Origin of the sequence: Xanthomonas fragariae, assembly GCF_900183975.1 — a bacterium.
Lineage (GTDB): Bacteria > Pseudomonadota > Gammaproteobacteria > Xanthomonadales > Xanthomonadaceae > Xanthomonas > Xanthomonas fragariae.
In genome coordinates, this window is record NZ_LT853882.1 from 1,256,157 (window position 1) to 1,486,842 (window position 230,686).

Annotated in this window: 171 protein-coding genes, 8 other RNA genes and 45 pseudogenes (2 of these 224 only partly in view); 93 read left to right on the forward strand and 131 right to left on the reverse strand. The window is 63.1% G+C overall.

What is annotated here, in order from left to right:
• From PD885_RS05770 to PD885_RS05795, 6 genes are all read right to left on the reverse strand, one after another.
• On the reverse strand, positions 1-1,905 hold the 5' portion of the coding sequence (locus tag PD885_RS05770) for a glycoside hydrolase family 3 C-terminal domain-containing protein (protein WP_088057104.1). The gene continues 765 nt to the left of window position 1, outside the view; 1,905 of the gene's 2,670 nt are visible here — the first part of the coding sequence; its start codon is at positions 1,903-1,905; its stop codon lies beyond the left edge, outside the window.
• 80 nt (positions 1,906-1,985) lie between these two features.
• Positions 1,986-4,682 carry a beta-mannosidase gene (locus PD885_RS05775; RefSeq protein ID WP_040763021.1) on the reverse strand — a complete coding sequence of 899 codons (2,697 nt, stop codon included), beginning with the start codon at positions 4,680-4,682 and terminating at the stop codon, positions 1,986-1,988.
• A 21-nt stretch (positions 4,683-4,703) separates the two neighbouring features.
• Positions 4,704-7,148 (reverse strand): family 20 glycosylhydrolase, encoded by a 2,445-nt coding sequence (locus PD885_RS05780; protein ID WP_002814198.1) that lies wholly within the window; start codon positions 7,146-7,148, stop codon positions 4,704-4,706.
• 263 nt (positions 7,149-7,411) lie between these two features.
• Entirely contained in the window at positions 7,412-8,473 is a 1,062-nt protein-coding gene (locus PD885_RS05785) for a glycosyl hydrolase family 18 protein (RefSeq protein WP_002814196.1), read from the reverse strand.
• A gap of 14 nt (positions 8,474-8,487) precedes the next feature.
• Positions 8,488-10,176, reverse strand: a complete 1,689-nt coding sequence (locus tag PD885_RS05790) for an alpha-L-fucosidase (RefSeq protein WP_002814194.1) — start codon at positions 10,174-10,176, stop codon at positions 8,488-8,490.
• 209 nt (positions 10,177-10,385) lie between these two features.
• Positions 10,386-13,073, reverse strand: coding sequence for a TonB-dependent receptor (locus PD885_RS05795; protein ID WP_002814191.1), 2,688 nt, complete (start codon positions 13,071-13,073; stop codon positions 10,386-10,388).
• Positions 13,074-13,787: 714 nt separating this feature from the next.
• On the opposite strand from PD885_RS05795, the gene PD885_RS05800 reads away from it, so the two are divergent.
• Positions 13,788-14,786: a glucokinase family protein gene (locus tag PD885_RS05800; protein ID WP_172402155.1), complete on the forward strand. Its 999-nt coding sequence runs from the start codon at positions 13,788-13,790 to the stop codon at positions 14,784-14,786.
• A gap of 220 nt (positions 14,787-15,006) precedes the next feature.
• Here the strand turns inward: PD885_RS05800 and PD885_RS05805 are convergent, their stop codons facing one another.
• The 21 genes and pseudogenes from PD885_RS05805 to PD885_RS05895 all read right to left on the reverse strand — a co-directional run bounded on the left by PD885_RS05805 (position 15,007) and on the right by PD885_RS05895 (position 35,458).
• The gene (locus PD885_RS05805) at positions 15,007-16,740 is read right to left on the reverse strand and encodes a type IV secretory system conjugative DNA transfer family protein (RefSeq protein ID WP_040763020.1); all 1,734 of its coding nucleotides are present in this window, start codon (positions 16,738-16,740) and stop codon (positions 15,007-15,009) included.
• Positions 16,741-17,050: 310 nt separating this feature from the next.
• A pseudogene (locus PD885_RS21945) lies at positions 17,051-18,892 on the reverse strand (hypothetical protein); the annotation flags it as partial.
• 801 nt (positions 18,893-19,693) lie between these two features.
• Positions 19,694-20,173 (reverse strand): annotated as a pseudogene (locus PD885_RS22490) (hypothetical protein); the annotation flags it as partial.
• A 13-nt stretch (positions 20,174-20,186) separates the two neighbouring features.
• Entirely contained in the window at positions 20,187-21,008 is an 822-nt protein-coding gene (locus PD885_RS05815) for a hypothetical protein (RefSeq protein ID WP_231892673.1), read from the reverse strand.
• 149 nt (positions 21,009-21,157) lie between these two features.
• Positions 21,158-22,283 (reverse strand): annotated as a pseudogene (locus tag PD885_RS05820) (IS3 family transposase).
• A gap of 156 nt (positions 22,284-22,439) precedes the next feature.
• Positions 22,440-22,595, reverse strand: coding sequence for a hypothetical protein (locus PD885_RS21340; protein WP_159087643.1), 156 nt, complete (start codon positions 22,593-22,595; stop codon positions 22,440-22,442).
• Between the two features lie 644 nt (positions 22,596-23,239).
• A pseudogene (locus PD885_RS22655) lies at positions 23,240-23,470 on the reverse strand (phospholipase); the annotation flags it as partial.
• Between the two features lie 129 nt (positions 23,471-23,599).
• Complete coding sequence (mgtE, locus tag PD885_RS05825; RefSeq protein WP_002802149.1) at positions 23,600-24,961, reverse strand: magnesium transporter; 1,362 nt, start codon at positions 24,959-24,961, stop codon at positions 23,600-23,602.
• Between the two features lie 290 nt (positions 24,962-25,251).
• Entirely contained in the window at positions 25,252-26,982 is a 1,731-nt protein-coding gene (ptsP, locus tag PD885_RS05835) for a phosphoenolpyruvate--protein phosphotransferase (RefSeq protein WP_002802148.1), read from the reverse strand.
• A 58-nt stretch (positions 26,983-27,040) separates the two neighbouring features.
• The gene (locus PD885_RS05840) at positions 27,041-27,310 is read right to left on the reverse strand and encodes an HPr family phosphocarrier protein (RefSeq protein ID WP_002802142.1); all 270 of its coding nucleotides are present in this window, start codon (positions 27,308-27,310) and stop codon (positions 27,041-27,043) included.
• Positions 27,303-27,695 (reverse strand): PTS sugar transporter subunit IIA, encoded by a 393-nt coding sequence (locus PD885_RS05845; protein WP_002802139.1) that lies wholly within the window; start codon positions 27,693-27,695, stop codon positions 27,303-27,305. The genes PD885_RS05840 and PD885_RS05845 overlap by 8 nt, the downstream gene beginning before the upstream one ends.
• Positions 27,696-27,849: 154 nt before the next feature.
• Entirely contained in the window at positions 27,850-28,722 is an 873-nt protein-coding gene (gene rapZ, locus PD885_RS05850; RefSeq protein WP_002802136.1) for an RNase adapter RapZ, read from the reverse strand.
• A complete protein-coding gene (hprK, locus tag PD885_RS05855) occupies positions 28,719-29,669 on the reverse strand; it encodes an HPr(Ser) kinase/phosphatase (protein WP_002802133.1) in 951 nt (316 codons plus the stop codon). Before hprK ends, rapZ begins: the two co-directional genes overlap by 4 nt.
• On the reverse strand, positions 29,666-30,124 hold the full coding sequence (locus tag PD885_RS05860) for a PTS sugar transporter subunit IIA (protein ID WP_002802132.1): 459 nt from the start codon (positions 30,122-30,124) through the stop codon (positions 29,666-29,668). Before PD885_RS05860 ends, hprK begins: the two co-directional genes overlap by 4 nt.
• Positions 30,125-30,145: 21 nt before the next feature.
• Complete coding sequence (gene hpf, locus PD885_RS05865) at positions 30,146-30,463, reverse strand: ribosome hibernation-promoting factor, HPF/YfiA family (protein ID WP_002802131.1); 318 nt, start codon at positions 30,461-30,463, stop codon at positions 30,146-30,148.
• Between the two features lie 87 nt (positions 30,464-30,550).
• On the reverse strand, positions 30,551-31,990 hold the full coding sequence (locus PD885_RS05870) for an RNA polymerase factor sigma-54 (RefSeq protein WP_002802130.1): 1,440 nt from the start codon (positions 31,988-31,990) through the stop codon (positions 30,551-30,553).
• Between the two features lie 40 nt (positions 31,991-32,030).
• Positions 32,031-32,750: an LPS export ABC transporter ATP-binding protein gene (gene lptB, locus PD885_RS05875; protein WP_002802129.1), complete on the reverse strand. Its 720-nt coding sequence runs from the start codon at positions 32,748-32,750 to the stop codon at positions 32,031-32,033.
• Positions 32,750-33,310 carry a lipopolysaccharide transport periplasmic protein LptA gene (lptA, locus tag PD885_RS05880; protein ID WP_087946387.1) on the reverse strand — a complete coding sequence of 187 codons (561 nt, stop codon included), beginning with the start codon at positions 33,308-33,310 and terminating at the stop codon, positions 32,750-32,752. The genes lptB and lptA overlap by 1 nt, the downstream gene beginning before the upstream one ends.
• Positions 33,288-33,863 carry an LPS export ABC transporter periplasmic protein LptC gene (lptC, locus tag PD885_RS05885; protein WP_002802127.1) on the reverse strand — a complete coding sequence of 192 codons (576 nt, stop codon included), beginning with the start codon at positions 33,861-33,863 and terminating at the stop codon, positions 33,288-33,290. The genes lptA and lptC overlap by 23 nt, the downstream gene beginning before the upstream one ends.
• Positions 33,860-34,408 (reverse strand): KdsC family phosphatase, encoded by a 549-nt coding sequence (locus PD885_RS05890; protein ID WP_002802126.1) that lies wholly within the window; start codon positions 34,406-34,408, stop codon positions 33,860-33,862. Before PD885_RS05890 ends, lptC begins: the two co-directional genes overlap by 4 nt.
• Positions 34,409-34,456: 48 nt before the next feature.
• Complete coding sequence (locus tag PD885_RS05895) at positions 34,457-35,458, reverse strand: KpsF/GutQ family sugar-phosphate isomerase (protein WP_002802124.1); 1,002 nt, start codon at positions 35,456-35,458, stop codon at positions 34,457-34,459.
• A 53-nt stretch (positions 35,459-35,511) separates the two neighbouring features.
• Between PD885_RS05895 and PD885_RS05900 the strand changes: the two genes are divergently transcribed.
• The 3 genes from PD885_RS05900 (at position 35,512) to PD885_RS05910 (ending at position 37,448) form a co-directional block, all read left to right on the forward strand.
• Positions 35,512-35,739, forward strand: coding sequence for a BolA family protein (locus PD885_RS05900; protein ID WP_002802122.1), 228 nt, complete (start codon positions 35,512-35,514; stop codon positions 35,737-35,739).
• Between the two features lie 120 nt (positions 35,740-35,859).
• The gene (murA, locus tag PD885_RS05905) at positions 35,860-37,134 is read left to right on the forward strand and encodes a UDP-N-acetylglucosamine 1-carboxyvinyltransferase (protein ID WP_002802121.1); all 1,275 of its coding nucleotides are present in this window, start codon (positions 35,860-35,862) and stop codon (positions 37,132-37,134) included.
• Entirely contained in the window at positions 37,131-37,448 is a 318-nt protein-coding gene (locus tag PD885_RS05910; protein WP_002802120.1) for a hypothetical protein, read from the forward strand. The genes murA and PD885_RS05910 overlap by 4 nt, the downstream gene beginning before the upstream one ends.
• Before the next feature lie 91 nt (positions 37,449-37,539).
• Here PD885_RS05910 and PD885_RS05915 read toward each other — a convergent pair.
• The 5 genes and pseudogenes from PD885_RS05915 to purM form a co-directional block, all read right to left on the reverse strand.
• Positions 37,540-38,523 (reverse strand): annotated as a pseudogene (locus tag PD885_RS05915) (transposase domain-containing protein).
• A gap of 231 nt (positions 38,524-38,754) precedes the next feature.
• Entirely contained in the window at positions 38,755-39,438 is a 684-nt protein-coding gene (locus tag PD885_RS05920) for a DUF3108 domain-containing protein (protein WP_002802118.1), read from the reverse strand.
• A 3-nt stretch (positions 39,439-39,441) separates the two neighbouring features.
• Positions 39,442-40,239: a DUF3108 domain-containing protein gene (locus tag PD885_RS05925; protein ID WP_040761911.1), complete on the reverse strand. Its 798-nt coding sequence runs from the start codon at positions 40,237-40,239 to the stop codon at positions 39,442-39,444.
• Positions 40,240-40,304: 65 nt separating this feature from the next.
• A complete protein-coding gene (purN, locus tag PD885_RS05930) occupies positions 40,305-40,973 on the reverse strand; it encodes a phosphoribosylglycinamide formyltransferase (protein ID WP_088056696.1) in 669 nt (222 codons plus the stop codon).
• Between the two features lie 104 nt (positions 40,974-41,077).
• A complete protein-coding gene (gene purM / locus PD885_RS05935) occupies positions 41,078-42,103 on the reverse strand; it encodes a phosphoribosylformylglycinamidine cyclo-ligase (protein WP_082244169.1) in 1,026 nt (341 codons plus the stop codon).
• A gap of 129 nt (positions 42,104-42,232) precedes the next feature.
• On the opposite strand from purM, the gene PD885_RS05940 reads away from it, so the two are divergent.
• The 3 genes from PD885_RS05940 to hda are packed head-to-tail and all read left to right on the forward strand — an operon-like array spanning position 42,233 to position 45,206.
• Positions 42,233-43,345: a DUF2066 domain-containing protein gene (locus PD885_RS05940; protein WP_040761910.1), complete on the forward strand. Its 1,113-nt coding sequence runs from the start codon at positions 42,233-42,235 to the stop codon at positions 43,343-43,345.
• Entirely contained in the window at positions 43,342-44,508 is a 1,167-nt protein-coding gene (locus tag PD885_RS05945; RefSeq protein WP_002802109.1) for an AI-2E family transporter, read from the forward strand. The genes PD885_RS05940 and PD885_RS05945 overlap by 4 nt, the downstream gene beginning before the upstream one ends.
• A complete protein-coding gene (gene hda / locus PD885_RS05950) occupies positions 44,505-45,206 on the forward strand; it encodes a DnaA regulatory inactivator Hda (protein WP_002802107.1) in 702 nt (233 codons plus the stop codon). The genes PD885_RS05945 and hda overlap by 4 nt, the downstream gene beginning before the upstream one ends.
• Before the next feature lie 3 nt (positions 45,207-45,209).
• Here the strand turns inward: hda and PD885_RS05955 are convergent.
• The 5 genes from PD885_RS05955 to PD885_RS05975 form a co-directional block, all read right to left on the reverse strand.
• A non-coding RNA gene (locus PD885_RS05955) (sX9 sRNA) lies at positions 45,210-45,285 on the reverse strand.
• A gap of 248 nt (positions 45,286-45,533) precedes the next feature.
• Positions 45,534-46,244 (reverse strand): N-acetylmuramate alpha-1-phosphate uridylyltransferase MurU, encoded by a 711-nt coding sequence (murU, locus tag PD885_RS05960; protein WP_088056701.1) that lies wholly within the window; start codon positions 46,242-46,244, stop codon positions 45,534-45,536.
• Positions 46,241-47,260: an aminoglycoside phosphotransferase family protein gene (locus PD885_RS05965; protein WP_088056703.1), complete on the reverse strand. Its 1,020-nt coding sequence runs from the start codon at positions 47,258-47,260 to the stop codon at positions 46,241-46,243. Before PD885_RS05965 ends, murU begins: the two co-directional genes overlap by 4 nt.
• 57 nt (positions 47,261-47,317) lie before the next feature.
• Positions 47,318-47,590: a GlsB/YeaQ/YmgE family stress response membrane protein gene (locus tag PD885_RS05970; protein WP_088056704.1), complete on the reverse strand. Its 273-nt coding sequence runs from the start codon at positions 47,588-47,590 to the stop codon at positions 47,318-47,320.
• A gap of 177 nt (positions 47,591-47,767) precedes the next feature.
• The gene (locus PD885_RS05975) at positions 47,768-49,261 is read right to left on the reverse strand and encodes a M20 family metallopeptidase (protein WP_088056706.1); all 1,494 of its coding nucleotides are present in this window, start codon (positions 49,259-49,261) and stop codon (positions 47,768-47,770) included.
• 157 nt (positions 49,262-49,418) lie between these two features.
• On the opposite strand from PD885_RS05975, the gene PD885_RS05980 reads away from it, so the two are divergent.
• Positions 49,419-49,793, forward strand: coding sequence for a ComEA family DNA-binding protein (locus PD885_RS05980; protein ID WP_323193927.1), 375 nt, complete (start codon positions 49,419-49,421; stop codon positions 49,791-49,793).
• 286 nt (positions 49,794-50,079) lie between these two features.
• Positions 50,080-50,745, forward strand: a complete 666-nt coding sequence (locus PD885_RS05985; RefSeq protein ID WP_002802092.1) for a HutD/Ves family protein — start codon at positions 50,080-50,082, stop codon at positions 50,743-50,745.
• 467 nt (positions 50,746-51,212) lie between these two features.
• On the opposite strand, the pseudogene PD885_RS05995 reads toward PD885_RS05985, so the two are convergent.
• From PD885_RS05995 to PD885_RS06050, 12 genes and pseudogenes are all read right to left on the reverse strand, one after another.
• Positions 51,213-51,515: pseudogene (locus PD885_RS05995) on the reverse strand (FAD:protein FMN transferase); the annotation flags it as partial.
• 37 nt (positions 51,516-51,552) lie between these two features.
• Positions 51,553-52,678: pseudogene (locus PD885_RS06000) on the reverse strand (IS3 family transposase).
• 48 nt (positions 52,679-52,726) lie between these two features.
• Complete coding sequence (locus tag PD885_RS06005) at positions 52,727-53,467, reverse strand: tetratricopeptide repeat protein (RefSeq protein WP_002802084.1); 741 nt, start codon at positions 53,465-53,467, stop codon at positions 52,727-52,729.
• Positions 53,460-54,146 carry a Fe2+-dependent dioxygenase gene (locus PD885_RS06010; protein ID WP_002802081.1) on the reverse strand — a complete coding sequence of 229 codons (687 nt, stop codon included), beginning with the start codon at positions 54,144-54,146 and terminating at the stop codon, positions 53,460-53,462. The genes PD885_RS06005 and PD885_RS06010 overlap by 8 nt, the downstream gene beginning before the upstream one ends.
• A 48-nt stretch (positions 54,147-54,194) precedes the next feature.
• Positions 54,195-56,513, reverse strand: a complete 2,319-nt coding sequence (locus tag PD885_RS06015; RefSeq protein ID WP_088056708.1) for a TonB-dependent receptor — start codon at positions 56,511-56,513, stop codon at positions 54,195-54,197.
• A 409-nt stretch (positions 56,514-56,922) separates the two neighbouring features.
• Positions 56,923-57,252 (reverse strand): non-heme iron oxygenase ferredoxin subunit, encoded by a 330-nt coding sequence (locus PD885_RS06020; RefSeq protein ID WP_002802079.1) that lies wholly within the window; start codon positions 57,250-57,252, stop codon positions 56,923-56,925.
• Complete coding sequence (locus tag PD885_RS06025; protein WP_040761909.1) at positions 57,249-57,788, reverse strand: GNAT family N-acetyltransferase; 540 nt, start codon at positions 57,786-57,788, stop codon at positions 57,249-57,251. The genes PD885_RS06020 and PD885_RS06025 overlap by 4 nt, the downstream gene beginning before the upstream one ends.
• Positions 57,789-57,978: 190 nt before the next feature.
• Positions 57,979-59,223 carry a cysteine desulfurase gene (locus PD885_RS06030; protein WP_088056709.1) on the reverse strand — a complete coding sequence of 415 codons (1,245 nt, stop codon included), beginning with the start codon at positions 59,221-59,223 and terminating at the stop codon, positions 57,979-57,981.
• On the reverse strand, positions 59,220-60,482 hold the full coding sequence (gene sufD / locus PD885_RS06035; RefSeq protein WP_002802074.1) for a Fe-S cluster assembly protein SufD: 1,263 nt from the start codon (positions 60,480-60,482) through the stop codon (positions 59,220-59,222). Before sufD ends, PD885_RS06030 begins: the two co-directional genes overlap by 4 nt.
• Positions 60,482-61,246 (reverse strand): Fe-S cluster assembly ATPase SufC, encoded by a 765-nt coding sequence (gene sufC / locus PD885_RS06040; RefSeq protein ID WP_002802073.1) that lies wholly within the window; start codon positions 61,244-61,246, stop codon positions 60,482-60,484. Before sufC ends, sufD begins: the two co-directional genes overlap by 1 nt.
• A 111-nt stretch (positions 61,247-61,357) precedes the next feature.
• Positions 61,358-62,815, reverse strand: a complete 1,458-nt coding sequence (gene sufB, locus PD885_RS06045) for a Fe-S cluster assembly protein SufB (protein WP_002802072.1) — start codon at positions 62,813-62,815, stop codon at positions 61,358-61,360.
• Between the two features lie 15 nt (positions 62,816-62,830).
• The gene (locus PD885_RS06050) at positions 62,831-63,289 is read right to left on the reverse strand and encodes an SUF system Fe-S cluster assembly regulator (RefSeq protein ID WP_002802071.1); all 459 of its coding nucleotides are present in this window, start codon (positions 63,287-63,289) and stop codon (positions 62,831-62,833) included.
• A 173-nt stretch (positions 63,290-63,462) separates the two neighbouring features.
• Between PD885_RS06050 and PD885_RS06055 the strand changes: the two genes are divergently transcribed.
• Positions 63,463-63,930, forward strand: a complete 468-nt coding sequence (locus PD885_RS06055) for an SET domain-containing protein (RefSeq protein WP_002802070.1) — start codon at positions 63,463-63,465, stop codon at positions 63,928-63,930.
• Between the two features lie 111 nt (positions 63,931-64,041).
• Positions 64,042-64,204: pseudogene (locus PD885_RS21345) on the forward strand (DJ-1/PfpI family protein); the annotation flags it as partial.
• A gap of 118 nt (positions 64,205-64,322) precedes the next feature.
• Here PD885_RS21345 and PD885_RS06060 read toward each other — a convergent pair.
• The 6 genes and pseudogenes from PD885_RS06060 to PD885_RS06085 all read right to left on the reverse strand — a co-directional run bounded on the left by PD885_RS06060 (position 64,323) and on the right by PD885_RS06085 (position 68,772).
• Complete coding sequence (locus PD885_RS06060) at positions 64,323-64,919, reverse strand: YceB family lipoprotein (RefSeq protein ID WP_002802066.1); 597 nt, start codon at positions 64,917-64,919, stop codon at positions 64,323-64,325.
• 112 nt (positions 64,920-65,031) lie between these two features.
• A complete protein-coding gene (locus PD885_RS06065) occupies positions 65,032-65,340 on the reverse strand; it encodes a DUF3861 family protein (protein WP_002802064.1) in 309 nt (102 codons plus the stop codon).
• A 91-nt stretch (positions 65,341-65,431) separates the two neighbouring features.
• Positions 65,432-66,073, reverse strand: a pseudogene (locus PD885_RS06070) (M23 family metallopeptidase).
• Positions 66,074-66,179: 106 nt separating this feature from the next.
• The gene (locus tag PD885_RS06075) at positions 66,180-66,605 is read right to left on the reverse strand and encodes an HU family DNA-binding protein (protein ID WP_040761922.1); all 426 of its coding nucleotides are present in this window, start codon (positions 66,603-66,605) and stop codon (positions 66,180-66,182) included.
• Positions 66,606-67,167: 562 nt separating this feature from the next.
• On the reverse strand, positions 67,168-68,022 hold the full coding sequence (proC, locus tag PD885_RS06080; RefSeq protein ID WP_002802060.1) for a pyrroline-5-carboxylate reductase: 855 nt from the start codon (positions 68,020-68,022) through the stop codon (positions 67,168-67,170).
• Positions 68,023-68,079: 57 nt separating this feature from the next.
• On the reverse strand, positions 68,080-68,772 hold the full coding sequence (locus tag PD885_RS06085) for a YggS family pyridoxal phosphate-dependent enzyme (RefSeq protein ID WP_002802058.1): 693 nt from the start codon (positions 68,770-68,772) through the stop codon (positions 68,080-68,082).
• Positions 68,773-69,125: 353 nt separating this feature from the next.
• On the opposite strand from PD885_RS06085, the gene PD885_RS06090 reads away from it, so the two are divergent.
• Positions 69,126-70,163 carry a type IV pilus twitching motility protein PilT gene (locus tag PD885_RS06090; protein WP_002802057.1) on the forward strand — a complete coding sequence of 346 codons (1,038 nt, stop codon included), beginning with the start codon at positions 69,126-69,128 and terminating at the stop codon, positions 70,161-70,163.
• 106 nt (positions 70,164-70,269) lie between these two features.
• Positions 70,270-71,400 (forward strand): PilT/PilU family type 4a pilus ATPase, encoded by a 1,131-nt coding sequence (locus PD885_RS06095; RefSeq protein WP_002802056.1) that lies wholly within the window; start codon positions 70,270-70,272, stop codon positions 71,398-71,400.
• Positions 71,401-71,546: 146 nt separating this feature from the next.
• On the opposite strand, the pseudogene PD885_RS06100 reads toward PD885_RS06095, so the two are convergent.
• Positions 71,547-72,446 (reverse strand): annotated as a pseudogene (locus PD885_RS06100) (DUF72 domain-containing protein).
• 126 nt (positions 72,447-72,572) lie between these two features.
• On the opposite strand from PD885_RS06100, the gene PD885_RS06105 reads away from it, so the two are divergent.
• Positions 72,573-72,652, forward strand: a non-coding RNA gene (locus PD885_RS06105) — sX9 sRNA.
• On the opposite strand, the gene PD885_RS06110 is transcribed toward PD885_RS06105, so the two are convergent.
• A complete protein-coding gene (locus PD885_RS06110; RefSeq protein ID WP_002802055.1) occupies positions 72,647-73,204 on the reverse strand; it encodes a DNA-3-methyladenine glycosylase I in 558 nt (185 codons plus the stop codon). The genes PD885_RS06105 and PD885_RS06110 overlap by 6 nt on opposite strands.
• A 295-nt stretch (positions 73,205-73,499) precedes the next feature.
• On the opposite strand from PD885_RS06110, the gene PD885_RS06115 reads away from it, so the two are divergent.
• The 5 genes from PD885_RS06115 to PD885_RS06135 all read left to right on the forward strand — a co-directional run bounded on the left by PD885_RS06115 (position 73,500) and on the right by PD885_RS06135 (position 76,892).
• The gene (locus PD885_RS06115) at positions 73,500-74,066 is read left to right on the forward strand and encodes a YqgE/AlgH family protein (RefSeq protein WP_002802054.1); all 567 of its coding nucleotides are present in this window, start codon (positions 73,500-73,502) and stop codon (positions 74,064-74,066) included.
• Entirely contained in the window at positions 74,059-74,526 is a 468-nt protein-coding gene (gene ruvX / locus PD885_RS06120; protein WP_088056710.1) for a Holliday junction resolvase RuvX, read from the forward strand. The genes PD885_RS06115 and ruvX overlap by 8 nt, the downstream gene beginning before the upstream one ends.
• 13 nt (positions 74,527-74,539) lie before the next feature.
• Positions 74,540-75,487, forward strand: coding sequence for an aspartate carbamoyltransferase catalytic subunit (locus PD885_RS06125; protein ID WP_002802051.1), 948 nt, complete (start codon positions 74,540-74,542; stop codon positions 75,485-75,487).
• A 215-nt stretch (positions 75,488-75,702) separates the two neighbouring features.
• Positions 75,703-76,137, forward strand: coding sequence for an OsmC family protein (locus tag PD885_RS06130; RefSeq protein WP_002802050.1), 435 nt, complete (start codon positions 75,703-75,705; stop codon positions 76,135-76,137).
• A 152-nt stretch (positions 76,138-76,289) separates the two neighbouring features.
• Positions 76,290-76,892 carry a glycine zipper 2TM domain-containing protein gene (locus tag PD885_RS06135; RefSeq protein ID WP_040761906.1) on the forward strand — a complete coding sequence of 201 codons (603 nt, stop codon included), beginning with the start codon at positions 76,290-76,292 and terminating at the stop codon, positions 76,890-76,892.
• Between the two features lie 296 nt (positions 76,893-77,188).
• Here the strand turns inward: PD885_RS06135 and PD885_RS06140 are convergent, their stop codons facing one another.
• Both PD885_RS06140 and PD885_RS06145 read right to left on the reverse strand, forming a co-directional pair.
• A complete protein-coding gene (locus tag PD885_RS06140) occupies positions 77,189-78,070 on the reverse strand; it encodes a PhzF family phenazine biosynthesis protein (protein WP_002802045.1) in 882 nt (293 codons plus the stop codon).
• Between the two features lie 31 nt (positions 78,071-78,101).
• A pseudogene (locus PD885_RS06145) lies at positions 78,102-78,305 on the reverse strand (PhzF family phenazine biosynthesis protein); the annotation flags it as partial.
• A gap of 286 nt (positions 78,306-78,591) precedes the next feature.
• On the opposite strand from PD885_RS06145, the gene PD885_RS06150 reads away from it, so the two are divergent.
• The 5 genes from PD885_RS06150 (at position 78,592) to PD885_RS06170 (ending at position 85,352) form a co-directional block, all read left to right on the forward strand.
• Positions 78,592-81,201: a bifunctional aspartate kinase/diaminopimelate decarboxylase gene (locus tag PD885_RS06150; protein WP_002802039.1), complete on the forward strand. Its 2,610-nt coding sequence runs from the start codon at positions 78,592-78,594 to the stop codon at positions 81,199-81,201.
• Positions 81,185-81,643, forward strand: a complete 459-nt coding sequence (locus PD885_RS06155) for a hypothetical protein (RefSeq protein WP_002802037.1) — start codon at positions 81,185-81,187, stop codon at positions 81,641-81,643. Before PD885_RS06150 ends, PD885_RS06155 begins: the two co-directional genes overlap by 17 nt.
• Positions 81,640-82,998: a UDP-N-acetyl-alpha-D-muramoyl-L-alanyl-L-glutamate epimerase gene (gene murL / locus PD885_RS06160; RefSeq protein ID WP_002802034.1), complete on the forward strand. Its 1,359-nt coding sequence runs from the start codon at positions 81,640-81,642 to the stop codon at positions 82,996-82,998. The genes PD885_RS06155 and murL overlap by 4 nt, the downstream gene beginning before the upstream one ends.
• On the forward strand, positions 82,979-84,388 hold the full coding sequence (gene murD, locus PD885_RS06165; RefSeq protein ID WP_002802032.1) for a UDP-N-acetylmuramoyl-L-alanine--D-glutamate ligase: 1,410 nt from the start codon (positions 82,979-82,981) through the stop codon (positions 84,386-84,388). Before murL ends, murD begins: the two co-directional genes overlap by 20 nt.
• Positions 84,389-84,551: 163 nt before the next feature.
• Positions 84,552-85,352 carry a dienelactone hydrolase family protein gene (locus PD885_RS06170; RefSeq protein ID WP_040761902.1) on the forward strand — a complete coding sequence of 267 codons (801 nt, stop codon included), beginning with the start codon at positions 84,552-84,554 and terminating at the stop codon, positions 85,350-85,352.
• Between the two features lie 187 nt (positions 85,353-85,539).
• Here the strand turns inward: PD885_RS06170 and PD885_RS06175 are convergent, their stop codons facing one another.
• Positions 85,540-86,538: a polyprenyl synthetase family protein gene (locus PD885_RS06175; RefSeq protein ID WP_002802028.1), complete on the reverse strand. Its 999-nt coding sequence runs from the start codon at positions 86,536-86,538 to the stop codon at positions 85,540-85,542.
• Positions 86,539-86,812: 274 nt separating this feature from the next.
• Between PD885_RS06175 and PD885_RS06185 the strand changes: the two genes are divergently transcribed.
• Positions 86,813-87,328, forward strand: coding sequence for a single-stranded DNA-binding protein (locus PD885_RS06185; RefSeq protein WP_002802020.1), 516 nt, complete (start codon positions 86,813-86,815; stop codon positions 87,326-87,328).
• 155 nt (positions 87,329-87,483) lie between these two features.
• Here the strand turns inward: PD885_RS06185 and PD885_RS06190 are convergent, their stop codons facing one another.
• Complete coding sequence (locus PD885_RS06190) at positions 87,484-88,893, reverse strand: sensor domain-containing diguanylate cyclase (protein ID WP_386271035.1); 1,410 nt, start codon at positions 88,891-88,893, stop codon at positions 87,484-87,486.
• Positions 88,894-89,263: 370 nt separating this feature from the next.
• On the opposite strand from PD885_RS06190, the gene PD885_RS22660 reads away from it, so the two are divergent.
• Positions 89,264-89,890: an alcohol dehydrogenase catalytic domain-containing protein gene (locus PD885_RS22660; protein WP_002802018.1), complete on the forward strand. Its 627-nt coding sequence runs from the start codon at positions 89,264-89,266 to the stop codon at positions 89,888-89,890.
• Positions 89,887-90,900, forward strand: coding sequence for an XdhC family protein (locus tag PD885_RS06200; RefSeq protein WP_040761920.1), 1,014 nt, complete (start codon positions 89,887-89,889; stop codon positions 90,898-90,900). The genes PD885_RS22660 and PD885_RS06200 overlap by 4 nt, the downstream gene beginning before the upstream one ends.
• A 124-nt stretch (positions 90,901-91,024) precedes the next feature.
• Here PD885_RS06200 and PD885_RS20535 read toward each other — a convergent pair whose 3' ends face one another.
• Positions 91,025-91,399: a hypothetical protein gene (locus PD885_RS20535; protein ID WP_145954069.1), complete on the reverse strand. Its 375-nt coding sequence runs from the start codon at positions 91,397-91,399 to the stop codon at positions 91,025-91,027.
• Between the two features lie 134 nt (positions 91,400-91,533).
• Between PD885_RS20535 and PD885_RS06205 the strand changes: the two genes are divergently transcribed.
• Positions 91,534-92,142: a nucleotidyltransferase family protein gene (locus PD885_RS06205; RefSeq protein WP_002802016.1), complete on the forward strand. Its 609-nt coding sequence runs from the start codon at positions 91,534-91,536 to the stop codon at positions 92,140-92,142.
• A gap of 39 nt (positions 92,143-92,181) precedes the next feature.
• On the opposite strand, the gene PD885_RS21360 is transcribed toward PD885_RS06205, so the two are convergent.
• Positions 92,182-92,460 (reverse strand): hypothetical protein, encoded by a 279-nt coding sequence (locus PD885_RS21360; RefSeq protein WP_159088090.1) that lies wholly within the window; start codon positions 92,458-92,460, stop codon positions 92,182-92,184.
• Here PD885_RS21360 and PD885_RS06215 point away from each other — a divergent pair.
• Entirely contained in the window at positions 92,431-93,678 is a 1,248-nt protein-coding gene (locus PD885_RS06215; protein ID WP_088056711.1) for a DUF819 family protein, read from the forward strand. The two genes, PD885_RS21360 and PD885_RS06215, sit on opposite strands and share 30 nt — an antisense overlap.
• Positions 93,679-93,744: 66 nt before the next feature.
• Entirely contained in the window at positions 93,745-94,425 is a 681-nt protein-coding gene (locus PD885_RS06220) for an HAD family hydrolase (RefSeq protein WP_002802012.1), read from the forward strand.
• Positions 94,426-94,664: 239 nt separating this feature from the next.
• Here the strand turns inward: PD885_RS06220 and PD885_RS06225 are convergent, their stop codons facing one another.
• Together PD885_RS06225 and PD885_RS06230 are read right to left on the reverse strand one after the other, a co-directional pair.
• Positions 94,665-94,889 (reverse strand): YbdD/YjiX family protein, encoded by a 225-nt coding sequence (locus tag PD885_RS06225; RefSeq protein WP_002802010.1) that lies wholly within the window; start codon positions 94,887-94,889, stop codon positions 94,665-94,667.
• Entirely contained in the window at positions 94,889-96,961 is a 2,073-nt protein-coding gene (locus PD885_RS06230) for a carbon starvation CstA family protein (RefSeq protein WP_065975340.1), read from the reverse strand. The genes PD885_RS06225 and PD885_RS06230 overlap by 1 nt, the downstream gene beginning before the upstream one ends.
• Positions 96,962-97,192: 231 nt before the next feature.
• On the opposite strand from PD885_RS06230, the pseudogene PD885_RS06235 reads away from it, so the two are divergent.
• A pseudogene (locus PD885_RS06235) lies at positions 97,193-98,050 on the forward strand (pirin family protein).
• Positions 98,051-98,092: 42 nt separating this feature from the next.
• Here the strand turns inward: PD885_RS06235 and PD885_RS06240 are convergent.
• The 3 genes and pseudogenes from PD885_RS06240 to PD885_RS06250 form a co-directional block, all read right to left on the reverse strand.
• Positions 98,093-98,914, reverse strand: a pseudogene (locus PD885_RS06240) (IS5 family transposase).
• A gap of 733 nt (positions 98,915-99,647) precedes the next feature.
• Positions 99,648-100,109 carry a hypothetical protein gene (locus tag PD885_RS06245; RefSeq protein ID WP_002802002.1) on the reverse strand — a complete coding sequence of 154 codons (462 nt, stop codon included), beginning with the start codon at positions 100,107-100,109 and terminating at the stop codon, positions 99,648-99,650.
• Positions 100,110-100,642: 533 nt separating this feature from the next.
• Positions 100,643-101,219, reverse strand: a pseudogene (locus PD885_RS06250) (endonuclease V); the annotation flags it as partial.
• Positions 101,220-101,417: 198 nt separating this feature from the next.
• On the opposite strand from PD885_RS06250, the gene gpmA reads away from it, so the two are divergent.
• The 4 genes and pseudogenes from gpmA to PD885_RS21365 all read left to right on the forward strand — a co-directional run.
• Complete coding sequence (gene gpmA, locus PD885_RS06255) at positions 101,418-102,167, forward strand: 2,3-diphosphoglycerate-dependent phosphoglycerate mutase (protein ID WP_002801987.1); 750 nt, start codon at positions 101,418-101,420, stop codon at positions 102,165-102,167.
• A gap of 152 nt (positions 102,168-102,319) precedes the next feature.
• Positions 102,320-102,645: pseudogene (locus PD885_RS06260) on the forward strand (hypothetical protein).
• Between the two features lie 306 nt (positions 102,646-102,951).
• Positions 102,952-104,671, forward strand: a pseudogene (locus tag PD885_RS06265) (M13 family metallopeptidase).
• Positions 104,672-104,676: 5 nt separating this feature from the next.
• Positions 104,677-104,846: pseudogene (locus PD885_RS21365) on the forward strand (phospholipase D family protein); the annotation flags it as partial.
• Positions 104,847-105,027: 181 nt separating this feature from the next.
• On the opposite strand, the pseudogene PD885_RS06270 reads toward PD885_RS21365, so the two are convergent.
• The 8 genes and pseudogenes from PD885_RS06270 to PD885_RS06305 all read right to left on the reverse strand — a co-directional run bounded on the left by PD885_RS06270 (position 105,028) and on the right by PD885_RS06305 (position 118,965).
• Positions 105,028-106,153: pseudogene (locus PD885_RS06270) on the reverse strand (IS3 family transposase).
• Between the two features lie 127 nt (positions 106,154-106,280).
• Positions 106,281-107,088: pseudogene (locus PD885_RS06275) on the reverse strand (IS5 family transposase).
• Positions 107,089-107,225: 137 nt separating this feature from the next.
• The gene (katG, locus tag PD885_RS06280; RefSeq protein WP_002802754.1) at positions 107,226-109,472 is read right to left on the reverse strand and encodes a catalase/peroxidase HPI; all 2,247 of its coding nucleotides are present in this window, start codon (positions 109,470-109,472) and stop codon (positions 107,226-107,228) included.
• Positions 109,473-109,819: 347 nt separating this feature from the next.
• Positions 109,820-110,002 (reverse strand): annotated as a pseudogene (locus PD885_RS06285) (DUF937 domain-containing protein); the annotation flags it as partial.
• Positions 110,003-110,268: 266 nt separating this feature from the next.
• On the reverse strand, positions 110,269-112,890 hold the full coding sequence (gene mutS / locus PD885_RS06290) for a DNA mismatch repair protein MutS (RefSeq protein WP_088056712.1): 2,622 nt from the start codon (positions 112,888-112,890) through the stop codon (positions 110,269-110,271).
• A gap of 425 nt (positions 112,891-113,315) precedes the next feature.
• Positions 113,316-116,783, reverse strand: a complete 3,468-nt coding sequence (gene mfd, locus PD885_RS06295) for a transcription-repair coupling factor (RefSeq protein ID WP_088056713.1) — start codon at positions 116,781-116,783, stop codon at positions 113,316-113,318.
• Positions 116,784-117,089: 306 nt separating this feature from the next.
• Entirely contained in the window at positions 117,090-117,632 is a 543-nt protein-coding gene (locus PD885_RS06300; RefSeq protein WP_002802761.1) for a GNAT family N-acetyltransferase, read from the reverse strand.
• A gap of 424 nt (positions 117,633-118,056) precedes the next feature.
• Positions 118,057-118,965, reverse strand: a complete 909-nt coding sequence (locus PD885_RS06305) for a 23S rRNA (adenine(2030)-N(6))-methyltransferase RlmJ (protein WP_002802763.1) — start codon at positions 118,963-118,965, stop codon at positions 118,057-118,059.
• Positions 118,966-119,007: 42 nt separating this feature from the next.
• Between PD885_RS06305 and PD885_RS21960 the strand changes: the two are divergent.
• Positions 119,008-119,130: pseudogene (locus PD885_RS21960) on the forward strand (two-component system sensor histidine kinase CreC); the annotation flags it as partial.
• 148 nt (positions 119,131-119,278) lie between these two features.
• Here the strand turns inward: PD885_RS21960 and PD885_RS06310 are convergent.
• The gene (locus PD885_RS06310) at positions 119,279-120,097 is read right to left on the reverse strand and encodes a C1 family peptidase (protein WP_040762063.1); all 819 of its coding nucleotides are present in this window, start codon (positions 120,095-120,097) and stop codon (positions 119,279-119,281) included.
• A gap of 408 nt (positions 120,098-120,505) precedes the next feature.
• Between PD885_RS06310 and PD885_RS06315 the strand changes: the two are divergent.
• The 5 genes and pseudogenes from PD885_RS06315 (at position 120,506) to PD885_RS06335 (ending at position 124,179) form a co-directional block, all read left to right on the forward strand.
• Positions 120,506-120,932, forward strand: a pseudogene (locus PD885_RS06315) (hypothetical protein).
• A gap of 62 nt (positions 120,933-120,994) precedes the next feature.
• Positions 120,995-121,069: non-coding RNA, sX9 sRNA (locus PD885_RS06320), on the forward strand.
• Positions 121,070-121,106: 37 nt separating this feature from the next.
• Positions 121,107-122,198: a DUF3616 domain-containing protein gene (locus PD885_RS06325; RefSeq protein WP_002802771.1), complete on the forward strand. Its 1,092-nt coding sequence runs from the start codon at positions 121,107-121,109 to the stop codon at positions 122,196-122,198.
• Between the two features lie 68 nt (positions 122,199-122,266).
• Positions 122,267-123,670 (forward strand): glutamate--tRNA ligase, encoded by a 1,404-nt coding sequence (gene gltX / locus PD885_RS06330; RefSeq protein WP_002802773.1) that lies wholly within the window; start codon positions 122,267-122,269, stop codon positions 123,668-123,670.
• Between the two features lie 14 nt (positions 123,671-123,684).
• On the forward strand, positions 123,685-124,179 hold the full coding sequence (locus tag PD885_RS06335) for a transcriptional repressor (RefSeq protein ID WP_002802775.1): 495 nt from the start codon (positions 123,685-123,687) through the stop codon (positions 124,177-124,179).
• A 186-nt stretch (positions 124,180-124,365) separates the two neighbouring features.
• Here PD885_RS06335 and PD885_RS06340 read toward each other — a convergent pair.
• From PD885_RS06340 to PD885_RS06350, 3 genes and pseudogenes are all read right to left on the reverse strand, one after another.
• Positions 124,366-125,734 (reverse strand): annotated as a pseudogene (locus PD885_RS06340) (IS5 family transposase).
• A gap of 188 nt (positions 125,735-125,922) precedes the next feature.
• Positions 125,923-126,984: a glycoside hydrolase family 5 protein gene (locus tag PD885_RS06345; protein WP_040762066.1), complete on the reverse strand. Its 1,062-nt coding sequence runs from the start codon at positions 126,982-126,984 to the stop codon at positions 125,923-125,925.
• A gap of 657 nt (positions 126,985-127,641) precedes the next feature.
• Positions 127,642-127,880, reverse strand: a pseudogene (locus PD885_RS06350) (AraC family transcriptional regulator N-terminal domain-containing protein); the annotation flags it as partial.
• Positions 127,881-128,120: 240 nt separating this feature from the next.
• Here PD885_RS06350 and PD885_RS06355 point away from each other — a divergent pair.
• Complete coding sequence (locus PD885_RS06355; RefSeq protein ID WP_002802778.1) at positions 128,121-128,324, forward strand: hypothetical protein; 204 nt, start codon at positions 128,121-128,123, stop codon at positions 128,322-128,324.
• A gap of 112 nt (positions 128,325-128,436) precedes the next feature.
• On the opposite strand, the pseudogene PD885_RS06360 reads toward PD885_RS06355, so the two are convergent.
• The 5 genes and pseudogenes from PD885_RS06360 to PD885_RS06380 all read right to left on the reverse strand — a co-directional run bounded on the left by PD885_RS06360 (position 128,437) and on the right by PD885_RS06380 (position 136,515).
• A pseudogene (locus PD885_RS06360) lies at positions 128,437-129,038 on the reverse strand (hypothetical protein).
• A gap of 1 nt (position 129,039) precedes the next feature.
• Positions 129,040-130,776 (reverse strand): annotated as a pseudogene (locus tag PD885_RS06365) (S8 family serine peptidase).
• A gap of 226 nt (positions 130,777-131,002) precedes the next feature.
• Entirely contained in the window at positions 131,003-131,623 is a 621-nt protein-coding gene (locus PD885_RS06370; protein WP_002802787.1) for a hypothetical protein, read from the reverse strand.
• 1 nt (position 131,624) lies between these two features.
• The gene (locus tag PD885_RS06375; RefSeq protein ID WP_040762069.1) at positions 131,625-133,376 is read right to left on the reverse strand and encodes a S8 family peptidase; all 1,752 of its coding nucleotides are present in this window, start codon (positions 133,374-133,376) and stop codon (positions 131,625-131,627) included.
• 833 nt (positions 133,377-134,209) lie between these two features.
• Positions 134,210-136,515: pseudogene (locus tag PD885_RS06380) on the reverse strand (TonB-dependent receptor).
• A 305-nt stretch (positions 136,516-136,820) separates the two neighbouring features.
• On the opposite strand from PD885_RS06380, the gene fdhF reads away from it, so the two are divergent.
• Positions 136,821-139,793, forward strand: a complete 2,973-nt coding sequence (gene fdhF, locus PD885_RS06385; RefSeq protein ID WP_088056714.1) for a formate dehydrogenase subunit alpha — start codon at positions 136,821-136,823, stop codon at positions 139,791-139,793.
• Positions 139,793-140,008 (forward strand): hypothetical protein, encoded by a 216-nt coding sequence (locus PD885_RS06390; RefSeq protein ID WP_002802794.1) that lies wholly within the window; start codon positions 139,793-139,795, stop codon positions 140,006-140,008. The genes fdhF and PD885_RS06390 overlap by 1 nt, the downstream gene beginning before the upstream one ends.
• A gap of 174 nt (positions 140,009-140,182) precedes the next feature.
• Here the strand turns inward: PD885_RS06390 and PD885_RS06395 are convergent, their stop codons facing one another.
• Entirely contained in the window at positions 140,183-142,249 is a 2,067-nt protein-coding gene (locus tag PD885_RS06395) for a TonB-dependent receptor (RefSeq protein ID WP_002802796.1), read from the reverse strand.
• Between the two features lie 178 nt (positions 142,250-142,427).
• Here PD885_RS06395 and PD885_RS06400 point away from each other — a divergent pair, with 178 nt between their 5' ends.
• Together PD885_RS06400 and PD885_RS06405 are read left to right on the forward strand one after the other, a co-directional pair.
• A complete protein-coding gene (locus PD885_RS06400) occupies positions 142,428-142,844 on the forward strand; it encodes a MerC domain-containing protein (protein WP_002802798.1) in 417 nt (138 codons plus the stop codon).
• Between the two features lie 312 nt (positions 142,845-143,156).
• Positions 143,157-143,339 carry a 30S ribosomal protein THX gene (locus tag PD885_RS06405; protein ID WP_002802800.1) on the forward strand — a complete coding sequence of 61 codons (183 nt, stop codon included), beginning with the start codon at positions 143,157-143,159 and terminating at the stop codon, positions 143,337-143,339.
• Here the strand turns inward: PD885_RS06405 and PD885_RS06410 are convergent.
• The 3 genes and pseudogenes from PD885_RS06410 to PD885_RS06420 form a co-directional block, all read right to left on the reverse strand.
• Positions 143,284-144,765: an alkaline phosphatase family protein gene (locus tag PD885_RS06410; protein ID WP_002802802.1), complete on the reverse strand. Its 1,482-nt coding sequence runs from the start codon at positions 144,763-144,765 to the stop codon at positions 143,284-143,286. The two genes, PD885_RS06405 and PD885_RS06410, sit on opposite strands and share 56 nt — an antisense overlap.
• Positions 144,766-144,801: 36 nt before the next feature.
• Positions 144,802-145,347 carry a methylated-DNA--[protein]-cysteine S-methyltransferase gene (locus PD885_RS06415; RefSeq protein ID WP_002802804.1) on the reverse strand — a complete coding sequence of 182 codons (546 nt, stop codon included), beginning with the start codon at positions 145,345-145,347 and terminating at the stop codon, positions 144,802-144,804.
• A 61-nt stretch (positions 145,348-145,408) separates the two neighbouring features.
• A pseudogene (locus PD885_RS06420) lies at positions 145,409-145,750 on the reverse strand (AlkA N-terminal domain-containing protein); the annotation flags it as partial.
• 85 nt (positions 145,751-145,835) lie between these two features.
• Here PD885_RS06420 and PD885_RS20545 point away from each other — a divergent pair.
• The 4 genes from PD885_RS20545 to PD885_RS06435 all read left to right on the forward strand — a co-directional run bounded on the left by PD885_RS20545 (position 145,836) and on the right by PD885_RS06435 (position 147,550).
• Positions 145,836-146,129, forward strand: coding sequence for a hypothetical protein (locus PD885_RS20545; RefSeq protein ID WP_108862499.1), 294 nt, complete (start codon positions 145,836-145,838; stop codon positions 146,127-146,129).
• A 64-nt stretch (positions 146,130-146,193) separates the two neighbouring features.
• A complete protein-coding gene (locus tag PD885_RS06425; RefSeq protein ID WP_002802809.1) occupies positions 146,194-146,442 on the forward strand; it encodes a hypothetical protein in 249 nt (82 codons plus the stop codon).
• 165 nt (positions 146,443-146,607) lie between these two features.
• Positions 146,608-147,123, forward strand: coding sequence for a DUF4019 domain-containing protein (locus PD885_RS06430; protein WP_002802810.1), 516 nt, complete (start codon positions 146,608-146,610; stop codon positions 147,121-147,123).
• A gap of 25 nt (positions 147,124-147,148) precedes the next feature.
• On the forward strand, positions 147,149-147,550 hold the full coding sequence (locus tag PD885_RS06435; protein ID WP_002802811.1) for an MAPEG family protein: 402 nt from the start codon (positions 147,149-147,151) through the stop codon (positions 147,548-147,550).
• Positions 147,551-148,036: 486 nt separating this feature from the next.
• On the opposite strand, the pseudogene PD885_RS06445 reads toward PD885_RS06435, so the two are convergent.
• The 3 genes and pseudogenes from PD885_RS06445 to PD885_RS06455 all read right to left on the reverse strand — a co-directional run.
• Positions 148,037-148,294, reverse strand: a pseudogene (locus PD885_RS06445) (hypothetical protein); the annotation flags it as partial.
• Positions 148,291-148,533: an RNA-binding S4 domain-containing protein gene (locus PD885_RS06450; RefSeq protein WP_002802822.1), complete on the reverse strand. Its 243-nt coding sequence runs from the start codon at positions 148,531-148,533 to the stop codon at positions 148,291-148,293. The pseudogene PD885_RS06445 and the gene PD885_RS06450, both read right to left, overlap by 4 nt.
• A gap of 177 nt (positions 148,534-148,710) precedes the next feature.
• Positions 148,711-148,902, reverse strand: a pseudogene (locus PD885_RS06455) (RNA polymerase subunit sigma-70); the annotation flags it as partial.
• A gap of 171 nt (positions 148,903-149,073) precedes the next feature.
• Here PD885_RS06455 and PD885_RS06460 point away from each other — a divergent pair.
• The 5 genes and pseudogenes from PD885_RS06460 (at position 149,074) to PD885_RS06480 (ending at position 155,744) form a co-directional block, all read left to right on the forward strand.
• On the forward strand, positions 149,074-150,996 hold the full coding sequence (locus PD885_RS06460) for a DEAD/DEAH box helicase (protein ID WP_002802825.1): 1,923 nt from the start codon (positions 149,074-149,076) through the stop codon (positions 150,994-150,996).
• Positions 150,997-151,259: 263 nt separating this feature from the next.
• Positions 151,260-153,668, forward strand: a complete 2,409-nt coding sequence (locus tag PD885_RS06465) for a putative bifunctional diguanylate cyclase/phosphodiesterase (RefSeq protein ID WP_002802828.1) — start codon at positions 151,260-151,262, stop codon at positions 153,666-153,668.
• Between the two features lie 61 nt (positions 153,669-153,729).
• Positions 153,730-153,805: non-coding RNA, sX9 sRNA (locus PD885_RS06470), on the forward strand.
• A gap of 25 nt (positions 153,806-153,830) precedes the next feature.
• Positions 153,831-154,553 (forward strand): pseudouridine synthase, encoded by a 723-nt coding sequence (locus PD885_RS06475; RefSeq protein WP_002802830.1) that lies wholly within the window; start codon positions 153,831-153,833, stop codon positions 154,551-154,553.
• A gap of 59 nt (positions 154,554-154,612) precedes the next feature.
• A pseudogene (locus PD885_RS06480) lies at positions 154,613-155,744 on the forward strand (GGDEF domain-containing protein).
• 313 nt (positions 155,745-156,057) lie between these two features.
• Here the strand turns inward: PD885_RS06480 and PD885_RS06485 are convergent.
• Positions 156,058-157,005, reverse strand: coding sequence for a DMT family transporter (locus PD885_RS06485; protein WP_002802835.1), 948 nt, complete (start codon positions 157,003-157,005; stop codon positions 156,058-156,060).
• 161 nt (positions 157,006-157,166) lie between these two features.
• Positions 157,167-158,000, reverse strand: a complete 834-nt coding sequence (locus PD885_RS06490; protein ID WP_002802837.1) for a DUF72 domain-containing protein — start codon at positions 157,998-158,000, stop codon at positions 157,167-157,169.
• A gap of 111 nt (positions 158,001-158,111) precedes the next feature.
• Here PD885_RS06490 and PD885_RS06495 point away from each other — a divergent pair.
• A pseudogene (locus PD885_RS06495) lies at positions 158,112-158,408 on the forward strand (DUF3471 domain-containing protein); the annotation flags it as partial.
• 19 nt (positions 158,409-158,427) lie between these two features.
• On the opposite strand, the gene PD885_RS21370 reads toward PD885_RS06495, so the two are convergent.
• The gene (locus PD885_RS21370; protein ID WP_156775363.1) at positions 158,428-158,586 is read right to left on the reverse strand and encodes a hypothetical protein; all 159 of its coding nucleotides are present in this window, start codon (positions 158,584-158,586) and stop codon (positions 158,428-158,430) included.
• A gap of 137 nt (positions 158,587-158,723) precedes the next feature.
• On the opposite strand from PD885_RS21370, the gene PD885_RS06500 reads away from it, so the two are divergent.
• A complete protein-coding gene (locus PD885_RS06500; protein WP_002802841.1) occupies positions 158,724-159,989 on the forward strand; it encodes a cation:proton antiporter in 1,266 nt (421 codons plus the stop codon).
• A 28-nt stretch (positions 159,990-160,017) separates the two neighbouring features.
• Here the strand turns inward: PD885_RS06500 and PD885_RS06505 are convergent.
• A pseudogene (locus PD885_RS06505) lies at positions 160,018-160,734 on the reverse strand (sensor histidine kinase); the annotation flags it as partial.
• Between PD885_RS06505 and PD885_RS22585 the strand changes: the two are divergent.
• From PD885_RS22585 to PD885_RS06520, 3 genes and pseudogenes are all read left to right on the forward strand, one after another.
• Positions 160,729-160,917, forward strand: a pseudogene (locus PD885_RS22585) (TolC family protein); the annotation flags it as partial. The pseudogenes PD885_RS06505 and PD885_RS22585 overlap by 6 nt on opposite strands.
• Before the next feature lie 100 nt (positions 160,918-161,017).
• Positions 161,018-162,850, forward strand: coding sequence for an ABC transporter ATP-binding protein (locus tag PD885_RS06515; protein WP_088056715.1), 1,833 nt, complete (start codon positions 161,018-161,020; stop codon positions 162,848-162,850).
• A 232-nt stretch (positions 162,851-163,082) separates the two neighbouring features.
• Positions 163,083-163,888, forward strand: a pseudogene (locus PD885_RS06520) (IS5 family transposase).
• A 6-nt stretch (positions 163,889-163,894) separates the two neighbouring features.
• Here the strand turns inward: PD885_RS06520 and PD885_RS06525 are convergent.
• From PD885_RS06525 to PD885_RS06535, 3 genes and pseudogenes are all read right to left on the reverse strand, one after another.
• Entirely contained in the window at positions 163,895-165,703 is a 1,809-nt protein-coding gene (locus tag PD885_RS06525) for a DUF885 domain-containing protein (RefSeq protein ID WP_002802851.1), read from the reverse strand.
• A gap of 368 nt (positions 165,704-166,071) precedes the next feature.
• Positions 166,072-166,365, reverse strand: coding sequence for a hypothetical protein (locus PD885_RS06530; RefSeq protein WP_002802852.1), 294 nt, complete (start codon positions 166,363-166,365; stop codon positions 166,072-166,074).
• Positions 166,366-166,440: 75 nt separating this feature from the next.
• Positions 166,441-166,638, reverse strand: a pseudogene (locus PD885_RS06535) (LysR substrate-binding domain-containing protein); the annotation flags it as partial.
• 72 nt (positions 166,639-166,710) lie between these two features.
• Between PD885_RS06535 and PD885_RS06540 the strand changes: the two are divergent.
• A non-coding RNA gene (locus PD885_RS06540) (sX9 sRNA) lies at positions 166,711-166,786 on the forward strand.
• Positions 166,787-166,894: 108 nt separating this feature from the next.
• Here PD885_RS06540 and PD885_RS06545 read toward each other — a convergent pair.
• The 3 genes and pseudogenes from PD885_RS06545 to PD885_RS06555 all read right to left on the reverse strand — a co-directional run bounded on the left by PD885_RS06545 (position 166,895) and on the right by PD885_RS06555 (position 168,811).
• Positions 166,895-167,800: a peptidylprolyl isomerase gene (locus tag PD885_RS06545; protein ID WP_002802853.1), complete on the reverse strand. Its 906-nt coding sequence runs from the start codon at positions 167,798-167,800 to the stop codon at positions 166,895-166,897.
• 137 nt (positions 167,801-167,937) lie between these two features.
• Positions 167,938-168,180 (reverse strand): DUF378 domain-containing protein, encoded by a 243-nt coding sequence (locus PD885_RS06550; protein WP_002802854.1) that lies wholly within the window; start codon positions 168,178-168,180, stop codon positions 167,938-167,940.
• 183 nt (positions 168,181-168,363) lie between these two features.
• Positions 168,364-168,811, reverse strand: a pseudogene (locus tag PD885_RS06555) (DUF4442 domain-containing protein).
• Between the two features lie 350 nt (positions 168,812-169,161).
• Between PD885_RS06555 and hap3 the strand changes: the two are divergent.
• On the forward strand, positions 169,162-169,605 hold the full coding sequence (hap3, locus tag PD885_RS06560; RefSeq protein WP_002802857.1) for an Hpa3 family type III secretion system protein: 444 nt from the start codon (positions 169,162-169,164) through the stop codon (positions 169,603-169,605).
• The gene (xopF1, locus tag PD885_RS06565) at positions 169,605-171,638 is read left to right on the forward strand and encodes a type III secretion system effector XopF1 (protein ID WP_088056717.1); all 2,034 of its coding nucleotides are present in this window, start codon (positions 169,605-169,607) and stop codon (positions 171,636-171,638) included. The genes hap3 and xopF1 overlap by 1 nt, the downstream gene beginning before the upstream one ends.
• A gap of 107 nt (positions 171,639-171,745) precedes the next feature.
• On the opposite strand, the gene xopZ is transcribed toward xopF1, so the two are convergent.
• From xopZ to sctU, 13 genes are all read right to left on the reverse strand, one after another.
• Positions 171,746-175,708 (reverse strand): XopZ family type III secretion system effector, encoded by a 3,963-nt coding sequence (gene xopZ / locus PD885_RS06570; RefSeq protein WP_002802861.1) that lies wholly within the window; start codon positions 175,706-175,708, stop codon positions 171,746-171,748.
• A gap of 257 nt (positions 175,709-175,965) precedes the next feature.
• Positions 175,966-176,979, reverse strand: coding sequence for a pectate lyase (locus PD885_RS06575; RefSeq protein WP_172404525.1), 1,014 nt, complete (start codon positions 176,977-176,979; stop codon positions 175,966-175,968).
• A gap of 262 nt (positions 176,980-177,241) precedes the next feature.
• Positions 177,242-177,712: a CesT family type III secretion system chaperone gene (locus PD885_RS06580; protein ID WP_002802863.1), complete on the reverse strand. Its 471-nt coding sequence runs from the start codon at positions 177,710-177,712 to the stop codon at positions 177,242-177,244.
• A gap of 70 nt (positions 177,713-177,782) precedes the next feature.
• A complete protein-coding gene (locus tag PD885_RS06585; RefSeq protein ID WP_002802866.1) occupies positions 177,783-178,055 on the reverse strand; it encodes a hypothetical protein in 273 nt (90 codons plus the stop codon).
• Between the two features lie 76 nt (positions 178,056-178,131).
• A complete protein-coding gene (gene hrpD6 / locus PD885_RS06590) occupies positions 178,132-178,374 on the reverse strand; it encodes an HrpD6 family protein (protein ID WP_002802867.1) in 243 nt (80 codons plus the stop codon).
• Positions 178,375-178,396: 22 nt separating this feature from the next.
• The gene (gene hrpD5 / locus PD885_RS06595) at positions 178,397-179,332 is read right to left on the reverse strand and encodes an HrpD5 family protein (protein ID WP_002802868.1); all 936 of its coding nucleotides are present in this window, start codon (positions 179,330-179,332) and stop codon (positions 178,397-178,399) included.
• The gene (locus PD885_RS06600; protein ID WP_002802869.1) at positions 179,329-180,138 is read right to left on the reverse strand and encodes a hypothetical protein; all 810 of its coding nucleotides are present in this window, start codon (positions 180,136-180,138) and stop codon (positions 179,329-179,331) included. The genes hrpD5 and PD885_RS06600 overlap by 4 nt, the downstream gene beginning before the upstream one ends.
• Entirely contained in the window at positions 180,135-180,395 is a 261-nt protein-coding gene (sctS, locus tag PD885_RS06605) for a type III secretion system export apparatus subunit SctS (RefSeq protein WP_002802878.1), read from the reverse strand. Before sctS ends, PD885_RS06600 begins: the two co-directional genes overlap by 4 nt.
• 4 nt (positions 180,396-180,399) lie before the next feature.
• A complete protein-coding gene (sctR, locus tag PD885_RS06610) occupies positions 180,400-181,044 on the reverse strand; it encodes a type III secretion system export apparatus subunit SctR (RefSeq protein ID WP_002802879.1) in 645 nt (214 codons plus the stop codon).
• Positions 181,031-181,984, reverse strand: a complete 954-nt coding sequence (gene sctQ / locus PD885_RS06615) for a type III secretion system cytoplasmic ring protein SctQ (protein ID WP_052032089.1) — start codon at positions 181,982-181,984, stop codon at positions 181,031-181,033. Before sctQ ends, sctR begins: the two co-directional genes overlap by 14 nt.
• 93 nt (positions 181,985-182,077) lie before the next feature.
• On the reverse strand, positions 182,078-182,713 hold the full coding sequence (gene sctP, locus PD885_RS06620) for a type III secretion system protein SctP (RefSeq protein ID WP_002802884.1): 636 nt from the start codon (positions 182,711-182,713) through the stop codon (positions 182,078-182,080).
• Positions 182,713-184,635: an FHIPEP family type III secretion protein gene (locus PD885_RS06625; protein WP_088056720.1), complete on the reverse strand. Its 1,923-nt coding sequence runs from the start codon at positions 184,633-184,635 to the stop codon at positions 182,713-182,715. The genes sctP and PD885_RS06625 overlap by 1 nt, the downstream gene beginning before the upstream one ends.
• Positions 184,636-184,643: 8 nt before the next feature.
• On the reverse strand, positions 184,644-185,717 hold the full coding sequence (gene sctU, locus PD885_RS06630) for a type III secretion system export apparatus subunit SctU (protein ID WP_002802886.1): 1,074 nt from the start codon (positions 185,715-185,717) through the stop codon (positions 184,644-184,646).
• Between the two features lie 217 nt (positions 185,718-185,934).
• On the opposite strand from sctU, the gene PD885_RS06635 reads away from it, so the two are divergent.
• The 9 genes from PD885_RS06635 (at position 185,935) to sctC (ending at position 193,556) form a co-directional block, all read left to right on the forward strand.
• Positions 185,935-186,390 carry an HrpB1 family type III secretion system apparatus protein gene (locus PD885_RS06635; protein ID WP_002802889.1) on the forward strand — a complete coding sequence of 152 codons (456 nt, stop codon included), beginning with the start codon at positions 185,935-185,937 and terminating at the stop codon, positions 186,388-186,390.
• A gap of 37 nt (positions 186,391-186,427) precedes the next feature.
• Positions 186,428-186,820, forward strand: coding sequence for a type III secretion protein HrpB2 (locus PD885_RS06640; protein ID WP_002802891.1), 393 nt, complete (start codon positions 186,428-186,430; stop codon positions 186,818-186,820).
• A 1-nt stretch (position 186,821) separates the two neighbouring features.
• Entirely contained in the window at positions 186,822-187,586 is a 765-nt protein-coding gene (gene sctJ, locus PD885_RS06645; RefSeq protein WP_002802893.1) for a type III secretion system inner membrane ring lipoprotein SctJ, read from the forward strand.
• A gap of 9 nt (positions 187,587-187,595) precedes the next feature.
• Positions 187,596-188,225, forward strand: a complete 630-nt coding sequence (locus PD885_RS06650; RefSeq protein WP_002802894.1) for a type III secretion protein HrpB4 — start codon at positions 187,596-187,598, stop codon at positions 188,223-188,225.
• A complete protein-coding gene (gene sctL, locus PD885_RS06655) occupies positions 188,210-188,911 on the forward strand; it encodes a type III secretion system stator protein SctL (RefSeq protein ID WP_040762086.1) in 702 nt (233 codons plus the stop codon). Before PD885_RS06650 ends, sctL begins: the two co-directional genes overlap by 16 nt.
• Entirely contained in the window at positions 188,901-190,229 is a 1,329-nt protein-coding gene (gene sctN / locus PD885_RS06660; protein ID WP_040762089.1) for a type III secretion system ATPase SctN, read from the forward strand. Before sctL ends, sctN begins: the two co-directional genes overlap by 11 nt.
• On the forward strand, positions 190,222-190,731 hold the full coding sequence (locus PD885_RS06665; protein ID WP_002802898.1) for a type III secretion protein HrpB7: 510 nt from the start codon (positions 190,222-190,224) through the stop codon (positions 190,729-190,731). The genes sctN and PD885_RS06665 overlap by 8 nt, the downstream gene beginning before the upstream one ends.
• Positions 190,728-191,558 carry a type III secretion system export apparatus subunit SctT gene (gene sctT / locus PD885_RS06670; RefSeq protein ID WP_002802899.1) on the forward strand — a complete coding sequence of 277 codons (831 nt, stop codon included), beginning with the start codon at positions 190,728-190,730 and terminating at the stop codon, positions 191,556-191,558. Before PD885_RS06665 ends, sctT begins: the two co-directional genes overlap by 4 nt.
• A gap of 177 nt (positions 191,559-191,735) precedes the next feature.
• Positions 191,736-193,556 carry a type III secretion system outer membrane ring subunit SctC gene (gene sctC / locus PD885_RS06675; RefSeq protein ID WP_088056721.1) on the forward strand — a complete coding sequence of 607 codons (1,821 nt, stop codon included), beginning with the start codon at positions 191,736-191,738 and terminating at the stop codon, positions 193,554-193,556.
• Between the two features lie 77 nt (positions 193,557-193,633).
• Here the strand turns inward: sctC and xopA are convergent, their stop codons facing one another.
• On the reverse strand, positions 193,634-194,146 hold the full coding sequence (gene xopA, locus PD885_RS06680; RefSeq protein ID WP_231895769.1) for a XopA/Hpa1 family type III secretion system protein: 513 nt from the start codon (positions 194,144-194,146) through the stop codon (positions 193,634-193,636).
• Between the two features lie 335 nt (positions 194,147-194,481).
• Here xopA and PD885_RS06685 point away from each other — a divergent pair, with 335 nt between their 5' ends.
• Positions 194,482-194,964, forward strand: a complete 483-nt coding sequence (locus tag PD885_RS06685) for a lytic transglycosylase domain-containing protein (protein ID WP_342210755.1) — start codon at positions 194,482-194,484, stop codon at positions 194,962-194,964.
• 158 nt (positions 194,965-195,122) lie between these two features.
• On the opposite strand, the gene PD885_RS06690 is transcribed toward PD885_RS06685, so the two are convergent.
• A non-coding RNA gene (locus tag PD885_RS06690) (sX9 sRNA) lies at positions 195,123-195,197 on the reverse strand.
• Here PD885_RS06690 and PD885_RS06695 point away from each other — a divergent pair.
• Positions 195,181-195,257: non-coding RNA, sX9 sRNA (locus tag PD885_RS06695), on the forward strand. The genes PD885_RS06690 and PD885_RS06695 overlap by 17 nt on opposite strands.
• 4 nt (positions 195,258-195,261) lie before the next feature.
• Here the strand turns inward: PD885_RS06695 and PD885_RS06700 are convergent.
• A complete protein-coding gene (locus tag PD885_RS06700; protein WP_231895770.1) occupies positions 195,262-196,068 on the reverse strand; it encodes a hypothetical protein in 807 nt (268 codons plus the stop codon).
• Between the two features lie 1,087 nt (positions 196,069-197,155).
• Between PD885_RS06700 and PD885_RS06705 the strand changes: the two genes are divergently transcribed.
• Positions 197,156-197,222: non-coding RNA, sX9 sRNA (locus tag PD885_RS06705), on the forward strand.
• A gap of 496 nt (positions 197,223-197,718) precedes the next feature.
• On the opposite strand, the gene trxA is transcribed toward PD885_RS06705, so the two are convergent.
• Entirely contained in the window at positions 197,719-198,576 is an 858-nt protein-coding gene (trxA, locus tag PD885_RS06710) for a thioredoxin (RefSeq protein WP_002802908.1), read from the reverse strand.
• 206 nt (positions 198,577-198,782) lie between these two features.
• Here trxA and PD885_RS06715 point away from each other — a divergent pair, with 206 nt between their 5' ends.
• The 8 genes and pseudogenes from PD885_RS06715 to PD885_RS06760 form a co-directional block, all read left to right on the forward strand.
• Positions 198,783-199,394, forward strand: coding sequence for a DUF998 domain-containing protein (locus PD885_RS06715; protein WP_002802909.1), 612 nt, complete (start codon positions 198,783-198,785; stop codon positions 199,392-199,394).
• Between the two features lie 73 nt (positions 199,395-199,467).
• Positions 199,468-202,110, forward strand: coding sequence for a leucine--tRNA ligase (leuS, locus tag PD885_RS06720; protein ID WP_002802910.1), 2,643 nt, complete (start codon positions 199,468-199,470; stop codon positions 202,108-202,110).
• Between the two features lie 182 nt (positions 202,111-202,292).
• Positions 202,293-202,943 carry an LPS-assembly lipoprotein LptE gene (locus PD885_RS06730; protein ID WP_040762096.1) on the forward strand — a complete coding sequence of 217 codons (651 nt, stop codon included), beginning with the start codon at positions 202,293-202,295 and terminating at the stop codon, positions 202,941-202,943.
• Positions 202,944-202,964: 21 nt separating this feature from the next.
• Positions 202,965-203,993: a DNA polymerase III subunit delta gene (gene holA, locus PD885_RS06735; RefSeq protein WP_002802915.1), complete on the forward strand. Its 1,029-nt coding sequence runs from the start codon at positions 202,965-202,967 to the stop codon at positions 203,991-203,993.
• A 50-nt stretch (positions 203,994-204,043) separates the two neighbouring features.
• Positions 204,044-204,766 carry a nicotinate-nucleotide adenylyltransferase gene (nadD, locus tag PD885_RS06740; RefSeq protein ID WP_002802917.1) on the forward strand — a complete coding sequence of 241 codons (723 nt, stop codon included), beginning with the start codon at positions 204,044-204,046 and terminating at the stop codon, positions 204,764-204,766.
• Between the two features lie 57 nt (positions 204,767-204,823).
• Positions 204,824-205,237, forward strand: coding sequence for a ribosome silencing factor (rsfS, locus tag PD885_RS06745; protein WP_002802919.1), 414 nt, complete (start codon positions 204,824-204,826; stop codon positions 205,235-205,237).
• Between the two features lie 7 nt (positions 205,238-205,244).
• Entirely contained in the window at positions 205,245-206,360 is a 1,116-nt protein-coding gene (locus tag PD885_RS06750; RefSeq protein WP_002802921.1) for a J domain-containing protein, read from the forward strand.
• Positions 206,361-206,929: 569 nt separating this feature from the next.
• Positions 206,930-207,159: pseudogene (locus PD885_RS06760) on the forward strand (transposase); the annotation flags it as partial.
• Positions 207,160-207,202: 43 nt separating this feature from the next.
• Here PD885_RS06760 and PD885_RS06765 read toward each other — a convergent pair.
• Positions 207,203-208,328, reverse strand: a pseudogene (locus tag PD885_RS06765) (IS3 family transposase).
• A 210-nt stretch (positions 208,329-208,538) separates the two neighbouring features.
• Between PD885_RS06765 and rlmH the strand changes: the two are divergent.
• The gene (gene rlmH, locus PD885_RS06770) at positions 208,539-209,009 is read left to right on the forward strand and encodes a 23S rRNA (pseudouridine(1915)-N(3))-methyltransferase RlmH (protein ID WP_002802927.1); all 471 of its coding nucleotides are present in this window, start codon (positions 208,539-208,541) and stop codon (positions 209,007-209,009) included.
• Positions 209,010-209,042: 33 nt separating this feature from the next.
• Here the strand turns inward: rlmH and PD885_RS20550 are convergent.
• Positions 209,043-209,190 (reverse strand): annotated as a pseudogene (locus PD885_RS20550) (IS5/IS1182 family transposase); the annotation flags it as partial.
• A 71-nt stretch (positions 209,191-209,261) separates the two neighbouring features.
• Here PD885_RS20550 and PD885_RS06775 point away from each other — a divergent pair.
• Positions 209,262-209,492: pseudogene (locus tag PD885_RS06775) on the forward strand (transposase); the annotation flags it as partial.
• A gap of 48 nt (positions 209,493-209,540) precedes the next feature.
• Here PD885_RS06775 and PD885_RS06780 read toward each other — a convergent pair.
• On the reverse strand, positions 209,541-210,275 hold the full coding sequence (locus PD885_RS06780) for an SIMPL domain-containing protein (protein ID WP_002802929.1): 735 nt from the start codon (positions 210,273-210,275) through the stop codon (positions 209,541-209,543).
• Between the two features lie 150 nt (positions 210,276-210,425).
• Here PD885_RS06780 and PD885_RS06785 point away from each other — a divergent pair, with 150 nt between their 5' ends.
• From PD885_RS06785 to PD885_RS06795, 3 genes are all read left to right on the forward strand, one after another.
• Positions 210,426-210,998 (forward strand): Maf-like protein, encoded by a 573-nt coding sequence (locus tag PD885_RS06785; protein ID WP_002802931.1) that lies wholly within the window; start codon positions 210,426-210,428, stop codon positions 210,996-210,998.
• A complete protein-coding gene (gene rng, locus PD885_RS06790; RefSeq protein WP_002802933.1) occupies positions 210,998-212,497 on the forward strand; it encodes a ribonuclease G in 1,500 nt (499 codons plus the stop codon). Before PD885_RS06785 ends, rng begins: the two co-directional genes overlap by 1 nt.
• Positions 212,498-212,651: 154 nt before the next feature.
• Positions 212,652-216,518: a YhdP family protein gene (locus PD885_RS06795; protein ID WP_002802934.1), complete on the forward strand. Its 3,867-nt coding sequence runs from the start codon at positions 212,652-212,654 to the stop codon at positions 216,516-216,518.
• On the opposite strand, the pseudogene PD885_RS20555 reads toward PD885_RS06795, so the two are convergent.
• Positions 216,494-216,765, reverse strand: a pseudogene (locus tag PD885_RS20555) (DUF6065 family protein); the annotation flags it as partial. The gene PD885_RS06795 and the pseudogene PD885_RS20555 overlap by 25 nt on opposite strands.
• A 98-nt stretch (positions 216,766-216,863) precedes the next feature.
• On the opposite strand from PD885_RS20555, the gene tldD reads away from it, so the two are divergent.
• A complete protein-coding gene (gene tldD, locus PD885_RS06800; RefSeq protein ID WP_088056723.1) occupies positions 216,864-218,309 on the forward strand; it encodes a metalloprotease TldD in 1,446 nt (481 codons plus the stop codon).
• A 65-nt stretch (positions 218,310-218,374) separates the two neighbouring features.
• On the opposite strand, the gene yjgA is transcribed toward tldD, so the two are convergent.
• Positions 218,375-218,974, reverse strand: coding sequence for a ribosome biogenesis factor YjgA (gene yjgA / locus PD885_RS06805; RefSeq protein WP_002802946.1), 600 nt, complete (start codon positions 218,972-218,974; stop codon positions 218,375-218,377).
• Between the two features lie 105 nt (positions 218,975-219,079).
• Between yjgA and pmbA the strand changes: the two genes are divergently transcribed.
• Both pmbA and PD885_RS06815 read left to right on the forward strand, forming a co-directional pair.
• Entirely contained in the window at positions 219,080-220,447 is a 1,368-nt protein-coding gene (gene pmbA, locus PD885_RS06810) for a metalloprotease PmbA (protein WP_002802947.1), read from the forward strand.
• Positions 220,448-220,721: 274 nt separating this feature from the next.
• The gene (locus tag PD885_RS06815; protein ID WP_002802950.1) at positions 220,722-221,105 is read left to right on the forward strand and encodes a DUF4870 domain-containing protein; all 384 of its coding nucleotides are present in this window, start codon (positions 220,722-220,724) and stop codon (positions 221,103-221,105) included.
• 71 nt (positions 221,106-221,176) lie between these two features.
• Here PD885_RS06815 and PD885_RS20560 read toward each other — a convergent pair.
• The 5 genes and pseudogenes from PD885_RS20560 to PD885_RS06840 all read right to left on the reverse strand — a co-directional run bounded on the left by PD885_RS20560 (position 221,177) and on the right by PD885_RS06840 (position 227,050).
• Positions 221,177-222,263, reverse strand: a pseudogene (locus PD885_RS20560) (M35 family metalloendopeptidase).
• A gap of 524 nt (positions 222,264-222,787) precedes the next feature.
• Complete coding sequence (locus PD885_RS06825; protein WP_002802954.1) at positions 222,788-223,663, reverse strand: polyprenyl synthetase family protein; 876 nt, start codon at positions 223,661-223,663, stop codon at positions 222,788-222,790.
• Position 223,664: 1 nt separating this feature from the next.
• A complete protein-coding gene (locus PD885_RS06830; protein WP_088056724.1) occupies positions 223,665-223,925 on the reverse strand; it encodes an exodeoxyribonuclease VII small subunit in 261 nt (86 codons plus the stop codon).
• 31 nt (positions 223,926-223,956) lie between these two features.
• Complete coding sequence (gene tilS, locus PD885_RS06835) at positions 223,957-225,252, reverse strand: tRNA lysidine(34) synthetase TilS (protein WP_002802957.1); 1,296 nt, start codon at positions 225,250-225,252, stop codon at positions 223,957-223,959.
• A 91-nt stretch (positions 225,253-225,343) separates the two neighbouring features.
• Positions 225,344-227,050 (reverse strand): alkaline phosphatase family protein, encoded by a 1,707-nt coding sequence (locus tag PD885_RS06840; RefSeq protein WP_002802959.1) that lies wholly within the window; start codon positions 227,048-227,050, stop codon positions 225,344-225,346.
• A gap of 141 nt (positions 227,051-227,191) precedes the next feature.
• On the opposite strand from PD885_RS06840, the gene PD885_RS06845 reads away from it, so the two are divergent.
• Together PD885_RS06845 and PD885_RS06850 are read left to right on the forward strand one after the other, a co-directional pair.
• Positions 227,192-228,532: a dicarboxylate/amino acid:cation symporter gene (locus tag PD885_RS06845; RefSeq protein WP_002802962.1), complete on the forward strand. Its 1,341-nt coding sequence runs from the start codon at positions 227,192-227,194 to the stop codon at positions 228,530-228,532.
• Between the two features lie 51 nt (positions 228,533-228,583).
• A pseudogene (locus PD885_RS06850) lies at positions 228,584-229,115 on the forward strand (class I SAM-dependent methyltransferase); the annotation flags it as partial.
• Here the strand turns inward: PD885_RS06850 and PD885_RS06855 are convergent.
• Both PD885_RS06855 and PD885_RS06860 read right to left on the reverse strand, forming a co-directional pair.
• Positions 229,063-230,024, reverse strand: a pseudogene (locus PD885_RS06855) (IS481 family transposase). The pseudogenes PD885_RS06850 and PD885_RS06855 overlap by 53 nt on opposite strands.
• Before the next feature lie 216 nt (positions 230,025-230,240).
• Positions 230,241-230,686: the 3' end of an IS5 family transposase gene (locus PD885_RS06860; RefSeq protein ID WP_088056725.1), read on the reverse strand. Its footprint extends 523 nt past the window's final position; the window shows 446 of its 969 coding nt (coding positions 524-969); its start codon lies off the right edge, out of view; the stop codon is at positions 230,241-230,243.

Consider the following 230,686-nt stretch of genomic DNA (forward strand, 5'->3'; position numbering starts at 1 on the left):
CTCTTCGCCTTCCACATCCGGCGACAGGCCGACGAAGGCCACCACTGCGTCGGCTTGCGCCACGGCTTGCTCGGCCTCGGCCAATTGCGCTGCAGCCGGCGCCAACCATTCCAGACACACGCCCTGGTCTTGGCCGCGGTGTTCCATATCCAGGCGGATCTTGCGTGGGCGGGTGTTGTCGAAGTGCAGCACGGTCTCCACGCTGCGGCCATCGGCGTTGTGCATGCCGGGCGGCACATGCTTGTCTTCGGCATTGCCGGCGACCACCAACCTGTCGTCGATATAGAGCCGCACCGGATCGTGGCCGGCGCAATCGAAGCAGCGCGCCACGCGCACCGCCAACGTGTAATCGCCGGTACTCGGCGGCAGCAATTCGCCGCTCCAGCGCACCGCATAGCGATCGGCCGGCACACCCCTGGCTGGCGCGACCTGGTCCCAGTTGAAACTCACCACGCGATCCTGCCGCACCACGCGCGCAGCGCCGGCCATATCGACATTGTCGAAATACTCGCCACGCAATCCCGGCTTGCCATCGCTGCGCAGCGCTGTTTCCGGAATCATGCCCGGCACGCCGGCTGCCAGCGGTGCACCTTGCGCATACCTCACCTGCTGCGCGCCGAAGCGCTGACGCAGCCCAAGCAGCGGCGTGACCGGCGTGGACGAGGTGCCCTGATAGTTGGCTTCCAATGCGGCCAAGGCATCGGCATCGGGGCCGATCGCCGCCAGCCGCGTGCCGGCTTGCAGCGGCAATGTCCCGGCATCGTTCTTGAGCAGTACGATCGACTCGGCGGCGGCCTGCAACGCCAGCGCACGATGTTCCGTGTTGTCTAGGTCTTTTGCGCCAAGCCGCGCATATGGATCTTTGCGCGGCGCTTCCAGTTCGCCCAGGCGATAGCGCGCGGCGAACAGGCGCACCAGCGATTGGTCCAGTAGGGCTTCGTCCACTTCGCCCCGTTCGATCGCCGTGCCCAGTGCGCGATACGCGTAGCCGCAATTGAGATCGTGCCCGGCCTTGAGCGCGGCGGCCGAGGAGCCGGCATTGTCGGGGCGGAAATAGTGGAACTGGGTCATGTCGTCCACCGCATCGCAGTCGGACACCACAAAGCCCTTGAAGCCCCAATCGCCACGTACGCGGCCATTGAGCAGCCAGTCGGCCGCACACGCCGGTGTGCCATGCAGTGCGTTGTACGCGCACATCACCGCGCCAGCCTGGCCGTCCACAAGCGCGGCACGGAATGCGGGCGTATAGGTCGCTTCCACATCGTGCGGTGAGACGTCGACATCGAATCCGTGCCGGCCCGGTTCCGGCCCGCTGTGCACGGCGAGATGCTTGGGCGTGGCGATCGTGCGTGGGTGATTAGGATCATCGCCCTGCAGTCCACGAATGAAGCCGATCGCCAATTGCCCGGTGAGGAACGGGTCTTCGCCATAGGTTTCCATGCCACGGCCCCAGCGCGGGTCGCGGAAGATGTTGATGTTGGGCGACCAGATGGTCAGGCCCGCATAGCGCTTGTGGTCCTTGCCCGGGCCGCCGGCCTGATTGAACTTGGCGCGCGCTTCGGTGGAGACCACCGTGCCCACCTGCTGCATCAGCGCGGTGTCCCAGCTCGCCGCCAGGCCAATCGCCTGCGGAAACACCGTCGCATAGCCGTTGCGCGCGATACCGTGCAGGCCTTCGTTCCACCACTCGTAGGCAGGAATGCCCAGGCGCGGAAGTGCCGGCGCATCGTTCATCGCCTGCGCAACTTTTTCCTCGCGGCTCATCTGCGCGACCAGCGCGGCGGCGCGTTGTTCCGGCATTTGGTTTCTGTTGTTTGCGGCGAATGCCGACGTGCCGATCAGCGGCAGACCAAGACCCAGGCTCAATGCAATGGCCAAACGGCATGGAAACACGGACAACGACATCGGTTTGCTCCTGCGCAACAGCATCGGCCGCCACGCGTTGTTCTTGGGTTACCCGCAATGATGCTGCGGGCAGTGACTTGCTATTGATCAATATGCAACGCTGGCGCCTCGTGCGGCGCACCGGCCAACGTGCTGGCCAGATCGCGTACCTGCAACGCGGACTGCAACTGCGTCAGCGCGGCCTTGCTGCTCACATGCACGGTCAACGGCTCGCCCGGCAGCAGGTCGAATGCGTTGTCCGACAGCGTGGCATCCATATCGCCAAACGACAGCCACACCTCGCGCGCCAGCGTGTTGCTGGACAACGTCAGCGCGTAGCCATCGCCATCGGCCCGCCACTGGCTATCGATCTTCGCGCTTGGCAAGGCCAGCTGCTTGGCTGGTGCGAAGAACACCACGTTGCGCGACAGCAGCTTCGCGCCGTCGAACAACTCGAACACGGCATACGCATGCTTCGGATCAGCGCTGCCCAGCAATTGCTTGTCGCTGAAATTGCCCACCTGCAGGCTGGCAAGCTGTTCGACGGTGGCGGTTGCCTCGCGCTTGCTCAGCACCTTGCCGTCCATGCTCAGCACACGCATGCGCCAGCGTGCGGCCAGCGGCGTGGTGCGATCGGAGACCAGCGAGATCTCGGTCCGACCCTGGTCGTTACGCAACGCGGCGATCATTTCCGGTGCGTAGAAACGGCGCGCGTGATAGTGCAGCGCCTTCCAGCGGCCGTAGTAATCCACGCTCGACCACGACGCACCCGGCCATACATCGTTGAGCTGCCAGTACAGCGAACCCATCGATTGCGGACGCGAAGCGCGCAGATGCGAGGCGGCCAGGTTAATGCCTTCGGCCTGCATCAGCTGGCTCAGGTAGACGAAGCTTTCAAAATCCTTGGGCTCGCCGAATTCGCGGCGGATATACAGCATCAGCCGCTCGTTGCCGTTGCCCTTGTCGAACTTCTGATGCACGCGCATCACCGGTGATTCCGGATCCATGTCGCCCGGTTGCGCGAAGGCGCGCTCGGTGCGCATGTCCGGGAACGACTGCAAGCCATATTCGGACATGAAGCGCGGGGTGACGTTGAGGTAGTCGGTGACCGGCAGCGCTGGGCCGCCCCATACCTTCCAGTAATGCATATCGCCATCGTTGGCCTGGTCGGCGGCACCATCGAAATTGGTGCCTGGCGACGTGGCCCAGTACGGTACGTCGCTATCGTAGGTGGCCACCACTTCGCGGAACACGGTACCGAACAAGGTGGTCATGCCGCGCTCGATGCGGCTGCGTTCTTCCGGGTCCAACGACTGCTTGAACTTCACCCGGTCGCCCCAGTTTTCCCATCCGGTCTGTACTTCGTTGTTGCCGCACCACAGCACGATACTGGGATGGTCGCGCAGCCGCTTGACCTGTTCGATCGCCTCCTGGCGGGTGTTCTCGCGGAACTCCACGTCGTACGGTGGCACTGCTCCGCCGAACATGAAGTCCTGCCAGATCATGATGCCCAGTTGGTCGGCCACGTCGTAGAAATAGTCGTCCTGATAATGCCCGCCGCCCCACATGCGCAGCATGTTCATGTTGGCATCGCGGGCGTCCTGCAAGGTGCTACGCATGCGCTCCCGGCTCACGCGCGCGGGGAACGCATCCAGCGGAATCAGGTCGGCCCCCTTGGCGAAGATCGGGATGCCGTTGATCACGATCTCCATACTCTTGCCGAATTGATCTTTCTCGCGACGCAGCTGCACCGAACGCAGGCCGGTGATGCGCTTGATCTGCTGGCTGTCGCCGTCGGCATCGCGCACGCTGGCCACAAAGGTGTAGCGGTCCTGCGCGCCGTAGCCGGCCGGAAACCAGCGCTTGGGCTTTGCGATACGCACCGGCAGATCGATGCGGTTGTGACCCGGATCGACCACCGCCTGCTGCGTGAACTGGCCCACCGGCTGCCCATCTGGGCCGAGCATATCCAGCGTCACCTGCACCGGGCCGCTGCGGCCGGCTTGCAGCTCCAGCTGCGCCTGCAACTGCGCGCTGTCGGCATCCACGCGTTGCTGGGCAATATGCAGCCCATCCACGCGCACGGCATCCCAGGTTTCTACGCGCACGTCTTTCCAGATGCCGGCGTTGACGATGCGCGGGCCCCAATCCCAGCCGAAGTTGTACGGCGCCTTGCGGACATACGTGGAGCTGTGACGCGCCTGGGGCTCGTCGCCGAACGCCGAATCGTAGGCACCGGGAAGCGCGTACGGCTGCTTGGCCAACCATGGCTGGATCTTCTTGATCGGCGAGAACAGCTTGACTTCAAGCACGTTGTCGCCGCGCTTGAGCAATGATTTTGCATCCACCCGCCACTGCCGGAACATGTTGTCGGCGCTGAGCAGTTTCTTGCCGTTGAGGGTGACCTCGGCAAACGTATCCAGGCCATCGAACACCAGCTCCACATGCGCGCGTTCGAGCGTGGCCGCATCCATGTTGAAGCGGGTCTGGTACTGCCAATCGCTCAGGCCCACCCACTGGATCTTGCCTTCGTTATCGCGATAGAACGGGTCCGGCACGATCTTGGCGGCGATCAGATCGGTCTGCACTGCGCCCGGTACCTGCGCCGGCAACCATGCCGCGGCCTTGGGATAGGATTTTGCCTGCGCCTGGCCCGGCACCAGCCGCACCTGCCAGCCTCTGTCCAGGGTCACCGCTGTGGGCGCCGCCGCCCAGACCTGCGAGATGGCGGCGGCGAAGGCCAGGGCCATCCCAAGACAGGCGGGGGCGGGAACAAAACGACGGCGGGACAGGTGCATGCGTGACTCTCCTTGGACGGCTCAGCGCGTGGCGGCAGGGGGCGCCTGCGCGGTGGTTTCGATCAATTGAACCGCGCCGATGGCATACAACGGGCCGCGAATCGGCGCGGTAAAGCGTAGACACAGATCGTGAATGCCGGTGCGTGCGGGCAGTGCGGTTTCCAGCGTGAATTGCTCGCCCAGGGTGTCGCTGTTGGGCAACTGCACGCTGGCGATTAATGCGCCTTCGCAGCCCAGGCGCACTTCCAGCTCACCGCCGCGCGTGTTGGCCGGAAACTGCACCACCTTGGATTGCTCGTGCGCCAGGCCGAAGTTGTTCGGCAGCCGTGCGCCCTCGATCCTGATCGCGCCGATACCGTCCAGGCGCGCTTGCGGATAAATGCGGCAAGCATGGAACAGATCGACGTTGTAGACCGGTGTATCGGCACCGGTCATCTCCGGTAGCAGCGGCAAGCGCAAGTCGAGCGCGCCTGTCTGGACGCAGTCGCGCAGGCCTTGCGTATCGACACGTAGCAGCCCTGCACGGTCGAAAGTACGGCTGCGCGTTGCCGCCAGCGGCGTGCCATCGGCTGCGAATGCGGTCGCCTTCACGGTGGTCGGCAGTTGGATCGTAAACGGTGCCTCATAGCGCGGCGATGTGGGCTTGGGCGCGCTACCGTCGACGGTGTAGTGCAGGGTGCCCGCGGCGGTCTGAGTGCTGAGCGCCACCCTGGCCGGGCCACCGGCGAGCACCGGGTTGGGGCCGTTTTCCAGCGTGATATCTGCTGCGAATGCGCCGTCGCTGTAATCGATGCCCAATGTCTTGTAGCGCTGCAACTGGGCCGGCATCCGCGCCAGAAAATTGTTCCAGTCGCGCGCAGCAGCCGGCGACCACGTCACTTCCGCCACCGCAGACAGGCGTGGGAACAATGCATGATCCACATGCCATTCGGATGGAATGTATTCGGCCCACAACGCGCCTTGCGCGCCCAGCACATGCTTGGCCTGCTCGGCGGTGAGTTCTGCCGGCACCGGGTCGAATGCGTAGATCTTCGACAATGGCAGCACCGTCAGGCGACCGTTCGGTTCGTCGCTGCGCGTGGTCTGCAGATTGTCCAGATACAGCCAGTCGCCCGGCGCCAGCACCACGTCGTGGCCTTGTCTGGCCGCCGTCACCGCGCCCTCGATGCCGCGCCACGACATCACCGATGCGCTGGCCGGCACGCCACCTTCCAGAATTTCATCCCAGCCGATCATGCGCCGCCCGTGTTCGGTGAGGTACTGCGCCAGCTGCGCGTTGAACCAGCCCTGCATCGCATGCGCATCCTTGACCCCCAGCTTGCGCATCTGCGCGCGCACCGCCGGCGAGGCTTCCCATTGATCCTTGACCGCCTCATCGCCACCGATGTGGATATACGTGGACGGGAACAGCGTCAGCACCTCATCCAGCACGTTGGTGATGAAGGTCAGGCTGCGTTGGCTGGTATTGAACAGATACGGGTTGACGCCCCAATCCACACCCACGTGGGTGCGCTTGCCGGGCACGCCCACTTCTTCCGGATATGCCGCTACTGCGGCCTGCGCATGCCCGGGCATGTCCAGCTCGGGCAGCACCGTGATATGCAGCCGTGCGGCATAGGCGACGATCTCGCTGATCTGTTCTTGCGTGTAAAAACCGCCATAACGCTGCGGCGTGCCGTGCCGACCGGCGCCGGGCGGGGTGCGCCATGCACCGACCTCGGTAAGCTTGGGATAGCGCTTGATCTGGATGCGCCAGCCCTGGTCGTCGGTGAGATGCCAATGCAGCACGTTGAGCTTGTGCACAGCCATCGCATCGAGCACATGCTTGACCGTGTCTACGTCATGGAAGTGGCGGGCCACATCCAGATGCTGACCGCGCCAGCTGAAACGCGGCCAATCGCCAATCGCCACTGCCGGTACCGTAACCTCGCCCTTGCGCGCATCCGGTGTCATCAATTGCCAGGCAGTGATCGCGCCATACAACAGCCCGGAACCATCGCGTGCGGCGATGCGGATGCCGGTGGCACCCACGTCCAGGCTATAGCCTTCTTTCTGTGCCACTGGCGCTTGCGCGCTGCGCTCCAGGCGGATGCTGCCTGGCGATGCCGTGGCTTCGGCACGCACTTCCAACCTCAGGCCACCGGTGCGCTGCAACAGGCTGGCCAGATGCTCGGCACTGCGGCGTGCATCGGCATCGCCGCCGACAATCGAGATCACCGTGCCGGTGCCTATCTTGAAGCTGCCACTGCCGCGCCTGGCCTCGACCGGCGCAGGAATCAGCGGCAGCGGCGCGTTGGCAGCAGGCGCTATTGCAGATGCACCAGCAGTTGCCGCAGCAGGGGTGGTGGCCAGTTCGCGTTGGTCACATCCAGCCAGCAACACGGCTGCCAACGACAGCGTAAGCAACCGCGAGGACAGCGTTGTCGATGCGGTCAGGCGTGCGGTCAGTGCGGAGTTCGACATCATGCAATCACATCCCGAGGTGGGCGGGGAGGAACACGGCAGTCACGCACAGTAGCAAAGCCATACTGGATGGCGCAGGGACTGGCGCACGCTTCGTTCCGGCGCGCAGCGTGTGTGGCGCGTGGTGCGTGGTGGAGCAACAAAGCGCACCAGCATCAGTCGCTGCAAGACGAGCGTGGGCAGCGTAGGAACCGGGTTCCAGTGCGTGCATTCCGATTCGCGCACCGACCGCGCCCGCCAGGTTGTCCAGCGTTGCGATAACGCGCTTAGCGCTGCGCGGTCGGCAACGCGTCCCACACCTTCGGGTCTTCCGCGCCCAGCACCCAGCAGCTGAAACCTTCCAGGCCGTACTGCTTCACCATGTCGTAGCGCGCCTTGAAGCTGCGTGCGTCGGGGCGGAACACCCACTCGCGCATGTCATCGCGATAGAAGTAGAACCATGATTCCTGCTCCACCGGGTCCCACTGCACGGTGGCGTTCTGTTCGATCGCAAGCGGGAACGATTCGTCGGCATCGATATACGTGGCGGAAATGTTCGATGCTTCGGTACCGTCTTCCTTCACCGGGTTGCCGGTGTACCAGCGATAGCCGTAGGTGGCGATGCCGAGCGAAAGCTTTTCTTTCGGCACCTGGGTGATCGCGTAATCCAGATTCTTCTTCATCCATACCATGCCATCGACCGGGCCGGGCGTGGTCCAGCGGGTGTGCTGGTCATAGGTCATGACGCTGACCAGATCCACGGCCTGGCCCAGCGCCTTGAGGTCGTACCCACCGCGCCAGTATTCCCACATCCACTTGGAGAACTGGCCGCCTTCGGCATGGCCCGGTGCATTCGGCACCACCGCCACCGACAGCTTAAAACCTGCCTTGTGCAGCGCATCGGCAGTCTGTTTGACCATCAACGTGTAGGCATCGCGGTCGGTCCAGGCGATGTTTTCGAAGTCGAACTGGAAGCCGTCGTATTTGTTCTGCTTGCCGTGAATCAGCAGCGATTCGATCATGCGTTTCTTGGCGGCTTCGTCGTGCATCAACTTGTGGAAACCATCGCGACCGGTGGTCATCGACAGGATCGGCATCACGCGGATCTTGTTCTGCTTGGCGATGTTGTAGAGGTACATGTCAGGCGTGCCGTTGACCAGGCCGTTTTGGTCCACGCCGTACCACGTCGGCACCACCACATCGATTTTGTCGACATTGGCCAGGAACGCGTTGGTCGATTTCTGCGTGCTCATCAGATAGAACAACGCCGTGGGGTTTTTGGCCAATGCAGGCGCACAGGCAAACGCCAGCGCGAGCGCGAGCAGTATCCAGGTCAATCGCGTGCTCATGAAAACAGCATCCGTCAGAGAGTGTGGGAAGTGGAAAGATCGATGCGGAACACGTAGGCGTGTTCGCCCACCGGCTTGGCTGGCAGGGTCAGGTGCAGGCCATCGGCTTGTTGATCGAACGGCACCTTCTTGCCGTTGGCCAGCAGCGTCACGCTGCGCACGCCATCGGTGGCGTTGAGCGAATGGATCACCGCCTTGCCACCGGCCGGCCAACCCAGTTCGATCGCATACAGAGCGCCATCGCGCGTGGTGAAGCGGAAATCTTCGGCGGTGTAGGGCTTGGTCTTGACGTCCTGGAAGGTGCCGCCGACCACTTCGGTGGGGCCTTCGCCATACACGCGCCACGGTTTGCTGTCGTAGATCGCGCCGCCGTTGGTCGTGAGCCAACGCCCGATCGCCAGCAGAATGTCGCGCTCGGTATCCGGGATCGAGCCATCCGCACGCGGGCCGATGTTGAGCATCAGGTTGCCGTTCTTGGCCACCACATCGGCAAGCATGTGGATAATGAAGGTGGGCGATTTGTAGGTGTCGTTCTCGACAAAGCCCCAAGACGCATTGCTCACCGAGGTGTCGGTCTGCCAGTGGGTGGGATGGATGCCGGTGAGCTGGCCACGCTCGATGTCCAGCGTGCCGGCACCTTCCGGGAAAGCGCCCAGTTTGTAGTTCACCACCACGCCGCGGTCGGCTGCGGTGCGCGCCACGCCCTGGTTGTAGTAATAGGCCAGCATCGTCGGCAGACTGCGGCGGAAGGTGGGGTGAGCAATCCACCAATCGAAATAGATCAGGTCCGGCTGATAGGTATCGATCAACTCGGTGGTGCGTGCCAGCCAATCGTCCAGCCAGGCCTGCGAGACCTGCGTCCAGTCGTTGGCCACATCGGCATCGTCCTTGCCGGGCAGGCGGACCTGTGCCGGGCCGTATAGCGCGGCATAGCGTGGGTCGTTGACGTCCGAATCGAATTTGCGCCCGCCGTCGAAGAACCAATCGTGTTCTGCACGGTGCGAGGACAAACCGAAGTGCAGGCCTTGCGCACGGATTGCCTTGGACAATTCGCCCAGCAGGTCGCGCTTGGGCCCCATCTTGGCGGCCGTCCAGTCCGACAACTTTGAGTCGTATAGCGCGAAGCCATCATGGTGTTCGGCCACCGGCACCACGTAACGCGCGCCGGAGTCGCGGAACAGTCTGGCCCAGCCATTGGGGTCGAACCTGGTCGCGGTGAACTTGGGGATTAGATCCTTGTAGCCGAAACGTGCCTGCGGGCCATAAGTCGCCACGTGATGCGCAAATTCCTTGGAGCCTTCTAGATACATGTTGCGCGAATACCACTCGCTGCCGAACGCCGGCACCGAGAACACGCCCCAATGGATGAAAATGCCGAATTTGGCGTTGTCGTACCACGCTGGCGATTGATACGCCTTCAGCGCCGTCCAGTCGGGGCGGAACGGCCCCTTGCGCGCGCCTTGTTCGGCTTTGCGCACCAGCCGCGCGCGCTCGGGTACGTACTTGGCGGTGGCGCTCAACCACTGCTGATCGATCTGTTCCGGGCTGAGCGTGGTGGCGGTCGGCGCGGTGGGAGACTCGGCCGCCTGCACCGACAACACCGGGCATGCCAACAGCAGCGCGAGCGCAAGCGCCCGAGTGCTGGGTGCAGCTCCAGCGTGGTTGCAGAAGGAAGCCGTGCGGTTGCGGCGATCGGTCGTCATGGGAACGTGATCCTGTGAGCGAAGACGTGCCGGCAACGCTGCAACCGGCCAGTGAGCGGCGTAAGCGGGCCTGGCGATGCACCTTCCATCATGAAGGTGCATCGCCGGTTCCACTCCTGCCTCCAAGCGATGGCTTGGCATCGCTGGATGCAGATGAGCAGGCAATAAAAGCGCGCCACCGAACAGAGTCGGTGGCGCGCTGCATTTCATCAGAACTTGACGTTGAGTTGAGCCTCATAGCCGCGGCCGTTCTTGTAGAACGCCGTTGGCGTATCGCGGCTTTCGCTGAACAACCGGTAGGTAGAATCGAGCAGGTTGGTTGCGCCGAAGGTGATGCCTATCGCGTCGGTGATCTGATACGAAGCGGTCAGGTCCAGCTGCTTGTAGCTGTCTGCGAAGTCCTCCGATGCCAAACGACCGATTGCAGTGAAGTACTTGGAGCGGTAGCTGTAGTTCACCCGCACCGTCCAGTCGCCGTGTTCCCAATACGGGATCACGTTGTAGGTGTCGCGCGACAGGTACGGCAGGTTCAAGCCCGAGCTGGAGTCGGATTTGGCAAACGTGTAATTCGCCTGCAATCCGAAACCCAGCCCGTAGGTCTGCTGATAGTTGACCGAGACACCCTTGACCTTGGCGTCTGAGGCGTTGGTTGGTGTGGTGACTTGATAAATACCTGCCGGGTTCAGCGGTGTTGCGGGCCGCTGCTCGGACACGGTGGTGCTGACAATGTACGAGCTGATATCCCGATAGAACACTTCACCCGAGAGCATGCTGGACGGGGCGAAGTACCACTCGGCGGCCAGGTCGTAGTTGGTGGATTCGTAAGGCTTCAGGTCAGGGTTACCGCCGCTGGCGGTCAGGTTGCCGTTGCCGCTATTGACAGTGAACGAACCGGCCAGATCGGCGTAGCGCGGGCGTGCCATGACCTTGGCGGCAGAGAAGCGCAGGACCGCGTCATCGGCTAGGTCGTAGGCCACGTTGAAGCTCGGCAGCGCCTTGCGGTACTCGTGCGTTTCTGCAACGCGCGAATAATTGGCGCTGTTATCGAAACTCTGCCAATACTCCGACTTGTCGGTGGTGTCGAGCAGACGCACACCCACGTTGCCGCGCCATTGACCGGACTCGAAGTTCAGCTGGGTGTAGACGTTCTGGGTAATCTCCTTCACGTCGAACGAGCCGCCGTAGTCGATGCCATACGGACCCTGCGGCTGCGACAGCAGATAACGGCGCACGGCACCGATGTCGGCAGTCGGCCAGGTGGTCAGATCGCCGCTGGCGCCCAGGCCGTCGTACAGGCTGCTGGGCGTGGTGCCGGGGTTGAACTGAGTCAGCGAGATCGGGTCGGTAGTGTTGATGCGGTTGCCGCGCGCATCCACGCCGTTATCGTGGTTGATGTACTTGTAGCCGAACTGCAGCTTGTTGAACGGGCCCCATTGCACATCGCGCGCCGCATCCCACTGGAAGTATTTTTCCTCGTCCTTGTTCTTCTGGTAATACACGCCGCCGGCCTGCACAGGGCTGATGGTCGTGCCCGGGAGAAACTGTGCACCAGGTGCTAGCCCGGCCGGGTTGCCCTGCAGCCCCCAGTTGGACGCGCCGCCGTTGTCGTAGTTGACCGCGGTTTTGCTACCGTCGAAAGCGTAGTTATAGCCGCCGTCCTGCATCAGGTACTTCATCAGGTATTCGGGGTTTTTGCCGCCGGTCGCCTGGGTAGCGCCGATCTGGCTGGTAAACACCCACTTTTCGCCGGACCAGTCGTGACGCAGGTTCAGGCTCTTGGTGGTGACCGTACTGTCGCGATAATTGGTGTCCATCTGCGCATACGGCTGGTCGTCGACACCGCCCTGCGTATTGTCCGACACCGTGGCAGAGGTGACCACGCCGTTCTGGACATTGGCGCGGGTAACCTTCTGCAGATCGTTGTTGCAATCCGGGCAGACATAGCGTGCCTGGCTGACATTGTTGTACTTGCCCTTGATGTAAATGCCGGTCAGATTGAATTCGTTCTGCTCGTTCGGCTTCCACTGCAACGCACCTTGCAGGCCGTCGCGCTCGCGGGTCTGTTGAAAGAACGCACTGCTGATCCCGGCCGGCACGCGCGCGGTGGCCACATCGCTACCATCGCCGGTAATGGTGGCCGTGGCCGGAATCTTGGCGCCGGTGGTGTAGCCGAAATATTCAACGCCGGCGCGCGAGATGTCCTGTTTGTCGTGGGTGGCCGAAATCAACGCGCCGAAGGTTTCATCGTCGTTCTTCCAGCTCCACAGTGCTGAGCCGCGCGGATTGCCGTTCTTGGAGCGATCGTTGTAGCTGTAGCCCACCGAGCCGCGCACCGTGTTGGCCGGCAAGTCCAGCGGCTTGCGGGTATGCACGATCACGGTGCCGCCGATCGAGCCTTCATCGATACGTGCCTCCGGGGTCTTGTAGACCTCCATCAGGCCGATGATTTCCGGCGACAGCAGGGTGTAGTTGAATGTGCGGCCGCTGGTGTCGCTCGGGTTGCCGCCCCAGTCGCCGGAGGCGATGGTCTGGCCATTGAGCAGCACGCGGTTCAATGCCGGGTCGGTACCGTTGATGCTGACCTTTTCGCCTTCGCCGAACTGGCGATCGACACTGACGCCGGGTAAATGCGCCAGCGATTCGGCGGCATTGGTGTCGGGAAACTTGCCGATGTCTTCGGCACTGATCGCATCGACGATCGAGTTGGCCGAGCGCTTGACCGACTGGCTCTTTTCCAGCGACGCGCGGTAGCCGGTGACGGTGACGGTATCCAGCTCGGTGGTGGTCGGCGGCGCGCTGGCCGGGGCTTGTTGTTCTTGCCCGGCAGCCATTGCAGAGCCGTAGCAGGACAGAGCGGCGGTAATACAGAGTGCTAACGTCGTGGTGCGACTGTGCATGGCTAAACCTCGTTGGTTAGTGCTGTGAATGCATCTGGCCCGTGAGGGCGCAACACACTCCGCGTGGCCGGCAAAACGACACGCTCTGACCGATCGCGGTGATCCCGCTGGCTCGCTTCGTTGGAAGCAGGTCCATGCGATTCGCGTGGTGAAGGAGGTGTCCCCGTGTGGTGGAACGGTATAGCGACTGCGACATCGGCGAGTTGGATGTCTAATGACGCCCCACTCACGAATCTGGAATTCCAGGCGGGGCGCAAGCTGTTTTTCAGTACCGAACAGTCCATGGCCCCTCCTGCCAGAACCCCGATTTGGGTCGAGTCTCGCGTAGCGTTGACAGCGTTGTCAACACATCGTCACACATCTCTGGAGCGCTGCGATTGCGCTGCAATGCAGCATTTGTTGTCCCGGAGAGTTCCGTTTACGCGGGTGACTTGCGCAACATGCCGCCCGTGAGTCACCTCCACGATTGGCGCGTTCTATCGCAACCGCGCCTTGTATGCTTGAGTGGCCCGAATTTGTGCGGGAATCACCGTTGAGTGCGCGGATTTTCGGCGAATGATGAGCTTAGCGGCGTCCCGGCTGGTGCGTGATTGCCACGGTTGCGTTCCGGGACGATTGCTGACAACGTTGTCTAAGCGTTACCGTTCGTCGGATAACGGGACATAACCGGCTCGCTGCCACTTATCAGGAGAACGCGTGAGCGCAAGCAGTCCAATGGAAGCGGTGGCCTTTCCAAGCCCCGAAACCTTCGTTGCCGCTGACGTGGGAGGCACGCATGTGCGCCTGGCGCTGGTGTGCGAAAGCGCCGACGCGCGCAAGCCGGTCACTGTGCTGGACTACCGCAAATACCGCTGCGCCGACTATCCAAGTCTTGCCGAGATCATGGTCGCCTACTTCGCGGAGGTGGGCTGTGCGCCGGTAAAGCGCGGCGTCATTGCCAGCGCCGGTTACGCCTTGGAAGACGGCAGCGTGATCACCGCCAACCTGCCATGGTTGCTGGCGCCCGAGCAGATTCGACGCCAGCTCGGTATGCAAGCGTTGCATCTGGTCAACGATTTCGAAGCGGTTGCCTACGCGGCCAATTACATGGCCTGCAATCAGGTCATGCAGTTGTCCGGCCCGCCGCAAGGCGCACCTGGGCCTGCGCTGGTGCTCGGCCCGGGCACCGGCCTGGGTGCTGCGCTGTGGATTCCCAACGGCGCCAACCCGGTGGTGTTGCCGACCGAAGCCGGTCACGCCGCGCTCGCGGCAGCCAGCGATCTGGAAGTGGCGTTGCTACAGGAACTGCGCCGCACGCGCACGCATGTGGCCACCGAGCACCTGCTCTCCGGCCCCGGCCTGCTGAATTTGTATACCGCACTGGCTGCACTACGCGGCGAGCCCGCAATCCGCACCAGCCCGGCCGACGTCACCACTGCCGCCCTCGCGGGCAATGATGTGTTGGCGCGCGACGCGTTGCAGGCGTTCTGCGGCTTCATGGGCAGCGTAGTCGGCGACTTGATGCTGCTCTACGGCGTGCGCAGTGGCGTCTATCTGGCCGGTGGGTTTCTGCCGCAGATCGCGACATTCATTGCCGGCAGCGATTTCGTCGCGCGCCTGCTCGACAAGGGCGCGTTGCGCCCTGCGCTGGAGCAGGTGCCGGTCAGCATCGTCGAGCACGGGCAGCTTGGTGTGATTGGCGCGGCCAGCTGGTTTCTGCAGCACGGCCGCTGATCGGCTGCACGTCTATCCAGGAAGGACTGATCGCTGGTGCTGGCGTGTCTGGCAGCCGAGAAGAGACCCGATACGCCGCCGCAACCCAGTGGCGATTTTTTCACCACTCACCTTGACAGCGTGACGTGCCGGGGCGTGCGCGCACATATGCACAGCCTTACGCAATGTCCATCCACAGGGACTGTGGAAAAAACGGCATCTAGAATCGACAGGCCTGGCTCTACTTCGCCGCCTGATCCCGTGCCAGTGCAGGCACCGTCACTGGGTCCATGATGCGGTTCTTCAGCACCTTGTCCTTGAAGAACCAGTTCTTCTCGCAAAGGATCGGCTTGCTGCCTTCGAAGAACAGCAGCTCGTTGTCGCCGGGCAGCTCCTTGATTTCCTGCGGCAGCATCAATGCGCGGCGTTCTTCGGTGTAGCTGTAGGACACGTTGCTTGTGCCGCCGCCCCGGCTGGTGGAGCGATTCTGCTTGCGGATCGCTCGGTAGCCCAGCATATCGCTGTAGGCGTTGGCGTCTTCCTGCTCGCGGGGTGGGAACACGATGCTGGCGGCGTGGTTGGTGATGAAGTTCTGAGCGTCGTCGGCGCCATAGGTGGCACGCAATTGCGATTGGCTCTGGATAATGCACAAATCGCGCACGCCGTAGCTGGCGGAGATCGAGATGCGCTTGGCCCATACATCGACCCGACCCATGGCGGTGAATTCGTCCATCAGCATCAGCATCTGATACTTGAGCTCGGGGTCTTCGTGGAGCTGTTTGTCGAGATTATTGCCGATCACCGAACTGAAGAAGATATTCAGCAGCTTGCTGCTTTCGTCCAGTTTCTGAGTCGGGATAATGACGTACACAGTGGTGAGGCGTTTGCGGATCGCAGTGACGTCGATATCGGTGGCATTGGTGGCCGCCGCCAGGATCGGGCTCAGAAACTGCTGCAGCGGCGCCTGCATGGTGGCTATGACCGAGGAGAAGGTCTGCTCGGCCAAGCCGGCCAGTGCGTTGAAGGTCGAGCGCGTCTGCGGGCTGATGTAACTGTAGTTTTTACTGGTGAGAATATTTTTCAACAGATCCGCGGTGCTCTCGCCACCGTCACCGCCGCTGGAGAAGCGCAGGATGCGCTCCAGACTGGGAAAGAGCGGGCTCTGGTTGGGATCGTCCACGCCATCGAAGCCCAGGTTGCGCCTGCGGTCCCATCGCTCGAACATGAAACAAGCGAACGCCACAAACGCAGCGCGTGGCTGGGTGACCCAGAAGCTGTCTTTCCCTGGTTCGTCCGGATACAGAATCGCCGCCATGGTCTGGATGGAGGCGATACGCTCGCGCGGATCGTCCGGCACCAGCGTAAGTGGATTGAAGCGGTGGGTCCTGCCATCGGTGGCATACGGCGCCCAGACGTAGATCTGTTGACTTTGCGAGGCGCGATACCCGCTGGTGGCCTTGAACAATTCGCCTTTCAGGTCGAGCACCACCATGGACTGCTGATAAGTCAGCAGCACGGGGATGGCAATGGAGGTGGTTTTGCCCGAACGCGTTGGTGCCACCACGATGACGTGCAGCGCACCGTTGATGTAGATATAGCGGCCCTTGAGTTTGCCGACCAGGATGCTTTCCGGCTTTTTGTCCAGCATTCCGGCTTTTTTCAGATCGGCGACGGTGGCAAAACTGGCTTCTCCGTGCAGGGATTCCTGTTTGCTCTTGAGCATCGGGATAAGCAGCAGCGCCCAACCCAGCAGGGGCAAGCCGAAGCCGAGGATGCCGCTTATCTTGATGCGCAGGACATAAGGCTTTACCTGCGGCAGGTCGAGCGCCTTCCAATATTCCAGATACGTCGTGGCTTTCAGCGGCACCTGCAACTTCAGCAGCGCCAATGTGATGAAACCGGACAGGTACATCCCGGCAACCAATGCAAGGATCAACAAGATCGCTGCAACGCCCACTTTTCCCTTACTACTCATGCATCCATCTCCATATATCGTTGCGTCCGGCATGTGCACGGCGCACGCCAGACTCGGCAGCTCCCACTACGCGTCGCGTCAGAGGGTCATGCCGGGCTGTGATTGTGATTGCAGGCGGTCTTGGGCGATGCGCTGGGCGATCTGTGCATGCTGCAGATCGCCGGCCTGCGCCACCTGCATCGATTCTTGGATCGACGGTGCCGGCGCGTGCATCGGCACGCATGCGCAACCGAGCGGTGGACGCATACACGGTATCGCGCGCCACATAGAATTCGCCGTTCCAGCCGGGCTTGAAGTAGGACTCGTTCAGCGCCGCGGTGATCTGGATCAGACGCTCTTCTGAAAACTGATGGCCTTGCGCCTGCATCCGCTCCTGTACGTCCGCATACAGCGCATGCCGGGGATGGGTGGGGTCGCTGTAGGGCAGTAACCAAGGCGAGGGCGGCGTGCGCTGGCCTTGATCGGTGGCGGTGGCCACCTGTGCCTGTTCGCGTTGCGCATCGCGGGTCGTCTCGTCTTCGGCGCGCTGCGCTTGTTCCTGTTCTCGTTGCTGCTCTTGTTGCTGTTCTCGTTGTTGCTTTTGTTGCTTTTGTTGCTGTTGCTGCTGGAGCTGCAGTTGCGATTGATGGTCCTGCTGCAATTGCCACTGGCGTTGCTGTTCCATCGCTTGCGCGTGCATGTCCTGCTGCTGGCCCGATTGCGCGCTGGCGGGCACGCTCGGCGTCGATGGCACCGCCGCGGTCTGTTGCGGCGGCTGCACGGTCAGCGTGGGCAGTGTCGTCACAGCCGGCGCTGGCGGCGCAGAGCCATCGTGCGTGGGGGGCACCTGGGCCTGGCGCTGCTGGGGCGCATCCTGCGATGGCGCCTGCTGGCGTGCCTGCACCTCGCCGAGTGCCTGATGGATGTCTTCGGCGCTGGTGACGGCCGCGATGCGATCCACGCCATCGGGCCCACGCTGAAAATGGGCAATGGGGCTGTCCGCTCCGAACAGGCCGCCTGGCCCGCGCTGCAACTGCATCGAACCATCGCCGGAGAGCCCCGCTGTGTCCCGCGTGCGCTGCGTCGCCAACTCGATCGCCTCGCGCCACTCGGGTTTCAATTCGGTCCCCACGATGCGATAGCGGTAGAGCGTTTCCTCGTGCTGCAGATCTTGGCGCGATGGCGGCAACTGCGCGATAGCCGCAACGGCCTGCGCATGCTCGGCCAGGGCCGGTTGCAGGATCGCGCGGGTGGTGTCCAGTTCCCGCGCGACATTGCCCGCCGCAGCACCGCGCTCGCCCGCCCAGCGGCCCTCGGCATCGCGGCGATACTGCTGGCCGTCCGAGGCGGTCAGTGCGTCTGGATTGGGCAAGGCCTGCTGCATCGCGTCGGAGAGCGGAAGACCATCGGCAGCCCAGCCACTGCGGTGATACGCCAGTTCATAGCGCGCGGCGATGGCGCCGAGGCTGTTGGCGATGTTGCGGGCGATCACCGCCTCGGCGTGCGCATCCAGTTGCGCTGCGCGGGCTGGCGCTGCGGTTTCCTGCGCGTAAACGCCGTGATCGTTGGCGCCGCTGACGCCGGTTTTAACCTGGCGATGCCATTGCCCATCGGCGGGGTCGCGCATCCAGTCGGCGCTGCTCAGGCTGGGCGTGTCGGTGGCGCTTGCGGACAGGCGATAGGGATTCTGTGGCGAAGGCGCGTCGCGCAACGCCAGTTCTGCCGCCGCAGTGGTGGCCTGGTAATTCAGTTCGCGGGCTTTTTCGTAGCTGGCGGTGATCCATGTGGAATTGGGATTTTCGCTGCCATCGTTCGTGGCATCGGCCATGCCCTCGCGCGACCAGGCGGTGCCGTTGAACGCCCACTGCACGCCCTGGCGATCGGTCTGCTGGTAGATGGCGCGGTTGTCGAGCAGGTCGGCCGCTTTTTCGCCGGCCTTGCTCATGAAATACGCATCGGCGGCGATCAACGCCATCGGGCCGGCGCCAGACGCACCTAATGCATATGCTGCGGCCGTGCCGCCCGCCCAACCGCCGACATTGCGGCCGGCAAAATGCGTCAGTTCCGAGCGTGCGGCCAATGGATTGTCTTGCGAGAGCCACGTGGCGATTTTCTCGCCGGATTGTTGCGATTCGTACAACGTGGCGGCTACGCCCAGGGCGCCGACGGCTTTGACGCCGGGGCGGTCGAGCATGGGTGGCGGGTAAGGCCTTAGTTCGGCAGTGCCATTGCGCAATAACTGCGCGGTCAGTGCATGTCCTTCGGTCAATGCGGGGTCAGCCACCTGCGCGGTGCGTTGCGCCAGCCGCGCCGATGCGCTCGCCTGCGCGAACTCCGGCTTCAGTGCCTCAGGCGCATGAGCGGGCACATGGACCACCTCGCCTGGGGGCGCATAACGCGCCTGATCGGCGACGAGTTGACTCACCTGCCCAGCAGGCGTTGTGCGGTCCATCTTCGGCATGCCGCGGAATAGCACATTGCCCTCTTCCGAGCGATGGATCACGTTCATGCGCGGATCGGTCGGCTCGTGCATGCGATACAACAGCGGCTCGCTGAACAACCCATTGTGATAATCGGTCAGCAGATTGAGGCTGCGGATCCCCATGCCCCAGCGCAGGTAACTGCCACCGATGTCCGAATGCGCTCCGGCGACAGTGACATGCAAAAAGCGGCCGTCTGCGGAGCGGCCGAACGGGAGGATCTGATCGACCGGAAACAATCCGCGCCGCTCGTCGGCGGCACTGAGCTGAAAGCCCGACACCACCGACGGCGGCAAGCGGCGGTCGAACAGCTCCATGTAGCCGGTGGGAACCGGGTCGTAGAGGCCCACGCTCATCGGTGTCAGGCCGGCGGCCTGGTGGTAGCGGTTGTAGAGCGGTAGCCCGTTTGCGTCGATGCCGCTGATGCCGCCCTTCGGATTGGGAATGCCGCGCTCGTCGATCATGCGGGCCAATAGCGGAACCTGGCTGGCACCTCGGCTGAAACCTTCAAGGTGGAAGGCGATTTTGGCTTGTGGGTCGGCTTGGAATATCTGCTGAGATTGGGTTCTCAGCCGCTCATACATTTCGTTCGCACGAGCCAGGCTGGTGCGGCCGGTTGCACTGTCCACGGTTCGCGCCAGAACTTCGTCCTGGGTACCAGGGCCTTTGATGTATTCAAAGTCGATGCGCTTTACGCCTGCATCTTTCAGACCTCTGACCTTATCCCTGAATTTCGCAACGTTGGTGGCGTGCAATGGATCTTTGTCGGCATCATTGCCGGTGCCATCCATCAGGCCCACGATCAGATAGGAGTGCGGGTCGGCATGATCCAGTAGCTGCGGCACTTTGAAACGATAGAGTTCGTCGGCCGCTTGCTCGTACGTGCGCAAATGCTCAGGCGTCGCGGCATAGTGCGACACGTCATCGAGCGGCAGGCCATCTTCGCCCAGCTGCAGAACGATCTTCTTGTCCATATCGAGCGCTCCCTCAGTAGGTCTTGGTCCAAGCCAGGATCAAGTCGTTCCGGCTGATTTTTATGTGCGGATCGTGCTGGGGGTCCGCCAGGTGCTTGGTCAGGACATCGGCCCGCATATAGACGTTGATCGTACGGTCGTTGACTTCCAGCAAGATGTAGACGTGATTACGCCCGTTTCCAGAATACCCGTAGACCAAGAAAAACTCGTCGATATCTTCCCCGGCAACGTTGTGCAGCATCAGATGGCCTGGGAAAATCTTCTCCAGATCGACTTCGACATAGCGCTCCACCCCGTCCATTGCCGTCCAGCGGATATCCACGGTCGAAGGAAAGCCGCGCGTCTCGAATTCCTCGGTGCTGCCGAAGCCCCCTCTCCAGTCGTCTTTCCAGTCCGGAGCATAAGGGTCTCCGGAAGGATCTGCTAAGTGAAGAGAATGCTGCTGTCGATCAAAGATGATGCTGCATCGCAAGGTGTGATAACAGCGCGCATCGAACGAATAACTATCGAACCGCAGCGGCCACGGCTCGCGCCGCTTCTTCTTGAACGGGTTGCTGAACTTGAACATGTCGGGGTCGCCGATGTCGGAGAGGGGAGTTTGCGGCAGCAAAGGCGCATCGGCATCCAGTGTAGGCGGGTCCACTACCGGCTGCTCCCACGGCGCCCGCTTCGGCTTGCGCTTGGGCTGCACCGGCAGCCCGCCGTGTGGCAATGGGCCAAGCTCACGCACCGTGCGCTCGTTGATGAGTTGCAGATCGCGCAGTAGCTGCGCTTCATGCGCCTCCACAACGCGGCGCGCCACTGCAGCGTAACGTGACTCTGGCGTATCACTCATCTGCTTATCGCCCTCCTTCGCAATGGACCTGATTGAACACAGCAAAGCGCATTCTTCCATCTGCGCTGCATATTATTAATACTTTCGAGTTTAAGTATGATCGGATGAGTCCGCAACCGACGTCCCCCCGCCCTGAGTAGCGGCCGGGTTTAGAGTCCGGGCCTGATGATATCGGTGTTTGCCAGATGTTGGGCATAAGCGGCCGGCGTCATGCCGCCGATTGCTTTCTTGGGTCGGTCCTCGTTGTATTCGCGTCGCCAACGTTCGATCTCGGTGCGTGCATGCAGCAGTGTTGGGAACCAGTGCTCGTTGAGGCATTCGTCGCGTAGTCGGCCGTTGAACGATTCGACGTAGGCGTTCTGGTTCGGTTTGCCCGGCTGGATGAGCCGTAGCTGCACACCACGGGCGTGCGCCCAGGCGATCATCGCCCTGCCGCAAAACTCCTTGCCGTTGTGCCCCGAGGGCAGGCTTCGCGCTCGGTGCGGATCATCTGCGGCAGGCCACGGCTGTGTGCCAGTCGGTCCAGCACGCGCGCAACGCCGTGTCCCGAGATCGCGCGCTCCACGTCGATGGCGACCGCTTCGTGGGTTGCGTCGTCCACGATCACCAGACACTTGATCACCCGGCCTTCGGCGGTGCGGTCGAACACGAAGTCCATCGACCACACCTGGTTGGCCTGCGATGGCCGCAACAATGGTTGGCGCTCGCCCACCGGCACCTTCTTGCGCCTGCGGCGCCGGACCTGCAACTGCTGTTCGCGGTACAACCGCTCCACGCGCTTGTAGTTCACGACGCGTCCTTCCTGACGAAGTTTGAGATAGATCATCCCCACGCCATAGCGGCGATGGCGATGCGCCAGCGCAAGAATGCGCTCGCGTAGCTCAACGTTGCGGTCTTCGCACGGGCGATAGCGCAGCGCACTGGCGCTCATGCCGATCGCTGCCAAGGCGCGACGCTCGCTGGCACCGCACCCGATCCACTCGCGCACCAGCGCACGACGCGCGGGTGCGCTCACCACTTTTTTCGCAGTGCATCCTTGATCAGGTCGTTTTCGAACAGCTGCTCGGCCAGCAACTTCTTCAGCCGCGCGTTTTCGGACTCAAGGTCCTTGAGTCGCTTGGCATCGGGCACGCTCATCCCGCCGAACTTGCTGCGCCACAGGGAGTACGAGGCCTCACTGAAGCCATGGCGCCGGCACAGGTCTTTGATCGCCACGCCTGCTTCGGCTTCGCGCAGGAAGCCAATGATCTGCTCTTCGGTAAAACGCTTCTTCACGTCCAATCTCCTCGGGGTAGGGAATTGGACTCCAAACTGAGGCGCTACTCAAAATCGGGGGGACGTCGCAGGTGCCGCGTCGAATCGCGTCGCTTAGTTCGGCGAACGTACCGGGACTACCGCGCAAGGCTGGAAGATTATCTAGAGCCGGACGTTTCACATGAACTGCGGCGTGTGCAACTGCAGCGTCTGCAAGAGCAGCGTCTGCAAGAGCAGCGTCTGCAAGAGCAGCGTCTGCAAGAGCAGGCTGCTGCTCTGTTGTCCCTTGGTACTCAGGCGCAACCGCACGCCAAAGTTGAGGATGATGAGCACGACTGTTGGGGGTCGGGCCGTCGTAATGCAGCGCGGAGGAGGGAGCCGGCCGATGTGACGTTCGGGGCCGGATGCGCGCCCGATCCCGGCGCCGAACGCACAGCACATGCTTGGGTGCGACGGCGCTTATTCGGTCGAGCTGCCAGTTCGCTGAGGACGCCAGAGGGCGTTGAGGACGACGGCATTCCGGACGGACCGGCGCCCAGGTTCGCCACCTGGCCAGTCGCCTGCTCTGGCACGCTTTGGTAGGTGCTCTGGGCATGCGTCCGACGATTGCTGCTCTTTGTGCTCCGCATTTTTTCGCTCCGCTTCATGATGAAAAAGACGGCTCGTTGTTGGATCTGGTCAAGCTGATGCGGCTCAGAGATATCCACTGAACACCGCCAGCTCTCGCGCATCGGCGCCAATGATGAGCTTGCTTCCCGTCTGGTCGAAGCGCTGCCGATCCAGCTCTCAAGTGATGCTCAAGCATCGTGATCGATCGCAAACCCGGTGCGCAGATGGCGAAGGCGTAGTGTGTTTGCCGAACACCAGCGTGAGCGTTCAAGGGGGACGCGTGCTGGCAACGTTTGTCGAGCGACCGCTTGGGACTTGAAGTCATCGGTATGACGACGACACCGGCCCGAACCGGACCTACCGCGGCAAATCGCCATGCGCACATTGATGCCAACCACTCTTCGTCCTCGGGCACTTGCGGCAGTACCAATACCTGATAACGGTACAGCCGTCCTTCCAGTTCCTGTGTGCGAATGACGCAGTAGCTGCGGCGTCTGTGGTGGTGGCGCCCAGCCATACTGGAACAGTCGGCCCGCACCGGCGCAAGGGCGACAAAAAGCAAGTCAATGACGGTTCACGCAGATCCCCCGACCTATCACATGTTTAAATGTATTACCGCATGCGAATGTGCTGACATGCCGCGCTGCCGTGATTCCTGTCGAATCTTCATCCGATTGGCGCCACGCTGTTCGCGGCACGCATGGTCAGCGCGATGGCCGGCCTGATGGCTAGGGCAGCAGAATTAGCGTGGCCAGGCCAAGGAAGCTCAGGAAGCCCATTACGTCGGTCAGCGTGGTCAAAATCACGCCACCGGCCAATGCCGGATCGAAGCCCAGCCTTTTCAAGGTCACCGGCACCAGCACCCCGCCAAACGCGGCAGTGAGCATGTTCAAGGTTAGCGCGGTGCCGATCACCAGCGACAGCATCGGCTGTCGGAACCAAGCCAGCACGATCAGGCCCAGCCCCACGCCCAGCACGACGCCGTTGATCAGCGCCACGGTCAGCTCTTTCTTGAGCAGTGTCATCACGTTGGACGAGCCGATCTGGCCTAGCGCCAGACCGCGCACCATCAACGCCAACACCTGGGTGCCGGCGTTGCCGCCCATGCCGGCGACAATCGGCATCAGCGCCGCAAGCGCCACCAATTTCTCGATCGTGCCTTCGAATCGGCTGACCACGCTGGAGGCCAGGAACGCAGTGCACAGGTTGATGCTCAGCCAGATCAGGCGGCGCCGGAACGCGCGCCGCGCCGGGCTGAACATGTCCTCGTCTTCGTCCAGACCAGCCGCGCTCATGGCCTGATGCTCGGCCTGCTCGCGGATGATGTCGACCACGTCATCGATGGTGATGCGGCCGAGCAGAATATTGTTGTCGTCCACCACCGGCGCGGAGATCCAGTCATGATCCGAGAAGCGCCGTGCGACTTCGTCGGAGCCATCGCCGACATCGATCGCCGGTTGTTCGTCGTCGATCAATCGATTGACCGGCGTGTTGTCCTCATGCGTGACCAACGCGGCCAGCGACACGCGGCCCAGGTATTGATGACGTCGGCTCACCACGTACAGGTGGTCGGTGTGATCGGGCAACTCGCCGCGCAGCCGCAAATACCGCAGCACCACATCGACATTGACGTCGGTGCGCACAGTGACCACGTCCGGGTTCATCAAGCGGCCGGCGGTGTCCTCCGGGTACGACAGCACCTGCTCGAGCCGCTCGCGGTTCTCGCGGTCCATCGACTTGAGCACCTCGTCGATGACGGTGTCGGGCAGGTCTTCGACCAGATTGGCCAGATCATCGATGTCCAGGTCTTCGACCGCAGCCACGATCTCGTCGGTGTCCATGTCGGCCAGCAGGCTTTCGCGCACTTCATCGCCGACGTGCAGCAGCACTTCACCGTCGTCTTCCGGGTCGACAAGCCCCCATACTACTTCGCGTTTGCCGGGTGGCAGCGATTCGAGCAAGTTGCCGATCTCCGCCGGTGCCAGCGTATTGACCAGCCGTCGTACCGGCCCTAAGCGTCCGCTATCCAGCGCGTCGGACAGCAATCGTAGCTGGCGCGCGGTCTTGTCGTGGCGGACGGCTTCGGCCATGCGCGGCTCCCCGGAAGAGTGGACGCGCCTTGATGGAAGACGCGGTGCTGAGTCAGCACGGCATTATCGCTTGCGCATGGTGACGAAACATACAGCGCCGCTCGCACGACGCTTGAACATCGCCTGCGCGATGACGCATCCAACCTGGAGCGGCTATCAACACGTAGCAGGCAGTCGTCGGGTGGGTGCGGACGGCGGCAATCAAAACCGCGTACACGCGAGAGGACATGCCGCATCCAGCACAGGTTGCGCCCACCTAGCGGTGAGGGCAGTAGTTGTGCTGGTTGCTCTTAGCGCAGCAGCGCCTGTGCGTTGCCGGCCAACCACGTCTCGATGCCCTTGCGATCGCGTGCGCGCAGCAGTTTTTCGCCTTGCACGCGCAGCTCGCCCAGGTGGATGTCGCGCACTGCACGGCGAACTTCCAGCAATGTCGCCGGATGCAGACTGAACTCGGTAAGCCCCAACGCCAGCAGCATTGGCACAAAGCGCGGGTCGCCCGCGATCTCGCCACACACCGCCACCGGTTTGCCGTACGCACGGCCGGTGGCGATCACCTGCGCAATCAGTCGCAGCACGGCCGGATGCAACGGCGAATACAGCTCGCCCAGTGCCTCGTTGTTGCGATCCACCGCCAGCAGGTATTGCACCAGATCGTTAGTGCCGATCGACAGGAAGTCGATATCGTCGATGAAGCAATCCAGCGCCAACGCCGCGGCAGGCACTTCGATCATCGCGCCGAGCGGAATGTGCTCGGCGATCTCGTGGCCTTGTTCGCGCAATTGCGCGGCCAGCTTCTTGATCTGTCGCCGCAGCAGCTGGATTTCCTCGCGGCAGCTGATCATCGGCACCAGGATGCGTACCGGGCCGTAGCCGGATGCACGCAGGATTGCGCGCAACTGCGTCTTCGCCACCGCAGGGCGCGCCAGCGACAGGCGCACGCCGCGCAAGCCCAGCGCCGGGTTGTCTTCGTCGCTTAAGGTCAGCCCGGTGCGGTCGGCCTTGTCGGCGCCCAGATCGAGCGTGCGCACGGTGACCGGGCGGCCGCTCATGCCCAGCACGGTGTCGCGATAGGTGTGGAACTGTTCGTCTTCGTCCGGTAGCTCGTTGCGCTGCAGGAACAGGAATTCGGTGCGATACAGGCCCAAGCCGCTGGCGCCGAGCGCGTGTGCCTTGGCCACGTCTTCCAGCGACTCGGCGTTGGCCAGGAGCGTGATATCGACGTTGTCGCGCGTGCGCGTGGGCTTGGAACGCAGCCGGCCCAGCTCGCGTTGTTCCTTGGCCAGCGCGCGCAGGCGCTCGCGGTAGTCGCGCAGATGCTTGGGGGTGGGGTCGACGATCACCTGGCCTGAGCCGGCATCGACGATCAGCACATCGCCATCGTCGATCCGCTGCACCGCATCGCTGACCCCGACCACCAACGGCAGGTGCAGGCTGCGCGCCAAAATCGCGCTGTGCGACAGTGCGCTGCCGGCAGTCGTGACGATTCCGACCACGCCCTGCGCCTGCAGCTGCGCCAGCTCGGACGGTGCCACGTTGTCGCACACCAGGATCTCGCCGGCCACGCCCTTGAGGTCGGGCGCGCGCTTGTGCAAAAACGCATGGATGCGGCCGATGACGTGATCCAAATCGTCCATGCGGCTTCTAAGGTAGGCATCTTCCATACCATCGAACACCGCTGCCAGGCGGTCGCGCTGCACGCGTAAGGCATAATCGGCGCTGTAACGGTGGGTGCGGATCAACTCATCCAAACCTTGCAGCAGTTCGGGGTCGTCGAGCAACAGCGCGTGCAGTTCGAGAAATTCGCCGACTTCGCGCGCGAGTGCGCCATGCAGGCGATCGCGCAATTGCTGCATTTCGGTACGCGCCGCTTCGATGGCCACGTGCAGACGCTGCAGCTGCGTTTCCACTTGGTTGGCCGGCACACGTTGTTCGGCAACTTCCAGCGTGTGACTTTGACGCACGCGCGCACGCCCGAGTGCGTTACCGCGCGACGCACCGTGTCCGCGCAAGCGCAGACTCATGCGCGGCCTTGGCGCAGCCGCGCCCGGTTGCTCGTGACTGCACCGACGCCGCACATGCTCAGCTGTCCTCGTCGAAACGACGCTCGAACAGATCCACCAACGCCTGCAAGGCGTCGGCTTCGTCTTCGCCATCCAGCCGCACCACTACACTGGTGCCTTGACCTGCGGCCAGCAGCATCACGCCCATAATGCTCTTGGCATTCACCTCGCGGCCCTTGGCCGCCAAAGTGGCGTTGCTGCGATAGGACGACAGCGTCTGCACCAGCTTGGCGGTTGCCCGTGCATGCAGTCCCAGTCTGTTGGAAACTATGAGTTCGCGTTCAAGCATCGTCGATGATCGCTCCGTTGCGGGTGCCTGCCGCCGCGGTGGCGGGCAGCTCCTGCAATCCTTGTTCGGGGTAGTTCATCACCCGCAACAGCATCGGCAGGCTCAGCGCGGACACCCGGCGAACCGGCGTGCCCAGCTTTGCCAACCGGTCGGCGAGATTGCTGGGGCTGGCGCCATACAGGTCGGTCATGACCAGTACGCCGTCACCGCTGTCGACCCGGCGCATCGCCGACGACGCCTGGGGCAGCAATGCGTCCAGGTCTGCATCGAACGGCACATCGAAGGCTTCGGTCTTCAGCGGCAAGTGCCGCAACAGCCCCGTCGTCACGCTCAACAACGCCGCGCCGATGCCGGGATGAGTAATGAGGAGAATGCCACAGGCCATGTCGAAACGTTAACAGGTCGGGATGACAGGGGGGAAGAAGCACCGGAACCGGGGAACCGGGAGAGCTGCATCGCATGCTTGTCGCACTAGCTGAGGTAGGCACCGCTTTGTACGCTTTGCGCTTTTCCCGGGTCCCGGGTCCTGGCTCTCCAAATCAATCCTGTTCGCGATGGAACGTCGCCACTTCGGGCCAGCCTTGCTCGCGCGCATGTCGCGCCATGCGTTCGGCCAGATACACCGAGCGATGCTTGCCGCCGGTGCAGCCGAAGGCGATGGTCACGTAGCTACGGGTGTCGTTGCGCAGCCGCGGCAGCCAAGTGTCCAGCAGATCCACGATCTGCGCGCTGTAGCGCACCACTTCCGGTTGTTTATCCAGATAGTCGCGCACGCCGGCATCGCGGCCGGTAAGCGGGCGCAGCTCCGGGTCCCAGTGCGGATTGGGCAGCACGCGCGCATCGAACACGAAGTCGGCCTCGGCCGGCACGCCGCGTTTGTAGGCAAACGATTCGAACAGCAGCGACAAGCGATCGTTGCTGCCGAGCGCGAATTCGGTGACCACACGGCGACGCAACTGATGCACGTTGAGCGCGCTGGTGTCGATGATGGCGTGGGCCTGCGACCGCAGCGGATCGGTCAACTGACGCTCGCGGGTGATCGCTTCGGGCAACGCCAGGCCGAGATGGCTCAGCGGATGACGGCGACGGGTGTCGGCGTAGCGTTTGATCAGCGCCTCGTCGCTGGCTTCGAAAAACAATAGCCGCGCTTCGATGCCGTATTCCTGCGCGGCCTGACGCCATTGCGCCAGCTGGGTCAGATCACTGCGGCTGCGCACATCGATGCCGACCGCCATGCGCTGGTCGCCGAGCGGGTTGCCACGCAGGCGGCTGCGCACGAAATCCGGCAGTAGTTCCACCGGCAGATTGTCCGAGCAGTAGTAGTCCAGATCTTCGAAGGTCTTCAACGCGACCGACTTGCCCGAGCCGGACAGCCCGCTCACGATCACCAGTGTAGGGGGCGCAATACTCATGGCATGCGTCGCTCGAGCAGGTTGCTGTGGCGGGCAATGAACATCGCGGCCGGGTCGATGCCCTTGGTGCGCAGGATGTGCAGCCGCGTGGCCGCTTCGGTCAGCACTGCCAGGTTGCGGCCGGGCATGACCGGCAGGGTGATCAGCGGCACATCCAGATCCAGTACATGGCGGCTGCCGGAATCGCCGGTCAGACGCTCGTAACCGGACGGCATGGGCTCGGTCATCGGGCGGGTCAGGTGCACGATCAGGCGCAGGTATTTGTTCTTCTTCACGGCGGTGTCGCCGAACATGTCGCGCACGTTCAACACGCCCAGGCCGCGTACCTCCAGTAAGTCCTGTAGTAACTCCGGGCAGGTGCCATCGAGCACATCGGGCGCAATCTGGGTGAACTCCGGCGCGTCATCAGCCACCAGGCGGTGGCCGCGGCTCAGTAGTTCCAGCGCCAGCTCGCTCTTACCGGAGCCGGCTTCGCCGGTAATCAGCACGCCGATCGAATAGATCTCCATGAACACGCCATGCAGCGTGACCCGGGGCGCCAGAGTGCGCGCCAAGTGGTAGGAGAGGTGGTTGAGCAGTTCGTGGCCGCGCTTGGGCGAGATCCACAACGGCGTATTGGATTCGTCCGCAGCCGCGCGCAGGTCTTCAGGGCACGACTGATTCTTGCTGATCGCCAGCGCCAGCGGCTGCACCTGGATGATCTTTTCGATGGTCTCCCAGCGCTGCCGCGCATCCAGAGAGTCCAGCCAGGCCAGCTCTTCGGTGCCCAGAATCTGCACCTTGTTGGGGTAGATCACATTGAGGTAGCCGGCCAGCGATGGGCGGCGCGCATTGTTGCTGCCGGCCTCGATTTCGCGGTGCTCGCCCTGCTGGCCGGCGACCCAGCGCAGTGCCAATTTGTCGCGCTGCTGATCGAATAATTCGCGTGCAGTAATGCTGGTATTCATGCCGCGCTGGCCTGTGGGGGCGGTGCGTCGGTGAGTAGCGCCATCAATGCATCTGCGTTGGGTGCGGCGCGCAACTGCTGACGAAATTCGGCATCGGAGAACCGCTCAGCCAGTTTCGACAGCAGCATCAGATGTTGATGGGTGTAATGCGCAGGCACCGCCATTGCAAAGACCAGATCCACCGGCTCATCGCTGCCAAACGCCACCGGCGTGTCCAGCCGTAGTAACGCGCCGCGTGGCTCGGTGAGGTTGGGGCAACGCCCATGCGGAATGGCGATGCCATGGCCGATGGCGGTACTGCCCAGGGCCTCACGCTCGCACAGACTGGCATAAAGTTCGTCGGCACCAGCCGGGCGACAGGACAGCAGATCGGCGGCGGTATGCAGAACGGTGTCGCGATCGGCGGCCGGCGACACCATGGTGCGCACGGCCGCCATCAGGTCGGTTAGAGGCATGATGGCATCAAGCGGGAAGCGTCATGCGAGATTGTCGCGCACCTCGCGGGCGTGGTGGTCACATTTCTTTTCTTTGTGCTTGAGCACCAGGCGGTCGAGCTTGTCGACCAACAGGTCGATGGCTGCATACATGGTGGAGCCGCTGGCATCTGCGTGCAGGGTGCGACCGGGAAGGTTGACGGTGGCGACCACGTGGTGGTCCGGCTTGCGGACGGCCAGCTGCGTTCGAACTTCACAGTGCTGATCGAAATGGCGCTGCAGTCGCTGCAGCTTGCTTGCTACGTAATCCCGCAGGGCGGGGGTCACTTCAAGCTGGTGGCCATACGTCTCGATACGCATCGGATACCTCCATTGGTCGGTGGGCCAATGAACCTTTCCAGTGATCCGACTCACCCGGCGCAGGCCGGCGTTGCGGTGGTTGCAACGTCAGGCGATGCGTACGCGTTCGTGGGATGCGGAAATGTTCATGGCCTCACGATACTTCGCAACGGTGCGCCGCGCCACTGGTACGCCAGAAGTTTTCAACAGATCGGCCAGCTTGGCGTCCGACAACGGTTTGCGCGGGTTTTCCGCATCAATCAGGCGCCGGATCATTGCCTGAATGGCGGTGCTGGAAGCCTCGCCGCCGCTGTCGGTATCGATGCCGGAGGCGAAGAACGAGCGCAACGGGATGGTACCGCGAGGAGTGCGCACGTATTTACGGGCGATCGCGCGGGAAATGGTCGACTCGTGTAGGCCGAGCTCGCCTGCGATCTCGCGCAGGGTGAGCGGGCGCAGCGCCTGTGCGCCGAATTCCAGAAATCCGGCCTGGTGCTGCAACAGGCAGCGCACCACCCGCAGCAAGGTCTCGCCACGCGCTTCCAGGCTCTTGAGCAGCCATCGCGCCTCCTGCAACTGGCCGCGCAGGTAACCAGCGTCGGATTCTCCGCAGATGCGGATCAGATTTTCGTAACCGCGATGGATGGTGACCTTGGGTTGCGCGCGGCCGGCCAGGGAGGCCCGCCAGACGCCACGCTGGCGCCAGATCACGCAGTCCGGCACCACATAGGTGTCCTGCGCCAGTTCGCCGATCTGCTTGCCTGGGCGTGGGTCCAGAGAGCGCACCAGCTGCACGGCTTGTTCGACGTCGGCGGTGGAGCGCTTGAGTTCGTGCGCCAGACCAGCCACGCCGCTGCGCGGCAGGCGCTCCAACGGGCCGGCGACGATCTGAAGCGCCAGCTCGCGCCCCGGGGGGACGGGATCTAGCATGGCCAACTGCAGCGCCAGGCATTCGCCCAAGGTGCGCGCACCGACGCCGACCGGGTCAAAGCGCTGGATCTGGTGCAATACGGTGAGCACTTCGGCTTCGTCCACCGCGCTGCCGAGTGCCAGTGTTTCTAGAATCGCCGACAGCGGTTCGCGCAGGTAGCCGTCTTCGTCCAGCGCATCGATCAACAACGCGCCGATCTGTCGGTCGCGCGGCGACAGCGGCGACAGATGCAGTTGCCACAACAGGTGGTCGGCGAGGGTTTCGGACTCGGCCACCCGCTCGGCGGCATCGCCGGATTCATCGTCGTCGAAACTGCCGCCGCGACCGGAGCCGGTCCACTGCAATTCGTCTTGCGACCAGTCGTCGTCGCGCTCGACAGGCGCAGCGTTGTCGCGTTGGGTGCCTTCGATAGAGGACGGCGATGCCATCTCGGCTGGTGAGTCGCTGGCCACATGCACGGCTTCGTCAGCCCACTCCAGCAGCGGATTGGTTTCCACTGCTTCGGCGATTTCTGCTTCCAGTTCGGTGGTGGACATCTGCAACAGCTTGATCGCCTGACGCAATTGCGGCGTCATGACCAGCTGCTGTCCTAGCGATGTCTGGAGCCGGGCTTTCATGCGGGCACTGACTGGAAAAATCGATGGCGCGGCGAAGCGCTCAAAGGCGGAAAGTTTCCCCCAGATACACGCGACGGACGTCGGGATTGGATAGCAACGCGTCTGGTGCCCCCTGAGCCAGCACGCCTCCCTCGGCGAGGATATACGCGCGGTCGCAGATTCCCAAGGTCTCGCGCACGTTGTGATCGGTGATCAACACACCGATACCGCGTTCCTTGAGGTGGATGACGATGCGCTGGATCTCGCCGACTGAAATCGGATCCACGCCAGCGAACGGTTCATCGAGCAGCATCATGCGCGGCCTGGCCGCCAACGCGCGCGCGATCTCACAACGGCGCCGCTCGCCGCCGGAGAGGCTGGCGCCGAGCTGATCGGCCACGTGGGTGATCTGCAGTTCCTCCAGTAGCGAGGTCAGTTCTTTCTCACGGCCGGTCCTGTCCAGCTCGTCGCGCAGTTCCAGCACCAGTCGAATGTTGTCGGCCACGGTGAGCTTGCGGAACACCGACGGCTCCTGCGGCAGATAACCCACGCCGAGTTTCGCGCGTGCATACATCGGCTCGGCGGTCAGGTCGCGGCCGTCCAGCTCGATACGGCCCGCATCGGCCTCGACCAGGCCGACGATCATGTAGAAGCAGGTCGTCTTGCCGGCACCGTTGGGGCCGAGCACGCCGACCACTTCGCCGGCTTCGAGGGTCAGGCTGAATTCCTTGACCACTTCGCGTTGCTTGTACTTCTTGCGCAGACCGGTAGCGACAAGCATTACTTCTTCCCCTGCGGCTTTGCGGCGGGCCTGGCTGCCGGTGCCGGTGCGGGCGTAGCCGCAGCGGGCGCGGCGTTCTTCGGCTGGATGATCGTACGCACGCGGCTGCCATCGCCGCCACTTTGCATATTGCCGGTCTTGGTGTTGTAGACCATGCGTTGGCCGGCGTTGGTGCCCTTGGGCGAATCGACCTTGTAATTGCCGGTCAGTACGATGATTTCGTCGGCTACCTGGTATTCGATGGTGTCAGCCTTGCCGTTCATCATGGCGCCGTCGTCCATCTGCTGCTTGAGCGTGGCCTGCTTGCCGTTGAGCACCACGCGGTCGGTCTGGCCGTTCTTCTGGAAGATGTCGGCGGTGTCGGCGTGGATCTCGAGCGTGCCCTGGGTGATCACCACATTGCCGCTGAAGCGGCACTTGCCGCTGTCGTCGAGCATGTTGCAATCGTTGGCATTTGAATCGATCGCCATCGGCTGGTTGCGATCGCTGGTCTTGGCCATTGCCATCGCGGGCAACAGCAGCGCGGCAAACACCAGTTTAGCGGGCAGCATTCGGTTCATAGCGGGTCTTGACCTGAGAAAGGAGCTTGTACTGGCGTGATTTGAGGTCGGCCTCGAAGCCGATGCCGCTTTGCATGATACCCGGCCGGCTCATGCTCACCGGGGCAGCGGTCTTGGCGATGTTTTGCTGCGGGAACACGTCCAGGCTTTGAGTACGAAACGTCGTCGGCGGGGTATTGCCGGTGGTCGGGCTGTCGCCGGACACATCGCCTTGCAGGCGCAGTTCGTCGCCCTTGGGGCTGATCCAGCCGGTTTTGGAGCGCAGCGTCCAGGGTTGATTGGCGTTGTCGGGCAGCAGAAACACCGGCGTGGTGATTTCCGAAGTCTGGTCGGCACGGTTGCGGTGCATTTCCGGCGCGCGCAGCGTCATCGACTCCTTGCCGCTCTGCTTGTCCAGCGCGATCAACTCAAAATCGCGCAGCACGTAATCGGCGCGCGAATCGTCGACCGCCGCTGCGACCGGGCGCGCGCGCTGTTGCCACGCCGACCAGCCGGAGATGACGGCGGCGGCAAACAGCACAACCCCCAGAGTGGTGCGCCAATTCCAGCTCATGCGGAAAACCTTGCGATGATGCTTTCGACCTGGCCCTGCGCGGCAAGCACCACATCGCAGACCTCGCGCGCGGCGCCTTCGCCACCACGGGCGCGGGTATGCCACTGCACGCGCTCGGCGATCCACGGGTGCGCGTTGGCGGGCGCAACCGGCAGGCCGACCGCCAGTAGGGCCGGCAGGTCGGGCAGATCGTCGCCCATGAACAATACCTGGTCCAGCGACAAGCCGTGCTCCTGGCACAAGGCCAGCACCGCGAGCCGCTTGTTCTTGACCCCGATCTGCACATGCAGACCCAGATCCTGGCCGCGTTTTTCTGCCGACAGGCTGGCGCGCGCGGTGATCAGTGCGACATGGATGCCGGCCTGGTCGAGCTGCTTGAGGCCTTGGCCGTCGAGCACATTGAAGGATTTGCTCTCGTTGCCGGCATGGTCGTAATACAGGCGGCCATCGGTCAGGGTGCCATCGACGTCGAAGCACGCCAGGCGAATGCGCGCAGCGCTGCCGATCAAGTCGGCGGGCAGGTGTTGCAGAGGGGAATAGGGCATCGGCACAAATCGGTAAGAACGGGGTTCCAGTGATGGAAGCTGAATCTGTTAGACCACCTTGGCGCGCAACAGGTCGTGAATGTTCAATGCGCCGACCGCGCGCTGCTGCGCATCGACCACGATCAGGCCATTGATCTTGTAATCCTCCATCAGCCGCGCAGCTTCGGCGGCCAGCTGGTCGGCGCCGATGGTCTTGGGGTTGCGCGTCATCACCTCGGCGATGCCGGCGCTGCGCACGTCGATATCGCTGTCCAGCGCGCGGCGCAGATCGCCGTCGGTGAACAGTCCGATCAGCCGCCCGTCGTTGTCGACCACCGCAGTCATGCCGAGGCGTTTGCGGCTCATTTCCATCAGCGCCTCGCTCAGGCTGGCGTTTTCGGGTACCTGTGGCAGGTCGTCGCCGCCGTGCATTACGTCGGTGATATGCAGCAGCAGGCGGCGGCCCAGGCTGCCGGCCGGATGCGAGCGCGCGAAGTCGTCGGCAGTGAAGCCGCGCGCGTCGAGTAACGCGACCGCCAGTGCATCGCCCATCGCCAGCGAGGCAGTGGTACTGGAGGTGGGCGCCAGATGCAGCGGGCAGGCTTCGGTGCAGACGCTGACATCAAGATGCACGTCGGCTGCCTGGGCCAGGGTGGAGCTCGGGCAGCCGGTCATGGCGATGATCGGGTTGCCCTGGCGCTTGAGCACCGGCAGCAGCATGCGCACTTCGTCCGATTCGCCGGAATAGGACAGTGCCAGCACGATGTCGGCCTCGGTAATCATGCCTAGGTCGCCGTGACCGGCTTCGCCTGGATGCACGAAGAACGCCGGGGTGCCGGTGGAAGCCAGGGTGGCGGCGATCTTGCGCGCGATATGTCCGGATTTGCCCATGCCGGTAGCCACCACGCGCCCGCGCGAGGCCAGTACCAGCCGGCACGCTGCAGCGAATTCGCTGCCGATCCGCGCACCTACGCTGGTCAGCGCCTCGCGCTCGATCTGCAGCACGTGCTGCCCGCTGGCGACCAGGCTGGCGTCGCTGACGGTGGCGGAGGGCAGGTGCGAGACGACCATGCAGGACTCGGGTGAAGAGTAGAATGTGCGCTCATTTTATGAGGAAACGCCCTTTGGACGCCGAAACCATCCGTAAACTCATCGAATCCGGCTTGCCCGAAGCCCGCGTCGACGTGCACGGCGACGACGGCGTGCACTTCGAGGCGACCGTGATCAGCCCCACATTTGCCGGCAAGGCCCCGTTGGCGCGCCACCGCATGGTCTACGCGACCCTGGGCGAATTGATGGGCGGAGCGATCCACGCGCTGCAGCTCAAGACGCTGACCCCCGACGAAGGCTGAGCGTCTGTCCGACCTGGCTTGACTGCGCTGCACAAGTGTCCAGGCCACCGATAGGCGACAGGCTTCTGGCAGTTTGCTTTATTTTCCCCCGACGTATTTTTTCGGATTCCCCAAGCTCCCATGGCAAAAATCATAGTGACCGGCGGCCAAGCGCTGCATGGCGAAGTCAATATTTCCGGCGCCAAAAACGCAGTGCTGCCGATCCTGTGCGCGACCCTGCTGGCGGATGCGCCGGTGGAAATCAGCAACGTGCCGCACCTGCACGACGTGATCACCAGCGTAAAGCTGCTCAGCGAGCTGGGCGCCGAAGTCACCATCGACGAAGGCACGCTGGCCAAGGGTCGCTCGATCCTGGTGGACCCGCGCTCGGTCACGCACCAGGTCGCGCCCTACGAACTGGTCAAGACCATGCGCGCCTCGATCCTGGTACTCGGCCCGCTGCTGGCGCGCTACGGCAGCGCCGAAGTGTCGTTGCCCGGCGGCTGCGCGATCGGTTCGCGCCCCGTGGATCAGCACATCAAGGGCCTGCAGGCGTTGGGTGCTGATATCAGCGTGGAAAACGGCTACATCAAGGCCACCAGCAATGGACGCCTGAAGGGTGCCCGCTACGTGTTCGACATGGTCAGCGTCACCGGTACCGAGAACGTGCTGATGGCGGCGGTACTGGCCGAAGGCACCACCGTGCTGGAAAACACGGCGATGGAGCCGGAAGTCACCGACCTGGCCGACTGCCTGATCGCACTCGGTGCGCAGATCGAAGGCGCGGGAACGCCGCGCATCGTGGTGCAGGGTGTCCAGCATCTGAGTGGTGGGCATCATGCGGTGCTGCCGGATCGCATCGAAACCGGCACCTTCCTCGCCGCTGCTGCGATGACCGGCGGCAGCGTCACCGTGCGTCGCGCGCGTCCGGATACTCTGGATGCGGTGCTGGACAAGCTCACCGAAGCCGGTGCGTCCATCACCACCACCGCCGATAGCATCACCCTGGACATGCACGGTAAGCGTCCGCGTGCGGTGAGTCTGACCACCGCGCCGTACCCAGCATTTCCGACCGACATGCAGGCGCAATTCATGGCGCTCAACTGCGTGGCCGATGGCGTGGGAGTGATCAACGAGACCATCTTCGAAAACCGCTTCATGCACGTCAACGAACTACTGCGCCTGGGTGCGGACATCCAGGTCGAAGGCCATACCGCGATTGTGCGTGGGGCCGAACGCCTCAGCGGCGCGCCGGTCATGGCGACCGATCTGCGCGCATCGGCGTCGCTGATTTTGGCCGGCCTGGTGGCCGACGGCGACACTACCATCGATCGCATCTACCACCTGGACCGTGGTTACGAAAACATCGAGGAGAAGCTGGGGGCGCTGGGCGCGACCATCCAGCGCACCGCATGATCCTGCGTGGCCGTTTCACCACCCGCCGCAAGATCCTGCTCGGCGTGATCGTGCTGATTCTGGCGTGGCTGGCTTATGCATGGTCGGTCGGCATGGCCATCGCCCAGGGCGTCGAGTTCAAGGACATGGACTGGAACGGCGACGGCACCGCCAGCCGCGACGAGATCGCGCAATCGTTCTACGCGGTGGCGGTCAAGAGGACGGTCGAAGGCAAGCGCCATTGCGATCTGTTCTATTGGCGCAGCAGTGGCGAGCAGATCCGCGTGGATTGCCGCACGGTGTTCACAACCGGCGACGATAAAGGCTACTCATAGACCTTGATTCTAAGCATTTCCACGCGTGTTACGGAGATTTCGCTGCGTGTAACACGGAACGAAAAAGCCCGGCATGCAGCCGTAATGCTGTTCACTTAAGCGGAGCAGCCTTTGGATCTACCGGATAGCGGGTCTTCGAGATCTTCACCGTCCTTGGCCGCGTAGGCCTCGGACGGTGATCGAGGAGCAGGCTCGCGATGCCTGAGCGAAGCTGGGATAGGCGTCTTCCTGTGGCGGAAGCCGGATTGGCTGCGGCCATCACGATGAGTTGCACTGCGATGTACTGGCAGACCGGTTTGAATCGGATGTCCGAAGGCGTTCTGCCAAACGCCACAGCTGCCTGGCTGGCTTCACGCCGAATGCTGTTAAGCCAGCAGCAACCCCCAGACTTGCTGGTACACCAAGTCGATCTTTTTGCTACGCAACGTTGTCGCGTTGTGCTGCATCGAGCTTTTGATGTCGCGCAAACCCAGTTCGATTTCCTATCGCTCCTGGTAAAGCGTTGCGACAGACTTGGCGCTGTAAGTGGTGGCAGGCAACAAGGTCAGTACCGCCTTTCTCTTCCCCTGATGCAGATAGCTCACTTCACGCACGTCCCAGTGCGTGGGAAGCGCTGGATTGGGTTTTCTGGCCTGTGGCGAGACACGCATGCGCAGTAATCGATCATCAGTGCCATAACGCACTGATTTGCTCAGCCACCAAGCCCTTGCGTGCTGGTGTCAGCCAGTGGCGTGGAGTGGCGAGCGACAGCAACAAATCAGCGCTCCAGAACCCTTTGTCGAACGCCGCTGCGCGCCAACAGATCTTCTGAGGCCAGCGATTGTGCGCAGATGTTCAAACGACGTGCGACCTCGTGCACCGGGACCTCGTGCACCGGTTCGTCACGGAACAACGCTATGCCCAGGACAAGCCACAACACCTGATCACTGGGAAGGCGCCGACGTCGGATACTGGCCTGAGAAGACAGTTCCAGCGCGCTGGCTACCCACTCCACCGGAATATTCTGCGTAAAGGTGCTCAGGTCACAGAAGTTGAACAGGTCGCCAAGGTCGAACAGCTGCTGGTGAAGGGACACAAAAAAATCCGATACCAGAGGTCTGGTATCGGATTTTCGGTGACTCAATTGCTTAAGTGAGCAGCATTACGGCATGCAGCCGGGTTTTTTCGTGATCGATTGTCAAAGTATCGCACCGAGCAATCGAGCAGGCATCGTATCTTGGTAGAAGCGTGCTGGCGCGCGATGCAGCTTTACCGGCAACGCCTCATCGCGCACCAATGCGCTGCTACGATGGCCTGCGTGCATAGCTCAGCGCAGCGCCTTAATGGTCAGATCCAGCGCGTCCTGGCCTTTTTCCTTCTGCAGCAAACGCGCCGGCACCGGCAGGTCCTTGACCACCCACGCGATCAATTCCTTGTCGCCGTCCACGCGCGACACCTTGGTCGCCTGTTCCTGCTTGCCGTTGACGGTGATGGTTTCCTTGCCGATCACCTTGTAGCTCATCGGCTTGATGTGGCCTTCGTCCACCATGCGGTAATTCAACGGCTTGCCGGCGACCAGATCGCGGGTGATTGCCAGGTTGATCAGCAGCGCGTCCATGTCGCCGGGCTGCAGCTTGACCGGGCCACGGCGGTCCGGTTTGATGTCGCCGCCCCAGGTGGCCTGGCTGGTCTTCCAATCGTAGTTGGCAGTGACGTTGCGGCGCTTGACCATCATCGACGAGGTGTCGTTGCTGCTGACCGGGCGCAGCCGACCGTTGCTCTCTTCGAACACGGTGCTCTGGGTCAGGTTAGCCAGCTGATTCTGGATGGTGAGCGTGTAGCGCCACTGATTGGAGCCGGCTGCGGCCAGGGTCATGGTGCCGTCAGCCTGCATGCCCATGTAGTTGGCCGAATAATCGGCCTGGAACGGCTGCATGGCGAAGGCCGGTAGGCTGGCCATGGTCAATGCGGCCGCAGCAATCAGCGAGTAGGTGTAGGAAATGGTCTTCATGGGTCAGGCTCCTTGGTATTGGACCAGGCGCAGATCGACCTGATCCTCACCTTTATCACGTTGCAGGATGCGCACTGGAGTGGGAACTCCGTTGGCGATCCAGAGAATGGTTTCGTTGTCGCCGCTGTTGACGCGATACACGCGCAACGCGTTGTAACTCAGGTCGCCGACCTGCACCAATTCGGTAGCATCGGCGGCGCGGTAATCGTATTGGCGCACCCGGCCGACATCGACGTAGCGATAGCTCAGGCTGCGTCCGGGCTGGGCGTCGCGCATCAGCGACAGATTCAGCGACAGCGCGCTCTGGTCACCGCGCTGCAGTGGAATCGGCTGTTGGCGCTCTTTCTTCAAGTCGCCGTCCCACTGCGCGGTGCCAGCTTGCCAGTTGTATGTGCCGGTGACCTTCTTGCCGAAGAACACCGCCTTGCGCACCGTGCTCTGGCTCAGCGGCACATATGTGTTGCCGTCGACACGCAATACCGTGCTCTGTTCCAGGTTCAGTCCGAGAATGCTGGCGAACCCTTTGCGCCCGCGCACCGACATGTCGATGCGCCACTGGTTGCCTTCGCCGTGGCTGACCTGCATGGTGGCATCGCCGGCCTCCTTGCCGCGGTAGAACGCCTGATAGGTCGCCACGAATGGCTCAAGCGGTGGTGGCGTCCAGGTGCTGGGCGGCAGGGCCGGCGTCGCTGGCGTTGCCGTTGGTACAGGCGCGGGTGCTGTCTCCTGAGCACGACCTGTGCCTGCCTGGCAGAGCAGGGCAGTGATCAACAACGTTGCGGCGATGGGGAGGACTTTCATGCGCTGAGAGCGAGCACGTGGGCCGCAAGGATGTCCTAGGCAGGATGAGGAGGGCGTATCCGCGCTCAGACGAGCGCGGTGTTTGCGGACTCTAGTCGCAGTGGCGTAAACAGGCACTGACCGTCGATGTGGACGCGGTCGCCTTGGACGACGACGCGGCCGCTGGCGAGCAGGTCCAGCGTGGCCAGCAACAGCGGATGCTCGCGGGCCAGCACGCGCGCGGCCAGCTGCTCGGCGCTGTCCTCGGGCAGCACCGGCACGCGGGCCTGCGCGATCACCATGCCCGCATCCAGTTCCGGTACCACCAGATGCACGCTAGCGCCATGTTCGACATCGCCGGCTTCCAGCGCGCGGGCGTGCGTGTGCAGGCCGCGGTATTTGGGCAGCAGTGATGGGTGGATATTGAGTATGCGCCCGGCGAAGCGCCGCACCAGCGGCTCGCCGAGGATGCGCATGTAGCCGGCGCAGATCACCCAATCCGGCTGCACTGCGGCAATCGCATCGCCCAGCGCGGCATCGAAGGCAGCGCGATCGGCGAAGTTGCGCGGGCTGGCGCTCCAGCGGCGTGCTTGGTCCACCTTCTGCAAGGCCGGCGCCCGCGGGCGATCGGAAAACACCCCGACCACCTCGGCCTGCAGCCGACCGCTGGCGATCGCATCGACAATGGCATGCAGATTGCTGCCGCGGCCCGAGGCCAGGACGGCCAGGCGCAAGTGGGAGTCAGCGGCGCGCATTGAACACAATCCTCACAACGGGATAGGCGGCCAGGCAGCCGAGAGAGTTAGCGCTGGCCGATGCCGGCAGTGCAAGTGGGGTAGCGTCCATGCAGATTCCTAGATCAACCGATGCGCACGCGCTCATCGCCCTGCGCCGGTACCACTTTGCCGATGCGCCAATGCGCCAACGACTGCGCATCCAGCGCCTGTTCCAGCGCGGCCGCCTGCTCGGGCGCGGCGATCAGCACGAAGCCGATGCCGCAATTGAAGGTGCGCCACATTTCGGCATCGGCTACCGCGCCTTCGCGTTGCAGCCAAGCAAACACCAGCGGCAGTGTCCAGGCTTTTGCGTTGATGTCCAGGCCCAGCCCGTCGGGGATCACGCGGATGATGTTTTCGGTCAGCCCGCCGCCGGTGATATGCGCCATGGCGTGAATCGTCTCGCCATGCGATTTGAGCAGTGCCAGGATCGGCTTGACGTACAGCTCGGTCGGTGCCATGAGCGCGTCGATCAGCTTGACGCCGTCCTCCAGCACCAATTCGGCCGGGGCGCCGGCACGCGCGTAGATCTTGCGGATCAGCGAATAGCCATTGGAATGCGGGCCGGACGACGCAATGCCGATCAGCACGTCGCCATCGCGCACCTGCGCGCCATCCAGTAGCTGCGATTTTTCGACCGCCCCGACGGTAAAGCCGGCCAAGTCGTACTCGCCGGGCGGATACATGTCGGGCATTTCGGCGGTTTCGCCACCGATCAGAGCGCAACCGGAGAGTTCGCAGCCGCGCGCGATGCCACCGACCACGGCCGTAGCGGTGTCCACGTCCAGCTTGCCGGTGGCGAAGTAGTCCAGAAAAAACAGCGGCTCGGCGCCCTGCACCAGCACATCGTTGACGCACATGCCCACCAGATCGATACCGATGGTGTCGTGCCGGCCCAATTGCTGGGCGAGCTTGAGCTTGGTGCCCACGCCGTCGGTGCCGGACACCAACACCGGCTCCTTGTACTTGCCCGACAGATCGAACAAGGCGCCAAAGCCGCCCAGGCCACCCATCACCTCAGGCCGGAAGCTGCGCTTGACCAGCGGCTTGATACGTTCGACCAACGCGTTGCCGGCATCGATGTCGACACCCGCGTCACGGTAGGTCATAGGCGAGGAGGTGGAAGGCGTTGGGCTGGTCACGGGCGGTGGAGCTCGGCAGTAAAGGCACCGATTTTAGCAGCCACGTTGGCGCTAGCGCCCCATTCGGGCAACAATTCACCCGGATACGCTCAAGTCATGGAACCGTCGATGCGCCGCAGTCTCGCTTTCTTTCTCGTCCTCATGGTCGTCGCGCCCATGTTGCCGGCCTTTGCGCAGGCCGATCTGCGCACCGAAGGCGATGTCGCCAAGGCGCAAAGTGCCTATGAGGCCGAAGTGCCGGTCAACAGCCAGAGCGAGTCCGATCGCCCCGGCGCCCTGGCGCGCGCACTGGGTGCGGTGCTGGGCAAGGTCTCCGGCGATCGCAGCGTGATGAGCCGTCCCGGCGTGTCGCAGGCGCTGCGCAATGCGCCCGACTACGTTGAAAACTCCTATTACCGCCAGGATCAGGGCACCTCGCGCACCGGCGCGCCGACCTTCGGCACCACGCTGGTGGTGCGCTTCCGTCAGTCGGATGTGGACGACCTGATCGCTGCATTGGGCCTGCCGGTGTGGCCGCTGCCGCGGCCCAAGCCGGTGCTGTGGTTGGCCATCGACGACGGCAGCGGCCCGCGCCTGGTGAGTGTGGGGCAGGCCAATGCCGCACGCAGTGTGCTGGACCGTGCCACCGAGCGCGGCTACCGGCTCGGCCTGCCGGGCGGTGCGGCCGCGGAGCAGGCGTTGGCCGGCGCGATCTGGCGCAAGGACACCGCTGCGGTATCGCGCGCATCGGCCAAATACAGCCCGCCGATGCAACTGATCGGCAAGCTCTACCGTAATGCGGCCGGCTGGACCGCCGATTGGGTGTTCGTCGACAACGGCAATGTGCTGTCCAGCTGGACCAGCAGCGACGGTGATGCACGTCGCGCGATCGCCGCCGGTGCCGACGGTGCCGCCGATGCGCTGGTCAAGCGCTATGCCAAACGAGTGGATTCGGGCGTGCCCGGTGTCTATCGCGCCGTGATCACCGGCATCAGCAGCGCCGACGACTATCTGCGTGTCGCGGCTGCGCTGCAGGGCGTGTCGGTGGTGCGCAGTATTCGCCCGGTGAGCGTCAATGGCGACCGCATGGAAGTGGATCTGGAGTTGCTCACGGGCATTTCCGGTCTCAACCGTATGCTTGGCAACAACAGTCCGTTGATTTCGCTTTCGGTACCGACCGAGGGTCCGATCATTCTTCAAAACGAGCACGCAGAGTACCGCCTGAGATGACTTTGACTCCCGAAGCCGAGATCGCCTTGTTCCTGCGTCGTCTTAAATGGACGGCGGTGATGGTGGGCGTACTGTGGGTGCTATGGATGCTGGCGCCGATCCTGACGCCCTTCGTGCTTGCCCTGCTGCTGGCGTGGCTGGGCGACCCGCTGGTAGACCGCATCGAGCGCGCCGGGCGCTCGCGTAACATCGCCGTGGTTTTGGTATTCGTGCTGGCGCTGCTGCTGTTCGTGCTGGCACTGATGATTCTGGTGCCGATGATCGAGCGCCAGATCATGACCTTGATCGACGCGCTGCCGCAGATGCGCAACTGGGCGATCAGTACCGCCATTCCATGGCTGGAGGCCAAGACCGGCGTCGAGCTGATGGGCTGGCTGGACCCGGAGCGGCTGATCAACTGGATCCGCAGCCACTGGGAACAGGCCGGCGGCGCCGCCAAGACCTTCTTCGGTTACGTGCAGCGTTCGGGCTTTGCGATGGTGACCTGGGTGATCAACCTGGCGCTACTGCCGATCCTGGCGTTCTACTTCCTGCGCGACTGGGACCGGCTGGTCGAGCGTGTAGCTGCAGTCATCCCGCGGGGCTGCATCGGCACCGTGAGCCGGCTGGCACAAGAGTCCAACGACGTGCTCGGCGGCTTCATCCGCGGCCAGTTCCTGGTGATGCTGGCCCTGGGTGCGATCTACGCGACTGGCCTTTCCATCATCGGCCTCAACCTGGGGCTGTTGATCGGCATTATTGCCGGCTTCATCAGCTTCATTCCGTATCTGGGGGCGACTACCGGCATCGTGCTCGCGCTGCTGGCCGCGATCGTGCAGGCGCAAGGGTTGGATCTGAAACTGCTGATCGGTGTGGGCGTGGTGTTTACGGTGGGGCAGTTGCTGGAAAGCTATGCCCTCACCCCACGCATCGTCGGCGATAAGATCGGCCTGCATCCGGTGGCAGTGATTTTTGCAGTAATGGCCGGGGGCCAGTTGTTCGGCTTCCTCGGCATGTTGCTGGCGTTGCCGGTGGCGGCGGTGGGCAACGTGCTGCTGCGTTATGCGCATGAGCAGTACACCCAAAGCGATCTTTATGCGGGCGAACGTGCCGGTATCGTGACTCAGTCCAATAACGAGCGCAGCGTGATCATCGAGCCCGGCAAGGACGCGGATCGGTTGTGACCGTTCCGCAGTTGCCGCTGGCGTTGCGCTCGCCCTCCGATCAGCGTTTGGATAGTTACATTGCTGCGCCCGAGGGCCTGCTTGCACAATTGCAGGCCTTGGCCACCGGGCAGGCGAGCGACTGGCTGTATCTGTCCGGCCCGGCCGGTACCGGGAAGACGCATCTGGCGTTGGCGTTGTGCGCAGCGGCCGAGCAGGCCGGACGTACGCCGGCGTATCTGCCGCTGTACGCCGCGGCAGGCCGATTGCGCGATGCACTCCAAGCGCTGGAAGGTCGCAGCCTGGTTGCACTGGATGGCGTGGAACGCATTGCCGGGCAGCGCGACGATGAAGTCGCCTTGTTCGACTTCCATAACCGCGCCCGCGCCGCCGACATTACCTTGTTGTACACCGCATGTCAGATGCCCGACGGGCTTGCCTTAGTGTTGCCGGACCTGCGCTCGCGGCTGTCGCAGTGCATCCGCATCAGCTTGCCGGTGCTGGACGATGCGGCGCGCGCCGCCGTATTGCGCGACCGCGCGCAGCGGCGTGGGTTGGCCTTGGACGAAGCGGCAATCGGCTGGCTGCTGACCCACAGCGAGCGCGAACTGGCCGCACTGGTGACCTTGTTGGATCGATTGGATCGCGAATCGCTTGCCGCAAAACGTCGCATCACCGTGCCGTTCTTGCGGCGCGTGCTCGAGGGTCGTGGGTCTTAAAGTGGCTAACGAAACGTAGCGAGCATTCGGCAGGCGGATGCAGACTGCGCTGAGAAACCGCAGAGTACCGGTGGTACATGCCGATTCCGAGCACCGGCCGTGCTCGCCTGACGGTGGGCGCAATAGTTTTGTTAGCCACTTTTAGGGTTGCGCATCTTGCAGCGCAATGGCTTGATGCGGTTCGGCGGCTGGATCTGCTCTGCGCGAGCGCTGCGAACATGCCGACTGGTGCTTCATGAGGTGAGCTCGAAAATTTGACAGTCGATCTGGCGCGGCGAGAGGCAATATCGACGGTGGAATCGGGCCGCGCTCGATACACGCTCGGCGTCAGCGGCGTGTGCCAAGCAAATGCATGTCCAGCTCCGCCAGCCGCTGCGGTGTGCCTACATCAGTCCAGCGGCCAGCATGGTGGATGCCCTCGATCAGGCCCACCACCATTTGCGCGCGCAAGATCGGTGCCAGCGGAAACCGTGGCGGCGTGCTGTTCTGCTCTGGCAGTGGGCCAATCGCCGAGTGCCAGTCGCGTAGCAACCCGGGCCGATAGATGCCGATGCCAGCGTAGGTGTGCGTGGCAGGCAGATCGGCGCGGACGGTGCCGTCGGCGTCCAGCGCAAAGTCTGCGCGCGCTGCGTATGCAGGGCGATCGACCAGCACCAGTTGCGCCAAACCTGCCGGTGCGCTGGACAGATGCGCGAAATCGAAGTCGGTCCAGATATCGCCATTGACCAACAGGAACGGCGCATCGCCCAGCAGCGGCAACGCATGCAACATACCGCCACCGGTTTCCAGTGGTGCGGCGCCTTCGTAGGAATAGGTCAGGCGCAGGCCGAACGTACTGCCGTCTCCCAGCACCTGCGCAAACTGCTCCGCCAGCCACGAGGTGTTGATCACCACCTCGTCCACGCCCAATGCCGCCATTTTGCGCAGATGCCAGACGATCAGCGGCGTGCCGCCGACCGGCAACAACGGCTTGGGCGTATGTTCGGTCAACGGACGCATGCGCTCGCCAAACCCGGCCGCGAAGATCAGCGCCTTCATACGCCCGCCTGTGCCTGGCATGCGGTCAAGGCAGGTTTGACCAGGTCATCCAGTAGATCTGCCAGCGGTGCCAGCTCGGTGTAGCGCGGCAACACTTCATCCAGATAAGCTATAAAGCGCGGCACGTTATCAAGATACCAATGCTTGCCATCGCGATGGCTTAGCCGCGAGAAGATGCCGAGATTTTTGAGATGCCGCTGCACGCCCATCCAGTCCGCATCGCGCAGGAATTGTGCCAGCGGCGGTACCGGCAATCCGGCCGCTGCGGCACGTGCGTGATAGCGCTTCAGCCAACCATCCACACGTGCGATCGGCCAGCTCACCGAGGTGTCCTTGAACAAGCTGATCGGGTCGTAGGCGATCGGGCCGATCGCGCAATCCTGAAAATCCAGCACCGCTGGCCCGTCGCTCACTGGCATCAGATTGCGCGGCATGAAATCGCGATGGGTGAACACGCGCGGCTGCGCCAACGCGTTGTCCATCAAACGGCGCTGTACCACGTGCAGTTGCTCGGCATCCTCGCATTCCAGCTGCAGGCCAAGGTGGCGACCAAGAAACCATTCTTCAAACAGACTTGCATCGCGTTGCAGCAGCGCCTTGCCAAACACGCTGCTGTCGGCAGGTGGTGGAATGCGCTGCAGCAGCAGCAATTGACCGATCGCGCCATCCAGCAGTTCGTCGGCATTGGCATCGGTCAGCACCTGGGCCAACGTCGGCACGCCGAGGTCTTCCAGCAGCAGAAATCCTGTTTCAAGATCTTGTGCAAGCACCTGCGGCACACGTACGCCGTGCTCGCCCAACAATGCATGCATGCGCAACCACGGCACGACGTTTTCCAGCTCCGGCGGGGCATCCATCAAGATGCGATCCGCGCCGTGCTCTTGAGTACGCCAATAGCTGCGAAACCCGGCGTCGACGGAAGCGCGTTGCAGCGTGGCCTGGGGATCATTGAGGGAGTCCCGCGCCCACTGCAGGCGAAGCGCGTCGCGCGCGGTCTCTGGAAGCAATGACGTCATGAGTCGATGGTGCGTCGTGAAGTGATGGCGAAAGAGGCCAGGAGCGCAGCGTAGGGCTCAGCGCTTGCTACCGCTGAACACCCGCAGCAGCGCGAGGATGGCGATTGCACCCAGTAGTGCACCCAGGAAACCGGCGGGTTCGCCTGCGTGGTACCAACCCATGTAGCGGCCGAACCAACTGGCGACCACCGCGCCGGCGATGCCGAGAACACTGGTCAGCAGACAGTCCAGGCGCTGCGTGCCAGGGGTGATGAAGCGGGCCAGCAGCCCGACCACAAAACCGACCAGAATGATGTACAACCAGCTGTCGCTACCGAAGAGATGGGTCATCGCAAGGCACTGAGGCAAGTGGGATTGGCAGACTAGCATTCGCGGCCGCTGTAACCGTGTGTGCAGCGAGGGTTGCAACGATGGCGTTTGGGATTCAGCCACCTTGCACCGCAGTTGATGGCAATAAAACGCGGGCCGCCCGGCACGCACCAGGCGGCCCGTCGGCATCGATGCGCTTCAGCAGCAACCATGCCCGCCATGTCGCGTACCGCTGTCGGCAGCCACCGGCGAGCCGCTGGTTTCGCCGCGCAGGCAGGCTGCGTGATGTTCGGGGATCACCTTGGACACGCACGCAGTCACGCGCTTGCCCATCGGGATGTGTAGAAACTCGTTCGGGCCGTGCGCATTGGAATGCGGGCCGAGCACGCCGGTGATCATGAACTGCGCGCCGGGGAATTTCTCGCCGAGCATGCCTATGAACGGGATCGAGCCACCTTCGCCCATATACATCGCCGGCTTGTCGAAGAAGGCCTGGCTGGCGTCGTCGATGGCTTTTTCCAGCCATGGCGTCATTGCCGGCGCATTCCAACCGGAGGAGGCCTTCTCCAGGTCCAGCGTCACCTGCGCACCGTTCGGTGGGTCGCGCAGAAGCGCTTCTTTGAGCAGCTCGCCACAGGCTTTGCCATCGGCGCTGGGCGGCAGACGCAGCGATAGCTTCACCGCGGTCTGCGGACGCAGTACATTGCCGGCCGAAGCCAACGGCGGCATGCAGTCCACACCTGTGATCGACAATGCCGGGCGCCAGGTGCGATTCAACACCAGCTCGGTGAGGTCTTCGTGCATCGGGACCAGGCCCTCGACCATCGGGAACTTGTCGAAGATGGCGGTATCCAGCGTCGCCGCCGCCGCCTTGGCTTGCGTCAGCCGCTCGGCCGGCACCTTCACGTGCAGCCCCTCCAGCAGGATGCGCCCGCTGGCCTCGTCCTCGATCCGCGACAGCAACTGGCGCAGCAGCCGGAAGCTGGACGGCACCACGCCCGAGGCATCGCCGGAATGCACACCTTCTTCTAGCACCTTCACGCTTAAATTGCCGCCGGTCAGACCGCGCAGCGAGGTCGTGCACCACAGTTGTTCGTAGTTGCCGCAGCCCGAATCCAGACATACTACCAGCGACGGCTTGCCGATACGCGCGGCCAAGTGGTCCACATAGGCGGGCAGGTCGTCGCTGCCGGATTCCTCGCAGGCTTCGATCAACACCACGCAACGCGCATGCGGCAGGCCCTGGGTGCGCAGCGCCAGCACTGCCGTCAGCGAGCCGAAGATCGCGTAGCCGTCGTCTGCGCCACCGCGCCCATACAACTTGTCGTCGCGCAGCACCGGCTCCCAGGGGCCTAGATCGGCGTCCCAGCCGGTCATCTCCGGCTGCTTGTCCAGGTGGCCGTAGAGCAATACGGTGTCGTCGCCCGATTCCGGGCCGGTGGCCGGGATCTCGATAAAGATCAGCGGCGTGCGGCCGTCCAGGCGCACCACGTCGACCTGCATGCCGTCGATGGCCTGCGCGCGCGCCCAGGTCTCCATCAACACGACCGCCTGTTCCATGTAGCCGTGTGCCACCCAATCGGCGTCGAACATCGGCGACTTGTTGGGAATGCGGATGTAATCGACCAATTTCGGGACGATCTCGCGGTCCCAGGTGTCGCTGATGAATTGCTCGATTTTGGCGCTGTCCATGAAGACTCCGAAGGCGTCACGTAATCAAACATTTTACGCCCGCATTAGGGGGTAGGTATTTCCCTACAAGTTAGCGCGCAGTTCACTTGCTGTGTAAAAAGTTCGTTGGCGATAGGATTGCTGCATGTGGCGCGGGACACTGGCTCCGCCGGCAGGAATGCTGGCTAGGACCATCACCCAAGTCACAAGGAGCGTTGCAATGAAGTCATTTACCGTAGTCCTGAAGTCCCTGCTACTGGCGTTGCTGTTGTCCTCGAATGCGTATGCACTCGACAAGGTCGATATCAACACCGCGTCTGCTGAGGAATTGGACAAGGTGCTGATAAATGTCGGGCGATCAAAAGCCGAGGCAATTGTCGAGCACCGTCAGGCAAACGGTCCCTTCAAAAGTGCCGAGGAACTGGCATCGGTCAAGGGCATCGGACTCAAAACGGTCGAACGGAATCGTGACCTGATCGAAGTAGGAGCCACGATGGCTCCCGCCAAGAAGGCTGCCAAGGGGGCGGCTGTGAAACCGGTGGGACGGCGTTAAAGGGAAGGGATCCGAGAGACGGTTCGACGCGAGGATGCGTGGCCGCAACCTAACTGGACAGGATGTCTGGGGGATGGCTGGAAGCCGACAAGGATGTGGAATCGTCCGGTGTTGCACTTGGATGTGCAGCCGGGCGCTTTTCGTTTTGGGTCGCGTGAGTTGCGAGCGCCGAAAGCGTAGGGACTGCAGGAAAGTGCCGGTCGCCGCACGAATGCATGGGTCACCGCAGAAAGGCGCCAGTTACAACATGACTGCCTAAGCGCAAAGCTTCGGGCACAATGCGCTGATGCAGCTGACAGACCTGAACAGCCAGGTGATCCGGGCTACCGACTACCGGCGCGAACGATGGCGCAATCAATTGGGCTGGACACGCGAGATCCTGCGGCTTGGCAATCCAGAGTCGTGGGCGCTGCGCTTGTCGATCGCCGAGATCGAGCAGGACGCGGCGTTTTCTGCTTTTCCGGGCATCGACCGCGAGCTGGTGCTCTTGCATGGCAATGGTATGCGGCTGCGGTTCGGCGACCCTGACAGCAGTGTCAGTAATAGCGATAGTGGTGCCAGGGATGTCGGCGACGGGAATACCAATGGAAGCAGCCGTGATCGCAGTTGCCAGTTGCTGCCGCCCTATCAACGGGTTCGGTTCGCTGGCGAAGAAACGGTCACTGCGACGCTGCTCGACGGGCCGACCCAGGATTTCAATCTGATGTGGCGGCGCGACACGCTGCACACTGAACTGCTGCATCGCCCTCTGGTCGGCACCATGCTGTTTTTCGCGGATCCGGGCAGCGCCTGGGTGGTCCATCTGCTTGCAGGCCAGGCCGACTTTGGCCGCGAGACTGATCTGCCGCCGTTGGCGGCCGGCGATACCGCGTGGTTGAGTGCGTCGACGCGGACCCGATACGCGCTCGATGGCGGTGGCGAGTTGCTGGCGATCAGGGTGAGTCCTCTCTAGTTGGTACATGCGCGCGATCGCGCAGTGCCCGCGTGTTGATCCAGGTTCGGGTTGCCAGTGACGAGGTGGCAATGGCGTGCGATGGTGTGAATGACTGGCACACCATCGCGCGGCCAACCGGCTAACGTAAATGGTGATCGGGACGCGCATGCGCTCGCTCAACCACTGCGGCTCCTGCAAGCGGTGCGCGCGCATCTGACGAACGCCCGAATCTCCAACCCACACCTCAAATCACTTCGCTCGTCGGGCAGGAACCGTTCCGGACGCTTGGAACTTCGACGGATGTTGCTTTGGTGGCCCTTCGTCAGGTTGTGTCAGCGGCACTCAATACACGTCGCGGCGATAACGTCCCGTGCGTAACAGCAGCTGTATGACATCTGCACCGAGAATGCTATCGAGCGTGTGATCCAGCTCCGGCGCCATGCTGCGCAGGCTGCCCAGCCATCTGACAAGCGCTGCCAGTGCAACTAAAACCAGGCCGTTGCCAAGCCATACGCGTGTCGTTGCAGCGCTAATGTCGCAGCCAGATAGCACTCGAATGCAGGGCTCATGAATTCGTGCAGAGCGCCGTCCTCGCGCAGCACAAAGCGCACCGCCAGCGCTGCGTTGCGTGCGTAGGCAAGCCCGTCATCGACGCCGAGCACGGTCATCGCAGTCGCTCCGGCATCGGCGTGCATGGCCTCGGTTGCGAGCACGGTGACTGCTGCGGGAGCGTGCGGGACCGGCGCGCCGGTGCGCGGATCGAAGGTGTGTGCATAACTCCTGCCGTCGGTGCGACGTCCCCCCCGCCCTGAGTAGCGGCCGGGTTTAGAGTCCGGGCCTGATGATATCGGTGTTTGCCAGATGTTGGGCATAAGCGGCCGGCGTCATGCCGCCGATTGCTTTTTTGGGTCGGTCCTCGTTGTATTCGCGTCGCCAGCGTTCGATCTCGGTGCGCGCGTGCAGCAGTGTTGGGAACCAGTGCTCGTTGAGGCATTCGTCGCGTAGTCGGCCGTTGAACGATTCGACGTAGGCGTTCTGGTTCGGTTTGCCCGGCTGGATGAGCCGTAGCTGCACACCACGGGCGTGCGCCCAGGCGACCATCGCCCTGCCGCAAAACTCCTTGCCGTTGTGCCTCGAGGGCAGGCTTCGCGCTCAGTGCGGATCACCTGCGGCAAACCGCGACTGTGTGCCAGTCGGTCCAGCACGCGCGCAACGCCGTGTCCCGAGATCGCGCGCTCCACGTCGATGGCGACCGCTTCGTGGGTTGCGTCGTCCACGATCACCAGAGACTTGATCACCCGGCCTTCGGCGGTGCGGTCGAACACGAAGTCCATCGACCACACCTGGTTGGCCTGCGATGGCCGCAACAATGGTTGGCGCTCGCCCACCGGCACCTTCTTGCGCCTGCGGCGCCGGACCTGCAACTGCTGTTCGCGGTACAACCGCTCCACACGCTTGTAGTTCACGACGCGTCCTTCCTGACGAAGTTTGAGATAGATCATCCCCACGCCATAGCGGCGATGGCGATGCGCCAGCGCAAGAATGCGCTCGCGTAGCTCAACGTTGCGGTCTTCGCGCGGGCAGTAGCGCAGCGCACTGGCGCTCATGCCGATCGCCGCCAAGGCGCGACGCTCGCTGGCACCGCACCCGATCCACTCGCGCACCAGCGCACGACGCGCCGGTGCGCTCACCACTTTTTTCGCAGCGCATCCTTGATCAGGTCGTTTTCGAACAGCTGCTCGGCCAGCAACTTCTTCAGCCGCGCGTTTTCGGACTCAAGGTCCTTGAGTCGCTTGGCATCGGGCACGCTCATCCCGCCGAACTTGCTGCGCCACAGGGAGTACGAGGCCTCACTGAAGCCATGGCGCCGGCACAGGTCTTTGATCGCCACGCCTGCTTCGGCTTCGCGCAGGAAGCCAATGATCTGCTCTTCGGTAAAGCGCTTCTTCACGTCCAATCTCCTTGGGGTAGGGAATTGGACTCCAAACTGAGGCGCTACTCAAAATCGGGGGGACGTCGCAGTCACCTCACGCAGCAAGGCACGCAGGCGCGGGTGATTGGCATTGGTCAGCAGCGGCACGAGTTGTTGCAGGAAGCCTGCGTGTCCGCTTGCGATTGCACGCCGCATCCATCGCTCGGCCTGATCGAGGTCGCCAGCATCTGCAAGCAAGGTGGCATAGCTGGCCTGGCCGCGAAAATCGCCTGCTTCTGCGGAGCGGCGATACCAATCGCGCGCAGCAGCTGGATCGGCATCGCAGGCCAGGCCTTGGTCGAGATAGCGCGCGAGGAAGTTCATCGACTTGGCATGCCCGCGTTCGGCGGCGCTGCGATACAAGGCCAACGCCTGTGCGTGGTCTTGCGCTACGCCGCGCCCGGAGGCGTACAGATGTGCAAGGTTGTACATGCCCCAGTCCAGCCCATGCTCGGCGGCGCGGCGATACCAAAGCACTGCCAGCATTTCGTTGCATACGGTGCCGAAGCCGAGTTCGTGGCAACGCCCGAGCTGATTCATCGCTTCCGGATGCCCCGCATTGGCGGCAACTTCGTACCACAGCATCGCCGTGGCCGGATCTACGGGAATGCCGCGTCCTTCTGCGTAGATCTGCGCGAGCAGCAGTTGTGCATCCACATTTGGATCAGTCTGGCCCGCAACAGCCTTGTGCAGCACTACGAGTGCTTGCTCAGGTTGCGTGCGCAGCAAGTCGATCAGCTGTGCGGTGTTCCTTGCTGGCTCAGACATCGGCCCACTGCCGCAACAGGTTGTGATACACGCCGGTGAGCTGGAGCAATGAGGGATGCCCGGGCGTGTCGTGCGTGAGCTGTCGAATAGAGACATCCAGCTCGAACAACAGGCAGCGCTGCGCATCGTCGCGCAGCATGCTTTGCGTCCAGAAAAAGCACGCCACACGCGTGCCGCGGGTCACCGGCATCACCCGATGCAGGCTGGTGCCCGGGTAGATCACCAGGTGCCCGGCCGGCAGCTTGATTGACTGCGTGCCGTAGGTGTCTTCGATCACCAGCTCGCCACCGTCGTAACTGTCCGGTTCGCTGAGGAACAGCGTAGTGGAAACGTCGGTGCGCACCGGGTCCACCCCGCCGCGGCTGCGGTCGTAGCGGATCGCGTTGTCGACGTGATACCCGAACGATTGCCCGCCGCTGTAGCGATTGAACAGTGGCGGATAGATGCGCCGCGGCAATGCCGCCGAGAAGAACGTGCTGCTGCGCGACAGCGCCTCCAGCACCAATGCGCTGGCTTCGCGTGCGATGGCACTGTCTTCGGGCAACTGTGCGTTGTCCTTGGCCTGTGCGGATTGATGGCCGGCGGTGACGCGGCCGTCTGCCCAGTCGGCCGCATCCAGCCGCGCGCGCAACTCGATGAGCTGTGCGGGCGTCAGAACATTGGGAATGTGCAGCAACATGGGGCGGTCTCCACGCCGCCCGCACCGGGCCGACGGCGTGCCAAGAGATTAGAAACTAAACGTGGCTCTCAACACTGCCGAACGGCCTTCGCCAGGCAGCGCCCAGCCATTGCCGGCAGTGACGGTACCTGCGGCATTGACGGTGAGGTTGTTGCGGATGCTGGTGTAGTACACCTGGTCGAACAGGTTGTTGACGTTCAATTGCAGGCTGAGCCAGTCGTTGACGCGCAGACCGACCATCGCACGATGCACCCAATAGTCGTCGGTCTTGACGTACGCAGCCGCCGAGGAGTTGTTCGGATAGAAACCGCCTTGGTAAGTGACGCCGTAGCCGAAGGTCCACTGGTTGAGTGTGTAGGTGGTCCAGATGTTGCCGGCATTGCGCGGCGTCTGCACCAGTTCGCGTCCGGCCACCGGGTCGCCGGTGAGGCGTTCGGTGCGGTTGGACACGCTCTGCAGCACTTCGCTATCGAGGAAGGTGTAGTTGGCGAAGATCGACCAGCGGTCGGTCAGGTAGCCGGCCGCGCCGAGTGCGATGCCGTCTACGCGTGCCTTGCCGTCCAGCACCTGTTCGGGGATCAACGGATCGCCGCTATTGACCTTGTAGTTTTCGCGCTCGTTGCGGAACATCGCAGCGGTCAGCGCCAGACGTTCGTTCAGCACATCCCACTTGCCGCCCAACTCGATGTTGACCGCGCTTTCCGGTTCGACATTGCAGTTGGCACCCGCCGTGGCGGTGGCGACCGGCGTGCAAGAACCGTTGACCGACGCCTTGGATGGCGTCTTGCTGTTGGCGTAGGACAGATACAGGCTGGCGTTTTCGGCCGGCTTGAATACAAGGCCGGCGCGGTAGGAGAACAGATCTTCCTTGCTGCCCGCCGGGAAGCCTGCGGTCATGCCGGTGATACCGCCAGTGGTGTTGACGGTGTAGGTGGTGGTGTCGCCCTCGTTGTGCTCGTAGCGGCCGCCCAGGTTGAGCATCCATTGTTCGTTGAACTGCAGCGTGTCGAACAGGTACACCGCCTGGTTGGTCAGGCTGCCCCTGCTGCGGCCGGTACGGAAGTAGCTCTGCGGGCCGGTCCAGATGTTGTATGGATTGTCGAACGACTGCAGCGGATAGGTGATCCCGGTGGTGGAGCTGTCGGCATTGCGGAAGATCGTACCGCTATCGAGTTCGAAGTCTTCCTTGCTGAAAGCCACACCGGCGACCACGCGATGTTCGATCGCGCCGGTATGCAAGGTCGCGGTCAGATCGGTCTGGCTATGCGCGATGAAGTTTTCGGTATCGCGCACCAGCCCGCGCGGGCCATTGTCGGGACTCCAGGTGGCTGGCGGCTGGCCAACGCAGGCGTGGCCGGTATATGCGTTGGTGTTGTTGGGCAGGCACCAGGCGCCTTCCGGCGCGGTTGCGATGGTGGTTTGATCCACACGTTGCAAACGCGCCAAGCTGCGCAATGTGACGTTGTCGTCGAAGTCCATTGCCAGCACGCCGGTCAACATGTCCACATCGATTTCCTGACGCGACACATTGCGATACCCGTAATAGGTCTCGCGGTCCACGCCCGGCAGCGGGCCATCGTTGAAAGGGCTGAGCGCGAACGGCACGCCGTACTGCGGCAGATTGTTGTCGTGCTGGTGCAGGTAGCTCAGGGTGAAGCGGGTATCGGAGCCCAGGCCGAATGCCACCGAAGGCGCAAAGCCCCAGCGGTGACGGAATTCTTCATCGCGGCCCGGTACATCCTGGGTGTGGCCCATTGCGTTCAGGCGCACCGCGATGCCGTTTTCAAAGTCGTGATTGCTGTCGGCAGTGAGCCGGCCGTAGCGGTCGCTGCCGCCACCGATCATGACGTTGGTGAAGTCGCCCTGGCCGGCGGTCTTGGTGACCAGATTGATGTTGCCGCCAACCGAGCCGGCGCCGGACATCGCCGAGTTGGCGCCGTTGATCAGCTCCACCGCTTCCAGATTGAAGGTGTCGCTGCGGCTGTACTGCGCGCTGTCGCGCACGCCGTCGGTGGTGATGTCGCTGCTGGCGGTGAAGCCGCGCAGATTGATGCTGTCGCCGTAACCGCCGCCGCCTTCGCCCGCGCCGAAGGTGATGCCGGGCAAGGTGCTGAGCACGTCGCGCAGCGACAGCAGATTTTGCTGGTCCATGGTCTGCTTAGTGACCACGGTGATCGTCTGTGGCGTATCGCGCAGAACCTCGGTGTACTTGGGCGAGGACGGCTTCTGCGCGCGTTCCTGCTGCACCCGGATCGCATCCAGATCCACTGCGCCTGGAGGCCCAGGCGCATCGCCGGGCTGGGCAAAAGCAGGAGCGGACAGCGTCAGCAACACGGCCGAGGTGAGCGGGGAAATCCTGGGAGTCATGGGGTGTCTCAAATAGGAAAGCGAGGCTCCGGTCTGGCGATGGCTGGGCGGATGCGGAATGCGATTCGAAGGTGCGTCCGCTAGCCCGATGCGATCCGTTGCAACGGCCGTTCAACACCCATGCCCAGGCCCCGCGGGAGTGCACGCAGGCGGGATGGACGTGGCGAACTGGTGTCGAGCAAGCGAGCAAGGGTGGGCGCATGGGATAGCAGGGGGGGCCAGCTGTTAAGAAGGCCTTGAGGGCTGCTATATTAAATGCAAATAGTTCTTGTTTGCAATCTTTGTTGCGAACTTATATCGCCGCGGTGACGTGACGGGTTGAAGCGCTACCGTCAGTTAGATTGCGCGGCGATTGAAAGTGGGCGGAAGCCGACGGAAAGTACTGCTGGCCCCTGATTGCGGGCTGCACTCAGCGGTCGTCGCGGGTCCAGATGCCGTTGTGTTCGCGTTTGACCGGGAACCTCGGCACGGCGGTGTAGGCGGGCGCGCACAACGGGCGACCGTCGCGGATATCGAAGCGGGCGCTGTGCAGCTGGCATTCGATGGTGCCGCTTGCCGGGTCGAAGGTGCCGGGAGACAGTTCGTAGTCTTCGTGGCTACAGCGATCTTCCAGCGCGTACAGCTCACCGTCGAGGTTGAAGACCACGATCGGTGCGTCGGTGACTTCGTCCCAGACGGTCTGCAATTCACCGGGCAGCAGCGCCTCGCTGGCGCAGACGAAGGTCCAGGTCTCGCTCACAGCATTTCGCCGCCGAGCGGTTTTTCCAGCATTTCTAAGCGCAGATCCTGGCGCAGCGGCACGCCGACGCGTTCATCGCCATATGGAAACGGCTCGATGATGCCGGTGCGGCGATAACCGCGTCGCTCATAAAACGCGATGAGCTCGGCGCGTAGATCGATCACAGTCATGCGCATCATCGACAGCTGCCAGTGGCTGTAAGCGATGCGCTCGGCCTCGGCCAATAGCGTCTTGCCGAGCCCGTTGCCTTGCAGTGATGGGTCGACCGCAAACATACCGAGATAGCCGGTGTCATGGTCATCGGCGACATGTGCGCAAGCGAGCAGCCGCCCCTCCTGTTCAAGTAATAGCACCAGACTGCGCGCGCGCAGCAGCTCTTCGCGCAGCACGGCGGGGTCGATACGCCCACCGCTAAGCAGATCGGCCTCGTTAGTCCAGCCAACACGGCTGACATCGCCGCGGTAGGCCGAGTTCACCAGCAAAGCAATGGCGTCGATATCGTCGACGGTGGCGGTGCGGAACATGGTGGGCTGCATGTGGAGCAGTTTATCGGGATTGGGGATTCGTAACGCGAAAGAACGATTTTTTAAGCCTTGCCGGGCGTTTGATTGCCGCGTCGGTCTTAGGTTTTGCGGTTGAGCATTTCGCCAGCGCACGCACTCTGGCGCAAGCGTTATCGGTGAGCGGAACGCGTTTGAATCCCCAATCCCGAATCCCCGCTCTCGATCAGCCCAGCAGCCGACTCACCTTCACCAGCGCAGCAACAAAGCGCTCGATCTCGTCATGCGTGTTGTAGAACGCCAGCGAGGCGCGGCAGGTTGCGGCGACGCCGTAGTACTGCAGCAGCGGATGCGCGCAATGCTGGCCGGAGCGGATCGCGACGCCTTCCAGGTCGAGCAGGGTGGCCAGATCGTGTGCGTGTGCGCCTTCGATCAGGAACGACACCACCGCCGCCTTGTCAGGCGTGGTGCCGAAGATGCGCAAGCCGTCGATGCGCTGCAGCTCTTCGGTGAAATGCGCGAGCAGTTCGGCTTCGTGTGCCTCCACGTTCGCCAGACCGACCGACTCCAGGTAATCCACCGCTGCACCCAAACCGATGAAACCGGCAATATTCGGCGTGCCCGCTTCGAACTTGTGCGGGGCGTCGTTGAACACCGTGCCGTCGAAGCTGACTTCCTTGATCATCTCGCCGCCGCCCAGAAATGGCGGCATCGCCTGCAAGTGTTCCCGACGTGCCCACAGCGCGCCGGTGCCGGTCGGGCCGCACATCTTGTGGCCGGTGATGGCATAAAAGTCGCAGCCAATGGCGGCTACGTCGATGCGCCGATGCGGCGCGGCCTGCGAGCCGTCCACCACGGTGACGATGCCGCGCTTGCGCGCCTCGCGGCAGATCTCGCGCACTGGATTGACTGTGCCCAGCACGTTGGACACGTGCGTGATTGCAAGCAGCTTGACCTCCGGCGTCATCGCCTTGCGCAATGCGTCCAGATCCAGTGCGCCATCGGGCGTAATTTCCGCCACGCGAATGGTCGCGCCGGTGCGTTGTGCCACCAGCTGCCACGGCACGATGTTGGCGTGGTGCTCCATGCGCGAGATCAGGATCACATCGCCAGCGCCCAGGCGCGGCAACGCCCACGAATACGCCACCAGATTGATCGCAAACGTGGTACCGCTGCACAGCACCAGTTCGTCAGCGCGCACATTGAGCAAGCGCGCCAGTTTGCTGCGCGCCCCTTCAAAGGCGTCGGTGGCTTCGGTCCCCAATGCATGCACGGCGCGGCTGACATTGGCGTTTTGACGCCGATAGAACTCGTCGGTTGCGGCAATCACCTGCAACGGCTTTTGGGCGGTGTTGGCGTTGTCGAAATAGATCAGCGGCTTACCATGTACCTGCCGCATCAGCAGCGGGAAATCCAGACGTACGCGGCCCCAATCGGGCGCGCCGCTCTGTGGGACGGCGGGTGCGTTCATGCCACGCCTGCCAAGGTCAATGCGCGGTCCAGCTGCGATGCCAGCACCGCGCTCAGCGCAGTTGGCAGTACGCGCAAAGGCTCGTGGCAGAACGCGGCGCAGAGCAGGCGCTGTGCGTCGGCTCGCGGCAAGCCGCGCGAGCGCAGATAAAACAAGGCGTTGTCGTCGAGCTGGCCGACGGTGGCGCCATGCGCGGCCTGTACTTCGTCGGCATCGATCACCAGCACAGGCTGGGTGTCGATCTCGGCATTGGCCGATAGCAGCAGATTCTTGTTGGACAACCGGGCATCGGTGCCGTCGGCACCCTGGCGGATATGGATGCCGCCATGGAACACCACGCGGCTGCGATCGGCGCCCACGCCACGCCACACTAGCTGGCAGGCAGTGTCGCGGGCGATATGCTCGATGCCAAGGCGTGTGTCGACATGGCGGCGGCCATTGCCGAGCAGCACGCCATTGGCGGTGAGCTGGGCATTGTTGCCTTCCAGACGCACGTTGAGTTCGTGCCGCGACAGACCGGCGCCCAGTTCCAGATCCACACGCTGGTAGCGCGCATTGCGTGCCAGCACCGCATCGGTGCGCAGCAGTGAAGTCGCGTACGCACTATCGGCCTGCACGCGCGCGTGCGACAATGTCGCATCCTGCGCCAGATGCACATGCATCACGCTGTTATCCAGATGCGCGGCATCGCCGACATGCAGGTGATGTTCGACCACATTCAGTGCAGCGCCGGCACGCAGCTCGATCAGATGCCGGTGATGCCAGGACAGATCGTGCTCGCCCGCAACGCTCACAAAAACCAGGTGTAACGGAAGCTGGATCTGCGCGCCTTCCTGCACACATACCAGCACGCCCTCGTCGGCAAGCGCGGCATTGAGGCGGGCGAAGATTTCGTCGCTGCGTTCGAAACGGCGGCCGAGCAGTTGCTGCGCACCGTCGCTGGCAGCCAGGGACGCGGAAAAAGTCTCCAGATGCAAGCCGTCAGGCAGCGTCGAAAGATCGCTCAATGCCTTGGACGGACGCCCGTTGACGAACACCATTCGCGGCACCGGGATATTGTCCAGCACGGCTGCATCGACCAACGTCGGCACCAGCGGCGCGGGCTGAAAACTGCGCCGCTCCAGCTGCCGTAGCGAGGTGTATTTCCAGGCTTCGGCACGTGGGCCGGGCAGGCCGGTCTGCAGCGCAGCATCGAGTTCGGCCCGGCGCGCGTCGTTGCCGCAGAAGCCGCGAGCGAGGGATTCCAGCAAGGCGCTCATCAGGCAGCCGCCTCAGGCACCACACGGTCCTTCAGAAAGTGGTAACCGTGCTTTTCCAGTTCCAACGCCAACTCCGGGCCGCCGCTCTGCACGATGCGGCCTTCGGCCAGCACATGCACCACGTCCGGTTTGATGTAGTCGAGCAGGCGCTGATAGTGCGTGATCACCAGGAACGAGCGCTCCGGCGAACGTAGCGCATTGACGCCGTCGGCCACGCTTTTGAGCGCGTCAATGTCCAGGCCGGAGTCGGTTTCATCCAGGATGGCGAGCTTGGGCTCTAGCACGGCCAGTTGAAAGATCTCGTTGCGCTTCTTTTCGCCACCGGAGAAACCTTCATTGACGCCGCGATGCAGCAGCTCGTCCTTCAGATGCAGCACGGCGAGCTTCTGGCGCACCAGCTTGAGGAACTGCATCGAATCCAGCGCGTCTTCGCCACGCGCCTTGCGCTGCGCATTGAGTGCCGCACGCAGGAAGTAGGTGTTGTTGACGCCGGGGATTTCCACCGGGTATTGAAACGCCAGGAACAGGCCGGCAGCAGCGCGCGCTTCCGGTGCCAGATCGAGCAGATCGGCGCCTTCGAACTGCACAGTGCCCGCGCCGACCTCATACCCGTCGCGGCCGGCCAGCACATTGCCTAACGTAGATTTACCCGCGCCATTGGGCCCCATGAGGGCGTGCACCTGGCCTGGCTGGATGTCCAGCGACAGGCCTTTAAGGATTTCTTTGCCGGCGATGCTGGCGTGGAGGTTGTTGATCTTCAGCATGGGATGTGTAATTCGAGATTCGGGATTGGTAAAAGCAGGCAGCTCGGATGGCACTCGGAGCGGGGGCTTTGCCAATCCCCGATCCTCAAGGCCTACTCACTGACGGCAGCGTCAGCCGACGCTGCCTTCCAGCGAGACTTCCAGCAGCTTCTTGGCTTCCACTGCGAACTCCATCGGCAGTTCGCGGAACACCTGCTTGCAGAAGCCGTCGACGATCAACGACACCGCGTCTTCCTGGCTAATGCCACGTGCGCGGCAATAGAACAGCTGATCGTCGCTGATCTTAGAGGTGGTGGCCTCGTGTTCGACGGTGGCGCCCGGATTTTTCACCTCGATATAGGGGAAAGTGTGCGCGCCGCACTGCTTGCCGATTAATAGCGAATCGCACTGCGTGTAATTACGTGCGCCATCGGCATTGCGGTCTACCTTGACCAGGCCGCGATAGGTATTTTGCCCACGCCCGGCGCTGATGCCCTTGCTGACGATCTTGCTCTTGGTGCGCTTGCCGATGTGGATCATCTTGGTGCCAGTATCGGCCTGCTGACGATGGTGGGTCAGGGCGACCGAATGGAACTCGCCTACCGAGTCGTCGCCGAGCAGCACGCAGGACGGATACTTCCAGGTGATCGCCGAACCGGTTTCGACCTGGGTCCAAGTTACCTTGCTGCGCGCGCCACGGCATTCGGCACGCTTGGTGACGAAGTTGTAGATGCCGCCGCGGCCTTCCTCATCGCCTGGGTACCAGTTCTGCACGGTCGAATACTTGATCTCGGCATCCTCCAGCGTGACCAGCTCGACCACTGCGGCGTGCAGCTGGTTTTCGTCGCGCATCGGCGCGGTACAGCCTTCCAGGTACGACACGTAAGCCTTGTCCTCACACACAATCAAGGTGCGCTCGAACTGCCCGGTGTGGCCGGCATTGATGCGGAAATAGGTGCTCAGTTCCATAGGGCAACGCACGCCTGCCGGAATGAACACGAAGCTGCCATCGGAGAACACCGCCGAATTGAGCGCGGCGAAATAGTTGTCGCAGACCGGCACCACGCTGCCCAGATATTGTTTGACGATCTCCGGATGTTCCTTGATCGCTTCGGACATCGAGCAGAAGATCACGCCCTTTTCGGCCAGTTCCTTGCGGAAGGTGGTGCCGACCGAGACCGAATCGAACACCGCATCCACCGCCACGCCGGCCAGCCTGGCGCGCTCGTGCAACGGCACGCCGAGTTTGTCATAGGTGTCGAGCAGCTCCTGGGGCACGTCATCCAGCGAGGCGTACTTTGGCCCCTTGGGTGCGGAGTAGTAGCTCAACGCCTGGAAATCGATCGGCGCGATATTCAACTTCGCCCACTCCGGCATCGGCATCTTCAACCAATGGCGGTATGCCTCAAGACGCCAGTCGGTCATCCATTGCGGCTCGTCTTTCTTGGCCGACACCGCACGGATGACATCTTCGTCCAGACCGGGCGGGAGCGAGTCGGATTCGATCTCGGTGATAAAGCCGGCGTCGTAGCGTCGGCCCAGCCGTTCGAGGATCTCGGCGTTCTGCGGAGGAGCAAGTTCGGTGGCCATCGGGCTGCCTACAGGTCAGGTGGTCGCGACGCGTGCGACGATGGAACGCCGACGGCTGTCGCCAGGGAAAGAGAGAGGCTGCAACATTTGCGCAAGCGTGACGCGACGCAGCGCATCGCCGACCACGTCGTTGATCAACCGCCAATTCGAACGCACGCCGCATTTCTGCGCGATGCCGCACTGGCTGTGATCCTGGCTGCATTCGGTGATCGCCAACGGGCCTTCCATTGCTTCGACGATTTCCACCAAAGTGATTTCACTGGCCATGCGTGCAAGCCGGTAGCCGCCATGCACGCCGCGCAGTCCTTCGACCAGGCCCGCTTGCGACAACGGTTTTAGGATCTTGCTCACGGTTGGCGCTTCCAGCCCGGCGTGTTCGGCCAATTCGCTTGCACTGAGCACCTGACCGCTGTGTGCAGCCAATACGGTCAGCACAACGGTGGCGTAATCGGTGAGTTTGGTGACGCGCAACATGAGAAGGTGGGAAATCCTAAAGCGGACCGAAATTGTACTCTTTACAGAAGTGCAGGGCCAACAGCCCGGTTCAGCCAGCGTCAAGCGCAGGGCGTTGCAGGCCACGGCGCGCTTGTGCTTGGCGCATCGACGCGCTGCAGTCACAATGAGCGGCCCCATCACCGGACCCCTTCATGTCGCGCAAAGTTGCCGCCCGCAAGTCACGTATCCACGGCAATGGCATGTTTGCCCTCGTCCCGCTCCGCAAGGGCGAGCGCATCATTCAATACAAGGGGCGCTTGCGCACGCACGCAGAAGTGGATGCCGACGACAGCGGCGGTGTGGAGAGCGGGCACACGTTCCTGTTCACGCTCAACGACGACTATGTGCTGGATGCCAACTACGAAGGCAATGTCGCGCGCTGGATCAACCACAGCTGCAATCCCAATTGCGAAGCGGTCATCGAAGAGGCCGAAGGCGACGACCGCAGCAAGGACAAGATCTTCATCGAGGCCAAGCGCGCGATAAAGGCCGGCCAAGAGCTCACCTACAACTACGGCATCACCCTGAGCGAGCGCCACACACCGCGCTTGAAGAAGATCTGGGAATGCCGTTGCGGCTCGAAGAATTGCACCGGCACCATCCTGCAGCCCAAGCGCTGAGCACTCGCACGTTGTCGTCGCACTGATGCGACGACGCACACATCTGTTCACCGATGCGCAACACACACCTGCCTAAGGCCCGGGCTTCTTTGTAGTATGGAGGCCACTCTTACGATCAAAACCGATCTGAGCAATGCCGGCGCACGCTGGCAGGATGCAGAGTTGGTGGTGGATGGGCAGCTGATCACCAGCCGCAAGCTGCAAGCCCGATGACATTCCAGCCTTCAGCGCTGCAGTGGGGAATGCCTTGGCCGGGTCATCGGCGCATCAGTAGATGGAATCGCAAAGGCCCGGCGTTGAGACGTCGGGCCGTTGTCTGGATGCAACATCCGATGCGTTGTACGTTGCTATCAGTGCACCAACCATGATCCAGATAGCGAGACTGCGGATGCTTATTTCCCGGACAGCGCCGCCGCCGGTACCAGTTGTTCGATGTTCTGATTGAAGTTCACCGCCACATGTCCGTTCTGGATGCCAACCGATTCCACCTGCACATTCCCCATCACCGCAGCGATTGCCGGGTCGATGCGATAGATCGGTTCCTTGCGCGCGTAATTGGACAGCCAAGCGTTGAGTAGCTGGCGCGTGCTGTTGTCGAGTTGCGCACCGGCATTGGCAGGGCGAAAATCGTCGATAGTGGGTTGATCGAGATAGAAGCCCTGCTTGGCGGTGTCGTAGCGCAACGCACTGGTCAAGATCACGTTACCGACCGGCGCCGGGGCGCCGCCGGCAGTTGCCAGCGCCAGATCGAACGCCATTTTGAGCCGATCGCCCGGCGGCAACGACAATGCCGGATTGCTGACCGTCATTTTGACCAGTCCACCCAATGCGTCATGTGTCTGCGGGAAGCGGCCACCCAGGAATTGCTGCAGGTCGCTGGCTTGCACGCTGATCTGATGTCCCCGGATCTGCGGCGCGGCCCCTGCGCTGGCGATGGGCATTGCCAGGGCGAGGGCAAGCATGGAACCGGCAAGCGAACGCAGTTTCATCGGGTGACTCCGGCAACAGGTAGCATCACATTAGTCAGTGGCGGTGAACCACGGGTTAGCGCAGCACCGGCTTGGGTGCGCAGTGTAGCGGTTACCTGCGGCGGGGTAGCTCTCAGGGGCCAGGCGCCGGCTGCACGCGCTGCAGCCGTTCCAGCAGTAATTGCAATTTTGGCCGCAAGGCATCCAATGCATCGCTGGATTGTGCGCGCGGGCGTGCGGCCAGATCTTCAAGCAATTGCGAGCCAACCGTCAGTGCGGCGCATTCGTCGCTGCTCAGGTCGCGGCGCAGGTGCAGCTCTTCGAGCAACCGCATCCAGTCGGCGCGTGCGCGTTGTTCGAATTCGATGGTGCAGCGATCATTGCAAGGGCGGCCGTCGCTTTCGATGGGCGTGACCGTGATGCGATAGCGTTTGCGGGACATGGAGGTCGCGTCTTTTCCGGGCTGGCTCCACCATAGCCGTAGGACGCAGTGGCCTCGATAGGTCAGGCCATGACGCAGTGTTCCAGCATGCTCAGTTTGCGGGCTGTGGCGCGGGTTTGAGCAGCAACGGCAGCGGATCGTACGCACCGTTGCGTCCATAGACACCATAGTGCAGATGCGGCGGCGTACCGCGCGCATTGCCGGTGGTGCCTACCATGCCAAGCTGCGCGCCGGGCTCGACCACATCGCCGACCTCTAGGCCTGCAGTCCAGTCGTCCAGATGCGCATAGTAATGCCGCTCCATTGCCGGACCCAGCAGCCAGACCTGCTTGCCGCCCAAGCCTTGATCCCTGATGGCGCTGACTACCCCGCGCGTTGCGGCCACCACTGGCGTGCCGCGTGGCGCGAAAATATCCACGCCTGCATGCGTGCGGTCGCGACCACGGGGCGCGCCAAAGGTGCCGGTAATCTGCCGCGCCCGCACGCCTTCGACCGGGATGTGCAACCGCGTAGGCGGTGGCATCTGCGACAACTTTCACCTGGTGCGCAGTTGATCGGCAATCGGCAGCTGCCAGCCCCAGCGCGCTGCCACGCCCATGGCGCACAGCAGCGCGATCGAAACCAGAACGCTGCGCACTCGGCGTGCAGGGCTACGGGTCGATGATGGACGTGCTGTTGATGGAGGCGTGGTCGATGAATCGGTCACAGGCACCTGCGCGTTACGAATCGGCAAGCAGGGTAGGGCAGCGTCGATGAGCGGCGTATGCTGTGCGCGCTGCAACGCGGGTGTAAAAAAGGCGACCCGGAGGCCGCCTTGATGCCACTGGACGCGTGCTCGATTAGAGCGCGGCGTCCTTCAACTTCTTCAGCAGGCGAGCCTTGACCTTGAAGCTTGCCGGCTTGGCTGCGAAGGTCTGCTCTTCCTTGGTGAAGGGGTTGATGCCCTTGCGCTTCGGTTTGGCCGGCACGTGGACGCTGGTCAGCTTGAGCATGCCCGGCAGGGTGAACGAGCCGGCGCCCTTCTTGTTCAACGATGCGTGTGCAACGGCTTCCAGCGTAGACAGCACGGCGCGGACGTCCTTCGGAGCCAGCTCGGTGGTTTCGGCGATGTGCGCGACCAGGTCTGTCTTGCTCAGTGCTTCTTTGATCGGCTTGGGCGCGGCGGACTTGGCAGCAGCGGCCTTGGCCGGTTTCGCAGTCTTGGTGGCGGCGACCTTTTTCACTGCCTTTTTGGGGGCAGCCTTCTTAGCGGCAGTTTTTGCCATGAGTTGTATATTCCGTGATCGTTGGTGGTGATGGGTCTGCCGACCCAGTCGGCAACGCGAAATGTAGGGCAACTGCTGCGCGCCGCCAATAGGCAAACGATGAAACAACACGAAAAAAGCTTCTTTCGACGAGAATTCGTTCACCAGCAGCGGGAAACGCGCACAAAAAGCAGTGATTCGCGCGCGCAGTGCGCGCATTCGCGCAGTGTCTGACGCACAGCAGCAGGTCGTTTGCGCGAGAAGTTGTGCACGTTCGCGTCTGCGCTGTGGTGTTGCAGGCCACCAAAACTGCCGGCGTTATCGCATGGACGCGTGTACGAGACGGCAGGTGTCGCTGGTACTGCCAGCGATTGCAAAAATGCGAGTGCGCTGCATTTGCCAGGAAATCCGCTAACTTCCGGCGGGCTGCGGCGTTTCATCTGTTCTGCGCGCCGGCTTTGGCTAGCAACAGGCGCAGGCTCATCGTTGCAGCCGCGTTCTGGCTTTACTGTCTCGTTGCGCTGAGCTCCGTCCTGACCGCTCGCGCGCAATAGCAAGAACGCCGCATGCAACTGCGCATCTCCTAATCATTGGCAGCAGACAAACAACGGCCGCGTTCGGTAGCCGCAGCGATCGCTTTGGCGGTGAGCGCTTCGAAGCCGCCAGCCTGGAATGCCTCGATGGCCGCGTGCGTGGTGCCGTTGGGCGAGGTCACGCGGCGGCGCAGCACATCCGGTGCCTCGCCCGATTCAGTCAGCATGCGCGAGGCGCCGAGTAGCGTTTGCAGCACCAGCGTACGTGCGGTGTCGGCGGGCAACCCCTGCGCTTGCGCCGCAGCTTCCATCGCTTCGGCTAGCAGAAAGACATACGCCGGGCCGCTACCGGAAACGGCAGTCACTGCATCCATCTGCACTTCGTCCTCGATCCAAACGGTCACGCCCGCGCTGTCCAGTAGTTGGGTCGCCTGCGCGCGTTGCGCAGCGGAAACCTGGGGATTAGCGTACAAGCCGGTGACGCCGGCACCCAGCAGGGCGGGCGTGTTGGGCATCGCGCGCACCACCGCGGCATTGCCACCCGACCAGCGCTGCAGTTGCGTGGCGGTGATGCCGGCAGCGATGGACACCAACAGCGGCTGTTGTGCCTGCGCAAGGTCGGCCAGCTGCGCGCACACCGATGGCAATACCTGCGGCTTGACCGCCAATACCCAGATGTCCGCAGCTTCGACTGCGGCGCGCGCATCTTCTACGGCATGCACGCCGAAGTCGCGTGACAGCGTCTGGCGCAAATCGGCGACCGGCTCGGCCACACGGATGTTGGCGGCGGGCACGCCTTGCCGGATCAGCCCGGCAATCAGGCTGCGCGCCATATTGCCGCCGCCGACGAAGGCGATCAGCGCAGCGATGGAATGCGAAGACGTGGACGAAGCAGGTGTGGTCATTACAGCACCTTCAGAACTTTGCTAAGGGGAGTCGGCTTCGCGGACGCGCGATGCCGATCAGATGGATGCGGCAGACGAGCAATCGCGTGCACCGAACAAGGCCGTGCCGACGCGCACCATGGTCGCGCCGGCCGCGATCGCTTCGGCGAAGTCCGAGCTCATGCCCATCGACAAGGTGTCCACCTGCCGATAGCGGCCTTTGAGTTGCTCCAACAGCGCCTGCATGCGGGTAAAAGCGGCGGTGCGACGTGTCTGTTCAGGGAACGGTGCGGGGATTGCCATCAACCCGCGCAGTTGCAATCGCGGCTGCAGCGCAATGGCCTCGGCCAGGCTGTCGATCGCCTCGGGAGCGCACCCGTGCTTGCTGTCCTCGTCGTCGATATTGACCTGGATCAGCACATTCAACGGCGCGCGGTTATCCGGGCGGTAGCGCGCCAGCAACGGGATCAGTTTGGCGCGGTCCACCGTCTGCACCCAATCGAAGCACTGGCTGGCCAGTTCGGCCTTATTGGATTGCAGGTGGCCGATCAGATGCCATTCCAGCCCCAGCGTGCGGAGGGCTACGATCTTGGCTTCGGCTTCCTGCACGTAATTTTCGCCAAATGCGCGCTGGCCCTGGGCCGCCAGGGCGGCGACGGCGTCGGCCGGCTTGGTCTTGGACACCGCAAGCAGGCGCACCTCGGCACGCGCGTGCTCGGCAGCTGCTGCATGGATGGCATCGAGAATCTGCTGCAGCGACGAAGCCGGCACGTGGCACTCCAAAAAGGACGGGAGCGCTATAGTGCCGCCCGCCGATGCTTCCTTCCAGCCGGCCATGCGTTGCGTACCGCCGTTGATGCGCCAAAAGCGCTGCCAGATCACGATCGCACCTGTCTCTGTGCGGTGCGGGCAGCACGACCCGATGCGACGCAACCTGGCCATCGATGCCGAAATCTGCGTCAGGGCAAGCGCCGTGCCTGCGCCACGGCCGAAAACCATCACCTTCAGCTCCGCGCGCCACTGCCAGCCTGAACCGGCTGCGGGCCGCTTCCTGCCAGCAGCCAGAACGCTATACTGCCGGCCGGGGAGTACCTTCCAATCGCAGCCTAGGGGAAAAGCAGCGCATGGATATCGCTGAACTATTGGCGTTTTCTGTCAAGAACAAGGCGTCGGACCTGCACCTGTCTGCAGGCCTGCCGCCGATGATCCGAGTTGATGGCGATGTCCGCCGCATCAATATTCCGGCCCTGGATCACAAGCAGGTGCATGCGCTGGTCTACGACATTATGTCGGACAAGCAGCGCCGCGATTACGAAGAATTCCTCGAAGTCGACTTCTCGTTCGAGATCCAGTCGCTGGCACGCTTCCGCGTCAATGCGTTCAACCAGAACCGTGGTGCCGGTGCGGTGTTCCGTACCATTCCCTCCGAAGTGCTGACGCTGGAAGACCTTGGCTGCCCACCGATTTTCCGGCAGCTGATCGATCAGCCGCAGGGCTTGATCCTGGTCACCGGGCCGACCGGTTCGGGCAAGTCGACCACGCTCGCCGGCATGATCGACTACATCAACAAGAACGAATACGGCCACATCCTCACTGTCGAGGATCCGATCGAATTCGTGCACACCTCGCAGAAGTGCCTGATCAATCAGCGCGAAGTGCATCGCGACACGCACGGCTTCAACGAAGCATTGCGCTCTGCATTGCGTGAAGATCCGGATATCATCCTGGTTGGCGAGTTGCGCGATCTTGAAACCATCCGCTTGGCACTCACCGCTGCGGAAACCGGCCATCTGGTGTTCGGTACCCTGCACACCAGCTCGGCGGCCAAGACCATCGACCGCATCATCGATGTCTTCCCTGCCGGCGAAAAGCCGATGGTGCGCTCGATGCTGTCCGAATCCTTGCGCGCGGTGATTTCGCAGGCGCTGCTGAAGAAGGTCGGCGGTGGACGCACCGCCGCCTGGGAAATCATGGTTGGCACCCCGGCCATCCGTAACCTGATCCGGGAGGACAAGGTGGCGCAGATGTATTCGTCGATCCAGACCGGCCAGCAGTACGGCATGCAGACGCTGGATCAGCATTTACAGGACCTGATCAAACGCAGCCTGATCACGCGCAACCAAGCACGCGAATACGCCAAGGACAAGCGGATATTCGAGTAGACGGGATTGGGGTTCGCAAAAGCGGGTCTCCTACCGATCTCAGCACAGTCCGCTCTTACGAATCCCCAATCCCGATTCTCCATTCCCGGCTCCGAAGGAGCACGCTATGAGCACCATCGACTTCACCTCCTTCCTCAAGCTGATGGCGCATCAGAAGGCGTCGGACCTGTTTATTACTTCGGGAATGCCGCCGGCAATCAAGGTTAATGGGAAGATCAGTCCGATCACCCAGACCCCGTTGACCGCGCAGCAGAGCCGCGATCTTGTGTTGAATGTGATGACCACATTGCAGCGCGAAGAGTTCGAAAAGACCCACGAGTGCAATTTCGCCATTGGCGTGTCAGGGGTGGGGCGCTTTCGTGTGAGCTGTTTTTATCAGCGCAACCAGGTCGGCATGGTGCTGCGGCGGATTGAAACGCGCATTCCCACCGTCGACGAATTGAGTCTGCCGCCGGTGATCAAGACGCTGGCAATGACCAAGCGCGGCATCATCATTTTTGTCGGTGCCACCGGTACCGGTAAGTCGACCTCGCTTGCAGCGATGATCGGCCACCGCAACCAGAATTCCACCGGGCACATCATCACCATCGAAGACCCGATCGAATTCGTGCACAAGCACGAGGGTTGCATCATCACCCAGCGGGAAGTCGGAATCGATACCGATAGCTGGGAAAATGCGCTGAAAAATACCCTGCGCCAGGCACCGGATGTGATCATGATCGGCGAGGTGCGCACCCGCGAAGGCATGGACCACGCGATTGCCTTCGCCGAAACCGGCCATCTGGTGCTGTGCACGTTGCATGCCAATAACGCCAACCAGGCGATGGACCGCATCGTCAACTTCTTCCCGGACGAGCGCCGCAACCAGCTGCTGATGGATCTGTCGCTGAATCTCAAGGGCGTGATCGCGCAGCAGTTGATTCCGACCCCGGATGGACGCAGCCGTCGCGTGGCGATGGAAATCCTGCTGGGCACGCCGTTGGTGCAGGACTACATCCGCGACGGCGAGATCCACAAGCTCAAGGAGATCATGAAGGAGTCCACAAACCTGGGCATGCGCACCTTCGATCAGAGCTTGTTCGAGCTCTACCAGGCTGGTGAAATCAGTTACGAAGACGCGCTGCGCTACGCCGACTCGCAGAACGAGGTGCGCCTGCGCATCAAGCTCTCGCAGGGTGGTGATGCCAAGACGCTGTCGCAGGGCCTGGACGGCGTGGAAATTGCCGAGGTTCGGTGAGGCCGACAGCGGTCATGCATTCGGGGTGGTGTTTGTGCTGGTCAATCCCGTTCTATATTTTACAGCCGCTACTTACAGCGGCTACTAAAGCGCCGCTAGCAGCCGTCAGGCAGGCATAGACGGCAAGCAGTCGTTGTTCGTTGCTCTTAAACGACTTCCCCGCGCCCCGGGCAGTCGGTCGGCAAATCCAACCGTTGCATCAAGCCGCGCGCGTCGAATGGTGCGTGCACCTTCATGTCGTTGTCGAAGTAGCAGTACACGTCGCGCGTTGCGCGCTTGAGTGCACGCGCGCCAACGCGCGCAGCTTCGTCCGGTTCGCCGCCGCTTGCCCAGGCGGCAATGCGCGCTGCCTAGCGATCCAGCGCGCGGTCGCTGTAGCCGCTGGCATACAGCTGGGCATCGCCGTGCAGGCGCAGATAGACAAAATCGGCGCTGACGTCCTCCACATACGGGAACTTGCCGGCAGTATCGGCCACCACCACCGCCACCTTGTGACGGCGCAGCAAGCGCATGCAGGCCGGGTCGCAAAAACTGTCGTGGCGGATTTCCAACGCATGCCACAGCGGCCGCTTGCGCTAGATCGCAAGCGCACTGCGCCCGTGCATCAGGGCGGTATCGCGTTTGCGCGCCAGCATCAATGCAGCTTCGCTGTCGCGTGGCAGGCTGCTCAGGAATGCGTCCAGCAGTTTGGTATCGAAGCGCAGCGTCGGTGGCAATTGCCACAGGATTGGGCCGAGCTTGGGCCCCAGACTCAGTAAGCCGGATGCAAAGAAATTGGCTAGTGCCTGTTCGCAATCGCGCAGGCGTTTCATATGGGTGATGAAGCGCGGGCCCTTGACCGAAAACACGAAGTCGTTCGGCGTTTCGTCGTGCCAGTGTTGGAAGCTTTGCGGACGCTGCAGTTAGTAGAACGAGCCATTGATTTCCACACTCGGAAAGCAACGCGCCGCGTACTCAAGCTCGCGGCGCTGGGCCAGGCCGGTGGGATAGAACGTGCCGCGCCAGCGCGCATAGCGCCACCCGGAAATGCCGATGCGAATAACCATGGCGCCAGCATTTCGCGTGCGACGTGGAAGAGGTGTTTAGCCGCGCTGGACCGTGCACACTTTAGATTGGCTGACAAAACGCCTGCGCGCACCGCCACGAGGGCGCGGCCGGTGCTCGGAATCGGCATGTCCCCCTCGTACACGCGCTGCGGTTACTCAGCGCCGTCCGCACCCACCTGGCGATTGCTCGTCAGGTTTTGTTAGCCACTGCTGGAAGGCTGCTGCGCTTGCATCCACGGCGGCGAAAGCGCCTGGATCCGCGCAAACGCCGGGCAGTCGGTATGGTGCGCGCCGGGCAGGTAGCCCAGGCTCATCAGGAATTCGCCGGTGATTTCGCCGCCAGTGAAGCGGAAGGTCTTCCTAAACAGCTTGATCCAGTCCGGCTTGTCGAGCGGATGGTGCGCGTCCAGCCATTGCGCAAAGCTGCCATGCGAGCTGCGTAGGCTCTGGATGACCTGAGCGTTGTGGATCGCCGCCAAGACTTTCAATCGGTTGCGGATGATGCCGGCGTTGCCCATCAGCCGGGCGAGGTCGGTTTCGCCGTAAGCTGCCACCGTGTCCACATCGAAACCGTCGTAGGCGCGTTGGAAGTTGCTGCGTTTACGCAGGATGGTTTCCCAGCTCAGTCCTGCCTGATTGATCTCCAGCACCAGCCGCTCGAGCAGCTCGCGCTCGTCGCGTTGCGGGAAACCGTATTCGTGGTCGTGGTAGTGGCCGTGGACCGGATGGCCTGGCGCGATGCTGCAATAGCCACTCATGGGATTGCCTTTGGTCGGTATGCGGCGTTGGTGGGCACGACGTCGAAGCAGGTTGTTCCGGACGCCCGCACGGCCGGCCAGCTGCGCGTTGGAAAGTTCGCCGCGCGCCGGCGCAATCCATCGCGTGCGGCATGCGGCAGTGTCGTTCCCCCCCAACCTGAACGCGCAGGACCGGCGTGGCAGCGGTACAGCGGCGGGGCAATCGATCGGCAACTTCTGCTGGCCATTGGCGCCAGCAAGTGTCGTGTATGGCAGCTGCTCTGCGCGCGGCGGAGCGAACGGCTAGAATACGCCCATGTCCGTTTTGCCCACGCCTCTGGCCAACCAATTGCTGATCGCGCTTCCGGCGCTGTCCGACCCCAACTTTTCGCGCAGCGTCGCGCTGATCTGTCAGCACGACGAAAACGGCGCGATGGGAGTGCTGGTCAACCGGCCCTCCGAATACACCCTGGGCGAGGTGCTGTCGCAGATGGGCATCGACACCGCCGACGAGCATCTGCGCGAGCAGATCGTGCTCAGTGGCGGGCCGGTGCACCCGGAGCGCGGCTTCGTGATCCACGACGATGCGCGCGAGTGGGATTCCAGTCTGGAAGTGGGGCAGGGCGTCTATCTGACCACCTCGCGCGACATTCTTGAGGCCATGGCGGCTGGCGAAGGCCCGCACAACACGCTGGTGGCGCTGGGCTGCGCCGGCTGGGGCGCGGGGCAGCTGGAGTTCGAACTAGGCGAGAACAGTTGGCTCACTGCGCCGTCGGATGCCAACGTCTTGTTCGCTACCGCGCTGGCAGACCGCTGGCAGACCGCTGCCGGGCGCATCGGCGTGGACCTGTTTCGGCTGACGGATTATTCCGGGCATGCCTGAGACGGGCGCGATCCGCCTGGATGGCACGGTGCTGGGCTTCGACGTGGGGTCGCGCCGTATTGGTGTGGCCGTTGGCACTGCGCTGGGCGTCGGCGCGCGCGCGGTTGCCGTCATCGATGTGCATGCCAGCGGCCCCGACTGGGTCGCGCTGGACCGGGTGCATAAGCAATGGCGCCCCAACGGTCTGGTGGTCGGCGACCCCCTGACCCTGGATGACAAAGACCAACCCGCACGCAAGCGTGCGCATGCATTTGCACGCGAACTGCGTGAGCGCTATGCACTGCCCGTGGTGTTGATCGACGAGCGCTCCAGTTCCGTCGAAGCTGCGCAGCGTTTCGCGCGCGAGCGCGCCGATGGCCGCAAGCGCCGCCGCGATGCCGAAGCGCTGGACGCGATGGCAGCTGCGGTGATCGTCGAACGCTGGTTAGCCGCGCCCGACCAAGCCACTTTTCTTCCTTAACTCCCGACCTGCGATGACCACCATGCAACTCGATTCGGACGGACGCCTGCGCCACCTGCTCACCCTGGAAGGACTGCCGCGCGCCACGCTGCTGCAGCTGCTCGATCGTGCCGGCCAGATCCGCGACGCGGCAGTGGGGCGCGTCGGCAAGCGCAGCGTGCTGGCCGGCACTGCGGTGTGCACGCTGTTCTTTGAACCGTCCACACGCACGCGCAGCTCGTTTCATCTCGCCGCGCAGCGGCTGGGCGCGGACGTACTCAATTTCGATGCGTCCACGTCATCGACCCGCAAAGGCGAGACCGCGCGCGACACCTTGAAGAATCTCGAGGCGATGGGCGTGCGTGGCTTTGTGGTGCGCCATCCCGACGACGGCGCGGTAGAAGCGCTGGCCGAGGCCGCAGGCGAGGGTACCGCGCTGATCAATGCCGGCGACGGACGCAGCGCGCATCCCACCCAGGGCCTGCTCGACATGCTCACCCTGCGCCAGGCCAAGGGCACCGATTTTTCCAAGCTCAAGGTGTTGATCGTCGGCGACGTGAAGCACTCGCGTGTTGCACGCTCGGACCTGCATGCATTGCGCACGCTGGGCGCCGGCGAGATCCGTGTCTGCGGCCCGGGCAGCCTGCTGCCCGACGACGACATGCTGGACGGCTGCGTGGTCGGCCAGGATTTCGACGCGATGCTCGAAGGCGTCGACGCACTGATGATGCTGCGCCTGCAGCGCGAGCGCATGGAAGAAGGCCTTGTGCCTTCGCTGGAGCACTACCACGCCGAATACGGGCTCACCCGCGAGCGCCTGGCGCGTGCCGGCCGTGATGCAGCGGTGCTACACCCAGGCCCGATCAACCGCGGCGTTGAAATCACCGACGAAGTCGCCGATGGCGCGCAATCGTGCGTGTTGCGACAGGTCGCCAACGGCGTCGCCGTGCGCATGGCGGTGCTGGAAACCCTGCTCGGCTAAGCGAGCCCAGCAACACGACTGCGTGCACAACCGCGTACACAGGAAGTGGCGCGGTCGTTCTCCGAGCAATGTGTTTCGCACGCACACAGAAGAATCCTTGCTTAGCGAAATCCGCGGATGGTCTGCTTTTACGATTCCCGATTCCCGATTCCCGGCACCACGCCGTAACAAGCGCCCGCCTATCGTGGTTGTCCCTTTCATCGCAGGAGACCGCTATGGGTATTTCACGTCACGCCACCGCGCATTGGGAAGGCGACCTCAAGACCGGCAAGGGCCAGCTCAATACGCCGCAAAGCGGGCTGCTGGACAACACCCGCTATGCCTTCAGCAGCCGCTTCGGTGACGAGAAGGGCACCAATCCGGAAGAGCTTATTGCTGCTGCGCATGCCGGCTGCTTCACTATGGCGCTGTCTGCGCAGTTGACCGAAGCAGGTTTTCCGCCGATCTCGCTGGACACGCGCGCCGACGTGGATCTGTCGATGGAAGGTGGCCCGCAGCTGTCGCAGATCCGGCTCAAGCTCAAGGCCGTGGTGCCGGGTATCGACGAAGCCAGGTTCCGCGAACTGGCCGATACCGCCAAGAAGAATTGCCCGGTGTCCAAGGCACTGAGCGCGGTGCCGATGAGCCTGGAAACCGAATTTTCCAGCTAACGCTGACAAGGCTAAAGCGCGCCGGTGCAACATGCCGGCGCGCGCAGCTGGCGGCAACCTGAATAGGGCTTTGCGCGGATGGTCTGGTTCAGGGCGGTTTCACTGGCGCAAGCCGAGCATCTGCAACGTGTCCTCCCTATGAAGCTGCCGCAATGAAAACTCTCGTGCTTGGTGCTCTGGTGATCGGTCTGGTCGTGGCAGGCAATGCAACGGCACAGCGCTATGACAGCGGCTACCGCGACAACGGTCGTGGCAGCTATGAGGAGGGTCGTTACGAATATGCGCGCGTGGTGCGCGTTGAACCGATCATCGTGTCTGACTCCTACAACGAGCGCACCAGCGAACGTTGCTACAACCGTCCAGCCGACGGTTACTACACCAGCAACGACGGCGATTACCGCGATGGCGGCAATTACGGCCAGCCGGGCGTGTCTAATCGCGGTGTGGCCAGCGTGATCGGCGGTATCGCCGGTGCGGTGCTCGGCAGCCAGGTTGGCGGCGGCAATGGCCGTCTGGTCGGCACTGCAGTCGGCACTATGGCCGGCGTGGCGGCAGGTCGCTCGATCTACCAAGCCAATAATCGCAATTATCAGGGCAATGTTAGGGTGTGCGAGCCGGTGTCTTACCGCCGCGAACGCGACCGTGTCGCTGGCTATGATGTGACCTACGAATATGCGGGCCGCGTTTATCACACGCGTAGCGACTACAACCCGGGCGACCGCATCCGCGTGCGCGTGGATGTGAATCCTGACTGATCGTTGCGATGTCGCGTGTGGCTTTGGTCAAGCGATCGAGATCAGGTTGTTGAATGAAGAAAACGCTGCGGGCGACCGCAGCGTTTTTTGTTTCTCACGCGGAGGAATTCATGCGCAGCAGTGCTGTATTTGTATCGCTGCGATCTCGATCAATGCGATGTGCTGCGCTGGATCCAAAGCGTTTGAATCACTGGTGCATCGACAGTGGCGCTTGATCGAGCAGCACAGGCAGCGCGCGCATCGCTGCGTTTGAGGCCCTGCAATCGGGTGTCGTCAGACCGCGGAATCAGGTTCGATTACGCCCAATCCAGCGTCCCACGAATCACCGTCTGCACCTGGCCGCCTGACCACACGTCGCCGTCGGCATCGATACACAGTTCCAGCAAGGCGTCGAAACCGATTTCGCGGCCCTGACTGACCACGTAGCGTCGCTCCTTGCCAGGCAATGCGTGACGGCTGTCCAGCCACGCGGCGAGCACCGCATTGGCCGCGCCGGAGGCGGCATCTTCGAAGCGCCGACCATTGCCGACAAAAGCGCGCACCGCCAGATCGTAGGCACCCGGCGCTGCGGCGCGTGCGTAGGCGAACACGCCCATGCTGCCGGTGGATTCGGCCAGCGCAGCGACCGCTTCCCAATTCGGCTGCAGGTTGCGCAGTGCCGCTTCGCTGGCCAGTTCCACCACCCACCAGGTGCGGCCTCCGTCCATCAGTGCCGGTTGCAGGCTGCCGAGCGGCCAGCCGTGCAACGCATCGCTCAGGCGCGGGTCGTCGGCGTCCACTTGCTCGGCCACGCGCGCGCGCGGCGTGCGGATGGCGATGCTGCGGTGGCCGTCGATCTGCTCCACGCGCAGCGGCAACTGGCCGGCGATGCCGTCCTGTATCAGCACGCCCTCGTTCGGCGCGGCCAGCCCGGCGTCGAGTACCGCATGTGCCGTGCCCACGCTCGGGTGGCCAGCGAATGGCACTTCTTTTTGCGGCGAAAACATCCGTAGCCGATAACTGCTGTGCACATCTGGCGCCGGAAACACAAAGGTAGTTTCCGGCAGCTTGGTCCAACGTGCAATGGACTGCATCGCGGTATCGTCTAGATCGGCGGCGTCCAGCACCACCGCCAGCGGATTGCCGCTGCCGGGGCGGGCGGAGAACACATCCAGTTGCAGGAAGCGGCGGGTGGTCATGGCGGCGGTTCCGCGATCAGGGCGGGGCAGCTTACCAATCGATACGGCCCTCGATCACTTGCCTCGTCATTCCGCCAATCCAGACGTCGGCTTCGGCATCCACCTCCACGTGGACGCGACCATCGCGCCCGACCTCGCGGCCCTGGTTGGCGACGTAGCGCGAATCGTTGCCCGGCAATCGGCCTTCGCTGTGCAAACGTTCGGCAATGCAGGCGTTGTCTCGACGTGCCACAGGCCACTTCGCACTCGCTCCAAAGTGCATGACACGCTCTAGTGGATTGCCGTTGCCGTATCTGCCGTCGAAGACATCCAGTTGCAGATAACGGTGCTTGCTCATGGTGAGTGAATCTGGATCGCAAGAAGGCGCGGCGATGGTCGCAGCGCAAATCGATGTGGCGATGGTGGCGGCCACCGGCGCGCTGTGATCGCACGCGGGGTCAGGCGAGCGGCATTGGCAGTAGAATCGCAGGCCCCGCCCGGCATACCGGGTATCTTCCCCCTCATCCTAAACGCCTATCTCCATGTCAGCTCCCCACTCTACCGATCGTTGGATCGTCCTCAAGTTCGGCGGCACCTCGGTGTCGCGTCGTCATCGCTGGGACACGATTGGAAAACTGGCGAGTAAACGGGCCGAGGACACCGGTGGCCGCGTGCTGGTGGTGGTGTCTGCATTGTCGGGCGTGACCAACGAACTCACCGCGATCGCCGACGGCGCCGCTGACAGCGCCCAGCGCGTGGCCGCGCTGGAGCAGCGTCATCGCGAGTTCCTGGCCGAGCTGGAACTGGATGCCGATGCCGTGCTTGGTGAGCGACTTGCCGCATTGCATGCATTGTTGGGCGATGCGCGCGCGACAACGTGCACGCTGGATTGGCAGGCCGAAGTATTGGGGCAGGGCGAGCTGTTGTCCTCGGCCATCGGTGCGGCTTATCTGCACGCCAATGGCCTGGATATGGGCTGGCTGGACGCGCGCCAGTGGCTGTCTGCGTTGCCGCCGCAGCCCAATCAGAGCGAATGGTCCAAGCGGTTGTCGGTGTCCTGCCAGTGGCAGTGCGACGCCGGCTGGCGCACGCGCTTCGATGCGCAGCCCACACGGCTGCTGATCACGCAAGGTTTCATTTCGCGGCATGCCGATGGTGGCACCGCAATTCTGGGGCGTGGCGGTTCGGACACCTCGGCGGCGTATTTCGGTGCGCTGCTTGGCGCCAGTCGTGTGGAAATCTGGACCGACGTGCCCGGCATGTTCAGCGCCAATCCCAAAGAAGTGCCGGACGCGCGCTTGCTGACCCGCCTAGACTATTACGAAGCACAGGAGATCGCCACCACCGGCGCCAAGGTGTTGCATCCGCGCTCGATCAAACCATGCCGCGATTCCGGCGTGCCGATGGCGGTTCTGGACACCGAGCGCCCCGACTTGCCGGGCACCAGCATCGACGGCAATGCCGAGCCGGTGCTGGGCGTCAAGGCGATCAGCCGCCGCAACGGCATCGTGCTGGTGTCGATGGAAGGTATCGGCATGTGGCAGCAGGTCGGCTTCCTTGCCGATGTGTTCGCCCTGTTCAAGAAGCACGGCTTGTCGGTGGACCTGATCGGTTCGGCCGAGACCAATGTCACCGTGTCGCTGGATCCGTCCGAGAATCTGGTCAACACCGACGTGCTGGCGGCGTTGTCGGCCGATCTGTCGCAGATCTGCAAGGTCAAGATCATCGTTCCCTGCGCGGCAGTCACGCTGGTCGGGCGCGGCATGCGCTCGCTGCTGCACAAGCTCTCCAATGTGTGGGCTACGTTCGGGCAGGAACGCGTGCACATGATTTCGCAGTCGTCCAACGACTTGAATCTGACCTTCGTCATCGACGAATCCGATGCCGATGGTTTGCTGCCGATTCTGCACGCCGACCTGATCGACAGCGGTGCGATGCCGGTCAGCGAAGGCGAGGTGTTCGGCCCGCGTTGGCGGCAGATTATCGGCTCGGTGCGCCCGCGGCCCACACCGTGGTGGCATGCCGAGCGGGCGCATCTGCTGTCGCTATCCCAGGCCGGTACGCCGCGCTACGTGTATCACCTGCCAACCGTGCGTGCGCGTGCGCATGCCTTGGCGCAGATTGCCGCGGTGGATCAGCGTTACTACGCGATCAAGGCCAATGCGCACCCGGCCATATTGATGGCGCTGGAACAGGCAGGTTTCGGCCTGGAATGCGTCTCGCACGGCGAGTTGCGGCGGGTGTTCCAGACGCTGCCCGAGCTGTCACCGCGGCGTGTGCTGTTCACGCCGAGCTTTGCGCCCAGGGCCGAATACGAAGCTGCATTTGCGCTGGGCGTGACTGTCACTGTGGACAACGTCGAAGCGCTGCGTCGCTGGCCTGAGGTGTTCCGCGGCCGCAATGTGTGGCTGCGCATCGATCTTGGTCACGGAGATGGGCACCACGAGAAGGTCAATACCGGCGGCAAGGCGTCCAAGTTCGGGTTGTCGTCCACGCGGGTGAATGAGTTCGTCGAGCTGGCGCGCACGCTCGAAGTCACCATCACCGGTGTGCACGCGCACCTGGGCAGTGGCGTGGAGACCGGCGAGCACTGGCGGATGATGTACGACGAGCTGGCCGGTTTTGCGCGTCGTATCGGCACGGTGGAGACCATCGACATCGGTGGCGGCTTGCCGATTCCGTATAGCGCCGCCGACGAGCCGTTCGATCTGGATGTCTGGGCCAAGGGCCTGGCCGAGGTCAAGGCTGTGCATCCGGGATACCGTCTGGCGATCGAGCCGGGCCGTTATCTGGTGGCCGAGGCCGGCGTGTTGCTGGCGCAGGTCACCCAGGTGATCGAAAAGGATGGCGTGCAGCGTGTCGGTCTGGATGCCGGCATGAACACCTTGATCCGCCCGGCGCTGTACGACGCCTGGCACGACATCGAAAACCTCAGCCAGCTCGACGCGCCTGCCGATGGCGCGTTCGATATCGTCGGGCCGATCTGCGAGTCGTCGGATGTGTTCGGCAAGCGCCGTCGGTTGCCTGCCGCCACCGCGCCGGGCGATGTCATGCTGATCGCCGACACCGGCGCCTATGGCTATTCGATGGTCAGCACTTATAACCAGCGCGCATTGCCGCGCGAAGAGGTGATCGATGCGCCCGCAAGCTGAGTTCGTTGCGCTCAGCACGCTGGCCGGCGGTGGTGCGATGACATTGGCCACCGCCATTGACCAGTTAAACCTGCGTATGCCGTGGACCGACAGCTTCAAGTGGGCGCTGCCGGCGTTGGTTGCCGCCGGCAGCGGAGCTTGGTTGGCCGGATGCTGGCAGCGTCGCCGCGATGCACGGATACCTGCACGCAGTAGTGGTGGCATGGCGGTGCGCACGGTGCTGTTGAGTGCGCTGAGTTATGTGCCGGTGGTGGCGCTGTATGTGGCGCTTGCCTTCGCTGTATCGGGCGATGTGCAGGCCGGCAACAGCGATTTTCTGTTGTTGGCGGTGCTGTTCGGTTGCCTGCCGCTGCTGTGGGCGGCAGTGCCGTTTTCCATGATTGAATATGTCCTGTGCCGACGTTATCTGCGTCGCTTACGTGTTCTTGCAGGTAGTCCATGAGCGCTTTCGACAAACACCAGGTGTCCACCTTCCGTTTCGTGCGTTGCGCACTCGACGCGCAGACCGGCGTGGCGACGCTGGTGTATGCCTTCGGTCAAGGGCCGGAGCTGGTCGAGACCGTCGCGGTGCCAGGCGCACCGTTCCAACTGGACGGCCCGCATGCGGCTGCTGTGCAGCAGGCGTTGCGCTTGCTGCATCTCATCGCAGGTGTCAGTTACTTCAAGGCCGCAGTGCCGCCGAACATCCAGATCGACGATTACGCCATCGATGCGGAGACCGCTGCGCTGGTGGAAAACGTCTACCTGCATGGCCTGGGTGAGTTCGCCTATCGCAATGGCTTGAACCTGCACGGCAAGATCAACTTTCCTGTCGCTGCACAGCCGGCTGGCGCCGCACCGGTACTGGGTCTGCGCGAGCATGCGTTGGTCGCGATCGGTGGCGGCAAGGATTCGCTAGTGAGTATCGAAGTCTTGCGTCATGCCGGCGTGGATCAGACCGTCAGCTGGATCGGCGGCTCGCAGCTGATCCGCGCTTGCGCCGAGCGCACCGGTCTACCGGTGCTCACTATCGGCCGCGTGCTGGCGCCGGAATTGTTCGAACTCAATCGCCAGGGCGCGTGGAATGGACATATCCCGGTCACTGCGGTGAACTCGGCCATTCTGGTGTTGGCCGCATTGCTCAATGGCGTGGACCAGGTGGTGTTTTCCAACGAACGTTCGGCCAGTTACGGCAGCCAGATTCCCGGCACCGGCGAGGTCAATCACCAGTGGTCCAAGGGCTGGGCATTCGAGCAGACCTTCGGTGACTACGTGCAGCGGCATGTGGCGGCCGATCTGCGTTATTACTCGTTGCTGCGGCCGTTGTCGGAGCTGGCAGTGGCGCGGCAGTTCGCCAGGACCGATCGCTACGACGGGCATTTTTCCAGCTGCAATCGCAACTTCCACATCATGGGCGAACGCCCGGTGCATCGCTGGTGTGGCGTCTGCCCTAAGTGTCATTTCGTGTTCCTGGCGCTGGCGCCGTTCATGCCGAAGACGCGTTTGGTCAATATCTTCGGCCGCAATCTGCTCGACGATGCGGCGCAAGCCGGCGGCTACGATGCGCTGCTGGAATTCCAGGACCACAAGCCATTCGAATGCGTCGGCGAAGGTCGCGAATCGCGCGCTGCGATGGCGGTGCTGGCCAGCCGCGCCGAATGGAAGGAAGACGCATTGGTGAAGCGCTTTGTCCGCGACATCCAGCCGCAGCTTGACCGGCAGGAGCTACAGCTGGAGCCGTTGATGGCCATCGATGGCGGCGAGCACCGTATTCCATCGGCGCTGTGGGAGCGCGTGCGTGCGAATTTCGCAGTTTGAAGGCAAGGCGGTTGCGTTATGGGGTTGGGGGCGCGAAGGACGCGCGGCGTATCGCGCGCTACGCGCCTTGTTGCCCACGCAAGCGCTGACGATCTTCTGCAATGCCGAAGAAGCGCGCGAGCTCGATGCGCTGGCCGACGTCGCGTTGCATGTAGAAACCGAGGCTGGCGCGCAGGCGCTGGGCCGGTTCGAGATCGTGGTGAAGTCGCCCGGCATCAGCCCGTATCGCAATGAGGTGCAAACCGCCAACGCCGAGCACGGCACGCAGTTCATCGGTGGCACCGCGTTGTGGTTTGCCGAGCGCGCGGGACCAGACGGTAGCGTGCCTGGCGCTATCTGCGTCACCGGCACCAAGGGCAAGAGCACCACCACCGCGTTGCTAGCGCATCTGTTGCGTGCGGCCGGACATCGCACTGCATTGGTCGGCAATATCGGCCAACCGTTGCTGGAGGTGCTGGCGCCGCAACCGCCGCCGACGTATTGGGCGATCGAGTTGTCCAGCTATCAAACCGGTGAAGTAGGGCGCAGTGGCGCGCGTCCCGAATTGGCGGTGGTGTTGAACCTGTTTCCCGAGCACCTGGACTGGCATGGCGACGAGGCGCGCTACGTGCGCGACAAACTGTCGTTGGTCACCGAGGGCCGCCCGCGTATGGCCTTGCTCAATGCTGCCGATGCGCATCTGACGCAGCTGCAGTTGCCGGACAGCGAGGTGCGTTGGTTCAACCATCCCGATGGCTGGCACTTGCGTGGCGATGTGGTGTATCGCGGCGAGCAGGCCGTGTTCGATACTGCCAACGTGCCGCTGCCGGGCGAACACAATCGCCGCAATCTGTGCGCGGTGCTGGCGGCGGTGGAAGCGCTGGGCCTGGATGCGGCTGCGCTGGCACCGGCTGCGCTGAGCTTCCGCCCATTGCCGAACCGCCTGCAACTGCTCGGCAGCGTGGACGGCATCAGCTACGTCAACGATTCGATCAGCACCACGCCACATGCCTCATTGGCGGCGCTTGCCTGCTTCGCGCAGCGTCGTGTTGCCTTGCTGGTTGGCGGACATGATCGTGGGCTGGACTGGCACGATTTTGCCGAGCACATGGCGCAACAGGCCCCGCTGGAAATCGTCACCATGGGAGCCAACGGGCCACGCATTCATGCGCTGCTGGCCCCGTTGGCCGAAGCCGGTCGTTTCGGTCTGCATGCCGGCACCGATCTGGAACACGCAATGCGGCTGGCGCGTGAGGCGCTGGGCGAGCAGGGCGGTGTGGTGTTGCTGTCGCCGGGTGCGCCCAGCTTTGGCGTCTACAGCGATTACGTTGCACGCGGCCGACATTTCGCCCAACTGGCCGGATTCGATCCTGCGGCGATCAGCGCGATTCCCGGTTTGGGCGTGCAGTAGCTCTGCACCGATCCACTGCCACTTGGCGTGCATTCGATTTGAGTTCCGGCGGTTGTGCCCTGACGCACAAAACGCCATCGCGATCTGCCCGCTGTCACCCACGACGACCCGCCTTGCACGGCAGCAGCGCCTACACTCGCTGTACCTTCCCGGGAGCAAGCACATGCACAAGCAATGCACATGGTGTGGCGCTGGATTGGTTGGTCTTTTGGCGTCGTTGGCATTTCCCGCGGCGGCGGCGATGCAGACCAAACCGCTGGAATGGAAAATCGGCAAGGACACTTTCAGCGGCGTGCTGGTGTACGACGATGCCGGCGATGGCAAGCGTCCGGGCCTGGTGATGGTGCCCAACTGGCGCGGCGTCAACGGCTCGGCGGTGACCAAGGCCAAGCAACTTGCTGGCGACGACTATGTGGTGCTGGTGGCCGACGTGTATGGCAAGGGCATCCGGCCCAAGGACGATACCGAGGCCGGGGTGCAGGCCAAGAAGCTGCGTGACGACCGGTCCACGTTGCAGGCGCGTGCGCTCAAGGCGGTGGATGTGCTCAAGGTGCAGTCCGGCAAGGCGCCGCTGGACGCAACACGCATCGGTGCGGTGGGCTTCTGCTTCGGCGGCACCACGGTGCTGGAGCTGGTACGTGCGGGCGCGCAGCTGGCCGGTGTGGTCAGTCTGCACGGTGGCATCGCGACAACCAGTCCGGCGGCTGCCGGCTCGGCCAAGACGCCGCTGCTGGTGCTCAACGGTGCCGACGACAAGAGCGTGACCAAGGCGGACATCGCCGCATTCGAAACCGAGATGGATGCAGCTGGTGCAGATTGGCAGTTCGTCAACTTCAGCGGTGCGGTGCATTGCTTCGCCGAGGCCGATGCCAACAGCCCGCCGGGCTGCCTGTACAACCCACGCGCGGCGAAACGTGCGTATCGCATGCTGGGCGATTTCTTCGACGAACGTTTCGGCGATTGATGTAGCGGCTAAGAGCGGCGAATAAATGTTGCGAGCGGTTGCCGGGTCGGTGCGGACGAAGTGGACGAACGCGGTGTACCAGCGGTGCATGCCGATACCGCACAGGCTGCGCCTGCCCGGCGGACGCGCACTAGTTTGTTATTCGCTCCAAGGTCGCAACCGAGGCAGGCAACACCTGCCGTTTGAATCAATGCGTCCGTTCCACTGCATAACGCGCCAAACCGCGCAGCGCGGCAACCGCGGGGCCGGGCTGCAAGTCCTCCAACGCCTGTTCGGCGGCGGCGGCATATTCAGCAGCACGTTGACGGCTGTAGTCCAATCCGCCAGTAGCGTGAATCGCCGCCAACACCTCGGGCATTGCGCCTGCATCGCCTTGTTCGACGATCTGCCGCAGGCGCTGGCGCGTGGTCGCATCCGAGTGTGCCATGGCGTGGATCAGCGGCAGCGTGGCCTTGCCTTCGGCCAGATCGTCGCCCAGGTTCTTGCCCAGGTCGGATGCCTCGGCGGCGTAGTCGAGCACGTCGTCGGCAATCTGGAAGGCGAAGCCCAACTGCATTCCGTAATCGTACAGACGCTGCTGCATATCGGCATCCGCGCCCGAGGCCAGCGCGCCCAGGCGTGTGCCGGCAGCAAACAGCACCGCCGTCTTGCGCTCGATCACGCGCAGATAGGCGGCTTCATCGGTGTCGGGGTTGTGCACGTGCAACAGCTGCAGCACCTCGCCCTCGGCGATACGGTTGGTGGTGTCTGCCAGGATCTGCATGACTTCCATGCGATCGAGCTCGACCATCAACTGGAAGCTGCGCGAGTACAGAAAGTCGCCGACCAGCACGCTGGGCGCATTGCCCCATAGCGCATTGGCGGTGCTGCGCCCGCGGCGCAGGTCCGACTCGTCCACCACGTCGTCGTGCAGTAGCGTGGAGGTGTGGATGAACTCGATGATCGCCGCCAGCTGATGGTGCTTCGGGCCGGAGCCTCCAGCGGCGCGGCCGGCCAGCATGACCAGCATCGGACGCAGGCGTTTGCCACCGGCGGAGATGATGTGATCGGCAATCTGGTTGATTAGCACGACGTCCGAGGCCAGGCGGCAGCGGATCAGCGCGTCGACCGCTGCCATGTCAGGCGCGGCGAGCGACTGGATCTGGGGCAGGCCCGGGACGGTGGGGAGGTCTTCGGCGATGGTCATGCGCAGGAGTTCGTGATGTGCGTCGATTATAGGTGTCTGGGCCAGATCCGTCCCGTCGAGGCTGTTTCAGACCTTCACATCGGCCCAAACCCCTGCGGCGATTGATGCAGGGGTCAGTGCGAGCGCGCAGATTCCGAGCTGCCAGCGCGGCATTCCCCGGCCCATTGGCGCGGCGACCCGCCGGTACCGGGGGCGGGCAGGTACGGTAATATCGGCCCCCAAGACATTCACCGCCGCGCCCCATTGGCGCCGGCGCACCATCTCGGAAGCATCTATGGCCCGCGGCATCAACAAAGTCATCCTCGTCGGTAACCTCGGCAACGATCCCGACACCAAGTACACCCAGGCCGGCATGGCGATTACCCGCGTCAGTCTGGCTACCAGCAGCATGCGCAAGGACCGCGAGGGCAACAACCAGGAGCGCACCGAGTGGCACCGCGTGGTGTTCTTCGGAAAGCTGGGCGAGATCGCCGGTGAGTACCTGCGCAAGGGTTCGCAGGTGTATGTCGAAGGCGAGCTGCGCTACGACAAGTACACCGGCCAGGATGGCGTGGAAAAGTACAGCACCGACATCGTCGCCAACGAGATGCAGATGCTCGGCGGCCGTGGTGAAGGCGGCGGCATGGGCGGCGATCGCCCGCAGCGCTCGCAGGCCCCGCGCCAGCAGCAGGGCGGCGGTGGCGGCGGTCAGGGTGGCGGTCAGGATTACGCCCCGCCTCGTCAGCAGCCGGCCCAGCAGCAATCGGCACCGCCGATGGACGATTTTGCCGACGATGACATCCCCTTCTGAGCGAGGTCCAGTCGCTGCCTCATCCATGAAGGCCCGCATTGCGCGGGCCTTCTGCGTTGTGGCCACGGTCGCTTTGACGCAAGCCGGGTGTTCCGAAAATTCCAGCGCGCAGAGGTCAACCTGGCAGCACAACGGCGCCGATAACTTTGCCAGCGCTACGCCGACGTACGATCCCGGCCGTTCTGCTTGGCGCGATACAGCGCCGAATCGGCGTCGTGCACGAAGGCGTCGGGTGTGAGTGGAGCGTCGCCCGGTTCGAAGGTGGCTGCTCCAACGCTGACGGTGACGTGCGCGCAGGTTGGGCTGGACAGGTGCGTCAGGCCGAGTTCGGCGACAGCGCTGCGGACCGCATCGGCCAATCGCAATGCGCCGGCAGCGTCGGTCTGCGGCAGGATCATGCCGAACTCTTCGCCGCCATAACGTGCGGCGACGTCCTGGCTGCGTCGCGAGCAGCCGGCAATCGCGCGGGCGACCAGCCGCAGGCAGGCATCGCCATTCACATGACCATAGGTGTCGTTGTAGAGCTTGAAGTGGTCGACATCGATCATCAGCACCGACAACGGCGCCTGCAGGCGCACCGCGTCCTGCAATGCGCGCGATAGGCGATGGTCGAATGCGCGCCGGTTGGCGATGCCGGTCAACGCATCCACCCAGGCTTCGGTGCTGAGCCTGGCTTCGTTGCGATGCATGCGGCGCAATTGCAGGTCCAGCCAAATGCCAACCCCCAGTAGCAGCGCAAAGCCGAGTGTGGCGATCACAATCCGCTGGCCTGCGGATTGCCGCCAGTTGGCCAATGCATCGTCCACCGAGACGCCGGTCAGCACGGTCAACGGATATGGCCGCGCCGGTGCGAAACTGGAGATGCGCTCCACACCGTCGATCGGCGACCGATACGTTGCGGTGCCATGTTTGCGCGCGCGGATGGTGACGTAGATCAAGGTGCCTGCGATCGAAGTACCTATCACGCCCGGCTTGTCGGGCCGGCGCACTAGCACGATGCCATCGTCGTTAGTCATGCCAATCGTGCCGTTCGGGCCAATCTCGAAGGTGCTGTAGTAGTTCTGGAAATACTTCAGTGGCAGGGTGACCAGCACCACACCGGCAAAGTCGCCGCTGGGTGTGTTGAGTCGGCGGCTCAGCGTGAGTACCCAACTGCCGTCGGAGCGGCTTTGCACCGGTGGGCCGACCAGCGACATGGCATCGGGATGGTCGCGGTGATACTTGAAGTAAGCGCGGTCGGCGTTGTTATGGATTCTAGGGATACTGTACAGCGATGAGCTCACCCAGCTGCCATCCGCAGCACAGATGAAGATGCCATGCAGCCGATCCGAGCGCCGTGCTTCGCGCACCAGAAAATCGTGCATCGCAGATCGTGCAGTTATCGAAGCCTGATCGTGTTCGACGCGCGACACCAGCCCGGACAGCACCGCCTCGGCGATCGCCATGGTATCGCTGGCATGTTGCGCCAGCGAATTGGCAAGATTCAACGACTGCGCTTCGGCAGTGCGCAGTGCGGTCGCGCGTTCTTCGTGGATGGACCAATATTCCGAACCCAGCAATAGCATCCACGAGATGGTCAACACGAAATGCAATGCGATGCGTTGTGCACGTTGCTGCCATCGCTTGGTTGTTGATGTCACTGTGGCTACCTGTCCGGACACCAAGGCGATGCAACCGCTGTGCCAGCGTACGCGTTGACTCGAGCGCGGCTGCGTGCATTTGAAAGACACAGTTCTGATCTGTGATTCGCGCCTCATGTAGTGAGCAACAGTCCGCTTCCACGCATGATTGCAGGCGTTGTCCGTTCTGCTTGGGTCCGATTCGTACAGCACCAAACGTCATCCATCGCTGCGCGCGATGCAAGCCGGCTCGACTGCAACCTCATCACGTTGCGCGTGTTACCCCGAACATTGACTTGAAGTCAGTGAGGTATCCATGCGCACCATTGGTTTGCGTCATCCCGCAGGAATCGCGTCACTGCGATCTGTTGACTTACCTGATCCAGAACAGCGTGCACATGGTCAGATCCGCGTGCGCTTGCATGCGAGCTCGCATGATTTTCATGACTTAGGGATCGTGCTGGGTCAGATGCCGGCTGCGCACAGACATATTCCGATGTCAGACGGTGTCGGCGTAGTCGAAGCGGTCGGGCCGCAGGTCAGTGAGCGCCTGGAGCAGGGCGGGCGTGTAGTGGAGGAAACCGACATCACCGATATCGGGACCGGCTCCTACACCATCATTGCGCAGACCGCTGCGGAGATAATGGGGGTGCCGTCGAACTGGGTGCACGTGCGGTTGGGCGGTGCCAGCGTCAATCACGACCTGGCAGGTTACGAAGTGCCGGTGCATGCGGATATCCCGCATCAGGAAGTGATGTTCCTGGAAGAAAGCGACCCACCGTCATCGCCGATGAAGGCCAAGGGCGTAGGCGAGCTCGGCATCTTCGCTGTGGCTGCGGTGATCGCCAATGCGGGCTTCAACGCCACCGGCGTGCGCGCAGGCGATTACCCGGTCACGCTCGACAAGCTGCGTGCGCACCTGCCCGAGTTGCGGTGCGCGTGAGTGCAGCCGTGGCCCCGGTCACGCATGCCAAGCCGGCCCAGCCGGCGTGGCCGGCATGGCCGAGCTACGCACTGCACGATGATCTGCTGCCGACGCTGACAGCCTGGTATCGGGCTGGGCAGCGTGTAGCGATTGCCACGTTGATCGACACTCAGGGCTCGTCACCGCGCCCCCTGGGCAGCGAGATGGCGATCAGCGCAGACGGCCGGGTTGCCGGTTACGTGTCCGGCGGTTGCGTGGAGGCAGCGGTGGCGCATCACGCTATGGCAGCACTGGGCGATGGTCGGTCGCGCCGGCTGGATTACGGCGAGGGCAGCGAAGTGCTGGACATCCAACTCAGCTGCGGCGGCCGTATCGGCGTGCTGGTGTGGCTGGTGCCGGATCTGGGCGAGCATCTTGCATGTTGGCGCAACGCGCGCCAACGCCATCGGGCGTTTCATGTGGCGCTGAATCGCGATTCCGGCGCGGTGCGTTATCCGACCACTGCGCAGGACGCGCGTCCCGGTGAATTCTTGCGCACGCATCGTCCACCTTTGCGACTGGTGCTGGTCGGCGCCGATCCTGCGCTGCTGGCGTTGGTCTCATTGGCCAGCCAGATGGGCATCGAGGTGCGCGTGCTGCGACCGCATGGGCCCAGTGAACCACCGCCGCGACTGGCTCCGGAGCATTACGACCGTCGCGGGTTGAGCCAGGCATTGAAGGATGTGCATCTGGATGCAGACACCGCGCTTTACAGCCTGGCGCATGATGGCGATATCGATCTGCAGGTCGCATGTCGCGGGCTAGCGTCCAACGTTGCCTGCATCGGCATCCTGGGCAGCCGATGCAAGCGCGAAGGTTGTCTACAAACGCTGCGTGCACTCGGACACGACGATGCCGCGCTTGCGCGCTTGCGACTTCCCGCCGGCTGGCGCATGGGGCGCTCGTCGCCGCACACCATCGCACTTGGCATCATTGCCGAGGCGACACAGGCGGTGGCGGACACGCAGTCTGTTGCGGTGGATGGGTAAGACCTCAGCACTTGGCGTGCTATGCCACCTCGCAGATCGTCGTGACCCGCAGCACCGCCCAGACGTTGCCTGTCTGTTGTCCAGCGCAATGCAGTAGCTGCGAGCGTTGAAGCATTCGTTTGAATCAATCATTTGAAGCAGTCGTGACGCTGCGCGATTTCCGATTATCAGCAACTCCAATTCCAGTCAGGCGGATATGTCTGTGGGATGTATAGGAGGCAGCGAGATACAGATTCACTGCTGAGCTGCCGAGGCGTCTTCGACGCACGGCGTCACGCTGCCTGCTGCGGATATTGAACCAACGCCGTGCCTGGCCGAACTGACGCAGCACTTGCCAAACACGGAAATATGGCCGAAAGCGCGACTTGCGCACGGACAGCGCGGCCACGCGCAACACGCAGTCACCTCGCACGCACAGTCGGCTCTTTACGCTGAGCTCGTTTTCATTACGCATGACGTCGTCATGACCATTCTTTTCGATCGCTACGACGACGCACATTGCGACACGATGCCTCGTCGGCTTTTCGCAACATCAGATCGCGCGCGCAATGCACACCTGGCAGCTTTTGACGCTTTATCAATACCGCAACTGGCTATGCGCCATTTTTCATCCATCTCCGCCGGCTGCAGCGCGTGAGCAGCGATCACGCCGCGCTGGTGTTGGCCGCCGGCGCGGGGCGCCGGCTGGGCCGTTGGAAGCAACTGTTGATGCGCGATGGCGAGCCCCTGCTACGTCGCGCCGCACGCATTGCGCTACAAACGTCGCCGCGCCGCTGTGTGGTGGTGTTGGGTGCCAAAGCCGACGCATTGACCGAGGTCTTGCAGGGCCTGGATGTGGAAATACTTCGGCATGCCGACTGGTCTGCAGGCATGGGTTCGAGCTTGGCGGTGTTGCGCCAACATGTGCAGGACGACACGCCGTTGCGCCGCAGCTTGATCCTGGGCTGCGATCAACCTGCACTGGACGCACCGCACCTGCGCGCGCTGCTGCAAGAGGCCGGGCACGCTGCTTCGGGCTGCGCCATCAGTGGTTATGCCGGGGTCCGCGGCATTCCTGCGGTGGTCACCCACGCCGTCTGGGCAGATGTCCCGCTGCAGGCCGATAGCGGCTTGCGCGGCCTGTTTGCCAGCCTGGATGTGCAGACACTGGGCTGCGTAAGCGCACCGGCCCTGGCCTTGGATATCGATACGCCTGCCGATCTGGCGGCGGCGCAGCGGCGCGGCTGGGTGGATCTGGACTGAGACGCCGTAACGGGCGCTGGTCGGTGATCTCCGTCAGCCTCAGCCTTCAAGCGGCCAGGGAAGCGGACTGCACGGCTGGCAAATGGCGTGGCCGGTATTCGTCATCGGCATATCCACACGTGCACGACGCATTGCGCGCAGGCCGCGCTGCACGGCGACCGCATGCCAGGCAGGCTCCGAATCGATGGCGGGGTTTGCGCAGACGTCCAGGTCGGCTAGATTCATCCCATCGGACGCTATTGGCCCGATCCGCACGTTATCGGCTACTTTTCTGGATGTCCGCCCGTCGTGAATGCCGCCGGTTTTGAGCTGATTCAAAACGATATCGTCGTCTTCGGCCTGATCGCCGCCACCCTGGGGGCGGTGTTCTGGACCTCCTCACGCGAGCAGGGCGTGTGGCGGCGATTTTATGCCGTGGTACCGGCCTTGTTGCTGTGTTATCTGCTGCCAGGCATCTACAACACGGTCGGTCTGATCGACGGCAACAACACCCGCCTGTACAACCCGATCGCGCGCGACGTTTTGCTACCGGCCGCGCTGATCCTGCTCACATTGAGCATCGACCTGCGGGCGATTCTGGGGCTGGGGTCAACGTTGATCGCGATGTATCTGGGCGCATCGCTGAGCATCATGCTGGGCGCGGTGGTCGCGTTCTGGGTGATGAACTGGCTGCATCCGGCCACAGTGGCCGGCGACACCTGGGCCGGCATGGCGGCGTTGGCCGGCAGTTGGATCGGCGGCGGTGCCAACATGCTGGCGATGCGTGAGGTCTTCAATGTGGATGCCACCACCTTCGGCCAGTTCGCCGTAGTCGATGTCGGCGTAGGTTACGTATGGATGGCTGCCCTGATTTTCATGGCCGGGAACGCCCGCAAGATCGATGCGCGCAGCGGCGCGGATAGGCGTGCGCTGGATGCCTTGCAGGAGCGCATGGCGCTCTTCCAGGCCGAATATGCGCACATTCCCAGCCTGGCCGATTTGATGGTGATCGTGGGGGTGGCATTCGGCGGGGTCGGCCTGGCGCATGCGCTCGCCAACCCGCTCGCTGCATGGTGCAAGACGCATTTGAGTTGGGCCAGTCAGTTCAGTCTGGATGCGCCGTTCGTGTGGGTAGTGGTGTTGGCGACCAGTCTGGGCCTGCTGCTGAGCTTGACCGGCGCACGCACGCTCGAAGGCGCGGGCGCCTCCAGGATCGGCACGCTGCTGCTGTATTTCCTGATCGCCTGCATCGGCATGCAGATGGATCTGTTGGCGCTGCTGGACCGGCCGTGGCTATTCCTGCTCGGCCTGATCTGGATCGCTGTCCACATCGCGCTGCTGTGGGGTTTGGGCCGCTTGTTGCGGGTGCCATTTTTCTATTTCGCGATCGGCTCGCAATCCAACATCGGTGGCCCGGCCTCCGCGCCGGTGGTCGCCGCCGCTTTCCATCCGGCATTGGCACCGGTCGGGGTGTTGCTGGGCACGATGGGCTACGCCACCGGCACCTGTCTGGCGTATCTGGTCGGCATTAGCTTGCGCGCGATGGCAGGTGTATAGCGCACCTCACAAAAATGTTGCGTTCTAGCAGTCATAATTGCGTCTCTTTGCGAAGGCCGCTTATAGATGGAGCGATTCGAGCTACTGATCAGTGACTGCGATGGCGTTCTTGTCGACAGCGAGGTATTGGCCGAGCGGGTGATGTGTGAGGCGCTGGCGGCATTCGTTCCGGCCGAGGCGTTGGAGCATCTGCTGGTAGCGACCTTCGGGCAAACCACGCGTGACATGTTGCGGCGGGTCGAAGAGCGCTTCGCGCTGCAGTTGCCGGACACCTTGCTGGCGCAGATCGAGGCGCGTAGCGAAGCGCTTACCGAGGCCGAGGTACAGCCGATTCCAGGCGTGCGCCAGGCACTGGAACAGATTCCGTTGCCGCTGGCAGTGGCCTCCAATAGCCGCCGCCATAATGTGATTGCATTGGTGGAGCGGGTTGGGCTCAGCGCGCGTGCTGCTGGACGTATCTTCGGTGCCGACATGGTGGAGCGGCCCAAGCCTGCACCGGATGTCTATCTGCTAGCCGCACGTACGGCTGGTGTGGCGCCGGAGCGTTGTCTGGTGATCGAGGACAGCCTCACCGGTGCGAGCGCGGCATTGGCTGCAGGAATGCAAGTGCTGGGTTTTACCGGTGCCAGCCATATTCCACACGGACACGATGAGACGTTGCGTCGGATCGGCGTGCTTGAGGTGTTCGACGCCATGCGCGACTTGCCGGCATTGTTCGAACGCCTCGTACGGAAGCAAGCTGGCTAAACGCGCATTGAGCGGCGCGGCGATGCAGCGTGGGGCGCGTGCTCAAGACATAACACGCTCCAGGGTGTTATTCGTCGCCGCTGATTCGAGGCGCAGGCTCAACATCCCGCCGCGTCAGCGCAGTTTCAACAACGTCTTTCAGGCCAGCTTTCGGACGCTATCGATTTTTCGGAACCCATCAACGCAACAGGGCGCGATTCGCATCGCGCCCTGTTGCGTTTCAACCCGTCAATCTCACCTCAACAGCAGCGAAATCCGCTCTTGCCGCCATAGCGCGCGTCTTGGCGTTCGCGGAAAAAGGCGGGGTACTCCATCACCGGTTTGTCGGGATGTTTTTCCAGCATGTGGCGCACGTAGTTGTCGTAGTCGGGAATGCCGCAACACAGGCGTGCGGTCTGTATCAGGCGCCGCCAGATGCGGCGATGCACCTGATATTGGCTGGCCACAACGAGTTGGGTGCCCATTACAGGTCCGCCATCTGGTGTGGCTGCAACGCCACGTACGGAGTTTCGCGATCGCTACGTTGCGGGTTGCGGCGCGCAATGATGATCGTCTTGACCGCGTAAATCAGGATCGAGCACACCACGAACAGAAACAGCACGGTCAGACCGGCGTTGACGTAGGCATTGGTGACGATCTGCTGCATCTGCGCCACCGTCTTGGCCGGTGCGGTGATGGTGTTGCTGGCGATAGCGGCCTGAAACTTGTGCGCCTGCGCCAGGAAGCCCTGCGCCGGGTTGCTGTCGAAGATCTTGATCAGCCCGGCGTAGGTCGTGCACAACAGCAGCCACAGCGCCGGCACGATGGTGACCCAGGCGTAGCGATCGCGCTTCATCTTGAACAGCACCACCGTGCCCAGCATCAACGCAATACCTGCCAGCATCTGGTTGGAGATGCCGAACAACGGCCACAGCGTCTGGATGCCGCCGAATGGATCGATCACACCGGTGTAGAGCAGATAGCCCCACAGCGCCACGCAACCGGCGGTGGCGATGATATTGGCAGTCCACGAGTCGGTCTTCTTCAGCGCCGGGACGAAGTTGCCCAGCAGGTCCTGCAGCATGAAGCGGCCCGCACGCGTGCCGGCGTCCACTGCGGTCAGGATGAACAGGGCCTCGAACAGGATAGCGAAGTGGTACCAGAACGCCATAGTGTCTTCACCGGGCAGCAGCTGGTGCAGGATCTGCGCAATTCCGACCGCCAGCGTGGGGGCGCCGCCGGCACGTGCCAGGATGCTGTGCTCGCCGATGTCGCGCGCGGTGGATTCCAGGACCTCGGGCGTGATCGCAAAGCCCCATTCGGACACCTTGGCCGCGACCGCCACCGTGTCGGTGCCGACCAGTGAGGCCGGGCTGTTCATCGCGAAATAGATGCCCGGCTCGATGATCGAGGCCGCCACCAGGGCCATGATCGCCACGAACGATTCCATCAACATGCCGCCGTAGCCGATGTAACGCATGTGGCCCTCGTTGGCGAGCAACTTTGGCGTGGTACCGGAGGCGATCAACGCGTGGAAACCGGACACCGCCCCGCAGGCGATGGTGATGAACAGAAACGGGAAGATGCCGCCTTTCCACACTGGGCCGTCACCGGTGGAAGCGAACCGGGTCAGCACCGGCATTTGCAGATCCGGCATCACGACCAGGATGCCGATCGCAAGCGCCAGGATCGTGCCGATCTTGAGAAAGGTTGACAGGTAGTCGCGCGGCGCCAGCAGCAGCCACACCGGCAACACCGCGGCGACGAAGCCATAGCCGATCAACATCCAGGTGATCTGCCTGGCGGTGAAGGTGAAGGCCGGGCCCCAGCTTGGATCGGCGGCGACCTTGCCGCCCAACCAGATCGCGCCTAGCAACAGCACCAGGCCGACCACCGAGATCTCGCCGATCTTGCCGACACGGATGTAGCGCATGTACACCCCCATCATCAGCGCGATCGGCATCGTTGCGATCACTGTGAACATGCCCCACGGGCTTTCGGCCAGCGCCTTGACCACCACCATCGCTAGCACCGCCAGGATGATGATCATGATCAGGAATGCACCGAACAAGGCGATGGTGCCGGGCACCCGACCCATTTCCTCGCGCACCAGATCGCCCAGCGAGCGGCCGTTGCGACGGCCTGAGAGAAACAGCACCACGAAGTCCTGCACCGCACCGGCAAACACCACGCCCACCACCAGCCACAGCAAGCCGGGCAGGTAGCCCATTTGCGCGGCGAGCACCGGGCCGACCAAGGGCCCGGCGCCAGCGATGGCGGCGAAATGATGGCCAAACAGCACGTGCTTGTTGGTGGGTACGTAGTCCAGGCCATCGTTGTTGGCGACGGCTGGCGTTGCGCGGGTTGGATCCAACTGCAACACGTTATCGGCGATGAACAGGCTGTAGAACCGGTAGGCGATCAGATAGATCGACACCGCAGCCACTACGATCCACAACGCGTTGATGTGTTCGCCACGCCGCAGCGCCACGGTACCCAGGCAGAACGCAGCCAGCAGCGCCAGCGCGCTCCAGGCCAGCTTCGAGAACCCTTTCATGCATGCCCCTCAGGAACGATTAACCTAAGGGTCGCCTCGTCGCCTGCCTGCGGTCAATGGTGCCGTTCCGGGGCGGGGTAAAACCTTGGTTGTAGAGCGTCTTGTTGCGATGTGCCCGCTTGCACCACTGCGGCGATGGCTTTTGGAACGATCGGTTGCGCCGGTCGCGATTGGGGCACGCGCCGGGCGCATCCATTATGTAAACCTCATACCATGCACAGGGAGAGTCCGATGAGCGCAACCACCACCGCAGCGACTCATGTGCTGCGTACGATTCGCGGCATCTCCAGCTCCGATAGGGCGGGCGTCAAGCTGACCCGCGTGATCGGCACGCCGCAACTGCCCGAGCTTGACCCTTTCCTGATGCTGGACGCGTTCGGCACCGACAAGGCTGAGGACTATCTGGCCTGGTTTCCGAGCCATCCGCACCGCGGCTTCGAGACAGTGACCTACATGCTCGACGGGCGCATGCGGCACAAGGACCACCACGGCAACGAGAGCCTGCTGACGCCCGGCAGCGTGCAGTGGATGACCGCCGGGCGCAGGCTGATCCACTCGGAAATGCCCGAGCAGGAATCCGGGCGCATGCTCGGCTTTCAGCTGTGGGTGAACCTGCCGGCGCGCGACAAGATGACCGACCCCAAGTACTAGGAATACGCACCGGACCGCATTCCGGTCGCGCATCCGGCGCCTGGTGTGACGGTCAAGGTGATCGCCGGCACGGTGGGCGAGGTGCGCGGGCCGATCGTGCAACCGGCCACCGACCCGGTGTATCTGGATATCGCACTGGCACCGAACGTCGCCTGGGATTATGTGTTGCCCAGCGGCCACAACGCGTTTGCGTATGCCTTCGAGGGCGCAGTGACGGTGGGCGAGGGCGATGCGTCGCGCGCGCTGCCGGCGCAGGAGCTGGTGGTGCTGGGCGGCGGCGAGCGGTTGACGCTGCGCGCAGGCGCCGAGGGCGCGCAGCTGATTCTGGTGGCCGGCCGGCCGCTCACCGAGCCGGTGATGCGGCATGGCCCGTTCGTGATGAATACCAAGCAGGAACTGATGCAGGCGTTCTTCGACTTTCAGGAAGGCCGATTTTGAGGTTCGTTGACCAGTGAGATGTAGTAATTTTTCTTAGAGCGGCTAACAAAACCCAGGAAGAAGCCGTAAGCAGATGATGGAGCAAGCAAGCGAGAGCAACGCCAAGTGGAGATCGATGCGGCGTTCAAAGCGGATGCGCAGTTTGCCCATGCCTGCGAACCAGGCATGGGTGCGCTCGACGACCCAGCGATGACGGCCCAACCGGTCGTTGCGCGCGATCCCCTTGCGTGCGATCCGCGCAATGATGCCGCGCTGCTTGAGGAAGGCGCGACAGCGGTCGATGTCGTAAGCCTTGTCGGCGTGCAATTTGTCTGGCCAACATCGCAGGCGCCCTGGTTTGCCACCACTGGTTTGCCACCAATTGGCGGCAAGGCGTCGATCAACTCCTCGAACACGACCGAGTCGTGCCGATTGGCGCCGGTGACGCATACCGCCAAGGGGATGCCGTTGCGATCGACGATCAGATGCCGTTTGCTGCCGAGTTTGCCGCGATCGGTCGGGTTCGGCCCGGTATATGGGCCCCCCGGGGGGGAGGCTACGCTAGCGGCGTCCAGACCAGCTCGGCTCAGGTCCAGCGTCTGAGCGCGACGTCGCTCGGCCAGCAACACCTGATGCAGACGATGCCACACACCGGCGGCCTGCCAATCACGCAACCGGCGCCAGCAGGTCATGCCGCTGCCGTAGCCCAGCTCCATAGGCAGGTCCTTCCCACGGCACGCCCGTGCGCAGGACATAGACGATGCCGTTGAGGGCTTGCTGATCACTGATATGCGGCCGTCCACCTTTGGGCGAACGCTTCACTTGCGGAATCAGCGGCTCGATGCGCTTCCACAGCGCAATGGGGATCTCTTTGCGACGTGTCATGTCCGCAATTTTGCCACCGGCGAGACAAGATTCAAGGGGGTTTGTTAGATGCTCTTATTTTTGAGACCAACAGCATTCGCGGCGTGATGGTAACTCTAGTGGACTATCTTGCTCAAATCGAGACCGCTGCTTATGTCAAGTTCGCGAGGATTATGTAGCGTATTTGCCTAATTTTCTTGTGTTCTAGATGGTCAGCAGCAGGGAGTTGCGCGCGCTGAATATAGTGTGTCCAATGAAGTCGCGTGCTGCAAATGCAGCACGCATCACCGACATCGGCTATCCATTGAAGTTCAGGAGGCGAAATGCGTAAAATTTCTCATAATTCTCTGCTTATAGGGTTTTCTTTGAGCCTGATCTGCGGGTGCGCACATGCGCGGAACGCAGAAACTACTGTCCCGTCAGCGATTGTCAATAATTCGCCGGTGGCCGTTGCGTTGATGTACACCTACGGCAGGTCGGTAGCGTGCTATCCCATTCCACGACCTAATAAAGCTGGTCAGGGCGTCGGAGGACCTGATCTGGTTAGTAATCGGTCCTACAAATTCGTTGCAATGAGAACCTCCAATTGTTTGAGCGGTACCGGCATCGCCGGATTGAATGCCGCAGTCCGTACATTAAGAAGCCCAACGATCCATATCGAGAGTAATCAGATAACTGTCAGCTATTAGTTGGCAAAGCTCACAACTATCCACGCGCGTCGCTGCATTACGACGCTGGGCGCGTGTTGGTTGAGTCAGCGCTGCAACGCTAGGCTTGCCGGCTGCAGATCCATGTTCTGCACCAGCGACTGCCTGGAGGCGAGTTCTTCGGTGTTGTCACCATCGATCCATAGCTGGGCGTAACGCTTCTTGCCCAGCTCGACCACCGTGACGCGGCGCGATTCCATCCCGGGCACTTCACGACCGCCCGGATCGAGCTTGTACCAGTAGAAGTCTTCCTGCTGGATCTGGCCCTTCTCGGCGCGGCGGTCGCGCGCCAGCACCATGGCCGGGTCGCGGGTGGTGAGCATCACGCCCAGGACCTGCCGACCATCGGCGGTCACGGCCTTGCAGACCAGATAATCGGCGCCTGCGAGCGCGTTCCACTGCAAGCCGGAGGCCGGCGGCAACGGCGGGCAGACTGGCGAGGTTTGCGCGTGAGCGGTGACTGCAGCCAATAGCAAGCTCAGGCCGACAAGGCAGGATGCGGACTTCACTCGAGGGTTCCCCGACGATGAACGACTGTGCGAAGACAACGCCGTCTAACGTGTCGTTGCAGCAGCCCGTGCGCTCCCCGCCCCAGCTGCGCTTCGCACGCAACGTGCCTCCGATCTACAGTCTCATCACTATCAAAGTGGTAGCTGCAAGCTCAAGCGGGTCGCAAACGTTGGCGCAATCGGTTGCGCGCCTAGATACTTCCGTTATGAGACCTGGGTGAAACCTCTGAACAACTCCCTGCACGGACGACGCTGCAGCAGTGGTACGCGCTGAGCGATCCGGCAAGGCATTGCCAACGTCAGTCTCGAGATCGTGCCGCGCCCACTCAGGGCCGGCATGTACATCAGTATTGTCGAAGGCGCTATCAAAATCAGCAGTAGGTAGCTGCCGCTGACGCCTGCCGCTCGCCATGCGGGATCGCCAGGTGGCCGGCGGCAGGTAGCCGGCGGCGGGTCGCGTCGCTCTGCTCAAGATCGATGCGTGCCGCCGCCGCTCCCGGCGCGCGCCTTGCGGGTTGCGCTCGACGCATCATTTATGCATAGCAGCTATGGGTAGCGGCCCGATTCAGAACAACTGCCCGCTCTCGGCCGCCTGCACCGCCACCGCGGCGCGAGGCCAGCCTGTCGGCCAGGCCGGGTCGGCTCCGGCAGCCGGTAGCTGCGCAGGTCGCACAGGGTCCAGTGCAGCGCGCTTTCCATCGCGACGCGGTGGCCGGGCGAAACGATCAGCAGGTTGCAGCATGGCTTGCTGCGCAGCGCCCAGCCGACGATCTCGCCGCGTTGCACGATGGTGCTGCGGTCGCAGGCCTGCGGTCCGTGTTCGTCGTAGCGCACGGCCAGCAGCTTCTTCAGCACGCCGATCTGGGCAGGCCGCTGACCACGCCGAAGTGCGCGGCGATGCCAAGCCAGCGCGGATGGGCGATGCCCTGACCGTCGACGAACACCAAGTCCGGACGCTGCCGCAGCAAGGCCAGCGCGGCCAGCAGCACCGGCAGTTCCCGAAAGCTCAGCGCCCGGCACGTACGGCATCGAGGTCGGCACGCGGGCGATTTCCGCCTGCTGCGCCTGCAAGGTTTCGGCGTCGATCAGCACCGTCGCGGTCGCGGTTGTGGCGTGCAGGCAGACATGGCTGCTGCGGCGACGCAGGAGAGGGCATGTGCAGGTAGCGGTCCTGGCCGCAGCGCCGGTCCAGCGCGAGCGCCACGCACCGATAAGCCAGCTATGGGATTCCATGACGGTATCCCATAGGCATGCCGCTACAATCCAGGGCCGCATGACCCACGCATTCCCCCAACCGAGACCGTCGCAATGACCCGCAAACTCGTACTGCTGCGCCATGGCCAGAGCAAATGGAACCTGGACAACCGTTTCACCGGCTGGGTGGATGTGGAACTCACCGAACAAGGCCGCCAGGAGGCCGCTGCGGCCGGCAAGCTGATGAAGGATGAAGGGCTGCAGTTCGATGTCGCCCACACCTCGGTGCTCAAGCGCGCCATCCACACGCTGCAGGGTGCGTTGAAGGAACTCGACCAGGATTGGCTGCCGGTCTCCAAGAGCTGGCGCCTCAACGAGCGCCATTACGGCGGCTTGCAGGGCCTGGACAAGGCCGAAACAGCTGCAAAACACGGTGAGGAGCAAGTCAAGATCTGGCGCCGCTCGTACGACATTCCGCCGCCGTCGATGGACATCAACGATCCGGGTCACCCGTGCCACGACCGTCGCTATGCCACGCTCGATCGCAACGCATTGCCGGGCGCCGAGTCGCTGGCTACCACGCTAGTGCGCGTGCTGCCGTATTGGCACGACGCGATCGCGCCGCAGTTGAAGGCCGGGCAGACTGTGCTGGTGACTGCGCACGGCAACTCGCTGCGCGCGCTGTACAAGTATCTCAACGACGTGTCGAACGAGCAGATTCTGGAGCTCAACATTCCAACCGGCATCCCGCTGTTGTTCGAGCTGGACGACAACCTGCAGGTGCAAAGCTTCCGTTACCTGGGCGACCCGGAAGCGGCCAAGCGCGCCGCCGAAGCGGTGGCTAATCAGGGCAAGGCGAAGTAATCGCTGCGTTCGGTTGATGCGCTGCGCGCGTTGCGTGTGGCGCATGCGGGTGTTCGCACCATGTGGTCGAAAAACCCGCGGTGTGTTGAATGAAAGCGATGCGTATTCATGGGCCGAGCATGCATCGCGACGTGGTGTGCAGGCGGTACATGATGTCCGGCAAGCGTAGACGTCAGCAGATGAGTGCCACCCATTGTCGCGCGTCTGTGGCGATCTTGGGATTGCTGCTGGCAGGTGGCAGCGTTGCGTTTGCTGCGTTTGCTGCGCTGGCCAATGGCAGTGTCTCCAGTTCGGCGATAATGTTGGCTTGCTGATCTGCGTGCTCAGTGTGCTGATGCTGGCGTTCAGTCTGTTCGGAGCTGTGCGACAGATGGAAGCATCGGCCGATGCAGCGTCCGGGCATAAGGCCGCGCTGGTGCTCATGCTGTTGGCGTTTCCGGTATACCTGTTGATGGCACCGTTTTACGAGCGCAAATAACCGCAGTCGATGGCGCGTTGTTGCGCCGGGTTGCAGGGGGGCTGGTTGAGCGGCAAACAGATTGTGAAGCGTCTACGCGGTAGGCGCGCATATGCTCTGTGAGTCGCAGCGTCCTTTTCGATAAGGCGCAGTATCGAACGTTGGGGCGGCACGGTGCCGCTGCAGTGGTCTTGCTGTGATCGGTTTTTAAGTGACCAACAAAACGTAGCGAGCGCCGCCTGTCGAGGCAGTGCTTCGATAGCCACGCTTGGCCGAGCGCCCACTTTTTTACCACCTATACCTCAGTCGCGTGCCTTGGAGAATTCAATGAATTTGAGCAAGTTCGCATCACTGTCGCTTGCGGTCGCCATCGCGGTCACGTTGTCTGCGTGCGGTAACTCTGACGACACTGCCAAGGTAGCGTCTACCGCACCCCGGGCTGCGCCGACCAAGGTGGATGTGTCCAAGCTCGACGCACCAATCCTGGCGTTCGGCGTTCACCACCTGGATCTGACCATCAATGCGTGCCACGACCTTAATGCATTCGTCAACGCTAAATGGCTCAAGGCCAATCCGGTGCCGTCCGATCGCACCAGCTGGGGCAGCTTCGAAGTGCTGGCCGAGCGCTCGTTGACCATCCAGCATGCGTTGGTGGAGCAACTGGCGCGCGACACTCTGTCGGCCGGTTCGGTGGATGCCAAGATCGCCGACCTGTGGCGCACGGGTTCGGACGAAGCGGCGATCGACAAGGCCGGCATTACGCCGCTGCAGTCGCAGTTGAAAGCGATCGATGCGCTGACCGATGCGCCGGCCATTGCTGCGTGGTTGCGCAACAGTTATGCGCAGGGCCAGGGCTTGCTGTTCTCGTTCGGCGCCAATGCCGACTACAAGAATTCCGAACAGATGATCGCCTATGCGGGGCAGGGCGGTCTGGGCTTGCCTGAGAAGGGCTATTACACCGAATCTGGCCAAGCCGTTCGAGCAGGCCAACTTCGATTTCTATGTCAAGACGCTGCGTGGTCAAAAGGACATGCTGCCGCGCTGGAAGCGCACCTTGAACGCGGTCAACGAGGCGATGGGCGAGGCCCTGGGCCAGCTCTATGTGCAGTCGGCGTTTCCGGCCGAGTCGAAGGAGCAGATGCAGCAGCTGGTGCAGAATCTGTCGGTGGCACTCAAGGCGAGGCTGGAGAAACTCGATTGGATGAGCGCTGACACCAAGCAGCGCGCATTGGAGAAATGGGCAAGCTTCACGCCCAAGATCGGCTATCCGGATCAGTGGCGCGATTGGTCCGGCCTGGAAACCCGTGGCGATGGGTTTCTCGCAAACATGCAGGCCGCGCAAGCATTCAACTATCGCTACATGCTGGACAAGATCGGCAAGCCGGTCGACAAACGTGAGTGGTATATGACCCCGCAGACGGTCAACGCGTACTACAACGTCACCCGCAACGAGATCGTGTTTCCGGCGGCGATCCTGCAGCCGCCGTTCTTCGACCCCAAGGCCGACCCGGCGTTGAACTACGGCGGCATCGGCGCGGTGATCGGGCACGAGATGATGCACGGCTACGACGACTCGGGCAGCCAGTTCGATGCCAATGGCAATTTCGACACCTGGTGGACCGATGCGGACCGCAAGCTGTTCACCCAGCGCACCGATCAGCTGGTGGCGCAGTTCGACGGTTACGAGGCAATTCCCGGCGTGCACGTCAAAGGCAAGCTGACCTTGGGCGAGAATATCGGCGACCTCGGTGGCCTGACCGTTGCCTTTGATGCGTTGCAGACGGCGTTGAAAAAACAGCCGAACGCCAATAAAGCGATCGACGGCTATTCGCAAGACCAGCGCTTCTTCATCAACTGGGCCACTGTTTGGCGTGGCAACCTCACCGATGGCGAATTGCGCATGCGTTTGAACACCGACACGCATGCACCGGCGAATTTCCGCGCCAACGGTGCGCCGTCGAATATGCCGACGTTTGCGCAGGCCTTCCAGTGCAAACCGGGCGATGCGATGGTGCGCGGGGACAAGGACCGCGTCGCGGTCTGGTAGCGGCCAAGGTCAGCGCACCGCTCAGTTACCGCGTGAGCCTGAGCAGGGGAAACTTGCATTGGCACGACGATGCTGCAAAACCACCGCAAGTGTGGACCACGAGCCGGTGGCCATTATCTGGCGGCGTGGCGCGGTAACAGGGATGGGCTGGTTGCCGCTGGAGTCGCGGTTGTGACGTCCGAAGCGTGAGCGCGGCTGCTTGCCGGCGCGCGTAGCAGGGTCGGTGCGAATCAGGAAATATTTAAATGCAAGGATATTTATATTCAATAGTCGCCCCTGAAAAACCCCAACCACCCAACGACCGCCAGGCCTTGATGTCTGCACCGACGTCCCCCCGCCCTGAGTAGCGGCCGGGTTTAGAGTCCGGGCCTGATGATATCGGTGTTTGCCAGATGTTGGGCATAAGCGGCCGGCGTCATGCCGCCGATTGCTTTCTTGGGTCGGTCCTCGTTGTATTCGCGTCGCCAACGTTCGATCTCGGTGCGCGCGTGCAGCAGTGTTGGTAACCAGTGCTCGTTGAGGCATTCGTCGCGTAGTCGGCCGTTGAACGATTCGACGTAGGCGTTCTGGTTCGGTTTACCCGGCTGGATGAGCCGTAGCTGCACACCACGGGCGTGCGCCCAGGCGACCATCGCCCTGCCGCAAAACTCCTTGCCGTTGTGCCCCGAGGGCAGGCTTCGCGCTCGGTGCGGATCATCTGCGGCAGGCCACGGCTGTGTGCCAGTCGGTCCAGCACGCGCGCAACGCCGTGTCCCGAGATCGCGCGCTCCACGTCGATGGCGACCGCTTCGTGGGTTGCGTCGTCCACGATCACCAGACACTTGAGCACCCGACCTTCGGCAGTGCGGTCGAACACGAAGTCCATCGACCACACCTGGTTGGCCTGCGATGGCCGCAACAATGGTTGGCGCTCGCCCATCGGCACCTTCTTGCGCCTGCGGCGCCGGACCTGCATCTGCTGTTCGCGGTACAACCGCTCCACACGCTTGTAGTTCACGACGCGTCCTTCCTGACGAAGTTTGAGATAGATCATCCCCACGCCATAGCGGCGATGGCGATGCGCCAGCGCAAGAATGCGCTCGCGTAGCTCAACGTTGCGGTCTTCGCGCGGGCAGTAGCGCAGCGCACTGGCGCTCATGCCGATCGCCGCCAAGGCGCGACGCTCGCTGGCACCGCACCCGATCCACTCGCGCACCAGCGCACGACGCGCCGGTGCGCTCACCACTTTTTTCGCAGCGCATCCTTGATCAGGTCGTTTTCGAACAGCTGCTCGGCCAGCAACTTCTTCAGCCGCGCGTTTTCGGACTCAAGGTCCTTGAGTCGCTTGGCATCGGGCACGCTCATCCCGTCGAACTTGCTGCGCCACAGGGAGTACGAGGCCTCACTGAAGCCATGGCGCCGGCACAGGTCTTTGATCGCCACGCCTGCTTCGGCCTCACGCAGGAAGCCAATGATCTGCTCTTCGGTAAAGCGCTTCTTCACGTCCAATCTCCTCGGGGTAGGGAATTGGCCTCCAAACTGAGGCGCTACTCAAAATCGGGGGGACGTCGATGGGAAAAAATTACTTCATCACGCTGTTTGGCCGGGAGACCTTATGGATTTAGAGCGGCTAACAAAACCTAGGAAGAAGCCGTAAGCAGATGATGGAGCAAGCAAGCGAGAGCAACGCCAAGTGGAGATCGATGCGGCGTTCAAAGCGGATGCGCAGTTTGCCCATGCCTGCGAACCAGGCATGGGTGCGCTCGACGACCCAGCGATGACGGCCCAACCGGTCGTTGCGCGCGATCCCCTTGCGTGCGATCCGCGCAATGATGCCGCGCTGCTTGAGGAAGGCGCGACAGCGGTCGATGTCGTAAGCCTTGTCGGCGTGCAATTTGTCTGGCCAACGTCGCGGGCGCCCTGGTTTGCCACCAATTGGCGGCAAGGCGTCGATCAACTCCTCGAACACGACCGAGTCGTGCCGATTGGCGCCGGTGACGCACACCGCCAAGGGGATGCTGTTGCGATCGACGATCAGATGCCGTTTGCTGCCGAGTTTGCCGCGATCGGTCGGGTTCGGCCCGGTATATGGGCCCCCCGGGGGGGGGAGGCTACGCTAGCGGCGTCCAGACCAGCTCGGCTCAGGTCCAGCGTCTGAGCGCGACGTCGCTCGGCCAGCAACACCTGATGCAGACGATGCCACACACCGGCGGCCTGCCAATCACGCAACCGGCGCCAGCAGGTCATGCCGCTGCCGTACCCAGCTCCATAGGCAGGTCTTCCCACGGCACGCCCGTGCGCAGGACATAGACGATGCCGTTGAGGGCTTGCTGATCACTGATACGCGGCCGTCCACCTTTGGGCGAACGCTTCACTTGCGGAATCAGCGGCTCGATGCGCTTCCACAGCGCAATGGGGATCTCTTTGCGATGTGTCATGTCCGCAATTTTGCCACCGGCGAGACAAGATTCAAGGGGTTTTGTTAGACGCTCTTAATCGTAGAAATGGACGAAGCGCTTTAAGTATGACTTGTTGCTGGCACCTCTATGAGAGGCACCAGCAACGTCGGTTTGCTTTACGTCAGATCGAAACGATCCAGCTGCATCACCTTGGTCCAGGCTGCGACGAAGTCGTGCACGAACTTCTCCTGTGCATCGGCGCTTGCGTAGACCTCGGCAACCGCACGTAGGATGGAGTTGGAACCGAACACCAGATCCACGCGGGTGCCGGTCCATTTCTGCTCGCCGGTGCGGCGGTCGCGTCCTTCGTACAGCTCCTTGGTGTCGGACGTGGCTTTCCACTCGGTACGCATATCGAGCAGGTTGGCGAAGAAGTCGTTGCTGAGCACGCCAGGCCGGGTGGTGAACACACCGTGCTTGGACTCGCCGACGTTGGCGCCCAGCACGCGCAGGCCGCCGACCAGCACGGTCAACTCCGGTGCGGTCAGGGAGAGCAGTTGCGCTTTGTCGATCAACAGCGCCTCGGCAGGCACGGCGTAGCTGCGCTTGGCGAAGTTGCGGAAGCCATCGGCTACCGGCTCCAACACTGCGAACGATTCGACATCGGTCTGTTCCTGCGATGCGTCGGTGCGGCCCGGCGCGAACGTCACGGTGATGTTGTGGCCAGCTGCATGTGCAGCGTGTTCGATGGCGGCATTACCGGCCAGCACGATCAGGTCGGCGAGCGAGATCTTCTTGCCGCCGGACTGCGCTGCATTGAACTCGGCCTGGATGCGTTGCAGCGCGCTCAGCACCTTGGTGAGTTGCTCAGGCTGATTGGCTTGCCAATCCTTCTGCGGCACCAAGCGGATGCGTGCACCGTTGGCGCCGCCGCGCTTGTCCGAGCCGCGGAAGGTCGAGGCCGATGCCCATGCGGTGGAGACCAGCTGCGCCACGCTCAGCCCGGAGCCCAGAATGGTCTGCTTGAGTCCGGCTGCGTCCTGCGCATCGACCAGGGCGTGGTCGACTGCCGGCACCGGGTCCTGCCACAGCAATTCTTCGCTCGGCACGTCCGCGCCGAGATAGCATGCACGCGGGCCCATGTCGCGATGGGTGAGCTTGAACCAAGCGCGTGCGAATGTGTCGGCGAACTGGTCCGGATGCTCATGGAAGTGCCGCGAGATCGCTGCATAGGCCGGGTCGAAACGCAGTGCCAGATCGGTGGTCAGCATCGTCGGTCGATGCTTTTTGGATGCATCGTGTGCATCGGGAATGATGGCGTCGGCGTCTTTGGCCACCCACTGGTGCGCACCGGCCGGGCTTTTGGTCAGCTCCCACTCGAATTTGAACAGGTGATCGAAGAAGTCGTTGCTCCACTGCGTCGGTGTGGTTGTCCAGGTAACTTCCAGGCCACTGGTAATCGTGTCGGCGCCCTTGCCGCTACCGTAGCTGTTGTGCCAGCCCAAGCCCTGGCTTTCCAGGTCGCTGGCTTCCGGCTCGGCGGCCACGTGCTCGGCATCGGCCGCGCCGTGGGTCTTGCCGAAGGTGTGGCCGCCGGCGATAAGCGCCACGGTCTCTTCGTCGTTCATCGCCATACGCGCAAAGGTGTCGCGGATGTCGATCGCGGCCGCGATCGGGTCAGGCTTGCCGTCCGGGCCTTCCGGATTGACGTAGATCAGGCCCATCTGCACGGCAGCGAGCGGGTTTTCCAGATCGCGGGTGTGCTGCACTTGGCTATCGTCGTCCTTTACTAGCACGCCGTGCGTTTCGTCCACGCCCGGCGAGCCGCGCGTGTAACGCTCGTCGCCGCCCAGCCACTTGGTTTCACGGCCCCAGTACACATCCTGATCCGGCTCCCAGGTGTCTTCGCGGCCGCCGGCGAAACCGAAGGTCTTCAAGCCCATGCTTTCCAGCGCGACGTTGCCGGTGAGGATCATCAGGTCGGCCCAGGAGATGGCCTGGCCGTACTTCTGCTTGATCGACCAAAGCAGGCGGCGTGCCTTGTCCAGGCTCACGTTGTCCGGCCAGCTGTTGAGCGGTGCGAAGCGCTGCTGCCCGCGACCGCTGCCACCACGCCCATCGCCGATGCGATAAGTGCCGGCGCTATGCCAGGCCATGCGCACGAACAGCGGGCCGTAGTGGCCGAAGTCGGCTGGCCACCAGTCCTGCGAGTCGGTCATTAGCGCACGCAGCTCTTGCTTGAGCGCTTGCAGATCGATGCTCTTGAATGCCTCGGCGTAATTGAAGGACTGGCCCAATGGGTTAGATTTGCTCGAATGCTGGCTGAGCAGATCCACGCGCAGTTGCTTGGGCCACCAATCGATGTTGGTGGTTCCGGTACCGAGGACGGCGTGATTGAACGGGCACTTTGCTTCGGTGGTCATGGCGGTTACCTGTGTGCGTGAGCACTTGAGGAGCTGCGTGCCGAAGGCGCCGACACGTGCGGGTGGAATCGAAGTGGCGAGCAATGCTTAAGGCTGGGTCATCGGGACGGGGCGCGATCGCGTCCAATGCCGAGTTGGTGTCATCGCCGCGTTTGGAGGTGGTGGCGCCTGCCAGGATGGCCCGGAATAGGTCGACGGGCTTTTGGCGGAGCCTGCAGGCGTACTCATCATGTCGGCGTTCGAACACGATAATCGGCATCGATCATTTAGGGAATTCGAATTCTCCAACCTTATCGATAGCGCGTTGCTATGGATACTACGCCGGTGCCGAACCGATGTGCCATCGACGCATTGGTGCGGCCGGCCTGCTGTCTGTTACGCCCTAGTACGCCGATCAGCAGCGGCAGTGCAGTGTGTACGGTCAATTGCGCCTGCTCGGGCGGAATGTCGAGCTAGCTGGCGAGCTGCTGCAGCTGCGGGCCTTGCAGCTGCGCGGCAGGTTGATCGATTAACGAGGCCGATGTGGTCATTGGCGTGGTCTCCGGTTGGACAAAACGTTCCGGCAGAGTGCGCCCGTCGGGCCATCAGAGCAATTCGCGCGGCAGGCACCGCTGTGCAGAGCGTGATGCAGCGGCATTGGAGCGGTGTTCAAGCCAACCCATCCGAGTACAGCGCGGCAATGGATTGGCCAACGTAAAGCGTGAAGCCATGCAGCTACGCTTTTACGAATCCCGAATCCGGCCATACCCGACGCAACGCCGTGACGATTCCCCACTCCCGATTCTCAAATTCCCACTTAAAGCAACGCCTTCAACCGGTACAGCGCCTCCAGCGCCTGTTTGGGCGTGAGCTCGTCCGGGTCCAGCGCCTGCAACGCTTCTTGCGCAGCGGAAGATGGCGCGGTGAACAAGCCGAACTGCTGCGGCGCATCCAGTGCGGCGGGTGCCATTTGGGCGCTGTGACTTTCGCCACCGCGTTGTTCCAGCTCCGCCAGTCGGCGCCGTGCCTGCGTCACCGCCGCCTTGGGCAAGCCGGCCAGCGCAGCTACCTGCAGACCGAAGCTGCGATTGGCCGGGCCGTCCTTGACCGCATGCATGAATACCAGCCGTTCGCCGTGTTCGACTGCATCCAAATGCACATTGGCAATGCCGCTGGCGCCGCCGGCGTGCGATTCGTCGGCCAGTGCAGTGAGCTCGAAGTAATGCGTGGCGAACAGCGTGTAGCAGCGATTGGTATGCGCCAGATGGCGTGCAACCGCATCGGCCAGCGCCAGACCGTCGTAGGTCGAGGTGCCGCGGCCGATTTCGTCCATCAGCACCAGCGATTGCGGCGTGGCGTGATGCAGGATGTAGCTGGTTTCGGCCATTTCCACCATGAAGGTGGATTGCCCGCGCGCCAGATCGTCGCCAGCACCGATGCGGGTGAGGATGCGGTCAATCGGCCCGATCACCGCGCGGCTGGCCGGCACGTAGCTGCCGATATGCGCCAGCAACACGATCAAGGCGTTCTGGCGCATGTAGGTCGATTTACCGCCCATGTTCGGGCCGGTGATGACCAGCATCCGGCGATCTGTATGCAGATCCAGATCGTTGGGCTCGAACGGCTGATCGCGCACCGCTTCCACCACCGGGTGTCGGCCGCGTTCGATGCGCAGGCACGGTGCGCTCTCCAGTTCCGGTTGCGACCAGTCCAGCGCCTGCGCGCGTTCGGCAAACCCGGCCAACACATCCAGTTCGCTCAGCGCAGCGGCGCAGCGCTTGAGGCCTTCCAGCTCGCTGCCGAGTGCGTCGAGCAGGCCGTCGTACAGCAGTTTTTCGCGCGACAACGCGCGCTCGCGTGCCGACAGCACCTTGTCCTCGAAGCTCTTGAGTTCTTCGGTGATGTAGCGCTCGGCGTTGGTCAGCGTCTGCCGGCGGCTGTAGTGCAGCGGGGCTTTTTCCGCTTGGCCCTTGCTGATCTCGATGTAATAGCCGTGCACGCGGTTGTAGCCGACCTTGAGCGTGGCGATGCCGCTACTGGCGCGTTCGCGTTGTTCCAGATCGATCAGAAACTGGTCCGCGTTGGTGGACAGGCGCCGCAGCTCATCCAGATCGGCGTCGTAACCGGTGGCGATGACGCCGCCGTCGCTGAGCTTGAGCGGCGGTGTGTCGGCCACCGCGCCGATCAGCAAATGCGCGGTGGCATCGTGCTCGCCAAGCTCGGCATGCAGGGTCTGCAATCGCGGTGAATCCAGCGGTGCCAGGATCGCACGAACCTTCGGCAACAGCGCCAGGCCGTCGCGCAAGGTGGAAAAATCGCGTGGCCGCGCCGAGCGCAGCGCCACGCGGGTGAGGATGCGTTCCAGATCGCCGAGCGCGCGGAAGGCCTCGCGCACATCGACATCGGCGCCCGCGTCGATCAAGGTGCCGACCGCATGATGACGCTGCACCAGCACATCGCGCAGGCGCAGCGGACGGTGCAACCAGCGTCGCAGCAGACGCCCGCCCATGGGCGTGACCGTGCTGTCCAATACGCCGAGCAAAGTGTTGCGGGTATCGCCATCGACGCGGGTGTCCAGCTCCAAATGGCGGCGTGTGGCCGCATTCATCGAGATCGCCTCGCTGGCCACTTCCATCGCGATCGCGGTCAGATGCGGCAGGCGTTGTTTCTGAGTTTCTTCGACATAGCCGAGCAGCGCGCCGGCCGCCGCCGTGGCCCCCGGCTTGTCGTCGATGCCGAAGCCGGACAGGTCGTGCAGTTTAAAAAACGCCAACAGCTGACGACGACCACTATCGGCGTCGAACAACCACGGTGGCCGACGCCGCACGCCGCTACGTCCGTGCAGGAATTCCGGCCAGTTGTCTTCGTCGGGCACCAGCAACTCTGCCGGTTCCAGGCGCGCAATTTCCCCCTCCAGCGCCTCCACGCTATGCACTTCATTGACCAGGAAGCGCCCGCCGGCCAGATCTGCCCATGCCAGACCGTAGCCCTGCTTGCTGCGCGAGATCGCCATTAACAGTGTGTCGCGGCGCTCATCCAGCAGCGCTTCATCGGTGACTGTACCTGGCGTGACAATGCGCACCACCTTGCGTTCGACCAGGCCCTTGGCCAGCGCCGGATCGCCGATCTGCTCGCAGATCGCCACCGACTCGCCTAACGCCACCAAGCGCGCCAAGTAGCCTTCATACGCATGCACCGGCACGCCGGCCATCGGGATTGGCGCGCCACCGGAACTGCCGCGCTGGGTCAGGGTGATGTCGAGCAGCCGCGCAGCCTTGCGCGCGTCGTCGTAGAACAACTCGTAGAAATCGCCCATGCGGAAGAACAGCAGCAGGTCGGGGTAGTCCGACTTTGCTGCAAAAAATTGCTTCATCAGCGGGGTGTGCTCTACGGCGCCCGTGCTGAGCTTGGTGGTGTGTTTGGTATTGGCGGTCTGCAAGAACGTTGTCCGGAATCTGGCGGTCGATAGGTGCGGGCGGCGTGGCGGCGTCTTTGCTGCGCGGATGTGACTGCGCTGCGCGAAAGGGGCCGATGCGCGGTCGCGACGAACAGACCAGTTGGGATGGAACGAAAGAGGCGGTGGCTGGAGCGGGTCCGGCCGTCCGGCGGGCAAGTTTAAGCCGACAGACCGAAAAATCCTTGGGTCGTCGTTTGAGCATTGTCCAGGGTGCGCGGCGCGGGTGCTTCGGGGACGCAGGGAAGGGGGGGCGGTGGGCTTGCTGCCGCTTCGCAGCTGGAAAGTGCGATGGGGCAGATTCCGCGGCAGCAGCGAGCGCAGGCAGGTGATATCTCACCTACTTGCGTGAAGTTGAAGCATGTAGTTGCGCTTGTTTCCACAACCGCAACGCAACGCAACGAAGTGCCTCAGCCCGGCGCCAACGCCGCCAATAATCCGCGCGCGGCATTGAAACGGTCGGCGCCTTCCGGCAACGGCAATTTGATGCGCAGTTTGTCCGGACCATCCATCGTGTAGATTTTCGGCTGCTTCTGGATCATCTGGATGATTGTCATCGCATCGATCGACGGCTTGGCTGCGAATACCAGACGCCCGCCGTTTTCGCCCAGATCCAGCTTGCGCACGCCCAATGCGTTGGCCTGCAGCTTGAGTTCGGCAATCGCAAACAGATGCTTGACCGGGTCCGGCAGCAAACCGAAGCGGTCGATCATTTCCACCTGCAATTCGCGCAAGCCATCGGCATCGCGTGCGCTGGAGATACGCTTGTACAGCGTCAGGCGCGTATGCACGTCGGGCAGATAATCTTCGGGGATCAGCGAGGCCACATGCAGTTCGACTTCGGCGCCGCGCACTTCATCGCCGGCATCCAGATCGGGCAGCTTGCCCTGGCGGATGCTGCGCACTGCGCGTTCCAGTAGTTCGGTGTAGAGGCTGAAACCGACTTCGGCCATCTGCCCGCTCTGGTCTTCGCCCAGCAGCTCACCGGCACCGCGGATTTCCAGATCGTGCGTGGCCAACGTGAAGCCGGCGCCGAGCTCGTCCATCGACGCGATCGCTTCCAGACGCTTGGCCGCATCGGAGGTCATCGAGCGACGATCCGGCACCACCAGATACGCGTAGGCGCGGTGATGTGACCGGCCGACGCGCCCACGCAGCTGATGCAGCTGGGCCAGACCGAAGCGGTCGGCGCGGTTGATGATGATGGTGTTGGCGTTGGGGATGTCGATGCCCGATTCGATGATCGTGGTCGACAGCAGCACGTTGAAGCGCTGCTTCTGGAAGTCCAGCATCACCCGTTCCAGCTCGCGCTCGGGCATCTGCCCATGCGCGATGCCGATACGTGCTTCCGGCACCAGCTCGGACAGATCGCGCTGCATGCGCACGATGCTCTCCACATCATTATGCAGGAAATACAGCTGGCCACCTCGGCTGAGCTCGCGCTGGAAGGCCTCGCGCAGCAGCGTGTTATCCCACGCAGTGATAAACGTCTGCACGGCAAGCCGGTTCGGCGGCGGGGTGGCAATGATCGACAGATCGCGCAGCCCGGCCATGGCCATATTGAGCGTGCGGGGGATCGGCGTGGCAGTGAGCGTGAGCAGATGCACGTTGGCACGCATCGCTTTGAGCGCTTCTTTTTGCCGCACGCCGAAGCGCTGTTCTTCGTCGACGACGACCAGGCCGAGATCCTTGAACTTCACGTCCGGCTGCAGCAGCCGATGCGTGCCGATGATCACGTCGATATCGCCGCTGGCGACCTTTTCCAATTCGGCCTTGATTTCCTTGGTGCTTTTGAAGCGCGACAGCACTTCCACCTTCATCGGGTAATCGGCGAAGCGGTCGCGGAAATTGCGGTAATGCTGCTCGGCCAGCAGTGTGGTCGGCACCAGTACCGCGACCTGCTTGCCGGCACTGGCCGCCGCGAATGCCGCACGCACCGCAACCTCGGTCTTGCCGAAGCCGACGTCACCGCACACCACACGGTCCATCGGCTGGCTGCTGCCCAGATCGCGCAATGTCGCATCGATGGCGGCCAACTGATCGGTGGTCTCTTCGAACGGGAAACCGGCCGCGAACGGCTCGTACATTGCCCGGTCCACCTGCAGCGCCAAACCTGCACGCGCACGTCGGCGTGCCTGGATTTCCAACAACTCGGCCGCGACGTCGCGGACTTTTTCGGCCGCCTTGCGCTTGGCCTTGGTCCACTGCTCGCCACCGAGCGAATGCAGCGGCGCGGTGTCGGCCGAGGCGCCGGAGTAGCGGCTGATCAGATGCAGTTGCGCCACCGGTACATACAGCCGGTCGCCCTTGGCGTATTCGATTTCGAGGAACTCGCCGGGCATGCCGCCGGCATCTAACACGATCAGTCCGCGGTAGCGGCCCACACCGTGGTCCTCGTGCACTATCGGCGCGCCTTCGGACAGCTCGCCCAGATCGCGGATGATCGCTTCCGGCTCGCGCCCAACCCGGCGGGTGCGGCGCGGCTGATTGGCCCGCTCAGGAAACAGCTGGCGCTCGGTCAATACCGCAATCTGCGGATTATCCAGGGCGAACCCGTCTTCCAACGGTGCCACCGTAATGCCGAAACGCAGCTTGTCCGCAGCCAGGAAGGCCGGCACATCGGCGACCACTTCAGGCTTCAGTTGCGCGGCGGCCAACACTTCCATCAAGGCTTCGCGGCGGCCGGCCGAATCGGCAGCCACCAGCACGCGGCCCGGATAATGGCCCAGGAACGATGCCAGCGCCTGTCCGGCGGGTGCGTCTTTTGCGGCAACCGGCAGCGGCGGCAATGGTTGGTCGCCGAGTGCGGTGGCTTGGTCGATGCGTGCATGATCGCTTGCCCACACTTCGATGCGCGCCAGCTTGTTGAGCCGCTCACGCAGTGCATCGGGCGATTGATACAACTCGTCCGGCGGCAGCAGCGGGCGTTCCACATCGTGGCGGCGCTGCTCGTAGCGATGCTGTGCCTGGGTCCAGAACGCATCGGCCGCATTGGACACACCGGTGGCGATCAACGGCAACACGCGCTTGTCCAGATAATCGAACAAGGTGGCGGTATTGGCGAAGAACATCGGCAGGTAGTACTCGATGCCCGACGGGGCGATGCCGGATTTCAGATCCTGATACAGCGCGCTGCGCCGGGTATCCACATCGAAGCGTTCGCGTAGACACGCCAGTACGCGCTCCACGCTGATATCGTCCATCGGCACTTCGCGGCCGGGCAACATCTTGACTGCGTCGACCTTGTCGAGCGAACGCTGCGATTCGGGGTCGAACGCGCGGATCGAGTCGATATCTTCGTCCAGCAACTCGATGCGCAGCGGCGTGTCCGCACCCATCGGGAACACGTCCAGCAAACCGCCGCGCACCGCGAAATCGCCCGGGTCCATTACCTGCGGCACGTTGCGGTAGCCGGCGCTTTCCAGACGGCGTTTTTCTGCGTCCAGATCCAGTCGCTGGCCGACCTTGAGATCAAAGCTGCCACCGACGATGTAGCTCAACGGCGCCAGCTGCTGCATCAACATCTGCACCGGCACAATCACCACGCCGCGGCTCAGCGAGGGCAGGCGATGCAGGGCGGCCAAGCGCTGGCTGATGATTTCAGGATGCGGGCTGAACTGGTCGTAGGGCAGGGTTTCCCAATCGGGAAACGGCACCACCGGCAGGGCGGACTGTTCGCTGAGCAGGGCATGCAGATCGGCTTCGATCTGATGCGCGCTCTGGTTGTCGCGTGCAATCACCAGCAGCGGGCCGGCGTGCGCCTCGGCTGCCCGCGCAATCGACCAGGCCAGCGCTGTCGGAGAGGAAGGAGCGCGCCAGTAGACGCGGAGCTGGCCGGACTTGGGCAGCGGCGGAGAGGGGAAGGTAGGCGACGGCATCAGCCGGCAATTTTATCAGAGCCCCCACCGCGGCCGGACCATCTAGTATGAACGGCGGCGTGGTGGGTCACATGCGCGGCAGGGCGTCTGCACGGTCCAGGGTGCCTTGGGCCTTCCTTTCCCGCGGAAAAAGCGCGATGTCGCCAACCGCCCTGTGGCGACCTGGTGTCATGAAGCGGGGCGCGCAAGCACCTGACAGGGCGCATAGTGCTGGGCAATCTGGACCACGCGACATCCTAGTGCTGCGCAGTCACTACGCGGCGGTCGTGCACTAACGTCGAGTCCCGAGTCGCGATCTCCAGCCACTCAAGCATCCAGCTCCAGCACCATCCGCACCAACTCCGGCGAATCCGGATGGGGCTGCGGCTTGAAGCCCAGCGACTCTGCCAGCTGCAGCATCGGCACATTGCTTTGCAGCACATCGCCGAATAGGCAGTCCAGGTATTTGCGTCGCGCCCACTTCACCAACTTGCGCATCAATTGCCTGCCCAGGCCTTGGCCGGCGACGAAGCTGCTGACCAGAATGGTGTACTCGGCTTGGCGCGTGCCCGGCACCAGCGCGGCACGCGCCACTGCGCCCACCAGGGCTTCGCCCGGTGGCAACTGCTCGGCGGCGACCAGTACGATCTCGTTCTTGGGGTTGGGATGGGTCAGACGCTGCACCATCTCCGGGGTGATTTCGGTGGAGGAACGCACGAAGCGCGCGCGGATTTCCTCCGGTCCCAACAGGCTGAAAGCGGCCTGCAGCGGCGGCCCGTCCTCGGGACGGATCGGGCGGAGCAAAAGAGTGCGGCCATTGGGCAGGCTGAAGTTTTCATGCCAGGGAGGCATGCGATTGCGAATGGCCATGACCGATGTTCCTTTAAGATCGGAAGATTCTGGCACCAGCCCGGGGCACAACCGTGAATGAATCCAGTGCGCCGCTGGGGGCGGTTTGGACGGTGGCAGTGCTTCCCACTCCACTGTAACGAGCGATGCCGTGAGCCGGTCGTGAGCGCGGGGACGCTTGGAGCGGCCCGTCGCTGGGCGAACCGCACTGGCTTGGTGAGCGTTAGCGGCGCGGCCAACCCGTCGTAGGTGAGGGAAACAACCGATCCCGCTTATCGAACGCGTAGGCTCGTCGGACATGGCTGAGTGTCAGTTGCTAGTGAGGCGCCACCGCCGTGTGCGGGTGATGCGCACACCGCGGTGGCGCCGCGAATGCCTTGCCTGCCGCTTCTACCTCCAGTGCCGCCATGAGCCATCAGCCATCAGCTCGGAAGGTTATGTCGCTTCAAGCGTCCTGGCGCAACCATTCCAGCCGGGTCGCGGCACCTGGCTCGCCGAGGTGCTTTTTGAGCGCCGACAGGGCCGGCGCCAGCACTTGGTCGAACTGCCACGGTGCATTGACGAGCAGCAGGCCACTGCCGGTCAGGCGCAACGGCGAGTCGTCCGGGCGCACCTGCAGCTCGGCCACCAGCACCGACTTGGCCGGCAGCGTGGCAGCCTTGCGCATAAACGGCTGCAGGCTGCGGCGCAGCTTGATCGGGTACCACACAATGCAGATCGCCTGCGGCCAGCGAGCCAGCGCCTCGCGCACGCTATGGATGACCTGCGGGTATTCGGCCTCCTGCGATTCGTACGGCGGGTCGATCAGCACCAGCCCGCGGCCGATCTTGGTCTCGCCAGCACGCGGCGGCAGGAACGCCCGGATCGCCGCATAGCCGTCGCCGGCATGCATGCGTACGCGGCTGTCGGTGGCGAACAGGTGTTTCAGCGCCTCGGCTTCGTCTGGCTGCAATTCGCAAAAGGCCATGCGGTCCTGTTCGCGCAGCGCTTGCGCCGCCAGCAGTGGCGAGCCTGGGTAGTGATTGATATGGATGCCGGCAGTGGGGCGGGCCGGTTTTTGTCCGGACGTGGGTGGGCGGGCGACGGTCTGGTTGTCTGCCTGCACCGCGCGCAGATAGCGCTCGACCACTTCCGGCAAGGTCGATTCGGCCATTAACCGCATCACCCCGGCATCGGCCTCGTTGGTCTTGCGGCTTTCTTCGCCTCCGAGCTGGTAGCGGCCGCGTCCGGCGTGAGTGTCGAGCACGAAGAACGGCGTGTCCTTGCGCTTGAGGGTGTCGATCAGCGCCAGCAAGGCGATGTGCTTGAGCACGTCGGCATGGTTGCCGGCATGGAAGGCGTGGCGATAGTTCATCGCGGCAGTGTAGAGCGTGTTGCCCAGTTTGAGATCGGCTGACGCAGCTCCGGACTCGGTCTGCCGTTGGTACGCGAGGTCGCGCGTCTGCACCAGGGTGAGGTAATGCTGGGGGATCGTCAGGGCGGCGGTGCGACGGCCGTGTTCCAGCTGTCGATCGCGTGATCGGACTGCGGGCTTATCGCTTCGCGTTGCAGTGCTGTTACTCGGCGATGGTATGAATCTGCGGCGACACCGGTTGTGTGGCATGCATTCAATCGCGCATGCGGTATCGCAGTCGCGACGGCTCGCGTCGCGACTGCGATGGAGTGCGTCAGTGAACCACGATCGCTTCGATCACATCTTTTGCGACCACCGACCACGCCAGTTTGCCGTAGCCCTTGTTGCCCCATTCGGTGCCCCAGCTGTTTTCGATCAGCAAGCCTTCGCTGTCGTAGCCCAGCGCAATGACTTCGTGATAGCCACTCCGCTTGCTAGTCGTGTCTCGATCAACCTGGTTGGTCGGACTCAGGTCTTCAAAGCCCTGGCGGACTGCAAAAGCAATTGCGACCGGCGTATAAGTGGCGAGCGCGCGCTTCACTTGATCGATCAACGGGCTGCCTCCATTGCCATCGCCAGAGTAAAGAACTGTGTACTTCTGATAGCTAGTGGGATGCTTGGCGGCGTTGGCATGGTCTGCCGCAGTGGGCTTGTTTTTCCAGTTGTAATCGCCCCACGAATAATGCTGTGCGGTGTCGATGCCCTGGGCCAAGGCGATGTCCAGCGGCGCTTCCATCGATGAGCCTTCATCGACACCGTTATTGACCTGGCTGTAGAGATACATTGGCGCAAAGCGCATCTGGGTCTGCTTGCCGGCTTTCGCATACCAGCCGGTCAAGGTGTGGGCGGTTGCCCAGGACGCGCATGCGTTCACCTCTTTCTGGTCGCCGGGTTCGATTGCCCAAGCAGTGAGGTCGATCTTTACCGGTAGCGGCTTGTCGTCGGTACTTTCGGTGCCGAATACCGCGGTGACCGGCTGTCTCATCGATGACGGCTTGAGACCCATGCCATGTACTGCGGCCTGCGCAGCGACGTTGACAGAAAGCCCAAGAGCAGCGACGAGACAGGTGGCAAGTAAACGTTGCTCGATCATCACAACGGAAGTCCTTATGAAATTTAGGGGGGGCAGGCAGCGCGCACACATATTCCCTTGTGCTACCTGCACTGAATCGTTGCACCACGCGACTCAGCGGGGATTCCTCCACTGCGAAGCGGGGGCTGCAAAACAGAAACTGCCCTTGGGCATGGGTTGCAATTCTAGCGTTCGCTTCTGGCGCCGAGCATCACCGTCACACTTTGGTGGATAGGCCACTTCGCAGTCGCTTCAAATTCGCCTCAAACCCTGGACACCGGCACATCGCGGTCTGGCAGGCGTATCCGTTGTCGGCTGCTGCGTGTATCGGCGTGCAGTTCTTTTTTCGACCTGCGCCAAGCGCATGCACTACTGGCGACTAAATCGACGTTTCCCGCTTCATTCGATCAATCGCAGCAGGGCCGCCAAATGAAGGTCGCAGTCGCCAAATATCCGATCGGTAAACCTGCCGATTTCGCCGCGCGCCAATCCGCCGTGGTCGGTGAAGCTGCTGCTGCCGGCGCACGCGTGCTGATGCTGCCGGAATATCTGTCGCCGGAACTGGGCGCGACGTTTGACACGCATAGCGCAATCGGTCGACGCCGGCGAGGCGCCGTGCAGCCCCGCGTTGAACGTCAATACCTACGAAGCGGCGGTGTTCGCGCCGATGGATGTTGGCTTCCCGGCCGATGGTCTGCTGGCGCAGACGCAGGGCGACACGGTGTGGGCCCATGCAGAGCTGGACTTCGGTGCATTCGAAGCCAGCTGCGCGTATGCGCAGGTCGCCAACGACCGCGATTGGTCGGTGCAGTTGGCCGCTGGCATGACGCGTGTCAAGCTGGCCGCATCTGATTGATGGAGCGCGGCTGACAAAACGACTGCGCTCACGTCAGGCGTGCGGTTGGTGCTCGGTGCGGCATGTACCACGCGTACACCCCGGTTCCTCCGCGCCGTCCGCATTCCCTGACCAGTGCTCGCGGTGCTTTGTTAACCACTCTCAACCCCCAGCAACATCACCCACCAGGTTCCCATGGCCAAGAAAACCCTGATTCCTCACAGTGTCCGTCTCGAGTTTGCGCCCGGTGCGCTGGTGCACAGCAATCTGTCCGGCGCCGCGTTCGCCGACGACTGGTTGTGGGTGGCTGGCGATGAAGCCTGCGCAGTGGACCGCCTGCGCAAGCTCGATCCGACCCAGCGCGACACGTTGCGCTTCGGCGAAGGTCGGAGCTTTCCGTTGGCCGAGTTGCTAGATCTGCCGGGCGAGGCCGCCGACGAAGCGGACCTGGAAGGTATAGGTTTGTCGGATGGGTGCCTGTGGGTCGTCGGCTCGCATGGCTCCAAGCGCAAGAACGCCAAGCGTGGCCGCGACGATGCCGACAACGCCAAGCGCCTTAGCAGGCTCAAACTCGACGCCAACCGCTGCCTGCTGGCCTGCCTGCCGATCGAGCGCGATGCCGATGGCGCGCCGCAACTGGTGCGCGAAGCCGCCGATGGCCGCCGCGCGCTGCGGCTCAAGGGCGACGCCAAGCACAACCAGCTCACCGACCTGCTGGCCGACGACCCGCATTTCGGCCCGTTCCTGAAGATCCCTGCCAAGGACAATGGCTTGGACATCGAAGGCATCGTGGTGAACGGCCAGCGCCTGCTGCTCGGCCTGCGCGGACCGGTGCTGCGCGGCTGGTCGGCGCTGCTGGAGATCCAGGTGGAAGCGCATGGCGACCATCTGCGCCTGGCGCCACTGGACGAAGACGGCACGCTGCTGCGCAAGCACTTCCTGCAATTGGGCGGGCTGGGCGTGCGCGACCTGCATTACTCCGGCGATGACCTGTACGTGCTGGCCGGGCCGACCATGGTGCTCAATGGCGAGATCGGCCTGTTCAAGTGGCCGGATGCGCGCGCAGTGCTGGCCGCCAACCGCGCGCCGGTGCGCTTCCAGCACGAGCTGTTGGAATCGGCGGTGCTGCCGCATGGCAAGGACAGCGACCGCGCCGAAGCGATCTGCAATCTGCCAAAACATCTGGCCGGTAGCAGGCCCGCCTGGCTGGTGCTGTATGACGCACCAGGCCCCGCCCGCAGCGGCGGCGATTGCGTGGTCTACGGCGACCTGTTGCGCAACCGCTGAGCCGCGGGCCGGGCAGGTCTGCGCTGCGCAAGGTAAAATCCGCCGATTCCCGTTCCGCCGAGCGCGCCATGACCTGCCGCACCCGTTTTGCCCCCAGCCCCACCGGTTACCTGCACATCGGCGGCGCCCGCACTGCCCTGTATTGCTGGCTGGAGGCACGCCACCGCGGCGGGCAGTTCGTGCTGCGCATTGAAGACACCGACCGTGAGCGCAGCACCCAAGAGGCGATCGACGCCATCTTGGAGGCAATGGACTGGCTGGGCCTGGGTTACGACGAAGGCCCGATATACCAGACCCAGCGCATCGCCCGCTATCAGGAAGTCGCCGAGCAGCTGCTGGCGCAGGGCAAGGCTTATTACGCCTACGAAACCCGCGAAGAACTCGACGCCATGCGTGAAGCTGCGATGGACAAACAGGAAAAGCCGCGCTACAACGGCGCCGCCCGCGAGCAGCACCTGCGGTATCGTGATGACCCAAATCGTGTCATCCGTTTCAAGAATCCGATCGGCGGCACCGTGGTGTTCGACGACCTGATCAAGGGCGTCATCGAGATCGCCAACAGCGAGCTCGATGACATGGTGATCTTCCGCCCGGACGGCTACCCCACCTACAACTTCGCGGTGGTGGTGGACGACTGGGACATGGGCATCACCGAGGTGATCCGCGGGGACGATCACATCAACAACACCCCGCGCCAGATCAATATCTATGAAGCGCTGGGCGCGCCGGTGCCTAAGTTCGCGCACATGCCGATGATCCTGGATGAGCAGGGCGCCAAACTGTCCAAGCGCACCGGCGCGGCCGATGTGATGCAGTACAAGGAAGCCGGTTATCTGCCGCATGCGCTGATCAATTATCTGGCCCGCCTGGGCTGGTCGCATGGCGACCAGGAATTGTTCACTCAGCAGGAATTGCTCGACCTGTTCGACGTCAAGGACGTCAATTCCAAGGCCGCGCGCCTGGATATGGCCAAGCTTGGATGGGTCAATCAGCACTATCTGAAGACCGACGACCCGGCCAGCATCGCTCCGCAGCTGGAATACCAGCTCGCCAAGCGCGGCATCGACGTCGCCGCCGGCCCGGCCGCCATCGATGTGGTGGTGGCGCTGCGCGAGCGCGTGCAGACCTTGAAGGAAATGGCCGAAAAAGCCGTGGTCTGGTATCAGCCGCTGGAAACTTACGACGAAGCGGCGGTGATGAAGCACCTCAAGCTGGGCGCCGAGGTGCCGCTTGGCAAAGCGCGAGAACTGCTGGCCGGCGTGAGCGAGTGGAGCGTGGAGAGTGTGTCGGCTGCACTGCACGACGCCGCGGCCGCGCTGGAGCTGGGCATGGGCAAGGTCGCCCAGCCGCTGCGCGTGGCCATCACCGGCACCCAGGTCAGCCCGGACATTTCGCAGACGGTGTACCTGGCCGGACGCGAGGGCGCCTTGAAACGCATCGATGCGGCACTCATCAAGATAGGAGCGGCCTGACGCCGGAGTCTGTGATGAAAAGCAACGAACACGCCTGCACGGCACCGCATCACCACGTCGACGACGCCAACGGCTTCGTGCGCGCAGTGGAGCGCGCGTGCAGCGAGCGTGGTCTGCGGCTTACCCCGATCCGCGCCAACGTGCTGCGGCTGATCGCCGATGCCGGCAAGCCGGTCAAGGCCTACGAGCTGCTGGACTGTGTGCGCGAAGGCAAGGGCGTCGGTGCCGACGCTCCGCCCACGGTGTATCGCGCGCTGGATTTTCTGATGGCCAACGGATTCGTGCACAAGCTCGAATCGGTCAACGCCTTCGTTGCCTGCCACCACCCCAACAGCGCGCAGCACTCCGTGCCGTTTCTGATCTGCGACCGCTGCCATAGCGCAGTGGAACTTGAGGATCGCGACGTAGTGTCGCAACTCGAAGCCCGCGCCAAGGCGTTGGGTTTCCAACCACAGGCGCAGACGCTGGAAGTGCACGGCTTGTGCGCGAAGTGTGCGGTGGCGGAGTAGCCGCTTACCACGCAGCCAGAGAGTCAAACGGCCTCGCACGGCGTTGGCGTTGCCGCCGATCAGCCGCCTTGGTCGGCTCCTGTGCATGGCTGTCGGTGCGATGCGCTTGCCCGCGTTGATGGTCGACACCCTCGCGCACGAGAAATAACTTAGAGTGGCTAACAAGTCGTCCCTGAAAAATCCCCTTCAAGTGCCAAGTGCCGTCGGTGACAGCTGCACGGCACTCAAGGATGACCATCCCATCGCCCGCATCCAGGCACGCAAAAACGCGATCCAGCGCAGCAGCCAACGCAGGTTGTAGCCGGCGGCGCAGCCGAGCACGTGCAGCGCATCGCCTTGGGCACCTTTCAGCCTGCAGCGACGCAACCGGCAGTCGTCTTTCAGATGTCCGATCACCGGCTCCACTGCCTGCCGTCGCTTGATCCAGCGCCATTGCCGTCGCGTCAGCGTCTTGGCCTTGCCGCGATGCAGGGACCTGCACGCCATCGACTTCGCGCCCGCGATAGCCCAGGTCCACGATCGCCACCGTCGGTTCTACGCTCACATCCTGCAGCAACCCGCGTGTCTGCTCCAGCTGCTCGGCCAAGGTATCGCCGTCGTACGGGTTGCCCGGGAAGCTGCGCGCACCCACGACCAATCCCTTGCAGGCGGTGACTGCAATGCCGACCTTGACGCCGAATTCGTACGCTTGACGCGCCTTGCCCTTGCCGATGCATTCCACTTCCGGGGCATGCAATGCGTAGAGTTTTTGTTTGTCCTTCGGACGCTGCGTGTACAGCTGTTGCGCACGTTCCAGCCAGATAGCGATGCGCTCGCGCACGCCGGTGTTTACCTGATCGAGTTTGCGTTGGATGTCGCGCAACACCCGCCCCAATACCGTGCGTTGACGTCGCAGGACGCGCTGCATGCGCTTGAACTGGCGCGCATGCGCATACCGACCTGCCTTGCGGCTCAGGGCCGGGCCTTGCCGCGCGTAGCTCTGCCGCACTCCGATGCCGTGCCGCTTGGCCAGTAACACCAGCTTCTTGCGTGCCACCTCCAGCAAACGGCTGTCGGTCGGATAGGCGATCGCCTTTTCCTGCACCGTGGTGTCCACGATCACCCGCGACAACTCGCGTGCGTCCACCGCCTGCATGGCATGTGCGGCGTTGATGGTGTGCGCCAACAGCTCTTCCATCCCGGCCTCACCCAGGCGCTGCCGCCAGCGCGTCAGCGAGCTGGCATCGCACGGCAAACGCGTCTGGAACACGACCTCGCCAGTGAAGAACTGCCAGTACGGATTCTCCAGCCAACGCTCGCACACCGCTTCATCGGACAGGTCGTAGGCGTGTTTGAGGTAGAGCAAACCGGCAATCAGCCGCACCGGCAATGCCGGCCGACCGCCACCGGCCTGGGTGGCCGGCAAGCGCGATGAAAGTGCTTGCTCCAACGCCGCCCACGGCATCCGTTGGCTCAGCCGCGCCAGCGGATGACGCAGATCGATCTGGTTCTCCAGCCGCGAACGAAACAACTCGTCGGCAGGCATGTGCTCGGCAGCAGGACGGCGTGTACGCATGAGTGAAAATTGCCAGAAACCAGCCTTCAGCGTAGCGAACACTGGTAGTTCTGGCACGCCGGTGCAGACATCAAGGCCTTGCGGTCGTTGGGTGGTTGGGGTTTTTCAGGGGCGACTAAAAAGTCGGGCCGCCTCGCGGCGGCCCGAATACTGACATCAGCGTACTGCATCGATATCAGGGCATCACTTCAAAGCGTGGTGCTGGTCGCGCGTGCCGCCTGCGGCGACAGAATCGACATTTGCGGCTTGTCGGTGCCGTCCTTGTTGGGTTGCACGCTGTACTGGTAACTGCTGTTCCACCACGAGCCGGCCGCCCACCACGCCCAGCCCAGCCAGACATCGGCGTTTGTTTCTATATAGCCAAGCATGGTTTGCAGCGCTTTATCGCACAGCGCGTTGTTGGCAGTGCCGAACTCGCCCAGGAAGCCACGTTTGTGATTGGTACGCAGCCACGTGGTGAAGGTGCGCAGACGATCGGCACCGACGGCGGCACTGACGCAGACATTGGTGGTGCCGCTGGAATTGGCATCCAGATACTGATGCACTTCGAACGCGTAACGATCAAGCGGGTCATAAATGGATGCCAGCGCCGTTGCGTTGGAATAGCCGTCGGTGGTGATGGAATACCAACTATGCGCGCCAGTCCACAACGCGCCGGGCACCAGGATCAGATTATTGGCACCGGTGGCGCGGATGGTGTCGATCGCTGCTTGTGCAGCACCGGCCCACCCACTGGCAGATACGCCATTGGGCTCGTTCATCAGCCCGAAGATCACTGCATTATCGCTAGGAAATGCCAGCGCAATACGGCGCCATAAATCGGTGAACGTGGCGAGCGGCACTTGGTCGCTGCCAATCGTGTAACCGTAGTATTTGCCGTAATTGTGGATGTCCAGCACCAGATACATGCCCGCTGCCTTGGCACGCGCCGCCGCTTGTTGCACCAGCGCCAATTGCGCCGGATCCAGTGTGCCGCGTGCGGTGGGTTGCAGACGTTCCCACAAAATCGGCAAGCGGATCGTATTCATACCGACGCCGGCGAAATAGGTGTAATCACTGACCGCCGGATACTTATAGTCTTTGTTCAGGACCCCCGGTTTTTTGGCAGATGCGAATTCGGCGCCGGCGAGATTGACCCCGGCATACGTAAGTGCGCGCGTCTGGGCGTGGCTAAGCGGCGATATGCTCAGCAAGATAAAAAACAGTGCACAAACTACGACGTGTCGTAGAGAGAATGATGCAGTAAACATAAAGCACCTCCTTCGAGTAGGTGGGAGGATGCGTCGCAACCTGCTGGCTGCGATTTGCGCCGAATGCGCTGCATCCGCCCTACCCCTTGCACCTGCTATGCCTTTTTTCGGACATTGTCGGGTGTGAAGGTGGCGTATTTGCCGAACTGTGCGCTAGATCTCTTTTCACTTAGATGTAATTTACATTTGAATTAAAAATGCAGGCAGCTCATTGCAGCGCCGATGCACTGCGCACCAGCAATCACGTCAGTTCTAGCAGCTGAATGTCAAATTTACATCTTGATAATTTATCGAATGTCAATAGATCGGCGTCAATCCATCGACGCCGCCCCACGCCTGTACTCCTCAGCTCCAGTTCGCTTACAAACAGTACTGCACCGCAGCATTGATGCGTCATACGTTTTGCATGGGCTTGCGAGATAGATAGCTGAAGCTGTTCACGTCCGTTCGCAGTGGGACGCAGATTGAGTGGTACCTGTTGTTCCACCATCTGCCCGTTGCCCATGCAGTCCAACCCACCCACGCGTCACTGTTGGAGTCCATAGAAGCCGGCATGTTGTTGAGCTTGTCTTTGCAGATGGGGTTGTTGGCGATGCCGAATCCGCCAAGAAAGCCGCGCTTTTATTCAGACGCAGCCATTGGGTGAAGCTGCCCAGACGAGCCGACGATCGGCAGATCTACCGAGGCCACCAGATGGCTGCGGGCGGTAGGAGTACACCTGTGCGCCCAGCATCGCCTGTTTGCGGCCTTTCGCCACAAGACACAGAGACTGTGGCAATTGCCACCGTGGGCGAGGCGCTGCGCATGATCTGCCTCCCGTCGATCTGGGTGGCGTGCACCCCCTCGGCAGGCGCGTGGCGCAGCAGGAGGGCGGTCAGTCCGGTCGGCGATAACATGCGGAGCCCGGCAGTGGCCCAAGGCGGCGTGGCCCAAGGCGGCGGGCCGCGATGCCGTTGATCGAGCAAGAGCGTCTGTCATGTGGCAGGCATGGGCCGTAACGTGGCGGTGGATCACAACCTAGGGCGCCAGCGGATGCGGCCGCGCCCAGCGCGCAGGCAGAAGCGCAACCGGCGCTTGTGAGAACGCTCACACACTGCCGGTATCATGGATGTCCACTCCAGCGCCTGCGCCGCACCATGCCCGCAAAACGTTCGACCATCCCAACACCGACAAGCCCGGCCGACTGGAAGACGATCGAAGCCGCCGCCACGGTAGAGCTCGCTCAGCGCACGGCGCGGGCGCATCAGCAGATTCTGGAGGTGTTGACCACGCATGGACATCTGCTGAGCGAAGCGCAGCGGCGCAGCCTGCATAAGCTGTTACAGCTCGCAGGAAGATGATCCGCCAGCGTGGCGATCACCGTAAGGGCTTGGCTGGCCAACGACGCAGAGTACGGCATCGTCCAGCTTGGCCGCGCGTTCCGGCCCAAGAGTGGCCCACAAAACTGTAGCGTCACAACAGCTGCGCAGCCCGTTGAATCACCTCAGGCATGATCGCACCCACGCCCTTGCTGCCCTGCAATTGCTTGCAGGTGTCCAATGCAGTGGCCAGCGAACCGTAGCCGATCATCACGCTGCCATCGATGTCGGATGCGTAGATCAATTTGCCGCCGGTCCGTGTGGCAAGTGCACGCGCAACCGCGGGCGTGGTGTCGAACAATTTGATCGAGGTACCGAGCAAGGTCAGCTGGCCGGTCCGTGTCTCGATCGCGGCGGCCACGGTCGGCTGCTGTCCACCGAGACGGACGGCCGATGCTGCGCGCGCCGCAGTCGCGTTATCAAGATAAATGGCATAGCGATCGAAGCGTGCCAGCGGTGCGGTGCGTCCGCAGTTGTCTGTGCAGTCGACAGCGATTGCGAACTGGTCGTCGCACGTGCAGCCTCAACGGGACGCACCACCGCACCGGGAATCAGCCGGAAACTTGTGCGGCTTACCGCAATGGTCTGCCCGGTGGCGGCATCGCGCAGGCGTTTGCTGTCCAGGCTCTGTGCCGAAGCGGCAGTGGACAGGCTAGCGGCAACGACGAACAGCAGGGGGATCAGAGATGTCTTAATGTCAGTGGCCCACTACGCGCATTTCGAACTCCTGAAGTTGTTCCTTGCCCTTGTCGGCAATCATGTCGGTGACTTCCAGCGTCCACACGCCCTGCGAGGTTTCGTCCAGAAACGCGTTGCTGGAGGTAAGGTCGACATAGAACCTGGTCTTGGCATAGGCATCGGCATCCAGCGCCGAGAACGGCGTGGGCACATAGCTGCGTGTGCCACTGGGCGATACCAGTACCACCCGCAGATTGCGGGGCGTCAGATGCGCGGTTTCCAGCGACAGTTGCACCGATTCGACCTTCATTGCCTGCTTGATGCGAACCCGCTGCGTGGCCGGCCGCGCCGGCCCACCGATCTGGCTGCCTGCATTGCCGGACTTGACCCAGCGTGTGTCGCGCATCGGTGGCAGTGGCGTTAAGTTGCTGGCCTTGTAAACGGCCGCCGCCGCATCGGCCAAGCCGAAGCCATACCAGTTACTGAAGCGATGCCCGGCGGCATTGGTGATCTATCCCGGATCGACCACGCTGCCCTGGTAGACCACACGGGGTTGCCCCGGATCCACTTGGCGCGCGGTCTTGGCCAGGATGTACTTCACGTCACGCGCGCTCAAGTTTGGGTTGACCCCCAGCATGAGTGCGGCAACCCCTGCCACGGTGGGTGCGGCGGCCGAGGTGCCGTTGAACGTGGCGGTGTAACTACACGAGGGGTCGATCTTCGAGGCGCTGGTATCCAGCGCGTTCTCGGCTGGGCTGTCATGATCCACGTTCGATCCCGCAGCGCATCCGCTAAGATCGGTCGTGACAATGGCGGGGTCGTAAACAAAGGGTGCCGCATCGGCTCCCAGATCTTGGGCTGCGTTCGGATAGAACGCGCGCTGGTATCCGATCAACCCGCCAAGTCCGGAAACCCATAACGCCGATCCAGGCGAAGAATATGCGGCGCGTTTGCCCACCGCGTCCACGCTTGCGACGGCGATCGTGCCGAACAGATTATTGAAGGTGTCTTGATTGGCCAGGCCGCAGCCGAGACCGTTCGTGCGCGCAGCGTCGCCGCAAGCATCGACAACATTTCCTTCCTGGTCCTGGCCGCGCCAGTTAAGAAAGCTGTTTCCAGCCGATTTGACGTAGATCGCACCGCGCCCACTGCGGGTTGACTGCATCAGCGCATCCCACGACCGCTGGTCTTGCAGCGGGAAGTCCTGATAGAACGGTGTGATGTTGACGAAGGAGAAATTGAACACGTCCAGGACACGGGACTGTGGCCCATCTCCCCAGGCGTAGCGAATGCCCGCTTCTGTCACCGAAGACGCTTCTCCGAATGCGAACCCCACAAGCGAGGCGTCGGGTGCAATGCCCCGCCCACCGTGCCCGTTCCAACCGACTGCAGCGACGATGCCTGCCACTTGCGTGCCGTGATCGTAGCCGGGGCCCGAGGGCGTGGGATCGTTCGAACCATTCATGAAATTGTACGAGCCGTTCGGAATTACATTCGCCGCCAAGTCTTCGTGCCTGATTTCCAACCCGCTATCTACCACGCCGATGCGCACGTGTTTGCCGCGGATATGTAGCGCGTGGAGAATGTCCACATCCATATTCACGCCTGCAACCGGACGGCTGTCTCCGATGACCGCCTGCCCCTCGTTGGAGACGTGCCACTGGTAACGCACCAGCGGATCGTCTGTCGGGCCGGTGGATGCGTTGCCAGGCATGGCTGCCTGTGCCGCAAAAGAGGCAAGACCGACCAGCGTCATGCCGAGCGACAGCGCTGGATGTCGCTGCGAAGTAGGTACATTGCGATGATCTCCAATCGGACGTGGGATGCAGTCGAGACGTGGCGTGCATCCATTCGGACCACTCATTGCTGCCGACGGCTGCGGACAATGTGCGTCGGGCCTGTCCGGCAGGCCAGATCGAACCGCGGAGCATCTGCGGGAAGCAGCGCTGGCCGCAGGGCATCCGCCGGCGGCCAGCGTGCGGTCACATCGGTTGCATGATTGATTGCGCCACCACGAGCGAGAGCTGCGCACCGCCGCTGTTGGCTTGCAGGCGAGCCAGCGCCTGTTGCGCCTTTTCAACCGAGGAATAGGCAATCACCGCGCTGTTATCCACGGTCGAGGTGTATACGATGCTGCCCCCCGAGTTGCGTGCCAGCAAGAGTGCGTTAGCCGGTGTGGTGCCGGTGAGTTTCAGCTGCGGCCGTACCAGCACCACGCGTCCGTTGCGTTCGTTCACTGCCGCGGCGATGGTCCGCTCCGTGCTGGATACCGATGGGAAACCGCTACGCGCAGCGCCGGCTGGTGTGTCCAGGACCACCGCGTAGGGGCCGATCCGCGCGGCAACCTTTCCAGTGGGCCGTGCCGCGGCCGTAGCGGCACGGGTCTTGGCGGCGGGTGCTGCGGCGCCATCCGCAAGCTCAGCCGGAGGCGGGTCGGGGACCACCGTTCCCGGCAGCATGCGGTATGTGTCCGGACCGGATTTGAAGCGTTCTCCGGTTGCCGCGGCGCTGAGTGCCTGGGCATCCATGTACTGCGCGGCCTGCGTGATGCCGCACGCGCCGAATGACGCGAGGATTGCCGAAAGAACAAGCGTGGTTTTCATGTCAGTGCCCCAGAATGCGAAGTTTGAAGTTCTGTAACGCCGCCGTGGTTGTCGGCTCGCTCATGTCGGTGACTTCCAGTGTCCACACGCCCTGCGCTCTCTCATCCAGGAACGCATTGGTGGAAGTGAGGTCGATATAGAAGCCGGTCGCTGCGTACGCCTCGGCATCCAGGACCGAAAACGGCGTCACCACGTAGCTCCGCGTGCCACTGGGCGACTCCAGCACTACGCGCAGGTTGGTCGGCGTGCGGTGCGATGTGGCCAATGACAGCTGCACGCTTTCCACCTTCATTGCCTGGGTGATGCGAATGTGTTGTTTGGCTGGTCGTGCAGGTCCACCGATCTGGCTTGCAGCAGCGGTGGATTGGACCCACTGCGTATCGCGTAGCGGAGGCAGGGGCTTGAAATAGGTCGCCTCGTAGACGGCTGCGGCGCCGTCGGCCAGGCCGAAGCCATACCAGTTGCTGAAACGATGCCCGGCTGCATTGGTGATCCAACCCGGGTCGATCACACTGCCCTGGTAGATCGCAGCGGGCTGCCAGGGATCGATCTGGCGCGCGGTCTTGGCCAGGATGTATTTGACATCGCGCGCGGTCAGGCTGGGGTTGGCGCTGAGAATGAGCGCTGCAACACCGGAGACGGTGGGCGCAGCGGCAGATGTGCCGTTCATCAACGCGCTGTAATTGCAGGTTGCGTCGATCTTGGAAGTGCTGCCAGCAAGCGCGTTTTCGACTGTAGTGCCATCCACATTGTCGCCGGCGCTGCAACCGCTGAGATCGGTGGTGACAATGGCCGGGTCGTAGATGAACGGCGCGGTATCGGGGGAGGAGGTCTGAGCCGCGTTGGGAGAGAACTTGCGCTGGTATCCAAACTCTCCGCCCAGGCCGGATATCCACAACGCCGAACCGGACGACGAATAGGAGGCGCGCTTGCCTGTGGCGTCCACGCTGGCGACCACGATGGTGGCAGGAACATTGTTGAGTGGATCGACATTGGCGAGCATGCATCCGACATTCAAGGTGCGTGACAAGTCGCTGCAGAGATTGACAATGTTGCCCTCTGCATCGCGGGTACGAAAACGCCTGAAGCTGTTGCCGGCGGATTTGATGTAGATGCCGCCCAGCCCACCGCGTGTCGAGCGCATCAGCGCTTCCCACGATTGACGCTCTTCCAACGGAAAGTCGGGATAGCCGACCTCGACCGAGCCCCAGCTGTTGTTGAAGATATCCAGGGTGCGTGCCTCCGGCCCATCGCCCCAGGAATAGCGCACTTCTGCATCGCTGCCGGACCCACCGCTACCCAGAAAGTCGAATCCGGCCAGCAACGCCTCGGGTGCGACGCCGCGACCGCCACGGCCATTCCAGCCAACCGCAGCGATGATGCCCGCGACCGAGGTGCCATGACCGAAAGTCGGGTCAGTTGGTGTGGGATCGTGCGACCCATTGCCGAAATTGTGCGAACCGTTCGGGATGATGTTGTCGAGGAGATCCTCGTGGCCGATCTCCAGGCCGTCATCCACCACGCCGACGCGCACGCCACGACCCCGAATGCCCAGCGCATGCAGCAGATCCACATCCATATCGATGCCGGGCACGGGGCGGCGGTCGCCGATGACCGCCTGCCCCTCATTGGAGAGGTGCCATTGATAACGCAGCAGTGGATCGCCTTTGGCGTCTCCGGCACGTGCAGTGCTTGCCGGCTGTGCGGCGGTGGCCAGCATGGGAGGGGTTCCGATCACCAGCGCGCCGATCATCAGCGCGATGTATCGCCTGCGAAGTAATTTCATTTTGATTGACTCCAGTCGAGGAATGGCACAGTTGAAGTGGCACTGACACCCGTCCGGCCGATCGGGAATCGGTCAGCTGCGGCTCCATCGCGCAGGTGGTGGCCGTCAGGCCCGAGGCGGTGGAGCCAGTGTCAGTGTCATGCGGTTGCGGGGCTTGCCGCGTGCGGAAGATCAGCCGCGCCTATGCAACGCCGGGTTCGGCTGGATGCACCCTGGGCATCCAGCTGCGTTTGCTGGAAGAGGGCGAATCCAAGGAGTCGGCAACAGGCGTCATGTCTATGTGTCCCAAAAGAGCCGGAAGAGCGCATCCGTGTACTGAGTGATGGATGCGACAGATCGTCTATCGGCTCCCCTGTGCGCATCTGCGCAGCCGACGCTGGCGATGCGCAAGCACCGGCAGCACCTTGATTAAAAGTTGGTCAACCCTTGCGCGCAAGACGAGCAAACAACGCATCGCGCGTGACCGATCACGCACTTTGATGCACGTCTCGTCGGATCGCGCATCCAATGCGAAGTTTGCAGGGCCGAAATCGCGTGTTTATTCGCTACTGCATGCGATCCCGATATGTAAAAACAATCGGGATGCGCGGGTTTTATTCGTATTTCGAGCATCTCGCCCTGGGTGCGACAACCGCAGCGATCAGGGATGGCCGCGAAGATGGTACGGCCGATGAGCGGGCAAGACGCAGGCACGCGCAGTGCCTGCGTTTCCGCATTGCACTTTCAAAGGCGCCGCAGCGCGCCTACATGCAGACTGCGCGACAGCCCTGGACTGCCGCGCGGGATGGTGACCTCCGTTATTACCAGCGATACGCCACCGACATCTGGTACTGCCGCCCGGCGATCGGCCGGCCCATGAACACGCCGCCGGTCGCAGCGCCCGGCACGCGCATATTGCCTTCGGTCAGGCCCAGCGTATCGGTGACGTTGCTACCGCTGGCGGTCATTTCCCAATGCTCGCCCACGTGCAGGTTGGCGCCGATATCCAGCATGTCGTAGGAGGGCAGGCGCTGGCTGTTGGCCAGGTCCGCAAAGCGGTCGCCGATGTACGAATAGGTGGCGAACAGCTTGAGATCGCCGAACGGCAGCATCCAGTAATAGCTGGGGGTGATGCGGAACTGGCGCTTGGGTTGGCGCATCACCTGATTGCCGGTGAATTCGCGGTAATTGCGGTACTTGGCATCCAGCCACACGCCGGTGCCGGCCAACTCGAAGCCGCCGAACGGGCGGATCGCCGCTTCCACTTCCAGGCCGCGTGCACGCGAATCGCCAACGGCGGTGAAGTTGCTGCCATTGGCCAAAAAGGCCTGGAACGGCGAGTTCTTGAACGTGTTGTAGAACGCGGTGAGATACAGGTCGTAGGCGCTGGCACCGGACTTGAGGCCGAGCTCGTACTGATCCACTTCCTGCACGCGATCCTGGCCATCGCGCAGGTTATCGAAGCCGGGAAACTTCACGCCCGAATTGACCCGTGCAAACAGGCTGTTGCTGTCATTGAGTTTGAAGTTCAAACCGGCCGTCCACGAGAACGCCTCGTCGTCCTGATCGATGCGGCGCGTGCTCACCAAGGCCGCCGAGGTGGCGTTGTCGTACAGCGTGGCTGCATTGCCATCCAGGTCGACGGTGGCGGTGTCGTGCACATCGCCGGTCACGCTCTGGCGCTCGTAGCGTGCACCCAGGTCCAGACGCAGCCGCGCATTGAGTTCCCACTCGTCGGCAATGAAGGCGGCGATGTTCTCGCCGTCGTACTGCGCGCGCAGGTTCAAAAAGGCGGAGCTGGTGAAGCCCTGGCGCGTGGCCTGTTGACCATTGTCCAGCGCCACATCGATGCGCCGGGCGTTGTTCTGTGCGGTGAGCGACATGGTGTTGCCCAGATGCCAGGTGTCGGCCGAGGAGTACGTGGCGTAGGAGGCGCCCACGGTGAGCGTATTGCCGGCAAACAATTCGCGGCTCAGGCGCAGATCGTTGGTGAAGGAGTTCAGGCGCTTGTCCACCGACCACCAGCCGGCTTCAAGGACTTGCTGATTCGGGTCGACCGCGCCGCCACCTTTGGTGAAGCTGCCGCTCCCGGTGGTGCCATAGCTCGCGATGAAGTCACTCAAGCGCTGTGGCGCATCGCCCGTGAACAGGGCATAGGTCGGCGCGCTGCCGCTCATGACGTTGACGCGGTCGGCGATGGTCCAGTGCCCGGCTTCCCAGTTCAGTTCGCCGCCGAACACGTCGATGTTGACACCGCGACCATCGGCCAGATCACGCCGGAGGGTCTGGCCATTGGGTCTAACCAACAGATCGACATTGCGGAAGTCGCGGCCGAGTAGGGTGCCGGTCTGCGCGTTCAAGCCCGGGAAACTGGACAGGTCATTGCCGTTGTTGCGCGACAGCAGCGGAATGGCGGTGTAGAACGCGTTGTTGTCGTCGGTATGCCGCGCATAGAACGACACTTCGCCGCTGTCCCAGCGCTTGCTCAAGGTCGCGCTGAACTGGCCGCCCTTGTCGGCGGAAAACTGCGGGTCGCGCACGCCATCGGTCTGACGGAAGAAGCCGCCCACGCTGTAGTACCAACCATTGCCCATCGGCCCGCTATTGAACACATCGATGCGGCGCAGGTCGTTGTTGCCACCGGTCAGGCGCACGCTGCCTTTTCGTCCTGGCCTTTTTTCTGGATGAAATTCACCGTCAGGCCCGGTTGCCCGTTGGAGAAGATCGGGCTGGAGCCGCCGCGCAACACTTCCATGCGCTTGACGGTATCGTCCACGCGAAACAGCGTGGAATTCTCCAGAAACGACAGCGTCGGCGGCGGGAACAATGGCGAGCCATCCAGCTGCATGGTCACGAATGGCGCATCGCCTTCGGATGGCATGCCGCGCACGAAGATGTTGGCGCCGGTGCCGCCGCCGCTGGGCTCGGCCCACACGCCCGGCACGATTTTCAACAGGTCTGCGGTGCTCTGCGGCACCGCCTGCTGGATCTGTTCCGGGCTGGCGGTGGTGATCGAAAAGCTGGCATCGCGCTTGGCCAGACCTTTAAAGCGCGCGGCACCGCTGACGACCACCGCATCCAATGTCGTAGCATCGGTGCGCGTCTGCGACCGGCCGGCTATGCCCAGCCGATCGCGTGAGGCGGCAGCGCACGTCGCTTTATTGGTCTAACGGAGGTGGCTGCAAACGCTATTGTGCATTGCGACAACGCGTCACGCACGAGGTGCATCGCGAACGGATCGCTTAAGCAGCGCCCACACGCAGCAGGTCAAGGCAGCGTGTGCAATGCATTCACGCTTGTCTTGCGCAGGCGCATCTGGCGTGGCTGACGGCGGCGTTGTTGTCGCACAGGCACGCATGCATTGCGTTACCTGCCAATTCCGGCAGTTCTGCAGTGTGTCTGGCGCGCTGTTGCCGCACATGAGGACACCCAATGCAAGATGGCAATCAATGCGCAGTGGTCTACGACGGCAAGACGCTGCATGGTCAGGCCGATGTTCCGCTGATCGATTTTCGTGGCACGCACGGCATCGCGCTGTCGCACATCTGCTATCACCCCGCACTTGGCGCGCCGCAGACCTGCGATGTTTGCTGGGTCGAGGTAGATGGCGAGCTGGTACGCGGGTGCACACTGCGCAGCCATGATGGTCTGGAAGTTTCCAGCAAGGTGGAGCGTGCGCATGCAGCGCGTCATGAGGGCATGGATCGCGTGTTGGCCAAGCACGAGCTCTACTGCACGTTATGCGAGCACAACACCGACGATTGCACGCTGCACAACACGTTCGCCGATATGAAAATGCCGATCCAGCGTTACGCATTTCAGCCCACGCCTTACGAGAAGGATCGCAGCAATCCGTTCTATACCTACGATCCGGATCAATGCATCTTGTGCGGTCGTTGCGTGGAAGCCTGCCAGAAGATCGAGGTCAACGAAACGCTGTCGATTGATTTTTCGATGGAGCACCCGCGGGTGCTGTGGGACGGGGGCAAGCCCATCGAGCAATCCAGCTGCGTCAGTTGCGGCCACTGCGTCACCGTGTGCCCATGCAATGCGCTGCTGGAAAAAACCATGCAGCCCGAAGCCGGCCCGCTCACTGCGTTGCCGCAGGAGCTCAAGCGGCCGCTGATCGACATCGTCAAGCGTGTGGAGCACACCATCGGTGCGCCGCCGATCACCGGCGTGTCCATGCTCGACATGCATCTGCGTCAGCCAGAAATCAAACGCACCAAGACCGTGTGCACGTATTGCGGGGTGGGCTGTTCTTTCGAGATGTGGACGCGCGACCGCCATCTGCTCAAGGTGCAACCGGTGGTGGATGCGCCGGCCAACGGCATCTCCACCTGCGTCAAGGGCAAGTTCGCCTGGAATTTCATCAACGACCCCAAGCGGCTGACCACGCCGTTGATTCGCGAGCACGGGCGTTTTCGCAAGGCCAGTTGGGAGGAAGCCTTGTCGCTGGTCGCACGCCGCCTGCTGGAGATCCGCGACACCCACGGGCCGCGCAGCATCGGCTTTGTCGGCTCAAGCAAGGCCAGCAATGAAGAGGCCTATCTCACCCAGAAGATCGCACGCCTGATCATCGGTACCAACAGCGTGGACAACTCCTCGCGCTATTGCCAGAACCCTGCCACCGAGGGGTTGTTCAGGACCGTGGGCTACGGCGGCGATGCCGGTACGATTGCCGACCTGCAGCAGGCCGAGCTGATCGTCATCGTCGGTAGCAACCTGGCCGAGAACCACCCGGTGATCGCCGCCAAGTTGAAGGCCGCACGCAAGCTGCGCGGACAACAGCTCATCGTGGTGGACCCGCGCAAGCACGAAATGGCCGAGCGCGCCGATCTGTTCCTGCGCCCCAATGCCAGCACCGACATCGTGTGGGCCAGCGCGTTGTCGCGCTACATGTTCGACAACGGTTATGCCGACGAGGCGTTTCTGCAGCAACGCGTCAATCATGTGGGCGAATACCGGGCATCGCTTGCACCTTTTACGCTGGAATTGGCCGCCGAGATCGCCGGCATTTCGCGCGAGCAGCTGGTGCAGGCCGGCGAGATGATCGGGCGCGCTCGCTCGGTGTGCATCGTCTGGGCGATGGGCATCACCCAGCACACGCATGGCGCCGACACCAGCACGGCGCTATCGAATCTGTTGCTGGTGACCGGCAATTACGGCCGTCCCGGCACCGGCGGCTACCCGATGCGCGGGCATAACAACGTGCAGGGGGCCAGCGACTTCGGTTGCTTGAAGAATATGTACCCCGGCTACGAAAGCGTGTCCGACCCGGCGGTACGCAACAAATGGGCGCAGGCCTGGCGCGTGCCGGCCGAGCAGTTGTCGCTGGAGGTGGGCATCGACAACTTCAAGCTGGTGCAGGAGGCCGACGAAGGCGCCATTCGTGCGATGCATGTGATCGGCGAAGAGACCGCATTTGCCGATGCCGATGCGCGCAATGTGCACCGCGCTTTCAGCGGGCTCGATTTTCTGGTGGTGCAGGATGTGTTCTTCAGCCGCACCGCCGAGTTCGCCGATATGGTGTTGCCGGCATGCCCCAGCGTCGAAAAGGACGGCACATTCGTCAATACTGAGCGACGCATCCAGCGCTTTCATGAGGTCATGCCGCCGCTGAGGCAGAGCCGCCCTGACTGGCAGATCCTCACCGAGCTGGCCGCGCGCATGGGCCACGACTGGGGCTATACGCACCCTAGCCGGATCATGGACGAGGTGGCCGGTATCGCCACGCTGTTCAAGGGCGTCAATTATCAACGTCTGCAAGGGTGGCGCTCGTTGCTATGGCCGATGCAGGCCGATGGCAGCGATACGCCGCTGCTGTACACCGAACGTTTTCATACCGACGACGGCAAGGCGAGGTTGTACCCGCTGGAGTGGAAGCAGCCTGGCGAAGTGGCCGACGCCGAGTTCGATCTGATGCTCGACAACGGCCGCATGTTGGAACAGTTCCAGAGTACCAACCAGACCGGACGCGGCCCATGGCTATGGTCGTTGGCGCCCGATTGGTTCGTCGAAATCAGCCACGAACTGGCCGCCGAACGCGGCCTTCAGGAAGGTGCCTGGGTCAAATTGAGCGCGCGCCGTGGCGCAGTGGAAGTGCCGGTGGTGATCACCGATCGGGTAGTGGGTAAGACCGTGTTCCTGCCGATCCATCAAGGCAAGCCCGGCGTCAATCTGCTCACCGGCGAACACCACGATGCCGACGTCGACACGCCCGCCTACAAGGAAGTGGCCGTGCGCATGGAGGTGCTCGGGCGCCAGGGCAAACCGCCATTGCCTGCGCATAACTCCCCCCATGGCCATCGCACTCCCAATGCCGGTGTGCCGGTGGAGCAGAAATGGGCATGCGATGACTACGTTCTGCCGCCCGCACGGGCGCCACATCCGGAGAGATTCTGATGGCCGAGCGCCTGGATTACGACGTCCCACCCACGCCGATCGGCCCGACCGCGCGCGAAGAGCTTGACCGCCTGCTGGAAGCCCTGCATCAACGCGGCATCCTGCGCCTGGCCAACGATGTCATCGGTGCGCAGGACAAACTTGCAAAGGTGTTGGTCGACGGCGTCAATCAGCCCGGCCCGCTCAACGTGATCAAGAATGGCGACAGCACGTAGCGGGCAGTTCTGGCGCGCGCGCGAATGGGGTGCTCAGAACCGGAGTGGACGCGTGGTACGCGCCGCTTCCGAACAACGGCTGCACAAGTGGTTTGTCAGTCGCTTTCATCTCGCATAGTACGAGGCCGCCCGAAGGCGGCCTCACTTATTATGACGGCGGGGGACAGGACGCCGTCAGAAGAACATGCGCACGCCGAACGAGGCGCTGCGGCCGGGAAGCATCACATCGTCCTTGAGGAAGGAGGTGTGCACGCGTGCGTCCTGGTTGGTCAGGTTGTTGCCATCCAGGAACACTTCCCACGCCTTGCTGCCGCGGTCCACGTGGTAGGCCAGGTGCGCATCGACCATGGTGTAGCCGTCGGTCGGGGTTTCGTTCACTGCCACCTTGTCCTGCCGCATGGTGCGGGTGGCGCCGAGCGAGGCGCGCCACTGGTCGGCATTCCAACGCATCTGCGCACCCAAACGGCCCGGCGCGATACGCGGCAGGTTGCCGCCATCTTTCAAGCGTGCGCGCACGGTGTCGCCGAACACGCGCAGATCCCACGCGCCGGTGTCGTTGTCGGCCAGATGCAATGTGGCTTCGCCTTCGAAACCGTGGAAGATCGCATCGGCCTGGGTCCATTGGCGGATCGGCAGGAAGCCGTTGTCTTCTTCGTTAAACCACTGGTTGCCGGTATCGACGATGTAGACGAAGTCGTTGTAGCGGTTGTAGTACGCCGCCACCTTGGCATCCACCCATGCGTTCTGGAAGTTCAAGCCCAACTCGGCCTGGTTGGCCTTTTCGGTCTTCAGATCCGCATCGCCGATTTCGTAGGCGAGGGTGGCGATATGCGGGCCGTTGGCGAACAGCTCTTCTTCAGCTGGTGCGCGCTCGGCGTGATCCAGATTGGCGGTCAAACGCCATTGTTCGTTGAAGCGAAAACCGCCACTGGCCGAGAAACTGGTCGGAGTAAAATCGCGATCCACACCGATGTCGGTTGTGTACTTGACCTTGTCTACGCGTGCGCCGACTTCGGCAGTGACGCGGTCCCAGCTGTTGCGCACAACGCCGAACACGCCGAGCGAGCGAGCGTCGGTCTTGGGCACGAAGGATTCTTCGCCGACTGCCTGGAACGTGCTGTCGCTACCTTGCAGGCCAAACGCGGTCTGCCAGCCACCACCGAAGGTGAAGGACGCTTCCACGCGGCCTTCGTTGGCGCGCTTGGTGAACACCGTGCCGACTTCTTCGCCTTCGAACTCGGTGTGCGCGTAATCGGTGTGGCCGAAGCTGTAACGCAACGCGCTGCCTTCGCCCCACGGATCGGTCAGCCCGCCCTTGAGGTCGTAGCGGTCCTGCTGCAGTTTCAGCGACACCCCGCGCTCGCCGATCGATAGATCGCCCGGCTCGCCCGGGTTGCCGTAGTTATCGCGGAAACGCGAGGCCGACAGGCCGACAAAGCCCCAGTCGCCCGACAGCGAGGCGCCGATTGAGCCCACCTTGGAGTCGATCCAGGAGTTGGCCTGACGACCTTGCGGGGTGTCGTAATCGTTCTGGTTGCGGTACACGCCGTCGGCATGGATCGACAACCCGCTGCCGTTGCCGGCATCGACGCGGAACATGTCGGTGTTGCCGTCCTTGTCGCCGCCGTCGAAGCGCACTTCAGCGCGGCCGCTGAAGCCGTCCACCGGCCTTTCGGCGATGCGTCCGTCGACCACGTTGACCACGCCGCCGATCGCGCCGGAACCGTACAGCAGCGTGGACGGACCCTTCAGCACTTCGATCTGGTTGGCAAGAAAAGGCTCGATCGCCGGCGAGTGATCCTGGCTGACCGTGGAGACGTCCTGGGTGGACAGGCCGTCGCGCAGCACTGCTACGCGCGGGCCGTCCAGGCCACGGATGATCGGCCGGCCGACGCCGGGGCCGAAGTTGGAACTCTGCACGCCCGGCAGGCTGGCCACGGTTTCGCCCAGGCTAGAACTGCGCACCTCGTCCAGCCGCTCCCCGGCCAGCACTTCGACCGGGCGGCTCAACTCGCCCGCCGCATCGCGCAGCGGGCTGGCGGTCACTACCACTTTGTCCAGGTCCTTGATATGGCGGCTGCTGGAATGGGTGGCGTCATGGCGTGTGTCGGAGCTGGGCGGGGTCTGCGGATCGGCATCTGCCGGCGCGTCCTCGGCCATGGCCAGGGCGGGGGTCAGCAGGCTGGTCAGGGCCAGCGAGAGCGTTGAGCGGCGGAACGAGGAAGCGAGGCTGTGAGGCATGGAGGGCGGACTCTGTAGTTGTTGCTGTCTATCAATGAGTAGGGCGCAGCTTGGCTACCGGCAGACGGCCGGCGCCCGCGGCTACGCGATGCAGTGATGCAGTGATGCAGTGATGCGGGGCTGGAGGCTAGTAAGATGTTATATTATTCCACGTCGCCTCGAATATCTGCTGGAAGTCATGTCCCTACCGTCTCGTCGCCATCTGCTCGACCGCTTCGGCGCAACCGGTTCGCTGCTGTGCGCCGTGCACTGTGCTGTGCTGCCGTTGGTCCTGGCCTTGGCGCCGTCGCTGGGACTGTCGTTCTGGCTGGGTGAAGGCGTGGAGCTGGCGATCGTGGTGTTCGTGACCTTGCTGGGACTTTTCAGCCTGGTGCTGGGTTATTGCCGCCACAAGGCGCTGCATGCGTTGACGCTGCTGCTACCGGGCCTGGCGCTGCTGTGGCTTGGCCTGTTGTACGACCCGTTGCATCATTCGGTGGTGCCGCATGCGGTGGTAATGACCCTGGGCGGTGCGCTGGTCGGTATTGCCCACCTGATCAATCTGCGCCTGAACCATGGGCATGCCCACGTGCACGACGCCAACTGCGCCCATTGATAGGGACCAACACCACCACTGCGCTCACCGCCAGGCGATCGCGGCCGATTCCTGGAATCGCCATCATACTGCGCGTGCACTCTAGCTTCCGGTGCGCCGTCCGTATCCTGCTGACGATCGCTTGCCACTTGTTTTCAGCCGTCATGAGGGCGGTGAGCTCAATAAGGCTGCCAAGCCCCGGCCAGGCAGGCTACGCGGGCCGAGGCCGACGTGATAGGCTTGCCGGCCTTGCGCGAGGGCGCCGCCAGCGCAAACCTCGCCAGACCCGTGCCAGCACGGGAATTTTGTATTCACATTCAGGAGTCGACGAACATGGGTAAGGGTGACCGCAAGACCGCCAAGGGCAAGCGCTACAATTCCAGCTACGGCAATGCGCGTTCGCACGCGGTGAGCAAGGTTGTCGTGGGTGCAGCTGCCCCGGTTACCAAGAAGAGCGTGGTCAAGGCCCCGGCCAAGAAGGCTGTAGCCAAGAAGACCGTTGCCAAGGCCGGCTGATCCCAGCCCGCTTGGCGACATCAGAACGCGGCGCTTGCGCCGCGTTTTTCATGTCCGGATCTATCTCCAACCTCAATGGAGCGCTTGCCCACGCCGACGAGCCACCATTGGCTGGAGTCGAAACCGGCACCGTGTTTGTTGGCGGCACGCGCAAGGCCGACAGCAGCGTTGCTGGATTGCCATCGTTGGGCGCGGCGGGAATGCCCAGCAGGCGTGTCATCAGGGCATACACGTCGACGTTGTCAAAGCCCGGCAACATCTTGCCCTGCGCCAGATCCGGGCCTTGCGCCAGGAACACCGCACGCATCGACGGCAATGCCGGATCGAAGCCATGCGAGCCGCGCATCTGAGCGCGTGGGCGCTTGGCCAGTTTGTCCGGAAACAGCGCATCCCAGCCTTCGTGCATCTGGCACACGATCGGCGGAATGCGCGGGTGCGCGCCGTAGTGCCAGCGCGCAGGCAACTGGGTCTTGCGCCAGCAGTCGTAGTGCGCGTGCGCACCCAGCAAGCTGGCTTCGGCGCGTACCTGCTGCCCCGGCAACGGATCGAAACCGATCACCTGGCCTTCGGTAACTGCAGTGGCGATGTTCGGCGGCGCGATGTCTTCCAGGCTGATCGCGTGCCCCGGCGCCACCTCGGCCATGCCATGGTCGGAGACCACGATGATGTTGGCGCGCGCGCGCGTGCCGTGGCGTTGCATGCCGGCCAGCAGCCGGCCGATCGCGCTATCTACCGCCCGTACGCTGTCGGCATACTCGCGCGATTCCGGGCCGTGGTGGTGGCCGGCCTCGTCCACATGTTCGAAGTACAGCGTTACCAGGCGATTGGTGTTGGCGCCGGATGCATCGAGCCAGCCCAGCACTTCGTCCACGCGCACGTCGAGATCTGCGCCCTCTTCGTAGTGGCGCCAACGGGTGGGGCGTATGCCCTGGATCGCCGCCTCGCTACCAGGCCACGACCAGATTGCCGCATGCTGCCCGGTTTTTTCCACGCCCACCCACAGCGGCTGGCCACCCCACCAGCGCGCATCGCCCACCGCTTCGGGCTTGCTCAGCCAGAAGCTGCCCAGCGCCGGGTCGCGCATGCTGTTATGTACGATGCCGTGGTGATCCGGGCGCAGGCCGGTGACCAGGGTGTAGTGATTGGGAAAGGTCAGCGATGGATACGATGGCGTCATCCAGCGCGCACGCACGCCCTCGTGGGCGAGCTGCGACAGGTTAGGCGTGATGCCGCGATCGAGCATGTCTGCACGCAGGCCGTCGATGGAGATCAACAGCAAGGTGTGCGGCGCGCCGCTGTACGCAGCGTCTGCCATCGCTGCGGCAGTCGGCAACTGCGATGGCGCAGTGCGCGCAGGTGTGTGGGTGCTGCAGGCCGCGAGCAGGGCAATGGCCGCCGCGGCAAGCACAAAACGTCGATCGATCATGCCGCCATTTTACGGCGCAGCGATGACGTCGCGAAGTCAGCACGTGCGTGTTGCGGAGGCGTCGGCAGACAGATCGTCGGCGCGTGCGATGTGTCGCGGCGACCAGCCTTCCAACTGCAACAACGCTTGCTTGGTCGGCAGACCACCACCGAAGCCGGTCAGCGCGCCATTGGCGCCGATCACGCGATGGCAAGGCAGCACGATCGGCAGCGGATTGCGACCATTGGCGGCACCGACCGCGCGGCTGGCGGCGGGTCGACCTACGGCCTGCGCAAGTTGCGCATAACTCCAGGTTTGACCGAACGGAATCTGCGCAAGCATGTGCCAGACCTCAAGTTGAAACGGCGTGCCGGTCGGTGCCAGTGGCAGATCGAAGCGACGGCGCCTGCCATGCAGATAGTCGAGCAATTGCTCGCGTGCCCCGCGCACCAGCGGTGCGTCGGGATCGTGCACCCAGCGCGCGCGGGCGACCGCGTCGTAGCGGTTCTGCGCGAACAGGATGCGGTGCACACCTGTGTTGTCGGCAACCACGCTGAGTGCACCGATCGGTGAAGGAAAGGTGTCGTAATGCAACGTGCTCATAAACGGGTGTCCTTGCGATCGACGGCGAGATGCCGCAGGTGCAACCCGGCGTAGGCGTGCCAGGATCGCCATGCCTGCGAGCGCGCGCAGCGTGCAGATGTGCGCCCAGATCGAACAACCGGCGCACGCGGCGCACGATTTGCGGAATTTGGCGCGGGTTGGTCGCGCCGGGGCGCAGCGACAATTCCGCACGCTGCGGCGCTGCGCTGACCTGGATCAGCGTCCGATTGCCCGACTTGCCGATCACGTGCCGATAGCCGCCATCGTCGATCTGCTCGATCCCCGGAATCGCGCGGCGCTGCAAAAACGCCAGCATCGCCGGCAGATCCAGTGGCGGACGATAGCTCAGCCGCAACGTGAGTTCGCTGCCAGGCACTTCGGCGCGCTGCCGGTGCTGCGCACTGCGGTAGACAAACAACCCATCGAAGCGTGCATCGCGCGCCAACCGGGCGCGGGCGCACTGGGTTCGGTCGGGTGTGGAGGTCTGCATGGCGCTAAGTCTATGCGCTCGCCGCACTGCGGGCTGGCCGTTTTCGGACAGTGCTGCGGCCGGCGCCGGTGTCGCGGCGTTGGTGTGGCGGCTGGCCGCGGTGGCCGATCTGATGATGACCGTGCCCCATAGCAGCCTGGGTCTGCTGACGATGGAGGAGCTGCGCAAGTACGCTCACGTCCGAGGAGGACGCCACAGCCACTGCCGACTGGCCGCCGAGTGCGCCTGCGGCAGCGCCTGCATCCGAGTCGTCCGCCGAACCGGCGCCGGCGCTTGCCAGGGCGACGACTGAGCTTCACACACACCGCACCGCTCGCTGCCTATTGTCGCTGTAGGTAACGGAGCCGGGGGGCAGCATGATCGGGAAGACCAAGGGAATTATGTTGGCGTACTTGCCATCTGCATTGCTGGTACTGGTTGGCTTCGGTGTCGCCGAGCTCCTGCAGGCGCTCGCAGCAGCGACGCAGGTAAAGTGGCCGGCCACCGTGGCGGCCTGGCTGAGCTTGATCGCGCTAATCGCGGCAACCGTGCGCGCGCTGTGGATCAGCTGGCGGCTATGGCGACCGCGTGGCGTTGTGACGGTACCGCCTGCCGGAGAACCCTGAGCCCATCGCCCGAGTGCCGCGAGCCGGTTTTGCGACACGCCGACATAGCGGCGCTCCAGACCGCTTTACGTTGATCGAAAATCATCGACCCGCTCTAAACTGCAGTGCCCGCCGCAACCTCTGCGGCGGTTCCCATCTGTTCGCTACGCATGAGGTCTCTGCCCGATGTCCCGTCCTCGTCTGCTTGCTGCGCTGCTGTTGGTTCCCTCATTGGTCTTGGCACAACAGCCGCAGAGTGCGGCGCGTCCGGCTGGTGAGGCACAAGCGCCTGCCGCGCCGGTCGCCAGCCCCGCGCAGCAGGCGCAGCTTATCAAGCAGGACACCGAGATGACCCAGGCCGCGTTGCGCGTGGCGCAACTGGTCGATGCCAATCAGGTCGCCTCGCTGTGGGATGGTGCCTCCGCCGTGGCCAAGACTGCGGTCAAGCGCGACGTCTTCGTCAGCCAGATCGGCGCCGAGCGTGCTCGGCTTGGTGCAGTGGTCGGGCGCGGGCAGGGCTCGGTGACGCGGGTGAAGTACGCCCCCGGTGCGCAGGTACCCGAAGGTCTGTACATCAACGTCGGCTTCCCGACCCGCTTCGCCAAGGCACAACAGCCGGTGCGCGAGCTGGTGTCGTTCCGTCTGGATGAAGACAAGACTTGGCGGCTTGCCGGCTACAGCCTGCGCACGTCGATCAAGTGATGCTGCCCCCACCCAGGAGATGTGCGTGGAACTGACGATCGAACTGCAGATGCTTGGCTGGGCCATGGTGCTTGGGCTGATGCAATTGCTGGCCGCCTCGGCCAGCACGACCGCCCAGCGCGGCATCAAATGGAATGCCAGCGCACGTGATGATGAGACCAGACCGCTCACCGGCGTTGCCGCGCGGCTGGAGCGTGCATTCCGCAATTACCTGGAAACCTTTCCGATCTTCGCCGCTGCCGTGTTGGCGGTGAGTGTTGCCGGACGCACGAGTGCAGACACTGCGCTTGGCGTGCAGTTGTACCTGTGGGCGCGGGTGGCCTATGTGCCGGTGTATTCGGCGGGCATTCCCTACCTGCGCAGCGCGATCTGGGTGGTGTCGTTCTGGGGCATCGTCAAGCTGGTGCGGGCACTGCTGGGTTGGTGATGTAATGCGGGTGATGCGCAACAGGGCGCGCAACGCAGGCATGCCCTACACGCGCGCACATACGCAGCACTCGATCCTGTCCTTTGCCGTGCCCGCACGCATTACAGGCGATCTGGGCTGGCGGGCGCCCAATTGCCCGATTCGCCTTCGGGTTGCAGAGCCAGGGGCGCTTGACTGGGCGTGTGCGTGATGCAGCGGCTGCCAGGCGCGATATTGGGCGCGATATTGAAGGTGTGCCGCTGTTGCAAGGCTCCGGGCGTGCGCATCGGCTGCCGACGCGGCCGCTGTACCAAAAGCCACCCATGCGCTGGGCGCGCGGTACGCCGACCAGCGCGCGCCAGCCCGTTTGCTACGGCGTGGCGCATTGCGTGCTGCCCATTCAGTGGCGCCGTTCAGGCAAGCGATTGCGGGGCATTTGACGCAGGGTTCTGCCTGAAAAGCCGCGGGTCTGAGCAACCGAAGGAGTCGTTACCAGGGCGGCTTGCTTGCCTCGTCGAGCAATGGGGTCACCCAGGCGCTGCCGGCCTTGCTCACAACTGCGCGACAGTCGCCGCGTCAGCTTTCCAGCTCGTGCAACGCCAGCATGCTGCAGCCGCCGCGTTCGGCATGGTCGCCGCGAATGAACTGCTCCAACCAGAACGGCTGCGCCGGATCGATCGCATTCGAAAAATACAGATAGACATCGTAATCCGGGTCTTCCTCAAACGGCGCCACGTTGCGCTGGCCGATCTCCACGCCCTTCATTCGCTGTGCTCAGCGTCCGGATCCAGCGCCAGCACGCGAATCTCCACATCGTCCATCTGCACGCGTTGACCGGCGCGGATCTTGGCAGTCTTGCGCAACTCCTGCACACCGTCGACGCTGACCGCACCGCTGGCGACGATCGCCTTGCCCTGGCCGCCGCTGTCGGCGCTGCCGGTCAGCTTGAGCAACTGGTTGAGTTCGATGTATTCGCCGTCCAGGTCGAATTCCAGGATCTGCATGGTGCGCTCGGTAACGGAGTTACGGTGATTATCTGTCTTGAGCAGCGGGCAACACCACTGCGCCTTGTCCGGTCGTTACCCGAAACAGCATCAACCAACGCAGCTGCGCTGCCAGCATTCCAAGGCGGTCGCTGGCCCGCGCAACTCGCGGATCGCTGCGTTCAATGCGATGCGCTACATCCAGGTGGACAAGCGCCCGCGCGGGTCGTCATTCGGAAATGCCCGCCATAGCGGCGTGGCGATTTGCTGCGCCAGTTCTGCGCGACCGGCGCGGCCGCGGCAATCGCCGTCCGCGACCTTCAGTACGATGCAGCGGTGGTGCAGCAGCAGGGCGATGACGCGGGTCTGCAGGTCTGTGCCCAGGGGCATGGTTCCGGCCGGGCAGGTGGATCGGGCGGCTCGCCAGGACGATTCGCTGGAGCGAACAAATCCTCACAACGTGAACGGATTGTCACTAAAATTTCGACAGCAGGGGGGCTGAGCAGGCACACTATGCGGCTTTGCGCCTGCCGGCTCCGTGCGGCGCCTCCGGAGTTACCAATGACCCAAGAATCTCCCGCGCCGCTGCTGTTTGCAGACCTCGGCCTCTCGGACGCTGTGATGAAGGCAGTAGCCAACGTTGGCTACGAGTCCCCGTCGCCGATCCAGGCTGCCACCATTCCCGCGCTGCTGGCCGGCCGCGACGTACTCGGCCAGGCCCAGACCGGTACCGGCAAGACCGCTGCGTTCGCGTTGCCGGTTCTGTCCAATGCCGACCTCAGCCAGCTCAAGCCGCAAGCGCTGGTGCTGGCACCGACCCGCGAGCTGGCCATCCAGGTTGCCGAGGCGTTCCAGAAATATGCCGAAGCCATTCCCGGCTTCCGCGTGCTGCCGGTCTACGGTGGCCAGCCCTATGCACAGCAGCTGAGCGCGCTCAAGCGCGGCGTGCATGTCGTGGTTGGTACGCCCGGCCGGGTGATCGATCACCTGGATCGCGGCACGCTCGATCTGTCCCAACTCAAGACGCTGGTATTGGACGAAGCCGACGAAATGCTGCGCATGGGCTTCATCGACGACGTTGAAGCGGTGCTCAAAAAGTTGCCGGAAAAGCGCCAGGTGGCGCTGTTCTCGGCAACCATGCCGCCGGCGATCCGGCGTATCGCGCAGACCTATCTGAAGGACCCGGCCGAAGTCACCATCGCGGCCAAGACCACGACCTCGGCCAACATCCGCCAGCGCTACTGGTGGGTGAGCGGGCTGCACAAGCTGGATGCGTTGACCCGCATTCTCGAGGTCGAGCCGTTCGACGGCATGATCATCTTCGCGCGTACCAAAGCCGGTACCGAAGAGCTGGCCCAGAAGCTGCAGGCGCGCGGCCTGGCCGCGGCCGCCATCAATGGCGACATGCAGCAGGCCGCCCGCGAGAAGGCCATCGCCCAGCTCAAGGACGGCAAGCTGGACATCCTGGTTGCCACCGACGTGGCCGCGCGCGGTCTGGACGTCGAGCGCGTCAGCCACGTGCTGAATTACGACATCCCGTACGACACCGAAAGCTACGTGCACCGCATCGGTCGCACCGGGCGTGCCGGCCGCGCCGGCGATGCGATCCTGTTCGTCACCCCGCGCGAGAAGGGCATGCTGCGTTCGATCGAGCGCGCCACCCGCCAGCCGATCGAAGAAATGCAGCTGCCGAGCGTGGATGCAGTCAACGACACGCGCGTGGCGCGTTTCATGACCCGCATCACCGAGACGCTGGCCGGTGGCCAGATCGAGATGTATCGCGACCTGCTGCAGCGCTACGAGACCGAAAACAACGTGCCGGCGATCGATATCGCCGCGGCCATGGCCAGGTTGCTGCAAGGCGACTCGCCGCTCCTGCTGACTCCACCGGTACGCGGTGCGCGCGAAGAATTTGCGCCGCGTGAGCGCAACGAGCGTGGTGATCGTGGCGAGCGTCCGCGTTTCGAGTCCAAGTTCGAGCGTGGCCCGCGTGCCGGCGGCCAGCGCGCTGTGCGTCCGCCGCGTGCCGAGCGTCCGGCGTTTGCCGACGACGGCGGAGCCGAGCGTCCTCGCCGCGACCCGGTCGCTCCGCGGGGCGAGCCGGAGTTCGGCATGGAGAGCTACCGCATCGACGTAGGCCACACCCACGGCGTGAAGCCGGCCAATATCGTCGGCGCGATCGCCAACGAAGCCGGTCTGGAAAGCCGCTACATCGGCCGGATCGACATCCAGGACGACTACTCGATTCTGGATCTGCCGGCCGACATGCCGCGCGAACTGCTGACGCACCTGAAGAAGGTCTGGGTGTCAGGTCAGCAGCTGAACATGCGTAAGCTGGAAGAAGGCGAGGCGGCGGCGTCGCCATCCAAGCCGCACTTCCCGCGTGGCGGCAAGCCGTCCGGTCGTCCGAACGGCCCGGGCCGTCCGATGGACCGCGCCGGCGCAGCGCATCGCAAGGCGGCGCCCAAGCCACGCGGCGAGTAAGCGCGGCTCGCAGCGGCTGCGCCGCCCTAAGCCGATGTCGTCGGAGCTTGGTATCGCAATGCACTCATGAGCATGCGATGCCGGCGAAGCATCCAGCCCATTTGGTGAATCGATGGCAGTGCGTCGTCAGTCAGTGCGGCTAACCTGACCGGCGCCCTGCCAAGCGGGCGCTGCCATACAGACTGGGCCTTTGCTGCCGCTATTATCGCCAAGCGCCCATTGGGCGCCTGAATCGCACTGGGGCGGTGAAGGACGGGATGGCAATGGCGCAGGCAGCACGCGGCAAAAGCGGTGAGCAGACCATGCACATGGTGCGCGGCTGGTTGACGCTTCCTCTGGCGCTTTTGATCGGCATTGCCATCGGCATGGGGGTGGTGTCCGCCTTGTTGATCGAGATTCAATCCGGGGCCACCGCCTGGATCGTCGGCCAAAGCCACTGGTCCAATGCCCAGCAGGAGTCGGTGTATTGGATGGAGCGTTACCTGGGCAGTGGCGATCCGGCCGATCTGCAGGCCGCTTGCCGTGCGCTGGAAGTGCCACTCGGCGATCGCTCGGCGCGCATGGCTGTCGAACAGCCGGTAATCGACTGGGATGCAGTCTACGCCGGCCTGAACGCCGGCCGCAACGCCCGTCAAGACATGCCGCAAATGGTGCGGCTGTATCGCTATGGCCGGGAGTTTCCGTTTCTTGGCGAAGCGATCGCGCTTTGGAAGCATACCGACGCCAGCATTCTGCAACTGAGTGCATTGGCCGACCGTGCTGCCTCCGTGCAGGCCGCCGCCAACCCCGACCCGCGCGCGCTGCAGGCTTTGCGCCATGAACTGTATCTGCTGGATGGCCGCATGCGTGAGGATGCGGACCAGTTCCTGGTGCTGCTGAGCCGCTGCGCGCGCCTGCTGCACGACGTGATGGTGGTCTGCAGCCTGGTCACCTTGCTGCTGGTGCTGACCACCTGCGCGTTGGCAATGCGGCGCATCCGCGATTATCTGCTTTCGCACGAAGGCCGCTTCCGCACCGCGTTTCAGCAGGCGGCGCTGGGCATGATCAAGTTCGATCTGCGCGGTCGCGTGCTCGATGCAAACGCCTCGATGGCCAACATCCTGCACTACCGGCCGGAACAACTGCAGGCCTGCACGCTGGCCGAGGTGATGCATCCGGACGACATCGTGCTGGACAGCCGCGGCATGATCGATTGGCCGACGTTGCTGCAGTCCGGCGAGCTGCGCTTTCTGCGTGCAGACGGTGAGGTGATGTGGGGCCGCTGGAGCGCCTCGCTGATGGAGCCCGGCCAGGAAGAACCGGCCCTGGTGCTGGCGCTGATCGAAGATGTCTCGCATGCGCACGAGCTGGCCGACAAAGTGGCCTTCCACACGCACCACGATGCCTTGACCGGGTTGATCAATCGTGGCGAGATCGAACGCAGATTGCTGTGCCTGATCGAACCGCCGCAATCGCCGCAGCTGTGCCATGCGCTGTGCTTTGTCGATCTGGATCATTTCAAATTGGTCAACGACACCTTCGGGCATGCGGTCGGCGACAAATTCCTGTGCCACTTCGCCGATGTGATCACCATGCAGTTGCGTCCTGGCGATTGGTTGGGGCGGCTGGGTGGCGATGAGTTCGCGATCCTGTTGGCCAATACCGATCTGGTGCAGGCGCAAGCCTTGCTGGAGCGCATGCACGGTGTGCTGGGGCAGCCGTGGAGTCATCAAGGCGGGCGAGCATTGACACCTGGTTGCAGCTTCGGCGTGGTGGAAATCCGCCAGGGCGCCAGCGATGTCGATGCCTTGATGACTGCCGCCGATCTGGCTTGTCACGCGGCCAAGGAAGAAGGGCGTAACCGGATTCGCTGCTTCGGCGATAACGATCTGGCATTGGCGCGGCGCCGCCACGACGGTGGTTGGATCAGCGCGGTGCAACAGGCGGTCGCCGAAGACCGGCTGCTGTTGTACGCGCAGAAAATCCAGGTGTTGAGCGACCCGGGACGCGTGCAATACGAGGTGCTGGTGCGCATGCGCGCGCGCGATGGACGCGTGTTGAGTCCGGGCGAATTTTTACCGGCGGTAGAGCGTTACGGCTTGGGACGCATGGTCGATGCGTACGTGCTGGAAGCCTTGTGCGCGCAGTTGTCGGCCAATCCGATGCATGTGGCGACGCTGGATGTGTGCCATGTCAATCTGTCCGCGCAATCGATCGGCCAGCCGGACTTTCTCGACTTCGTGTACGCGTTGTTCGAGCGTTACCCGACTCTGGTATCGAAGCTGTGCATGGAGATCACCGAGACCGCGGTCATCAGCGATCTGGAGCACGCGCAGCGCTTCGTGCGAAGCGTGCGCGCGCGCGGGTGTCATGTGGCGCTGGACGACTTCGGCAGCGGCCTGGCCTCGTTCAGCTATCTCAAGCACTTCACTGTCGACGTGTTGAAGATCGATTGCAGCTTTGTGCGCAACTACGCGCACGACGCGGTGGATCGGGCGGCGGTGCATTCGATTGCGCAGGTGGGCTTGGCGCTAGGGATTGAGGTGGTGGCCGAAGGCGTGGAATCGGAAGCGGACATCCCCGGTTTGCGCGATGCCGGCGTGGGTCAGGTGCAAGGCTTCAGCCTGCACCGCCCGTGCCCGCTGGAGGATTTGCTACGCATGCCACAGCCGTTGGTAGTGGTGTCTGGATAAGAGCAGCTAATAACACTACTGCGCAGTCGCCAGGCGGGCGCGGTCGGTGCTCGGAATCGGCATGTACCACTCGTAGCACTGTGGTTCCTCCGCGCCGTCCGCACCCACCTGGCGACTGCGCCGTCGTTTTGTTAGCCACTCTAAATCGCCGATAATTGGCAGATGACGAATCGACTCAACAAATACATCGCCGACACCGGCTTTTGCTCACGCCGCGAGGCCGATCGCCTGATCGGCCAACGGAGGGTGACCGTCAACGGCGTGCCTGCCGGCATTGGCGCGGTGGTGGGCGAGGAAGACACTGTGCTGGTGGATGGCCAGCCGCTGCGCAGGCGTATCGCCAGCAAACCGGGTGGGCGCCGACACGTGTACATCGCGCTCAACAAGCCGGTCGGCATCACCTGCACCACCGAAAGTTCGGTCAAGGGCAATATCGTCGAATTCGTCGGGCACCAGCAGCGCATCTTCCCGATCGGCCGGCTCGACAAGGAGTCCGAGGGCCTGATTCTGATGACCAGCAACGGCAACATCGTCAATGAGATATTGCGCGCGGAAAATCGTCACCAGAAGGAGTACCTGGTGGCAGTCAACAAGCCGGTCACTGACGAATTTATGCGTGGCATGGCGCGCGGCGTGCGCATCCACAACGAGACCACGCTGCCGTGCCGCACTGCGCGGATCGCCAAGTTCGGCTTCCGCATCGTGCTGGAGCAGGGCTTGAATCGGCAGATCCGCCTGATGGCTGCCGAGTTCGGCTACCGCGTGACCCAGTTGCGCCGGGTGCGCATCGACAACATCAAATTGGTCGCACTCAAGCCAGGGCAATGGCGCAACCTCAACGATGCGGAACTGCGTGGATTGCTGCCGCAGCACACCGACTGGTAAGGCAGCCGGCGCAGACTTGAACGGCCGCGCGCCCGGCATTGGGCGTCGGTAGGATCCCGATGGTTGCGGGTCTTGGGCTACTGCATACTTTCCCCGATAACAGCAAGCGGGGGCGGGCAGTGATCAAACCGGAATTGCCGAGCAACGAAGCCGAGCGGCTGGCCGTCTTGCGTCAGTACGAGGTGCTGGATTCGCCAGCCGAAAGTGCATTCGACGATCTGGCCATGATCGCCTCCACGCTGTGCGAGACGCAGATGGCGGCCGTGGTGTTGGTGGACCAATACCGCCAGTGGTTCAAGTCCGCGCATAATGCGCCGCGTGGTGAAGCGCCGCGCGATATCTCGTTCTGTGCGCATGCGATTCTGCGCCCGGACGAAGTGCCGATGGTCGAGGACACCTTGCTCGACCCGCGCTTCCACGACAATCCGATGGTCACCGGCAGCGCCGGCGTGCGTTTCTATGCCGGTGCGCCGCTGGTGACCAGGGAAGGCATGGCGCTGGGTTCGTTGTGCGTGTTCGACCAGACCCCGGCACATTTGCGCGACGAGCAGCGCGAAGCCCTGCAGGCCTTATCGCGGCAGGCCTCGCATTTGCTGGAACTGCGTCTGGCCGGCAAGCGGCTACGCCAGCAACTGCACGAGCGCGATTGGTACGAAGGGCAGATGGCTGGCTATTACGCGGCGATGGATGCGGTGAACGCCGATCTGGTCGAGCAAACCCGCACCGATCCAATGACCGGCTTGCCCAACCGGCGCGCGTTTGCAGTGGCATCGGCGGCAGCCACCGAACAGACGCGGGCGGCAGATCAGCCGTTGTCGGTGGCGCTGCTGGATGTCGATCATTTCAAGATCGTCAACGACGTGCATGGGCACGACCAGGGCGATATGGTGTTGCGCGAACTGTCGACGTTGCTGCGCGCGCATGTCGCCGGTGCCGGCACGATCGCACGTTATGGCGGTGAGGAATTCGTGCTGCTGTTGCCTAACGCGGATCTGCTGCAGGCACGCGTGCAATGCAGAGTATCTGCGGCAGAGCGTAGCGGTGATGACGATCGCGTTGCCGGTGACGGTGAGCATTGGCGTGGCCACGTTGCATCCGCAAGAGAGTGTGGAGGCGGTGATCAAGCGCGTCGATCAGGCCTTGTATGCGGCCAAGCGCGGTGGGCGGGATCAGATGGTGGCGTTGGCGTAGGTGCCGGGCTGGTTTGCAGTGATTGGCAACGATTGCGCAGCTGCCTGGCGCGCACGGTTGCTGCGTGATGCTGCAAGTGTGCTATTCGACCACTACGGTGCTCTGCGTTGTGCACAACCCAGCTGACGCATGACGCTAGGTGTGTAATCCGCGCTTGGGGGCACGCGTGCCTGCGTGCGCCAGATTGATTGGCCGCCGCCGGATCCAAAACCGCACAGCCGGAAAGCGGTGGTGACCGAGGTCACTGCTGCACAAGGATGTTGCGCATTTATGTTGCGCACGCCCTCCGACGTGCGTGCGGCCGATCTGTTGTTTACTCGACGATGTTTTTTGCCTCGGCGGTGCCGAGCAGTTCCGGGTGCACCACTTTGCGCCGGCGTTCGAGTACCGGATGCAGAAATACCGCGCCTAGAATGATCGTCACGCCGAGATAGAACTGCAATGTCAGTTCGCGTTGCTCGCCGAGCAATGCAATGGCCAGAACGATGGCGTAGACCGGCTCGAGATTGGTCACCAACTGCACCGAGTAGGCGCTGAGATGGCGCAGCGCCACTAGTGCCAATGCAAATGGCAACAAGGTGCAGGCCAGCGACAGCAGCAGCAACAATGCGCTGTCATGCAGGCTGGGAATGATCAACAGATCGCCATGCAACGACGGCAACAGCAACGGCATCGCCGGTGCGAGCAGGGTCAAGGTCAGCGTGCCGGCGCCGAGTTCCAACGCGGTGACGGTGAGCGGATCGGCATGCGCCACCATGCGTTTATTCAGTGAGCCGAACAGCCCGACGAAGACCGCCGAAATCGCACCGACCACCACGCCGGCGCGCATGCCGTCCGGCACCCCGCCGACCACCAGCGCCACGCCGGGCAACACCGCCAGCCCGAACAGCAATTCGCGCGGACGGAACGGTCGCTGCGTCACCCACGGCTCGATCACTGCAGTGAACACCGGCGCCAATGCAATGCAGGTCGCCGCCACCGAGGCATTGGCCAGCTTGATCGCGCCGTAGAAGGTCAGCCAGTGCAATGCCACCAACGCGCCGATGCCGCAATAACCCAGCACCACCTGCCCGGACAAACCACGTAAGCCGCGCCACACCCGCGGCAACAACGCCAGCGCCACCACCACGATCAACATGCGCCACCACACCAGCGGCAACGCCTGCAGCGTGATCAGCTTGCCCAGGATCGCGGTGATGCCCCAGAGCAGGACGCAGAAATGGATTTGCAGTTGCGCCTTGCGCAGAACGGTCGTGGGCATGCGCCATTGTCGCTGAAAAGCCGCTGACGATTCGCGCTTCAAACGCCCCTTTCCCGCCTGGACCTCGGTCCCCTTCATAGGAAGATGGGGTGAGTTGAGGGGGACGGTGGTCAGCATTCTTGACTCCGCCTGATCGTTATCCGGCGCTATGCACCACCTTGCTAGCGCGAACTCAACCCCTGCAACAATGCCATCGCCGCTGCCGGATTACGCTCTTTCGCGGCACTGATGAAGAATACAAATACCTCGCGCGGCGTCCTTGCAACTCGCGTTGCCGCGTCCACATGCGGAAGGTCAGCCGGGTCCTCGCCGCGCCGCCAGGCCTGGATACGCTCGGCCCAGCGTGCCAGTGCTGGCGCCGGGTAACCCGCATGTAGTTGTGCCTGGCTGCGCATCAAACGTGCATAGACAACGTCGGTGGAAAGATCGGCAAAAGATGGATGCTCCTCCGAATCGGTGAAGACCGTAGCCACGCCGTGGCGGCGCACCATCGCAACTAGCGAGGCATCCATTGCATCGTGGTCGCGAATTTCCAACACATGGCGCAGCGCACGATGGCCCGCCCGCCTGGGCAGCAGCGATAAGAACCCATCCAGGTCGTCGGTCTGCAGTCGATGCCCTTGCTCGAATTGCCACACCAACGGCCCCAGGGTCTGGCCGAGCTCGACAATGCCGCCGATAAAGTCCTCTACCTGCGTCTTGGTGCCGGCCAGCTTGCGCGACTGGGTGATGCGGCGCGGGGCCTTTGCCGAGAACACGAATCCAGGAGGTACTTCATCGCGCCACTTCGCGTAAGTCGCTGGTTTCTGCGCACCATAATACGTTCCGTTGATCTCGATAGCGGTGACGTGGCGGCTTGCGTATTCCAGCTCCCGGCGCTGCACCAGACCTTCTGGATAGAACATGCCCGCGCGCCAAGGCGCATACACCCAACCGCCGATGCCGACGTGGATGCCATCGAGCGCGGGCGGGGTGGAAGCGAAAAGATCAATCATGGCAATGAGACTCGCTGGCAGGGGCGGGGCGCACCATTGCGCTTCATCTCCGGCTGATTTCAACTGGTTAACGCCGATCATAGCCTCGCCGGTTTGTGCGGCGACCCCTGATACGGCGATGTGGTGATCCGCCAGGAACGCAAGCGCCTGCGCTTGCAGTTTTCCAAGACCGCCCAATTGCTTGGCACGATGGAGCATTGGCAACACGATACCTTCATCGTGCGCTGGGACGACCGTTCGTTGAATGCCGATGCTTTCGTCAATTTCGTGCTGACCCGGGACGGTGCGGTCGGCGAGATGCGCACGGAGTCGCTCTCGCCGCTTACCGATTTGAACTTCGATTTTTCAGGACCCGGTGTTAGCGACGGCAGCAGTAGGGCAGCCCGCGCAGACGTGATGCGTCATTGAACGCTGCGGCAGGCCATGGTCACTGCACGCAGCGTGCAGTGGCTGGCAACACCGGCGTATCGTCCAGCGCGATCGGCAACGGACGGCCCGGCGTTGGGTCGCCAGCTGCGCCGTAACCGCACGCGGCAGGGATGCGCTGATCACTGCGGGCACATGGGCAACCGAGCTCAGCGCGCATGCACCGAGCCGGCCTAGCCACCGGCGCCGTCGACCCACCGTCACCGTCGAATGCCTGCATGCCAGCTGCACGATGGCTATCGTCCACCGGCACGGCTCGTTATGATCCGCGCACTTCTCAGGGATGTTGCCGAACGCATGACTACTGCGCAGATGTCGGTGTACTTTTTTTTGCAGGCTGCAGCCATCCTGCTGGTTTGCCGGCTGCTAGGCATGCTGGCCAAGCGCATTGGGCAGCCGCAGGTAGTTGGTGAGATGATCGCCGGCGTGATGCTGGGGCCTTCGTTGTTCGGCCTGCTGCTGCCGCAGTGGCAGGCATCGCTGTTCCCCAAGCAGACCATGGATATGCTGTACGTGTTCGCGCAGTTCGGCGTGGGCCTGTACATGTTTCTGGTCGGCACCGATTTCCGGGGCGACCACTTCCGCGCGCGTTATCGCAGTGCGATGAGCGTGTCGCTGGCCGGGATCGCGGTGCCGTTCGCGTTGGCATTTGCCTTGTGTCCGTGGCTGATCGACGTGGATGGCCTGTTCTCGGAAAAAGCCAAGCTCATGGAAGCGTCGCTGTTTTTGGGTGCAGCGATCGCCATCACTGCGTTCCCGATGCTGGCGCGCATCATCCACGAGCGCGGTCTGACCAATAGCCCGCTGGGGACGCTGGCGTTGACTGCTGGTGCGTTCGACGATGCGGCGGCATGGTGCATTCTGGCTGTGGTATTGGCCAGCTCCGGCGGCAGTTGGGGCACCGCCTATCTGGCCATCGGCGGTGGCGTCGGCTACGCATTGTTTATGATCTTTGTCGGCCGCCATTTGCTGCGCCGTCTGGCCAACTACGTCGTCCCGGACCAGCCGCTGAGCAACAGCGTATTGGCGGTGATCCTGATACTGTTCTGCCTCAGCGCATGGGCAATGGATGCGATCGGTATCCATGCAGTGTTCGGCGGCTTCCTGCTCGGTGTTTGCCTGCCCAGGGGCGCGTTGACCGAAAAGCTGCGCGAGATGATGCAGCCGTTTGTGGTGGTGTTGTTGCTGCCGCTGTTCTTCACCTATTCGGGTCTGAAGACCCAGCTCAGCGTGCTGCTGCAGCCGCAGATCATGCTGGCCGGCGTGGCGATTCTGGCCGCATCGTTTATCGGCAAGGGCGTGGCGTGCTGGGCCGCGGCGCGTGCTACCGGCGAGAACAATCGCGATGCGATGGCGATTGGTTCGCTGATGAATGCACGCGGTTTGATGGAGCTGATCATCATCAATATCGGCTTGCAGGCCGGTGTGATCGCCCAAGGCCTGTTCTCGGTGCTGGTGCTGATGGCGATCCTGTCCACGCTGATGGCTACGCCGCTGTTCAACTGGATCATGCGTCGCCACGCCAACGTGACCGACGCGGTGCCGAGTCTGCAGCAGCGTTGACTATATATGCAGCTGATTCGGTAGCGAGGCCAAGCGTGATCTGCACGCTGCTGCCGTCGCGGCGGGCTTCGATCTCCAGCATCTTGCCAGCTGCGGCATAACGCAGTGCATTGTCGATCAGGATCGACAACACCTGGCCCAGGTGATATCGATCGGCGCGCACACGCAGCGCAGGATTGCGGTGGATTGTTGACGGCCATCTTGCTTGCAGCTCGCGGATTGTCGGGCCCGCCCATTCCACGGGCTCGGCGACGAGCTCATGCAGATCGAATCTTTCGGGTTCCAGCCCCAACTCGCCGGCGCGCGCGAGCGATACCAAGTGCAGATCGCCGATCGGGCGATTGATCTGTTCCAGCTGACGATGCACCAGCCGCAGCTGCTCGGGCTCACGCGGAAAAACCTCGTCCGGCATCCTCGCACATGGCCCATCGCCGCGTTGAGTGGCTTGCACAGTTCATGCGCCAGCATCGCGCTGGATTGGCGCAGTTCGCGTTGGTATTGCTGCAATCTGCCGCTCATGGCGTTGAAATTGCCCGCGAGTGCAGTGGGTTCGTCCGGTGCGTCGGCGACCACGTGCGCGCGTGCACCAAAGTCGCCGTCGCTGACCCGATGCGCTGCAGATGCGACCTGCGAAAACTGCCGCGACAATGGGCGTGACGCGAACAGGCCGCACAGCAAGGATGACTGGGACGAAGACGGCCATCATGGCGCCCAACATCCACCAGTGGAGGTTGGCGGGTCCGGGTGGCGTGCGTTGGATGCGCAGCTGTTGTTGCAGCGGCCGGGTATCCGGCAGGCCGAGTGGAAGTTACGCGCGGCCAATGCCGATATCGGCGCGGCGCGTACGGCGTTTTTTCCGCCGATCACCCTGCGCAGCAACGAGGGAACCGCCAGCGACGGATTGAACGGTTGGTTTTCCGCAGTGCACATGCCACGCGCTTGCTCACGCGGGTATTTGGCGCCGACGCCACTGCGGCTTGACGCCCGATCGGCTAGCCTGACCTCCCGGTTTTCCCAAAGTGTCTGCAATGTTCCGCTGGTTCGAATCCCTGATCGATATCTTTCCGCCGATCGAGCAGGAAATGCCGCCACGTAGCGTGTGGAGGTTCTATCTATATTACCTGCGGCCGCTGTGGCCGATCCTGCTGGCCACACTGGTCGCCGGGCTGCTGCTGGCCTTGGTGGAAGTGGCGGTGTTCGACTTCCTCGGCCGCATCGTGGACATGCTGGCCGAGCGACCGGGGCCGGAGTTCTTCCGTCGCCATGCCAGCGAACTGGTGTGGATGGCGCTGATCACCCTGGTGGCGCGACCAGTGTTTACCGGTCTGCACAATCTGCTGGTCAATCAGGCGATCGTGCCGGGCTTGAGCAACCGCTCGCGTTGGCTGATGCACAACTACGTGGTGCGCCAGAGTCTGGGCTTTTTCAACAACGATTTTGCCGGGCGCATCGCCAACCGTGTGATGCAGACCGGCACGTCGCTGCGCGAATCGGCGGTGCAGATGGTCGATGCGCTCTGGTACATCGTGGTCTACACCGGTAGCGCCCTGTGGTTGTTCGCACAGGCCGACCCATGGTTGATGGCGCCGCTGTTGATCTGGCTGGTGGTGTATGTCGGGCTGATGGTGTTCTTCGTGCCGCGCATGAAGGTGCGCGCGTGGATCGCATCGGATGCGCGCTCCAAGGTGACCGGCCGCATCGTCGACGGCTACACCAATATCTCAACGCTCAAGCTGTTTGCCCATGCCGGTCGCGAGGAAGTCTACGTGCGCGATGCGCTCGACGAGCTGGCGGTCAAGCATCGCGGGCAGACGCGCGTGACCACCGCGATGGACACCGCCATTGCGGTGGCCAACGGCTTCCTGATCGTGGGAACCTGCGGACTGGCGTTGTGGCTGTGGAGCCGTGGCCAGATCAGCGTGGGCGCGATCACGCTGGCGACCGGGTTGGTCATCCGCATCCACAACATGTCCGGCTGGATCATGTGGACGGTCAACGGTATCTTCGAAGACATCGGCAGCGTGCAGGACGGCATGCAGACCATCTCGCAGCCGGTGCAGGTACAAGACGCGCCGAATGCGGTGCCGTTGCAGGTGACGCAAGGGCAGGTGCGGTTCGAGCACATCCATTTCCATTACGGCAAATGCGGTGGCGTGATTGCCGGGATGGATCTGCAGGTGCGTGCAGGCGAGAAGATCGGCCTGGTCGGGCCATCGGGTGCGGGCAAATCGACGCTGGTCAATGTGATGTTGCGGCTATACGACCTGGAGCAGGGGCGCATCCTGATCGATGGGCAGGACATTGCGCTGGTCACGCAGGAGAGCTTGCGCGGGCAGATCGGCTTGGTGACGCAGGACACCTCGCTATTGCATCGTTCGATCCGCGACAACCTGCTGTATGGGCGGACGCAGGCCACCGATGCGCAGATGTTGGAGGCCGTGTGCAAGGCGCGTGCCGACAGCTTTATCGACACGCTGGTGGATGGCGAAGGGCGGCGCGGTTTCGATGCGTATGTGGGCGAGCGCGGGGTAAAGCTGTCTGGTGGTCAGCGTCAGCGCATTGCGATTGCGCGCGTCTTGCTCAAGGACGCACCGATTTTGATTCTGGACGAAGCCACATCGGCGCTAGATTCTGAAGTGGAAGCAGCGATCCAGGACAGCTTGGATGCCTTGATGGGCAACAAGACCGTCATCGCGATCGCTCACCGCCTCTCGACTATCGCGCGCATGGATCGGCTGGTGGTGATGGACGCCGGACGCATCGTCGAAACCGGCACGCATGCGGAACTGATCGCGCAGGCTGGATTATATGCGCGCCTTTGGGCGCGGCAGACCGGTGGGTTTGTTGCGGCAGATGGGTGATCTTGTGCGGCAATCAATACGCTGCTGTGGAGCTCTTCTATCTTTTCTGAAAATGTGCCAGCAGTCCTTGTTCTCACAATTTTCGCTATATAATTTATAAAATTCTTGACAGGAAGGCTATAGATGAAATCCTGTCGGTTAGGATATCTGCGAACTATTAATGTAACTGCGGTGTTAAGAGCGTCTAACAAAACCCCTTGAATCTTGTCTCGCCGGTGGCAAAATTGCGGACATGACACGTCGCAAAGAGATCCCCATTGCGCTGTGGAAGCGCATCGAGCCGCTGATTCCGCAAGTGAAGCGTTCGCCCAAAGGTGGACGGCCGCGTATCAGTGATCAGCAAGCCCTCAACGGCATCGTCTATGTCCTGCGCACGGGCGTGCCGTGGGAAGACCTGCCTATGGAGCTGGGTACGGCAGCGGCATGACCTGCTGGCGCCGGCCTGCGTGATTGGCAGGCCGCCGGTGTGTGGCATCGTCTGCATCAGGTGTTGCTGGCCGAGCGACGTCGCGCTCAGACGCTGGACCTGAGCCGAGCTGGTCTGGACGCCGCTAGCGTAGCCTCCCCCCGGGGGGCCCATATACCGTGCCGAACCCGACCGATCGCGGCAAACTCGGCAGCAAACGGCATCTGATCGTCGATCGCAACGGCATCCCCTTGGCGGTGTGCGTCACCGGCGCCAATCGGCACGACTCGGTCGTGTTCGAGGAGTTGATCGACGCCTTGCCGCCAATTGGTGGCAAACCAGGGCGCCCGCGACGTTGGCCAGACAAATTGCACGCCGACAAGGCTTACGACATCGACCGCTGTCGCGCCTTCCTCAAGCAGCGCGGCATCATTGCGCGGATCGCACGCAAGGGGATCGCGCGCAACGACCGGTTGGGCCGCCATCGCTGGGTCGTCGAGCGCACCCATGCCTGGTTCGCAGGCATGGGCAAACTGCGCATCCGCTTTGAACGCCGCATCGATCTCCACTTGGCGTTGCTCTCGCTTGCTTGCTCCATCATCTGCTTACGGCTTCTTCCTGGGTTTTGTTAGCCGCTCTTATTCGACTGGCTGATCCAGCATCAACTCACGCGCAAAACGCACCGGCGGGGCGCCGTACGACAGCATCTGGTCGTGATACGCCTTCAGGTTGAACTTGTCGCCGAGCTTGTCCTGCATCGCTTTACGCGTATCCAGATGTTCCTGCACGCCGACGAAATACGTCGGCAGCTGTGCGGACGACAACTGCGCACGCACCCATTTGCCCGAGGCTTCGCTTTCCTGCTGGAAGGTGTCGTGGGTCATCAGGTGCATCGCTTTGTCGCGATCCCAGCCGTCCACATGTACGCCCTGGTCGAGGATGGCGTTGGCAATGGTGCGCAGATAGAACTTGAGCTGCACCAGATGGAACAGCGGGTCGTTATCCAGATATCCCTGCTCTTGCATCATACGTTCGGTGTACACCGCCCACCCTTCGGCGAACATGCCCGACCGCAGTACCGCGCGCAGCGTTGAAGGAAATTTGGCCGAGTGCCAGCCTTCCAGGTAGTGGCCCGGGGTGCCCTCGTGGATGCTGAGCAGATGGATCATGCGGCTGTTGTATTCGCGCAGGAACGAATCGACCTGCTTGTCGTTCCAGTCGTCGGGAATCGGCGACACCGCGTAGAAGGTCTTCAGATTCTTGTCGAGCGGGCCGGGCGAATCGCAATACGCCACTGCCACGCCGCGCTGAAATTCCGGCATCACAATGATCTCCACCAGCGAATCGGGCAGCGTCATCAAATCCTTCTGGCGTACGAACTCGGTGGATTGCGCCAGTGCCGCCTTGGCAGCGTCCGCCACCTTGTCGCGTGCAGGCTTGTCGGCATAGGCAAGCTCAAGCGCCGCTTCGATGGCGGCCTGCTGCTGGGCGTCGTTGGGCGAAGCGGGCAGTTTCGGTGCGCCGGGCGTGTCCTTGAGCACGGTGCGCGCGATGGCGTACATCTCGCCGCGCACGCGCTTGAGTTCGGACTCGGCGCGCTGCTTGATGTCGGCACGCGACAGCGACGATAGCAGCGCGAATTTCAGCTTCTGATCGTATTTTTCCGCACCGACGCGGAAGTCACCCTTGGCATTTGGCACCAGCACGGTGTCCAGCCAGGTCTGTTGCTCGGCCACAGCCTTGTGCAGATTGTCGATGGCTGCCTGCGCGCGCGCTGCTTCGATCAGGCCGAGCTGGCTGATGTTGGGCGCGATGAAGGTATCGACGATGCTGAGGATGCCTTTGTTCTGCTTGGCCACCGTCTCGGCATGTATCTTCGGCACGCGAGCTGGGTCCAGATTCTCGCGTGCCTGCGCAAAGATGCTCGGGATCTTCTCCATGCGCTGAGTTGCCGAGGCAAGGCGCTCGGACAACGGTGCGAACTCGCGCGCCATCAAGCTATACAGCGCGCCGCCGGCCAGGCTGTTGTAGACCTGTGGGTCCCAGGCCCAGCTTTGCAGGACTTCGGTGTTCCAGATTTCCGATTGCAGCTGGTTGCGCAGGATCGCCGCATCGACCTGGTTCTCGCGCGCGAGCTTGGCGACCTCGATCGCATTCAGTTCGGTAAGCAGTTTCTTGTTGGCATCCAGGCTGCGCTGGCGACCGGTGGCGCTCAGGTCATCGATCTGCGCGTCGAAGCGGTGATCGCCGGTCTGGGTGGCAGTGACCGGCGACAGCTGCATCCAGGTGTCGAGCGCGCGCGTGGAAAACGCCGCAAAGCGCGCGTCCGGGGTCTGCGCTTCCTGGGCGCCAGCGGCATCGGTGGTGCCGACACGCGGCGGTTCGGGCTGCTGCTGGCAGGCACTGAGACCGGCGAGCAGGGCGAGGACAAGCAGGCGTTGACGCATCGTAGATCCTGATGGAAGCAAACCGCCAGCATAGGCAACTGTGCGGTGGTACGCATCCGCCACTGGTTTACCCTGCCATCGAGTGGCTGCGCTCGTGGTCAGGCGAGCGCGGCCGGTGCTTGTTGCGGCATCGGTCATTCGTATACTCCAGCTCCTGAGCGTGCCGTCCATATCCATCCCGCAACCGTTCGCGACATCTTGTCAGCCACCCTTTGTTAGGTGCTGCGTGTTGTTCGGGGAATGCGTGTTGCAAGCGATGGAACACGCCTGCCGCCTGCCTAGCGCAGGCGGCAGGCCATTGAACTCAGGCACATCTACCGGAAGCCGCCTGCGCATCTCTTCGCGGTGTCATCGAGCGCGAGGCCTGCTCAGCCTTCGTCGACTTCGTATTCCACAAAAACATCCAACTGCAACGCTAATTCCTGTACGGCATTGCGCACTTTCTGAGCGGTGGCTTCGTTGCCGGCTTCCACCTCGAACTCGTGGCTGCCCGGACCCTCATCGTCGGACAGGCCGGCCGAGCTGGAGTCGCCGTCGTCCAGATGCGGCATCAGGTCATCGACTTCTTCCACATGCTCGATGCCGTCGATGCTCTGCAGCAGATTGGCGATGGCACGCGCGTCGTCGTCGGTGCCCGTGATACGCATGCGAAGAATAGGCATGGCAATGTCCTGATGGTGGAACGTAAAGCCTAGGTATCGATAAGACAAAACGAGGTGATGGTGCGCACCCGATGTCTCGCTTGCCGGCAACGCAACCAACTCCGCAGGCAGCGCCGGCATCGGGGTGCGCTCGTCCGGCGCCTCGCGCTTGAGCCAGTCGATAAACGCGCTTGCTACTGAGCTGGGCGCGCGGTGGCTGGGATGCACGGTGTAGTAGACATCGCGTGCCTTGAGCGTTGGCCCGGGCAAACGTACCGGTTCGTAGCGTTGCATCGAGGCATAAGAGTGGCTAACAAAACGACTGCGCTTACCGCCAGGCGGGCGCGGCCATTGCTCGGAATGGGCATGTGCCACGCGTACACTGCGGTTGCTCCGCGCCGTCCGCACCCACCTGGCAACTGCTCGCCACGTTGTGTTAGCCACTCCAAGTGAGATGTGTGGCTCGCCCCCATCGTCGACCCTGGACAATGCTGCTGGCCGCTGTGCTGATCTTGGCTAGCGTGGCTTTCAGTCAGTACCCATGCTGCTGTCAATGCGCCGGTGGCGCACGCACCGGCAGCGGCACATTGCACAGATCGATATGCCCGGCCGGGCGCTTGTAGAAATCGTCCTTGCGGTTGCGGCGCGCTTCGGCCACATCACGGAAAGTCGGGCTTTCGGTGCGCAGCAGCTGCAGTGGTGTGCGCTCGGGCACCGGCACTTCGCTGGCCAATCGAATCGAGCGGATCGGCGTGCGTTGCGCGGGGTCTTCGTAGAAGCCCATCGGATCCTGCCCGCGCGGAGTCACGCTGAGCAATTCCATACCCTTGACCACGCGCCCGACCACGGTGATGTTGCGATCCAGCTGGCGCGGCGACTGCCCGGTGACCACATACAACTCGGTGCCGATGCTGCTGTCTTCGGCGTTCTGGCGGGCCGCACCCAGGGTGCTGTAGCAATGCGCAAGCCAGGTCTTGCCGGTGACATTGTCGCGCCCCACCGGGAAGCCATCGACGAAGCCCACCTGCGGCGCCCAGCCATCGCTATCGGGCAGGCGCTGGAAATCCAGGCCTTGCGATGCGCGTTCGAATTCGGCCGCCAGATGTGTCTTCGCTGAGCCCAGCGACTTGGCCTTGGCCGGCGTTTCGCCATCGGGGTCGCCGAACTGCACCACGAAGTTGTCCTGCGAGCGATAGATGCTCAGCCCATCCCAGAAACGCTCGTGCGCCAGCGTGCGGATGTTGCCCACATGTTCGGGCGCGAACTGCGGCGCCAGCTCGATGACCACCCGTCCGCCGTCGAGCTCCATGTAAAGCGTGCGGCCTGGGTCGAGCACGCGCCATGCGCTGGCCGGCGAGCTGTCCAGTATCTGTTGTGGGCTGCGATAGGCCGAGTAGGCGGCAGCGGGTAACACCAGGGCGAGCAGGCAGGCGGAAGCAACAGTGCGCAGAAGCATGAACACAGCCAGCGTAGGAGGCGCCCGATTCTTGCCGACCACGCGCCCGGACGCAAAGCATGCTCGCCACATGGCACGACGCCGACGCAATGCGTCGGCGTCGTGCGGTCAGTCGGCTACCTGCCGCAGCTGCGCATTTACGAGTTGTTGCGCACGTGCGGGCTGGTGTGATGGTCGGTGACGCTGTGGTTGGTGCGGAACAGCGGGACCAACTGCCACAGCGCGGAGATGCCGACCAGCGTATAGACTACACGCGACAACGGGGCGTCCTGTCCGCCGAACAACGAGGCCACCAGATCTAACTGGAACAGGCCGACCAAGCCCCAGTTCAATCCACCGACGATAAGAAGCACCAGAGTGATGAGGTTGATCGCTTTCATGAAATCATTCCATATGGGTTGGGAGACCCCAGAGTCCGCATGCGGCACGCAATGCGTCGTGAGCATTGCCATGGCAAGGTCGGCGTTGCAAACACGGCGATCACATCGCGCGGACGCGCATCGAACCGATCTGCCTGTCGGGCCATCGATGGCCGGAGCCGCAAGAGATCGATGGTGCGCGCCTCACCGCGCCGGCTCGCGTTTCACGTACAACTGCTTGCGCACACGCGCAACGACGTCACCGTCGCGGTTGTGCAAAGCGTTTTGGAACCAACGCAAGTGTTTTTCGCCGTTGGCGGTGGCCTGACGCAATTCGGCGAGCACGCTGTCTTCAATGACGAAATCCGCGCTCACCGTGCCGCGCGCGGGTTTGACGAATTCGATGCTGCCCGCCTTGTCCCAAACAGTAGTCGCGGCCCAGGTTGTGCATGGTCAGCAGCATCCAGAACGGGTCGGTCATCGCAAACAGACTGCTGCCGAAATGGCTACCGAGGTAGTTGCGATTCCACGGCCGCTGGCGCAGCTCCACCCGCGCGAAGCGATAGTTCGCCGACAGCACGGTGACGTGGACGCCGGCGAACAGAAACGGTGGCCAGAGGTTGAGGTCGAACTCGAAAAACGAAGCGCGCATGCAGGCTTGGTTTGATGGCAGGGCGGGGATAGGGCGGGGATTGCGTATGACATTCGCATGCGTATGGGGCGGGGGGGGGGCTCGGCGCTTTCCTGGCGCTGCTCGGGTGTGAGGGCTTGCCTGGGCGCCGCCCTGCGTCGCCAAATTTTCAGACCAAGCAGCTGCTGTTTGCGTGCACGCGGAAGGCACATGACGCAGGTCTCCATTGCGCGATTTCCAGCGTACCTGCTTCGGGTGTGGCGCCAGTGATTCGCAGCGTCCTGCCTAGGGAGCTGTGTCGATCCAGACACTGTGATGCACCGAACTGGTGCATTAGCAAGTTATTGCTTTTTTTAAGGAACACTTTTCAGATGACTTTGGAATCAGTAAATCATCACACAGCGAACGCTGCGTTTTTCATCAACCTGGGTGCCTGCCTCGGATTGCCCGCCGAGCTGGCGCAGCGACTCGGCGAAGGCGAAACCATCCTTGGACCTGCTGGCATGCTGTGCCGCGTCCACACGCAGATACAGCAGGGCGAATTGACGGCGTTTCCGGAAGTGATCCTGCCACTGGCCGCATGTGAGCTCGGCGGCGACGAGGTAGTGACCCTGCTGGCGCTGCAGGAGCAGCTGCTGACCGAGTACGGCTGGCGTCTCACGCTCTCGGATTTGGGCCTGATGTGTGTATGCCCGCTGTTGCTGGTGCGTACGCCAGACGACGTGGCCGCTGCACTGGAGCACGGACAGGTGGTTGCACGGGTCGCGCTGGACGCACTGGTGCCGCAGGCCGGCAAAACGGCCGAGGTCGCCTGATGAAGATCGCACGCGACATCGGTAGTTCTTCCAACATCCGCCAAGCCTCTCCAGCTCCCACAGAGCCAACGCAGGCAGAGGATGTAGTCTTAGCGCCACAGACGCGGCCACCATCCGGTCCACTGGAGGGCTTGTCTGCTTTGCGAGGCCGTGGCCGGTCGTTTGCACGTCGCTCGACGACCGACGCACCTCATGCCGAGTTTATGCATAGCGCATCACATCGTTCGGAGTCCTCGCAGTCGCCACGTTCTTCGGAGGTGACGGATGCGGTGTTTCACAGTGACCGCGAAACTGATTTGTCGCTCCACAGTCCGCGCGCAAGCGATGTGTCTGACGTGCCTTCCACTGCGGCGACCTATACCGAGCGCAGGTCGTCGGCAGCCGATGATTTGAAGGTGCAGCTACGTGCTCATCTGGGCAAACTGTCATTTGCAGAGCCCTCGCAGGAGCAGCGGGCGCTGGAGGCGGCCTATCTGGAATGGGCGGACGCGCGCTTGCAGGAACGCATCGCTGCGTTCGGGCCGGATGCCGGATACCAGGTCGTCGGCGATATGAAGGCGGCAGGTGCAAAGGCAGCGTGGCCGATCGCTTACGAGTGCCTTAGAGCGTTCATCAGGGGGGCGATGCGTACGCCGTTCGGTATCGCGGCGGGTGTCGCCTACGACCGCATGCGTATTCCTGGATCAGAAATCATGAGTCGATTGACGCTGTCCGGCACTGTCGCGGGGCTGGCGTCCTTCACCTGTGAAACCTTGCTATTGCCAGCGATGGATCGGCGCGCGCGCGTGGCCAACCTGCCACGGTTCAAGGCCATCGATCCGAAGATTCTGCAGCCCGATCCACCGCCGGTTTTGCTGGAAATCACCAACGAAGGCAAGCGCTTCACGCGTCCTGGCGAGGGCGACGCACCGACGCTTCCGGAGCTCAAAGCGCAGGCCTACGATCTTCGTGCGGGCATCGCCCACTGGCAATCGACGTTGGGCGAAAAATCGCTGGATACCTTGTTGCTCAAACCGGTCATCAGCGCAGGATTCAACGCGGCGCGGCGGACATCCGACGATCCGGGGACGCGCACGCCAGTCGTGCAGTTTGGGTTGAGCGCACTTGCCAGCGGCGGGGCAGGGGTCGTGCAGAAGGCGCTGCTTGAAACCGGCAAGGCCCTTGCGCGTACCGGCCAGATGAGCGTGCCCGACCTGCTCGGTGGACAGCAGCGGCTGAATCTGTTTTCGCTGGCATTGCCGGACAAGACACGTCGACCCGTGCAGTGGTCCGATGCGGTGCATTTCCCGACTTATCTACTGCAAACCGGAAAGGAAGGGCTGGCGTTGGCAAAGCAGGCCTTCAGCACCACCAACGCGATGACCAATGCGGTGCGTGATGTGGTTGTCCGTCACGCGGCCAGCAACATAATCGCGAATTTCGCTTCGCTTGGTACAGGCAGAATGCTCGCCGCTCCGTTGCGTGGCGGAAACGGAAGCGGTCGTGTTCGTGGAGAAGCTTTCAACTCTGCCGCAACGGTCGTGCAACAGGCAGGGCAATCCGTGTTCAACGATACGGTTTGGAGTGCGCTCAAGGCCAAGAACGGCACCAACACAAGCCATGCCACGCGGCTGGATCAGGAACGCGCCGTCGCAGCCGCCAATCACCAACGAACCATCGCACGCACGCTTCAGGCGCTGGCCGAACCCATCGACCAAGCGATCGCAATGTTTTCGGCGCCGACCGCGGCGGAGATTGCGCGCGCCCTTGAGGAGGGGCAGCCTCCTGCGCCTGCGCCTGCGCCTGCACCGGGGCCGCATGCCGAGGTGTTGCGGGAAGCCTTGGAGCAACTGCGCGAAGAAATCGGCATGCGGTCCGTCTCGATCGAGACCATCGACAACGTGTGCGATTGGCTGCAGGCCGGGCGGGATGAGATGTACAGCGGAGCGCCACACAGCGAACTGACCAACACACTGGCGACCCAATTGCATGCGCTCAGGCGTGCATTGCGCGATAGCGAGCAGCTTCGCCAGTGGGAAAATGGCCGGCCCTGAGCGGCTGATCCTGCGTAGAGGGCGCGCACGCACCGTGTAACGACAGACGCAGCAGCAGGCGGCATCTGTCGTTCAACGTCCGCCCCGGTGCCAGCCTGGCCCGCGGCTCACGTGCGTGCGGTGGATGTGGAGCGGTCCGGTGCGGCGCGCGGCACCGCTTCGTATGCCGGCCATTGACCGACCGTGCGCATGGCTTCGGCGATGCGGTTGCGCTGGCGCTTGATGATGAAGTCCACGCCACGTTCTTCGGTCAGTTTCGCTTTCTCGCGCACCAGCAGCAACGTCGGCTCCCACACTGCCGGCTGCTGCAGCAAAGCGTCGAAGGCAGTGCGCTCGGCGAGTGCACATGCCTGGTCCCCAGTGTCCTGCGCGACCATTGCAAGCGCCCGATGCAAGTCCAGCACCGGCGCAACCTCGCTACGCAGCACCTCGTCGACGAACAGCGCGGCAAGCCCATTGCCATCGGCGAAGCGCTTGGCTTGCTGCATGAAATGCTCCAATTGCAGTTCTGCCAGGACAGGCTGCAACGTCTGGTCGACGTCCTTGCCCATCCTGATCAAGCCGAAGTCGACCCAGCGCTCCCACTGGGCGCGTACCAGGCGGTCGAACGGGGCAAACTGTGCAAAGTCGGTCGCGCGGTCGCTTCGGACCGGATCGATTTCACCACCGAACTGGAACAGAGTGCAGAACGCGGTGGCCACATCGGTGTTCACTTCGGCCGCATAGCCGGCCTCGAGTGCCGAGACGGTGGTGCTGGCGGCAGGCGTCACCGATGCGCCCTCATGTTGATGCTGCGCAAGCGCAAGTTGCACGCTGGCCGTCAGGCGTGCGGTTGCTTCCACTCGGCGGGCAGCAGTGGCGTCGCGATATTGCGAGGTCATATAGCCGGCCACGGTCGTCGACGTCCAGCTGAGGTCTTGGCGCGATTTGACGCCGAGCCCGAGCGAGACGCCCGCACGGTGGCCGCGCGCTTGGCCTGCGCGCAGGCCAGCGCTGACGCTCACGCTGCACTCGGTTCCCTGGTTCACGCGTGCCGCCTGGTCGATCAAGCCGACACTGGCCTCAGGATGCTGGGCCAACAACGCATGCATCCAGTCCGCGCCGGGCGCCTCTCCGGAATGATCGGGCGTTGCGCGTCGCACCAGATGCTCCAGCATGCTTAAAAACGCTTGCAGCAGCTCTGGCTCGCGGCCTTTGCTCAGCCGGGGAATGCGGATCTGCAGGCCGTCTTCCACGCCGACCTCGCGCCGATAGCGCCAGTCCGCAGCGGCCGACACGCTGGGCACTGTATGTTTATTGCCCACATCGATGCCGTAGCCAACGGTCAGGCCCGCACCGAGCTGGCGCTGTGTCGCGGATTGGCGACCGATCTGCATATACAGGCCGGTACGCCCCATGTAGAACTCCAGCGAGGCATCGCGATTGCACTGCAAGGAGGCGATCAATCGCGCACCCATGCCGAATGAGGACCCCGCGATCGCAGCTGCCGCCGAAAGCGGTGCGAGATTGGCCCCCCGGGTGCGTTGGCAGGTCATCCGCCAACGGTCGCGCCACTCCAGGTGCGACAGCATGTCGCGCAGCAGATCCAACAATGCCTCGGGGTGGGTGAGGGCACCGGAACTGGTCTGCTTCAACAACTGCGAGGTCTTGTCGACTGCCGCGTCGAAACGCGCGAGGCAGTCATCCGCATGTGCAAGCCACAACGCCGCCTGTGGCGCGTCATTGCTCTGTTGCGAATGCTCTGCCTGTTTTGCCTGTTCGGCATGCAGGTGTGTGCGCAGCAGATCGAACGCCGCTGGCGCGGTGCAGCGGCCGGTCTGCAGCTGCTCCCAGGGACGCTGCAATGCCTCCGGTGGCGCTGCCTGCACCACCGCGCGGCCCGGTGTTTGGGATGCCTGTGCATGATGGTGGCCGTGCAGCGCTGCGGCGCGTTCAGCGATGCGTGTCAGGGTGGCGGTATCCAGGACCACGCGGTTGCGGTCAACGTCCTCATCGACCCACTGCAACAGCTCGGCAGCGGCCTGCCAGTTCAACTCTACCTGCGATGGAACATAGCCTTGCGGTCGGGCCGCCTGCAATGCGCCCAGGTAGCCGATCAACGTAGCGGAGGCGTGTTCCATTGCCAGATTGGCACGTCGACGCGGTGTCGGCAGTGCGGTGGCCGATGCGACCTCCAGCCCCGCCGACAAGGCATGCAGCGGATTGGGAGCGGCCGCATGAGCGCTCTCGGGGGGGGCGGACGTGGCATTACGCACCGCCTCGCCGAATGCGTGCAGGTGCGCGTTTGCGCGCGCATATGCCGAATCGGGAGCACGCGACTCGTAGCCGTTGCGCAGCGCATGGTAGGCCGCCCGTTCGTCGATGCTGCAAGTCTGTAACGCGTGCGCCGGGTCAGCCGCGTGCAGGGCGCTGCCCGCCGCGCGCCGCGCATCGCTCAACCAGCTCCGCGTGGCGGTATCGTCCATAGGTGTGGCGCGCAGCAGCGAGTCGGCCCGCAACGCAATGCGGGCAATGTCCTGGCGGCTCGGATCGGCGGCACGCTCGTGCTGTGCCCGGACCAGCTGGCCAAGCACCTGGCGACCGCGCGGAACGCGCGCCAGGGTCTCCAGCCAGCGCGTCGCCGCCGCCTCTATCGCCGCGCGGGGAATACCGGGGTGCTCACCCGTCGCCGCGTCCGGCTGGTCATCGGGCGGTTCCGGATCGGTCGGGATCAGCGCGCTCCATGTGCTGTGGTGGACATGGTTGAAGGTGGCAAGCAACAGCGCCGGCGCGTCGTCGCGGTTGTCGCCGAGGACATTGGTCACTGCCGAGCGCAGCGAGCCAAGCGCGATGGCCACGACCCCTGCAGCAGGCACCGCCTGCTCTGCGAAACGCGTGGTGGAGAGCCCACCCGCCCACGTCGACAAGCGCTTGCGCAATGCGTTCGCACCAGCGACGTCGGTTGCACTGTGTGCGGTCTGTTCGATCTGCGCGGCAATCAGCGCATCCGACGCCGCCTTTAGCGACTTGCTGGCGCGCTGATCTTCGGCAGTTGCGGTATCAAGCGCGTGCTCCAGCGATTGCTTAAGACTCGATAGTCCCGGAAGCAGGGCGCGCAACTCGTCGGCGTGCGCAGCGGTCTCGAACAAGTCGCCAGCCACGATGTGTGCAGACTGCAGCGCCTGCTCCAGGGTGGTGTCGAGGCTGGCGGCGCGCACCTCCAGACTCTGCAGGAACGCCTGTTGTTTGTCGCGTAAGGCGGACAGGTGGCGAGCGTGCTCGTGCATCGCACGGATGCGATCCATCTCGGCTTCGTGCTTGAGCAGGTCACGCAAGCGCGGTCGGCGATCAGTTGCAACAGTTGCAGGCATGGCCGTCAGTTGGTCCAGTTGCTGCTGCAACTGGTGCTCGGTGCGCGCAAGGCGCTTGCTGCAGCTGTCGATGTGTGTGCGCAGCAGCGCCTTCCAGGTGGCCACCACCTGCTGGCGTTTGCGGGTTTCGTTGGCACGGTCGGCCATGCGCGGTGCGCGCTTGGCGTGCAGGCCTGCGTTTTGTTCAAGACGATCGATATGCAGCAGCACCAAGCGCTCCAGCGCTGCCGCTTTGCGCACGGCGATCTTGGCATCGCTTACCTGTTGTGAGGTGCAGAATGTCGCTGTCTGCAACGGAGCGAGTGTGTGCCAGTCGCCGGGCTCTGCTTGAGCGACCGGAGCGCTCGGAGCGGTCTGCGCAGGCGTGCCCTGGTAGCGCAGCAGGCGCGTATGGTCGGGGGTGGCCTGTCGGGTGATGCCGACCGCCGTGCCGGCGAACTGTGCGAGCCGTTGCAACGACTTTCGTACGCCGCGCAGCTTGCTCGGCTTGCGCTGCTGAGACGCGTTCTGTACTGCTTCGGCGGCAGGCGCAGTGTAACGGTGCACCTGTGCAGCCACATCCAATTCTGCAGCGCGTGCTTCGGACTCGGCCGCAGGCCCATCCAATTGATGCAACCGGTGATGGGCCTGCTTGTGCGGCGACGGCGTGCCCGCGTGCGCCGTGCCTTGGATGTTGCCAGGCAGCCCGAATGTCAGGGTGGAGGGGCGAATGCGGGTCAAGGTCGATATTTCGTGTGTGGCTGTCCAAATCCGGCTGTGCTCGCCGCTACCATAAAGCCGAACAGCGCGAGTACCCGGGTCCACACAGCAGAACTGTTTGCGCACCGCTGACGCAGTGCGCGATGCGCGGGGCACCGCATACCGATGCGTCGGTGTGAGGTGATAAGTAACGCCACTGAGCGCTCACGCCCGGCAGATGCGATGCAGCAATGCATCTGCCGGGCGCGATCATGACTTAGCGCCCGCGGAGGGTGCGATCAGCCGGTGTAGGGCTTATAGCCGATGCGTGTGGCGCCGACAGCCTGCGACGCGTTGGGAGCAATCACCTCGTCGGGGGCGTCGGTCGTCAGGTTTGACATCTTCACCGTCGAGTTGGGAGCGTCGGTGCGGAACACCGATTCCTTGATTTGATTGAACTGGCAGTTTTCGATCTCAAGGGTCGAGTCGATATCGTCGTGTCCACCGTTGGTACGGAAAACCTTGCCGGCGCCGTTGACGGTGACACCCGACATCACCACGTCGGCAGACCCGTTGTCCTGCACCACCTTGTCCGAGGCGTTGTTGAACGTGCAATTGATAATCTCGACCTTGGGGCGACCGTTGATAGTCTCACCGCAACCGGCAATTTTCGAATCGTGCGCGTTGTTGCCTGCCCCGTTGACGGTGATGGCATCTTCGCTGACATTCTTGTTCACACAGTTGACCATCCTGCCGCTGCCCATGAAATGCACGCCATCACCGCCGCCATCCATTTGGACATTGCAGAGGCTGCCTCCGTCCTCGACGACGAACAGCGGCTGCTGGTGCTCGTTCTGGGAGCCGTCGCCCAAGCCGGGGCCGCCAATGTACGTCTGACCCTTACCATCGAAAACTTCGCCCTTATGCACCACGATGGGCTTGTTCTGGATGCCAGCTGGCGCTGTGACGACCTTGCCGGGAGGAAGTGGCGCCTGCGTGCCGGTTGAGCTTGGCGTCACATGATTACCGCTGGTCTGCGAGTTCGTCGTCGGGTAAGTCTGGTTGGTGGTCGTTGATCCGTTGCCGGTTCCCGAGTAGCTGCTGCCATTGCCACCACCACCATTGCCATTATGGCCGTTGCCGTTGCCGTTGCCATATTGCCCGCCAGGGTTGGTGGAATACGGCTGGTTCGATGTAGGCGTCGACGGCGACGGTGACAGACTGGTTTCGTTGGGTGGCTGAAAGCCATTGGACGATTGATTCGCTGCCTGCATCATGTCGCTGACCATGCGTTGTATGCAGAACGTCAACATACTCATGATCAGCGTGCTCAACGCCTGTTGCTGCGAGGGGGAGAATGAGGACGGCTGCAAGCTCGCAGTGCTATTGGAGGATATGGCAAGACTCATTGGCGAGTGTCCCTATGCAAGATGAATTGCGGTGCAAGATGAATTGCGGGCGAAGTTCCACCGATGGGGAACTACGCTGCAGCCCGTGGCAATGTTGTGCGACGCAGCGAACGCGAAATGCTTCGGCGCGCTGACGCCATCGGCGTGACGCACCAACCAAATCGCCTCACGCGCGTAGCCATAAGTAATTTCCTGTCGCGATTCCTTCGAACATTTCGTCGTGTGCAATAAAGATATTGTTGTTCCAGTAACGGCCATGCTCGGCGTAGTGGCTGAGTAGATCGCAGATCCAAGCCCCATCTACGTCGTCGTCCAGCGGAACGCGCACGATTAAAACGATCACGCCTGCATCGTTCAATCCGAGCTGCGCCTGATCTTGCGCGTATACCGAAAGATTGGCCTCCAGCAACAGCCGGAATACTGTCAAGGTCCGTCCCGCAGGTGCCAGACCGTAGGAGATGCGTAAGTACAGTGCTTCTTCTTGCGCTTCGTCTTCGGGTTGTGGCTCTGGCATATGCAGATAGACCTCAAATCCGTCTATCTCGATCGTGCGGCGCTTGAGCAACTCCTGCACATCCGGCAGGCCAAGCACATCGCATAATTCCGCCGCCAGGATTTCAAATCGTACCGAAGCCATGGCAGCACCGCCTTCAGTTGCATAGGCCCGTCCGTCTGGACGGGCCTATGCAGGTGATGAACCAACTGCGTTAGCCGCCCTGTGTCAGGCTCTTCGCATTCTCACCCATCTTTTTGACTACCTGGCACTTAGCCATGTCGAGGTTCAATTTGTTCATCTCTTCAGTTATGTGGTCGTTGTTCTGAATCTGCATCGAGACCGAGCCGTCAAGATCATTTTGGAACTGACTTTGCTGGCGAGACTGAGTCAGGCTGCTCGACCCACTATCGATCTTGTCCTTAAACCCGTTGACAAACAAATCCGTAACTGATTTACCTCTGCTAAGGCCTTCTATGCCGTTCATTTTTCTACTCCTACGTTTCTGAAAAAGCGCCTGTGGCGCAGAAAACCCTGCTTGATTGAAGCGCAGGGGGATTTGGTCAGGCAGCTGCTGCGATGTGCGAGACGATCGCATGGGCGGCATTGAAACCTTCGTGCAGTGTCGCAAGCTTGGTGCGATCTGCGGCATCAGTCGCAGCCATCCACTGCCCTTGCACCTGCTGTTTTGTTTTATCCAATGCATCGACAATCTTTGCCAGGCGTTCGCCGCTGGCATCCTCGGATTTGACGTTCATCAAAACGTTCATGTCTTTGGCGATACTTTCAGTGATGGATTCAAACATGACAGATCCTCGATGAATTAACTCAGTTAGTGCCTGACGTCAGGTGCTTGGTACCGTCCGGTGTCTCCACGTAATGCAGTCCGTCGACGAGCAGGGCGGCGTCGTAATTTGCAGGCGGTTTTACGGACGGGTCTTGCTGGGTAACATCCACGTGCAGCTTACGGATTTCTGGGCCTAGATCGCTGCGTAAATCGGCGATCCGTCGAATTGCACGCTCTGCGTTGTCGCTGCTGCCGGCGATGGAAAAGATGCCCTGGCCATCGTAGCTAACGCTCAAATCGCGGTCTGCCAAGGTGTCGCGCAGGGTTGCCAGAACCTCATCGACCACCGCCACATCGACCGTGACGCCCCGCTGATATCGATGCAGCTGCGCACGCAGGCGTGCCGCATCTGCACTGCTTGTTACCAGGCCCTCAACCCGCACACGCGTGCCGACCTGCTCCACGCGCGCCTCCCGCAGGCCGAGCTGTTTCAGCACGGATCTGACCTGATTGACTTGGTTGTCCTGGCTTCGAGCGGGTGCAGCATTGGAGAGAAAAGCCGGTAGCATGGAGGGCAGCAGCGCTGCGACGGATAGCGCTAGCATGGCGCCCACCACTGCACGCACTGCTTTGCGCTTGGACTTGCGTGGCGGAGGCGTTGCCGGCGTCGCAGCTGGGGACAGCAGCCGCTCAAGCAGCGCCACATCGTCTGGCCAATCGGCCGCGGAGTCGCCAAGACACAGCACCAACGGACCAAAGCGCACTGGATGCAGCGCAACAAAAGGTGTCGTTGGCAACGCGTCGCTGTGATAACGAACTTGACCATCTGCATCCACCTCGATGATGAGCGAGCAACCAGGCCAGTCTTCGATCCGGATATCAGCTTGCGGATCGGTGCCCAGCGCGTAACTCCCTGGCTGCAAATCTAATCGTGCGCCGGCATGTATACCCGTCAGCATGCGAAGTTGCATGGTCATGCGCGAATCCCCTGAGCGGTTCCATCTTGGTATTCAATCAGTAGTGTGTCCAAACGCTTGACGGCACGTGCGCGATCAAGGCGTTTGCGCGGTTTTTCCGCGTTGAGTAGCACCAACGGCAGCAGCAAATGGAAACTGCGCAGCGCTGGCGACGCATCCGGTTGCGGCGGCACCAGATTCACTAGACGCTCCCGTAACGCGTTCAAGGTTTCGGCAGATGCGGGCGCGCTTCCCGACCGCAGGTGGTCGCGCATTAACCTCCAGATCAGGGCGGTCAGCGAAGCAGCGGCCGGATGGGCGATGCCGATTGCACGCAACTCGACAAGCGCAACGGCAAAGGCGCGTCGCGTGGCGGTCTGGTCGGCGGCACGCGTCGCCGCGTAGCGGTTGAGAACTCCTTCGACGCTCGCACGTACGCTGTCGTCCAATTGCACCGGGGCGGTGATTGGCCACTTCCGCGCCTGCGGATTGCCGGCATGCGAGTTTCCGCCATCCCCGTGCTGATTGTCCTGGCTATGACCCTGTGACGGATCGACTGCGATTTTGACACGGCCGCGCAGCGCCGCGACGCGGGCCGCCTCGGCTTCTTCCAGTTCGGTGGAGTCGAGTGCGTCGTCCAGGCCATCCAGCGCCCGCATGCCGCGTCGCCGCCGCCGTGGCGGAGCGGGGCGTAGACGCGGTCCATGCTGTGCCTTGTCTTCGAGCTGCTGCAGGCCAGCATGCGGCGCGTCGGCGTGGTTGTTCGATGAGGCGTGCTCGGTCGGAACCGACGTCGGCACACCGCCGCGCGAAATCCGGCGAATCATGGAAAGGCCGCCTGCATCAGCGCCTGACCAAACTGCATGATTGCCGAGGCGCCCCAAGGCGCGGTGACCGCAATGGCAGCCACCACCACCACCAGCTTAAGCGCGAACGAAATCGATGCATCCTGCAGCGACATCACTGCCTGGATGAAGGCAATCAACAGCCCGGCCAGCGCGGCGACGCCGACCACCGGCAACGACACCTTGAGGCACAGCAACAAGGCTTCGGAGGTGAATCGCACTAAATCGTCATGGTCCATGGCGTCACCGATAGCTCAAAACCAGGCCGTGGATCAGCATGGACCAGCCATCCAGCGCCACGAACAACAGCAGTTTGAACGGAATGGCCACATTGGTTGGCGTCACCTGCGAAAGACCCATCGCCATCAACGCATTGGCCACCACCAGATCGATCACGATGAAAACCAGATACAGCAGAAATCCGATCCGGAACGCCTCGGTCAGCTCGCTGAGCGTGAATGCCGGAGCCAGTACGAGAAGATCGTCCGGCTTGAGCGTGTCGGCCTTGTCCTTGGGCCAGATCTGCTGCGCAGAGCGGATGAAAAAGGCTTTTTCGCGCTCTCGGGTGTGCTTTAGCAGGAACTGCCGAAACGGCTCGCGGCAAGCGTCGAGCAGCACCACCACGCGGCTGTTGTCGGCACCGGCGCTGTAATTCTGTGCAGCCTTGAACGCCTCCATGCCTACCGGTGCCATCACAAAGCACGACACCAGCAACGCGACGCCGTTGAGCACCATGTTCGGCGGCACTTGCTGTACACCGATGGCATTGCGCAGCAAGCCGAGCACGACCACGATCTTGGTGTAAGAGGTGACCACCATCGCGGCGAAGGGCAGCAACCCCAGCATGAGGACCACCAGCAGCAGCGAGCCGACATCAGGCGTCTGCATGCGGGTTCTCCGACATGCTCAGGATCTGCACTCCAAGATGCTCGCCTACTGCCAGCAGCCTGCCGATCCCGATGGTCTGGCCATAGACGACCAGGCGGATGTCCGCCTGATCCACCGGGACCGACAGCTCGAGGATCTGTCCGGGCTGTAAACCCGACAGGACCGAGAGCGTCAGCGCAAGCTGGTCCACTTCCAGTTGCACAGGCAGTTCCAATGCTGCCACCTCGGTGGTGGACGGCGAGGCGTCGTGCTCTGACGTATCGTGATGCATGGTGGGGGTGGTCTCCAGGATCATCTGTCGCAGGTTCAGGCGCACCGGAGCGCGCAACACCGCGCCTCCCGGCATGCCCCAGAGTAGTTGGCCGCTGCGCACGGGAGCTGAGGCAATGCCGTGCAGCAATACATCGCCCGGCCGCAGCGATTGCAGCAGCGCAGCCGATGCAGTGCGCTTGCCGATGCGTAGGCGGGTTTTCACCCGGAGTGCGGCCAACCAGGCAGGCAGTGGCGATGGCGCCGCCAGCTCGGCGTTAGCCGTTTGCAGCGCGGCAAGCAGGGATGGGCTGGCGGTCTCTGCGATCGCGTCGATATTGCCCAGCGTGATGCCGATACCGAGGGATTGGACTGTGTCCTCACAGCGCTCGAAGGCGACGACCTCGGCATCGCCCAGTCCGAGCGGTGCGAAAGCGTTCAGGTAATCGCTCAGCAGCACCCCGGCAATCGAGACGCGCAGCGCGTCGTCGGCTTCGTTCAAAAGCAGCGCCAAGCCGTCGCGTGCGGCGATCCGCAGATCCAGGTGGCCGCTATCGAATTGTAGCTTCAGGAACGCCGCGTCCGTAGCCTCGATGCCGCGGAGTTGCGAGGTGAAGCCACAGCGGCGTGCGGTACGCGGATCGCAGAGCAACCTGCCGAGCTGCGCGCGCGCGGCAGGCACGTGGGGCAGCGCCTGCGAAAGGTCGCGTGCCGGTGCAGCTAGGCTCGGCTCGGTTGACGACACGGGATACCTCGTTATAGCTGTTTTGCCGTATTTGCGGCACTAGACGACCTCGATGCTGACCTGGAGAGTGTCGCTGAGCGCGGCCTTGAGTGCGGTATCCAAACGTTGCTTTCCATCACAAAGTACCTTGCGCGCGTCGGGCGAGCTGCTGTTGAAGCGAAGCGATAGGTGGTCTGGCGAAAGTCGCAAGAACAGCGTGGTCTGCTCAAGGATGTCGTGGTTGATGTCCAGCCACGCCTCCCACATGCCTGCGCCGCGCACCGGCGTGGCGTTGCAAAACTCGGCCACCCGCAGCGCGATTTGGCCGATGGCCATCTGCGCGCGTTGGGTGCGGATCCACTCGGTGGCGATGTGTCGACCCAGCGCATCGCTGTCGTCGCCTCGGGCGATCTGTCGGCGATTTCCGTCATCCAGACAGGATAGTGCACTTGGCAGTGGCGCAGGGCCGTGCCCGTCGCTGGCAGCGTCCGATGCTTCGGGCACCGGCGAATCGTCGTCGCAGTCTTTAGACAACGGCGCGTCCGGCAACGCAAGCTGCGCGCTGCTCAGGCGTCGGCGCAGTTGCATGAAGCTGACACGTTGCTTCACGCGCACCGGTGTTGCTGGCGCATATGGCTGCAGTGGTACACCGGCACTTGGCAGGATGCGCACGTGGCGGACGGGCGGCTTGCTCATCAGGCGATCACTCTACCAATCGGCTGCAGCTGGACATCTGCGCCCAATTCTTGGAACGAGTAGACCTCCAGCCAATCCAGTCTCGCCTCAATCATGCGGCGCACATAACGACGCACGTCCATCGATGCGACCACTGCCAGTGGATGCCGTGCCTGATCTTCGACGATGCGTTCCACCTGCTCGACGAGCTGATTGGCCTGCTCCGGTGGCAATGCCAGGAAATTGCCGGCCGGGGTGGCGCGAATCGACTGACGGATCAACTGCTCCACCGCGTGGTCCAGCATCACCGCAGGCAGCCGTCCTGTGCCTGCGGTCGCGGTGTGCGCAAGATATCGGCTGAGATCGCAGCGGACATACTCAGTCAGCATCAGCAGATCTTTTTCCTTTGGGCCCCACACCACTAAACTCTCCAGGATGCTTTTGATGTTGCGCACCGGGATACGTTCTTCCAGTAGCCGCCGCAATACATCGGCGATACGCTGGGCCGGCATGGCCTTGTTGACCTCTGCAACCAGTCCTGGATAATCCGCGCCCACCTGTTCCAGCATCCACTGCGTCTCCTGAATGCCGACGAACAGATGCGCGCGTGCACGCAGTGGCGCGATGGCCTGTTGGGCCAGTGCTTTTTGCATGTCGGCTGTATCGCTCAACTCGCTGCGAGTCTCCGGGACGTCGTGGATCAGGACTTCGTATTGCATGCCCTGCAGGGCCTCGCTCTGCCAGATTGCGATGCCCGGAAACGGTAGGCCCAACAGTTCGACCAACTGTTGGCGCTCGCTCTCTATCGCCTGATCAAGCAATACCGGGTCGAGTCGTGCAGCCAGTTGCGGTGACAGGCGTATCGACAAGGGCGAGGCGAAATCCGGTGCGCTCTTGCGGATATGCGGCGCATCGCCCTTCGCGCCTTTGCGGCTTGTCGATGGCAGCGTGGGCTGATCGGTCCCGCTGATGTCGCGTTGCTTGCGCCAGATCGCATAGCCGCCTGCTCCCACTGCCGCCGCCAACAGCAGGAACAGCAGCGCGGGAAACCCTGGCACGAACGCAAAACAGGCTAGCAGCACGCTGGCTGCCAACAAGGCGCGGGCATTGCTGGTGAGCTGCCGGCCGATGTCGAGCCCGAGCGAGCTGATCTTGGTTTCGTTCTCGTTGGCGACGCGGGTGATCATGACGCCGGCCGCCACCGAGATCAGCAGCGAGGCGATCTGCGACACCATCGCATCGCCCACCGATAGGATCGCGAAGCGGTTGGCGGCCTCGCCCGCGCTCATGCCGTGGTAGGTCACACCCACCACAATGCCGGCCAGGATGTTCACCATGGTGATTACCAGGCCGGCGATCGCATCGCCCTTGACGAATTTCATTGCGCCATCCATGCCGCCGTGCAGCTGACTTTCGATGGCCAGCCGCGCCCGCTTGCGGCGTGCTTCATCTGCGGTCAGATTGCCGCCGCGCAGGTCCGCGTCGATACTCATCTGCTTGCCGGGCATCGCATCCAGAGTGAAGCGCGCGCCGACTTCCGCAACGCGCTCGGAGCCCTTGGCGATCACGATAAACTGAACGGTGGTGATGATCAGAAACACCACCAGGCCCACCACCAGATTGCCGCCTACCACCAGCTCGCCGAAGCTCTCGATGATGTGCCCGGCCTCGGCATGCAGCAGGATCGATTTTGTCGATGCGATGTTCAACGACAGCCGCAGCAGCGTGGTGAACAGCAGCAACGAGGGAAATGACGACAGCGAGATCGAGTCGGGTACATACATCGTGACCATCAGCAGCACCACACTCAGGGTGATGTTGATGCCCAGCAGCGTATCAATGAGCGGGGTGGGCAGCGGCAGGATCATCAAGCCGATGACGGCCACTACCAGGGCGGCGATCGCCACTTCACCGCTGTACGCGAAATACCGTGTCAATCGCATGCCATCTCCTAGCAGGGCAGCGGACCGCTGCCCTCGTTGTTGTCCCGGCCCAGTTCATCGACCCAGCGCAACACCACCGCAACCGTTTCGAATAGCGATTCGGGGATAGCGTCGCCCAGATCGACCTGATGCAGTGCACGCGCCAGCGGTGGATTCGCAATGATCGGAATGCAATGTTTTTCGGCAAATGCACGCAGCTCTAACGCACCGTCGTCTACGCCCTTGGCGATCACCTGCGGCAAGCCGAAGCCGTCCGGCTCGTAGGCGAGTGCGACCGCGTAATGGGTCGGGTTGACCACCATGACCTTGGCCTTGGCGACGCGCTCGCGCGGGTCGCCGAAGACCAATTCCTTGCCGAACTCCTTGCGCTTTTCCTTCACGTCCGGATCGCCTTCGCTTTCCTTGTGTTCGCGCTTCTGCTCGTCTTTGCTCATGCGTTTTTCACGAATGAACAGCCAGTACTGCAAACTCCAATCTGCTGCGCCGACCAGTACAAACACCAGCACCGCCAGGGCGCACAGCGTGCCCAGCGTACGCCAGCCGATCTGGGCGATGTCAGGCGTCGGCTCATAGGCAAGGCCTATGATCATCGGCATCAGCGCGCGAATGCCGTACCACAGCACCACGCCGATCAAGAGAGCCTTGACGCCCAGTTTGAGCAGATCGATCAAACTTCTTAACGAAAAAAGCTTCTTGACGCCGTTTACGGGATTGAGCGAATCGAACTTGGGCGTGACCGGTTTGAGAGAGAAATTCAGCCCGGTTTGTAGGAACGTTCCGATCAATCCGGCTACCAGGCAGGCGGCTAAGAAGGGCAGCGTCAGCCACAGTCCCTGGATGCCGATGCGGCCGAGTGCGCGGTTCAAGGCGGTGGCATCGCGCGTATTGGTATTGATATCGAAACCGATCAACATCAGTGCGCGCAAGTGCTCGACCAAGTAGCTGCCCGCCAGTTTCATCACCAACAGTGTGGCTAGCAACACCGCAGCGGCAGTGACGTCCGGGCTGATCGCCATTTCCCCGTCCTTGCGCGCATCCTCTAGTTTTTTTTCGGTCGGTTTCTCGGTCTTCTCATCCGACATTGACGATCTCCGGCCGCTGTTACTGCGCTTTGAAGTGTGGCTGACCTGCCGCCAGACGATCTGCCTCCAAGGCGAATCTGTGCATGGGTGTGCGAAGACGGATGCGTTTGTTCGCGATGGTGTTAGGATGTTCGCTTCTGAAACGTTCTCGTTTGCGTGGACGCGTAGCGTTGTGCATGCATGCTGTCCACAGCCATTGAATGACGAGAGGTGCGGTATGGAAAAGATTGAATGTCCTAGTGAAGTTGTGAATGGGCTGATCGAACTGATCACGGTAGGGCTTACGCACGAAAAACTCGAAGAGGGCGCAGCGGTGCTGGCCGCAGTGCGGGTGCTGCGGCCAGAGCTGAAGGCGCTTGATACTTTTGATGCCTGGATTGCGATCAAGCGCGGCAGTTATCTGGAGGGAGCGCGCTTGTTGCGTGAACTTGAAGGCGATGCGGGCTCCAAGCCTTTGTGCAAGGCCTTGTACGCTTGTTGCTTGTTTGCGCTGGGCGACCCGTCGTGGCACGGCGTTGTAGAGAGTGTGATCGAAGAGGACGCCGACGCCGACGCGGTTAGCTTGGTCAAAGCGCTCTCAGGACGCTACACCCCAACACCCGGACAGCTTGAATCGTCGGTCGAATCCGCCGCGCCTATGGAAGTTCCCAGCGCACAGTATCTGCGCGCCTGAGCCAAACCCAGACCCCACCCAGCCTGCGGAGCATGTCATGACGCTCGTTCCTCCTGTTGCACCGATCACTGCCAGTACTAGTCTTTCCACGCAGGCGGTGTCGCCGATGGCGGCGCCGAACCAGACGCTGGTCAACCGTTTCCAGGCGCTGATGCAGTCGTCCAGCCCGCTGCCGCCTACTATGCAGCGTGTGGGAGAACCGAGCATGTTGAGTCGGCTGGTCGACGTGCAGAACAATGGGGTGCGGACCATGAATGAGCATGTCGATGCATTCAGCATGCGGGCGCCGACCATGGGGATGGAGGAAATGGTGTCGCAACAAATGAAGCTGATGAACGAGCTGACTATGGTCGGCTTCAACCTCAATGTCAGTGTCGGTGTGGCGCAGTCGGGCAAGAGCGCTGTGCAGACGCTGTTCAAGAACCAATAGCATGCGAAGGCTCAGGTTTCTGCTGGTGCTGGTGCTTGCAATGTTGCTGTCTGCCTGCGGTCAGCAGCTGTATTCGGGACTGACCGAGAACGATGCGGACGATATGTTGGCAGTGCTCTTGCATGCCGGTGTGGATGCGGAAAAGGTCACCCCCGACGACGGCAAAACCTGGGCGATCAACGCGCCGCACGATCAGGTGTCTTATTCGTTGGACGTGCTGCGCGCCCATGGCATGCCACGTGAGCGCCACGCCAATCTCGGTGAGATGTTCAAGAAGGACGGCCTGATCTCCACACCCACCGAAGAACGCGTGCGGTTCATCTATGGCGTGTCGCAGCAGTTATCGCATACCTTGTCGAATATCGATGGCGTGATCGCTTCCGATGTGGAGATCGTGCTTCCCAACAACGACCCGCTAGCGACATCGGTCAAACCTGCTAGCGCTGCGGTGTTCATCAAGTTTCGCGTCGGCAGCGATCTGACCAGCCTGGTGCCCAGCATCAAGACGCTGGTGATGCACAGCGTGGAAGGGCTGACCTATGAAAATGTCAGTGTCACGCTGGTGCCAGGCGGTATGGAGAGCGATGCGCAATTATCTGCATCGGCCCCTCCGCGCGCCTGGGCATGGCCATGGCTGGCCGGATGCGCGCTGGCGCTGTGCGTAGCGGTTGGTGCGGCAGCGCTGTATTGGTGGCCGACGGCCGATGCGCGCCGCTGGGGCGGCTGGCAGCGACTGCGCGAGCTGACCAGAAAAGATGCTGAGTGAGATCGGCGGATGGAGAACGTACGGATCGACAACGCAGCGATGTGGATTCAACGATGGACGGCGACCGTGGCTGCCTTGGCGCAATCGCTAGATGCCGACCGGGTGGCGCATTGGCTTGGTCCGATCGCATCGATGGGCTGGGAACAGGCGTCTGCGCAGCGTCGTTTGCGTGTGATCCAGGTCTGGTCGGGATGGTCGAGCATGAAGTTGTCTGCGCTCGATCCGCTGGCCAACCGGCTGGTCGTGCTGGCGCCCGAGTTGTTCGCCAAGGTGCTGATGAGCCGCGCGCTGTTTTCGCGCGCACTGGCGATGCGCCGCTGCATCGAACGCGAGCGCCTGGACTGGTTCGAGCAGCGCGTGGGGCCGGCGGTGCTTGAGTATTTGCGCCATCGTGCAGTCACCGGCATGACAGAGCCGCTGTTGCCGCGGGATGCGAGTCAGGCAGCATGGATCGGCGATGGCTGGCGTCGATTGGCGGCCGATGGTGCCTGGCCCGACCCCTGCGTCGCCAAGGTGGTGGAGTTGTGTTTGCCGTTGGGCGCTGCCCGAGTGGCACCTATCGCAGCAGATGGCGCAAGCGATGCGTTCCTGCATGCGCTTCCCAATCTGTTGCCGGAGCTGCCATGCGCGTTTGGCTGAGGTCCACACCTGAAGCAGTTGGCCTGGACTGCGACGTCATCCCACGCGAGGCACTTGCCTCGGTGCTGGCAATGGATGCAGCAACTATGGAGGTGCAGGCGCGTTGCGCGCAGACGCTGACGGATGCTCAGGCGCGTGCACGGGCCATGCTCGACGACGCGCAACAGCAGGCCGAGGCGATCCTCAAAACCGCTCAGGGCAAGGCGGAGCGCAGCGCACGCTTGGGCTATGCAGCCGGGCTGCGTCGTCAGCTCGATGAATGGAACGAGCGTGGCGTGCGCCATTCCTTTGCAACCGATGCCGCCGCGCAGCGCGCACGCGAGCGCTTGGCCGAGATCGTGGCGCGCGCCTGCGAACAGGTCGTCCACGGGCACGATCCCGCTGCGCTGTACGCGCGCGCCGCACAAGCCCTGGACGGTGCCCTGGACGAGGCGAAAGCCTTGCGGGTGAGCGTGCATCCCGATGCGGTGGACGACGCCCGACGCGCCTTCGATGCGGCAGCCGCTGACGCGGGCTGGGCCATGCCGGTGGAACTGTGTGGCGACGCCAGTCTGGCCTTGGGCGCTTGCGTGTGCGAATGGGATACCGGCGTGTTCGAGGCCGATCTGCGCGATCAGCTGCGTAGCATCCGGCGAGTCATTCGCCGCGTCCTGACCACGCCGCAGGCGGTGCCGGATGCTTTCTGAGATGCCGCGACTGGAGACGACGCTCGAGCGCGAATTGGCCACGCTCGCCTTTGGGCGTCGTTACGGCAAGGTCGTCGAAGTGATCGGTACCATGCTCAAGGTCGCCGGTGTACAGGTCAGCCTGGGCGAGGTGTGCGAGTTGCGCCAGCGCGATGGCACGCTGTTGCAGCGAGCCGAGGTGGTGGGCTTCAGTCGTAATCTCGCCTTGCTGGCACCGTTTGGCGAGCTGCTCGGGTTGTCGCGCGAGACGCGCGTGGTCGGACTGGGGCGGCCGTTGGCCGTGCCGGTCGGATCTGGGTTGCTGGGACGCGTGCTCGATGGCCTGGGCGAGTCGGCGGACGGGCAGGGTCCGGTCGTCTGCGACGGCTGGGTACAGATCCAGGCGCAGGCGCCCGATCCGATGCGTCGGCGGCTGATCGAACAGCCCATGCCGACCGGCGTGCGCATCGTCGACGGCTTGATGACGCTGGGCGAAGGCCAGCGTATGGGCATCTTCGCCGCAGCCGGCGTCGGCAAGAGCACCTTGATGGGGATGTTCGCGCGCGGCACGCAGTGCGACGTCAACGTGATCGTACTGATCGGCGAGCGCGGGCGCGAAGTGCGCGAGTTCATCGAGATGATTCTTGGCGAAGACGGTCTGGCGCGCAGTGTGGTGGTGTGCGCGACTTCGGATCGTTCATCCATTGAACGCGCCAAGGCCGCCTATGTCGGCACCGCCATCGCCGAGTATTTTCGCGACCAGGGTATGCGCGTTCTGCTGATGATGGACTCGCTGACGCGCTTTGCCCGCGCACAGCGCGAGATCGGCCTGGCCGCCGGCGAGCCACCCACACGTCGCGGCTTTCCGCCGTCGGTGTTTGCCGAGTTGCCACGACTGCTGGAACGTGCCGGGATGGGCGAGACGGGCTCGATCACCGCGTTTTACACCGTGCTGGCCGAAGACGACACCGGCAGCGATCCGATCGCCGAAGAAGTGCGCGGCATCCTGGACGGGCATCTGATTCTTTCGCGCGAGATCGCCGCCAAAAACCAGTACCCCGCAATCGACGTGCTCGGAAGCCTGAGCCGGGTGATGAGCCAGATCGTGTCTCCCCAGCAACGCGAGTATGCCGGCCAGCTGCGGCGTTTGCTGGCCAAGCATAATGAGGTGGAGACTTTGCTGCAGGTAGGTGAATACCGCGAGGGCAGCGATGCGGTCGCCGACGAGGCGATCGCCAGGATCGATGCGATTCGCGATTTCCTCAGCCAGTCCACCGATCAGCTCAGCGACTATGAAACCACTCTGGAACAGCTTGCCTGCGTGATCGACGATGCGTGAGCGTGCCAGCACATGGACGACCTTGCAGCAATTGAAGACGCGGCGCTGCCAGCGTTTGCAGGACCGTCTGGGCGAATGCAAGCGTGCGGTGGAGCAGTGCGACCGCGAGCTCGCCAGTTGCAGTCAAGAGGCCGACGCCTGCACCACGCGTCTGGCCGCGTTTGATGCTGCGCTAGTCGACAAGGCCGGCGTGGGTGATCCGATCGGCATCGACGCGATCCTGCAGCACCAAGGCTTTCGCGCAGTGCTGGACGAGCGCTGCCGTGCTGCAGAGCAAGCGCTAGCGATGGCCGGGCAGTCGTTGCAGAGCGCACGCGATGAGGCCGCATCTGTGCAACAAACATTGAGCAAGTTGCAGGCGCAGGCGGATGTGTATGCAGAAAAAGCTGCCAGTGCTCGCCGTGCCTGGCAAGCACAACGCGAAGCGGCGGAGGAAGAAGACGCGATCGAAGCGTTGGTCTCGCGGCGCTTGCACCGTGCTGCGCGCGGAATGGGGCAATGAACGATACCGCCAAGGCCCTGCTAGCGCTTTCATCGCAAGGCGTGTCGCTGCTCACACTGCTGGCGCTGTGCGGGGTGCGCGTCTTCGTGATGTTCTCCGTGCTGCCGGCAACGGCGCAGGACAGTCTTCCCGGAATGGCGCGCAACGGCGTGATCTATGTGCTGAGTTCGTTCATCGCGTATGGACAACCGGCCGATGCGCTGGCCAGGATCGAAGCAGCCGGCCTGGTCGGTCTGGTGTTTAAGGAAGCCTTCATCGGCCTGCTGATCGGGTTTGCCGCATCGACGGTGTTCTGGGTTGCCGAAAGCGTGGGCCTGCTGATCGACGATGTGGCCGGTTACAACAATGTCCAGATGACCAATCCGCTGAGCGGTGAGCAGAGTACGCCAGTCTCCACAGTGTTGACGCAGTTGGCGATCGTGACCTTCTACGCGCTGGGCGGCATGCTGATGTTGCTTGGCGCGCTGTTCGAATCGTTTCGCTGGTGGCCGCTTAGCCAGCCCGCCCCGGACATGGGAGCGGTCGCAGAGTCCTTCGTCGTCCAGCAGACCGACGGCATGATGGCCGCAATCGTCAAACTGTCCGCGCCAGTGATGCTGGTGCTGGTGCTGGTGGACTTGGCCATCGGCTTTGTGGCACGCGCAGCCGAGAAGTTGGAACCCTCGAATCTGAGTCAACCGATCCGTGGTGTGCTGGCGCTGCTGCTGCTTACCTTGCTCACCAGTGTTTTTATTGCACAGTCCGGTGAAGCACTCAGCTTCCTCCACTTTCAGCAGCAGTTGTACGATGCCGCAAACGCCGGCGGCAAGGGAGGCGCATCGCATTGATCTTTGTTGAGACATCAACAGCCTTGCGGTGCCTACACTGATCGCATGAGCTCGGATGTGCTGCCTAACGCTGTGGTTCGCAGCTCGGCACCATCCGGCGCGCAATCCCCCGGCCGGCGCCTGCATTCCAGGCGCCGGCCCATCTATTTTCTTTCACTGCCTCGCAGAGGGAATGCAATGGCATACGCCTGTTCTCCAATTCACCACCATCGACGCGCGCCCTTGGGCGCTGCCTTGCTGCTTAGCCTGCTGCAGATGCTGCCGTCGCACGCCAATGCCGCGCCGGTGCCGTGGCACTCGCGCACCTTTAAATATGTCGCCGACCACAAGGATCTCAAGGAAGTGCTGCGCGATCTGTCCGCCAGCCAATCCATCACCACCTGGATTTCACCGGAGGTGACTGGCACGCTCAGTGGCAAGTTTGAGGCCACGCCGCAGAGATTTCTTGACGATTTATCTGGAACATTCGGTTTCGTCTGGTACTACGACGGTGCCGTGCTCAGAATCTGGGGCGCGAACGAGTCCAAAAATGCGACCTTGAGTTTAGGCGCCGCATCGACGAGTGCGTTGCGCGATGCGCTTGCGCGCATGCGGCTGGAAGATCCGCGTTTTCCGATCCGCTACGACGAGGCTGCGCACGTGGCGGTGGTGTCCGGCCCGCCGGGCTATGTGGATACCGTCACAGCGATCGCCAAGCAGGTCGAGCAGGGCGCGCGCCAACGCGACGCTACCGAAGTGCAGGTGTTTCAGCTGCATTATGCGCAGGCGGCCGACCACACCACCCGCATCGGTGGGCAGGACCTCCAGGTCCCGGGCATGGCCAGCTTGTTGCGCAGCATTTACGGCGTGCGTGGCGCGTCAACTGCGGCGCTGCCCGGGCCGGGTGCTAATTTCGGGCGAGTCCAACCGGTCGGCGGTGGCTCGTCCAATACCTTCGGCAACGCTGCTCAAGGCCCGAGTGGCGGTGGCGGCAGCAGCGGCATCCTTGGGTTGCCTGCGTCGTGGTTCGGCGGTGGAGCGCCGTCCGATCGGGCTCCGGTCAGTCCGCCTTTGCCGGGCAGTGGCACCAATGCGCCGGCCAGCGTGTGGCCGGAGATGAGCCAGGCCCGCCGCGATGCTCCGCTGACAGTGGACGCAGGCAGCGGCGGCGAGCTGGCGTCCGACGCGCCGGTGATCGAAGCCGACCCCCGCACCAACGCCATCCTCATTCGTGACCGCCCGGAGCGGATGGCCGCCTACACCAGTTTGATCCAGCAGCTCGACAACCGCCCCAAGCTGCTGCAGATCGATGCTACCATCATCGAGATCCGCGATGGCGCTATGCAGGATCTCGGCGTCGACTGGCGTTTCCACAGCCGGCGTGTGGATGTGCAGACCGGCGACGGGCGTGGCGATCAGCTGGGTTATGACGGCGTGCTGAGCGGTGCGGCTGCTGCAGGTGCCACCGCTCCGTTGGGAGGTACGTTTACGGCTGTTCTGGGGGACGCTGGTCGTTACCTAATGACACGTGTGTCGGCGCTCGAGCAGACCAATAAGGCCAAGATCGTGTCCACCCCGCAGGTTGCGACGCTGGACAACGTGGAAGCGGTGATGGATCACAAGCAACAGGCATTCGTGCGTGTCAGCGGTTATGCGTCCGCAGACCTCTACAACCTGTCTGCAGGCGTGTCGCTGCGCGTATTGCCGAGTGTGGTGCCGGGGTCGCCAAACGGACAGATGCGGCTAGATGTGCGTATCGAAGACGGGCAGTTGGGCACCGATACAGTCGACGGCATTCCCGTCATCACTTCCAGCGAAATCACCACGCAGGCGTTCGTCAACGAAGGCCAGAGTCTGCTGATTGCCGGTTATGCTTCCGACACCGATCAGACGGATCTGAACAAGGTGCCCGGCCTGTCCAAGATTCCGCTGCTTGGCAACCTGTTCAAGCATCGCCAGAAGAGCGGGTCGCGGCTGCAGCGGTTGTTCTTGCTAACGCCGCATATCGTCTCGCCCTGAGCAACGCTCCGGGCGCAAAACAACTGTTAAAACATTCAAGCTGCCGCAGGTCGCGGCAACTTGAATGCTTCGGTCGATCAAGCTTGGCCGGTGCCGGTAGACAGGTTAGAATTGAAACTGCTGCCAAAACCGCCGTTGCCGCCGTTTTGACCCTGCAGCAGCTGAGTAATAATCCCCATCAGCATCTGCGTCAACGCCGACAAACCACCACCGGTGCCGCCCTGCTGCCCGGTCTGCTGTCCTCCGTTGTTTCCAGAGCCCTGACTCGCGTCGCTGCCCTGATCGCTGCCCTGGCTCTGCTGCATCAGCAACATGATTAACATGCTGAGGAACTGATCCAGTTGCTGCTCGGAGCCAGCCGAAGAGGGGTTCTGATTGTTGGTTTCGGATTGCTGCGGCCCGATGCCATTCGTCTGAAAGTTGCTGACATTCGAAAATTTATTTCCGATAGATGAGTCCATGGTGATTCCCGTCTCATGTAGTTGAAATGAATACATATCGGATTGCCGGTAAGCTGCATCGGCAAAGTCGGAGCGGGGGCGTTTTGCCACCCCCGACTGCAAAGTAGAAGAGACAACGCCGGTGCGCATGCCAGGATGCGAAAGCACGCTTTTACTTGCGAACTTGATTGCAAGAAATGCCTGGGGCCCTGCAAAAATCGCGGTGTTGCAGCGACGCGCCTCGTGATTTCGTTTGCGTCGTAGGCGTTTCGTTCGCTTTGTCCATGCGTGTAAAGAGCACGGTTATAGTTTGGCAATCGAGCGGTCGTTGGACGACCGGGTGCTGCGTGCCACGCCGCTTACCTTGCTGAATCAATAACGATTAGGTAACAGATATGATAGCTACCGATGCGCTGGCGACGTGTCCGTCTATGCAAGCCGCAGGTCTTTGGCGTCCACAGCGGTGGGCCACATTTTCCAGAATGATGCGGGCAGGCGAATGGTGGCGCGCGCGCGATCCCCAGCACAATGCCGCCCCTCGCCGACGCGGGTTGATTGCGGTGGCCTTGCTGTGCGCTGCGCCGCTCGCACGCGCAGACTGCTTTGAAGAAGCCGCCGGCTATCAACATGTCAATCCGTGGGTTTTACGCGCCATTGCGTGGCAGGAATCACGCGGCCGTGCCGACGCAATCCATCGCAACAACAACGGCACCATTGACTATGGAAAGATGCAGATCAACTCGATCCACCTGCGGCGTCTTTCCAGTTACGGCATTTCCAGTGACGCGTTGATGCAGCCTTGCGTCAGCGTGTATGTGGCCGCCTGGCGGCTGCGTGAGATGACCAATAAATACGGCAATACCTGGGCCGCCGTGGGCGCCTATCATTCCGAAACGCCTGCGGAGCGCGAAAAATATGCGCGTGCCATTCACGGAATTCTGATCAAGCGTGGCGTGGTCGTCGAATGACGCAGCAGCAGCGTGTGTCATGCATAGCCCGCAATGCACAAACTGCGATACACAATGCGTAGTACAAAGTGCTCGCGCCGGCAGCGCGATGACCGGCAATAGCCGCACGCGACGCTAACACCGTGTGGGTTGGTCGCCGCGCTTGCGGCGCTTAGCCAGACTGATAACACGTAGCGAGCAATCGTCAGGCTGGCGCGGCCGGTGCTCGGAATCGGCATGTACCGCTCGTACACTGCGTTTCCGCCGCGCCGTCCCCACCCACTTGGCGGACTGCTCGCTACGTTTTGTTAGCCACTCTTACTCGCTCTGCGAAGAAGGCGTGCGGTGTCGCGCTTCGGCTTCGCGTACTACAGCCTTGGCCTGCCAGGTGGCGCCGATGGTCTTGTATTGCATGCCGGCGACAACGCCGGATACCGTATTGGAGAGCAACGCGCTGCGTGTGGGCGACAACCCCAGCCACGCACCAATCATGTTGATGGCGGTCCCGAGTGCGATATTTGAGTTGAGTGAAGCGGTCTGTGCGATCGACTGATCCATGACCCGCTCGTAGTCCTCGCGCTTGCCCTTCAATGCAGGGTCCCAAAATTGCTGTGTCCCAGCCTCGTCGGCTTCGTGCTGAGTAACGTTGAGCCAATCCAGCGTTTCTATGCCGACATTCAATGCAGTGATCACCGCTGATTGACGCAAGATCACATCGGTCGCTGCTTGGTCTTTGGTGAAAGAAGAGTGCAGGCTGGCCCAGCGTTGCCCGGCCCCCGCAAAGTCCGGCGATGCCAGCTCATGGGCTGCCAGGTTTGTCAGTACGTTGACCATGCCATAGAACCTTCCGGCGCTGGTGATGCGCGGATCGCTGATGCCGCCATTGGTGGAGCCGCGCATTCCTAACATGCGGAAGGTCGCCTGGATGGTGTCGCGCGCTGCGGTATAGGCTCCGATCTTCAGATCGGTGACCAGCAGTCTGGCGGCTATCTCTGGTTGGCCCGATGTCCTGCCGACCCCACCCACGATGATGTTGCTCAGGATGCCGCCCAGCGCGAGCCTCGTGACCAGGTCCGAATACTGTTTCTGTTCGGCTTTCTTGTGATTGCGTTCGTCGTCGGACAACGCATCCCACTGTTCGCGACTGAGATTGTGGAAGCCTCGCGCAGCCGCGTCGGGATTGCGGTTCTCGCCGTTGCTTCACAGCGTATGCAGCGCCATCTGCAATGTGCCCGACACTGCCTGTATGGCGACGACCGCTTCGGGTGGAAGCTGACGGAGAGCGGCAAACAATCCTTCGCCAAGCAAACTCGCGCGCGAATGTGGTCGGTCCCACGGCGGTAGTCTGGTGGACCAGATGCTCCAGCGCCGCACCCAGGTATTGCGTGTCGAAACTGATCAGGCGCAAGCCACGCGCAGCTGCCGCCACCGCTGTGGCGGTTGGTCCAAGCGCAGTGCGCACGCCACGCGCCGCTCCGGTTCCGATCGATGCGGCCAGCGTTCCCAGGCGCTTGACGGGTGTCGTTGCTGCTGTTGCTGCCGCAAGTGCAGGTGTGTGCGCTTGCGGGGTGGGCGGGATAGGGTGTTCGTGAAGGATGGGAGGCGTGTCCAACGGTTCCAGGAAGTTTCTGGCGCTCTGGAAGGACTCGCTGTCGCTATGTTCGCTGTGCAGTATCGACGCGCCCGAGGTTTGCGGCAGCGGGCTTTCGCCGGTGCCGCCATTCCGATCTGCCGTGCTGCCAGATCCGCTGGCGCCCTGCGAGTTGGGGCGTGGCCTGGAGAGGCTGGGGGCTCGGCCGAGCGCTGGTGCAGGGTCCGCCGGGTATGCTTGCGTCTCAGCGTGCTGCTGCTGTATCTCGATCACGATGTCTGCGCTGTTCAATCGTAGTGGCCGGGAAGCACGAGTTGAAGGGGGCCTCGTCACGGCATGTCCTCGCTTTGGGGAAAGGCGGCGCACTGCTGCCCGGGCTTGTGGGGCCGCTGATGTGCGGCGCTGACGGCCGACACATCCTTCGATGAACGCATGGCAGTGCCGGCTTCGATTGCAGTGCTGAGGTCGCTGGTGGCCGTGCTACGCGTCGATTGACGCGACAACGCAGGGGACGTTCGAGCGCAGGCGCGGTGCGACGTACGTGCCGTCATCAACGGTAAGAGTGGCCAAAAAATTACTGCGCTCATCGCTAGGCGGGCGCGGCCGGTGCTCGGAATCGGCATGTACCACGCGTACACGGTGGTTCCTCCGCGCCGTCCTGGCGACCGCTCGCTAAGTTTTGTTAGCCGCTCTAAAGTGCGAACTGCTCAGCGTGCAATCGAAGTGCTCAGGCGTGTCCTGGCATTTGCGGCCACCTTGTGTGGCATGCGTCATCGTCGTGAGTGAGCTGAAAATTACATGATGCAAAAGAACGCAGACGCATCGTTGCGAAAGGCTGGGGCCTTAAAGGAACCTGGCGTCACATTGAACGGACGACATATGCGTGCTTTGCTGCACGTTTTCGTCGTCACACACGCATCTGCGCACGTTCCCGGCGCCGCCACACCATGCGTTGCGCGCTCGAGGTTCGGCTGCGTGGATTCGGGCTGCTGTTAGCCGCCGCGACCGGCGCTTTGCGCAACCGGTCGCCTCAACGGATTGTCAGTGGCCGGACGTAGGCGGGCATCTCCGGCACTGACGGCTGAACTGGCTTTTGTTGCCAAGGCACAAGCCAGCAGCGATACCGAAACATCGGCGCGCAACAATCGATGGTGACAAAAATCCTCAGATCACAAACCCGATCCTCAGAACACCAACGACGACATCTTGCGCCGATAGCGGCCGACCAGATCATCGTCTTCGATCACGCGGAACGCATCGATCAGGCTGCGCCGCGGCAGATTGTCGTCGAAGGCGCGGTCCTGCCGCAGCATCTCCAGAAACTGCTCCAACGCGGCTTCGTCGTTGCCGTCGAGCAGATGGCGCACGCCGAGCAGATGACGCGCACGCAGGTCGGCGCCGTTGGCGGCCACGGCCCCCTGCAGTGCGTCGGCATCAGGTGCGTCCTTGAGCACATTGGCAAAGCTCAAGCGGGCCTTGGCGCGGACTGCGCGGTCGTCGGTGGCCAGGTTGGCGGGCAGGGCGTCGATCAACTGTTCGGCCTCGGTTGTGTCGCCGGTCTTGAGCAGCGCCAGTGCCAGGTCCAGCTTGAGTTCGTGCTTGTCCGGCTCGGCAGCGATCGCCTCACGTAGCGCGGCGGCCTGCGCATGCGGGTCCAGCGGCGCCAGCGGCAGTTCTTCGACCACCTGCGGCTCGGCCGGCAGCACGCCGTGCTGGGTCAGAAACTCGCGCACCTGGCCTTCCGACATCACGCCCGGGAAACCATCGACCAGTTCGCCGCCCTTGACCAAGAATACCGTCGGCACCGACCGGATTTGGAACGCCGCAGCGGTCTGTTGCTCTTTGTCCACATCGACCTTGGCCAGCTCGAACGCACCGTTGTAGTCGGCGGCGAGCTTTTCCAGGATCGGCGTCAGCGATTTGCACGGGCCGCACCAAGTGGCCCAGAAATCTACCAGCACTGGTGTCGTCAACGATTTCTGCAGGACCTCGGCCTCGAAGGTGTCGGTGGTGGCATCGAATACGTGCGGCTTGTCGGACATGAGCTTCCTGAAAAGATGACGGGAACAGTGTGACGTAATGGTGGCAAACCCGGCCGACACAAGGTTGGTCGAGATGAGGCCAACTGGCGCAGACCGGCGATCACCAGATCGGCCGCGACCGTTCAGGGGGTTCTCGCCATGCCCGCCCGGCACGAAAATGCCGCTTTCTGGTGGTGCATCACGCGCACCCGCGTTGGAGCAACGCAATGGCAAGTACAGAAGGCGTACAGCGCTACCTGGGCCTGATCGCAGCGACGGTCTTCGTGCTGGCGGTCGCTGGTTTTGGCGCCACACTACCCAGCTATCTGCAAGCCAGCCACCCGGTTGCGCTATTGGGTGCCAATGGCGTGCCGCATGCGCTGGGCTTCAACCTGCTCGGGTTCGTGCTGGTCGGTGCGCTCGGAATGACCACCGGCGTCAGCCTGCTGGCGCGCATGCCAGCCAAATCCGGCTGGCGCCTGCGCGTGGGCGGTCAATTGATCGTGCTGGCCGGTCTGGCCTTCCTCGGCATGGGCGTGCTGCCGCTGGATCCTACCGACCTGGATGGCCGTGCCAGCCAAGCCCATGCCACCGCCTGGTTGCTGTGGGCAGTGGCGTTCGTGCCCGGCATGCTGCTGATCGCCGCTGCGTTGCTCAACCATCCCGGTATGCGCTGGCTGGCTTGGCTGAGCCTGGGAGCCGGGCTGCTAGTGGCGGTGCTGGCGTTCGGCCCGCCTGGGCTGCTGGGCCAGGCAATTGCCCAGCGTCTGGCGTTCCTGGCCTGGGTGGGCTGGTTGGCAGTGGCTGCCTGGGCCTGGCCGGCAAAGCGCGCCGCCTGAAGACGGTTTGGAGCACCTGCTGCACTGCGGTACCCTGTACCGCTTTGCACCGCCCGAGCATCCGCTCCAACCAATGTCCACCGTCGAACCGAACGTCTACGACCCGCAGCAGGTCGAAACCTCCGCCCAGCAGTTCTGGGATGCCACCCGCGCTTTTCAGGTCGACGAAACGTCGGACAAACCGAAGTTCTATTGCCTGTCGATGCTGCCGTACCCGTCCGGTGCGCTGCACATGGGCCATGTGCGCAATTACACCATCTCCGATGTGGTCAGCCGCTACAAGCGCATGACCGGCCACAACGTGATGCAGCCGATGGGCTGGGATGCGTTCGGTCTGCCGGCGGAAAATGCCGCGATCAAGAACAAGACCGCGCCGGCCAAGTGGACCTACGCCAACATCGAGCACATGCGCGGGCAGCTGAAGTCGCTGGGCTATGCGATCGATTGGTCGCGCGAGTTCGCCACCTGCACGCCGGACTATTATGTGCACGAGCAGCGCATGTTCACCCGGCTGATGCGCAAGGGTTTGGCCTATCGCCGCAATGCGGTGGTTAACTGGGACCCGATCGATCAGACCGTGCTGGCCAACGAGCAGGTCATCGACGGCCGCGGCTGGCGTTCCGGCGCATTGGTCGAAAAACGCGAGATCCCGCAGTGGTTTCTGCGCATCACCGATTACGCGCAGGAACTGCTCGACGGCCTGGATCAACTTGACGGCTGGCCGGATTCGGTCAAGACCATGCAGCGCAACTGGATCGGCCGCTCGGAAGGGTTGGAAATCCGGTTCGACGTGCGCGACACCAACGGCGCAGCGCTCGACTCGCTGCACGTGTTCACCACCCGTCCGGACACGCTCATGGGCGTGACCTTCGTTTCAATCGCCGCCGAGCATCCGCTGGCGCTGCACGCGGCCAGGTCCAACCCGGAGCTGGCTGCGCTGCTGGAAACGCTCAAGCACGGCGGCGTCTCCGAAGCCGAGTTGGAAACCCAGGAAAAACGCGGCATGGCCACCGGCCTGACCGCAGTGCATCCGATCAGCGGCGAACAGGTGCCTGTGTGGGTGGCCAACTTCGTGCTGATGGGCTACGGCACCGGCGCTGTTATGGCGGTGCCCGGCCACGATCAGCGCGATTTCGAATTCGCCAACAAATACGGCCTGCCGATCGTGCAGGTAGTCCGGCTGCGCGAGCCGCGCACCGAAGACGAACAGAGCTGGGACGCTACCCAATGGCGCGACTGGTATACCGACAAGAGCCGCGAGCTGGAGCTGATCAATTCGGCCGAGTTCGACGGCCTGGATTTCGGTGGCGCCTTTGAAGCATTGGCCGAGCGTTTCGAGCGCAAAGGCCAGGGCCAGCGTCGCGTCAATTACCGCCTGCGCGACTGGGGCGTGAGCCGCCAGCGTTACTGGGGTTGCCCGATTCCGGTGGTCTATTGCGCCAAATGCGGCGCGGTGCCGGTGCCGGAAGATCAGCTGCCGGTGGTGCTGCCGGAAAACGTGGAGTTTGCCGGCACCGGTTCGCCGATTAAGACAGATCCGCGCTGGCGCCAGACCACCTGCCCGGACTGCGGTGGCCCGGCCGAGCGCGAGACCGACACCTTCGACACCTTCATGGAATCGAGCTGGTACGTGGCGCGCTACACCAGCCCGAACGCACGCGATATGGTCGACCGCCGCGCCAACTACTGGATGCCGGCCGACCTGTACGTGGGCGGCATCGAGCACGCGATCCTGCACCTGATGTACTTCCGTTTCTATCACAAGCTCATGCGCGACGCGCGGCTGGTGGACAGCGACGAGCCGGTGACCAATCTGCTTACCCAGGGCATGGTCATCGCCGATACGTTCTATCGCGATGCCGACAACGGCGGCAAGGAGTGGATCAATCCGGCCGACGTGGAAGTCCAGCGCGACGCGCGTGGCCGTGTCACTGGCGCGGTGCTGATTGCCGACGGCCACCCGGTATGCATCGGCGGCACCGAGAAGATGTCCAAGTCCAAGAACAACGGCGTGGACCCGCAGTCGATGGTGGCCAAGTACGGCGCCGATACTGTACGGCTGTTCTCTATGTTCGCCGCACCGCCGGAGCAGTCGCTGGAATGGAACGAGGCCGGCGTCGACGGCATGGCGCGCTTCATGCGCCGGCTATGGGTGCAGGTGCATAAGCATGTTGGCGAGGGCACCGCCGCCGCGTTGGACGTGGCCAGCCTGAGTGCCGAGCAGAAGGCGATCCGCCGCAAAACCCATGAAACCATCGGCAAGGTCAGCGACGACTATGGCCGCCGCCACAGCTTCAACACCGCCATCGCGGCGGTGATGGAACTGTCCAACGCGCTGGCAAAGTTCGACGATGCCAGCGCGCAGGGCCGCGCGGTGCGCCAGGAAGCGCTGGAAGCGCTGGTGCTGTTGCTCAACCCGATCACCCCGCACGCCAGCCACGCCTTGTGGCAGGTGCTGGGCCGGGGCGAGACGCTGTTGGAAGATGTCGCCTTTCCGCAGGTCGATGCCGCCGCGCTGGTGCGCGATGCGCTGACGTTGGCGGTGCAGATCAACGGCAAGCTGCGCGGCACCATCGAGGTGGCCGCCGACGCCGGCCGCGAGCAGATCGAAGCGCTGGCGCAGGCCGAGCCGAACGCGGCCAAGTTCCTCGAAGGACTTGCCGTGCGCAAGATCATCATCGTGCCCGGCAGGATCGTGAATATCGTGGCAGGGTGAGTGGTCGTGATTCGGGTGCGCTGCCAAGGCGGGCTCGGGTCGATTGTTCCAGCAGCGCGTGGCGATGCATTCGCCATCCCGGTCGTTGCAGTATGCTGCGGCGATCTCAAGCCCCGTTCACGCGGTGTCGGGCAGGCTGGCCGCCTGTTGCCGCCGCCGGGGCGCTCATCCAGACTGTGCCCATGATTCGATTTCCTACTGCCTTCGCTGCGTCCCTCGTGCTCGTCTCGAGCCTCACCGCGTGCGGATTTCATCTGCGCAATTCGCTTGCGCTGCCGCCCGATACACCGGCAGTGAAGGTGCAGTCCGCGGTGCAGTACAGCGAACTGTCCAAGTTGCTGCGGCGTGGCCTCAAGGCCGCGGGCGCCACGCTGGCCGACGAAGATGCCAAGACCGGCTTTGTGCAGGTGCAGGTGTCGTCCGAGCGTTGGGGCGACCTGCCGATCGCCATCGACAGCCAGGGCCGTGCGCAGGAATACAGCCTGCGCTACGCCGCCATCTTCTCCGTTACCACCGCCAACGGTTCGGTGCTGGTGCCGCAGCAGGTGATCGAGCTGTCGCGCGATTACGTGTCGCCGCCGGTAGACGCTACCGGTACCGCGACCGAGCGCGAGATCCTCGCAGACGAATTGCGCAAGGACATGTCCGCCTCGATCCTGCGCCGCATCGATAGCGTGGTGCGTGCGCGTTTGCAGCGCGGCGAAACCCTGGAAAGCACGCCGACTGCGCCGCTGCCGCAGGCCCCCACGCCGCAGGTGCAGCCGTCGCCAGCGCCTGAATCAAACGTGCCGGCCGCTTTGCCGCCTGCGCCGCAGCCGTCGTCCAACAACTGAGCGTCGCGCGCTTTCGCAGTCATGGAACTTCGTCCCGAGCAGCTTGCCGGCCAGTCCAACCAGCCGTTGCAGCCGGTCTATCTGATTGCCGGCGCCGAGACGCTGCGCGTGCTGGAAGCGGCCGATGCGGTGCGTGCGCGTGCGCGCGCCGAAGGCATCGGCGAGCGCGAAGTGTTCGATGCCGATGGCCGCGATTTTGACTGGAACCAGCTCGACGCCAGCTTCAACGCGCCCAGCCTGTTCAGCCCGCGCCGTCTGGTGGAAGTGCGCCTGCCCAGCGGCAAACCGGGCAAGGACGGCGCCGAGGTCATCACCCGCTTCTGCGCCAACCCGCCGTCGGACGTGGTGCTGCTGATCACCGCCAACGACTGGAGTAAGGCGCACCAGGGCAAGTGGGCCGACGCGGTCGGCCGCATCGGCACCATTTCGGTGGCCTGGGCGATCAAACCGCACGAGTTGCCCGACTGGATCGAGCGCCGCCTGCGCAGCCATGGCCTGCGTGCCGACCCCGACGCGGTGCGACGTTTGAGCGAGCGGGTGGAGGGCAACCTGCTCGCCGCCGCGCAGGAAATCGACAAGCTGGCCCTGCTGGCTGACGGTAAGGTGCTGGATCTGGAGGCGATGGAATTGTTGGTCGCCGATGCCGCCCGCTACGACGTGTTCCGCCTGGCCGAAACCACCTTCTCCGGGCAGCCGGCTGCGGTAATCCGCATGCTCGCCGGACTGCGTGCCGAAGGCGAAGCGGTGGCTGCGTTGATGCCGATCCTGATCAAGGAACTGCTGCGCACCGCGTCCCTGTCGAAGGTGCAGGCCAACGGCGGCAACCTCGCTGCCGAAATGAAGGCGCAAGGCCTATGGGAATCGCGCCAGGCTCCTTTCAAACGTGCGCTGCAACGCTACCCCGAACCACGCCGCTGGGAACGCTTCGTCGCCGAAGCCTCGCTGATCGACCGCATGGCCAAGGGCCGCGCCGACGGCGATGCCTGGGTAGGCTTGGAACGCTTGTTAGTAGCAGTGGCCGAAGCCCGTGCGGTGAGACTGCTGGCGTGAAAGCCGGAACTGGGGACCGAGGATCTGGAACTCGGAAGAGCGTAGGTCCGATGCAGGCTGCGCATGCTGTTGATGGTCCCAGATCCCCGGTCTCCGGTCCCCGGTCCTTGCTCCACCTCTATTACGGCGGCACCTTCGATCCGATCCACCTGGGTCACCTCTCCATCGCCTGTGCCGCGCGCGACGAGCTGGGCGCGGTCGTGCATCTGGTGCCGGCTGCCGACCCGCCGCATCGCCCTGCACCCGGTGCCACCGCCACGCAGCGCGCGCGCATGCTGGAGCTGGCGCTTGCCGATCACTCGGGGCTGGTGCTGGACGGCCGCGAACTCCGACGCGCCACTCAGAGCGGCGCGCCGTCCTACACCGTCGACAGCTTGCGCGAACTGCGCGCCGAACTCGGCCCCACGACACCGGTCGCCTGGCTGCTCGGCGCCGACGCGTTCGTTGGGCTGAGCGGTTGGCACCAGTGGGAGGCGCTGTTCGAGTTGGCCCATTTCGTCATCGCCGCTCGCCCGGGAACGCCGCTGGACCTGACCGCCGCGCCGCAGTTGGCTGCGGCGGTACAGGACCGATGGGCCGCCAGCGCGAGCGAAATGGTCGCCTCGCCGGCCGGCCGCCTTTGGCGATTGCATCAGCCATTACGCGGCGAATCGGCCAGCGCGGTGCGTTCGCGCATTGCCACGGACGGCGCTTGGCAGGCGCTGGTATCGCCGGCAGTAGCGGCATTTATCGCGCAGGAAGGCCTCTACGGCAGCGTCCGGCCGGCTAGCTGAACACGTATCCGCCCGGACCGGCCTATAATTCACACCAACTCCATCGAGTCTCCCGCTTTGACCACCCAAGCCCAAGTCATCAAGACCTCCATTCCGAATCCCCCGCCGTCTGTACCGGCTCTGTTAGCCAATGTGCGCGAGGCCGTGGAGGAGCTGAAAGCCAAGGATGTGGTCGAGATCGATGTGCGTGGCAAGTACAGCGTCTGCGATTACATGGTGGTTGCGTCGGGCACCTCGACCCGGCACGTCAAATCGATTGCCGAAGAAGTAGTCAAGTTCGCCAAGCGTCTGGACGTGATGCCGCTGGGTGTGGAAGGCGAGCGCGAAGCCGAATGGGTGCTGGTCGACCTGGGCGATGTGGTGGTGCATGTGATGCTGCCGCGCGTGCGCGAGTTCTATGCGCTGGAGCGTCTGTGGACCGTTGGCGATCAGCGTCCGGACGACGAGGTAGCCGATCCGAAGAGTGACTGACTCAGGCATGCCCAGCAAAGTCCGCACCCCGACCGATGCGCCTGCCTCGCAAGCGATACAGCAGCTGCGCAGCCAGCCTGCGCAAACGTCCGGCGCGGCGCTGTCGCCAGCACGCAAGCGCTTCGACCGATTGCTGCGCGACCTGGAGCGGCATCGCGCCGAATTGCAGGCCTGGCAAGTAGCGCTCTCGCGCTGGCGCGAGCGTTATTACTCTGAATTGCAGCCCTTGCTCGACCAACGGCGTGCGGCCGATATCGCGCTGGTCGAAGCGCTCGACCGTGCGCATGCCACAGTCAAACTGGGTAAGGCCGATCGCGAGTTCCTGTCCGAGTTGCTGTGCGATATTGCCGGCCCGCTGATCGAGTCCGGACACGAGGCGCTGCGACCTACTTACGATCACCACAGCGCAGTTGGGTACGACCAGGAAGTTTCCGAATCCGATGCGCTGATGAAGCAGATTCTCGGCCAGGCCTACGGACTGGATGCGGATGAGCTGGACGGCATCGACTCGCCCGAGGAGCTTTACGAACGCGTCAGCGAGCGCTTGGAGCAGGAACGCGCGCAGCAACAGCAACGTCACGCGCAACGTCGCAAGCGTACCGAAAAAAAAGCGATTGTCGAGAATGCCAAACCGCCACCACTGCGCGAGTTGTATCGCAAGCTGGCCGGCAACCTGCATCCGGATCGCACCAAGAACGAGCAGGACCACGCCTCGCGTACCATCCTCATGCAGCGGCTCAATGCCGCTTACAAATCCGGCGATTTGTTGGGATTGCTTGAGCTGCAGGCCGAGATCGGCCTACTGGATGCGCAGGGCGTGGATGCGATGAGCGCGGCGCGGCTGCAGGACTACAACCGCGAGCTGGATCGGCAGCGCAAGGAGTTGCAACAGCAGATATTGCAGAAGGCTTATAACTTTTGCGCCGAATATAGTCTTGACCTGCCATCGCGACCTAAGCCCGCCCGGCTGAGTCGTTTGATGGCGCAACTCAAGCGCGAGATCGAAGACGACCTGATGGACACGCGCATGGGCCTGCGTGAGCTGACCAATCCGCAATCGCTCAAGCGCTGGTTGAAGCTGCAACGCGTCATGTCGAGCATGCCCGACGCGCCCTGGCTCTGAGTGCGGTTGTCGCGCTGGAGGCGGTACGCCTGTTGGTGAGCGAGCGTGTTATGCGACGTCTCCGTCGGACACGGTGTTCGTACTACATGCCGCACTCGACTATTCGCCTCGCCGCGTCCACCTGCCAGCAATGCATTGTTCGCTCGCAGCGTTCTGCCCGTCACCGGTGCAACGCTGCCGGGCAGAGACTGGATCCGTCCGGCAGGCAGTGGTCTCGTCCACCTGCTCGCAATTGCTGCTTGCTAGTCCGACCTGTACAACGGCACGCGTTCCAACGGCCCGGTGATGGCCAGCGTGATGCTTGGCGTCTGAACAACATGAGGGTCGGCAGGGATTCGTGTAAAAAACAGCCAAAAGAGAGCTAACTCGCTGTCAAAACAGAAATTTTTCACGAATCCCTGCCGTCCCTCAGTGGCGTCCGTTGACCGTCTTTGTAGACCATCGTGCCGTCGATTTCCGCTTGCGCGAAATGCAACCAAGACTTGCCACGGCCATCATGCAATGCATGATATGCCCAGGGTCTCCTAGACATCTCAAGGCCATGGAAAATGGCTGATTGGGAGGTGTCCATGAGTAGCAAGCGGTATACGGATGAGTTCAAGATCGAGGCGGTCCAGCAAGCGAACGACCGCGGGTTCAAGGTCGCAGAGGTCGCCGAGCGGCTGTGGGGGTCACCATGCACAGCCTGTACGCCTGGATGCACAGGTTCGGCAAGCCTGGCGTGGTGTAGCGCGCCGAGGTTCGGCGTCTGAAGGCCGAGTTGCGCCGGGTCACCGAGGAGCGCGACATTCTAAAAAGGGCCGCCGCGTCCGACGTCCCCCCGCCCTGAGTAGCGGCCGGGTTTAGAGTCCGGGCCTGATGATATCGGTGTTTGCCAGATGTTGGGCATAAGCGGCCGGCGTCATGCCGCCGATTGCTTTCTTGGGTCGGTCCTCGTTGTATTCACGTCGCCAACGTTCGATCTCGGTGCGTGCATGCAGCAACGTCGGGAACCAGTGTTCGTTGAGGCATTCGTCGCGTAGTCGGCCGTTGAACGATTCGACGTAGGCGTTCTGGTTCGGTTTGCCCGGCTGGATGAGCCGTAGCTGCACACCACGGGCGTGCGCCCAGGCGACCATCGCCCTGCCGCAAAACTCCTTGCTGTTGTGCCCCGAGGGCAGGCTTCGCGCTCGGTGCGGATCACCTGCGGCAGGCCACGGCTGTGTGCCAGTCGGTCCAGCACGCGCGCAACGCCGTGTCCCGAGATCGCGCGCTCCACGTCGATGGCGACCGCTTCGTGGGTTGCGTCGTCCACGATCACCAGACACTTGATCACCCGGCCTTCGGCGGTGCGGTCGAACACGAAGTCCATCGACCACACCTGGTTGGCCTGCGATGGCCGCAACAATGGTTGGCGCTCGCCCACCGGCACCTTCTTGCGCCTGCGGCGCCGGACCTGCAGCTGCTGCTCGCGATACAACCGCTCCACGCGCTTGTAGTTCACGATGCGCCCTTCCTGTCGCAGTTTGAGATAGATCATCCCCACGCCATAGCGGCGATGGCGATGCGCCAGCGCAAGAATGCGCTCGCGTAGCTCAACGTTGCGGTCTTCGCGCGGGCAGTAGCGCAGCGCACTGGCGCTCATACCGATCGCCGCCAAGGCGCGACGCTCGCTGGCACCGCACCCGATCCACTCGCGCACCAGCGCACGACGCGCGGGTGCGCTCACCACTTTTTTCGCAGTGCATCCTTGATCAGGTCGTTTTCGAACAGCTGCTCGGCCAGCAACTTCTTCAGCCGCGCGTTTTCGGACTCAAGGTCCTTGAGTCGCTTGGCATCGGGCACGCTCATCCCGCCGAACTTGCTGCGCCACAGGGAGTACGAGGCCTCACTGAGGCCATGGCGCCGGCACAGGTCTTTGATCGCCACGCCTGCTTCGGCTTCGCGCAGGAAGCCAATGATCTGCTCTTCGGTAAAACGCTTCTTCACGTCCAATCTCCTCGGGGTAGGGAATTGGACTCCAAACTGAGGCGCTACTCAAAATTGGGGGGACGTCGCGGGATCGAAAATCGGCCTCGAACGACTCCCCAGCGGACCGGCTGGTTTGCCGACGCTGGAAACCCGCTGCAATCGCACCATGACACCGGTGTTATCGACGGGGTTCCGCTGCCCAAGCTGTGACGCGGATATCATGTGGCCATGAAATGCCGACTGATCGCTATCGGCGAGCGCGCACCGGCCTGGGTGGCGCAGGGTTTTGCCGAATATCAAAAACGTCTCTCGCACTGGATGCCGCTGGAGCTGGTCGAAATCGAACCCGGCCTGCGCGGCAAGGGCCGCGACGCGCAACGCGCCATCGACGAGGAAGGCAGCCGCGTACTCGCAGCATTGCCCAAGAACGCCCATGTGGTTGCACTCGATGTGCCGGGCCGCCCGCTCAGTTCCGAACAACTTGCCCAGCGCATGGAGCATTGGCGGGGCCAGGGCCGCGATCTGGCATTCCTGATCGGTGGCCCGGAAGGCCACGCCGCCGATGTGCTGAAAAGCGCTAGCGAAAGCTGGTCGATCGGCCCGCTCACCCTGCCGCATATGGTGGTGCGCTTGATCGTCGCCGAGCAGCTGTATCGCGCCGCTGCGATGCTGGCCAATCATCCGTATCACCGCGCGTGAGTCGCATGCGCGGTGTCGGTTTTTCTTATGGCTGGCAAAGTGGATCATTTGCAAAGTGGTGTCGAGCTTACCCTCGCAGTTTTTCCATAGTCTTCTTGTTCTCCTCCAAACAGGCAAAATTGCGCTCAACGATCCAGCGCTTGGGCATGACTTTGAAGGTATGCAGTTCGCTGCGCTTGGCGCGAGGCCCCCCCTCAACTATGAGTAGTAGTCACGTTTGGAGTCCAATTGCCTAACTCAAGGAGATTGGACGTGAAGAAGCGTTTTACCGAAGAGCAGATCATTGGCTTCCTGCGCGAGGCCGAAGCCAGTGTTGCGATCAAAGACCTGTGCTGGCGACATGGCTTCAATGAGGCCTCGTCCTCCTTGTGGCGCAGCAAGTTCGGTGGGATGAGCGTGCCCGATGCCACGTGGCTCAACGATCCTGCAGCAGGTAACACCCGGCGAAACGCTCGCCTAAAGAAGCTGTTGGCCGAGCAACTGCCCCGCGAGAGGGCACTCTGGAGTGCCGGCAAGACGCAATCGATCCGCTCAACGGCCCAGTTCGAACGTCACATCCAGATTGATCGACAGGGTGCTTTCGCCCGGGGCAACCGGGGTGTCCATCTCGGCCTTGGCCGAGCGCATCGAGGCGGCCATCATCATCGGGCGCACGCCGCCGCCGCCGCGGCCTTCGGAGATGCTGACGATGCGACGCACCTTCAGGCCGAGCGACTTGGCGTAGGTTTCGGCGCGGGCCTGGGCCTTCTTCACTGCGGCTACGCGTGCTTCGTCATAGGCCGGTTCGGGCTGGTCGATCGAGAAGCTGGGTCCGTTGATGTCGTTGGCGCCCTGGGCGATCAGGGCGTCGAGCACCTTGCCCAGACGCGCAATGTCGCGCACCTTGAGGTTGACCGTGTTGCTGGCCTGGTAGCCGTTGATCTTGGGCGCTTGGTTTTCTTTGTAGGTGTACTGCGGGCTGAGGTTGATGCCGCTGGTCTGCACGTCCTTGTCGGCAATGCCGGCGGCCTTCACCGCGGCCATGACCTTGCTCATCTTTTCGGCGTTCTGGCGCATGGCGGCGTTGCCTTCGGCAGCCTGGGTGACTACGCCGGCAGACAGCGTGGCGATGTCCGGTATGCGCTTGGCTTCCGCCTCGGCCGACACGTTGAGCAGGGTGCCGTCGTTGGGAATGGTGTGGCTTGAGGCGGTCTGGGCGTGGGCGTTCATGGCGGTTCCGGCAGCGATGGACAGGGCCAGCAACAACGGCTTGAGGGTGGTACGCATGAGATCTCCTTGGCTGAGATGTGAGCGTGTTGGGATGTCGATGAATATGTTGTGAGTCGAACGCAACCACAGCGCAACCATGGCCATCGGCAGCAGCGCGTGTGCGCGCGAAGCAAGCGGGGGAGTACGGCCAACAGGTATGCTGGGCGGATGCTCTATCTCGCTTCCCGTTCGCCGCGTCGACAAGAACTCCTGCAACGCCTGGATGTGCCATTTCAAACGTTGGAACTGGACGTGCCCGAGTTGCGCGCGCCCGGCGAATCGCCTGAACAGTACGTGCAGCGCGTTGCGCTGGACAAGGCGCGCGCCGGCTTGGCGCTAGTGCAGGCGACCGACCCCGATGCGATCGTGTTGGGTTCAGATACCGAGGTCGTCCTGGGCGAGCGGGTGTTCGGCAAGCCCATCGATGTCGACGATGCGATCGCCATGCTGGGCGAGTTGTCCGGGCGCACCCACCAGGTACTCACGGCAGTGGTTTTAGTCTGCGTACAGCACGCGCCGGCGCGGGCCTTGGTGGCGTCGGAAGTCACCTTCGACACGCTCGATGCCGCGCAGATCGCCGCTTATGCGGCCTGTGGCGAGCCGATGGGCAAGGCCGGCGCGTATGCGATCCAGGGACGCGCCGAACGATTTATCCGCCATTTGTCCGGGAGCTATTCCGGCGTGATGGGGTTGCCGCTGTTTCACACCTCGCAGTTGCTCACAGCCTTCGGAGCGCATTGATGTCGGAAGAGATTTTGGTCAACGTCACCCCGCGCGAAACCCGTGTGGCGGTGATCGAGAACGGCATGCTGCAGGAGCTGCATATCGAGCGCGGTTGGCGCCGCGGAGTGGTCGGCAATATCTACAAGGGCAAAGTGCAGCGGGTGATGCCCGGCATGCAGGCGGCGTTCGTCGAAGTGGGGCTGGAGCGCGCGGCGTTCCTGCACGCCAACGACGTGATTCGTCCCGCGCCGGCGCCTGCCAGCGTGGTCGATACCGAAGAAACCCCGATCCCACCACCGCCGGTCGCTTCAGTGCCGATCGTCGAGCTGCTGCGCGATGGCCAGGACATCGTGGTGCAGGTGGTCAAGGACCCGATCGGCACCAAGGGCGCGCGCCTGACTACGCAGATCAGCATCCCCTCGCGCTATCTGGTGCTGCTGCCGCAGTCGAAGATCGTCGGGGTATCGGCGCGGATCGAAGACGAAGCCGAGCGGCTGCGCCTGAAGACCATCGTCGGCGAGGTCTCGGCCAAGAATGGTGGTTTTGGCTACATCATCCGCACCAATGCCGAAGGCCAGCCGGCAGAAGCGTTGGCCGAGGACGTCGCGTATCTGTCGCGTGTCTGGAACGTGGTCGAGCGGCGCGGCCGCGAAGCGCCGCCGTGCAGCATCATCTATGAAGACCTGAGCCTGCCACTGCGTGCGGTGCGCGATCTGATCCGCCGCGACGTTGAAAAGGTCAAGGTCGACTCCAACGAGACCTTTGTGCAGCTGCAGGCGTTCGTGGCCAAGTACATGCCGGTGCTGGCCGAGCGGCTGGAGCTGTATACCGGCGACCGGCCGATCTTCGATCTGTACGGCGTCGAGGACGAGATCGGGCGCGCGTTGAACAAGCAGGTGCCGCTCAAGTCCGGCGGCTATCTGGTGATCGACCAGACCGAGGCGATGACTACCATCGACGTCAACACCGGCTCGTTCGTCGGCCAGCGCAACCTCGAAGAAACCGTGTTCCGCACCAACCTGGAGGCGGCCCAGGCGGTGGCGCGGCAACTGCGGCTGCGCAACCTGGGCGGCATCATCATCATCGACTTCATCGATATGGTTGACCCCGAGCATCGCCGCCAGGTGCTACGCACGCTAGAAAAAGCGTTGGCGCGCGACCACGCCAAGACCACCGTTTACGAGTTTTCGCCGTTGGGTCTGGTGGAGATGACGCGCAAGCGCACTGTCGAAAGCCTGGAACGGCAGCTGTCGGAAACCTGCGGCCAGTGCGGCGGGCGCGGCACCATCAAGACCGCCGAGACGGTGACCTACGAGATCTTCCGCGAGATCACCCGTGCGGTACGCCAGTTCGATGCGGCGCGGCTGCTCGTGATCGCTTCGTCCAAAGTCGTCGCACGCATCACCGACGAAGAATCGGCGACGGTGGCCGAGCTGGAGGAATTTCTCGGCAAGAGCATCCGCTTCCAGTCCGACGACCAGTATCTGCAGGAGCAGTTCGATGTGGTGTTGTTGTGAGGTGGGAATTTGGGATTTGGGATCCGTGAATGGGGATGTGTAAAAGCCGGCACCGTCATGATTGGTAGTGAACAAGTGAATGTTGATGTGACCGTGCAAGGCCGCGCTGTAACCAATCCCAATCCCAATCTCTGATGCATAATCCCCGCGTCTAATGCCTGCCCCGCTGCGCCGCCGTCTTCGTCTGTTTTGCCGCTATGCGATCACCGCCGGCGCGCTTGCGCTGGTGGCGCTTGCGTTGTTGGTTGGTGCGGCCAGTCAGGCGCTGCCGTTGGTCGAAGAGCATCCGCAGCAGAGTGCCGAGTGGCTGAGCCAGCGCGCCGGCCAGCCGATTGCGTTCGATCGCCTGCAGACCGAATGGACCCGGCGCGGACCGCTATTGCGGCTGGATGGTTTGCGCGTCGGTCCGCATGGCGAGGTGCGCGTCGGTCAGGCCGAAATTCTGCTGGCGATATACGCCGGTCTGCTGCCTGGCCATTCGCTGACCGAGGTGCGCCTGCGTGGACTGGCCTTGACGTTGCAGCGCAGCGATGACGGCGTGTGGTCGGTGCAGGGCTTGCCCAGCGGTAGACACGGCGACCCGTTAGACGCATTGCGCCGGCTCGGCGAGATCCAGGTGGCCGAGGCGCGTCTGCACGTGGTCGCGCCATCGATCGGCCTGGATACCACGCTGCCGCGCATCGACCTGCGCCTGCGTGTCATTGGCTCGACCGTGCAGGTGGGTAGCCGCAGCTGGATCGATCTCAAGCGCGCGCCGCTGACCACGGTGATGGACTTCGACCGCGACAGTGGCGACGGCAGCGCCTATGCGCAGGCAGATCCGGTCGATCTGGGAGCGTGGGCGTCGCTGCTGCAGTTTGGTGGCCTTCACGTGGATGGAGGCGGCGGACATCTGCAGGCGTGGGCGCAACTGCGCGCGCGCCGCATCACCGGCGTCACCGTGGAGGCCGATCTTGAGCAGTTGCGGTTGTCCGGTGCCGCAATGCCCACGGAAACCGCGCGCCGCACGCTGATATGGGAGCGGCTGCAGGCGCGCGCGCGCTGGCAGACCATCGATGGCGGTTGGCGGCTGGACGCGCCGCTGCTGCGGCTGGGCCAAGCCGCCAAGTTGCAGCATCTGGACGGGCTGAGCATTGCCGGCGGGCGGCGTTATGCAGTGGTCGGCAAACATGTCGATGTTTCCGGCCTGATCGCGGCGGCGGCGCTGAGCGATCAGTTATCGCCCGGCTTGCGGCGTTGGCTGACCTTGTCCAAGCCGCAACTGCGCGTGGCCGATTTGCAGATTGCAGGCGAGCAGGGCGGCACGCTGCGGGCGCAGGGCCAGATCGAAGAGCTGGGCTTTCTGCCGGTAGGCAATGCGCCAGGCATCAGCGGTCTGCGTGGTCACATCGATGGCGACGCGCAGGCGGTCGAGTTGGAGACAGCGCCGAACGCTACATTGCGGTTCGATTGGCCGACCGGTTTTGGCGTGGTGCACGCGCTGCAGTTGGCCGGCAAGATCGTCGGCTGGCGCGAGGGCGCCGGTTGGCAGGTCGCAACGCCGGCCTTGCGCGTGCAGGCCAAGGATTACGGCGCCAGCGTGCGCGGCGGGCTGTGGTTCCAGAACGACGGCAGCCGCCCGCGCATCGAGCTGGCCACGCAATTGGATGATGTCGCTTTGCCGGTGGCGCGCAAGTTCTGGATCCGTTCCAAGATGAGCAAAGCCGCCATCGACTGGCTGGACATGGCGGTGGCCGGCGGTGTCGTGACCGGCGGCACCGGTCTGGTCAGTGGCGATCTGGACGACTGGCCGTTCGACAATAAAGATGGCCGTTTCGAAGCGTTCGGGCAGATCCGCGACGGCGTGATTCGCTTCAATCCGGATTGGCCGGCGATGGAGCATGTGCAGGCCGATCTGCGTTTCCTCGGCAACGGGTTTTCGTTGCAGGGCAATGGCGATCTGGCCGGCACGCCGATCGCAACGTTGGAGGCGGGAATTCCCAGCTTCGCCACCTCCGAGCTCTACGTGCGCGCCTCCACCCAGACCGACGCGGCACAGTTGTTAGGCATGCTACGCAAGAGTCCATTGGAGAGCCGCTACGGCGATACCTTGCGCAATATCGCGGTTTCCGGCCCGGCGACGGTGACCTTCGATCTGCTGCGTCCTTTGCGTACCCAGGGTGTGGGCGGCCATCTGCAGGGTACGGTCGCATTGCAGGGCGCCAAGCTGGGCGATGCGCGCTGGAATCTGGCCTTCGACCAGGTCAGCGGGCAGGCCGCATACCGCGACACTGGCTTCGTTGCCGAGCATTTGAGCGTGCAGCACCAGGGCCGTAGCGGCGATCTGTCCTTACGTGCCGGTGGCTTCGTGCAGGACCCGAAGCAGGCATTCGAGGCACGCTTTGGCGCCACCCTGGATGCCAGGGAACTGTTCGACCGCGCGCCGCAGATGGAATGGCTGCGCCCGTACGTGCATGGCAGCGCGACATGGCAGGTGGGCGTGGATGTGCCGTTGCCGCCACCGGGGCAACCTGACGCGCAGGCAATGTTGACCCTGCGTTCTGAGCTGGTCGGCACTACCCTGGATCTGCCCGCACCGTTGGACAAAGCGGCTACGCAGCCGCTGGACACTCGGGTCGAGGTGGCCCTGCCAGTAGGCGATGGCGATATCGATGTGGCCTTCGGCAAGCTGGTCGCGCTCAAAGCCAGCAGACAGAGTAACCAGACCGGCGTGCGTGTGGTGATGGGCGCCGACACCGTCACCGAGCGTCCGCCCGTCAATGGGTTGGTGGTCACTGGCCGCACGGCGTCGCTGAATGCGATCGACTGGATCAGCCTGGCGCGCGGCAGCAGCGCGCCAGACATGCCGCCGCTGCCGGGCCAGCCGGCGACTCCGAAAAAGGACGCGGTGCCGTTGCAGCAGGTGGATGTGCAGGCCGACAAGTTGTTGATGATCGGCGGCGTGTTCCCGCAGACACGCTTGCGCCTGCGCCCAACCCGCGACGCGGTGGCGGTGACGTTGGACGGCCCATCGCTGGAAGGCCAGATCACCGTTCCCAATGCCGACGGCGCGGCGGTGCAGGGCAAGTTGAGCACCGTGCATTGGCAGCCCGTGGCAGCGCCGGTCGAACCGACCGGGCCCGAGCCGGGCGACCTGTTGGCCGGCGCCTTGCCGGAGCCGGCACGCCGCGCAGTAGCCGAATTCGACCCGGTCTCGATTCCTCCGCTGTCGCTGGATATCGACGATCTGCAGGTCGGCAAGATGACCCTGGGTGCGGCCACCTTGCGCAGCAGCCGGCTCACCGACGGCATGCAGGTGGATCAGCTGCAATTGCGCTCGGACGATCAGAACATCGGTCTGACCGGCGCCTGGCGCGGCAAGGGCGATGCTGCCAGCACCCGGTTGTCGGTGCGGGTGGACAGCCGCAACCTCGGTAACCTGCTGCAAAACCTCACTCTGGGCGGCCAGCTGCGCGGCGGCGAAGGTCAGCTGGAACTCAACGCAGGCTGGCAGGGCTCGCCGACCGGTTTTGCGCTCGGCTCGCTGGACGGCAACCTCACCGTCGACGTGCGCAACGGCCAATTGCTGGAAGTGGACCCGGGCGCCGGCCGCGTGCTCGGCCTGCTCAGCGTGGCGCAGTTGCCGCGCCGGCTGATGTTCGACTTCCGCGATTTCTTCTCCAAGGGCCTAGCGTTCAACAAGCTGGCCGGTGAAGTGCGTTTCGACAAGGGGTTCGCGCGCACCGAGGCGATCCGTATCGAGGGCCCGGCTGCCGACATCGCCATCCACGGGCAGGCCGATCTGCGCGCGCAGACCTTCGACCAGACCGTGGACGTGAGCCCCAAGGCCGGCAATCTGCTGACCGTGGTCGGCGCGGTAGCCGGTGGTCCGGTTGGCGCGGCGGTGGGAGCGGCTGCCAACGCGGTGCTCGGCAAGCCGCTGGGCGCGATCGGCGCCAAGACCTATCACGTCACCGGGCCGTGGAAAGATCCGCAGGTGGACGTGGTGGAGCGCAAGGTCAGCACGCCACAGCCGAAGTGACCGATCGCTGGTAACACGCTGCGCGCATCGGCACTGATCTGGATCGCATCCAAGCCATCGGCACCCTCCTGACTGGCCTGGAAACCGGACTGGCACAGCAGCTCCCAGCCATGCGTAATGGCAATCGCCAGCGACAGGTAGCGGTAGGCATAGCGGTGGGCGGTGGCGTCCATCCAGTCGCGCTCATGCAGGGCGGGGGGGTGTACAGCGTGTAGCCACCATCCAGGATGTGGGCGATGCGCTTCAAGCGCGGACACCGGCGAGACAACGGCCAGCGATGATAGCCGCGCCATATGTTCAGCCGGACGACTTGTCTCTCCGCCGCGCGGGCCCCATCCTGACTACATGACCAATAACGCTCTCACTTTGGCCGAAGCCCGGCTGCTGCTTCCTTCCGGCCTAGATACCGGGCACCTGGACCGTACCTTCGGCGCCCTGCTGGGCCCTGGTATCGACTTCGGCGACCTGTATTTCCAGCATTCGCGGCGCGAGAGCTGGAGCGTGGAAGACGGCATCGTCAAGGACGGCGCGCACTCCATCGAGCAAGGCGTGGGCGTGCGTGCGATCGCCGGCGAGAAGACGGGTTTTGCCTATTCCGATGACATCCACCGCGACGCGTTGTTGGAAGCGGCGCAGTCCGCGCGCGCGATCTCGCGCGAGGGCGGCGCCCAGTCCACCCGCTCGCTGGTCCGTGGCAATGGCCGTGCGCTATACCCGGCCACAGACCCTATCGACGACATGGACAGCGCCACCAAGGTCGATCTGCTGCGCCGGATCGATCAATACCTGCGCGCGGCAGATCCGCGCGTCAAACAGGTAATGGTGAGCCTGTCTGGCGGCGTGGACACGGTGCTGATCGCGCGCAGCGATGGTGTGCTGGCTGCCGACGTGCGCCCGCTGGTGCGCTTGAATGTGCAGGTGATCGTCGAACACGGCGGGCGTCGCGAATCCGGCTATTCCGGCGGCGGCGGGCGTTATGGCTATGCCGAGCTGTTCGCAGACGGTCGCCCGGAGGGCTTCGCCCGCGAAGCGCTGCGTCAGGCGCTGGTCAATCTGGACGCGATTCCCGCACCGGCCGGCGTGATGCCGGTGGTGCTCGGTCCGGGCTGGCCTGGCGTGCTGCTGCACGAAGCGGTCGGGCACGGCCTGGAAGGCGACTTCAATCGCAAGGGCACCAGCGTCTACGCCGGCCGCATCGGCGAGCGTGTGGCCTCGCCGGGCGTGACCATTGTCGATGACGGCACGTTGGACGGCCGTCGCGGCTCGCTCAACATCGACGATGAAGGCACGCCCAGCCAGTGCACCACGCTGATCGAAAACGGCGTGCTGGTCGGTTATATGCAGGACACGCACAACGCACGCCTGATGGGCGTGGCGCCGACCGGCAACGGTCGCCGTGAGTCGTTCGCGCACCTGACCATGCCGCGCATGACCAACACCTACATGCGCGCTGGCCAGCATGACCCGCAAGAGATGATCCGCGCGGTCAAGAAAGGGATCTACGCGGTCAACTTCGGCGGCGGCCAGGTCGACATTACCAGCGGCAAGTACGTGTTCTCCGCTACCGAGGCGTACCTGATCGAAGACGGCAAGGTCACCGCACCGGTGAAGGGCGCAACGTTGATCGGCAACGGCCCGGAAACCATGCAGAAGGTGCGCATGATCGGTAATGATCTGGCGCTGGACGAAGGCGTGGGCGTGTGTGGCAAGGACGGGCAGAGCGTGCCGGTCGGCGTCGGTCAGCCGTCGCTGTTGATCGACGGCATCACGGTGGGTGGGACGCAGGCGTGATATCGGCCGGAACCCGGAACCCGGAGCCCGGAAGCCGAGAAGGGCAGTGGCTGTCGCTCTTGCAGTTACTCCGTTTCCGGATCCCCGTTCCCCGGTCCCGCATAGTCGATATCGACGTCTCCGTCGTCGGCATCGGTTTCCCCGCCGGCTTGCGTGGACAAATCGCGCAATACCTGAAACAGCTCGCGGTAAGCACGCGGCGGTTTGTTCTTGGCCCGCTCGTGGACGGCGTTGCGCACCAGTTGACGCAGCTGCTGACGATCGGCGGCCGGGTAGGTTTCCAGCAGTTCGGCCAGCGCGACGTCGCCGTCGGCCAGCAGGCGCTCGCGCCAGCGCTCGACGCGGTGGATCGCGGCCACTTCGCGGCGCGCGGTGTCGCTGTTGGCATCCAGCGCATCGCGCATCGCTGCAAGCGTCTGGTCGTCCTCGCGGCGCATGTGCTTGGCCAGAAACGCCAGCTGCCGCTTGTGCGCGATATGCGAGGTGATGCGCTTGCTCTCTTCGATATGCGGAATTAGCGATTCGGGCACCGGCAACTTGGCCAGCTGCGCTGGGGTGAGCGCCACCAGCTTCTCGCCCAGGTCGAAAATTTCGAGCGCCTCGCGCCGCTGCTGGCTACGGCTGGCGCCGCGAAATTCACCGGTATCTTCGTCGCGTCCGCGCATTGCCAATACATCCCAAAAACGTAGTTATTTAGATAGTCCGGCCATGGATGGCAGGGTTCTTGCGGAGGGATCCGCATCCAGGATCCGCATCAAAAGGATAAAGCATTGAACGCACTCTCCTCCGAAACCCGTGTCAACGACGACAGCCTGCAGTGCCTGGACGCGCTTACCGACATCTCGCAACGCTTGCTTGAGCGCGCCCGTGCGGCCGGTGCCACCCAGGCCGAAGTGAGCTGCAGCGAAGAGCGCGGCCTGGACGTTAACGTGCGGCTGGGCGATGTGGAGACGGTCGAGTCTACCCGCGACCGCGGCATTGCCGTCACCGTGTACTTCGGCAAGCGCAAAGGCAGCGCCAGCACCGCCGACCTGCAGGATTCCAGCCTGGAATCCACGGTTGCGCAGGCCTGCGCGATCGCCCGTTATACCGAAGACGACGTGGCCGCCGGCCTTGCCGACCCGGAGTTGATGGCGCGCGACTTCCCCGAAATGGACAGCTGGCACCCGTGGGCGCTGGACGCCGACACCGCGGTGGACCTGGCGCTGGCCTGCGAAACCGCCGGCCGCGAGGCCGATGCGCGCATCAGCAATTCCGATGGCGCCTCGGCCAGCACCGGGCTCAGCCTGTCGGTGTACGCCAACTCACATGGCTTCATCGGCCGCGAGCGCGGCACCCACCATTCGATCAGTTGCGCCTTGATCGCCGGCCAAGGGGACAGCATGCAGCGTGATGGCTGGTACAGCAGTGCACTGGCACGCGAAGACCTGGAAGCGCCCGAGGCGATCGGCCGCCACGCCGCCGTGCGCACCCTGGCACGCCTGCAACCGCGTTCGCTGCCGACTGGCCAGCTGCCGGTGTTGTTTGCGCCGGAAGTGGCGCGCTCACTCGTCGGCCATCTGCTCGGCGCGGTCTCTGGCGGCGCGCTGTATCGCCGCTCCAGCTTCCTACTCGACAGCGTCGGCACCACGTTGTTCCCGGAGTGGTTCAACATCGAAGAACTGCCGCACCTGCGCCGTGGCCTGCGGTCGGCCGCGTTCGATGGCGAAGGTGTGGCGACACGGCGTTCGACGCTGATCACCGACGGCGTGCTGCAGCGCTATGTGCTGGGCAGCTATTCGGCACGCAAGCTGGGCCTGCAGACTACGGCCAATGCCGGCGGCGTGCACAACCTGCAGGTCACCGCCAACGCAGGCGATCTGGCCTCGATGATTGCCGGCATGTCGCGCGGTCTGCTGGTCACCGAGCTGATGGGCAACGGTGTCAATGCGGTAACCGGCGATTATTCGCGGGGTGCTGGCGGTTTCTGGATCGAGAACGGCGCGATCGCCTATCCGGTTGATGGCCTGACCATCGCCGGCAATCTGCGTGACATGTTTGCTGGCATCGAAGCGGTCGGTAACGATGTCGATCCGCGTTCGCACGTCAAGATCGGCTCGGTGCTGATCAACCGCATGACAGTGGCAGGCGACAGCTAAGCGGCTAACAAGACGGTTACGTAGCTGCCATCCATACTGGCGCGCCAGTGTTCGCCCGCCCGCCGCCTGGCTAGCTGGTTCGCCAGCACGGCCAATGTCCGGCAAGGCTTGGATCACTCGACCACCTAGGTGCCAGCTACAGCGGCGGCTGGCCTGTCGCCGCGCTCACCATCGCATTGTTGGAGAGCGGGCCAGACAATGTTTTTCTGCACTGGTGGTTGGCTGAATCGTTGCTACAGTCTGCCGCACCACAACCATACACGGGCCAGACACGATGAGCGGAGTCGAACCACACGCCGTACCGCAGCCGATCTGCACCAGCACGCCGTCGGAGGAGCGCACCCTGGCGCTTGTCGCGCATCTGCTCGGCATCCTGACCTCTTTCATCGGTGCATTGGTGATCTGGCTGATCAGCAAGGACGCCAGCCCGTCTAAGCCGTTCGCCACCGATCAGGCCAAGGAAGCACTGAATTTCCAGATCACCGTGATCATCGCCTACGTCGCAGCGCTGATCCTGACCATCGTCTCGTTCGGCATTCTGTTCTTCATGCCGACGCTGGTCTGGATCGCCAATCTGGCGCTCTGCATCCTGGCCGCGGCCAAGGCCAACAACGGCGACTATTATCGTTATCCATTCACGCTGCGCCTGATCAAGTAATCCAGCGCAGAGTGAAATGCGAAGGCCCGGTATCGCTGCCGGGCCTTTGTCGGTTTCAGACGATGGCGCGATTAGTTCTGCGCCGAGGTGTTCTCGGCGAAGTACTCATGGTTGTCCGTGTTAGCGATTGCCTGGGCCGGGTTGCTGATCGCCAGGCTGCGCGCGCTGGACTGACCATAAACGCGGTCCAGCGTACCGGCCAACAGTGAAGTGGCTCATCTCGTGCACCAGCGTGCCGGCCTTGGAGTCGGTGCCCTGCAGCGGAGCGCTCCAGAACGCGTTGCAGACATAGATTTCGTACGGCGCGTTTGCATAGACATAGGCATAGGTGCTGTCGCTGCAATTGCAGTTGATGGTGATCTGGCCGTTGTTCTGGTCCAGCGCATTGTCGATGGCGACAAAGTTCTGGCTGACGTGGCTGTAGCGCGATGCGCTATAGGCACCAAACCAGGTGGTGTAGCGCGCACCGGTGCTGCCGGCATTGAGGTAGTTGCGCGCGTTCTGCGAGTAGGTGCGGGCGGCCGCGATCGCGCTGCCGGCCTGGGTGGTGCGGGTGGTACTGCAGTTCAGGTAATTGACGCCGTTGACCACGGCAGTCGGACCGACTGCCAGCTGGCGCTGCACGCCGCGGTTGACGCCGTCCGGCCACACCGTCAACGGTGCGCTACCGGCGACCGCCGTGTTGCCGTCGGCGGTCTTCAGCAGGCTGCCATCAGCCAGCGAGGCGTACTGCAACGGCGAGCTGACGCGGATGGTGTAGTTGCCACTGGTCGATAAGTCGTAGGCGGCAGCCAAATCGACCTCGCCTTTGACGCTCTGGCCCGGCTGCAGAATGGTGAAGTCGGCCGCCTTGGGCAGGCCGCGCTTGATCAGACGCCCTGTGTAGCTCACCGGCGCGCCATCGCGGCTCACTTCCAGGACCCCGTTGTCCAGCGACTTCAGCGGCAGCTGATAGGTCGGAATACGGGCGATCTGGCTGCCGGTGTTGGTGACGGTCACGGCAATCCTGCCTTGATAGCGGCCAGCTTGGTCGGCGACCGATGTCAGTTCGATGGTCAACGGAGCCGGGCCGCGCACGGACTGCGCCTGCGCCGATCCGAGCACGCCCACGACGGCCAGCGTGCCTGCTGCAAACGGTGCGAGAAGAACGTTTTTCACCAGTGACTCTCCATGCGGTCGGGGGATGTCCGCGAGCGCGGGCAGGTCAACCTTGTCAGCGCGAGCAGGCTTGATAAGGCGCGCAATTGGTGCTGTTTTTGTCGCTCCGGCGGCTTGAAAGCCTGTAGGTAAATTACGTATGTTGATAATCATATAAAAAATAAGATCGGCGTCGCGGATTTGGGCTGACTTTAATGAAATTAATTTGGTTTAAATTTCATTAACAAAATTAACGTTTTGCGACGCGGCGCTCCTGCGGGACGAACGCGTTTCATCTACCGACTGTGCGCTGGCGCACGGAGTGCGCAAACGGCTGCTCGATTAGGATCGATATCGTTGATTGGCGCTGAGGTTGGCCGTGGCAATCGATTGGATGAAACGTTGCGATCAGCCGTCAGCCGTCAGCCGTCAGCCGTCAGCCGCGGCCGACGGCGTGCGGGATGAGCGTGCGCAACAAGGTTCTGCTGGTTGCTGACAGCGGGCGTGCAAGCTCCGCGGCTATAAGCTCGGTTTGATCGTCACGCTTAGCGCACGCGGTCCACCGCGAAGCGCCCCAGCCTGGCCAGCGTGTCGCCTGGTGGCCCGTAAGGCTGCAGCACCTGGTGCATGCGTGTCGCCAGTTCGGCCAATTTGGCCTTGGCGCCTTCCATTCCGAGCAGGGCAGGGTAGGTGGACTTGGAGTGCGCCGCGTCCTTGCCGGCGGTCTTGCCCAACTGCGCCGAGCTCGATTCCACATCCAGAATGTCGTCGCGCACTTGAAAGGCCAGGCCCAGCGCATCGGCAAAGTTGTCCAGACGTTGCTGGTCGGCAGGCGCGGCGCCGCCGGTCAGTGCGCCCATGCGCACCGCAGCACGGATCAAGGCGCCGGTCTTGAGCGCGTGCATGCGTTCAAGATCGCTGAGCGACTGCACCTGCCCGGTCGCGTCGATATCCAGTGCTTGGCCGCCGCACATGCCGGCAGCGCCGGCAGCGGTCGCCAGACTCTGCAGCCAGCCGACACGCAGCTCGGCACTGGCCGAGGCGCCGGCCAACAGTTCGAAGGCGCGCGTCTGCAACGCATCGCCGGCCAGAATTGCCGTGGCTTCGTCGAAGGCGATATGCACGGTAGGCTGGCCGCGCCGCAGCGCGTCGTCGTCCATTGCCGGCAGGTCGTCGTGCACCAGCGAGTAGGCGTGGATGAGCTCCACTGCGACGGCAGGCGTCTCCAATCTGTCTTCGTCGGCACCGAACAACGCACCGCTTGCGTACACCAGCAGCGGCCGCATGCGTTTGCCGCTGCCCAGCACCGCGTGTCGCATCGCTGCGTGTAGGCGTTGCGGCGCGCGTGTCGCGCTCGGCAGACAGGCCTCCAGGCGAAGTTCGGTGCGAGCGATCCAGTGCTCGAACAGCGCCGAACTCACCTCAGCTGTCCAGCGATGGCGGTTCGAAGGCCTCGGCAAGCTTGGGACGGGCGGGGTCGGTCAGCAAGCGCACGCGCAATTGGGCTTGCTCCAGCGCCTGCTGACAATCGCGGTACAAGCCGATGCCGCGTTCGTAGGCCGTGAGCGATTGCTCCAGGCTCAGGTCGCCGACTTCCATCTTTTGCACCAGTTGCTCGAGTTCTTCCAACGACTGTTCGAAGCGGGCAACCGGGGACGTTTCGTTCAAGGACTTCTTGGCCATCGCCAAAGTGTGCGGCGCGCGCGCAGGCGGGTCAATTCGCAGTGGCGTCGTCGCGCCATCGCAGATAGGCGGCGTTGGCTTGCAACCAGTCGTTCAAGCTCGCCGAAATGATGCGATCGCCGGCTGCTAGCACATGCTTGTCGGCCCACAAGACGGGCAGCCGCTGGCGTTGCCACGGTGGCAGATCCAGCGCTTGCAGCAGATGCTTGAGTTGATGCGAATGCGCGCGCTGCGGCAACGTGATGCGTTCGCCGCCTTGGCGCGCACGCACACGCAGCGGTTGTGCGAAACGCAGGCCGGGTGGGCCATGCAATTGCAGCTGCGCGCCGTCTGGCAGCTGCAGAGGATGTTCGCCGTCCCAATGCGCTTGCCAGTCCGACGGCCAGGTCGCGGATGGGCGATGCAGATACAGGCACTGACGCCAGCGACGCACTTCTACCTGTTGCCAGGCGAAGCGGGCTTGCCGATCCGGTGCGTGGTTGTCGATTTCCTGTTCCAACGCAGCGATGCCATGCGCAGGCAGGGGCGGTGCATGACCTGCGCTAACCCAAGCACGCAGCAAACGCGGCCGACGTGCCGCTGGCTGCCCACGCAGCAGTTGCAGATCCAGCGCACCGCTTGCGGTCCGCATTCTGGGCAGAAGTGCGAGATCGTCGTGCAGCAGCAGATCGCTGGCATCGGCGCTCAACTGTGCACTGCGCGCCAACGCATCGGCAGCCTGCGGCCAGCGTTGATGCAACAAAGGCATCACTTGGTTGCGCAGGAAATTGCGGTCGTGGCGTGTATCGGCATTGCTGGGGTCTTCGATCCATTGCAGCCCGTGCGCCAGCGCATAAGCGAGCACGTCGGCGCGACCGTTCGCCAGTAACGGACGCCACAGCATTCCGTTGGCGAACGGGCGCTGCGCGCGCATCGCCGCTAATCCATCCGGGCCGGAGGCACGCAACGCGCGCAGCAAAAACGTTTCGGCCTGATCGTCGCGGTGGTGCGCCAGCGCGAGCCATTCGCCTGGTGCCAGTGCTTGCGCGCACGCTGCATGGCGCGCGTTGCGTGCCGCCGCTTCCAGGCCAAGACCGCTGTCGCGTGCGACCTGCACACGGACGATCTGCAAGGGAATCTGCAGCGCATCACATGCACGCAGGCAATGGGCGGCCCACGCGTCGGCATCGGCATGCAGCCCGTGATGCACGTGCAGCGCGCGCAGCCCGGTATCGCAATAGCGTGGCGTCGTCGCCAGCAAATGCAGCAACACGCCCGAATCGATACCGCCGCTGAAGGCAATCAGCACCGGTCCGGGCGGTGTCGCGGGTAACGACAGTGCAGTCATCGAGACATGCAGATCGACACGGCGTTTGAACGCGCTGCGACCGCCGGCGATTTGTCTTCACTCCCGGTCGTGCCACGCGCAGCGTTGTACATCACCGCTTGGTCGCAGTCTCGAACGTGGTCGGCTTCGGCAACTCCACCGGCACGCCGGCGCTGTCGCAGGTGCCGGCCTTGCACAGGCGCTCGCGCAGGCGCGGGGTGGCCTGCACGATGACGTGGTAAATGACGTTCTCTTCCAAGGTGCCGCGGAACGCCGCGCTGCCCGGGCCCGTCGCCCAGATGCCCACGTCTTCGCCGCCATGGCTCTCGGACTTGGTCGGTACCAGCGATTCCTGCATGTAGCTGGGCGCTTCGGTGTCGACATGGGTCAAGTCCGGGCGGCCGGCTGCGGGTTCGCTGCTGCTGGGTTCGTGCGGGAATTTCTTCGGGCCGGCCGGCTGCGCGTTGCTGGCACCGGTATGACCGGGGCCGTTTGCGTAGCTCAGCGTAGTGTAGGGCTGCCCGGCCAGATCGGTGGCCAGCTGGGTGCGGTCGCCTTCTTCGCCGCCGGTGCCACGCACCTTGCCCAGGATCGGGTTGCCGCGCACCGGGTAGCCGACGAAGTTGAGCGTGTGCGAATGGTCGGCGGTGACGATGATCAGCGTGTCCGGTGACGCGGTCTGCACGGCGGTGCGCACCGCATCGGATAGCGAGACGGTTTCATCGAGTGCGCGGTAGGCGTTGCCGGCGTGGTTGGCGTGGTCGATACGACCGCCTTCGACCATGAGCGCGAAGCCGTTCGGGTCGCGCGACAGCGACTGGATCGCGGTGCGCGTCATCTCGGTCAGGCTGGGCTCGCCTTGCGCAGTGCGGTTGCGGTCGTGATCGAACTGCATGTGATCCGGCTGGAACAGGCCCAGCAACGCAGGCGCACCGGCAGCGTCCTTTAATTGCTGTTCGTTCCATACATACGCGCCTTGCGGGTGCGCCTGCTTCCACTCGGCGATCAGATCGCGGCCGTCCAGGCGCAGGCCGACCTTGTCGTCGTATTCCGGGTCGCGCTCCTGCACGGTCTGGAACTGGCTGCGTCCGCCGCCTAGCACCACTTGCGGGCCGCGCCCGTAACGCGCGGTCCAGAGCAATTGCTGGGCGATGTCCTGGCAGCCGGCGGTGCGTGCGGCGTCGGGCAGGTCGGTGTCGTTTTCCCAGTTGCGGTCCGGCGAATGGGCATAGGTCGCGGCCGGGGTGGCGTGGGTGAGTCGGGTGGTGGTGACGATCCCGGTCGCCATGCCGGCGCTGTCGGCCAGTTGCAGCCAGCTCAACAGACCTTTGCCCAGGCTGTCGGCGCAGTCGCTGCGGTTGCCGCTACTGACGCCGATCGCGCCCATGTGCGACTTCACGCCGGTGGTGATGGCGGTCATGGTGCCGGCCGAATCCGGCGTCTGTGAATCGGTGTTGTAAGTCTTGCTGAAGGCGGTAGCCGGAAACTGTTCCCATGACAACAGGTTCTCTTCGCCCGGCCCGCCCTTGCGCTGGCCGTCCAGGATGCGTGCGGCGGCCACAGTGGTCAGGCTCATCCCATCGCCCAGAAACAGGATCACGTTGCGCGCGCGGCCGGCCATGGCGCCATTGCCGGCCGCACGTGACGCGCTGGAGCGGTACCACCATTGCGGCGTCTCGCCAGCGGGATGTGTCACCTGCGGCACCTCTACCCGCACCGACGCGGGTGCAGAGGCGCTGGTTCTGGCAGTGGAGGCGCAGGCGACCACGCACAGCGTGGTTAGGGCGACGAGGGCAGGCAGGCGGTAGCGCATCGGCATCGAATTCGTGACTGAATCAACGCTCATTATGCCGGGATGCTTGGCGTCACACGGATGACACAGCGCTGTTCCAATCGTGGTCTCGCGGGCGGCGCGTGCCTGGGCTATGGTGCACGCATTTCTCCCCGGATGATTCGACGCATGACATTGGTCTCGGCCTGGTTGCGCATTCCGTTCTGGCAGCGCGTTGCGGCTGGCTTCTTCCTCGGCGCGCTGGCTGGCTGGGCCGTGGGCCCGGCGACCGATGTGTGGTTCGGCCCGCTCGGCGAGCTTTACGTCACGCTGATCAGGATGATCGCGATTCCGCTGGTGTTCTTCGCGGTGATCAATGCGATCTCCTCGCTGCATGGGCAGAAATCCGTTGCAGCGCTCGGTGGGCGCACGTTCTTGTGGTTCGTCATCACCGCGGCGCTAGCGGTGGGTGTGGGCCTTGCTGTCGGCACGCTGATGCAGCCTGGCGCCGGCCATTTCAGCCTGAGCGTTGATTCGGCCTGGAAACCGCGCGATGTGCCCAGCCCGATCCAGGTGCTGCTGGATGTGGTGCCGTCCAACCCGTTCTACGCACTGACCGGCATCGGCACCAAGACCAATGCGGCGGGCGAGACGGTATTGGCCGCAGGCCGCGGCTCGATCCTGCCGGTGATCTTCTTCGCTGCGCTGCTGGGCTTTGCGATGGTCAAGCTAGGTGAGCGTGTGGCCGAGGCGCGCAAGCTCACCGCGCAACTGAGCGACATCATGATTCAGGTCACCCGCTTCGTGCTGGAGATGACCCCGCTCGGTACCTTCGGTCTGATCGCTAGCCTGGTTGGTAGCTATGGCTTCGAGAAACTGCTGCCGTTTGGCAACTTCGTGCTGGCGCTGTATGTGGCCTGCGCGTTCCATATTGTGGTGGTCTACAGCAGTTTGTTGCTGCTGCATGGGCTGAACCCATGGAAGTTCTTCCGCGGCGCTATGCCGGGCATGCAGGTGGCATTCGTCAGTTCGTCGAGCCTTGCCGCCATGCCGGTAGCGATGCGCTCGATCTCGCATAACCTGGGCGTCAGCAAGGATTACGCCGCCTTCGCTGTGCCCCTGGGCGCCAGCATCAAGATGGATGGCTGCGGCGCAATCTTCCCGGCGCTGTGTGCGGTATTTATCGCGCAATACACCGGCGTGCCGCTGACTGCCAATCAATACTTCGTGGTGTTGATCGCCTCAGTGCTGGGCAGCTTCGGCACTGCTGGCGTTCCGGGTACTGCGGTGATCATGGCTACGGTGGTACTGAGTGCGGCCAATCTGCCATTGGAAGTCATCGGCTATCTGTATGCGATTGACCGCATCCTCGACATGATGCGCACCATGACCAACGTCACCGGGCAGATGTTGGTACCTGTGCTGGTGGCCAAGGAAACCGGCTTGCTCGACAGGAGCATCTACGAATCGGCATCGAACAACGTCGGGCTGGAAGATCCGCCGACCGATCGCGCCACGCCGCTGCGCTAAGCCCCCTTGATGGCGCCTGGATTTCCTGCGTTGCGCGATCGGCCGCAGTAGCTGCCCGAGCTGGAAAGTGGTGATGGCGTATTCGTGCAGCGCAGTTTGGCCGACGATCCATTCGAGCAACAGTATCTGGAGATCCTTGGCAAGGAAGGCCGGCTCTACACCGGTGCGCAGGTTCCCAGCCTGCCGCGCCCGAGTGGCAAGCTCGGTGCGAATCTGGAACGGAAGGCGCGCGCTGTCCAGCAGCATGCTAGTGCAGCACCTTGCAGACACATGCCGGCGAGAGCGCCATCCTCGAATTGGGCTGCGGAAATGGTTGGCTGTCGCATCTGCTGTCGCAGTCGCTGCAGCGCGACGTCTGCGGTATCGATGTCAATCGCACCGAACTCACCCAGGCCGCACGCGTGTTCGGCCACGACTAACGCCTGAGCTTCATCGCTGCCGATATCCAGCGCGGGCGCTGCTACGTGACGACTTCGATGTCATCGTCATCCCGGCGTGCATCCAGTATTTCGCAGACCCTGCGGCGCTGGTCATCCGTCTGCTCGCTCAGCTGCGCAACGGCGGCGAGTTGCATATTCTTGACGGTCTGGCTCTAAGATGTTCAGTCCCGGCATTAGATGTATCGGATCCACCTTGAACCGCTCGGGTTCGGATGTGCACTGCTCGCAGATGAATTCTTACGGTGCCAGGGCTTTGAGCCTGCGAGCGAAGTTGTAGGCGTCGATGAAGTCGGCCAGATCTGATGCAGTTGTGCGTGGTCGTCGTAGTGGAAGCGTTTGACAGTGGCTTCCTTGATGTTCCGACTCATCCGCTCGACCTACCCGTTGGTCCAGGGATGCTTGACCTTGGTCAAGCGGTGTCGGATGCCGTGTTCTTTGCAGACACGACTGAAGAGATGCACGAAGGCATAGCGGTCGGAACTGCGGTTGGTGAACTGGATGCCGTTATCCGTCAGAACCGTATGCAGGATGTAGGGCACCGCCTGGATCACATTGCGCAGGAACTGCGCTGCAACCAGCTTGGTGGCCGAGGGATGGAGTTCGGTGAGCGCAAACTTGGACGTCCTGTCGATGGCCACGAACAGATAGAGCTTGCCCTCGGCCGTCTGCACCTCTGCGATGTCGATGTGGAAGTAGCCAATCGGATAGTGCTTGAACTGCTTTTTGGCAGGTTTGTCGCCCTTGATGTCTGGCAGTCGCCAGATGCCATGGCGTTGCAGGCAGCGGTGCAGCGATGAGCGCGTCAGATGCGGGATGCTTGGCTGCAGTGCATAGAGACAGTCGTCCAGCGGAAGCAATGTGTGCCTGCGGAAGGCGACGATCGCCGCCTCATCCTCAATGGACAACACCGTGGAACACGGCTGCCTCGGCCCGGTCGGCACATCGGCAACCGAGGTGCGCTTCTGCCACTTGTCCACCGTCTTCTGGTTGATGCCGTAGCGCTTGGACAGCGCTCTCAGGCTCTCTTGACTCTGTTGTATCGCTCGACGGATCGCCTCTGTCGTAGTGGCGCTCTAGCCCATCGTGCTTGCTTCCATTCGAGGGAAAAGAGTGCACCATCAAAGCCTGGGATCAAACATCTAAGGAAGGTCTGAACAACGCACCAGACCTCTGAAATTCGAGCCTGCTGCGTGCCAATAGCGCACAGAGTTGATGCGTACGATACGATTTCTACGGTTTCTTGCGGCGTTGGCTGGCGCCAGACAGCATTATCCCCTGGCCGGCAGCAACTGCCGGCGCACCATCCACAGATTGGATAGTGCGAACAGGGTCAGCACATGCGCGGTGTTCCTGGCCAGGCCGCGATAGCGGACCTTGGTGTAGCCAAACTGGCGTTTGATCACGCGGAATGGATGCTCCACCTTCGCACGCACACTTGCTTTGAAGTATTCCCAACGTTCTTCCTGGCGGCGCTCGCGTTTATTGCCAATGGCTTGAATCGTCGAACGCTTGGCGGCAATGAAAAAACCAGCCTTGCAGGTCTGCAGTTCTTCGCGTTTGTCCGCACCGGTGTAGCCGCTGTCGCCGAACACACTGTCTTCTTTGCCGTGCAGCAATGCGTGGGTCACCGTGACATCGGCCACATTGGCAGCCGTACAACGGACGTGGTGCACCAGCCCGGAAAACTCATCCACGCCGATGGGTGCCTTCATCC

Excerpts from the sequence above, each read along its gene's own strand:
- PD885_RS06130 (WP_002802050.1), top strand. The coding sequence starts at position 75,703 with ATGGGTATTTCACGTCACGCCACCGCGCATTGGGAAGGCGACCTCAAG.
- PD885_RS06485 (WP_002802835.1), bottom strand. The coding sequence starts at position 157,005 with ATGCCCACGACCGTTCTGCGCAAGGCGCAACTGCAAATCCATTTCTGC.
- PD885_RS05975 (WP_088056706.1), bottom strand. The coding sequence starts at position 49,261 with ATGGACAGCGCCAAAATCGAGCAATTCATCAGCGACACCTGGGACCGC.
- PD885_RS05845 (WP_002802139.1), bottom strand. The coding sequence starts at position 27,695 with ATGGCCTGTGGCATTCTCCTCATTACTCATCCCGGCATCGGCGCGGCG.
- PD885_RS06635 (WP_002802889.1), top strand. The coding sequence starts at position 185,935 with ATGGAAAAGATTGAATGTCCTAGTGAAGTTGTGAATGGGCTGATCGAA.
- PD885_RS05870 (WP_002802130.1), bottom strand. The coding sequence starts at position 31,990 with ATGAAAGCCCGGCTCCAGACATCGCTAGGACAGCAGCTGGTCATGACG.
- sufB (WP_002802072.1), bottom strand. The coding sequence starts at position 62,815 with ATGGCCACCGAACTTGCTCCTCCGCAGAACGCCGAGATCCTCGAACGG.
- PD885_RS06310 (WP_040762063.1), bottom strand. The coding sequence starts at position 120,097 with ATGATCGAGCAACGTTTACTTGCCACCTGTCTCGTCGCTGCTCTTGGG.
- hrpD6 (WP_002802867.1), bottom strand. The coding sequence starts at position 178,374 with ATGTTTGAATCCATCACTGAAAGTATCGCCAAAGACATGAACGTTTTG.
- PD885_RS06230 (WP_065975340.1), bottom strand. The coding sequence starts at position 96,961 with ATGAAAGGGTTCTCGAAGCTGGCCTGGAGCGCGCTGGCGCTGCTGGCT.
- sctP (WP_002802884.1), bottom strand. The coding sequence starts at position 182,713 with ATGAGCAAGCCGCCCGTCCGCCACGTGCGCATCCTGCCAAGTGCCGGT.
- rapZ (WP_002802136.1), bottom strand. The coding sequence starts at position 28,722 with ATGAGTATTGCGCCCCCTACACTGGTGATCGTGAGCGGGCTGTCCGGC.
- PD885_RS06665 (WP_002802898.1), top strand. The coding sequence starts at position 190,222 with ATGCGTGAGCGTGCCAGCACATGGACGACCTTGCAGCAATTGAAGACG.
- PD885_RS06600 (WP_002802869.1), bottom strand. The coding sequence starts at position 180,138 with ATGATTCGCCGGATTTCGCGCGGCGGTGTGCCGACGTCGGTTCCGACC.
- tilS (WP_002802957.1), bottom strand. The coding sequence starts at position 225,252 with ATGACTGCACTGTCGTTACCCGCGACACCGCCCGGACCGGTGCTGATT.
- PD885_RS05805 (WP_040763020.1), bottom strand. The coding sequence starts at position 16,740 with ATGAGTAGTAAGGGAAAAGTGGGCGTTGCAGCGATCTTGTTGATCCTT.
- PD885_RS06015 (WP_088056708.1), bottom strand. The coding sequence starts at position 56,513 with ATGACTCCCAGGATTTCCCCGCTCACCTCGGCCGTGTTGCTGACGCTG.
- purN (WP_088056696.1), bottom strand. The coding sequence starts at position 40,973 with ATGCGCGCCGCTGACTCCCACTTGCGCCTGGCCGTCCTGGCCTCGGGC.
- PD885_RS06815 (WP_002802950.1), top strand. The coding sequence starts at position 220,722 with ATGAGCGGAGTCGAACCACACGCCGTACCGCAGCCGATCTGCACCAGC.
- xopA (WP_231895769.1), bottom strand. The coding sequence starts at position 194,146 with ATGCGCACCGGCGTTGTCTCTTCTACTTTGCAGTCGGGGGTGGCAAAA.
- sctT (WP_002802899.1), top strand. The coding sequence starts at position 190,728 with ATGAACGATACCGCCAAGGCCCTGCTAGCGCTTTCATCGCAAGGCGTG.
- mgtE (WP_002802149.1), bottom strand. The coding sequence starts at position 24,961 with ATGGCCGAAGCCGTCCGCCACGACAAGACCGCGCGCCAGCTACGATTG.
- PD885_RS06840 (WP_002802959.1), bottom strand. The coding sequence starts at position 227,050 with ATGCCGATGCGCTACCGCCTGCCTGCCCTCGTCGCCCTAACCACGCTG.
- PD885_RS06795 (WP_002802934.1), top strand. The coding sequence starts at position 212,652 with ATGCCTGCCCCGCTGCGCCGCCGTCTTCGTCTGTTTTGCCGCTATGCG.
- PD885_RS06150 (WP_002802039.1), top strand. The coding sequence starts at position 78,592 with ATGTCAGCTCCCCACTCTACCGATCGTTGGATCGTCCTCAAGTTCGGC.
- PD885_RS06135 (WP_040761906.1), top strand. The coding sequence starts at position 76,290 with ATGAAAACTCTCGTGCTTGGTGCTCTGGTGATCGGTCTGGTCGTGGCA.
- PD885_RS05775 (WP_040763021.1), bottom strand. The coding sequence starts at position 4,682 with ATGCACCTGTCCCGCCGTCGTTTTGTTCCCGCCCCCGCCTGTCTTGGG.
- PD885_RS06005 (WP_002802084.1), bottom strand. The coding sequence starts at position 53,467 with ATGTCTGAGCCAGCAAGGAACACCGCACAGCTGATCGACTTGCTGCGC.
- PD885_RS06300 (WP_002802761.1), bottom strand. The coding sequence starts at position 117,632 with ATGGCCATTCGCAATCGCATGCCTCCCTGGCATGAAAACTTCAGCCTG.
- PD885_RS06355 (WP_002802778.1), top strand. The coding sequence starts at position 128,121 with ATGCCCGCAAAACGTTCGACCATCCCAACACCGACAAGCCCGGCCGAC.
- PD885_RS05910 (WP_002802120.1), top strand. The coding sequence starts at position 37,131 with ATGATCCTGCGTGGCCGTTTCACCACCCGCCGCAAGATCCTGCTCGGC.
- PD885_RS06185 (WP_002802020.1), top strand. The coding sequence starts at position 86,813 with ATGGCCCGCGGCATCAACAAAGTCATCCTCGTCGGTAACCTCGGCAAC.
- PD885_RS05940 (WP_040761910.1), top strand. The coding sequence starts at position 42,233 with ATGGAACCGTCGATGCGCCGCAGTCTCGCTTTCTTTCTCGTCCTCATG.
- PD885_RS05840 (WP_002802142.1), bottom strand. The coding sequence starts at position 27,310 with ATGCTTGAACGCGAACTCATAGTTTCCAACAGACTGGGACTGCATGCA.
- sctL (WP_040762086.1), top strand. The coding sequence starts at position 188,210 with ATGCGCGTTTGGCTGAGGTCCACACCTGAAGCAGTTGGCCTGGACTGC.
- PD885_RS06030 (WP_088056709.1), bottom strand. The coding sequence starts at position 59,223 with ATGAACGCACCCGCCGTCCCACAGAGCGGCGCGCCCGATTGGGGCCGC.
- PD885_RS06490 (WP_002802837.1), bottom strand. The coding sequence starts at position 158,000 with ATGATTGATCTTTTCGCTTCCACCCCGCCCGCGCTCGATGGCATCCAC.
- PD885_RS21370 (WP_156775363.1), bottom strand. The coding sequence starts at position 158,586 with ATGCGCGCTGAGCTCGGTTGCCCATGTGCCCGCAGTGATCAGCGCATC.
- PD885_RS06545 (WP_002802853.1), bottom strand. The coding sequence starts at position 167,800 with ATGCTTCTGCGCACTGTTGCTTCCGCCTGCCTGCTCGCCCTGGTGTTA.
- PD885_RS06410 (WP_002802802.1), bottom strand. The coding sequence starts at position 144,765 with ATGATCGATCGACGTTTTGTGCTTGCCGCGGCGGCCATTGCCCTGCTC.
- PD885_RS06515 (WP_088056715.1), top strand. The coding sequence starts at position 161,018 with ATGTTCCGCTGGTTCGAATCCCTGATCGATATCTTTCCGCCGATCGAG.
- gltX (WP_002802773.1), top strand. The coding sequence starts at position 122,267 with ATGACCTGCCGCACCCGTTTTGCCCCCAGCCCCACCGGTTACCTGCAC.
- PD885_RS06465 (WP_002802828.1), top strand. The coding sequence starts at position 151,260 with ATGGCGCAGGCAGCACGCGGCAAAAGCGGTGAGCAGACCATGCACATG.
- PD885_RS06225 (WP_002802010.1), bottom strand. The coding sequence starts at position 94,889 with ATGGGCACCCAACTCGTTGTGGCCAGCCAATATCAGGTGCATCGCCGC.
- PD885_RS06055 (WP_002802070.1), top strand. The coding sequence starts at position 63,463 with ATGTCGCGCAAAGTTGCCGCCCGCAAGTCACGTATCCACGGCAATGGC.
- PD885_RS06065 (WP_002802064.1), bottom strand. The coding sequence starts at position 65,340 with ATGTCCCGCAAACGCTATCGCATCACGGTCACGCCCATCGAAAGCGAC.
- PD885_RS06685 (WP_342210755.1), top strand. The coding sequence starts at position 194,482 with ATGCGGGCAGGCGAATGGTGGCGCGCGCGCGATCCCCAGCACAATGCC.
- PD885_RS06140 (WP_002802045.1), bottom strand. The coding sequence starts at position 78,070 with ATGACCACCCGCCGCTTCCTGCAACTGGATGTGTTCTCCGCCCGCCCC.
- PD885_RS06010 (WP_002802081.1), bottom strand. The coding sequence starts at position 54,146 with ATGTTGCTGCACATTCCCAATGTTCTGACGCCCGCACAGCTCATCGAG.
- PD885_RS05895 (WP_002802124.1), bottom strand. The coding sequence starts at position 35,458 with ATGGTCGTCTCGCACCTGCCCTCCGCCACCGTCAGCGACGCCAGCCTG.
- PD885_RS05800 (WP_172402155.1), top strand. The coding sequence starts at position 13,788 with ATGGAAGCGGTGGCCTTTCCAAGCCCCGAAACCTTCGTTGCCGCTGAC.
- PD885_RS06110 (WP_002802055.1), bottom strand. The coding sequence starts at position 73,204 with ATGAGTGGCTATTGCAGCATCGCGCCAGGCCATCCGGTCCACGGCCAC.
- PD885_RS06335 (WP_002802775.1), top strand. The coding sequence starts at position 123,685 with ATGAAAAGCAACGAACACGCCTGCACGGCACCGCATCACCACGTCGAC.
- hprK (WP_002802133.1), bottom strand. The coding sequence starts at position 29,669 with ATGAATACCAGCATTACTGCACGCGAATTATTCGATCAGCAGCGCGAC.
- PD885_RS05780 (WP_002814198.1), bottom strand. The coding sequence starts at position 7,148 with ATGATGTCGAACTCCGCACTGACCGCACGCCTGACCGCATCGACAACG.
- ptsP (WP_002802148.1), bottom strand. The coding sequence starts at position 26,982 with ATGAGTCTGCGCTTGCGCGGACACGGTGCGTCGCGCGGTAACGCACTC.
- PD885_RS06060 (WP_002802066.1), bottom strand. The coding sequence starts at position 64,919 with ATGAAACTGCGTTCGCTTGCCGGTTCCATGCTTGCCCTCGCCCTGGCA.
- murA (WP_002802121.1), top strand. The coding sequence starts at position 35,860 with ATGGCAAAAATCATAGTGACCGGCGGCCAAGCGCTGCATGGCGAAGTC.
- ruvX (WP_088056710.1), top strand. The coding sequence starts at position 74,059 with ATGCCTGAGACGGGCGCGATCCGCCTGGATGGCACGGTGCTGGGCTTC.
- PD885_RS06550 (WP_002802854.1), bottom strand. The coding sequence starts at position 168,180 with ATGAAAGCGATCAACCTCATCACTCTGGTGCTTCTTATCGTCGGTGGA.
- rng (WP_002802933.1), top strand. The coding sequence starts at position 210,998 with ATGTCGGAAGAGATTTTGGTCAACGTCACCCCGCGCGAAACCCGTGTG.
- PD885_RS06585 (WP_002802866.1), bottom strand. The coding sequence starts at position 178,055 with ATGAACGGCATAGAAGGCCTTAGCAGAGGTAAATCAGTTACGGATTTG.
- PD885_RS05795 (WP_002814191.1), bottom strand. The coding sequence starts at position 13,073 with ATGCACAGTCGCACCACGACGTTAGCACTCTGTATTACCGCCGCTCTG.
- PD885_RS05945 (WP_002802109.1), top strand. The coding sequence starts at position 43,342 with ATGACTTTGACTCCCGAAGCCGAGATCGCCTTGTTCCTGCGTCGTCTT.
- PD885_RS06430 (WP_002802810.1), top strand. The coding sequence starts at position 146,608 with ATGTCCCGTCCTCGTCTGCTTGCTGCGCTGCTGTTGGTTCCCTCATTG.
- PD885_RS06090 (WP_002802057.1), top strand. The coding sequence starts at position 69,126 with ATGGATATCGCTGAACTATTGGCGTTTTCTGTCAAGAACAAGGCGTCG.
- PD885_RS06345 (WP_040762066.1), bottom strand. The coding sequence starts at position 126,984 with ATGTTTACTGCATCATTCTCTCTACGACACGTCGTAGTTTGTGCACTG.
- fdhF (WP_088056714.1), top strand. The coding sequence starts at position 136,821 with ATGCAAGATGGCAATCAATGCGCAGTGGTCTACGACGGCAAGACGCTG.
- PD885_RS05790 (WP_002814194.1), bottom strand. The coding sequence starts at position 10,176 with ATGACGACCGATCGCCGCAACCGCACGGCTTCCTTCTGCAACCACGCT.
- lptA (WP_087946387.1), bottom strand. The coding sequence starts at position 33,310 with ATGAACCGAATGCTGCCCGCTAAACTGGTGTTTGCCGCGCTGCTGTTG.
- PD885_RS06460 (WP_002802825.1), top strand. The coding sequence starts at position 149,074 with ATGACCCAAGAATCTCCCGCGCCGCTGCTGTTTGCAGACCTCGGCCTC.
- PD885_RS06715 (WP_002802909.1), top strand. The coding sequence starts at position 198,783 with ATGGCAAGTACAGAAGGCGTACAGCGCTACCTGGGCCTGATCGCAGCG.
- PD885_RS05980 (WP_323193927.1), top strand. The coding sequence starts at position 49,419 with ATGCTGGCTAGGACCATCACCCAAGTCACAAGGAGCGTTGCAATGAAG.
- PD885_RS06115 (WP_002802054.1), top strand. The coding sequence starts at position 73,500 with ATGTCCGTTTTGCCCACGCCTCTGGCCAACCAATTGCTGATCGCGCTT.
- PD885_RS05815 (WP_231892673.1), bottom strand. The coding sequence starts at position 21,008 with ATGAGTGATACGCCAGAGTCACGTTACGCTGCAGTGGCGCGCCGCGTT.
- trxA (WP_002802908.1), bottom strand. The coding sequence starts at position 198,576 with ATGTCCGACAAGCCGCACGTATTCGATGCCACCACCGACACCTTCGAG.
- PD885_RS06785 (WP_002802931.1), top strand. The coding sequence starts at position 210,426 with ATGCTCTATCTCGCTTCCCGTTCGCCGCGTCGACAAGAACTCCTGCAA.
- gpmA (WP_002801987.1), top strand. The coding sequence starts at position 101,418 with ATGACCCGCAAACTCGTACTGCTGCGCCATGGCCAGAGCAAATGGAAC.
- PD885_RS05970 (WP_088056704.1), bottom strand. The coding sequence starts at position 47,590 with ATGACCCATCTCTTCGGTAGCGACAGCTGGTTGTACATCATTCTGGTC.
- PD885_RS06075 (WP_040761922.1), bottom strand. The coding sequence starts at position 66,605 with ATGGCAAAAACTGCCGCTAAGAAGGCTGCCCCCAAAAAGGCAGTGAAA.
- PD885_RS05925 (WP_040761911.1), bottom strand. The coding sequence starts at position 40,239 with ATGAAAGTCCTCCCCATCGCCGCAACGTTGTTGATCACTGCCCTGCTC.
- holA (WP_002802915.1), top strand. The coding sequence starts at position 202,965 with ATGGAACTTCGTCCCGAGCAGCTTGCCGGCCAGTCCAACCAGCCGTTG.
- PD885_RS06730 (WP_040762096.1), top strand. The coding sequence starts at position 202,293 with ATGATTCGATTTCCTACTGCCTTCGCTGCGTCCCTCGTGCTCGTCTCG.
- PD885_RS06220 (WP_002802012.1), top strand. The coding sequence starts at position 93,745 with ATGGAGCGATTCGAGCTACTGATCAGTGACTGCGATGGCGTTCTTGTC.
- PD885_RS06415 (WP_002802804.1), bottom strand. The coding sequence starts at position 145,347 with ATGAGCACGTTGCATTACGACACCTTTCCTTCACCGATCGGTGCACTC.
- PD885_RS05965 (WP_088056703.1), bottom strand. The coding sequence starts at position 47,260 with ATGACGTCATTGCTTCCAGAGACCGCGCGCGACGCGCTTCGCCTGCAG.
- PD885_RS06370 (WP_002802787.1), bottom strand. The coding sequence starts at position 131,623 with ATGAAAACCACGCTTGTTCTTTCGGCAATCCTCGCGTCATTCGGCGCG.
- PD885_RS06830 (WP_088056724.1), bottom strand. The coding sequence starts at position 223,925 with ATGGCCAAGAAGTCCTTGAACGAAACGTCCCCGGTTGCCCGCTTCGAA.
- sufD (WP_002802074.1), bottom strand. The coding sequence starts at position 60,482 with ATGAGCGCCTTGCTGGAATCCCTCGCTCGCGGCTTCTGCGGCAACGAC.
- PD885_RS06375 (WP_040762069.1), bottom strand. The coding sequence starts at position 133,376 with ATGATCGGCGCGCTGGTGATCGGAACCCCTCCCATGCTGGCCACCGCC.
- PD885_RS06640 (WP_002802891.1), top strand. The coding sequence starts at position 186,428 with ATGACGCTCGTTCCTCCTGTTGCACCGATCACTGCCAGTACTAGTCTT.
- PD885_RS05890 (WP_002802126.1), bottom strand. The coding sequence starts at position 34,408 with ATGCCCTATTCCCCTCTGCAACACCTGCCCGCCGACTTGATCGGCAGC.
- sufC (WP_002802073.1), bottom strand. The coding sequence starts at position 61,246 with ATGCTGAAGATCAACAACCTCCACGCCAGCATCGCCGGCAAAGAAATC.
- PD885_RS05860 (WP_002802132.1), bottom strand. The coding sequence starts at position 30,124 with ATGCCTCTAACCGACCTGATGGCGGCCGTGCGCACCATGGTGTCGCCG.
- sctU (WP_002802886.1), bottom strand. The coding sequence starts at position 185,717 with ATGTCGGATGAGAAGACCGAGAAACCGACCGAAAAAAAACTAGAGGAT.
- hap3 (WP_002802857.1), top strand. The coding sequence starts at position 169,162 with ATGACTTTGGAATCAGTAAATCATCACACAGCGAACGCTGCGTTTTTC.
- PD885_RS06405 (WP_002802800.1), top strand. The coding sequence starts at position 143,157 with ATGGGTAAGGGTGACCGCAAGACCGCCAAGGGCAAGCGCTACAATTCC.
- PD885_RS06390 (WP_002802794.1), top strand. The coding sequence starts at position 139,793 with ATGGCCGAGCGCCTGGATTACGACGTCCCACCCACGCCGATCGGCCCG.
- PD885_RS06050 (WP_002802071.1), bottom strand. The coding sequence starts at position 63,289 with ATGTTGCGCGTCACCAAACTCACCGATTACGCCACCGTTGTGCTGACC.
- PD885_RS06400 (WP_002802798.1), top strand. The coding sequence starts at position 142,428 with ATGTCCCTACCGTCTCGTCGCCATCTGCTCGACCGCTTCGGCGCAACC.
- PD885_RS06395 (WP_002802796.1), bottom strand. The coding sequence starts at position 142,249 with ATGCCTCACAGCCTCGCTTCCTCGTTCCGCCGCTCAACGCTCTCGCTG.
- yjgA (WP_002802946.1), bottom strand. The coding sequence starts at position 218,974 with ATGCGCGGACGCGACGAAGATACCGGTGAATTTCGCGGCGCCAGCCGT.
- sctR (WP_002802879.1), bottom strand. The coding sequence starts at position 181,044 with ATGCAGACGCCTGATGTCGGCTCGCTGCTGCTGGTGGTCCTCATGCTG.
- murL (WP_002802034.1), top strand. The coding sequence starts at position 81,640 with ATGAGCGCTTTCGACAAACACCAGGTGTCCACCTTCCGTTTCGTGCGT.
- hpf (WP_002802131.1), bottom strand. The coding sequence starts at position 30,463 with ATGCGTATCGAGACGTATGGCCACCAGCTTGAAGTGACCCCCGCCCTG.
- PD885_RS06500 (WP_002802841.1), top strand. The coding sequence starts at position 158,724 with ATGACTACTGCGCAGATGTCGGTGTACTTTTTTTTGCAGGCTGCAGCC.
- PD885_RS06450 (WP_002802822.1), bottom strand. The coding sequence starts at position 148,533 with ATGCAGATCCTGGAATTCGACCTGGACGGCGAATACATCGAACTCAAC.
- sctS (WP_002802878.1), bottom strand. The coding sequence starts at position 180,395 with ATGGACCATGACGATTTAGTGCGATTCACCTCCGAAGCCTTGTTGCTG.
- PD885_RS06325 (WP_002802771.1), top strand. The coding sequence starts at position 121,107 with ATGGCCAAGAAAACCCTGATTCCTCACAGTGTCCGTCTCGAGTTTGCG.
- rlmH (WP_002802927.1), top strand. The coding sequence starts at position 208,539 with ATGAAATGCCGACTGATCGCTATCGGCGAGCGCGCACCGGCCTGGGTG.
- sctC (WP_088056721.1), top strand. The coding sequence starts at position 191,736 with ATGGCATACGCCTGTTCTCCAATTCACCACCATCGACGCGCGCCCTTG.
- proC (WP_002802060.1), bottom strand. The coding sequence starts at position 68,022 with ATGACCACACCTGCTTCGTCCACGTCTTCGCATTCCATCGCTGCGCTG.
- PD885_RS06575 (WP_172404525.1), bottom strand. The coding sequence starts at position 176,979 with ATGTTGACGTTCTGCATACAACGCATGGTCAGCGACATGATGCAGGCA.
- PD885_RS06305 (WP_002802763.1), bottom strand. The coding sequence starts at position 118,965 with ATGAACTATCGCCACGCCTTCCATGCCGGCAACCATGCCGACGTGCTC.
- leuS (WP_002802910.1), top strand. The coding sequence starts at position 199,468 with ATGTCCACCGTCGAACCGAACGTCTACGACCCGCAGCAGGTCGAAACC.
- PD885_RS06625 (WP_088056720.1), bottom strand. The coding sequence starts at position 184,635 with ATGCGATTGACACGGTATTTCGCGTACAGCGGTGAAGTGGCGATCGCC.
- PD885_RS22660 (WP_002802018.1), top strand. The coding sequence starts at position 89,264 with ATGCGCACCATTGGTTTGCGTCATCCCGCAGGAATCGCGTCACTGCGA.
- PD885_RS06170 (WP_040761902.1), top strand. The coding sequence starts at position 84,552 with ATGCACAAGCAATGCACATGGTGTGGCGCTGGATTGGTTGGTCTTTTG.
- hrpD5 (WP_002802868.1), bottom strand. The coding sequence starts at position 179,332 with ATGACCATGCAACTTCGCATGCTGACGGGTATACATGCCGGCGCACGA.
- murU (WP_088056701.1), bottom strand. The coding sequence starts at position 46,244 with ATGAAGGCGCTGATCTTCGCGGCCGGGTTTGGCGAGCGCATGCGTCCG.
- PD885_RS06580 (WP_002802863.1), bottom strand. The coding sequence starts at position 177,712 with ATGGCTTCGGTACGATTTGAAATCCTGGCGGCGGAATTATGCGATGTG.
- PD885_RS06475 (WP_002802830.1), top strand. The coding sequence starts at position 153,831 with ATGACGAATCGACTCAACAAATACATCGCCGACACCGGCTTTTGCTCA.
- PD885_RS06025 (WP_040761909.1), bottom strand. The coding sequence starts at position 57,788 with ATGCAGCCCACCATGTTCCGCACCGCCACCGTCGACGATATCGACGCC.
- mfd (WP_088056713.1), bottom strand. The coding sequence starts at position 116,783 with ATGCCGTCGCCTACCTTCCCCTCTCCGCCGCTGCCCAAGTCCGGCCAG.
- sctN (WP_040762089.1), top strand. The coding sequence starts at position 188,901 with ATGCTTTCTGAGATGCCGCGACTGGAGACGACGCTCGAGCGCGAATTG.
- sctJ (WP_002802893.1), top strand. The coding sequence starts at position 186,822 with ATGCGAAGGCTCAGGTTTCTGCTGGTGCTGGTGCTTGCAATGTTGCTG.
- PD885_RS06095 (WP_002802056.1), top strand. The coding sequence starts at position 70,270 with ATGAGCACCATCGACTTCACCTCCTTCCTCAAGCTGATGGCGCATCAG.
- PD885_RS05785 (WP_002814196.1), bottom strand. The coding sequence starts at position 8,473 with ATGAGCACGCGATTGACCTGGATACTGCTCGCGCTCGCGCTGGCGTTT.
- PD885_RS06780 (WP_002802929.1), bottom strand. The coding sequence starts at position 210,275 with ATGCGTACCACCCTCAAGCCGTTGTTGCTGGCCCTGTCCATCGCTGCC.
- nadD (WP_002802917.1), top strand. The coding sequence starts at position 204,044 with ATGCAGGCTGCGCATGCTGTTGATGGTCCCAGATCCCCGGTCTCCGGT.
- PD885_RS06750 (WP_002802921.1), top strand. The coding sequence starts at position 205,245 with ATGCCCAGCAAAGTCCGCACCCCGACCGATGCGCCTGCCTCGCAAGCG.
- tldD (WP_088056723.1), top strand. The coding sequence starts at position 216,864 with ATGACCAATAACGCTCTCACTTTGGCCGAAGCCCGGCTGCTGCTTCCT.
- PD885_RS20535 (WP_145954069.1), bottom strand. The coding sequence starts at position 91,399 with ATGTGCGTCGTCGTAGCGATCGAAAAGAATGGTCATGACGACGTCATG.
- purM (WP_082244169.1), bottom strand. The coding sequence starts at position 42,103 with ATGACCTACCGTGACGCGGGTGTCGACATCGATGCCGGCAACGCGTTG.
- lptC (WP_002802127.1), bottom strand. The coding sequence starts at position 33,863 with ATGAGCTGGAATTGGCGCACCACTCTGGGGGTTGTGCTGTTTGCCGCC.
- PD885_RS05985 (WP_002802092.1), top strand. The coding sequence starts at position 50,080 with ATGCAGCTGACAGACCTGAACAGCCAGGTGATCCGGGCTACCGACTAC.
- PD885_RS06425 (WP_002802809.1), top strand. The coding sequence starts at position 146,194 with ATGATCGGGAAGACCAAGGGAATTATGTTGGCGTACTTGCCATCTGCA.
- xopF1 (WP_088056717.1), top strand. The coding sequence starts at position 169,605 with ATGAAGATCGCACGCGACATCGGTAGTTCTTCCAACATCCGCCAAGCC.
- lptB (WP_002802129.1), bottom strand. The coding sequence starts at position 32,750 with ATGCTTGTCGCTACCGGTCTGCGCAAGAAGTACAAGCAACGCGAAGTG.
- PD885_RS06525 (WP_002802851.1), bottom strand. The coding sequence starts at position 165,703 with ATGCGTCAACGCCTGCTTGTCCTCGCCCTGCTCGCCGGTCTCAGTGCC.
- PD885_RS06155 (WP_002802037.1), top strand. The coding sequence starts at position 81,185 with ATGCGCCCGCAAGCTGAGTTCGTTGCGCTCAGCACGCTGGCCGGCGGT.
- PD885_RS06125 (WP_002802051.1), top strand. The coding sequence starts at position 74,540 with ATGACCACCATGCAACTCGATTCGGACGGACGCCTGCGCCACCTGCTC.
- PD885_RS20545 (WP_108862499.1), top strand. The coding sequence starts at position 145,836 with ATGGCGCTAAGTCTATGCGCTCGCCGCACTGCGGGCTGGCCGTTTTCG.
- katG (WP_002802754.1), bottom strand. The coding sequence starts at position 109,472 with ATGACCACCGAAGCAAAGTGCCCGTTCAATCACGCCGTCCTCGGTACC.
- PD885_RS06175 (WP_002802028.1), bottom strand. The coding sequence starts at position 86,538 with ATGACCATCGCCGAAGACCTCCCCACCGTCCCGGGCCTGCCCCAGATC.
- PD885_RS05920 (WP_002802118.1), bottom strand. The coding sequence starts at position 39,438 with ATGAAGACCATTTCCTACACCTACTCGCTGATTGCTGCGGCCGCATTG.
- PD885_RS06650 (WP_002802894.1), top strand. The coding sequence starts at position 187,596 with ATGGAGAACGTACGGATCGACAACGCAGCGATGTGGATTCAACGATGG.
- PD885_RS06530 (WP_002802852.1), bottom strand. The coding sequence starts at position 166,365 with ATGCCTATTCTTCGCATGCGTATCACGGGCACCGACGACGACGCGCGT.
- PD885_RS06190 (WP_386271035.1), bottom strand. The coding sequence starts at position 88,893 with ATGCTATTGCTGGGTTCGGAATATTGGTCCATCCACGAAGAACGCGCG.
- PD885_RS06845 (WP_002802962.1), top strand. The coding sequence starts at position 227,192 with ATGACATTGGTCTCGGCCTGGTTGCGCATTCCGTTCTGGCAGCGCGTT.